General features: G+C 47.6%; 222 protein-coding genes, 2 tRNA genes and 4 pseudogenes (1 of these 228 cut by a window edge). 144 read left to right on the forward strand and 84 right to left on the reverse strand.

Features of this window, described 5'->3' with window-relative positions:
- Positions 1-382: 382 nt before the first annotated feature.
- Positions 383-619: a hypothetical protein gene (locus AKN87_RS00540; RefSeq protein ID WP_053101548.1), complete on the reverse strand. Its 237-nt coding sequence runs from the start codon at positions 617-619 to the stop codon at positions 383-385.
- A 531-nt stretch (positions 620-1,150) separates the two neighbouring features.
- The gene (locus AKN87_RS00545; protein ID WP_053101549.1) at positions 1,151-1,891 is read right to left on the reverse strand and encodes a class I SAM-dependent DNA methyltransferase; all 741 of its coding nucleotides are present in this window, start codon (positions 1,889-1,891) and stop codon (positions 1,151-1,153) included.
- 163 nt (positions 1,892-2,054) lie between these two features.
- Here AKN87_RS00545 and AKN87_RS00550 point away from each other — a divergent pair, with 163 nt between their 5' ends.
- From AKN87_RS00550 to AKN87_RS00570, 5 genes are all read left to right on the forward strand, one after another.
- A complete protein-coding gene (locus AKN87_RS00550; RefSeq protein ID WP_053102160.1) occupies positions 2,055-2,558 on the forward strand; it encodes a DUF1543 domain-containing protein in 504 nt (167 codons plus the stop codon).
- A 64-nt stretch (positions 2,559-2,622) separates the two neighbouring features.
- Positions 2,623-3,189 (forward strand): nicotinamide riboside transporter PnuC, encoded by a 567-nt coding sequence (gene pnuC / locus AKN87_RS00555; protein WP_053102161.1) that lies wholly within the window; start codon positions 2,623-2,625, stop codon positions 3,187-3,189.
- The gene (locus AKN87_RS00560; RefSeq protein ID WP_053102162.1) at positions 3,177-3,701 is read left to right on the forward strand and encodes an AAA family ATPase; all 525 of its coding nucleotides are present in this window, start codon (positions 3,177-3,179) and stop codon (positions 3,699-3,701) included. Before pnuC ends, AKN87_RS00560 begins: the two co-directional genes overlap by 13 nt.
- 163 nt (positions 3,702-3,864) lie before the next feature.
- Entirely contained in the window at positions 3,865-4,308 is a 444-nt protein-coding gene (locus tag AKN87_RS00565; RefSeq protein WP_053101553.1) for a MarR family transcriptional regulator, read from the forward strand.
- Positions 4,298-6,004: a DHA2 family efflux MFS transporter permease subunit gene (locus AKN87_RS00570; RefSeq protein WP_080995459.1), complete on the forward strand. Its 1,707-nt coding sequence runs from the start codon at positions 4,298-4,300 to the stop codon at positions 6,002-6,004. Before AKN87_RS00565 ends, AKN87_RS00570 begins: the two co-directional genes overlap by 11 nt.
- Positions 6,005-6,047: 43 nt before the next feature.
- On the opposite strand, the gene mfd is transcribed toward AKN87_RS00570, so the two are convergent.
- Complete coding sequence (gene mfd / locus AKN87_RS00575; RefSeq protein WP_053102163.1) at positions 6,048-9,488, reverse strand: transcription-repair coupling factor; 3,441 nt, start codon at positions 9,486-9,488, stop codon at positions 6,048-6,050.
- A gap of 168 nt (positions 9,489-9,656) precedes the next feature.
- On the opposite strand from mfd, the gene AKN87_RS00580 reads away from it, so the two are divergent.
- The 10 genes from AKN87_RS00580 (at position 9,657) to sthA (ending at position 19,939) form a co-directional block, all read left to right on the forward strand.
- The gene (locus tag AKN87_RS00580; protein ID WP_053101555.1) at positions 9,657-11,105 is read left to right on the forward strand and encodes a glyceraldehyde-3-phosphate dehydrogenase; all 1,449 of its coding nucleotides are present in this window, start codon (positions 9,657-9,659) and stop codon (positions 11,103-11,105) included.
- Between the two features lie 250 nt (positions 11,106-11,355).
- On the forward strand, positions 11,356-12,693 hold the full coding sequence (locus AKN87_RS00585; protein ID WP_053102164.1) for a Na(+)-translocating NADH-quinone reductase subunit A: 1,338 nt from the start codon (positions 11,356-11,358) through the stop codon (positions 12,691-12,693).
- 2 nt (positions 12,694-12,695) lie between these two features.
- The gene (locus AKN87_RS00590; protein WP_053101557.1) at positions 12,696-13,913 is read left to right on the forward strand and encodes an NADH:ubiquinone reductase (Na(+)-transporting) subunit B; all 1,218 of its coding nucleotides are present in this window, start codon (positions 12,696-12,698) and stop codon (positions 13,911-13,913) included.
- On the forward strand, positions 13,903-14,691 hold the full coding sequence (locus tag AKN87_RS00595) for a Na(+)-translocating NADH-quinone reductase subunit C (protein ID WP_053101558.1): 789 nt from the start codon (positions 13,903-13,905) through the stop codon (positions 14,689-14,691). Before AKN87_RS00590 ends, AKN87_RS00595 begins: the two co-directional genes overlap by 11 nt.
- Positions 14,692-14,695: 4 nt before the next feature.
- Positions 14,696-15,364, forward strand: coding sequence for an NADH:ubiquinone reductase (Na(+)-transporting) subunit D (locus tag AKN87_RS00600; RefSeq protein ID WP_053101559.1), 669 nt, complete (start codon positions 14,696-14,698; stop codon positions 15,362-15,364).
- Positions 15,364-15,972 (forward strand): NADH:ubiquinone reductase (Na(+)-transporting) subunit E, encoded by a 609-nt coding sequence (gene nqrE / locus AKN87_RS00605; protein ID WP_053101560.1) that lies wholly within the window; start codon positions 15,364-15,366, stop codon positions 15,970-15,972. Before AKN87_RS00600 ends, nqrE begins: the two co-directional genes overlap by 1 nt.
- Before the next feature lie 9 nt (positions 15,973-15,981).
- Complete coding sequence (gene nqrF, locus AKN87_RS00610) at positions 15,982-17,208, forward strand: NADH:ubiquinone reductase (Na(+)-transporting) subunit F (protein WP_173568176.1); 1,227 nt, start codon at positions 15,982-15,984, stop codon at positions 17,206-17,208.
- Between the two features lies 1 nt (position 17,209).
- A complete protein-coding gene (locus AKN87_RS00615; protein ID WP_408033269.1) occupies positions 17,210-18,235 on the forward strand; it encodes an FAD:protein FMN transferase in 1,026 nt (341 codons plus the stop codon).
- Positions 18,232-18,486, forward strand: a complete 255-nt coding sequence (gene nqrM / locus AKN87_RS00620) for a (Na+)-NQR maturation NqrM (protein ID WP_053101562.1) — start codon at positions 18,232-18,234, stop codon at positions 18,484-18,486. Before AKN87_RS00615 ends, nqrM begins: the two co-directional genes overlap by 4 nt.
- 61 nt (positions 18,487-18,547) lie before the next feature.
- Complete coding sequence (gene sthA, locus AKN87_RS00625) at positions 18,548-19,939, forward strand: Si-specific NAD(P)(+) transhydrogenase (protein WP_053101563.1); 1,392 nt, start codon at positions 18,548-18,550, stop codon at positions 19,937-19,939.
- Positions 19,940-19,990: 51 nt separating this feature from the next.
- Here sthA and AKN87_RS00630 read toward each other — a convergent pair whose 3' ends face one another.
- Positions 19,991-20,731, reverse strand: a complete 741-nt coding sequence (locus tag AKN87_RS00630; RefSeq protein WP_053102165.1) for a glycerophosphodiester phosphodiesterase — start codon at positions 20,729-20,731, stop codon at positions 19,991-19,993.
- Between the two features lie 183 nt (positions 20,732-20,914).
- Between AKN87_RS00630 and AKN87_RS00635 the strand changes: the two genes are divergently transcribed.
- Both AKN87_RS00635 and lolD read left to right on the forward strand, forming a co-directional pair.
- Positions 20,915-22,162, forward strand: coding sequence for a lipoprotein-releasing ABC transporter permease subunit (locus AKN87_RS00635; protein WP_053101565.1), 1,248 nt, complete (start codon positions 20,915-20,917; stop codon positions 22,160-22,162).
- Positions 22,155-22,853: a lipoprotein-releasing ABC transporter ATP-binding protein LolD gene (gene lolD, locus AKN87_RS00640; RefSeq protein ID WP_053102166.1), complete on the forward strand. Its 699-nt coding sequence runs from the start codon at positions 22,155-22,157 to the stop codon at positions 22,851-22,853. The genes AKN87_RS00635 and lolD overlap by 8 nt, the downstream gene beginning before the upstream one ends.
- A gap of 62 nt (positions 22,854-22,915) precedes the next feature.
- Here the strand turns inward: lolD and htpX are convergent, their stop codons facing one another.
- Positions 22,916-23,797, reverse strand: a complete 882-nt coding sequence (htpX, locus tag AKN87_RS00645) for a protease HtpX (RefSeq protein ID WP_053101567.1) — start codon at positions 23,795-23,797, stop codon at positions 22,916-22,918.
- A 144-nt stretch (positions 23,798-23,941) separates the two neighbouring features.
- Positions 23,942-25,153, reverse strand: a complete 1,212-nt coding sequence (locus AKN87_RS00650) for a pyridoxal phosphate-dependent aminotransferase (RefSeq protein ID WP_053101568.1) — start codon at positions 25,151-25,153, stop codon at positions 23,942-23,944.
- A gap of 178 nt (positions 25,154-25,331) precedes the next feature.
- On the opposite strand from AKN87_RS00650, the gene msrB reads away from it, so the two are divergent.
- Together msrB and AKN87_RS00660 are read left to right on the forward strand one after the other, a co-directional pair.
- A complete protein-coding gene (msrB, locus tag AKN87_RS00655; RefSeq protein WP_053101569.1) occupies positions 25,332-25,721 on the forward strand; it encodes a peptide-methionine (R)-S-oxide reductase MsrB in 390 nt (129 codons plus the stop codon).
- 41 nt (positions 25,722-25,762) lie between these two features.
- On the forward strand, positions 25,763-26,674 hold the full coding sequence (locus AKN87_RS00660; RefSeq protein ID WP_053102167.1) for an ATP-binding protein: 912 nt from the start codon (positions 25,763-25,765) through the stop codon (positions 26,672-26,674).
- 67 nt (positions 26,675-26,741) lie between these two features.
- On the opposite strand, the gene AKN87_RS00665 is transcribed toward AKN87_RS00660, so the two are convergent.
- Together AKN87_RS00665 and AKN87_RS00670 are read right to left on the reverse strand one after the other, a co-directional pair.
- Positions 26,742-27,998, reverse strand: coding sequence for an HlyC/CorC family transporter (locus AKN87_RS00665; RefSeq protein ID WP_053102168.1), 1,257 nt, complete (start codon positions 27,996-27,998; stop codon positions 26,742-26,744).
- A 13-nt stretch (positions 27,999-28,011) separates the two neighbouring features.
- Complete coding sequence (locus AKN87_RS00670) at positions 28,012-28,812, reverse strand: cytochrome C assembly family protein (protein ID WP_053101572.1); 801 nt, start codon at positions 28,810-28,812, stop codon at positions 28,012-28,014.
- Between the two features lie 202 nt (positions 28,813-29,014).
- On the opposite strand from AKN87_RS00670, the gene AKN87_RS00675 reads away from it, so the two are divergent.
- From AKN87_RS00675 to AKN87_RS00735, 13 genes are all read left to right on the forward strand, one after another.
- Complete coding sequence (locus AKN87_RS00675) at positions 29,015-29,539, forward strand: YceD family protein (protein WP_053101573.1); 525 nt, start codon at positions 29,015-29,017, stop codon at positions 29,537-29,539.
- Between the two features lie 12 nt (positions 29,540-29,551).
- A complete protein-coding gene (gene rpmF / locus AKN87_RS00680) occupies positions 29,552-29,734 on the forward strand; it encodes a 50S ribosomal protein L32 (RefSeq protein ID WP_053101574.1) in 183 nt (60 codons plus the stop codon).
- Between the two features lie 2 nt (positions 29,735-29,736).
- Positions 29,737-30,780, forward strand: coding sequence for a phosphate acyltransferase PlsX (gene plsX, locus AKN87_RS00685; protein ID WP_080995460.1), 1,044 nt, complete (start codon positions 29,737-29,739; stop codon positions 30,778-30,780).
- Positions 30,781-30,844: 64 nt separating this feature from the next.
- Positions 30,845-31,783 carry an ACP S-malonyltransferase gene (gene fabD, locus AKN87_RS00690; protein ID WP_053102170.1) on the forward strand — a complete coding sequence of 313 codons (939 nt, stop codon included), beginning with the start codon at positions 30,845-30,847 and terminating at the stop codon, positions 31,781-31,783.
- A gap of 17 nt (positions 31,784-31,800) precedes the next feature.
- The gene (gene fabG, locus AKN87_RS00695) at positions 31,801-32,544 is read left to right on the forward strand and encodes a 3-oxoacyl-ACP reductase FabG (protein WP_053101577.1); all 744 of its coding nucleotides are present in this window, start codon (positions 31,801-31,803) and stop codon (positions 32,542-32,544) included.
- Positions 32,545-32,746: 202 nt separating this feature from the next.
- Positions 32,747-32,980: an acyl carrier protein gene (gene acpP, locus AKN87_RS00700; protein WP_053101578.1), complete on the forward strand. Its 234-nt coding sequence runs from the start codon at positions 32,747-32,749 to the stop codon at positions 32,978-32,980.
- A 99-nt stretch (positions 32,981-33,079) separates the two neighbouring features.
- Positions 33,080-34,321 carry a beta-ketoacyl-ACP synthase II gene (gene fabF, locus AKN87_RS00705; protein WP_053101579.1) on the forward strand — a complete coding sequence of 414 codons (1,242 nt, stop codon included), beginning with the start codon at positions 33,080-33,082 and terminating at the stop codon, positions 34,319-34,321.
- A complete protein-coding gene (gene pabC, locus AKN87_RS00710) occupies positions 34,321-35,139 on the forward strand; it encodes an aminodeoxychorismate lyase (RefSeq protein ID WP_053101580.1) in 819 nt (272 codons plus the stop codon). Before fabF ends, pabC begins: the two co-directional genes overlap by 1 nt.
- 3 nt (positions 35,140-35,142) lie before the next feature.
- Positions 35,143-36,216 (forward strand): endolytic transglycosylase MltG, encoded by a 1,074-nt coding sequence (gene mltG / locus AKN87_RS00715; RefSeq protein WP_053102171.1) that lies wholly within the window; start codon positions 35,143-35,145, stop codon positions 36,214-36,216.
- Positions 36,213-36,845 carry a dTMP kinase gene (tmk, locus tag AKN87_RS00720; RefSeq protein ID WP_053102172.1) on the forward strand — a complete coding sequence of 211 codons (633 nt, stop codon included), beginning with the start codon at positions 36,213-36,215 and terminating at the stop codon, positions 36,843-36,845. The genes mltG and tmk overlap by 4 nt, the downstream gene beginning before the upstream one ends.
- Positions 36,838-37,818: a DNA polymerase III subunit delta' gene (locus tag AKN87_RS00725; protein WP_053102173.1), complete on the forward strand. Its 981-nt coding sequence runs from the start codon at positions 36,838-36,840 to the stop codon at positions 37,816-37,818. The genes tmk and AKN87_RS00725 overlap by 8 nt, the downstream gene beginning before the upstream one ends.
- 30 nt (positions 37,819-37,848) lie before the next feature.
- On the forward strand, positions 37,849-38,193 hold the full coding sequence (locus AKN87_RS00730) for a PilZ domain-containing protein (protein ID WP_053101584.1): 345 nt from the start codon (positions 37,849-37,851) through the stop codon (positions 38,191-38,193).
- 13 nt (positions 38,194-38,206) lie between these two features.
- Positions 38,207-38,989: a TatD family hydrolase gene (locus tag AKN87_RS00735; RefSeq protein WP_053101585.1), complete on the forward strand. Its 783-nt coding sequence runs from the start codon at positions 38,207-38,209 to the stop codon at positions 38,987-38,989.
- A gap of 75 nt (positions 38,990-39,064) precedes the next feature.
- Here the strand turns inward: AKN87_RS00735 and hrpA are convergent, their stop codons facing one another.
- The gene (gene hrpA, locus AKN87_RS00740; RefSeq protein ID WP_053102174.1) at positions 39,065-42,970 is read right to left on the reverse strand and encodes an ATP-dependent RNA helicase HrpA; all 3,906 of its coding nucleotides are present in this window, start codon (positions 42,968-42,970) and stop codon (positions 39,065-39,067) included.
- A gap of 205 nt (positions 42,971-43,175) precedes the next feature.
- Between hrpA and AKN87_RS00745 the strand changes: the two genes are divergently transcribed.
- From AKN87_RS00745 to AKN87_RS00780, 8 genes are all read left to right on the forward strand, one after another.
- Complete coding sequence (locus tag AKN87_RS00745) at positions 43,176-45,170, forward strand: peptidase U32 family protein (RefSeq protein WP_053102175.1); 1,995 nt, start codon at positions 43,176-43,178, stop codon at positions 45,168-45,170.
- 325 nt (positions 45,171-45,495) lie between these two features.
- Entirely contained in the window at positions 45,496-46,143 is a 648-nt protein-coding gene (gene adk, locus AKN87_RS00750) for an adenylate kinase (protein ID WP_053101588.1), read from the forward strand.
- A gap of 79 nt (positions 46,144-46,222) precedes the next feature.
- Positions 46,223-46,894: a tRNA (adenosine(37)-N6)-threonylcarbamoyltransferase complex dimerization subunit type 1 TsaB gene (tsaB, locus tag AKN87_RS00755; protein ID WP_053102176.1), complete on the forward strand. Its 672-nt coding sequence runs from the start codon at positions 46,223-46,225 to the stop codon at positions 46,892-46,894.
- A gap of 11 nt (positions 46,895-46,905) precedes the next feature.
- Positions 46,906-47,709 (forward strand): class I SAM-dependent methyltransferase, encoded by an 804-nt coding sequence (locus AKN87_RS00760; RefSeq protein WP_053102177.1) that lies wholly within the window; start codon positions 46,906-46,908, stop codon positions 47,707-47,709.
- Positions 47,710-47,733: 24 nt separating this feature from the next.
- Complete coding sequence (locus AKN87_RS00765; RefSeq protein ID WP_053102178.1) at positions 47,734-47,961, forward strand: DUF1653 domain-containing protein; 228 nt, start codon at positions 47,734-47,736, stop codon at positions 47,959-47,961.
- Positions 47,962-48,188: 227 nt separating this feature from the next.
- Positions 48,189-50,783 carry a type I DNA topoisomerase gene (gene topA, locus AKN87_RS00770; protein ID WP_053102179.1) on the forward strand — a complete coding sequence of 865 codons (2,595 nt, stop codon included), beginning with the start codon at positions 48,189-48,191 and terminating at the stop codon, positions 50,781-50,783.
- 92 nt (positions 50,784-50,875) lie between these two features.
- The gene (locus tag AKN87_RS00775; protein WP_053101593.1) at positions 50,876-51,121 is read left to right on the forward strand and encodes a hypothetical protein; all 246 of its coding nucleotides are present in this window, start codon (positions 50,876-50,878) and stop codon (positions 51,119-51,121) included.
- Positions 51,122-51,166: 45 nt separating this feature from the next.
- The gene (locus tag AKN87_RS00780; RefSeq protein WP_053102180.1) at positions 51,167-52,069 is read left to right on the forward strand and encodes a pseudouridine synthase; all 903 of its coding nucleotides are present in this window, start codon (positions 51,167-51,169) and stop codon (positions 52,067-52,069) included.
- A 48-nt stretch (positions 52,070-52,117) separates the two neighbouring features.
- On the opposite strand, the gene AKN87_RS00785 is transcribed toward AKN87_RS00780, so the two are convergent.
- On the reverse strand, positions 52,118-54,319 hold the full coding sequence (locus AKN87_RS00785; protein WP_053102181.1) for a TonB-dependent hemoglobin/transferrin/lactoferrin family receptor: 2,202 nt from the start codon (positions 54,317-54,319) through the stop codon (positions 52,118-52,120).
- Between the two features lie 132 nt (positions 54,320-54,451).
- Here AKN87_RS00785 and AKN87_RS00790 point away from each other — a divergent pair, with 132 nt between their 5' ends.
- From AKN87_RS00790 to AKN87_RS00825, 8 genes are read left to right on the forward strand one after another with little or no spacing between them, the layout of a single operon-like run.
- Positions 54,452-55,177 (forward strand): energy transducer TonB, encoded by a 726-nt coding sequence (locus AKN87_RS00790; protein ID WP_053102182.1) that lies wholly within the window; start codon positions 54,452-54,454, stop codon positions 55,175-55,177.
- 23 nt (positions 55,178-55,200) lie between these two features.
- Positions 55,201-56,295, forward strand: coding sequence for a hemin-degrading factor (locus tag AKN87_RS00795; protein ID WP_408033274.1), 1,095 nt, complete (start codon positions 55,201-55,203; stop codon positions 56,293-56,295).
- Between the two features lies 1 nt (position 56,296).
- Entirely contained in the window at positions 56,297-57,013 is a 717-nt protein-coding gene (locus tag AKN87_RS00800) for a MotA/TolQ/ExbB proton channel family protein (RefSeq protein WP_053102183.1), read from the forward strand.
- Complete coding sequence (locus AKN87_RS00805; protein WP_053102184.1) at positions 57,010-57,420, forward strand: ExbD/TolR family protein; 411 nt, start codon at positions 57,010-57,012, stop codon at positions 57,418-57,420. Before AKN87_RS00800 ends, AKN87_RS00805 begins: the two co-directional genes overlap by 4 nt.
- Positions 57,417-58,283 carry a heme/hemin ABC transporter substrate-binding protein gene (locus tag AKN87_RS00810; RefSeq protein WP_053102185.1) on the forward strand — a complete coding sequence of 289 codons (867 nt, stop codon included), beginning with the start codon at positions 57,417-57,419 and terminating at the stop codon, positions 58,281-58,283. Before AKN87_RS00805 ends, AKN87_RS00810 begins: the two co-directional genes overlap by 4 nt.
- A 58-nt stretch (positions 58,284-58,341) precedes the next feature.
- Positions 58,342-59,376: a FecCD family ABC transporter permease gene (locus AKN87_RS00815; protein ID WP_053102186.1), complete on the forward strand. Its 1,035-nt coding sequence runs from the start codon at positions 58,342-58,344 to the stop codon at positions 59,374-59,376.
- On the forward strand, positions 59,376-60,143 hold the full coding sequence (locus AKN87_RS00820) for a heme ABC transporter ATP-binding protein (protein ID WP_053102187.1): 768 nt from the start codon (positions 59,376-59,378) through the stop codon (positions 60,141-60,143). The genes AKN87_RS00815 and AKN87_RS00820 overlap by 1 nt, the downstream gene beginning before the upstream one ends.
- Positions 60,144-60,152: 9 nt before the next feature.
- Positions 60,153-61,079, forward strand: coding sequence for a ChaN family lipoprotein (locus tag AKN87_RS00825; protein ID WP_053102188.1), 927 nt, complete (start codon positions 60,153-60,155; stop codon positions 61,077-61,079).
- 20 nt (positions 61,080-61,099) lie between these two features.
- Here the strand turns inward: AKN87_RS00825 and AKN87_RS00830 are convergent, their stop codons facing one another.
- The 3 genes from AKN87_RS00830 to argH form a co-directional block, all read right to left on the reverse strand.
- Positions 61,100-61,594 carry an anti-virulence regulator CigR family protein gene (locus AKN87_RS00830; protein WP_053101603.1) on the reverse strand — a complete coding sequence of 165 codons (495 nt, stop codon included), beginning with the start codon at positions 61,592-61,594 and terminating at the stop codon, positions 61,100-61,102.
- A gap of 68 nt (positions 61,595-61,662) precedes the next feature.
- A complete protein-coding gene (locus AKN87_RS12335; protein WP_231692564.1) occupies positions 61,663-62,127 on the reverse strand; it encodes a hypothetical protein in 465 nt (154 codons plus the stop codon).
- Positions 62,128-62,205: 78 nt separating this feature from the next.
- Positions 62,206-63,603 carry an argininosuccinate lyase gene (gene argH, locus AKN87_RS00840; protein WP_053102189.1) on the reverse strand — a complete coding sequence of 466 codons (1,398 nt, stop codon included), beginning with the start codon at positions 63,601-63,603 and terminating at the stop codon, positions 62,206-62,208.
- Positions 63,604-64,003: 400 nt separating this feature from the next.
- Here argH and AKN87_RS00845 point away from each other — a divergent pair, with 400 nt between their 5' ends.
- The gene (locus AKN87_RS00845) at positions 64,004-65,029 is read left to right on the forward strand and encodes an Abi family protein (protein ID WP_053102190.1); all 1,026 of its coding nucleotides are present in this window, start codon (positions 64,004-64,006) and stop codon (positions 65,027-65,029) included.
- Between the two features lie 491 nt (positions 65,030-65,520).
- Entirely contained in the window at positions 65,521-66,672 is a 1,152-nt protein-coding gene (locus AKN87_RS00850) for an iron-containing alcohol dehydrogenase (protein WP_053102191.1), read from the forward strand.
- A gap of 101 nt (positions 66,673-66,773) precedes the next feature.
- Here the strand turns inward: AKN87_RS00850 and AKN87_RS00855 are convergent, their stop codons facing one another.
- A complete protein-coding gene (locus tag AKN87_RS00855) occupies positions 66,774-67,856 on the reverse strand; it encodes a calcium/sodium antiporter (RefSeq protein WP_053101607.1) in 1,083 nt (360 codons plus the stop codon).
- 155 nt (positions 67,857-68,011) lie between these two features.
- Positions 68,012-69,403, reverse strand: a complete 1,392-nt coding sequence (locus AKN87_RS00860; protein WP_053101608.1) for an SLC13 family permease — start codon at positions 69,401-69,403, stop codon at positions 68,012-68,014.
- A gap of 429 nt (positions 69,404-69,832) precedes the next feature.
- Between AKN87_RS00860 and AKN87_RS00865 the strand changes: the two genes are divergently transcribed.
- Entirely contained in the window at positions 69,833-71,530 is a 1,698-nt protein-coding gene (locus AKN87_RS00865; RefSeq protein ID WP_053102192.1) for a DEAD/DEAH box helicase, read from the forward strand.
- Between the two features lie 97 nt (positions 71,531-71,627).
- Here the strand turns inward: AKN87_RS00865 and AKN87_RS00870 are convergent, their stop codons facing one another.
- From AKN87_RS00870 to purM, 5 genes are read right to left on the reverse strand one after another with little or no spacing between them, the layout of a single operon-like run.
- A complete protein-coding gene (locus AKN87_RS00870) occupies positions 71,628-71,969 on the reverse strand; it encodes a HopJ type III effector protein (protein WP_053101610.1) in 342 nt (113 codons plus the stop codon).
- Between the two features lie 27 nt (positions 71,970-71,996).
- Entirely contained in the window at positions 71,997-72,263 is a 267-nt protein-coding gene (locus tag AKN87_RS00875; RefSeq protein ID WP_053102193.1) for a DUF1244 domain-containing protein, read from the reverse strand.
- A 21-nt stretch (positions 72,264-72,284) separates the two neighbouring features.
- On the reverse strand, positions 72,285-72,998 hold the full coding sequence (locus AKN87_RS00880; RefSeq protein ID WP_053102194.1) for a DUF3108 domain-containing protein: 714 nt from the start codon (positions 72,996-72,998) through the stop codon (positions 72,285-72,287).
- A gap of 17 nt (positions 72,999-73,015) precedes the next feature.
- Positions 73,016-73,672, reverse strand: a complete 657-nt coding sequence (purN, locus tag AKN87_RS00885; protein ID WP_053101615.1) for a phosphoribosylglycinamide formyltransferase — start codon at positions 73,670-73,672, stop codon at positions 73,016-73,018.
- Positions 73,672-74,733 carry a phosphoribosylformylglycinamidine cyclo-ligase gene (gene purM, locus AKN87_RS00890; protein ID WP_053102195.1) on the reverse strand — a complete coding sequence of 354 codons (1,062 nt, stop codon included), beginning with the start codon at positions 74,731-74,733 and terminating at the stop codon, positions 73,672-73,674. The genes purN and purM overlap by 1 nt, the downstream gene beginning before the upstream one ends.
- Positions 74,734-74,837: 104 nt before the next feature.
- Here purM and AKN87_RS00895 point away from each other — a divergent pair, with 104 nt between their 5' ends.
- From AKN87_RS00895 to AKN87_RS00945, 11 genes are all read left to right on the forward strand, one after another.
- Positions 74,838-75,701 carry an alpha/beta fold hydrolase gene (locus tag AKN87_RS00895; RefSeq protein WP_053102196.1) on the forward strand — a complete coding sequence of 288 codons (864 nt, stop codon included), beginning with the start codon at positions 74,838-74,840 and terminating at the stop codon, positions 75,699-75,701.
- 27 nt (positions 75,702-75,728) lie between these two features.
- Complete coding sequence (gene rraA / locus AKN87_RS00900) at positions 75,729-76,208, forward strand: ribonuclease E activity regulator RraA (RefSeq protein ID WP_053101618.1); 480 nt, start codon at positions 75,729-75,731, stop codon at positions 76,206-76,208.
- 11 nt (positions 76,209-76,219) lie between these two features.
- On the forward strand, positions 76,220-77,227 hold the full coding sequence (locus AKN87_RS00905; protein WP_053102197.1) for a CorA family divalent cation transporter: 1,008 nt from the start codon (positions 76,220-76,222) through the stop codon (positions 77,225-77,227).
- A 27-nt stretch (positions 77,228-77,254) separates the two neighbouring features.
- Entirely contained in the window at positions 77,255-77,566 is a 312-nt protein-coding gene (locus AKN87_RS00910) for a hypothetical protein (protein WP_064496061.1), read from the forward strand.
- A complete protein-coding gene (locus AKN87_RS00915; RefSeq protein WP_053102198.1) occupies positions 77,556-78,380 on the forward strand; it encodes a mechanosensitive ion channel family protein in 825 nt (274 codons plus the stop codon). The genes AKN87_RS00910 and AKN87_RS00915 overlap by 11 nt, the downstream gene beginning before the upstream one ends.
- Positions 78,381-78,424: 44 nt before the next feature.
- Complete coding sequence (sigX, locus tag AKN87_RS00920; protein ID WP_053102199.1) at positions 78,425-79,012, forward strand: RNA polymerase sigma factor SigX; 588 nt, start codon at positions 78,425-78,427, stop codon at positions 79,010-79,012.
- 109 nt (positions 79,013-79,121) lie between these two features.
- Positions 79,122-80,192: an OmpA family protein gene (locus AKN87_RS00925; RefSeq protein WP_053102200.1), complete on the forward strand. Its 1,071-nt coding sequence runs from the start codon at positions 79,122-79,124 to the stop codon at positions 80,190-80,192.
- Positions 80,193-80,319: 127 nt separating this feature from the next.
- A complete protein-coding gene (locus AKN87_RS00930; RefSeq protein ID WP_053102201.1) occupies positions 80,320-82,443 on the forward strand; it encodes an intermembrane phospholipid transport protein YdbH family protein in 2,124 nt (707 codons plus the stop codon).
- A 34-nt stretch (positions 82,444-82,477) separates the two neighbouring features.
- Positions 82,478-82,639 (forward strand): YnbE family lipoprotein, encoded by a 162-nt coding sequence (locus AKN87_RS00935; RefSeq protein WP_408033275.1) that lies wholly within the window; start codon positions 82,478-82,480, stop codon positions 82,637-82,639.
- 9 nt (positions 82,640-82,648) lie between these two features.
- A complete protein-coding gene (locus tag AKN87_RS00940; RefSeq protein WP_053102203.1) occupies positions 82,649-82,993 on the forward strand; it encodes a YdbL family protein in 345 nt (114 codons plus the stop codon).
- Between the two features lie 75 nt (positions 82,994-83,068).
- Positions 83,069-83,145: transfer RNA gene (locus AKN87_RS00945), tRNA-Pro, on the forward strand.
- 219 nt (positions 83,146-83,364) lie between these two features.
- On the opposite strand, the gene fnr is transcribed toward AKN87_RS00945, so the two are convergent.
- The 3 genes from fnr to pncB form a co-directional block, all read right to left on the reverse strand.
- Positions 83,365-84,102 (reverse strand): fumarate/nitrate reduction transcriptional regulator Fnr, encoded by a 738-nt coding sequence (gene fnr / locus AKN87_RS00950; protein WP_053101632.1) that lies wholly within the window; start codon positions 84,100-84,102, stop codon positions 83,365-83,367.
- 255 nt (positions 84,103-84,357) lie between these two features.
- Entirely contained in the window at positions 84,358-84,915 is a 558-nt protein-coding gene (locus AKN87_RS00955; protein WP_053102204.1) for a nitroreductase family protein, read from the reverse strand.
- A 297-nt stretch (positions 84,916-85,212) separates the two neighbouring features.
- On the reverse strand, positions 85,213-86,421 hold the full coding sequence (gene pncB / locus AKN87_RS00960) for a nicotinate phosphoribosyltransferase (protein WP_053102205.1): 1,209 nt from the start codon (positions 86,419-86,421) through the stop codon (positions 85,213-85,215).
- A 202-nt stretch (positions 86,422-86,623) separates the two neighbouring features.
- On the opposite strand from pncB, the gene AKN87_RS00965 reads away from it, so the two are divergent.
- From AKN87_RS00965 to AKN87_RS00985, 5 genes are all read left to right on the forward strand, one after another.
- On the forward strand, positions 86,624-87,457 hold the full coding sequence (locus tag AKN87_RS00965) for an undecaprenyl-diphosphate phosphatase (protein ID WP_053101635.1): 834 nt from the start codon (positions 86,624-86,626) through the stop codon (positions 87,455-87,457).
- Between the two features lie 75 nt (positions 87,458-87,532).
- On the forward strand, positions 87,533-88,231 hold the full coding sequence (locus tag AKN87_RS00970; protein ID WP_053101636.1) for a TetR/AcrR family transcriptional regulator: 699 nt from the start codon (positions 87,533-87,535) through the stop codon (positions 88,229-88,231).
- A gap of 33 nt (positions 88,232-88,264) precedes the next feature.
- Positions 88,265-88,747 (forward strand): L,D-transpeptidase, encoded by a 483-nt coding sequence (locus AKN87_RS00975; RefSeq protein WP_053103588.1) that lies wholly within the window; start codon positions 88,265-88,267, stop codon positions 88,745-88,747.
- Positions 88,748-88,828: 81 nt separating this feature from the next.
- A complete protein-coding gene (gene nagZ / locus AKN87_RS00980; RefSeq protein WP_053102206.1) occupies positions 88,829-89,875 on the forward strand; it encodes a beta-N-acetylhexosaminidase in 1,047 nt (348 codons plus the stop codon).
- A gap of 23 nt (positions 89,876-89,898) precedes the next feature.
- Entirely contained in the window at positions 89,899-90,636 is a 738-nt protein-coding gene (locus tag AKN87_RS00985) for an S-methyl-5'-thioinosine phosphorylase (RefSeq protein WP_053101638.1), read from the forward strand.
- 998 nt (positions 90,637-91,634) lie between these two features.
- On the opposite strand, the gene AKN87_RS00990 is transcribed toward AKN87_RS00985, so the two are convergent.
- From AKN87_RS00990 to AKN87_RS01005, 4 genes are all read right to left on the reverse strand, one after another.
- On the reverse strand, positions 91,635-92,813 hold the full coding sequence (locus AKN87_RS00990; RefSeq protein ID WP_053101639.1) for a vWA domain-containing protein: 1,179 nt from the start codon (positions 92,811-92,813) through the stop codon (positions 91,635-91,637).
- Between the two features lie 49 nt (positions 92,814-92,862).
- Positions 92,863-93,708 carry an AAA family ATPase gene (locus AKN87_RS00995; RefSeq protein WP_053101640.1) on the reverse strand — a complete coding sequence of 282 codons (846 nt, stop codon included), beginning with the start codon at positions 93,706-93,708 and terminating at the stop codon, positions 92,863-92,865.
- A gap of 159 nt (positions 93,709-93,867) precedes the next feature.
- Positions 93,868-95,181 (reverse strand): bifunctional DedA family/phosphatase PAP2 family protein, encoded by a 1,314-nt coding sequence (locus AKN87_RS01000; RefSeq protein WP_053102207.1) that lies wholly within the window; start codon positions 95,179-95,181, stop codon positions 93,868-93,870.
- Positions 95,168-95,884, reverse strand: coding sequence for a DNA-3-methyladenine glycosylase (locus AKN87_RS01005; RefSeq protein WP_053103589.1), 717 nt, complete (start codon positions 95,882-95,884; stop codon positions 95,168-95,170). Before AKN87_RS01005 ends, AKN87_RS01000 begins: the two co-directional genes overlap by 14 nt.
- 177 nt (positions 95,885-96,061) lie before the next feature.
- On the opposite strand from AKN87_RS01005, the gene AKN87_RS01010 reads away from it, so the two are divergent.
- The 14 genes from AKN87_RS01010 to AKN87_RS01075 all read left to right on the forward strand — a co-directional run bounded on the left by AKN87_RS01010 (position 96,062) and on the right by AKN87_RS01075 (position 108,658).
- Positions 96,062-97,339 carry a glutamate-5-semialdehyde dehydrogenase gene (locus AKN87_RS01010; protein WP_053101642.1) on the forward strand — a complete coding sequence of 426 codons (1,278 nt, stop codon included), beginning with the start codon at positions 96,062-96,064 and terminating at the stop codon, positions 97,337-97,339.
- The gene (gene nadD, locus AKN87_RS01015) at positions 97,332-97,976 is read left to right on the forward strand and encodes a nicotinate-nucleotide adenylyltransferase (protein ID WP_053102208.1); all 645 of its coding nucleotides are present in this window, start codon (positions 97,332-97,334) and stop codon (positions 97,974-97,976) included. The genes AKN87_RS01010 and nadD overlap by 8 nt, the downstream gene beginning before the upstream one ends.
- Before the next feature lie 18 nt (positions 97,977-97,994).
- Entirely contained in the window at positions 97,995-98,357 is a 363-nt protein-coding gene (gene rsfS, locus AKN87_RS01020) for a ribosome silencing factor (RefSeq protein WP_053101644.1), read from the forward strand.
- Positions 98,357-98,824, forward strand: coding sequence for a 23S rRNA (pseudouridine(1915)-N(3))-methyltransferase RlmH (gene rlmH, locus AKN87_RS01025; RefSeq protein ID WP_053101645.1), 468 nt, complete (start codon positions 98,357-98,359; stop codon positions 98,822-98,824). The genes rsfS and rlmH overlap by 1 nt, the downstream gene beginning before the upstream one ends.
- Before the next feature lie 24 nt (positions 98,825-98,848).
- Positions 98,849-100,738, forward strand: coding sequence for a penicillin-binding protein 2 (mrdA, locus tag AKN87_RS01030; RefSeq protein WP_053102209.1), 1,890 nt, complete (start codon positions 98,849-98,851; stop codon positions 100,736-100,738).
- On the forward strand, positions 100,735-101,874 hold the full coding sequence (gene rodA, locus AKN87_RS01035) for a rod shape-determining protein RodA (RefSeq protein WP_053102210.1): 1,140 nt from the start codon (positions 100,735-100,737) through the stop codon (positions 101,872-101,874). The genes mrdA and rodA overlap by 4 nt, the downstream gene beginning before the upstream one ends.
- 41 nt (positions 101,875-101,915) lie before the next feature.
- Positions 101,916-102,911: a lytic murein transglycosylase B gene (mltB, locus tag AKN87_RS01040; RefSeq protein WP_080995571.1), complete on the forward strand. Its 996-nt coding sequence runs from the start codon at positions 101,916-101,918 to the stop codon at positions 102,909-102,911.
- Positions 102,912-102,917: 6 nt separating this feature from the next.
- A complete protein-coding gene (locus tag AKN87_RS01045) occupies positions 102,918-103,910 on the forward strand; it encodes a septal ring lytic transglycosylase RlpA family protein (RefSeq protein WP_053102212.1) in 993 nt (330 codons plus the stop codon).
- Positions 103,911-104,005: 95 nt separating this feature from the next.
- On the forward strand, positions 104,006-105,166 hold the full coding sequence (locus AKN87_RS01050; protein ID WP_053102213.1) for a D-alanyl-D-alanine carboxypeptidase family protein: 1,161 nt from the start codon (positions 104,006-104,008) through the stop codon (positions 105,164-105,166).
- A gap of 31 nt (positions 105,167-105,197) precedes the next feature.
- The gene (locus AKN87_RS01055; protein ID WP_053101650.1) at positions 105,198-105,479 is read left to right on the forward strand and encodes a DUF493 domain-containing protein; all 282 of its coding nucleotides are present in this window, start codon (positions 105,198-105,200) and stop codon (positions 105,477-105,479) included.
- Entirely contained in the window at positions 105,480-106,139 is a 660-nt protein-coding gene (lipB, locus tag AKN87_RS01060; protein WP_053102214.1) for a lipoyl(octanoyl) transferase LipB, read from the forward strand.
- 5 nt (positions 106,140-106,144) lie between these two features.
- Positions 106,145-107,110, forward strand: a complete 966-nt coding sequence (lipA, locus tag AKN87_RS01065; RefSeq protein WP_053101652.1) for a lipoyl synthase — start codon at positions 106,145-106,147, stop codon at positions 107,108-107,110.
- Positions 107,111-107,199: 89 nt separating this feature from the next.
- Positions 107,200-107,808, forward strand: a complete 609-nt coding sequence (gene miaE / locus AKN87_RS01070) for a tRNA-(ms[2]io[6]A)-hydroxylase (protein ID WP_053102215.1) — start codon at positions 107,200-107,202, stop codon at positions 107,806-107,808.
- Between the two features lie 157 nt (positions 107,809-107,965).
- Entirely contained in the window at positions 107,966-108,658 is a 693-nt protein-coding gene (locus AKN87_RS01075) for a class I SAM-dependent methyltransferase (protein WP_053101654.1), read from the forward strand.
- Positions 108,659-108,681: 23 nt separating this feature from the next.
- Here AKN87_RS01075 and AKN87_RS01080 read toward each other — a convergent pair whose 3' ends face one another.
- Together AKN87_RS01080 and AKN87_RS01085 are read right to left on the reverse strand one after the other, a co-directional pair.
- Positions 108,682-109,176: an STAS domain-containing protein gene (locus AKN87_RS01080; RefSeq protein WP_053101655.1), complete on the reverse strand. Its 495-nt coding sequence runs from the start codon at positions 109,174-109,176 to the stop codon at positions 108,682-108,684.
- Positions 109,176-109,970: a PP2C family protein-serine/threonine phosphatase gene (locus AKN87_RS01085; protein ID WP_148561480.1), complete on the reverse strand. Its 795-nt coding sequence runs from the start codon at positions 109,968-109,970 to the stop codon at positions 109,176-109,178. Before AKN87_RS01085 ends, AKN87_RS01080 begins: the two co-directional genes overlap by 1 nt.
- Before the next feature lie 236 nt (positions 109,971-110,206).
- Here AKN87_RS01085 and AKN87_RS01090 point away from each other — a divergent pair, with 236 nt between their 5' ends.
- The 6 genes from AKN87_RS01090 to AKN87_RS01115 all read left to right on the forward strand — a co-directional run bounded on the left by AKN87_RS01090 (position 110,207) and on the right by AKN87_RS01115 (position 115,056).
- A complete protein-coding gene (locus AKN87_RS01090) occupies positions 110,207-110,521 on the forward strand; it encodes a PepSY domain-containing protein (RefSeq protein ID WP_053102217.1) in 315 nt (104 codons plus the stop codon).
- Between the two features lie 252 nt (positions 110,522-110,773).
- Positions 110,774-111,043 carry a metal-sensing transcriptional repressor gene (locus tag AKN87_RS01095; protein WP_053101658.1) on the forward strand — a complete coding sequence of 90 codons (270 nt, stop codon included), beginning with the start codon at positions 110,774-110,776 and terminating at the stop codon, positions 111,041-111,043.
- A gap of 26 nt (positions 111,044-111,069) precedes the next feature.
- Positions 111,070-111,825: a sulfite exporter TauE/SafE family protein gene (locus AKN87_RS01100; protein ID WP_053103590.1), complete on the forward strand. Its 756-nt coding sequence runs from the start codon at positions 111,070-111,072 to the stop codon at positions 111,823-111,825.
- A gap of 82 nt (positions 111,826-111,907) precedes the next feature.
- The gene (recQ, locus tag AKN87_RS01105) at positions 111,908-114,064 is read left to right on the forward strand and encodes a DNA helicase RecQ (protein WP_053102218.1); all 2,157 of its coding nucleotides are present in this window, start codon (positions 111,908-111,910) and stop codon (positions 114,062-114,064) included.
- Positions 114,065-114,358: 294 nt separating this feature from the next.
- A complete protein-coding gene (locus tag AKN87_RS01110) occupies positions 114,359-114,745 on the forward strand; it encodes a DMT family transporter (RefSeq protein ID WP_053101660.1) in 387 nt (128 codons plus the stop codon).
- Positions 114,742-115,056: a DMT family transporter gene (locus AKN87_RS01115; RefSeq protein ID WP_053101661.1), complete on the forward strand. Its 315-nt coding sequence runs from the start codon at positions 114,742-114,744 to the stop codon at positions 115,054-115,056. The genes AKN87_RS01110 and AKN87_RS01115 overlap by 4 nt, the downstream gene beginning before the upstream one ends.
- Before the next feature lie 66 nt (positions 115,057-115,122).
- On the opposite strand, the gene AKN87_RS01120 is transcribed toward AKN87_RS01115, so the two are convergent.
- The 9 genes from AKN87_RS01120 to AKN87_RS01160 form a co-directional block, all read right to left on the reverse strand.
- Positions 115,123-115,566, reverse strand: a complete 444-nt coding sequence (locus tag AKN87_RS01120) for a hemerythrin domain-containing protein (protein ID WP_053102219.1) — start codon at positions 115,564-115,566, stop codon at positions 115,123-115,125.
- 128 nt (positions 115,567-115,694) lie between these two features.
- On the reverse strand, positions 115,695-116,351 hold the full coding sequence (locus AKN87_RS01125) for a 7-carboxy-7-deazaguanine synthase QueE (RefSeq protein ID WP_053102220.1): 657 nt from the start codon (positions 116,349-116,351) through the stop codon (positions 115,695-115,697).
- Complete coding sequence (gene queD / locus AKN87_RS01130) at positions 116,344-116,787, reverse strand: 6-carboxytetrahydropterin synthase QueD (protein ID WP_053102221.1); 444 nt, start codon at positions 116,785-116,787, stop codon at positions 116,344-116,346. Before queD ends, AKN87_RS01125 begins: the two co-directional genes overlap by 8 nt.
- A 3-nt stretch (positions 116,788-116,790) precedes the next feature.
- Entirely contained in the window at positions 116,791-117,504 is a 714-nt protein-coding gene (queC, locus tag AKN87_RS01135) for a 7-cyano-7-deazaguanine synthase QueC (protein WP_053101665.1), read from the reverse strand.
- Between the two features lie 155 nt (positions 117,505-117,659).
- A complete protein-coding gene (locus AKN87_RS01140; protein WP_053101666.1) occupies positions 117,660-118,499 on the reverse strand; it encodes an inositol monophosphatase family protein in 840 nt (279 codons plus the stop codon).
- 199 nt (positions 118,500-118,698) lie between these two features.
- Positions 118,699-118,896 carry a CsbD family protein gene (locus AKN87_RS01145; RefSeq protein WP_053101667.1) on the reverse strand — a complete coding sequence of 66 codons (198 nt, stop codon included), beginning with the start codon at positions 118,894-118,896 and terminating at the stop codon, positions 118,699-118,701.
- A gap of 95 nt (positions 118,897-118,991) precedes the next feature.
- Positions 118,992-119,348, reverse strand: coding sequence for a BON domain-containing protein (locus AKN87_RS01150; RefSeq protein ID WP_053101668.1), 357 nt, complete (start codon positions 119,346-119,348; stop codon positions 118,992-118,994).
- Between the two features lie 257 nt (positions 119,349-119,605).
- Positions 119,606-120,355, reverse strand: coding sequence for a glucosamine-6-phosphate deaminase (gene nagB, locus AKN87_RS01155; RefSeq protein ID WP_053102222.1), 750 nt, complete (start codon positions 120,353-120,355; stop codon positions 119,606-119,608).
- Between the two features lie 101 nt (positions 120,356-120,456).
- Positions 120,457-121,863 carry an MATE family efflux transporter gene (locus AKN87_RS01160; RefSeq protein WP_053102223.1) on the reverse strand — a complete coding sequence of 469 codons (1,407 nt, stop codon included), beginning with the start codon at positions 121,861-121,863 and terminating at the stop codon, positions 120,457-120,459.
- A gap of 185 nt (positions 121,864-122,048) precedes the next feature.
- Here AKN87_RS01160 and rsmA point away from each other — a divergent pair, with 185 nt between their 5' ends.
- The 6 genes from rsmA (at position 122,049) to speE (ending at position 126,739) form a co-directional block, all read left to right on the forward strand.
- Positions 122,049-122,855 (forward strand): 16S rRNA (adenine(1518)-N(6)/adenine(1519)-N(6))-dimethyltransferase RsmA, encoded by an 807-nt coding sequence (gene rsmA / locus AKN87_RS01165; protein WP_053101669.1) that lies wholly within the window; start codon positions 122,049-122,051, stop codon positions 122,853-122,855.
- A gap of 63 nt (positions 122,856-122,918) precedes the next feature.
- A complete protein-coding gene (gene apaG / locus AKN87_RS01170; protein ID WP_053102224.1) occupies positions 122,919-123,290 on the forward strand; it encodes a Co2+/Mg2+ efflux protein ApaG in 372 nt (123 codons plus the stop codon).
- On the forward strand, positions 123,290-124,123 hold the full coding sequence (locus AKN87_RS01175; RefSeq protein ID WP_053102225.1) for a symmetrical bis(5'-nucleosyl)-tetraphosphatase: 834 nt from the start codon (positions 123,290-123,292) through the stop codon (positions 124,121-124,123). Before apaG ends, AKN87_RS01175 begins: the two co-directional genes overlap by 1 nt.
- Positions 124,124-124,126: 3 nt before the next feature.
- Positions 124,127-124,447, forward strand: a complete 321-nt coding sequence (gene glpE / locus AKN87_RS01180) for a thiosulfate sulfurtransferase GlpE (RefSeq protein ID WP_053101672.1) — start codon at positions 124,127-124,129, stop codon at positions 124,445-124,447.
- Between the two features lie 276 nt (positions 124,448-124,723).
- Positions 124,724-125,716 (forward strand): HTH-type transcriptional regulator CysB, encoded by a 993-nt coding sequence (cysB, locus tag AKN87_RS01185; protein ID WP_053101673.1) that lies wholly within the window; start codon positions 124,724-124,726, stop codon positions 125,714-125,716.
- Positions 125,717-125,875: 159 nt separating this feature from the next.
- Positions 125,876-126,739, forward strand: coding sequence for a polyamine aminopropyltransferase (gene speE / locus AKN87_RS01190; protein ID WP_053101674.1), 864 nt, complete (start codon positions 125,876-125,878; stop codon positions 126,737-126,739).
- 66 nt (positions 126,740-126,805) lie between these two features.
- Here the strand turns inward: speE and AKN87_RS01195 are convergent, their stop codons facing one another.
- The 4 genes from AKN87_RS01195 to AKN87_RS01210 all read right to left on the reverse strand — a co-directional run bounded on the left by AKN87_RS01195 (position 126,806) and on the right by AKN87_RS01210 (position 131,487).
- Positions 126,806-127,027: a YgdI/YgdR family lipoprotein gene (locus AKN87_RS01195; RefSeq protein ID WP_053101675.1), complete on the reverse strand. Its 222-nt coding sequence runs from the start codon at positions 127,025-127,027 to the stop codon at positions 126,806-126,808.
- Between the two features lie 114 nt (positions 127,028-127,141).
- Positions 127,142-129,226, reverse strand: coding sequence for a BCCT family transporter (locus AKN87_RS01200; RefSeq protein WP_053101676.1), 2,085 nt, complete (start codon positions 129,224-129,226; stop codon positions 127,142-127,144).
- A gap of 362 nt (positions 129,227-129,588) precedes the next feature.
- Complete coding sequence (locus tag AKN87_RS01205; protein WP_053101677.1) at positions 129,589-130,005, reverse strand: DNA polymerase III subunit chi; 417 nt, start codon at positions 130,003-130,005, stop codon at positions 129,589-129,591.
- A complete protein-coding gene (locus AKN87_RS01210; protein WP_053102226.1) occupies positions 130,006-131,487 on the reverse strand; it encodes a leucyl aminopeptidase in 1,482 nt (493 codons plus the stop codon).
- 141 nt (positions 131,488-131,628) lie between these two features.
- Here AKN87_RS01210 and lptF point away from each other — a divergent pair, with 141 nt between their 5' ends.
- The 6 genes from lptF to AKN87_RS01240 all read left to right on the forward strand — a co-directional run bounded on the left by lptF (position 131,629) and on the right by AKN87_RS01240 (position 138,791).
- Complete coding sequence (lptF, locus tag AKN87_RS01215) at positions 131,629-132,741, forward strand: LPS export ABC transporter permease LptF (RefSeq protein ID WP_053101679.1); 1,113 nt, start codon at positions 131,629-131,631, stop codon at positions 132,739-132,741.
- Positions 132,734-133,798 (forward strand): LPS export ABC transporter permease LptG, encoded by a 1,065-nt coding sequence (lptG, locus tag AKN87_RS01220; protein WP_053101680.1) that lies wholly within the window; start codon positions 132,734-132,736, stop codon positions 133,796-133,798. Before lptF ends, lptG begins: the two co-directional genes overlap by 8 nt.
- A gap of 60 nt (positions 133,799-133,858) precedes the next feature.
- On the forward strand, positions 133,859-134,950 hold the full coding sequence (gene zapE / locus AKN87_RS01225) for a cell division protein ZapE (protein ID WP_053102227.1): 1,092 nt from the start codon (positions 133,859-133,861) through the stop codon (positions 134,948-134,950).
- Positions 134,951-135,095: 145 nt separating this feature from the next.
- Positions 135,096-136,529, forward strand: a complete 1,434-nt coding sequence (dacB, locus tag AKN87_RS01230) for a D-alanyl-D-alanine carboxypeptidase/D-alanyl-D-alanine endopeptidase (protein ID WP_080995464.1) — start codon at positions 135,096-135,098, stop codon at positions 136,527-136,529.
- A 251-nt stretch (positions 136,530-136,780) separates the two neighbouring features.
- Positions 136,781-138,121: an outer membrane protein transport protein gene (locus tag AKN87_RS01235; protein ID WP_053102228.1), complete on the forward strand. Its 1,341-nt coding sequence runs from the start codon at positions 136,781-136,783 to the stop codon at positions 138,119-138,121.
- 151 nt (positions 138,122-138,272) lie between these two features.
- Entirely contained in the window at positions 138,273-138,791 is a 519-nt protein-coding gene (locus AKN87_RS01240; RefSeq protein ID WP_080995465.1) for a copper chaperone PCu(A)C, read from the forward strand.
- Between the two features lie 197 nt (positions 138,792-138,988).
- On the opposite strand, the gene tnpA is transcribed toward AKN87_RS01240, so the two are convergent.
- Entirely contained in the window at positions 138,989-139,405 is a 417-nt protein-coding gene (gene tnpA, locus AKN87_RS01245) for an IS200/IS605 family transposase (RefSeq protein WP_053102230.1), read from the reverse strand.
- 21 nt (positions 139,406-139,426) lie between these two features.
- Here tnpA and AKN87_RS12180 point away from each other — a divergent pair, with 21 nt between their 5' ends.
- From AKN87_RS12180 to AKN87_RS01260, 3 genes and pseudogenes are all read left to right on the forward strand, one after another.
- Complete coding sequence (locus AKN87_RS12180; RefSeq protein ID WP_231692608.1) at positions 139,427-139,642, forward strand: hypothetical protein; 216 nt, start codon at positions 139,427-139,429, stop codon at positions 139,640-139,642.
- Between the two features lie 51 nt (positions 139,643-139,693).
- Positions 139,694-140,856 (forward strand): IS3 family transposase gene (locus AKN87_RS01255; RefSeq protein WP_096334862.1). Its coding sequence is split into 2 segments (ribosomal slippage): positions 139,694-139,949 and positions 139,949-140,856, totalling 1,164 coding nucleotides; the frame shifts between segments, so codons are not numbered across the junction.
- 15 nt (positions 140,857-140,871) lie between these two features.
- Positions 140,872-141,729 (forward strand): annotated as a pseudogene (locus AKN87_RS01260) (RNA-guided endonuclease InsQ/TnpB family protein); the annotation flags it as partial.
- A 20-nt stretch (positions 141,730-141,749) separates the two neighbouring features.
- On the opposite strand, the pseudogene AKN87_RS01265 reads toward AKN87_RS01260, so the two are convergent.
- A pseudogene (locus AKN87_RS01265) lies at positions 141,750-141,887 on the reverse strand (cold-shock protein); the annotation flags it as partial.
- 208 nt (positions 141,888-142,095) lie between these two features.
- On the opposite strand from AKN87_RS01265, the gene clpS reads away from it, so the two are divergent.
- From clpS to AKN87_RS01285, 4 genes are read left to right on the forward strand one after another with little or no spacing between them, the layout of a single operon-like run.
- The gene (clpS, locus tag AKN87_RS01270; RefSeq protein ID WP_053101686.1) at positions 142,096-142,443 is read left to right on the forward strand and encodes an ATP-dependent Clp protease adapter ClpS; all 348 of its coding nucleotides are present in this window, start codon (positions 142,096-142,098) and stop codon (positions 142,441-142,443) included.
- Between the two features lie 41 nt (positions 142,444-142,484).
- A complete protein-coding gene (gene clpA, locus AKN87_RS01275) occupies positions 142,485-144,746 on the forward strand; it encodes an ATP-dependent Clp protease ATP-binding subunit ClpA (RefSeq protein WP_053102231.1) in 2,262 nt (753 codons plus the stop codon).
- A 16-nt stretch (positions 144,747-144,762) separates the two neighbouring features.
- Entirely contained in the window at positions 144,763-145,218 is a 456-nt protein-coding gene (locus AKN87_RS01280; protein WP_053102232.1) for a flavodoxin domain-containing protein, read from the forward strand.
- Positions 145,215-145,883 carry a pseudouridine synthase gene (locus AKN87_RS01285; RefSeq protein ID WP_080995467.1) on the forward strand — a complete coding sequence of 223 codons (669 nt, stop codon included), beginning with the start codon at positions 145,215-145,217 and terminating at the stop codon, positions 145,881-145,883. The genes AKN87_RS01280 and AKN87_RS01285 overlap by 4 nt, the downstream gene beginning before the upstream one ends.
- 26 nt (positions 145,884-145,909) lie before the next feature.
- Here AKN87_RS01285 and AKN87_RS01290 read toward each other — a convergent pair whose 3' ends face one another.
- A complete protein-coding gene (locus AKN87_RS01290; protein ID WP_053101689.1) occupies positions 145,910-146,380 on the reverse strand; it encodes a MaoC family dehydratase in 471 nt (156 codons plus the stop codon).
- 404 nt (positions 146,381-146,784) lie between these two features.
- Here AKN87_RS01290 and fadD1 point away from each other — a divergent pair, with 404 nt between their 5' ends.
- A complete protein-coding gene (fadD1, locus tag AKN87_RS01295; protein ID WP_053102233.1) occupies positions 146,785-148,476 on the forward strand; it encodes a long-chain-fatty-acid--CoA ligase FadD1 in 1,692 nt (563 codons plus the stop codon).
- Between the two features lie 71 nt (positions 148,477-148,547).
- Here the strand turns inward: fadD1 and AKN87_RS01300 are convergent, their stop codons facing one another.
- From AKN87_RS01300 to AKN87_RS01335, 8 genes are all read right to left on the reverse strand, one after another.
- Positions 148,548-149,414: a universal stress protein gene (locus AKN87_RS01300; RefSeq protein ID WP_053102234.1), complete on the reverse strand. Its 867-nt coding sequence runs from the start codon at positions 149,412-149,414 to the stop codon at positions 148,548-148,550.
- A gap of 139 nt (positions 149,415-149,553) precedes the next feature.
- A complete protein-coding gene (locus AKN87_RS01305; protein WP_053101692.1) occupies positions 149,554-150,846 on the reverse strand; it encodes an NAD(P)/FAD-dependent oxidoreductase in 1,293 nt (430 codons plus the stop codon).
- A gap of 135 nt (positions 150,847-150,981) precedes the next feature.
- Complete coding sequence (locus AKN87_RS01310; protein ID WP_053102235.1) at positions 150,982-151,572, reverse strand: hypothetical protein; 591 nt, start codon at positions 151,570-151,572, stop codon at positions 150,982-150,984.
- Positions 151,573-151,929: 357 nt separating this feature from the next.
- Complete coding sequence (ispD, locus tag AKN87_RS01315; protein ID WP_053101694.1) at positions 151,930-152,655, reverse strand: 2-C-methyl-D-erythritol 4-phosphate cytidylyltransferase; 726 nt, start codon at positions 152,653-152,655, stop codon at positions 151,930-151,932.
- Positions 152,652-152,933, reverse strand: coding sequence for a septum formation initiator family protein (locus AKN87_RS01320; RefSeq protein WP_080995572.1), 282 nt, complete (start codon positions 152,931-152,933; stop codon positions 152,652-152,654). The genes ispD and AKN87_RS01320 overlap by 4 nt, the downstream gene beginning before the upstream one ends.
- Positions 152,934-153,030: 97 nt before the next feature.
- Positions 153,031-154,320: a phosphopyruvate hydratase gene (eno, locus tag AKN87_RS01325; protein WP_053103594.1), complete on the reverse strand. Its 1,290-nt coding sequence runs from the start codon at positions 154,318-154,320 to the stop codon at positions 153,031-153,033.
- A 68-nt stretch (positions 154,321-154,388) separates the two neighbouring features.
- The gene (kdsA, locus tag AKN87_RS01330; RefSeq protein ID WP_053102237.1) at positions 154,389-155,234 is read right to left on the reverse strand and encodes a 3-deoxy-8-phosphooctulonate synthase; all 846 of its coding nucleotides are present in this window, start codon (positions 155,232-155,234) and stop codon (positions 154,389-154,391) included.
- Positions 155,231-156,862, reverse strand: coding sequence for a CTP synthase (locus AKN87_RS01335; RefSeq protein ID WP_053101697.1), 1,632 nt, complete (start codon positions 156,860-156,862; stop codon positions 155,231-155,233). The genes kdsA and AKN87_RS01335 overlap by 4 nt, the downstream gene beginning before the upstream one ends.
- A gap of 327 nt (positions 156,863-157,189) precedes the next feature.
- Between AKN87_RS01335 and htpG the strand changes: the two genes are divergently transcribed.
- Together htpG and AKN87_RS01345 are read left to right on the forward strand one after the other, a co-directional pair.
- Entirely contained in the window at positions 157,190-159,076 is a 1,887-nt protein-coding gene (gene htpG, locus AKN87_RS01340) for a molecular chaperone HtpG (RefSeq protein ID WP_053102238.1), read from the forward strand.
- 112 nt (positions 159,077-159,188) lie between these two features.
- The gene (locus tag AKN87_RS01345) at positions 159,189-159,944 is read left to right on the forward strand and encodes a spermidine synthase (protein WP_053103595.1); all 756 of its coding nucleotides are present in this window, start codon (positions 159,189-159,191) and stop codon (positions 159,942-159,944) included.
- Between the two features lie 8 nt (positions 159,945-159,952).
- Here AKN87_RS01345 and AKN87_RS01350 read toward each other — a convergent pair whose 3' ends face one another.
- The 3 genes from AKN87_RS01350 to dinG all read right to left on the reverse strand — a co-directional run bounded on the left by AKN87_RS01350 (position 159,953) and on the right by dinG (position 163,624).
- A complete protein-coding gene (locus AKN87_RS01350) occupies positions 159,953-160,231 on the reverse strand; it encodes a hypothetical protein (RefSeq protein WP_148561481.1) in 279 nt (92 codons plus the stop codon).
- A gap of 87 nt (positions 160,232-160,318) precedes the next feature.
- Positions 160,319-161,476: a serine hydrolase domain-containing protein gene (locus AKN87_RS01355; RefSeq protein WP_053102240.1), complete on the reverse strand. Its 1,158-nt coding sequence runs from the start codon at positions 161,474-161,476 to the stop codon at positions 160,319-160,321.
- Positions 161,477-161,479: 3 nt separating this feature from the next.
- Positions 161,480-163,624: an ATP-dependent DNA helicase DinG gene (gene dinG, locus AKN87_RS01360; protein WP_053102241.1), complete on the reverse strand. Its 2,145-nt coding sequence runs from the start codon at positions 163,622-163,624 to the stop codon at positions 161,480-161,482.
- 129 nt (positions 163,625-163,753) lie between these two features.
- Here dinG and AKN87_RS01365 point away from each other — a divergent pair, with 129 nt between their 5' ends.
- From AKN87_RS01365 to phaC, 7 genes are all read left to right on the forward strand, one after another.
- On the forward strand, positions 163,754-164,242 hold the full coding sequence (locus tag AKN87_RS01365) for a YchJ family protein (protein ID WP_053102242.1): 489 nt from the start codon (positions 163,754-163,756) through the stop codon (positions 164,240-164,242).
- Between the two features lie 111 nt (positions 164,243-164,353).
- Positions 164,354-165,376, forward strand: coding sequence for a quinone-dependent dihydroorotate dehydrogenase (locus tag AKN87_RS01370; RefSeq protein WP_053101703.1), 1,023 nt, complete (start codon positions 164,354-164,356; stop codon positions 165,374-165,376).
- A gap of 125 nt (positions 165,377-165,501) precedes the next feature.
- Positions 165,502-166,794 (forward strand): efflux RND transporter periplasmic adaptor subunit, encoded by a 1,293-nt coding sequence (locus AKN87_RS01375; protein ID WP_064496131.1) that lies wholly within the window; start codon positions 165,502-165,504, stop codon positions 166,792-166,794.
- Positions 166,795-166,797: 3 nt separating this feature from the next.
- Positions 166,798-169,884 carry a multidrug efflux RND transporter permease subunit gene (locus AKN87_RS01380; protein ID WP_053102243.1) on the forward strand — a complete coding sequence of 1,029 codons (3,087 nt, stop codon included), beginning with the start codon at positions 166,798-166,800 and terminating at the stop codon, positions 169,882-169,884.
- The gene (locus AKN87_RS01385) at positions 169,881-172,991 is read left to right on the forward strand and encodes an efflux RND transporter permease subunit (protein WP_053102244.1); all 3,111 of its coding nucleotides are present in this window, start codon (positions 169,881-169,883) and stop codon (positions 172,989-172,991) included. Before AKN87_RS01380 ends, AKN87_RS01385 begins: the two co-directional genes overlap by 4 nt.
- Positions 172,976-174,373: an efflux transporter outer membrane subunit gene (locus tag AKN87_RS01390; protein WP_053102245.1), complete on the forward strand. Its 1,398-nt coding sequence runs from the start codon at positions 172,976-172,978 to the stop codon at positions 174,371-174,373. The genes AKN87_RS01385 and AKN87_RS01390 overlap by 16 nt, the downstream gene beginning before the upstream one ends.
- A gap of 442 nt (positions 174,374-174,815) precedes the next feature.
- On the forward strand, positions 174,816-176,525 hold the full coding sequence (gene phaC / locus AKN87_RS01395; RefSeq protein WP_053102246.1) for a class I poly(R)-hydroxyalkanoic acid synthase: 1,710 nt from the start codon (positions 174,816-174,818) through the stop codon (positions 176,523-176,525).
- A 95-nt stretch (positions 176,526-176,620) separates the two neighbouring features.
- Here phaC and AKN87_RS01400 read toward each other — a convergent pair whose 3' ends face one another.
- Positions 176,621-177,085 carry a YehS family protein gene (locus AKN87_RS01400; RefSeq protein ID WP_053101709.1) on the reverse strand — a complete coding sequence of 155 codons (465 nt, stop codon included), beginning with the start codon at positions 177,083-177,085 and terminating at the stop codon, positions 176,621-176,623.
- A 29-nt stretch (positions 177,086-177,114) separates the two neighbouring features.
- Entirely contained in the window at positions 177,115-177,393 is a 279-nt protein-coding gene (locus AKN87_RS01405; protein WP_053101710.1) for a peptidylprolyl isomerase, read from the reverse strand.
- A 100-nt stretch (positions 177,394-177,493) separates the two neighbouring features.
- Between AKN87_RS01405 and AKN87_RS01410 the strand changes: the two genes are divergently transcribed.
- From AKN87_RS01410 to AKN87_RS01430, 5 genes are read left to right on the forward strand one after another with little or no spacing between them, the layout of a single operon-like run.
- Positions 177,494-178,156: a 6-phosphogluconolactonase gene (locus AKN87_RS01410; RefSeq protein WP_053102247.1), complete on the forward strand. Its 663-nt coding sequence runs from the start codon at positions 177,494-177,496 to the stop codon at positions 178,154-178,156.
- Between the two features lie 14 nt (positions 178,157-178,170).
- The gene (gene edd, locus AKN87_RS01415) at positions 178,171-179,982 is read left to right on the forward strand and encodes a phosphogluconate dehydratase (RefSeq protein WP_053103596.1); all 1,812 of its coding nucleotides are present in this window, start codon (positions 178,171-178,173) and stop codon (positions 179,980-179,982) included.
- Positions 179,983-179,985: 3 nt separating this feature from the next.
- Positions 179,986-180,630, forward strand: a complete 645-nt coding sequence (locus tag AKN87_RS01420; RefSeq protein WP_053101712.1) for a bifunctional 4-hydroxy-2-oxoglutarate aldolase/2-dehydro-3-deoxy-phosphogluconate aldolase — start codon at positions 179,986-179,988, stop codon at positions 180,628-180,630.
- On the forward strand, positions 180,630-181,073 hold the full coding sequence (locus AKN87_RS01425) for an acyl-CoA thioesterase (RefSeq protein WP_408033270.1): 444 nt from the start codon (positions 180,630-180,632) through the stop codon (positions 181,071-181,073). Before AKN87_RS01420 ends, AKN87_RS01425 begins: the two co-directional genes overlap by 1 nt.
- A 39-nt stretch (positions 181,074-181,112) precedes the next feature.
- On the forward strand, positions 181,113-182,063 hold the full coding sequence (locus AKN87_RS01430; protein WP_053102248.1) for a tRNA dihydrouridine synthase: 951 nt from the start codon (positions 181,113-181,115) through the stop codon (positions 182,061-182,063).
- 56 nt (positions 182,064-182,119) lie between these two features.
- Here the strand turns inward: AKN87_RS01430 and infA are convergent, their stop codons facing one another.
- From infA to aat, 3 genes are all read right to left on the reverse strand, one after another.
- Complete coding sequence (gene infA / locus AKN87_RS01435) at positions 182,120-182,338, reverse strand: translation initiation factor IF-1 (RefSeq protein WP_053101714.1); 219 nt, start codon at positions 182,336-182,338, stop codon at positions 182,120-182,122.
- A gap of 142 nt (positions 182,339-182,480) precedes the next feature.
- Positions 182,481-183,203 (reverse strand): arginyltransferase, encoded by a 723-nt coding sequence (locus tag AKN87_RS01440; protein ID WP_053102249.1) that lies wholly within the window; start codon positions 183,201-183,203, stop codon positions 182,481-182,483.
- The gene (aat, locus tag AKN87_RS01445; protein ID WP_053102250.1) at positions 183,196-183,909 is read right to left on the reverse strand and encodes a leucyl/phenylalanyl-tRNA--protein transferase; all 714 of its coding nucleotides are present in this window, start codon (positions 183,907-183,909) and stop codon (positions 183,196-183,198) included. The genes AKN87_RS01440 and aat overlap by 8 nt, the downstream gene beginning before the upstream one ends.
- 237 nt (positions 183,910-184,146) lie before the next feature.
- On the opposite strand from aat, the pseudogene AKN87_RS12545 reads away from it, so the two are divergent.
- From AKN87_RS12545 to serS, 6 genes and pseudogenes are all read left to right on the forward strand, one after another.
- Positions 184,147-184,650, forward strand: a pseudogene (locus AKN87_RS12545) (DNA translocase FtsK 4TM domain-containing protein); the annotation flags it as partial.
- Between the two features lie 807 nt (positions 184,651-185,457).
- A pseudogene (locus tag AKN87_RS12550) lies at positions 185,458-187,029 on the forward strand (DNA translocase FtsK); the annotation flags it as partial.
- Between the two features lie 33 nt (positions 187,030-187,062).
- On the forward strand, positions 187,063-187,713 hold the full coding sequence (gene lolA, locus AKN87_RS01455) for an outer membrane lipoprotein chaperone LolA (protein WP_080995469.1): 651 nt from the start codon (positions 187,063-187,065) through the stop codon (positions 187,711-187,713).
- Between the two features lie 39 nt (positions 187,714-187,752).
- On the forward strand, positions 187,753-189,075 hold the full coding sequence (locus AKN87_RS01460; RefSeq protein ID WP_053102251.1) for a replication-associated recombination protein A: 1,323 nt from the start codon (positions 187,753-187,755) through the stop codon (positions 189,073-189,075).
- A complete protein-coding gene (gene crcB / locus AKN87_RS01465) occupies positions 189,075-189,458 on the forward strand; it encodes a fluoride efflux transporter CrcB (RefSeq protein ID WP_064502518.1) in 384 nt (127 codons plus the stop codon). The genes AKN87_RS01460 and crcB overlap by 1 nt, the downstream gene beginning before the upstream one ends.
- An 11-nt stretch (positions 189,459-189,469) precedes the next feature.
- Positions 189,470-190,756 (forward strand): serine--tRNA ligase, encoded by a 1,287-nt coding sequence (serS, locus tag AKN87_RS01470; RefSeq protein WP_053102252.1) that lies wholly within the window; start codon positions 189,470-189,472, stop codon positions 190,754-190,756.
- An 83-nt stretch (positions 190,757-190,839) separates the two neighbouring features.
- Here the strand turns inward: serS and AKN87_RS01475 are convergent, their stop codons facing one another.
- On the reverse strand, positions 190,840-191,565 hold the full coding sequence (locus tag AKN87_RS01475) for a murein L,D-transpeptidase catalytic domain family protein (protein ID WP_053101719.1): 726 nt from the start codon (positions 191,563-191,565) through the stop codon (positions 190,840-190,842).
- Between the two features lie 190 nt (positions 191,566-191,755).
- Between AKN87_RS01475 and AKN87_RS01480 the strand changes: the two genes are divergently transcribed.
- The 14 genes from AKN87_RS01480 to gorA all read left to right on the forward strand — a co-directional run bounded on the left by AKN87_RS01480 (position 191,756) and on the right by gorA (position 203,960).
- Entirely contained in the window at positions 191,756-193,492 is a 1,737-nt protein-coding gene (locus tag AKN87_RS01480) for a L,D-transpeptidase family protein (RefSeq protein WP_158487772.1), read from the forward strand.
- Positions 193,493-193,723: 231 nt separating this feature from the next.
- Positions 193,724-195,646 (forward strand): threonine--tRNA ligase, encoded by a 1,923-nt coding sequence (gene thrS, locus AKN87_RS01485; protein ID WP_053102254.1) that lies wholly within the window; start codon positions 193,724-193,726, stop codon positions 195,644-195,646.
- A complete protein-coding gene (gene infC, locus AKN87_RS01490) occupies positions 195,646-196,197 on the forward strand; it encodes a translation initiation factor IF-3 (protein ID WP_173568177.1) in 552 nt (183 codons plus the stop codon). Before thrS ends, infC begins: the two co-directional genes overlap by 1 nt.
- A gap of 62 nt (positions 196,198-196,259) precedes the next feature.
- Positions 196,260-196,454: a 50S ribosomal protein L35 gene (rpmI, locus tag AKN87_RS01495; RefSeq protein WP_053101722.1), complete on the forward strand. Its 195-nt coding sequence runs from the start codon at positions 196,260-196,262 to the stop codon at positions 196,452-196,454.
- Positions 196,455-196,485: 31 nt separating this feature from the next.
- Positions 196,486-196,842 carry a 50S ribosomal protein L20 gene (gene rplT, locus AKN87_RS01500; RefSeq protein ID WP_053102255.1) on the forward strand — a complete coding sequence of 119 codons (357 nt, stop codon included), beginning with the start codon at positions 196,486-196,488 and terminating at the stop codon, positions 196,840-196,842.
- A gap of 178 nt (positions 196,843-197,020) precedes the next feature.
- Entirely contained in the window at positions 197,021-198,037 is a 1,017-nt protein-coding gene (gene pheS, locus AKN87_RS01505; RefSeq protein ID WP_053102256.1) for a phenylalanine--tRNA ligase subunit alpha, read from the forward strand.
- Positions 198,038-198,067: 30 nt separating this feature from the next.
- A complete protein-coding gene (gene pheT, locus AKN87_RS01510) occupies positions 198,068-200,449 on the forward strand; it encodes a phenylalanine--tRNA ligase subunit beta (protein WP_053102257.1) in 2,382 nt (793 codons plus the stop codon).
- 5 nt (positions 200,450-200,454) lie between these two features.
- Positions 200,455-200,763: an integration host factor subunit alpha gene (ihfA, locus tag AKN87_RS01515; protein WP_053101726.1), complete on the forward strand. Its 309-nt coding sequence runs from the start codon at positions 200,455-200,457 to the stop codon at positions 200,761-200,763.
- Positions 200,753-201,160, forward strand: coding sequence for a MerR family transcriptional regulator (locus tag AKN87_RS01520; RefSeq protein WP_053102258.1), 408 nt, complete (start codon positions 200,753-200,755; stop codon positions 201,158-201,160). Before ihfA ends, AKN87_RS01520 begins: the two co-directional genes overlap by 11 nt.
- Positions 201,160-201,552 (forward strand): sulfurtransferase complex subunit TusD, encoded by a 393-nt coding sequence (gene tusD / locus AKN87_RS01525; RefSeq protein WP_053102259.1) that lies wholly within the window; start codon positions 201,160-201,162, stop codon positions 201,550-201,552. The genes AKN87_RS01520 and tusD overlap by 1 nt, the downstream gene beginning before the upstream one ends.
- 1 nt (position 201,553) lies before the next feature.
- Positions 201,554-201,913, forward strand: a complete 360-nt coding sequence (gene tusC / locus AKN87_RS01530) for a sulfurtransferase complex subunit TusC (protein WP_053102260.1) — start codon at positions 201,554-201,556, stop codon at positions 201,911-201,913.
- Positions 201,910-202,212, forward strand: coding sequence for a sulfurtransferase complex subunit TusB (tusB, locus tag AKN87_RS01535; RefSeq protein ID WP_053102261.1), 303 nt, complete (start codon positions 201,910-201,912; stop codon positions 202,210-202,212). The genes tusC and tusB overlap by 4 nt, the downstream gene beginning before the upstream one ends.
- Positions 202,206-202,547, forward strand: coding sequence for a TusE/DsrC/DsvC family sulfur relay protein (locus AKN87_RS01540; RefSeq protein WP_053102262.1), 342 nt, complete (start codon positions 202,206-202,208; stop codon positions 202,545-202,547). Before tusB ends, AKN87_RS01540 begins: the two co-directional genes overlap by 7 nt.
- 51 nt (positions 202,548-202,598) lie before the next feature.
- Complete coding sequence (gene gorA, locus AKN87_RS01545; RefSeq protein WP_053102263.1) at positions 202,599-203,960, forward strand: glutathione-disulfide reductase; 1,362 nt, start codon at positions 202,599-202,601, stop codon at positions 203,958-203,960.
- Between the two features lie 68 nt (positions 203,961-204,028).
- On the opposite strand, the gene AKN87_RS01550 is transcribed toward gorA, so the two are convergent.
- Positions 204,029-204,610, reverse strand: coding sequence for a DJ-1/PfpI family protein (locus tag AKN87_RS01550; protein ID WP_053101733.1), 582 nt, complete (start codon positions 204,608-204,610; stop codon positions 204,029-204,031).
- 154 nt (positions 204,611-204,764) lie between these two features.
- Between AKN87_RS01550 and AKN87_RS01555 the strand changes: the two genes are divergently transcribed.
- Together AKN87_RS01555 and AKN87_RS01560 are read left to right on the forward strand one after the other, a co-directional pair.
- Positions 204,765-204,841, forward strand: a tRNA-Met gene (locus tag AKN87_RS01555).
- Positions 204,842-205,160: 319 nt separating this feature from the next.
- Positions 205,161-206,465 carry a ferredoxin reductase family protein gene (locus tag AKN87_RS01560; RefSeq protein ID WP_148561482.1) on the forward strand — a complete coding sequence of 435 codons (1,305 nt, stop codon included), beginning with the start codon at positions 205,161-205,163 and terminating at the stop codon, positions 206,463-206,465.
- 37 nt (positions 206,466-206,502) lie between these two features.
- Here the strand turns inward: AKN87_RS01560 and AKN87_RS01565 are convergent, their stop codons facing one another.
- The 20 genes from AKN87_RS01565 to AKN87_RS12475 form a co-directional block, all read right to left on the reverse strand.
- Positions 206,503-208,020: a VWA domain-containing protein gene (locus tag AKN87_RS01565; protein WP_053102265.1), complete on the reverse strand. Its 1,518-nt coding sequence runs from the start codon at positions 208,018-208,020 to the stop codon at positions 206,503-206,505.
- Between the two features lie 69 nt (positions 208,021-208,089).
- Complete coding sequence (locus AKN87_RS01570) at positions 208,090-208,608, reverse strand: hypothetical protein (RefSeq protein WP_053102266.1); 519 nt, start codon at positions 208,606-208,608, stop codon at positions 208,090-208,092.
- A gap of 5 nt (positions 208,609-208,613) precedes the next feature.
- The gene (locus AKN87_RS01575) at positions 208,614-209,357 is read right to left on the reverse strand and encodes a hypothetical protein (protein ID WP_053102267.1); all 744 of its coding nucleotides are present in this window, start codon (positions 209,355-209,357) and stop codon (positions 208,614-208,616) included.
- A gap of 19 nt (positions 209,358-209,376) precedes the next feature.
- Positions 209,377-210,921, reverse strand: coding sequence for a formylglycine-generating enzyme family protein (locus AKN87_RS01580; RefSeq protein WP_053102268.1), 1,545 nt, complete (start codon positions 210,919-210,921; stop codon positions 209,377-209,379).
- Complete coding sequence (locus AKN87_RS01585; protein WP_373331730.1) at positions 210,911-212,134, reverse strand: ABC transporter permease; 1,224 nt, start codon at positions 212,132-212,134, stop codon at positions 210,911-210,913. Before AKN87_RS01585 ends, AKN87_RS01580 begins: the two co-directional genes overlap by 11 nt.
- Positions 212,118-212,816 carry an ABC transporter ATP-binding protein gene (locus AKN87_RS01590; RefSeq protein ID WP_053102269.1) on the reverse strand — a complete coding sequence of 233 codons (699 nt, stop codon included), beginning with the start codon at positions 212,814-212,816 and terminating at the stop codon, positions 212,118-212,120. The genes AKN87_RS01585 and AKN87_RS01590 overlap by 17 nt, the downstream gene beginning before the upstream one ends.
- The gene (locus tag AKN87_RS01595) at positions 212,816-214,759 is read right to left on the reverse strand and encodes a vWA domain-containing protein (RefSeq protein WP_053102270.1); all 1,944 of its coding nucleotides are present in this window, start codon (positions 214,757-214,759) and stop codon (positions 212,816-212,818) included. The genes AKN87_RS01590 and AKN87_RS01595 overlap by 1 nt, the downstream gene beginning before the upstream one ends.
- Positions 214,756-215,841 (reverse strand): hypothetical protein, encoded by a 1,086-nt coding sequence (locus AKN87_RS01600; RefSeq protein ID WP_053102271.1) that lies wholly within the window; start codon positions 215,839-215,841, stop codon positions 214,756-214,758. Before AKN87_RS01600 ends, AKN87_RS01595 begins: the two co-directional genes overlap by 4 nt.
- A 2-nt stretch (positions 215,842-215,843) precedes the next feature.
- A complete protein-coding gene (locus AKN87_RS01605) occupies positions 215,844-218,579 on the reverse strand; it encodes a putative virulence factor (protein ID WP_053102272.1) in 2,736 nt (911 codons plus the stop codon).
- A complete protein-coding gene (locus tag AKN87_RS01610) occupies positions 218,576-221,674 on the reverse strand; it encodes a virulence factor SrfB (RefSeq protein ID WP_053102273.1) in 3,099 nt (1,032 codons plus the stop codon). Before AKN87_RS01610 ends, AKN87_RS01605 begins: the two co-directional genes overlap by 4 nt.
- A gap of 17 nt (positions 221,675-221,691) precedes the next feature.
- Entirely contained in the window at positions 221,692-223,239 is a 1,548-nt protein-coding gene (locus AKN87_RS01615) for an SrfA family protein (RefSeq protein WP_053102274.1), read from the reverse strand.
- A gap of 324 nt (positions 223,240-223,563) precedes the next feature.
- Positions 223,564-224,235: an IrmA family protein gene (locus AKN87_RS01620; protein WP_053102275.1), complete on the reverse strand. Its 672-nt coding sequence runs from the start codon at positions 224,233-224,235 to the stop codon at positions 223,564-223,566.
- A gap of 185 nt (positions 224,236-224,420) precedes the next feature.
- Positions 224,421-225,326: a sigma-70 family RNA polymerase sigma factor gene (locus AKN87_RS01625; RefSeq protein WP_053102276.1), complete on the reverse strand. Its 906-nt coding sequence runs from the start codon at positions 225,324-225,326 to the stop codon at positions 224,421-224,423.
- A gap of 542 nt (positions 225,327-225,868) precedes the next feature.
- Positions 225,869-227,023: a tyrosine-type recombinase/integrase gene (locus tag AKN87_RS01630; protein WP_053102277.1), complete on the reverse strand. Its 1,155-nt coding sequence runs from the start codon at positions 227,021-227,023 to the stop codon at positions 225,869-225,871.
- 168 nt (positions 227,024-227,191) lie between these two features.
- On the reverse strand, positions 227,192-228,082 hold the full coding sequence (locus AKN87_RS01635; RefSeq protein ID WP_053101739.1) for a hypothetical protein: 891 nt from the start codon (positions 228,080-228,082) through the stop codon (positions 227,192-227,194).
- 96 nt (positions 228,083-228,178) lie between these two features.
- Positions 228,179-228,559 carry a hypothetical protein gene (locus AKN87_RS01640; RefSeq protein ID WP_148561483.1) on the reverse strand — a complete coding sequence of 127 codons (381 nt, stop codon included), beginning with the start codon at positions 228,557-228,559 and terminating at the stop codon, positions 228,179-228,181.
- A 65-nt stretch (positions 228,560-228,624) separates the two neighbouring features.
- The gene (locus tag AKN87_RS01645) at positions 228,625-228,867 is read right to left on the reverse strand and encodes a hypothetical protein (protein WP_053101741.1); all 243 of its coding nucleotides are present in this window, start codon (positions 228,865-228,867) and stop codon (positions 228,625-228,627) included.
- A 10-nt stretch (positions 228,868-228,877) separates the two neighbouring features.
- Positions 228,878-229,582, reverse strand: coding sequence for a DUF2786 domain-containing protein (locus AKN87_RS01650; RefSeq protein WP_053101742.1), 705 nt, complete (start codon positions 229,580-229,582; stop codon positions 228,878-228,880).
- 150 nt (positions 229,583-229,732) lie between these two features.
- Entirely contained in the window at positions 229,733-229,936 is a 204-nt protein-coding gene (locus AKN87_RS01655; RefSeq protein WP_053101743.1) for a DUF7167 family protein, read from the reverse strand.
- Positions 229,933-230,067, reverse strand: coding sequence for a hypothetical protein (locus AKN87_RS12475; RefSeq protein ID WP_269414157.1), 135 nt, complete (start codon positions 230,065-230,067; stop codon positions 229,933-229,935). The genes AKN87_RS01655 and AKN87_RS12475 overlap by 4 nt, the downstream gene beginning before the upstream one ends.
- 72 nt (positions 230,068-230,139) lie before the next feature.
- Between AKN87_RS12475 and AKN87_RS01660 the strand changes: the two genes are divergently transcribed.
- Entirely contained in the window at positions 230,140-230,460 is a 321-nt protein-coding gene (locus tag AKN87_RS01660; protein WP_053101744.1) for a hypothetical protein, read from the forward strand.
- A 25-nt stretch (positions 230,461-230,485) separates the two neighbouring features.
- Here AKN87_RS01660 and ssb read toward each other — a convergent pair whose 3' ends face one another.
- Positions 230,486-230,686, reverse strand: partial view of a single-stranded DNA-binding protein gene (ssb, locus tag AKN87_RS01665; RefSeq protein ID WP_053101745.1) — the 3' portion only. The gene runs 291 nt beyond the window's last position; 201 of the gene's 492 nt are visible here — the last part of the coding sequence; its start codon lies off the right edge, out of view; its stop codon occupies positions 230,486-230,488.

A 230,686-nucleotide genomic window follows, 5' to 3' on the forward strand; every position in this document is an offset into this window, starting at 1 on the left:
CAGCTTAAGCGAATTTTGACCGTAAGTCTTTTTAGGGCACAGCTGTTTTTACGTGCTGCCGGTCAGTATCTTTGCGGCTGGATAAGCTAACTTTAGTACCGGTAGTGGCCATCAGTACCGCGTTGAGCTTGATCACAGGATATGGCGAAGAGTAGTGCTGCAATGGCCAGCAGCATTACCAGTAAAAGCCCATTGCGTAATTCTAAAACTCCAGAAACAAGTTAAGTGTTATCAAATGCTTAATTAGAATCTCAGGACTTGCACGAATTATGCGATGGCTGTATTAGGCTTCACCATTCTTAATGGAAGTGCCCTATGCGGTGCCACATGCAGGGTGTTGTGAGGACTGAGGGCTAGAAACCCTCGGCTACCTGATTAGTGATTACTTGGAATGCGACTCAAGCATGATCTGCATTTCCTTGCTCGGTTTTAATGCAAAAACTTCCGTAGTGATATTTATATATATTTCTAGTTCTTTTGCGCTGCCATTGCAGTAGTTTTTTATATATTCACCAATTTTCTTTTCGGAGCCGGACAGCAAATAATAATGAGCTTTTTCGCCATAGCCAAGCTTTGATGGAAGCGCTGAACTACCTTGTTCGAAATTAACCAATGCCATTTGGTGCGTGCAGCCTTTTCCACCTTATATGAGATGGCTTTTGTCCAACTGAAACAGCTTCTATATATAGCAAAGCGTTTTGATGTAATGGAGTGACAGTACAATTAAAGCGTAACTTGAGGTGTTCACGATCTTTTTTCTGCTTGTTCTGCCAGCCATAAAGCAACAAAAACAGAGCCAAGTGCGTCAATACCTGAAATCCATTAGCCAACTGTGGAGAGCACTGGGATAAATGTATCGATAAATTGCTTTTGCTCAGAAGATACTCCGTATGCGATGCCAAGCAAAAATGCGAGCATCACAAGCAGTAATACGCCAGTATAAAAGAAGCGCACATTTTTGACATTCCCAGCTCATTCCCAGTTTTCTCCTTTTGCTAACGCCCAATTCAGCTTCGGCATTTTTAACACCTTATGGCTGTTAATCTTTTTCGCCATAAAAAGTGTCTAGATTTAGTCAGGACTTATCAAGCTACTTATTCTGGCGATTGCTCTCACAGTGGCTCAAAAACTGTCCGTTAAGTAAGCCACTCTATCTTCTTACCCCCACCACAATTACATTACCGGATGCTTGATCCCAAGGCTGAATGCTGTGGTAGTTGTGCTCGAATAAATGCACCTCAAAGTAAGGTTGTAAAATCTCCAGCAATTGCTCGAAGCTAACCGCGACCATGGTGTGTTGATCGTGCCAGTGATGCAGCTGCTGATTTTGGCAGCTGATCTGAATTTTTAGCTGTTGCTGCTGGCCTTGGCCGCTGTAATGCCAAGCAGACTGAAAGCTTAATACCCCATCGGCATGAACTGTGCTGTAGCTGGCTACCAGTTGATTGTCAATTTTGTCTTTATTTACCGCGTTAAAGCAAAAAACGCCACCGCTGGCTAAGGCGTTATAGGCTTGCTGGATACAGGCGGTGAGCTTGGCAAGATCTGCATTATAGTGAATGGAATAAAGAAAGCAGGTAATTAAGTCTTGTTGGTCGGCTAAGACAAATTCACTCATATCTTGCAGGTGAAAGCGCGCTGTCGGGCAGCGTTGTTGCGCGCGATCCAGCATGGGCTGGTTGATATCTAAGCCTTGGGATTGAAAGCCAGCAGCTAAAAAATGCTGCACATGGGCACCAGTGCCACAGGCTAGATCTAAATGCCGCTGGCCACCATTGCCAAAAATCTGATTAAGGCGGCGTACCGCATCACTTTGAGCTGGGTAATCAATCTCAGCGCAGAGCACATCATAGTAATGTGAGAGATCAGTGTATAAAGCGGTCGTAGACATAGCGGCGCGCCATTCAAAGGGAATTTTGGACAGCGCATACTAAGCTAAATCTAAGACTTTACTAGCCTTCAACTAACAAATAATCAACCTCCTTAATCGCTGGCTAATCGGGTTAAACTAACGCCGAGTTAAGAGTGCTAATGACGAGGTTTAAGGCGGGCTGATGGCATATAAATTAGGCATGTTTTATTTAGGTGGCGGCGCCACTGGCGCTAACTTAGAGCTGCATGATCTACAGTTTGTAGCGGTAGAAACAGTTGAGCAGGCTTATCCGCGCTTAAGGCAGGCATGGGTGGGGGATAAACATAAGTTGCACTTAGATGGTTATAGCTGGATTACTTGGGCGGATGGTTATGCCGTGAGTTTGAGTAAGAGCAAACCAGAAGGCCGGTTAAAGTTGTTTTTTGTCAATGTCGGAGGCTATCGCCAAGGGCAGTTGGCAGAGCTGCACGAGTTTGCCTTGTTTGTTGCTGAAACGCCCGAGCAGGCTAAGCAAAAGGCCCTTGAGCAACTCTTGCCGGGGGCAGACTTAAAGCATAAAGATAACTTGAAAGCGGTGGAGCATTGTCTGCTGCTTGAGTTATTTGATCAGTATTATGTGCACCTAACGCCGGATACCAGCGGTCAGCCTGATCTGCCAGCTTGGCAAGGCTATCATCGACTCTAAAAGGAGCTCAGAATTTTGAGCGTTGCTCAACTAATACATAGAAACTGCTTTGGAGTTGTTGCTCATGCTGTGGCTTGAAGGGATAGCAGTGTTGCTAGGACTGAGCTCGGTCACCCTGATGGCGCGCCAAAATCCGTTGGCTTGGCCGATAGGTTTGGCCATGGTGGTGTTATATAGCTTGATTTTTGCTCAAACGCGGCTGTATTCAGAAATGCTATTACAGCTGATTTATGCCGTGCTGCAGCTTTATGGTTGGTGGCAATGGCTGTATGGCGGAGCTCAACAGCAGCCGCGGCGCGTGACTCGCTTGCCTGCTGCTCAGATGGGGCGTGATTTACTGTTGGGGGCGCTGATTAGTTTATTGCTAGGCGGGGTAATGGTGGCCTTGACTGATGCGCGCTTGCCTTGGGTGGACGCAGCGTTAACTGGTTTTAGTTTGGTCGCACAGTGGTGGATGGCTCAAAAGCGGGTGCAATGCTGGAATTTATGGTTGCTGCTAGATCTGTTGTATGTGCTGATGTTTAGTTTAGCTGAACTGTATTTAACGGCGAGACTGTACTTAGTGTTTTGTGGCTTGGCGTTGTATGGAAGGCAACAATGGCGTAAGGAGTTAACCCAATGCGCGTTGTAGTGCTAAGTGGCCCTGAATCTTCGGGGAAAAGTCGATTAACCGCGTGGTTGCAGCAGCAGTTTTCAGCAGTGCGGGTGGATGAATATGTGCGCACTTTTATTAGCCAAAAACAGCGAGATACCTGTTACTCAGATATTAGTTTGATTGCCGCAACACAGTTCGCCCAGGAGCTGGCTGCCCGGGCACAGCAACCCAAGTTATTGCTTTTGGATACCCATCTGTTAAGCAACATGCTTTGGAGTCGTACTCTGTTTGATGATTGTCCGGCTTGGATTGAAGCCGCGTTGCTGGGCGAACACTATGACTTAACGCTGCTGTTGTCACCCCAAGGCCTGCCTTGGCAGGCCGATGGAATGCGTTGTCAACCACAGCTCGCTGAGCGGAAGCAGTTTTTTCAGCAGGCTAAAGACTGGTTGGTGAGCCATGGGCAGCCGTATCAGGTGCTTACTGGTGATTGGCCGCAGCGCCAACAGCAGGCCTATCTGGCGGTGCAACAATTATTGCAGGCTTAATACAGTGCGCGGCAATGGGCTCAGCAGCGCTGGATCAAGGGCGGGGCTATAAACTATTTGGCTAGCGATTGCCTAGTGTGTTCTCGGGCGTAAATGTTTAGACTTAGCGCTGATTACACAGTATTAAGTAAAAAGCCCTTAGTCGAATGGGAGAGTAGGCGGGATGTCGATTACACAGCAACACTTATTTGCAACGCAGCTAGCGCAATTGTCTCGGGCGTGGCGCGCTGAGTTAGATAAGCGTTTGCAGGGGCTTAATTTATCTCAGGCACGCTGGTTAGTGCTGTTGCATTTAGCGCGTTTTGAACAAGCACCCACCCAAAGCGAGTTGGCACTTGAAGTTGGGGTTGAAGGTCCCACCTTAGCCCGTTTACTTAGCGCCTTGCAGGCTGAAGGCCTAGTTGAGCGTAAGGCCGCGCTAGAAGATCGCCGCGCCAAGCATATTTACTTAACTGAGCTGGCTAGGCAGCGCATCGAGCAAATTGATGGCATTGCTGCTGCTTTACGCGCGCAGGTATTTAATGGAATTAGCGCTGAACAGGTAGAGCTATGTCAGCAGTTACATCAAACCATGTTGGTGAACTTAGAAAGTGTCAATGTACCGTGATTTAGACATGATGCAAAAACACTATGGCGCCCGCTATAAAACGTGGCTGCTCAGTGTATTGCTATTGGGCAGCATGGTGATGGTGCTGTCGTCTACCAGTATCAACGTGGCGCTTCCAGAAATTATGAATCAGTTTCACATGGGCCGTTCTATGGCGCAGTGGCTGGTCACTGGTTTTTTGGCGGCGATGACGTCTGGATTATTACTGGCGGCTTGGATTCAAGCGCGGATTGGTGCCCAGAATACCGTACAGTTAAGTATTGGCGTATTTTTGATGGCCTCGGTGTTAGCTTTGATTGCTACCGAGGGCTGGCAGTTGATTGCGTTGCGGATTATTCAAGGGGCCTGTGCGGGGATTATTCAGCCGCTGGCCACCGTACTAATTTTTAGAGTGTATAAAGATGGCCGTCGTGGGCGGGCGCTGGGTATTTATGGTTTAGGCTTAATGATAGCGCCAACTGTGGGGCCGACCATCAGTGGTTATCTGGTGGATGCCTATGGGTGGATGGCGGCATTTTGGCTACCCATGCCTGTGTGTGTGTTGTTACAGGTGGTTGGGCCTTTATTGTTGCCCAATGACCGTGAGCCTGAGGCTAAACGTTTAGATGTGCTGGCCTTGGTGTTGTTAACGGTTTCGTTATTTGCCGGCTTAGGTGGGTTAGCTGAGGCCCAAGTACAGAATTGGGACAGTCCTTGGGTTTATGGGCCAATTGCGTTAGCTTTTGCCTGTTTAATAGGCTTTTTTGTGGTCACTCTCGGTAAAGAAAATGCGCTATTGCCCTTAGATTTGTGGCGTATTCCGGCGTATCGTCGGGCCAGTTGGATTGCTTTGGCTTTGGGTATGGGCTTGTATGCCTCTACTTATTTTATTCCCCTGTTTTTACAAACTGTTGGCGGCTTTACCGCTGGGCAATCAGGGCTTATTTTACTGCCAGCGGGGATCTTTTTGGGTTGTGCCTCTTATATTAGTGGCTGGCTCTGTGACCGGATGAACTTTGCCTGGATTTTAATTATTGGCTTGCTGCTGTTTGCCTTATCTAAAACGTGGTATGGCTTGTGGGGAGTGAGCAGTGGTTACTGGTGGCTGTGTATCTGGGCGGCGATTGGCCGTGCCGGGATGGGGTTGTTGGGGCCTGCGATTAATACCGCTTCTTTAGAAAACTTAACTTCAGCTCAGCTGGCTCAAGGCGCCAGTGGGATTACCTTTGTGCGTCAGCTGGGGGGCGCCTTTGGGATTAACTTGCTCACGGCATTTTTAGAGTGGCGCTTTGAGGTGCGTGGCGGTACTCCTGAGGCCGACAATCAAGCCTTTGAAGAAACCTTCTGGTTGATGGGGTTGGCATTTGCTTTAGCTTTATGGCCTGCCTGGCGATTGCGACCAGGCCCGCTGAATCGCGCCGAACTGCGCTATCAAAAGTACCAAGACCGCTTGAGTGCAAAGCAAGCAACTGAGAATACCGCAACCGCAGCGCAACTCAGCACTGATAGCGAGAGTGCCAGCAGCGATATAAGCACAGATAGGCAAGTGGACTTAGCAGCGGATGCAGAATCACAGGCTGAGGTGGTCACAGCGCATGAGGAGTTAGGTGAACTGGCGCTGGATGATGAGCTAGCTGAACCGGCTGTAACTCTAGAGCAGGCCGACCAGTCTAAGTCGAGCGAGCAAAACGAGTTACCCGCTCAATCAACTCCTTGAGTCAACCCCGTCGCATCATTGACGGGATTGTGTAGGTAAATTCTTACTTGGGAAGTAAGCTTTCAAGCAAGGCTTCAAGGGTATTGAAGCGCTCTTGGTCGGTATTCATTGGCACTTGAAATTTAAACACTGTACTGCCTTCAAACTTATAGCGGTTGGGCTGAGTTTGAATCAGTTTGATCAGCTGCATTGGATCTACCGGAGTCTTGCTAGAAAACTCTAATTTGCCGCCTTGTGGGCCTGCATCAATTTTAATAATTCCCAGCTTATCGGCCAGTAATTTTAATTCTGTTACTCGCACTAAATTTTTGGCAGGTTCTGGCAGCAAACCAAAACGATCAATCATCTCCACCTGTAAGTCTTTGAGTTGTTCGTGGTTCTCTGCCGAGGCAAGACGTTTGTACAGTGTCAGACGAGTTTGTACATCGGGCAGATAGTCATCAGGAATGAGCGCTGAGACCCGTAAGTTCACTTCAATTCCCGCATCTAAAGGCTGATTGAGGTTAGGTTGCTCACCTTTTTGAATGGCTTTGACCGCGCGCTCGAGCATTTCCATGTACAAAGTAAAGCCGACGGACTGAATTTCACCGCTTTGACCATCCCCGAGTAACTCTCCAGCGCCACGAATCTCTAAGTCATGGGTGGCTAGAATAAAGCCAGCGCCTAAGTCTTGAGCGTTGGCAATGGCTTCGAGCCGTTTTTTGGCGTCCTCGGTAATTTTTTTCTCGTTCGGCGTCAGAAGGTACGCATAGGCCTGATGATGGCTGCGGCCAACGCGTCCACGCAGCTGGTGTAGTTGTGCTAAGCCAAACTTATCGGCACGCTCGATAATAATGGTGTTGGCGCTCGGCACATCAATTCCAGTTTCAATAATGGTGGTGGCGACTAATACGTTAAAACGCTTGTGATAAAAGTCGTTCATCACTTGCTCAAGCTCACGCTCACGCATTTGCCCATGGCCAATACCAATACGGGCTTCAGGTACCAATGCCGCTAGATCTTCGGCGCATTTTTCGATGGTTTTTACATCATTATGTAGGTAGTAAACCTGGCCACCACGTAGCAGCTCTCGTAATAAGGCTTCTTTCACAATGGCATCTTGTTGCGGCATAACAAAGGTGCGCACTGATAAGCGCCGAGCCGGTGGCGTAGCAATAATCGATAGATCACGCATGCCAGCAAAAGCCATATTTAAGGTGCGCGGAATCGGCGTAGCCGTTAGGGTTAAAATGTCCACTTCACTGCGCAGTGCCTTCAGTTGTTCTTTTTGCCGCACGCCAAAGCGGTGTTCTTCATCAATAATGACTAAGCCTAAATTATTAAACTTAATATCGCTTTGCAGCAGTTTGTGGGTACCAATTAAAATATCTACCTTGCCTTCGGCGAGTAGTGCGGCGGCAGCTTGGGTTTCTTTAGCAGTTTTAAAACGGCTCATCACTTCAACTTTTACCGGCCAGTCGGCAAAGCGGTCGCGAAAGCTATTATAGTGTTGCTGGGCAAGCAGGGTAGTAGGCACTAAGACTGCCACCTGTTTACCGCTTTGAATCGCAATAAAGGCCGCGCGCATAGCCACTTCAGTTTTACCAAAGCCCACATCACCACACACTAAGCGATCCATTGGTTTACCGGCCAACATATCGCTGCGCACGGCATCAATGGCTGCTTGTTGGTCGGGTGTCTCTTGGTAAGGAAAGGCGGCACTAAAGGTGGCGTAATCGGCGCCGGGGTTGGCAAAGGCAAATCCTTTGCGAGCAGCGCGTCTGGCGTAAATATCTAACAGCTCAGCTGCCACATCGCGTACTTGTTCGGCAGCTTTACGCTTGGCTTTTTGCCACTGCTCTGAACCTAAGCGATGTAAGGGGGCCGTTTCATCATCACTGCCGCTGTAGCGTGCGATTAAATGCAAGTTAGCTACAGGTACGTACAGTTTAGCCTCATCGGCATATTCCAGTAATAAAAACTCAGTGGCTTGATTGTCAATTTCTAAGGTGGTTAGCCCTAAATAACGTCCCACACCGTGATCAATATGAACAACGGGGGCACCTTCACGCAGCTCAGTTAGATTGCGGATAGTATGCTCATTTTGTGTCGCATTGCTGCTTTTTCGCTGCTTGCGCTGCTGGACAAATTTTTGTCCAAGTAAGCTGCTTTCGGGAATGATGCTAAGGGCTTCAAGACTCAGCTCTTCAACCAATGGCGCCAAGCCTATGCAAACATGATCGCTGTGGGCGAGAAAATCTTTCCAGCTTTCAACCGAAGTTGGTTTCAGTTTAATGCGTGCCAGCAACTCTAAAAGAACTTCGCGACGACCTGCGGTTTCAGCGGTAAAGAGTACTCGGCCTGAGGTTTGCTCGATAAACTGGCGTACTGCTGCTAAGGGCTCTGCACTACGGGACTCGATGGTGAGCTCAGGGAGCGGCAGGGTGTCAAACACTTCGCGGCCAACACCTGGCTCAATAGCTTCTTGATGCACAATGATGCGTGGCCAGTTTTTAAGCTTGGCAAAGTACTCTTCCGTTGGAATAAATAATTCGTTTGGCGGCAGAATTGGGCGCTCAATATCGCCTTTACGATCTTCGTAGCGAGTACGTGCATCTTGCCAGAATTGATTAGCGGCTTGCTCAACACCGGGCAGGGAAAAGACCTGGGTGCTATCGGGTAGATAGTCAAATAAGGTTGCGGTGTGCTCAAAAAATAGCGGCAGATAGGCTTCAATGCCGGCAGGTGTAATGCCATTCGATAAGTCTTGGTAGATTGGACAACGCCTAAAATCCACATCAAAGCGTTCACGAAAGCGATTACGAAAGGCTTTAATTGCTTCCTTATCCAGCGGGAACTCACGAGCGGGTAGCAGATTGATATTGCTGACTTGTTCTAGCGAGCGCTGCGTTTCAGGGTCAAAGGTGCGTAAGGTGTCGACTTCATCATCAAATAAATCAATGCGAAACGGTAGCTCCGAGCCCATCGGAAATAAGTCAATAATCGATCCGCGAATCGCATACTCGCCGTGCTCGTATACCGTATCAACGCACTGGTAACCTGCTTCAGTCAGTTGATGGCGCAGTTGCTCTGCATCGAGCGTTTGTCCGGTGTTTAATACTAAGCTTGAACCCAGTAGAAACTGAGTAGGGGCTAAACGATAGAGCGCGGTATTAATCGGCACAATTAATACGCCTTGTTTAACCTTGGGCAATTGATACAGGCTAGCAATACGCTGCGAAATAATATCCTGGTGCGGAGAAAATACATCGTAGGGCAGGGTTTCCCAGTCAGGAAAATGCAGAATCGGTAATTCAGGGGCGAACCAGCTGAGTTCTTCTTGCAGTAGCTGTGCGTTTTGGCTGGTATCTGTCAGCAATAACGTTAGGTGTTGTGCAGCTTTGGCTGCCTCACTAATAGCTAAAGCACGGCTGGCGCCACGTAGGTTACCCCACTGCTGACGACCGGCATTGGAAGAGATGTTAGGTAAGGGTAATACGGGCACAATAAATACTTTACTTGGCTAAAAAGCCTGATTGTAACCAGCTGTTAGGGCGCTTGCTAGGAGAGATTGCTGTGAGATTGGCGCGCGGTTTGTGCTTAGAGCTTGATGCTTTTGTTTAGTATGCCGATAATACAGCCCTCTTTTAACTAACAGATATAGGTGTTGCCTGTGACTCAGCAAACTGACCAGTGCCTTAATGAGTGGATTGATCGTGAAGCCATCGCCGAAGCAATGATCCCTTTAATCGGCCAGTTGTACCGTAATAATAATGTAGTTACATCTATTTATGGTCGCGGCCTAATCAATCGCTCGGTCATTTCAATTCTTAAAACTCACCGCTTTGCCCGTCACCGTATTGGTGAAGGCGCTGAGTTAACGGTACGTGAAACCTACCCCATTTTAAAAGCCATGAGTGAGTTGGCGCTGGGCAGTGCTTCAGTTGATATCGGTAAGTTAGCGGTTAAGTTTAAGCAGGAAGGTCAGGGCCGCTCGATTGAAGAGTTTGTCAAAGCTGAGCTAGCACCTGTAGTTGATAAGCAAAACGAAAACAAACACCAGGGCAAAGATGTTGTGCTGTATGGTTTTGGCCGTATTGGTCGTTTGTTAGCGCGTATCCTGATTGAGAAAACCGGTGCCGGTGATGGCTTACGTTTACGCGCGATCGTAGTGCGCAAGGGTGCTGAAAATGACCTAGAAAAGCGTGCCAGCTTATTGCGCCGTGACTCTGTGCATGGCTCATTTGATGGCACCATCGTCATTGATGAAGAAAATAACACCATTACCGCTAACGGTAACCTGATTCAGGTGATTTACTCCAATGACCCAGCGTCAGTGGATTACACCCAGTACGGCATTCAAGATGCATTACTCATTGATAACACCGGTATTTGGCGTGATGAGAAGGGCTTAAGCCAGCACTTACAGTGCCCAGGTATTGACCGTGTGGTTTTAACCGCGCCAGGTAAAGGTGAGTTGAAAAATATTGTACACGGTGTGAACCATGCTGAGATTAGCGCCGATGATAAAATCATCTCTGCTGCCTCGTGCACTACTAACGCGATTGTACCGGTGTTAAAAGCGATCAATGACAAGTTTGGCATTGAAAATGGTCACGTTGAAACTGTGCACTCGTTCACTAACGACCAAAACTTAATTGATAACTTCCATAAAGGCAGTCGTCGTGGTCGTGCTGCTACGTTAAACATGGTATTGACGGAAACTGGTGCGGCAACTGCAGCAGCTAAAGCCTTACCGGTATTAAAAGGTAAGCTGACCGGTAACGCGATTCGCGTTCCTACGCCTAACGTATCTATGGCGATTTTGAACCTGAACTTAGGTAAGAGCACTACTCGCGAAGAAATGAACGAGTACCTTCGTCAAATGGCGATGCATTCTGAGTTGCAAAAGCAAATTGACTATGTGTGCTCACAAGAAGTGGTATCAACTGATTTCGTAGGCTCACGCCATGCGGGTGTAGTTGATGCTGAAGCTACCATCTGTAATGACAATCGTTTAGTACTCTATGTGTGGTACGACAACGAGTACGGTTACAGCTGCCAGGTCATTCGTGTTGCTGAAGATATTGCAGGAGTAAACCCACCTGCATTTCCTCAGTAATCAGCTGATAAGTTAGCTGAATCGTGTAAACGGGAGCTTTAGGGCTCCCGTTTTTTTAGAGATTTTGTCGTAACGCAGCTAAAAGGTCTTATTGCTCGATTAATTGAGCTTTTTACTAGCAAGACTAGCCGTTGCATCTCTATAATTAGTGGGATTAATTTTTAGGTGTTGGAACTATCGGGGCTAATGCTATTTAGCCGCGGCGGATTCAATAAATTATAAAGACTTAAAATCGTGGTTAGGCAGTCCTATGATCAGAATAAAGCGTGGGCTTGATTTGCCCATGACTGGTTCGCCGGAGCAGCGTATTGAAAACGCTAAACCGGTGACTTCAGTCGCCGTCATAGGCTTCGACTATAACGGTATGAAGCCAACGATGGAGGTGAAAGAAGGAGACCGGGTTAAGTTAGGTCAAGTTCTATTCACTGATAAAAAAACGCCTGGCGTGGTGTATACAGCACCAGGAGCAGGAGTAGTAAAGGCCGTTAACCGTGGTGAGCGCCGTGTATTTCAGTCAGTAGAAATACAATTAGAGGGTGATGAGCAAGAAACGTTTGCACAGTACAGCTCAGAGCAATTAAGCGCGTTGACCAGTGAGCAAATCCGTGAGAATTTGCAGCAGTCAGGATTATGGACTGCCTTTCGCACTCGCCCTTATAGCAAAGTGCCAGCCGTTGATAGCACGCCCAGCTCAATCTTTGTCAATGCGATGGATACCAACCCATTAGCAGCTGATCCAGCGGTTGTGCTGAAAGAGTACGCCACTGAGTTTGAGCAAGGGTTAGTGATTTTAGCGCGCTTAGCCAAAGTGTTTTTATGTAAAGCACCTGGAGCGGTGATTCCGGGTGAGAAAACCAACGGCGTTACCACTGAAAGTTTTGCCGGACCGCATCCTGCGGGTTTAGCGGGCACGCATATCCATTATCTTGATCCGGTTAGCGCCACTAAAACAGTGTGGACTATTGGTTATCAAGAGGTGGTAGCGATTGCTAAACTCTTTACTACCGGCCAAATTTGGACAGAGCGCGTGGTTGCTTTAGCTGGACCTGTAGTGAAACAACCGCGTTTAGTTCGTACGCGTTTAGGTGCGAATTTGGCTGAAGTTACGGCCGGTGAACTAGAAGGTGAGAGCAACCGAGTGATTTCGGGCTCCGTTTTTGGTGGTCGCACCGCACGTGGTGTCTGTAACTACCTAGGTCGTTACCACACGCAGGTTTCGTGCTTGCATGAAGGTAATGAGCGTCAGATGCTGCATTATATGCGTCCAGGCGTTGATAAGTTCTCGACCTTAAACATCTTCATTTCTAAGTTGTTTGCCGGTAAAAAGTTTGCTTTTGATACCAGCACTAACGGCAGTCCGCGGGCGATGGTGCCAGTGGGTAACTACGAGAAAGTCATGCCGCTAGATATTTTGCCCACGCAATTACTTCGCGCGCTAATCGTCGGTGATACCGAAGTCGCGCAGCAGCTGGGTTGCTTAGAGTTGGATGAAGAAGATCTCGCGCTGTGTACCTATGTGTGTGCAGGTAAGTACGAGTATGGCCCGATTCTACGGGATAACCTAACTCGCATTGAGCAAGAGGGATAATCATGGGATTGCGCGCTTTATTAGATAAAGTAGAGCACCACTTTGAAAAAGGTGGTAAGTACGAAAAGTGGTACGCGCTCTATGAAGCCTTCGATACCTTTTTGTATCGTCCTGGCAGTGTTACTAAAACCACCGCTCACGTACGGGATGGCATTGACCTCAAACGTATGATGATCACAGTGTGGATGTGTACCTTCCCAGCCATGTTCTTTGGTATGTGGAACGTTGGTTACCAAGCTAACCAAGTCTTTGCTAACTCACCAGAGTTATTTGCCAGTGCTCAAGAAACTTGGCGCATTGCTTTAACTGCGATGCTAGCAGGTTTTGATCCGAGTAATTGGTGGGACAACATTGTCCAAGGGGCCACTTGGTTTGTGCCGATTTACTTGGTGACTTTCGTGGTGGGTGGTTTCTGGGAAGTGTTATTTGCCAGTATCCGTAAACACGAAGTTAACGAAGGCTTTTTCGTTACCTCAGTGCTTTTTGCTTTAATCGTTCCTCCTAGCATTCCGTTATGGCAAGTGGCCATCGGTATTAGCTTTGGGGTGGTGATTGGTAAAGAAGTATTTGGTGGTACCGGTAAAAACTTCTTAAACCCTGCATTAGTTGGCCGTGCTTTCTTATTCTTTGCTTACCCTGCACAAATCTCTGGAGATGCAGTGTGGACAGCAGTGGATGGCTTTGCCGGTGCTACAGCGCTGAGCTTAGGTGCAGAAGGTGGCTTAACTAACATCATGGATAACGGTGTGAGCTGGATGAGTGCCTTTATTGGTACGACTCAAGGCTCAATTGGTGAAACCAGTACCCTAGCTATCTTTATTGGTGGTGCAGTCTTACTCCTAACCCGTATTGCCGCTTGGCGAATTGTGGCTGGGGTGATGCTTGGGATGGTTGCACTCAGTACGTTATTCAACTTTATTGGCTCTGATACCAACCCCTTATTTGCTATGCCATGGTACTGGCACTTAGTGGTCGGTGGTTTTGCTTTCGGTATGATTTTCATGGCAACTGACCCTGTGTCAGCGTCAATGACCAATACCGGTAAGTGGATCTTTGGTGCCTTAATTGGCGCGATGGCGGTCTTAATTCGTGTGGTGAACCCTGCGTTCCCTGAAGGCATGATGCTAGCAATTTTGTTTGCTAACTTATGTGCGCCACTGATTGACCACTTTGTGATTCAGGCCAACATCAAACGGAGGCTCGCACGTAATGTCCAGTAAGAAAGAATCGACTGTACGTACACTTGTTGTTGCTCTCTTAGTCTGTTTAGTGTGCTCGGTATTCGTTGCCGGCGCTGCGGTGGCACTCCGCCCAATTCAGACTGAAAACAAAGTGTTAGATAAACAACGCAGTATTCTAGCGATTGCCGGTCTAGGCGATGCCAGTCTCTCTGCTAGTCAGGTGAAAGAGCTGTTTGATACTCGCGTTAAAGCACGGGTAGTTGATCTGGAGACCGGTAAATTTACCGATCAGTTTGACGCTGAAAGCTTTGATCCCCTAGCGGCATCCAAAGATCCTGCGCTGTCTAAAGGTTTAACCAGTACTGAAGACATTGCTTCAATCAAACGTCGTGAGAATTACTCAACGGTGTACTTGGTGGAGCAAGATGGCAAGCTCGATAGCGTAGTGATTCCTGTACGTGGATACGGTCTGTGGTCAACCTTGCATGGCTTTATGGCACTTAAAGGTGATCTGAATACTGTGGCTGGCTTTGGATTTTATCAACACTCAGAAACCCCAGGTTTAGGTGGCGAAGTGGATAATCCTAAGTGGGTTGCACAATGGTTAGATAAAACTGTGTATGACGCTCAAGGTCGCGTGGCTTTGGACATCGTTAAAGGCAACGTTGATCCAAGCAGTCCACAGGCGATTCACCAAGTGGATGGCTTAGCCGGTGCTACTTTAACCAGTAATGGGGTGGAACACCTCTTACAGTACTGGTTGGGTGAAAGCGGTTTCGGTCAGTTTATTGAGAATCTGCGCAGAGGGGAGGCTTAATTAAATGGCTAAGCCAACAATTAAACAGGTTCTACTGGATCCTATTTTTAACAATAACCCCATCGGCTTACAGATTCTGGGAATCTGTTCGGCGCTGGCGGTAACCTCGAACTTAAAAACAGCGTTAGTGATGTCGGTAGCCTTAACTTTAGTTACGGCTTTCTCTAACTTGTTTATTTCGATGATTCGCTCACAAATTCCTAGCTCTATTCGGATGATTGTGCAGATGGTCATTATTGCCTCTTTGGTGATTGTGGTCGATCAGGTGTTAAAGGCCTACGCTTATTCATTGTCGAAGCAGCTATCGGTATTCGTTGGCTTGATTATCACCAACTGTATCGTTATGGGCCGGGCAGAAGCATTTGCGATGGCTAACCCACCCGTGCTGTCATTCTTTGATGGTATTGGTAACGGTTTAGGCTACAGCGCAATGCTGATTGTGCTCGGTATCGTACGGGAGCTATTTGGTGCTGGTAAGTTAATGGGCTACACCATTTTCCCAGTAATCAATGACGGCGGTTGGTATTTACCGAACGGTATGTTGTTACTGCCTCCTTCTGCATTCTTCTTGATTGGCTTATTTATTTGGGCCTTAAGAATGTGGAAAAAAGATCAGGTCGAGCAGCCAGACTTCCGTATGGCACCCCATAGCCCAGAGAAGGAGGCGTACTAATGGAACATTATTTAAGTTTGTTCGTTAAGGCAGTCTTCGTTGAGAACATGGCGCTGGCCTTCTTCTTGGGGATGTGTACGTTTATTGCCATCTCGAAGAAAGTTGAAACCGCGATTGGTCTTGGGATTGCAGTGGTTGTGGTGCAGACCATTACTGTGCCAGCTAACAACCTAATTTATACCTACCTACTCAAAGACGGTGCGTTGGCTTGGGCCGGCCTGCCTGATGTTGACCTGAGCTTCTTAGGCTTATTGAGCTACATCGGGGTGATTGCGGCGATCGTGCAGATTATGGAAATGCTGCTGGATAAGTACGTGCCTTCGCTGTATAACGCGTTGGGTGTGTTCTTGCCCTTAATTACCGTGAACTGCGCCATCATGGGCGGTACCTTGTTCATGGTTGAGCGTGATTACAATCTGTCTGAAAGTGTGGTGTATGGTTTAGGTTCAGGTTTCTCCTGGGCGTTAGCCATTGCTCTGCTTGCAGGTATCCGTGAAAAGCTTAAATACAGTGATGTGCCAGTGGGATTACAAGGGTTAGGTATTACCTTTATCACTATTGGCCTAATGTCGCTGGGCTTTATGTCATTTTCTGGCGTACAGCTATAAGGAGGCGAGATAATGAATTACGAGATTTTCCTCGCTATTGGTATGTTTACCGCGATCGTGATTGCCTTGGTGATCATGATTCTGGTGGCGCGGGCGAAACTGGTTAACAGTGGTGATGTTTCCGTTGAGATCAACGGTGAGCGGACGATTACTGTGCCTGCCGGTGGCAAGCTGTTGCAGACTTTAGCCTCAAATAATATTTTCTTATCCTCAGCCTGTGGCGGTGGTGGTACCTGTGCCCAGTGTAAGTGTGTAGTGGAAGAAGGCGGCGGCGATATGCTGCCGACAGAAGCTTCGCACTTTACTCGCCGTGAAGCGAAAGAAGGCTGGCGTTTATCTTGTCAGGTTTCAGTGAAGCAGGACATGAAAATTGAAGTGCCAGAAGAAGTCTTTGGGGTGAAAAAATGGGAGTGTACGGTTGAGTCTAACCCGAACGTAGCCACCTTTATTAAAGAGCTAACCTTGCGTTTGCCAGAAGGTGAAAACGTTGACTTCCGCGCCGGTGGTTATGTGCAGCTAGAATGCCCACCCCACACCGTGCACTACAAAGATTTTGATATCCAGCCTGAATTCCATGCCGACTGGGATAAGTTTGATATTTGGCGCTACTCATCGACCGTGGATGAGACGGTAATCCGTGCTTATTCGATGGCTAACTACCCAGAAGAAAAGGGCATGGTGAAGTTCAATATTCGTATTGCCACCCCCCCACCAGGACGTGATGATTTGCCAGCAGGGCAGATGTCCTCTTGGGTATTTAGCTTGAAGCCAGGCGATAAAGTGACTGTTTACGGACCCTTTGGTGATTTCTTTGCTAAAGACACTGATGCTGAAATGGTCTTTATCGGCGGTGGTGCAGGGATGGCGCCGATGCGCTCACACATCTTTGACCAGTTAAAGCGTTTGCACTCAACGCGCAAAATGAGTTTCTGGTATGGTGCGCGCTCAATGCGTGAAGCCTTCTATATTGATGAGTACGACAAGCTACAAGAAGAAAATCCAAACTTCGAGTGGCATTTGGCATTATCTGATCCGTTACCTGAAGATAACTGGGATGGACCAACCGGCTTTATTCACAATGTGTTGTATGAGAATTACTTAAAAGATCACCCAGCACCTGAAGATTGTGAGTACTACATGTGCGGGCCGCCAATGATGAATGCGTCGGTGATCAAGATGTTAGAAGATCTTGGGGTAGAACCAGAAAACATCCTGCTCGACGACTTCGGAGGTTAAGGTGCGTAGACATTTGGTAGTTGGATTGGTTATCGCTTTGGGGTTTGGCTTAACCGCCTGCACCCCTAAAGAGCGCATTGAAACGCTACAAGGCCCAACTATGGGCAGTACTTATACGGTAAAATATGTTCGCGGGCCGAACATGCCAGCGCCGGATAAAGTGAATGTAGAGTTACAAAGCATTCTTAACCAAGTTGACCGCCAAATGTCGACCTACCGCGCAGACTCAGACTTGTCTGAGTTTAACCGTCTGCCAGCAGGCTCTTGCCAAACCATGCCAGAGCCTGTCTTACAACTAGTGCGTTACGGTCAGCAACTGGCTGAAAGTAGTGGCGGTGCCTTTGATCTAACCATTGGGCCTTTATTGGATGTATGGGGCTTTGGCCCTCATAGCCGTGGTCGAGTACAACCCAGTGCAGAGCAAATTGAACAAGCGCGTTCGCGCGTAGGCTATCAATACCTAAAGATTGAGCAAAATCAGCTGTGTAAAGAAAAAGCCCTAGAGGTGGATCTGAACAGTATTGCTGCCGGTTATACCGTTGATCAGGTGGCTGAACGTTTTCAATCTTTAGGTATTGACAGTTATATGATTGAGATTACCGGTGAATTAAAAGCCGCTGGTAAAAAGCCCGACGGCAGTGCCTGGCGCATTGCTATTGAAGAGCCTAACTTAGAAGGGCAGCGGATTGTCCAGCGAATCTTACCGATTGATGGCTTAGGGGTTAATACCTCGGGGGACTACCGCAATTATTATGAAGAAAATGGGCAGCGTTTTTCCCATACCTTAGATCCTAATTTAGCGGCTCCCATTCAGCATAAATTGGCTGCGGTTACAGTAATTGATCCCTCAACCTTAGCAGCTGATGCCTTAGGTACCTTATTGTTAGTATTGGGCCCTGATGCCGGTAAAGCTTACGCTGAGCTACATCAGATTGCCGCACTGTTTGTAAGTCGTGTCGATGAGGGGTTTGTCACCGAAACAAGCAGTGCATTTGATCAGTTATTTCCAACAGGAGAGCAACCATGAGTGGTATTGCGCTGTTTTTAGTGGTATTTGCGGTAATGGCGTTAGTCATTTTAGGCATGTCAGTTGGAGTTATTGCTGGGCGTAAACCTATTGCAGGTTCTTGCGGTGGAATTGCCAACTTAGGCATTGAAAAAGAATGTTCTATCTGTGGTGGGGTGCGGGAAAAGTGCGAAGAAGTTACCCGTGATCAGGCCGTAGCACAGACTCAGTCTGAGGCCTTGGCCTATGACGCTGCTGCTAAAACTCGTTAATTGAATCGAAGTCATCTTATTTATTGTGCTGTGAGAAAGAGCAGCTGACGAAGGAGTCACAATGGCAGTTTATAACTACGATGTGGTCATTTTAGGATCGGGTCCAGCCGGTGAGGGAGCTGCAATGAATGCGGCTAAAGCTGGACGTAAAGTGGCTGTGGTTGAAAGCCGTGGAGTAGTGGGTGGCAGTAGTACGCACTTAGGTACGATTCCATCTAAAGCATTACGTCACTCAGTGCGTCAAATTTTACGTTTTAACACTAACCCTATGTTCCGCCAAATTGGCGAGCCGCGTTGGTTCTCTTTTCCAGACGTACTGAAAAGCGCTGAAAGCGTGATTAAGCGTCAAGTGGCATCGCGCACCGGTTATTACGCGCGCAATCGGATTGATGTGTATTTTGGTACCGCAAGCTTTGCCGATGAGCACAGCATTGATGTGGTTGGTCCGAGCCGTGTAGAAAAACTGGTGGCTAACCAGATTATTATTGCTACCGGTTCACGCCCGTATCGTCCAGCAGATATTGATTTTAGTCACCCGCGGGTTTATGACAGCGATACCATTTTAAATCTTAGCCACACGCCGCGTCGGTTAATTATTTATGGCGCTGGGGTGATCGGTTGTGAGTACGCTTCGATTTTTAGTGGTTTAGGGGTGCTGGTTGACTTAATTGATACCCGCGATCAGCTGCTGAATTTCTTGGATGATGAAATTTCCGATGCCTTAAGTTATCACTTGCGTAATAACAACGTACTGGTTCGTCATAATGAAGAGTATGAGCGGATTGAGGGCACTGAGAACGGCGTCATTTTGCACTTAAAATCAGGCAAGAAAATTAAAGCCGACGCCTTACTCTGGTGTAACGGTCGTACCGGTAATACTGACCAACTGGCTTTAGAGAACGTAGGCTTAACCGCCAATAGCCGTGGCCAAGTAGAAGTTGATGAGTATTACCGCACCGCAGTGCCGAATATTTATGCAGCCGGTGATGTGATTGGTTGGCCGAGCTTATCCAGTGCCGCTTACGATCAAGGTCGTTCAGCTGCCGGTAATATTGTAGACAATGAAAGCTGGCACTTTGTGGATGATGTGCCTACCGGTATTTATACCATTCCTGAAATTAGCTCGTTGGGTAAAACCGAAGCAGAGCTAACCAAGGATAAGGTGCCGTATGAGGTGGGTAAGGCTTTCTTTAAGAGTATGGCCCGTGCACAAATTTCCAGTGAACCTGTGGGGATGCTGAAGATTTTGTTTCACCGTGAAACCTTAGAGATTTTAGGGGTGCATTGCTTTGGCTATCAGGCCTCAGAGATTGTGCATATTGGTCAGGCGATTATGAATCAGCCGGGCGAGTTAAATACCCTTAAGTATTTCATTAATACTACCTTTAACTTCCCGACCATGGCTGAAGCCTATCGAGTTGCAGCCTTTGATGGGCTTAACCGCCTTTTTTAATCGGCTCCGATAAGTGGCCTGAGGGTATCGGAGCAGCTTTACAGGAGCAGTTTAACGACTCCCGAGTGTGGCACTGGCCAAACCGGGAAAGTCTGTAATCAGGCTGTCTACTCCCATGTTAGCGAGCCTTAGCATTTGCTTAGGCTCGTTGACTGTCCAGAGTGAAAGGTGCAAACCTTTTGCTTTACTGCGCTCCACTAGGCGCGATGTGCAGAGTTTCCAATTTAAAGCCAGCAATTCACAATTATAGCGTTTAGCTATCGCTAGGGGATCTTGCCAGCGCCACTCTACGACGCAGCCTCGACTTAATTCCGGCGCCCATTGCATCGCGGCGTGCAGTACTTGATGGCTAGCGGAGGTGAGGGTGACTCGCTCTGTGAGTTGATAGCGTTCTACTAAGTTTTTTACCGCCAGTACCGTGGCTTTGGCCTGAGCACGGGCAACGCCTTTAATTTCCAATTGCCAATGCTCAAATGCGCACTGTTGAAACAGTTGTTCAAGGGTTGGAATTGGACAGTAAGGCGGCTTGGCCGCTTGGGGGTAAGCTCGATTAAAATTAGCACTGGCATCTAACTGGCTGAGTTCGGTTGAGGGTTTAGCTGCCAGCGTGCCGGTCTGGCCTGTGGTGCGCTTTAATGTGGCGTCATGAAATACCATCAGTACACCATCTTGAGCCAGGCGTAAATCAAGCTCACAGTGGGTAACGCCTTGGGCTAGGCAGTGCTGAAAGCTAAATAAGGTGTTCTCCGGCGCTTCGCCTTTAGCGCCGCGGTGTCCATAGATAATTGGCATAGTGGTCTCTAATGAAGAGTAGCGATAAAGCGGCTGACAGCGAGTGAGATATCGGCCGAGTTCAGTTAGTATAGCCCAGTCTTTTTAGCAGATTTGTCGATCAGCCTAAACTTGTTAAGGGCTAAGGTGGTCACAAGGGCTTCGCCGAAAACATTGAGTTGGCTTTTACAACGGAAGGGTTTTATGTTTCGACCATTAGCACTTTTTATTGGTGCACGTTATACCCGCGCTAAACGGCGCAATCATTTTATTTCATTTATCTCTTTGACCTCAATGATTGGCTTGGCACTGGGTGTGCTGGTGATGATTTTGGTACTTTCAGTGATGAACGGTTTTGACCGAGAATTACGGACGCGGATTTTGGGGATGGTGCCCCATGCTACTGTCAGTGGTCAGCAGCCGATGGCCGATTGGCAGCACGTAGGCGAGCAGATTTTAAAACATCCTGAAGTGGCTGCAGTGGCGCCTTTTACTCAGCTGCAAGGCATGCTGAGTCACTCGGGCAGTGTGCAGCCGGTGATGGTTAATGGGGTTGATCCAGAGTTTGAAAATAAGGTCTCGATTATTTCCGAACACATGCAGCTGGGCCAGTTAGAAGATTTACGCAGTGGTGAGTTCGGAATCATCATTGGTGAGCTTACCGCGCGTCGGTTTGGCGTCGGCGTGGGGGAGAAAATTACCTTTGTGTTACCTGAGGCCTCAATTACGCCAGCGGGTGTCTTTCCGCGGCTAAAGATGTTTACGGTGGTAGGAGTGTTTAAGGTCGGAGCAGAGTTAGATAGCTCCTTGGCATTGATTAACGTACAAGATGCTGCACGTTTAACGCGCTGGCCCACTGATCGCGTAGAAGGCATCCGTTTAAAACTGAATGATTTGTTTAGTGCGCCGCGAGTAGCCCGCGAGATTGCTTTTAGTTTACCTCAGAGTGATCTGTATCCCAGTGACTGGACGCGTAGCCACGGTAACTTATTCCAAGCGATTAAAATGGAAAAAACCATGATTGCTTTACTGTTATTACTAATTGTAGCAGTGGCCGCATTCAATATTATTTCTACTCTCGTGATGGTGGTTACTGACAAGAAAGGCGATATTGCGATCTTGCGTACTTTGGGTGCATCGCCTGGGCAGATTATGGGTATTTTTATGGTGCAAGGCAGCTTAATTGGCGTGGTCGGTACCCTGATTGGTGGTGTATTGGGAGTCATTGCTGCCCTGAATGTCACTGCCTGGGTAGCAGGGTTAGAGAAATTGTTGGGCTATCAGTTTTTAAGCAGTGATGTGTATTTTATTAGTTATTTGCCCTCTGAGTTATTAGTGGAAGATGTGGTGTTAATCTGTACTGCGGCATTGTCTCTGAGTTTTTTAGCAACGATCTATCCTGCATGGCGTGCATCGCGTACGCAGCCAGCCGAGGCCTTACGTTATGAGTAATAATGCTTATGTTTTAGAGTGTCGTGGGCTGGTTAAATCCTATGCCGAAGGCCCGCAAGCGGTTGAGGTGTTAAAAGGTGTTGAGTTACAGATTCAAGCCGGTGAGCGGGTAGCTATTATTGGTGCTTCTGGCTCTGGTAAAACCACCTTGCTGCATATGCTGGCAGGGTTAGATACGCCAACGGCTGGCAGTGTCTGGTTAGCTGGCGCTGAGTTATCAGCTTTATCAGAGGCGAAACGCGGTCAGCTGCGTAATCAAGCGCTGGGCTTTGTCTATCAGTTTCACCATTTGCTGCCTGAGTTTAATGCCTTAGAAAATGTCTGTATGCCCTTGTTAATTGGTAAGCAGCCCATTAGCCAAATTAAACAAGCCGCAACTGAGTTATTAGAGCGGGTGGGTTTGGCTAAACGTATGACCCATAAGCCGGCTGAATTATCCGGTGGTGAGCGGCAGCGTGTGGCTATTGCCCGGGCACTGGTTAATCAACCGGAGTTGGTGTTGTTAGATGAGCCGACGGGTAACTTAGACCAAGCCACAGGGCAAAGTATTCAGGCCTTGATGCTAGAACTATCTAAACGTTTGGGTACGGCGTTTTTGGTAGTGACCCATGATCCTGAGTTAGCCAAACGTATGGATCGAGTGTTAAAACTTGAGGCGGGTTGCTTAGTGGATGTAACGGCAGAGTTGTAATAGATCTACAGGCAATAAAAAACCGTGCTTAAAGCACGGTTTTTTATTGCCTGTTATAGAGCTTAGTAGTTGGCTTGTTGTAAGGCGGCGATACGCACTTCAAGCGGCGGATGGCTCATTAACAAGCCCGCCAGTCCTTGTTTCAGGTCACCACTAATACCAAAGGCAGCCAAGGTGCCAGGCATTTCTTGCGTAATCTGCTGTTGCTGCTCATGCAGTAAATGATCAAGGGCAGAAATCATCGCGCCAGTACCGGCTAATTGTGCGCCTATAGCATCTGCACGGTACTCGCGCTGGCGGGAGAACCACATAGTAATCATGCTAGCCAGCAAGCCAAACACTAACTCGGCAATAATTACCGAAATGTAATAGCCCATACCGCGGCCTTCTTCGTTTTTAAATACCACGCGATCAATAATATCGCCGACAATTCGGGCAAAGAACATCACAAAGGTGTTAACTACGCCTTGTAACAGAGCCATGGTCACCATGTCGCCATTAGCAATATGGCCGATTTCGTGGGCCAGGACCGCTTCGACTTCTTCCCGAGAAAAACGCTCGAGCAAGCCCTCACTGACACCCACCAGCGCATCATTTTTATTCCAGCCGGTAGCAAAGGCATTGGAGTCATAAGAAGGAAAGACGCCCACCTCAGGCATACCAATCCCTGCTTCTTGGGCCAAGCGCTCGACGGTATTCAGCAGCCACTGTTCATGTTGGTTGGCAGGTTGTTCAATCAGATAAATACCTGTGGTGCGCTTTGCCATCCATTTGGATAAAAAGAGCGAAACAAACGCGCCGACCATGCCAAATACCGCACAGAACACTAAAAGGCTGCCGTAGTTAGCCCCCGTGTAGCGGTCTACACCAAGTAGCTTTAAGGTGATGCTGGCTACGAATAGGACGGCTAAGTTAGTGAGTAAAAATAGACCAACACGCAACATCGTTTAACTATCTCCAGAGAGCGTAAAATTAACTGAATATATAGATTGGGATTAAATGCGCAACCACAAGAGTATGGATAAATGTTTCTTTATACCGAGCTGTCTTTGCCGAAGAAGTAGGTAAAGACAGCTAAGGGGTATGGTTTACTGACGGTAGGTGCTTAAGAAGTTGCCAATGCGTTTAATCGCCTGCTCTAAGTCATCGACTCGAGGCAAGGTAACCACGCGGAAATGGTCAGGATTAGGCCAGTTAAATGCCGTGCCTTGGACAATTAATAACTTTTCTGAAAGCAAAAGATCTAAGGCAAACTTTTCATCGTTGTAGATAGGACAAACCTTAGGATCAATCCGTGGGAAAGCGTAGAGCGCCCCCATCGGTTTTACGCAGCTGACACCAGGGATATCATTCAGTAACTCCCAAGTGCGGTTGCGTTGCTCCAGGAGACGGCCTTGGGGCAGTACCAAGTCATTAATACTCTGATAGCCACCGAGCGCGGTTTGAATGGCATGCTGCGCCGGCACGTTGGCACAGAGGCGCATGTTGGCCAGAATATCCAAGCCCTCAATATAGCTGCGAGCATTATGTTTAGGTCCCGTCACTACCACCCAGCCGGAGCGAAAGCCAGCTACCCGGTAAGACTTAGATAAGCCGTTGAATGTAAGGCAGAGTACATCCGGGGCTAATGAAGCGGTGCTGATGTGCTGTGCTTCGTCATAGAGAATTTTGTCGTAAATCTCATCGGAGAAGATTACGAGGTTATGTTGTCGTGCCAGCTCAACAATTTGCTCAAGCAATTCTTTGGAGTACACCGCACCGGTTGGGTTGTTGGGGTTAATTAAGACAATCCCTTTAGTGTTGGGGGTGATTTTAGCTTTGATATCGGCAATATCCGGAAACCAGCCTGCTTGCTCGTCACACAGGTAATGCACAGGGGTACCGCCAGCTAAACTGGTGGCTGCGGTCCAGAGCGGGTAATCTGGGGCTGGCAGTAAAATCTCATCACCGTTATTTACTAACGCTTGGAGAGTCATCACAATCAGTTCAGAAACACCATTACCGAGATAGATGTCTTCAATTCCAACACTAGGCATGCCTTTTTGTTGGTAGTACTGCATGACTGCTTTGCGAGCGCTGAATAAGCCTTTAGAGTCGCTATACCCTTGAGCGGTAGGTAAGTTGCGAATGACGTCCTGTAAGATTTCTTCCGGGGCCTCAAAGCCAAAAGGAGCGGGGTTGCCGATATTCAGTTTAAGAATACGGTGGCCTTCATCCTCTAAGCGTTTGGCATGTTTAAGCACGGGTCCGCGGATGTCATAACAAACATTAGCGAGCTTATTCGATTTGCTGTACTGCATGATCCTAATATCCGGTTTTAATATAAAGAGGCGCACTCAAGGCGCAAAATGAACCGCAGTCACGGCAGGGCGATTGGGCAGTGTCAGACCACGGAAATAATGAGCTCTATCATACGACCGAAAAATATATTTCGAAAGGGATAGAAGCAGAAGAAAATCAATATAAAAGGAAAATCTCGTGAAAAAAGTAGAAAAGACGTTAGAAAATTGGCGTGAAACTTTATCTGACGAGCAATTTCGTGTGTGTCGCTTAGCAGGAACAGAAAAACCTTTCACTGGGGAGTACTTGCAACCTAAGTCTAGCGGCCGTTACCTTTGTGTGTGCTGTGGGCATCCATTATTTGCCGCGGCTACACAATATGACGCGGGTTGTGGTTGGCCCAGTTATACTGCACCCATTAACCCGCAGGCGGTATGGGAACGTGAGGACTTAAGTCATGGCATGCAGCGGATCGAAGTTTTGTGTCAAGGTTGTGATGCGCATTTAGGTCATGTGTTTCCCGATGGGCCAGCGCCAGGTGGCTTGCGCTATTGCATTAACTCGGTAGCCTTAACCTATCAGCCCTGATTGGGCAGCTTGTATTATCAGTGTAACGGGAGCGACAACCCATGAGTGGACAGTTAGATAGTTTTTTAAAGCAAGCCAAACGTTTGCTCAAGCGGGTAGAACCTTTATTACCTCCAGAGCGAGTGGCCATTGACTGGCAGTTGTGCAAGGCGGCACGTTGGCAGCAAGTGGGGCGCTTTGGGCAACTAGTGCCGATGGCGGTTAATTTATCGTTGCAACTTGATGACTTACAAGGATTAGAGCAGCAACGCATGGCGCTGCAGCGTAATACCTTACAGTTGTTGCAGGGCTATCCGACTAACCACGCGCTGTTATGGGGCGCGCGTGGCACCGGTAAATCTTCTTTAGTGCGGGCTTTATTGGCGGCTTATGTTGATCAAGGGCTGCGCTTAATTGAAGTTGAACGTGAAGGGTTGGAGCAGTTGCCGCGGATCGTTGAAGGATTGGCTGGTTTGCCTTATAAATTTATTGTGTTTTGTGATGACCTATCTTTTGAGGCTGGCGAGGGGGATTATCGGATCCTCAAAAGTGTATTGGATGGATCCCTTGAGCAGGCGCCTGACAACGTGGTGCTGTACGCTACCTCTAACCGTCGTCATCTGGTGCCAGAGCGTCAGGCTGATAATGCCAATTGGCAACAAGTGGATGGCGAGATTCATCCCAGTGAGGCGGTAGAAGATAAAATTGCTTTATCCGATCGTTTTGGGTTGTGGCTTTCTTTTTATCCCTTTACTCAAGCGCACTACCTTGAGGTGGTGTATCACTGGATTGCGCACTGGGCTGCGCCTACCGGTTTAGTCTGGGAGCGTAGTCAAGCAACCGATTTGGCTGCCATTCAGTGGGCGACCCAGCGTGGCAACCGTAACGGACGCTGCGCCGCACAGTTTGCTAAGTTTTGGGTCGGTCAGCAGTTATTAGATCAGGCGTTAGCGGCGGCGGAGCAAAATCCATAGCTGCGCTTGGTGGAGATGATCGCAGGTGAATGTTGCCTGCGATCAACAGCGGGTTGAGTTAGTGGTTTTACTCGGCAATTCGAACCCTAGCTAAGTTGACTCGATTATCTTTAACTTCTAGGGTTTCAATATAATAAGGCCCAATACGCAGGCAAACAGAGCCATCAGGAATGCTTTCGAGTATTTCAGTGATTAAACCATTGAGAGTTTTCGGGCCGTCGCTAGGCAGTTCCCATTCTAGGGCCTTATTGATTTCGCGAATATAAGCCGCGCCATCAATAATATGGCTGCCATCGTTTTGACTGCGAATCTCCATCTCGTGAGGGTTATCTTGGTGGCTGAAATCACCGACGATCTCTTCCAAAATATCTTCCAAGGTAACAATCCCTTCCACATCGCCGTACTCATCAACCACAATCGCAATGCGGCGTTTATTTTGCTGAAAGTTCAGTAATTGAGTCGAGAGTGGGGTGCTTTCGGGAATAAAATACGGCTCGTTACAGGCACTTTGCAAATCGTTGTGGGTGAGTTTATTTAAGGTGAGCAAGCGGGCAATTTGCCGCATATGGATCACCCCAATGATTTGGTTGATATTTTCACGGTACAGCGGAATACGGGTGTGAGTCGTGGTGCGCAGCTGCCAAATAATGGTATCGAGATCGCTGTCTAAATCGATGCCAAAGACCTCATTACGGGGAATCATAATGTCATTCACCGTGACTTTTTCAAGATCAAGAATACCTAGTAGCATATCTTGGCGGTTGCCAGGTAATTCTTGTCCGGCTTCGCGTACCACGCTACGCAGCTCTTCAGTAGATAAGCTATCTGAGCCACGTTGTTTGGGATCAACGCCCATTAAGCGCAATAAACCATTACTAATGGCGCCAGTCAGCCACACCACGGGAGCGAGGAGTTTCATCAGTAGCTGTAAAATATGGCTGGCAGGATAGGCGATCATTTCTGGGCGCAGTGCGGCGAGGGTTTTGGGGGTGATTTCACCAAAAATCAGCACAATAATGGTCAGGCCGGCAGTGGCAATCGCCACCCCAGCATCTCCCCATAGATCGACGGCGACAATGGTGGCTATCGAAGCGGCGAGAATGTTAACCACGTTATTACCGACCAAAATAGTGCCCAGTAGACGATCGGGTTTGCTCAGTAAATTAGCCGCACGTCGCGCACCTTTGTGGCCTTCACGGCTTAAATGGCGTAGGCGGTAGCGATTGAGGCTGAGAATTCCAGTTTCTGAGCTGGAGAAAAACGCCGAGCAAATAATTAAAAAAACAAGTAGCCCAATGAGGTAGCCAATTGGCAAACTGTCCACTGTAGATAATGCCTCAAATATTTAAGATAAATTCACGTACCAGTTTGCTGCCAAAATAAGCCAGCATCAGTAAGCAAAAGCCAGCTAGGGTCCAGCGAATTGCGGTATGGCCACGCCAGCCTAATTGATGTCTACCCCAAAGCAGTATCGCAAATACCACCCAAGCCATTACCGCCAGAGAGGTCTTGTGGGCAAGATGCTGGGCAAAAATATCTTCTAAGAACATCCAGCCCGAAGCGAGGGATAAGGATAAAAGAATCCAGCCTGCCCATAAAAAAGCAAAGAGTAGCTTTTCCATGCTTTGTAGGGGGGGGAAGTGCTTGATAAGTTTAGATACAGGGCGCTTGCGAAGTTGTTGCTCTTGGATTAATAGAACGAGCGACTGCAGCACGGCAATGGTAATCATGCCGTAGGCTAATACCGACAGTAAAATGTGGCATAAAATACCAGGCTCTTCATTGATTAACTGTACAGTACCTTGGGGCAGGGCAATGGTGCTTAGTACCAACAGCGCACTTAAGGCAAATAGGGGTGCTAACAACACCCGAATCGGCATCAGCCAACTACCAATTAAGGTAAGCAGTACCACCGCTGCGGCAATTAAACTGGCGGCATGGCTAAAGCTGAGTAGTAGCCCTTGCTCAGTTAGCAGTTGTGGCATCAGACCAGACAAGTGGGCCAGTAGCCCAAGTATACCTAGGCTATTAAAAACAACTGGCCGAATCGCCTGGCTACGCCACAGATTAATCCCGTGATACAGACTGGCAGCTAAGTAAAGGAAAATAGCTGCCCAGTTGAATAGCGAAATGGACATAGCACCTATATCAGTCAACGAAAGAAAGTTAAGTATAAAGCAAGCTACGTGCACGGAAACAGTTATTTACTAGGGAATTTCCTCAAACACGCAGACTTATAGCTCAGTATTCTATATGATGTCAGCTCCGTTAGTTAAGAATAGATTGCAAAGACGAATAACCTTTGACAGTTATAGTCTTCAACAATAGAATACCGCGCCTATGATGAATGGTCCGATTCCTCCTCACGTTGACCCGCGTAAATATGCTGACCGTGAAATCACCCTTAAAGGTGAAATTGCGCTAGCTGAATTTGCCCGTGTCTGCGATTTGCTTAGCAGTGATGCCGGTTCTGTACAGGTAACGCTGGAGTTTCGCCGTGATGAGCAAAAAGTTGCATTATTGCATTTGACGCTTCAATCCACTGTGCAAATGATTTGCCAGCGTTGCTTAGGTGATGCGGCTTTGCCGGTTGAGGCTGAGTGCACCTATGCGATGGTTTGGCCAGGTACTGATGAATCACAGTTACCTAAAGGTTATGATGCACTGGAAGTAGATGAGGAGCCGTTAGCGCTTTATCCTTTAATTGAGGATGAGTTGCTGCTAGCACTACCGATTATTCCGATGCATCCGCTTGAAGATTGTCATCCAGTCGAACTCGACTCATCCATTGTGGGTGAGGAAGTTCAAGAATCTAACCCGTTCAGTATCCTTGCGCAATTAAAAAAGCGCGATCCAAACGTTTAGGAGTTAATCACAATGGCTGTTCAGAAGAACAAAGTATCACGCTCAGCGCGTGACATGCGTCGCTCTCACGATGCATTAACCGAAAAAACTTTAACTGTTGAAAAAGCAACAGGTGAAGTGCGTCTGCGTCACCACGTATCTGCTGATGGCATGTACCGTGGCCGTCAAGTAATTAACAAGGCCGCTGCTGAGTAATTTTGTCAGCCCTTGTTGTTGCTGTTGATGCAATGGGCGGGGACTACGGTCCCCGCTGTACTGTTCCCGCTTGCCTCGATAGCTTAAAAAAAAATCCTGCGTTACATATCCATCTCGTTGGCCAGCAGGAAGCCATCGAACAAGAGCTTCTGCTCTATCCTAAAGCTGATACTTCCCGCTTAACTTTGCATTTTGCAACTGAATCCATCGCTATGGATGCAGTGCCTTCGGCTGTCTTGCGTCATCACGCTGATACCTCCATGGGGGTGGCGCTAGAGCTGGTAAATTCTGGTCGTGCCCAGGCGGTGGTGAGTGCGGGCAATACCGGAGCTTTGATGGGGTTATCCAAGCTCATTTTGAAAATGATTCCGGGTATTGTTCGGCCTGCAATCATGACCGCCATTCCGACCCGTACCGGTAAGTCGCATTTGCTAGACTTGGGCGCCAATGTGAACTGCACCGCTGAGCATCTTTACCAATTTGCCTTGTTAGGTGCGCTAACCACTGAGGCTTCTGGTTTACGGCGCCCTAAAGTAGCGCTGTTAAACGTGGGGCGTGAGCAAATTAAAGGCAACTCGCAAGTTAAAGAGGCGCACGAGTTACTTAAGGGTTTAAGTAGTATTAATTACATTGGCTATATTGAAGGCGATGATATTTTTGCTGGAGTGGCGGATGTGGTGGTGTGTGATGGCTTTGTCGGCAACATTTTGCTAAAGGCTACCGAAGGGCTAGCGCAAATGATTGGCGGGCGTATTCGTCAAGAGCTCGGGCGTGGCATTCGGGCTGGCCTGCTGGCCTGGTTGGCAGCGCCAGTATGGCGTGCGTTGCAAAAAGATCTGGCGCCTGAGCGTTATAACGGTGCTGGAATGCTGGGATTAAATGGCATTGTGATTAAAAGTCATGGCGGTGCTAAGCGCGAGGCTTTTCAGTATGCGATTAAAGCTGCGGTGCAGGCAATTGAAGAAGATTTACCCAGTTATTTACAGCAGCACCTGCACCCCTTACTGGAAAAATGTGACGGCGAGAAGGCTGCGTGCATCGAATAGCTAATTGTAGTGACTGCCTAGTCGTGGCAAACTGCGCCGCTGAATTTATTGAGTGAAGGTTTTTATGTCTGCGAATCTTGCATTTGTCTTTCCTGGTCAAGGCTCACAAGCGGTAGGAATGCTGGCTGAAATTGCTCAGCAACATAGCCAAATCCTACACACGTTTGCCGAAGCATCCGACAGCTTAGGTTATGATTTATGGGCGTTGACCCAGGCTGGCCCGGCGGCGAGCTTGAATCAAACCGATAAAACCCAGCCCGCGATTTTAACCGCTTCAGTTGCATTATGGCGTTTATGGCAGGCTAATAGCTTGGTATTGCCAGCTTTTGTTGCGGGTCATAGTTTAGGTGAGTACTCGGCGTTAGTGGCGGCGGGCAGTTTGTCATTGGCAGAGGCCGTCAAGTTAGTTGAGCGTCGTGGCCAGTTAATGCAGCAGGCGGTGCCTGAGGGGACCGGCGGTATGGCGGCTATTTTAGGCTTGGATGATGCCGACGTGCAGGCCGCTTGTGCTGAATCAGCTCAAGGTGAAGTGGTCAGTGCGGTAAACCTTAACGCACCAGGTCAGGTAGTCATTGCAGGTGCAGCAGCAGCAGTAGAGCGGGCGATTGAAGCCTGTAAAGCGCGCGGTGCTAAGCGTGCCATGCCTTTGCCTGTCAGCGTGCCGTCCCATTGCGCATTAATGCAGCCAGCAGCAGAACAATTTGCTGAGTCGTTAGCTGCAGTGCAATGGCAGCAGCCAAGTATTCCGTTAGTACAGAACGTAACTGCTGAAGTAGCTACCGATCTTGCTGCATTAGAGCAGAATTTATTGGCTCAATTATATAGCCCGGTCCGTTGGGTCGAAACCATGGTGTTACTGGATGCTGAAGGGGTTTCCCAGGTGGTTGAGTGTGGTCCAGGCAAAGTGTTGTCGGGACTGAATAAACGCTGCATCAAAGGGGTGAGTACCTTTAACTTAGATACCCCTGAGGCCTTTGCCGCAACGTTAGCTGCATTGGCTTAAGCAATAGGAGAGAAATCATGAGTTTGCAAGGTAAGGTGGCATTAGTTACTGGCGCCAGTCGCGGTATTGGACAGGCAACTGCATTAGAGTTAGGACGTCAAGGTGCGATTGTAATTGGCACTGCAACCTCAGCCAGCGGTGCTGAAAAAATTACCGCAGCCTTGCAGCAGCAAGGTGTTGAAGGTATCGGTTTGGTGTTGGATGTGTGTCAGCCTGAATCGGTAGCGGAAGTGTTAAAAACTATCCAAGACACCTATGGCGCACCACAGATTTTAGTTAATAACGCAGGGATTACGCGGGATAACTTAATGCTGCGGATGGGGGAGGAGGATTGGGAGTCAGTTATTGATACTAACCTTAATAGCTTGTTTCGCTTATCCAAAGCCGTGCTACGGGGTATGAGTAAAGCCCGCTGGGGACGGATTATTAATATCAGCTCCGTAGTCGGCTCAATGGGTAATGCCGGGCAAGCTAACTACGCCGCAGCTAAAGCCGGTGTAGAAGGTTTTGGTCGTGCCTTAGCGCGCGAAGTAGGCTCACGTAATATTACCGTTAACGCTGTAGCGCCAGGCTTTATTGATACTGATATGACCCGTGAATTACCAGAAGCGCAGCGTGACGCACTAAAGAGCCAGATTCCACTGGCGCGGTTAGGTGAGGCCCAAGAGATTGCCGATACCGTGGCTTTTTTAGCTTCAGATAAAGCGGCTTATATTACAGGGGCTACAATTCCTGTGAATGGCGGCATGTATATGAGTTAAAATGACTTTTTTGTGACTTGAGGCAGGGTTCTTTAGTCACAGAATGAGTTTTTAAAGTATGATTTTTCTATACGCTTGCTATAGTCGAATCAAATTCATGAAATGATAAGTAAAAATAGGCTTTGGCTTGAAATAGGTGAAGCCCTTTCTATACACTTAGCGGCAGCTAAAGTTGCCTAGTTTCCATTTAGGAGTATTTTGTATGAGCAATATCGAAGAACGCGTTAAAAAAATCGTTGCAGAGCAATTAGGTGTTAAAGCTGAAGAAGTAGTAAACAGTGCTTCTTTCGTTGACGATTTAGGCGCGGACTCTTTAGATACCGTTGAGTTAGTTATGGCGTTAGAAGAAGAGTTCGACACTGAGATTCCAGATGAGCAAGCGGTAAAAATCACTACTGTTCAAGAAGCTATCGACTACGTTAACAACCACGCTTAATTTCTAGCGGCGGTTTTAAACAAGTAAAAAAGCCGTACTGCCTGAATCAGGAGTGCGGTTTTTTTTTGGCAGTTAATATGCAAAAAAGGGGTTATCGCCATGTCGCGTAGACGTGTTGTGGTTACCGGGATGGGTATGGTTTCCCCGCTCGGAGCCGATGTTGAATCAAGCTGGAAAGCGGTATTGGCCGGAGAAAGCGGGATTGACGTAATTGAGCATATGGACGTCAGTGCTTTTGCTACTCAATTTGGCGGCACAGTAAAAGATTTTAATATTGAACAATATATGCCGGCTAAAGATGCACGTAAGCTGGATTTGTTTATTCAATATGCATTGGCCGCTAGTTATCAGGCACTAGAACAGTCTGAGCTAGAGGTGAGTGACGCCAATCGTGAGCGTATTGGTGTGACCATTGGTTCGGGCATCGGTGGATTGCCAAATATCGAAAACACTGCCAAAACGCTGTTTGATCAAGGCCCGCGTCGTATTTCACCTTTTTTTGTGCCTGGCTCCATTATCAATATGGCCGCAGGTACTTTATCGATTCGTTTAGGTTTACAAGGCCCTAACTACTCGGTAGCTACTGCTTGTACTACAGGTACGCACTGCATTGGTTTAGCCGCACGTAATATTGCTTATGATGAAGCCGATGTAATGATTGCTGGTGGTGCTGAAATGGCTACCTGTGGTTTAGGCTTAGGTGGTTTCTCTGCGGTTCGAGCACTCTCTACACGTAATGCTGAGCCCACCAAAGCCAGTCGACCGTGGGATGAAGAACGTGATGGCTTTGTGCTCTCCGATGGCGCTGGAATCTTGGTGCTAGAAGAACTAGAGCATGCTAAAGCACGTGGAGCTAAAATTTTTGCTGAAGTGGTGGGTTTTGGTTTAGGTTCCGATGCCTTCCATATGACTGCTCCGCCAGAAGATGGCGCCGGTGCGGCACGTTGTATGGCTGCTGCGCTGAAAGATGCCAAGATGCAGCCCGAGGATGTGCAGTATATTAATGCCCATGGTACCTCGACTCCTGCTGGAGACTTAGCGGAGGTGCAGGCGATTAAAACGGTATTTGGTGAGCATGCCCAGCAGCTTGTGGTGAGCTCGACTAAATCAATGACAGGGCACCTATTAGGCGCTGCAGGTGCGGTTGAAGCGATTTTTAGCATTTTAGCCATTCGCGACCAGATCGCACCGCCCACCATTAACTTGGAAAACCCAAGCGCCGGCTGTGATTTAGACTTTGCTGCAAATCAAGCCAAACCAATGAAAATTGAAAGTGTGCTCAGTAATTCCTTTGGCTTTGGTGGCACTAACGGCTCGCTAATTTTCAAACAATACAAATAATGCGTACTTGGATCAATGGTCAGCCAATCGCCAGTGTGTCGGTGGCTGACCGTGGTCTTGCCTTTGGTGATGGTTTGTTTGAAACCATGCGTGTGGTGCACGGGCGTATTCCTTTACTTGAACAACACCTTGCGCGCTTAAGTCAAAGTTGTCAGCGCTTATCAATACCGCTTGATGTGCCACAACTGTTGTCGGAGCTTGAAGCTTTTATTGCTGAGACGCCTGAAGGCGTGTGTAAGTTAATTTATACCCGTGGAGTGGGGCAGCGGGGCTACGCGACACCTGACCCTGTAGCTGTGCAGCGCATTTTACAGCTGTCGGCCTTGCCGAATTGGCCTGCGACAAACTTTAGCGAAGGCGTATCACTTTTTCCTTGTCAAACGCGTTTGGCGCATCAGCCGCTATTGGCAGGTATGAAGCATCTCAATCGCTTAGAGCAAGTTCTCGCTCGAGCCGAGTGGAGTAGTGCAGAGTTTGCTGAAGGGTTAGTGCTAGATCAGCAGCAGCAAGTGATTGAAGGTGTATTTAGTAATTTATTTTGTGTGCTCGAGGGCAGACTTTGCACCCCAGATTTATCTCAGGCTGGAGTCTTAGGCACTATGCGAGCATGGTTATTGGCACGAGCTCAGCAACTAGGCTATGCACCTGTAGTCAGATCAATTGGGCGCGCTCAATTGAGTAGTGCCTCCGAAGTGTTTATTTGTAATAGCCTGTATGGCGTATGGCCGGTTCGCGCCTGTGCGAATGATCGCTGGCCCGTAGGCCCCATTACTCAACAGCTACAGCAACAGGTGGCTGAGCTTTATTGTGGAACCTAAGGCGTGTTAAAAAAAATTCTAGTAGCCATGTTGCTGGTAGTCAGTGTTTTGGCTTTAAGCGCTGGGCTGTCGTGGCAATGGTATCAGCAAACCTTGCAACAACCGCTTAAGCTGGAGCAAGCGCAAGTCTTAGTCGCGGAGAGCGGCAGTACTCCCAGTGGTTTGCTGACTCATTTAGCCGCAGAGGGCGTTATTCAAGACAGTTTTTGGCTGCGTTTGCATTGGCGCTATTATCATCCGCAGCAATCATTGCATGTGGGTGAATACGAGATCACGCCAACGATGACGGCTGAAGACTTGCTGCAAAAGTGGGTCAAGGGTGAGGTGGTACAGTATCGCCTGACGTTGGTCGAGGGGTGGAATATTCAGCAAGTCCGTCAGGCTTTAGCCAGCCATCCTGCGCTCAAGCAAACCCTAAGTGCAGTAAGTAATGAGCAACTGATGCAGCAGCTAGGGCTGCCAGCACAGCATCCAGAAGGGCGTTTTTTCCCCGATACTTACCAGTTTGTGCGAGGTCAAAGTGACCAGGCCTTACTCAAGCAAGCCAATCAAAAACTCGAGCAAGTGTTGCAGCAAGAGTGGCAGCAGCGGGCCGAAAACTTGCCTTATCAGTCTAAAGAGCAGGCGTTGGTGATGGCCTCGATTATTGAAAAGGAAACCGGCGTGGCCCATGAGCGGGCTGAAATTGCTGGCGTGTTTGTACGGCGCTTAGCGAAAGGGATGCGTTTGCAAACTGATCCCACCGTGATTTATGGCATGGGTGAGCGTTATCAGGGTAAAATTACCCGCGCTGATTTACGTCAGCCAACAGCCTATAACACCTATGTGATTGAGGGGTTACCGCCGACTCCAATTGCTATGGTTGGGCGCGAGGCAATTCATGCAGCATTGCACCCTAAAACGGGGGAGACACTATACTTTGTAGCTAAAGGTGATGGGAGCCATGTATTCTCTCGAACCTTGGCAGAGCATAATAAAGCTGTTCGACAGTATCAGTTACAGCGTCGTGCCGATTATCGTTCCAGTCCAGCACCTAGCACTCAGTCACCTAAAGCGACTCAAGGAGTACAGCCATGAGTGGATTGTTGATTACTTTAGAGGGGCCAGAAGGGGCCGGAAAGACTACCAATCGTGCTTTTTTAGCCGAGTTTTTGCAGGCACAAGGAGTTCAGGTTACGTTAACCCGTGAGCCAGGAGGAACACCTTTAGCCGAAGAGATTCGACATTTGCTATTGGCCCCTAGGGAAGAACCTGTTGCTACGGATACTGAGTTATTGTTGATGTTTGCTGGTCGCGCACAACACCTTGAGCAGCTAATTAAACCAGCATTAGCTCGCGGTGAGGTGGTGCTGTGTGATCGCTTTACCGATGCGAGCTATGCTTATCAGGGTGGAGGGCGCGGAGTGAACATGCAGCGTATTGCGATTCTTGAGCAATTTGTGCAAGCCGACTTACGTCCGGACCTAACCTTACTCTTTGACTTGCCAATTGAAGCGGGCATGGCAAGAGCTAAGGCACGGGGGCAGTTAGATCGTTTTGAGCAAGAGCAGACGGATTTTTTTAATCGAATTCGTAATACCTACTTAATGCGTGCTGAGCAAGAGCCCGAGCGCTTTGTGATTATTAATGCCGACCAGCCATTGGCTCAGGTGCAAGCCGATTTGCAACAGATATTTCCTCGTATTTTGGAGCAGTTGGGTGGCTAGTCTTTATCCATGGCAGCAACCTATTTGGCAGCAGCTGATAAATAACCCAAAACCAGCCCATGCGTATTTATTGCATGGACCAGAGGGCACGGGTAAATACCAGCTGGCTTTGGCTTTGGCTAAGTATTGGTTATGCCAACAGCCTAAGCAGCAAGCCTGCGGTCAATGCTCAAGTTGCAAGCTAATAGCGGCCGATTCGCATCCCGACTTGCTGCAGTTATTGCCAGTGGAAAAAGGTAAAAATATCGTTATCAGCCAAGTACGGGAGCTGGTAGACACCATTATGCAAACCTCGCAACAGGGCGGGCGGCAGGTGGTGATTATTGAACCAGCCGAAGCCATGGGCGTGGCTGCAGCGAATGCTTTGTTAAAAAGCTTAGAAGAGCCAACTAAAGACACCTACTTTATTTTAGTCAGCCATCAGTTGGGCTTTTTGCTGCCGACTATTAAAAGTCGTTGTTTACTACAGCGCTGCCCATTACCTACGATGGTTGAAAGTCAGCAGTGGTTGCAACATCAGGTGGCTGACCTGACAACTCTGCAAGCCCAGCAGTTATTACAAATTGCTGGATACTCGCCTTTATTAGCGTTGGAGTTAGCCAAGACTGAGGGCTTAGCCCAGCGGGCAACGGTAGTGGAAGGGGTGAAACAGTTATTTAAAGGGCAAGCAACGCCTAGTGATCTAGCAGGAGCTTGGGCTAAAATTCCCTTAACCCTGATTTTTTCTTGGTTTGCTGCTTGGGGACATGAGTTATTTAGTTTTAAAGTTACTCAGTTGCCAGAAGCACTGAGTTCAACGGATATGGCAGTGGTACTGGGCTTTTTAGCTAAGCACACTGAGACCACAGAGATTAATCAAACCCAGCAGTGGGTGCTAGCAGAGCGGCAAAAGGTGTTGCAGCATGCGCCATTACGAGCTGATTTATTATTGGAAAGCTTATTGGTGCGCTGGCAAGCATTATTGCGGCGTTAGCTAAGCGTGAGAATTAGAAGAGGGAAAAAAATGGCCTTAGGGAAAGAGGTAATTAGATTAACTTTTACCATTAAAGATGTGAACACTCTTTATGCATCTTATATGCCGTTTGTAAGTGAGGGTGGCTTATTTATCCCAACCAGCCATGTATGCGCTATGGGGGATGAAGTGCTTGTTCTGCTTACATTGTTGGATGAGCCAGAGAAAATTCAGATCACTGGTACAGTAATATGGGTGACCCCATTAGGGGCTCAAGGCAATAAGCCGGCGGGCATAGGTATACAGTTTAGAGAAGAAAACTCTACAGTGCGCAAAAAAATTGAAGCTTATTTAGCCGGTGCACAAATAGCCGAGAGCAGCACCTTTACTCTTTAATTTAGGACGCAGAATGTTTATTGACTCCCATTGCCACTTAGACCGTTTGGACTTAAAAGCCTATGACGGTTGTTTGCCCAGCGCGTTACAAGGTGCGCGAGATAAAGGAGTAAAACACTTTTTGTGTATTGGCATCAGTATGGACAATGCTGCTGCCGTGCGTGAATTAGCGCGTACCTATCCGGATGTGGATTGCTCGGTGGGCGTGCATCCATTGGATGTAGAGGCGAATAAAGAACCGCAGCTGGACTGGTTACTCAAAGAGTTAGCGCACCCTGAGGTGGTGGCGGTTGGAGAAACTGGGCTGGATTATTACTACCAGCAAGAAACTAAGCAGTTACAGCAAGACTCGTTTCGCTTGCACTTAGAGGCGGCTAAACAGACGAAAAAGCCGGTAATTGTTCATACCCGTGAAGCCCGGGAAGACACCATTGCCTTGCTACGAGAAGCAGCGCTGCCCGAAGCGGGAGTGATGCATTGCTTCACTGAAAACTGGGAAATGGCTAAGCAGGCACTGGATTTAGGCTTTTATATTTCACTGTCTGGAATTGTTACCTTTCGCAATGCCGATGCGCTTCGGGAAGTAGCGCTGCAAGTACCTGCGGATCGCTTACTAATTGAAACTGATTCGCCGTATTTAGCGCCTGTGCCGTTTCGTGGTAAGCCCAATTTGCCTGAGTATGTGGTTGAGGTGGGTAAATTTTTGGCTGAGTTACGCGGCGTGTCCGTTGAAGCCTTTGCCGAGCAAACCAGCGCTAACTTTAAGCGTTTATTTCCTCAGGCGCGGGTTGCCTAAACCTCGCTCAATTAAAACGCGCTCCCTGATGACTCAGGGAGCGCGTTGTTGATTTACTCTATAGCTAACTAGCGACTAAGTCATCACCGCTTGCCACTGCTTTTTCAGGCGTTTATCTGAGACTGGCATTTGTGTGCCCAGTTGCTGGGCAAACAGTGAGACGCGATACTCTTCTAGCATCCAGCGATACAGCGTAAGTTCTGGGTCATGTTTACCCTCTGCTTGATGCTGTGCGGCACGTTTATTGAGTTGTTCTTGATAACCTTGTAACTCTAAAGTCCAGACTTTATCGCGTTGGGCTTGGCTGCCCACTTTATCTAAACGCTGGGCGATAGCGGTTAGGTAGCGAGGGTATTGTTCTAGCCACTGGTAGGGGGTATTGCGCACAAAGCCAGGATAAATCAAGGTTTGTAACTGGTTTTTTATATCCGTTAAGGCAAACGCAACGCTGAGATCAATCCGGCCTTTCAAGCGCTTTTTTAGCTCATGTTGTTGTTGCAAAATCCTCAAGACTAGTTGGGCTAGCTGTTCTGCTGTGTGGGTCCAGTTGGCTCTATATTGCTCAGTAGCTTGTTGCAGTTGCTCGGCATTACGTGGCAGCTGCTCTAAAGGTGCCAGCAAGCAGCGGTCGACACTGGCCAATAAAATATCCTCGATTAGCGCTTCAGTGCGGCCAAATTCGCGATACAGCAGGGCCAGCTGTGTCTGTTGAGATAGTTTTTGTCGTAAGTATTTGGCTTGCTCGGGTAATTGCTGTAACAGTAAACGTTGCAAAGCACGGCGATGCTGGTAATCGGCTTCGGCTTGGGTTGAGAAGCGATTTTCTTGCACCTCGCCTTGCTCATCAACTAACGCGGGAAACACAGTTAAGCTCATTCCGGCCACTTTTTGTTTGGCGGTAGGCTTGACTGAAAAGGCGTGGCCGGAGATCGCTTGCTTAGCTGATTCTGGGCGGCGAACTTCGAGTGCTTGTTGGCTGACATCGGCAAAGCGGGCTAAGAGTGAGCTTAAACTGCGCGCTTCACCGAGTAGCTTGCCAGCAGCATCAACCACCGCAAGATTGACGCGAAAGTGGCTGTCGAGCTGTTGTTCAGCTGCCAGCCAGTGTTCATCACTGACGCGCACGCCAGTCATGCGCAGCAGTTCATGACCCAAGGCGTGATATAAGTTGCCTTCAGCAAAGGTTAGGCGCTCAACTGCGGCCCCGACAAAATCTGGCACCGGCACAAAGTTTTTGCGAATCGCTTTTGGCAGGTTACGTACTAGCGCAATACAGCGTTGCTCGAGCATGCCAGGCACTAACCACGGTAAACGTTCGCTAGGCAATTGAGCAAGTAGCGGCGCGGGCACGGTTAAGGTGACGCCATCTCGCGGGTGGCCAGGCTCAAAATGGTAGCTTAAGGGCAGCTGTAAATGGCCTAGGGTTAATTTGTCTGGAAACTGATTGGCAGTGACTTCAGAGGCATCCCGCGCTAAGACATCACTTTCTTGCATTAACAATAATTGTGGCTGCTTAGCGCTTTCGCGGTTGTACCAACGATCAAAACTGGCGGTTTGATAAATATCTTGGGGCACGGTTTGGCTGTAATAGTTAAATAGCACCTCTTCATCGGCCAAAATATCGCGGCGCCGGGCTTTAGCCTCTAATTTGTCTAAACGCTCTAGTAATTCGCGGTTAGCCGTTAGGCACTGAGCGCGGCTAAAAATATCGCCCATCACTAGGCCTTCACGGATAAACAGCTCGCGGCTGATGACTGGATCTATCGGGCCGTAATGCATAGGGCGTCTAGGGATAATAATTAAGCCATACAGCGTCACTTGCTCATCAGCGACTACTTGGCCACGGCGTTTTTCCCAATGGGGCTCTAGGTAATTGCGTTTAACTAAGTGTTCGGCTAAAGGTTCTACCCATTCCGGCTCAATTTTAGCCACCATTCGAGCAAATAGCTTACTGGTTTCTACAAGCTCTGCGGCCATGATCCATTTTGGCTTTTTACGCCCAATAACTGATGAGGGGTGAATCAAGAAGCGTCGCTGGCGCGCACCTAGATAATCATTGTCATCGGTTTTTTGTCCGATTTGGCTAAGCAATCCTGAAAGCAATGCTTTGTGTAGCGCTGCGTACTCAGCAGCACTGTCATTGAAAGGCAGTTTAAGATCCCGGCAAATGAGGGTCAGTTGGCGATGGGCATCGCGCCATTCGCGTAATCTTAGATAATGCAGAAAGTTTTTCCGGCACCAACGGCGTAGCGCATTACTGCCAAGCGCGAGACGTTGCTCTTCAAAGCCACGCCAAATATTAATCAAGGCCGCAAAATCCGAGTCTGGATCTTTCCATTGGGCATGGGCTTGGTCTGCGGCTTGTTGGCGGTCAGCCGGGCGCTCGCGTACATCCTGTACCGATAATGCGCTAGTCACAATCAGTACTTCGCGCAAACTATTGTGGTTAGCCCCTTCCAGCAGCATACGGCCTAAACGAGGATCAATTGGTAATTGCGCCAGTTGTCGACCAATCTGGGTCAGCTGGCCTTCTTTGCTAACCGCACTGAGTTCTTGTAATAAGTTAAAGCCATCATTAATCGCCCGACTTTCTGGCGGCTCAATAAAGGGAAATTGCTCAATTGCACCCAGGCGCAAATTCAGCATCTGTAAAATAACCGCGGCCAAGTTGGTGCGTAGAATTTCTGGGTCAGTAAATTCTGGGCGGGCAAGGTAGTCATCTTCGCTGTAGAGGCGGATACAAATTCCAGGCTCAACCCGACCACAACGGCCTTGGCGCTGGTTAGCTGAAGCTTGGGAAATAGGCTCAACCGGTAAGCGTTGCACTTTAGCGCGGTAACTGTAACGGCTAATCCGTGCAGTGCCGCTATCAATTACATAGCGAATACCAGGCACTGTGAGCGAAGTTTCCGCTACGTTAGTGGCGAGTACAATTTTGCGGGCAGGGCGTGGCTGAAATATTTTTTGTTGTTCGCTCGGTGACAGCCTGGCATATAAAGGCAGAACTTCTGCGTGTTTGAGTTGGGCTTTACGTAAGGCTTCCGCACAGTCACGAATTTCCCGCTCGCCGGGTAGAAACACCAACACATCACCGGGCAACTTGCTCTGGGCACGCTCATGGGCGGCAATTTCGGCTAAGGCCTGCAAAATACCTTGCTCAACACTCAGGTCTTCTTCAACGCTTTCTTCGGGATCATCCGATTCAATCAGTAGCGGGCGATACCAGGTCTCAACCGGATAGGTACGGCCTGAGACTTCAATAATCGGCGCATCATTAAAGTGTTTAGAAAAACGTTCTAAATCAATGGTGGCTGAGGTAACAATGACCTTAAGATCAGGGCGTTTTGGCAGCAGCTGCTTTAGGTAACCCAAGAGAAAATCAATATTCAGGCTGCGCTCATGGGCTTCATCAATAATCAGCGTGTCATAGCGCGATAAGAAACGATCATTACGGGTTTCGGCCAGCAAAATTCCGTCGGTCATCAGCTTAATCAGTGAGCCATCATGACTATGATCTTCAAAACGTACTTGATAGCCCACTAACTCGCCCAGTGGGGTATGTAATTCTTCGGCAATCCGTGTGGCTACGCTGCGCGCTGCTAAACGTCGAGGCTGAGTATGACCAATTAAACCGCGCGCGCCTAAGCCTAACTCTAAGCAAATTTTAGGCAGTTGAGTGGTTTTACCTGAACCGGTTTCGCCGGCAATAATGACCACCTGATGCTGGGCAATCGCCGCCTTGATTTGTTCTTTTTTATCGGCAATCGGCAGTTGCGTGTCGTAGTGCAATGGCGGAATACTGGCTAAGCGTTGGCTAACCTGTAAAGCCGATTGAGTATAACGCTCGAGGATTTTTTCCAGTTTTTGCGCATTAGGCTGCCGATCCAGTTCGCGTAACTGGCGATATAACGGAAAACGATCACGGCAAAGCACCGCATCCAGTTGCTTGATTAACGCTTTAGGAGAAGGACTGTGTGACATCAAACCATCGCAAATAATGAAAAAAAGTATTGTCGCAGATTTAGTGTAAAACTGCTGCTTAGGGCTAATTGCTCTGTATGGCTTTTAATATGGGGGCTGAGGATTCGATTTAAACGCTGAGCGGTATCATTGAAACTGCTAAAAAAGATTGGCGAAACTGCTAACATAGGCCACTTTTATTGCCTTGCTAATTGAATCTATCTTTATGTCGTTACTCAGTCATCAACTTGAGCTGCTTAGTCCAGCCCGTGATATTACCATTGCCAAAGAAGCCATTTTACACGGCGCCGATGCAGTTTACATTGGCGGCCCTAGTTTTGGTGCGCGGCATAGTGCCAGTAACAGTGTCAGCGATATTGCACAATTAGTTGAATTTGCTCACTTATTTCATGCCAAGGTGTTTGTCACCATTAACACCATTTTGCATGACGATGAGCTAGAGCCAGCGCGTGAACTGGTTTATCAACTGTATGATGCAGGGGTTGATGCACTGATTGTGCAGGATATGGGGATTTTAGAAATGGATATCCCGCCCATTGAGTTACATGCCAGCACTCAAACTGATATCCGCACCCTAGATAAAGCAAAGTTCTTATCCCAAGCGGGCTTTTCTCAGTTGGTACTAGCCAGAGAGCTAAACCTGCAAGAAATTAAGCAAATCAGCAGCCAGGTTGACTCGGCGATTGAGTTTTTTATTCATGGCGCCTTGTGTGTGGCCTTTTCTGGGCAGTGCAATATCTCCCACGCCCAAACCGGTCGCAGTGCTAACCGCGGCGATTGCTCCCAAGCCTGTCGTTTGCCCTATACCCTCAAAGACGATCAGGGCCGCGTAGTGGCGTACGACAAGCATTTATTGTCAATGAAAGATAATAATCAAAGCGCTAACTTACGGGATTTAGTGGATGCGGGCGTGCGCTCATTTAAAATTGAAGGGCGCTATAAAGATGTCAGCTATGTAAAAAATATTACCGCTTACTATCGCCAATTATTGGACCAAATATTAGAGGAGCGTACTGATTTAACGCGTTCCTCCAGTGGCTTTGTCGAACACTTTTTTGTGCCTAATCCAGATAAAACCTTCCACCGCGGCAGTACCGATTATTTTGTGCAAGATCGCTTGATTGATATTGGTGCGTTTGATTCGCCCAAGTTTGTCGGTTTGCCAGTGGGTGAAATTTTGAGTGTAGGCAAACAGGATCTGACGGTACAAACCACCGAGCCGCTCAGTAATGGCGATGGTTTAAACGTACTGCATAAGCGTGAGGTGGTCGGTTTTAGGGCTAATACTGCCCAGCCACTGTGTGAGTTTGAACAAGAGGGGCAGCAGTTTTATCAGTACCGCATCGTACCCAATGAAATGCCCCCCGAGCTTAAACAACTGCGTCCACAGCATGTGTTAAATCGCAATATGGACCACAATTGGCAGCAGGCACTGCTGAAACCCTCGGCTGAACGGCGCGTGCTGGTAGATTGGCAGGTGCAACTAACTGAGCAGCAGTTGTTGTTGAGTGCCAGCAGTGAGGAAGGGGTGCTGGCGCAGGCAAGTCTAGCGGGACCTTTTACCTTAGCTAACAATCCACAGCAGGCCACAGAGCAGCTAAAAGATACCTTAACTAAACTAGGTACTACTATCTATCACGCCCAACGAATTGATTACCAAGCACAGCAGCCGTGGTTTGTGCCTAATTCCAAGCTTAAAGCCTTGCGCCGCGAAGTGATTGAGCAACTAACGGCTAATCGCCTATTGGCACATCCAAAAGGCAGTCGTAAAGCAGTCAGTAATCCGCCTCCGGTGTATCCTGATAGTCATCTTACGTTTTTAGCCAACGTGTATAACGAAAAAGCCCGTGCCTTTTATAAACGTTATGGCGTTGAGCTAATTGATGCCGCTTATGAAGCCCATGAAGAAGCCGGCGAGGTGCCAGTGATGATCACCAAGCACTGTTTGCGCTTCTCGTTTAACTTGTGCCCCAAACAAGCCAAAGGCGTCACTGGTGTACGGACTAAAGTTAAAGATATGCAGTTGATTAATGGCGATGAAGTGCTGACGCTAAAGTTTGATTGTAAGCCGTGTGAAATGCACATTATTGGCAAAATGAAACACCACATTTTGCAGCAGCCACAGCCTGGTAGTAACGCCAGTATGGTGGGTTTCATTACCCCAGATGATTTATTGAAAACCATTAAGCGAAAAAACTAAGGGCTGATGAGTATCAGTTTAATGGGCGCGAATTTATGCTTTGATAGCATAATCGCCCAGCTTAAACAGCGAGTTTTGCTTGTATGAATGTAACGCGGTGTGTATCTTTGATCGTTTTTCGGCTGGCAGTTGCTAGTAACTAACTAGCCAAAAACTGTTAGTTAATCAACAAGAACTCCGCTGGATGCAGGTGGACAAGCCTTGATGGTGCATTTACAGCGTTGAGTCAGTGACCAAAAATACCGTTTCCGTAGTGATCGAGCTGATTGCTCACTTAGGTTTTGATTTAAATGTTTGTCGTTATATAAAAATATAGGAGCATAAAATGCGGGTTATCTTATTAGGTGCACCGGGTGCAGGAAAGGGAACTCAAGCGGGTTTCATTACAAAGCAGTTCGGTATTCCGCAGATCTCTACCGGAGACATGTTGCGTGCAGCAGTTAAGGCAGAATCAGAGTTAGGCTTACAAGTTAAGCAAGTAATGGAAACCGGTGGTTTGGTTTCTGATGAAATTATCATTGGCTTAATTAAAGAGCGTATTAAGCAAGCAGACTGCGCTAACGGCTTCTTGTTTGATGGCTTTCCTCGTACCATTCCGCAGGCTGAAGCATTGCGTGAGGCCGGCGTTGAAATTGATCATGTGATTGAAATCGCGGTTGATGATGAAGAAATCGTAGGCCGTATTGCCGGTCGTCGTATGCACCCAGCTTCAGGTCGCACCTATCACATTGAGCACAACCCACCGAAAGTGGCAGGCAAAGATGATGAAACCGGTGAAGAGCTGATTCAGCGAGATGACGATAAAGAAGAAACAGTACGTCACCGTTTATCGGTTTATCATTCACAAACTAAGCCATTAATTAAGTTTTACCAAGACTTAGCCCAAGCTGAAGGCAAGCCAAAATATAGTGCTATTGCTGGGGTGGGTAGTGTTGAGTCAATTACCGAAAAAGTGCTCGCTGCATTGTCTTAAGCAACGCGCTGCACAAGGCAAAACCCGTTCCGGCGGGTTTTGCTGTTTTTACAGAAACTGTTTGTAGAAGAAGGGCACCATGACCACTATTTTAGCCATCGATACTGCGACTGAAGCGTGTTCGGTTGCACTCAGTTATCAAGGGCAAGTGTTTCAGCACAGCGAAGTTATTCCTCGTGAGCACGCTCAGCGCCTATTGCCCATGATTGAGCAGGTATTACAAGCGGCCAATTGCCAGCTAAGTGAGGTTGAGGCGATTGCGTTTGGTCGAGGGCCTGGTGCCTTCACTGGTGTCAGAATTGCTGTTGGCATGGTTCAGGGCTTAGCTTTTGCTTTGGCCTGTCCTGTGTTACCGGTGTCGAATCTTGCTGCCTTAGCTCAGCGTGCCTATCGTGAACAGGGCGCCACTGAAGTCGCAGCCGCAATTGATGCGCGAATGAATGAAGTCTACTGGGGCTGTTATCAATTGCAGCAAGGAGAAATGCGCTTAGTCGGAACTGAAGCGGTGCTGGCACCTGAGCAAGTTAGTTTGCCAGCGGCTTTTAATTCTGAAAATTTGTGGGCGATTGGTACCGGCTGGCAAACCTTTGCTGACAGCCTAGCCGTGCAGCCAACATATCTGGCGCAACAGCACTTACCGGATGCACTAGATATTTTACAACTAGCCCAGTTTGCATGGCAGCGAGGCGAGCAGTTAGCGGCAGAGCAAGCCCAGCCGGTGTATTTGCGTAACAACATTGCAACACCTTAGCAGGCAAATTAATGCTGTTAGAGAATCCATCGGTCAAAATTGTCGTGCAAGCGCTGCTGCCTGAATTACGCTCAGTAGCTAAACAGCTTGCCGAAGAGTTAGCACTGCCTTTAGTGGCCGTTAATAATACCCCTAGTGATGCTGAGTTTGCTTTGCAATGGGGGCCACAGGGATTATGGCTGCAAGAGTTAGGTAAGAAGGCACCAGGGCCGGTTCAGGTTGACTTTGTTAGCGGAGCGGCTGCCCATCGTCGCCAATTTGGCGGGGGCAGTGGGCAAATGATTGCTAAAGCGGTGGGGATACAAAGTGGTGTGCGGCCGAGTATTTTAGATGCGACGGCGGGTTTAGGCCGTGATGCCTTTGTGTTAGCTTGTCTTGATTGCCCAGTCATCATGATTGAACGCCAGCCAGTGATCGCTGCTTTGTTAGCCGACGGTTTAACCAGAGCGGCACTGAGTCCAGAGGTAGCACCTATTGCTCAGCGTATGCGTTTGCTCACAGGCGATGCAATAAGTCTAATGCAAGACTGGCAAGAGCAAGCACCGCAAGTGATTCATTTAGATCCAATGTTTCCAGAGCGCGATAAAAGCGCGTTAGTGAAAAAAGAAATGCGGGCATTTAAGCCGATTGTCGGCGATGATCAAGATCAGGCGCAGTTACTTGCAGCAGCGCTCGCCTTAGCGAGTCATCGGGTGGTCGTTAAACGCCCACGTAAAGCCCCAGCAATTGATGGCATTGAGCCTAGCTATGTGCTGACGGGTAAATCCAGTCGCTATGATATTTACACTAAGAAATCGCTGAAAGCGACTGATTAGAGCCATTCACTTAGAACGTTATTTATGAAGATTCAACCAGGCATTTATCAGCACTACAAAGGTCCTTTATATCGCGTGATAGGTGCCGCTCGGCATTCTGAAACCGAAGAGTGGCTAGTGACTTATCAAACCCTGTATGGTGAGTTTGATTTGTGGGTACGGCCTTTAGCAATGTTTTTAGCAACGGTTACCCTTGACTCAGGGGAGCAAGTGGCGCGTTTTAAACTGCTACAGCCTTTAGCCCCTTTGTAACCTTTTGTCTCGGTCTGTCAGGGTGCACAGAAACTAGAGTTAAAGGGGTTGAAGGCGCAGAATAGGTACAGGTTACTCGCTTAAAACTGAGGCAAAATTGCCAGACAAATAGCAGGTCATTACTTGACCTCAGCTGTGAGCCGCTATATATATCGTGGCAAATTTTATTTAGTGCAGTGGAAAATCGATCACTGCCATGCATATTCAAATTAGGAAACTACCAACCAATGGGTAAATCGCTGGTTATCGTCGAGTCCCCGGCTAAAGCCAAGACCATCAATAAATATTTAGGCAATGACTACATTGTGAAATCCAGTGTGGGTCACATTCGAGACTTGCCAACCAGTGGCTCGGGTGGTGCAAAGAAAGCCAGCACCGCTAAAGAGCTTAAATTAACGCCCCAAGAAAAAGCCCAACGCCAATTAGTAGCGCGTATGGGGGTTGATCCTGAGCATGGTTGGAAGGCCCGCTATGAAATTTTGCCGGGCAAAGAAAAAGTCATTGAAGAGCTGCGCCGTCTGGCTAAAGATGCCGACACCATCTATCTGGCAACGGACTTGGATAGAGAAGGAGAGGCGATTGCTTGGCACTTAAAAGAAGCAATTGGTGGCGATGACACACGCTATAAGCGCGTGGTATTTAACGAAATTACCAAAAAAGCCATTCAACAAGCTTTTGCTGAACCCGGCGAGTTAAATATTGATCAAGTCAATGCCCAGCAAGCCCGTCGTTTTCTTGATCGGGTAGTAGGGTTTATGGTTTCACCCTTGCTATGGAAGAAAATTGCCCGTGGCTTATCCGCCGGTCGCGTGCAATCAGTTGCCGTTAAATTAGTGGTCGAGCGGGAAAAAGAAATTCGTGCGTTTATTCCAGAAGAGTTTTGGCAAGTACACGCTGAGCTGGCCAATCAGGAAAAAAACCAAGCACGCTTTGAAGTCACCCGTGAGGCAGGTAAGGCATTTCGCCCAGTCAGTGAAGCACAAACCAAGGTAGCGCTAGCAAAGCTTCAAGCGGCTACCTACCAGTTAGTTAAACGCGAAGATAAGCCAACCAGCACTAAGCCAACCGCGCCCTATATCACCTCAACCTTGCAACAAGCGGCCAGTACGCGCTTGGGATTTGGGGTGAAAAAAACCATGACCCTTGCTCAGCGATTGTATGAAGCAGGGTATATCACCTATATGCGTACCGACTCGACTAACTTGTCGCAAGATGCCATAGAGATGGTGCGCGGCTTTATTGAAAGCGAGTATGGCAAAAAATATTTACCGGCTAAACCCAGTGTTTACAGCAGTAAAGAGGGCGCACAAGAGGCTCACGAAGCGATTCGCCCCTCAGATGTGAGTCGCTTACCTACGCAATTAAGCGGCATGGAGCGTGATGCAGAGCGCCTGTATGAGTTAATTTGGCGTCAATTTGTGGCCTGTCAAATGACCCCAGCAGAGTACCTCTCAAGTAGCTTAACTGTTGAGGCGGCTGAGTTTGAGTTGCGTGCTCGGGGTCGTATTCTGAAATTTGATGGTTTTACTCGGGTGCAGCCACCCCAAGGCAAATCGGCAGAAGATGCTGTATTACCTGATATGCAGCAAGGTGAAGTGCTGAGCTTACAAAAGCTTGATCCAAGCCAGCATTTTACCAAGCCACCGGCGCGTTACTCAGAGGCCAGTTTGGTGCGAGAGTTAGAAAAGCGTGGCATTGGTCGTCCCTCGACCTATGCCGCGATTATTTCAACCATTCAGGATCGTGGCTATGTCACCGTGCAAAACCGCCGTTTTTATGCGGAAAAAATGGGTGATATCGTCACTGAGCGCCTTGGGGAAAGCTTTGCCAACTTAATGGACTATGGTTTTACCGCGCAAATGGAAGAGCAGCTCGATGACGTAGCTCAAGGTCAGTTGCAGTGGAAACGCCTGCTGGATGATTTCTATGGCGACTTTAAGCAAAAGCTTGAGCTGGCCGATAGTAAAGAAGGCGGCATGCGAGAAAATACCCCGACCTTAACTGATATACCATGTAAGGCCTGTGGTCGACCGATGGTGATTCGAACCGCCTCAACGGGTGTATTCTTAGGTTGCTCAGGTTACGCCCTGCCGCCTAAAGAGCGCTGCAAAGAAACCATGAACTTGGTTCCGGGTAATGAAATTGCGGCCGATGATGAAGGCGAGTCTGAATCGTTGCTTTTGCGCCATAAGCGTCGTTGTCAAATTTGTGATACGGCGATGGATGCTTACTTAGTCGATGAAACCCGTAAGCTGCATGTGTGTGGTAATAATCCAGACTGCGAAGGATATGCGGTTGAGCAGGGACAATTCCGGATTAAGGGCTACGAAGGCCCAAGCCTAGAGTGCGATAAGTGCGGCAGTGAAATGCAGCTGAAAACTGGGCGTTTCGGTAAGTTTTTTGGTTGTACTAATAGCGAGTGTAAAAACACCCGTAAACTGCTGCGTAATGGTGAAGCAGCGCCACCGAAGATGGATCCGGTGCCTATGCCTGAACTTAAATGTGAGAAGGTAGATGACACCTACGTCCTGCGTGATGGCGCTTCGGGATTATTTTTAGCTGCCAGTCAGTTTCCAAAAAAACGTGAAACCCGCGCGCCTTTAGTGAAAGAAATTATCCCGCATAAGGATGAAATTGATCCAAAACACCACTATCTAATGAGTGCGCCAACTGAGGATCCAGACGGTTTACCGACCATTATCCGCTATAGCCGCAAAAACAAAGAGCAATACGTACAGTCTGAAGTGGAGGGTAAAGCTACGGGCTGGCGTGCTTTTTATGATGGAAAACAATGGCAGGCCGAAGATAAGCGTAAAAAGTAAACGGCTGCTAAGTGCTAACTGCCTGCAGTGGTTTAACCACCGCGGGCAGTTTTGTTTTATTAAAATAATTTTTTAAGAGTTTAACCTTAATTATGTCGTCATCGTTTTTAGAAATTGTTGAATTATCCGACGGTCGCATTGTGTTGCGCCGCTCTGAAGAAGAACAGCCTTTAGTGACCTTAACCTTTTCCCCAGAAGTTAAGTCGTTTCTGCAAGAGCGTTATATTGATGTAGCCAAAGCCATGTTCCATACCGGTTTACAAAAAGCGGGGGGCTTAGAGGAAAACGAAGTCTGGTTGGACGATGAGGATGAAGATGCCTCCAGTACCATTCACTGACTGTCAGTGATTAATTTTAGCTGTTGCCTGTTAGGTATTGCATAAATGCATCGGCATAACTCTGCGCTGATTGGTGCCAGCCGCGTGCATCTGCCTGCAGGTAATTGGCCTACGGTGTATGCTTTTTTATGTGAGCATTTTGCCCAAGTATCAGCGGAACAATGGCAACAGCGTTTTAGCCGGGGGCGGGTGTTAGATCAAGACGCTCACCCCTTAGCGCTCGATACACCTTATCAGCAAGGGCAGCGGGTGTATTATTTTCGCGAAGTAGCGAAAGAAACGCCGGTGCCGTTTCAGGCAGATATTTTGTTTCAGAATGACGATTTATTGGTGGTGGATAAACCTCACTTTTTACCGGTGAGTCCGGTGGGCGTGTACGTTGAAGAAACCCTGCAGCGACGGCTAATGAGACAGTTAAATAATCCGCAGCTCACTCCGATTCATCGTCTAGATCGTTTAACCGCAGGTTTAATTTTATTTTCGACTAATTCCGTCACGCGAGATGCCTATCAGCGCTTATTTCGTGAGCAGCAAGTGAAAAAGCGTTATGAAGCCTTGGCTGCACCATTGCCTGAGCTTAGTTTTCCACGTGTGCATTGCTCTCGTTTAGTTAAGGGCGAGCCGTTCTTTTGCATGCAAGAGATTGCAGGTGAAGCGAACAGTGAAACGCGCATTGAAGTGGCAGAAAAACAAGCGGATTATTGGCGTTATGCGCTGTATCCGGTTTCAGGTAAAAAGCATCAATTACGAGTGCATTTGGCCAGTTTAGGCGCGCCCATTATTAATGATGATTTTTATCCTCAGGTGTTACCTGAGCAAGTGGATAATTTCAGCGCGCCCTTACAGCTATTAGCCACCGACTTGTGGTTCACAGATCCAGTGACGCAGCAGCCCTTACATTTTAAAACACAGCGTCATTTAGCGCCGTTGGTTAATCTTGCTAACTAAAAACGCTCAGGCGCCATAAGCGACTGAGCATTTTTATGGAAGTTAGGATTACATTTCCCAAACTAAATTAACTGCAGCGTAACGTCCTGGTTGACTAAAGCGTGCACTATTAATATCACCGGTTTGTTGGCTTAGGCCACGCATATCAGCCCAGTGCCAATAGCGTTTATTGGTCAGGTTGTATAAGCCGGCATTGATTTGCAATTGCTCGCTCATTTGCCACCAACCATTTAAGTCTAGTACCCCGTAACCAGCAGTCTTAAACTGAGAAGGTAGTTGTTCGGTATTCACGCGATTTTTTGCAGCGACTAAGGTCCAGTTAAGATCCCCACCAAAGGTGCCATTGGGTTGCTCATAGCCTAAGCCAAATACAGCTTTCAGTGGATCAACACTGTTAAGCGGTTGACCTGATTTTTTATCTTTACCGCGAGCATAGGCAAGGCTTGAGCGTGCTAGCCAACCTTCGCTAAAGCCGACCTCGTCTAAGAACAGTTCACCTTTGAGCTCGGCACCGTAAATAGTGACGCGATCTTGGTTGATGTATTGAAACTCGCCAAAGGGATAGCCGGGTTTATTAGAGGGGCGGCTGACTTGCTCAATAAAGTCATCGTAACGGTTATAAAACACAGCTAAGTCTAGATTACCGAGAGCGTAGTTAGCGCGTAATCCCAACTCAAAACTGTCACTGGTTTCGGCTTTTAGGCGGGTGTTGGCCAAGGTGCGGTACATGCCTGGATTTTCAAACTCACCGAAGATTTGTACAGCTTGAGGTGCACGATAGCCTGCGGCGTATTGTCCGTAGAGACTGTGTTGTGGGTTGAGTTGATAGGTTACTCCCAGCTTCGGTGACAGCATTGAGTCGGTAAAGGTGCTGGGGTTGGCATCTTGTGCTTGGCTATTTAGATAACGCTTGGTGGCATGGGGCTGCATTTTGTAATAGTCATAACGCAGGCCAGGTAAGAACGTCCACTGACCCCACTGGATTCGATCTTGGGCAAATAAGGCGTATTCACTAGTGGTGGGGTCTGGAAAGTCACTAACCGGAAGCATTGGCTTACTAATACCCGTGCTGAGCAGGGTTTCTTGTCCCAGCCGTGCATCGCGGTTTTTATTGCGCTTGATTTCTAAACCATAGCTGAGCTGGTGCGCAGTGGCGCCCCAAGCGAATTCTGTTTGCGCCAAACTGTTTAGTACCCAGAGTTTTTCTTGGTATTTAGAATCACGACTACGGAAAGAGGCCGCACCCCGTGAAACGCGATCTTCATAGGTTTTTTGCCGGGTATCACTGGTTTGTTGGCTAAGCTGCGTGGTTAAGCGATCCAACCATGGTTGGTCTAACTGCCATTCATGTTGCAGGCTAAAGCGTTCACGCTCGGTGGTATCTTTAGCTTGCTGAGTACGAGTGGTTGCAGTGAGACTGTAGTTAGTTAAGACATTGGTGTCCGTATCTTGCGCAAAGCGATCATAGGTGAATTGTAAACGGTGCTGCTCATTAAGCTGCCAGCCGAGCTTAGCCAGTAAATTATCGCGGGTGTATTCTTGCGGATTGCTTTTTCCTCGGGCGTTACCGATGCCGCCAGTTTTACTGTGGCTATCGGTGGCTTGTCCACTGCGTCGCCCAATATGCACTAGGGCATCAAGGTCACCGCTTTGTCCCGCCAGAGTAGCACTGCGTAACCAGCTATCATCGGAGCCGTCATAGCCCGTTTTTAAACGGAAAAAATGGTTTTTGCCATCGGCTAAATAATCCTGTGCGTCTTTACTGACAAAGCTGACCGCACCACCTAAGGCATCACTGCCGTATAAAGAACTGGCTGGCCCGCGAATAATTTCTACTTGCTTGATGGTGTCTAAATCGATGTAGTCGCGCTGGGCACTTAAGAAACCACCAAAAGAAAAACTATCCGCCACACTGACGCCATCCATTTGGGTGAGTACCCGATTGCCGCCCATGCCACGAATGTTAATGCCTGATAAACCAAAGCGACTATTGGTACCGCCAACCGATAACCCGGGTTCATAGCGAATTAAATCTTGAATGTTTTTGATGTTCTGCTGATCAATTTCTTGCTCAGTGTGCACCGACACCACGCTGGGCACCTCGCTGATTTTTTGCTCAGAACGAGTGGCAGAGACAGTAACGGCATTTAAGCGAGTCGCATTTTTAGGCGATTCAGCTTGCACCAGTGAAGGATTTAGACACAGAGCAATCCATAACGGCTGTAAAGCAAAGGCAGAGGATAAACGCATGGACAACAAACTCCTGAAGGGAAGTTAGACGTAAGGCAGATAGTTATTTTGCCCATACACGATAAACGCTATTGATTATCAAATGCAAATGGTTCTTAATAGTGTTTGTTTTTAGGGAGTCTGTGTTTAACGATGTTCAAAGTGTTGGCTTATATTTTATTGTCTTGCGCTGTGCATGCTTGGTTATGGCTGAGCCTGTCGTTGCCTGCTGTGTCAGCTTCTGCAACACAGGCAAGAGTGGCACCCATCGCTTTGCACGTACCCAGCATGCAAGCAGCGCTGACCGTGCAAGAAAGCCAGGCACCAGCAAAACCTGTTAGCCCAGCATCACCTGCAACCGCTAAGGTGCAGTCTAAGCCTGTTGTGAAGCCGGCACCTGCTGCGCCAAAAGCCGCTGAGCCTAAATTAAAGACGGCCGAGCGCCAAGAAAGGGTAAATCATGCAGCAGCCCCACGTTCAGTCGCCCAGAGCACGCAGCCGATAACCACTCATCGGGCGGGTCGAGCGCCCACGGCTGCAGCACTGAATAGCGTCTCGGCTAAAACAAGCACGCCGGCCAAGCCAATTGAAGTGCTGAGTCAGCAACCAAGATTTAAGCATCAGCCTAAACCGCCGGTCTATCCGGCCTCCGCCAAGCGTAAAAACCAGCAAGGGCAAGTCTTGGTTGAGGTGCGTTTAACTGCCCAAGGGCAACAGCAAGAATTACGGATTATCCAGTCCTCAGGCGTCAGTAGCTTAGATCAGGCGGCACTGAATGCTGTACGGGGTTGGCAGTTTTTACCTGAACTGCGTCAGGGCTTGCCAGTGGCCAGTCGAGTGCAGGTTCCGGTTAATTTCACTTTAAATCATCGGCGTTAAGCCTAGGAGTCACTATGAGCCTTATGCAAACAACACTCGCTACTGTTGCAGCCGAGGAGCAAATGCAAAATTTAACAGGGCCAGAGCTGTATCAAGCTTGGCAACAGCTTAAGCAAACTCATCCAAGATTACGGGCCCGTGATGTGGCCGAGACGCTTGGCGTGACGGAAGCCGAGTTAGTTGCCAGTCGCCTAGGGGTAGATACGGTACGTTTACGGCCACAATGGAAAACCTTGCTGCCCGCCTTAGCTGGTCTTGGCAAAATTATGGCGCTGACTCGCAATCAAGATTGTGTGCACGAGCGTAAAGGCGTGTACCGTGAAACCAGCATTATGCCCAATGAGAAAATGGGTTTAGTGGTGTCCGCAGATATTGATTTGCGTTTATTTCTTAGTGGCTGGAGTTCAGTCTTTGCGATTGCCGAAGCCACCGCGCAGGGCGTACAGCGCAGCATCCAGTTCTTTGATCATCAAGGCGTGGCAGTGCACAAAGTATTCTTAACTGAGGACAGCGATGTCGTAGCCTTGGAGCGTTTAATCCATGATTTTACTGCGGCAGAGCAAACCGCTGAACTACAGCTTAAGCCTAAGCCGCCAGCAGTGGTTGAGTTGCCCGATACACAAATTGATCAAGACCGCTTGCAGCAAAAATGGTCGGAGCTAAAAGATACCCATCACTTTTATGCGCTACTGCAAAAACATCAGGTCACGCGTACTCAAGCATTACGTTTAGCCGGTTCGCAGTGGGCTGAAGAGTTACCGGTAGAGGCTATTGCACAAGTATTTGAGCGCGCAGCAGAGCAACAAGTACCCATTATGGTCTTTGTCAGTAACCGTCATTGTGTACAAATTCATAGTGGCCCTGTGAGTAATCTGCGTTGGGTGGGTGACTGGTTTAATGTACTGGATCCTGAATTTAACTTGCACCTTAAAGTCAATGCGATCAAACAGTTATGGCGCGTTCGCAAACCTAGTACTGATGGCTTAATCACCAGTTGGGAAGCCTTTGATAGCGCGGGTAACTTAATTGTGCAGTTATTTGGTGCGCGTAAACCAGGTATTCCAGAGCTGGCAAGCTGGCGCGCAATCGCGGAGCAAACGCCCGCGCTGGAGGCGTAGGATGCCGGCTTGGTTTGGTAGCATGGGGCCGCTGGGTTGGCCTTTAGCGCTGTGTTCAGTGTTGGCCTTGGCCTTGGTGCTGGAACGCTTGAGTGTGTTCCTGCGCCTGGTGCCACTGAGTCAAAAAAAGCTGCTGCGCACGGTGGCGGCCTGTCAGGCCTGCTATGCAGAAAACTCAGCAGAAAAAAATGTCCGTAACACAGCCAACATCACCCAAGACTCACCCTGTTCAAAGCGCAGTAGCACCTTAGCTGGCTGGCGCTATGGCGTGGCGTTATTACAGCAGCATCGCCAGTTAATGGCAGAGCAACGAGAAGAAGTGCTTACCTGCTGGCTGCAAGAAGAACGCGGACGTTTAATTAAAAACCTGCGTATTTTGCAGATGATTGGCATGCTCGCTCCAATGCTGGGTTTGTTGGGCACGGTACTGGGCATGGTGACCATGTTTGCCGGTATCGCTGAGCAAAATACCGCCGTAACACCAGCTGTATTAGCTGATGGGTTGTGGCAAGCATTATATACCACCGTGTGGGGCATGCTCATCGCGATTCCAGCATTAGCTGCAGGGCAAGGCTTTAGTTTATGGGCCGAGCGCTATTTAGAGCGAGTACAAGTACTGCTCAATCGCTGTCAGCTAGCGCTTAGTGGCTTAGCCATTGAATTACCGGGTAAGACCACCGCTGAGTTTGATCCGGGCTTGAACTGGAGTGGGGCATGATTCGTTTACCGCCCAGCATATCGCCAAACAATACGTTACTTCTAGATCTCACCCCGTTGTTAGATGTGATCTTTATCGTCTTGGTGTTTTTCTTATTAACGGCCAATCAGCCACTACTTGAAATGCCGGTTGATTTGCCCGCCACCGAAGAAAGTTTAGCACCAGCAACGGCTGAACAGAGACGGGAGGTGATTATTCTCGATCAGACTGGGCAATGGTATTACCGCAACCGTTTACAGACTGACTTTGCCGGCCTAAAGCAGCAACTGATTGGCGATGCACCGCAGCATCTGGATCTGGCGCTGCATAAACAAGCCCCGTTGGCGGATTTTTTACAGCTGATGGCACTGCTTAACCAATTGCAGATTACTGATACGCAAATCCTGATGGAGACCAAAATACCATGAAGCGCTTTACATGTTTGCTGGCAGGCATTGGCAGCCTATTAGCGATACCCGCTGCCTTAGCCGATGATTCAGTGAGCCGTATTATTAGTGCCGGTGGATCATTGTCGGAGTGGGTGGTAGAGCTAGGAGCTGAAAACCGGTTAGTTGGAGTGGATACCACCAGTAGTCATCCTAAACAGCTAACCCAGTTACCCAGTGTGGGCTATCAACGGCAGCTGGCTGCTGAGGGGGTATTGGCACTTAAACCGCAGCTGGTTTTGGGAACCGAAGAAATGGGGCCACCGCCGGTACTTGAGCAACTTGCAGCGGCTGGGGTCAAGGTGCAAATTTTGCCCAGTGATGCTGATCTCTCCGTATTAAATGCCAACCTGCTGCGCTTAGGTGAACTGTTGCAAGCTAAAGATGCAGCAGATCAAGCCTGGCAACAGTTTGAGCAGCAATTAACACAAGCCACACCTAAAGCAACAGTGAACAAACCCAAGATGCTGATGTTGTTTGGCGCACAACATGGTAGCCCATTAGTAGCAGGTAAAAACACCGTGGCCCATTGGCTAATTGAGCAAGTAGGGGCAGAAAATCTGGCTCAACATAGGGGTTATAAAGCGTTATCCAACGAGGCTTTGCTGGGGCTAAATCCTGAAGTATTAGTGATAGCCGATCGCTCGGCGGAGCAACAGCATGCATTAACCACGATGCTGAGTAGTTTACCGAGTTTGGCCAAAACTCAAGCAGTTCAACACCAGCAGGTAATCAGTATGGACCCAACCTTACTCGTTGGTGGACTGGGGCCGCGTTTACCGGCTGAAGTCGCGCGCTGGTCACAGATTATTTATCCTGCGCTCAGCCAGCAAAATAGTCAGTAAGTTAATTCCCTCCACTCGCACTAGGCGTAAGGTTGAGTTGCACTATGGATAAACAAGCATGATTCGTGATCGAGGAATCTTCATTGGCTTAACTGGGTTATTGCTGATCGTGTTTTTGCTATCACTGGCTTTAGGTCCGGTGAGTTTGGCCTTTGAGCATGTATTAAAAAGTCTTGGTTACTTGCTAGGTATTTATGCTGAAGCCGATGCAGCGCAGCAGCAAGCCAACTTAATTATTGGCCAAATTCGTTTGCCACGTACGTTATTAGGGCTGGCGGTGGGTGCGGTGCTCGCTTTATCGGGGGTGGCAATGCAGGGTTTATTTCGTAATCCTTTAGCCGATCCGGGTTTGATTGGCGTATCCAGTGGCGCGGCCTTAGGTGCGGCGGTAGCAATTGTTGGCACCACCTTAGTTTCGGTAGATATTCCACTGTTATGGCAGCCTTATGTGTTATCCATTTGTGCTCTCACTGGTGGATTGGTGATCACCGCGATGGTGTATCGGTTGGGGCGGCGTGATGGACAAACCCATGTGGCCACCATGTTATTAGCCGGAATTGCGTTGGCTGCTTTGGCGGGTGCATTGATTGGCTTATTCACTTATTTAGCCGATGACGCCACCTTACGTAGTTTAACTTTCTGGAATTTAGGCAGCTTAAATGGAGCGAGTTACGTCAGATTATGGCCGCTGCTCATCATTACAATAGGTGTGGCGTTATGGTTACCACGCCGTGCCAAAGCATTAAATGCCTTACTGTTAGGCGAGTCTGAAGCCAGACACCTAGGGATTAATACTGAACAGCTTAAACGTGAGCTGGTCTTTATCACCGCGCTGGGGGTAGGGGCTGCGGTGGCAGCAGCTGGCATGATTGGCTTTATTGGTTTAGTGGTGCCGCATTTATTGCGCTTAATTGTCGGGCCTGATCATCGCCTATTATTGCCAGCCAGTGCCTTAGCTGGGGCAAGTTTATTATTGCTGGCCGATTTAATTGCGCGTTTGGCTTTAGCGCCCGCTGAGTTACCAATTGGCATAGTGACGGCCTTAATTGGTGCACCCTTCTTTTTATATCTATTACTGCGGAGTCGAATCTGATGCTAAGTGCCAAGCAGCTAGAGGTGAAGCGCGGTAGCAAGACTATTTTGCACGATATTAATCTGAGCTTAGTTTCAGGGCAGATAACAGGTGTACTGGGTTCTAACGGCGCAGGCAAAAGCACTTTGTTAGCCGCCTTGTGTGGTGAGTTAACACCCACTCAGGGCGAAGTGATGTTTGCAGCTAGCCCATTAGCCGACTGGGATAATCAACAACGGGCGCAGCATTTGGCCGTATTACCGCAAACCTCAACGCTTAATTTTGGCTTTACGGTGCAGCAAGTAGTGGCTATGGGACGTTTGCCCTACACCACAGGGCAAGCAGTTGATCAACAGATTATCGAGCAGGTATTGCACCAAGTGGATGCCACCCATTTAGCTGAGCGTAATTACTTGCAGTTATCAGGTGGGGAGCGGCAGCGGGTGCATTTAGCACGGGTCTTAGCGCAACTAATGCCCGTTGCTGGACGGCAGGTCTTATTGTTGGATGAGCCAACCTCAATGCTTGATCCCTTGCACCAACACAGCACCTTGCAAGCCGTTCGCGCGTTTGCTGAGCAAGGCGGTGCGGTGCTGGTGATCTTGCACGATCTGAACTTAGCCGCTCGTTATTGTGACCAACTGCTGCTACTGGATCAGGGCCAGATAGTCATTCAGGGTTCGCCAGCTGAGGTATTAACTGCCCAGCGAGTGGAGCAAGTGTTTGGTTTAGAGGTGTTGGTACAACCCCATCCTGAACGTGGACATCCAGTGGTGATTAGTCGTTAGAGGTGCTTAATGAAAGGTTTACTGATACTCGGGTTAAGCCTAGTTTTAGTGGCTTGCCAATTAACTACACAGCCTCTATCGGCGCCACCTTTACCCAGCTGGCAGCCAAGTACCGGCGTTACTTCACCCCATAGTGTGGGAGCTATTATAGATCTTGCCAGCGGCGAATTATTAACCGCTGAGGCACTGGTGCAGCAGTTGGCTAAGGTGCCTAGGGTATTAATCGGTGAAAAGCACGATAACCTTGCACAGCATCAAGCGCAGCTATGGTTATTGCAAGCAGTAGCAGCCCAGCGACCAACGGGCAGTGTGGTGCTGGAGATGTTGCACCAGGAGCAACAGCCCTTGGTTACTGCAGTACAACAACGTTTGGCTCAGGGCAAGCAGGTAGCCGACTTAGCCCAGGCGCTTCAGTGGCGAGGCTGGGACTGGGAGCAATATGCCGAATTGATCCATTACCTCGTCGCACAACCAGCGCCAATTAAGGCGGCTAACTTTTCCCGTGAGCAGCTGCTGGCAATCTATCAACAGCCTCCATTATTGGCAGGTGTGCACTCTAATGCGGCAGAGGTGCAGCAGCAATTACAGCAACAGATAGCGCAAGCGCACTGCCAGCAATTACCGAGCGCTCAGCTGCCTAAGATGTTAGCGGTGCAACAACAGCGTGATCGTTTAATGGCTGAAGTGAGTTTGGCGGCAGCTACCCCGAGCCTTTTACTTGCAGGAAGCTATCACGTACGTAAAGATTTAGGTGTGCCTTTACATTTAAAAGATTTAGCTCCAGCTGCTGCCGAGCCTACTCAACTTAAGGTGCTGATCTTGGTTGAGCAGGGAGCTGCGCCATTGAGCCTGCAGCAGGCTGATTACCTATGGATCACACCTGCTGCGCCGGCTCAAGATTACTGCGCGCAGTTAAAGAAACCGGGCAAGCAGTAGGAAGTGGCAAGAAGTGGCAATTAGTTAAACACGTTTTGGAAAATTTCGTAGATTAAGCCCGTGGCTGCAGCGACCAGCACTACATTATTGCCTACTTGTTGCCACTCATAGCCCTGATAGTGAGGGAGCTGCTGGTATAAGGCAGGTGTAAGCTTTTTGGCGTGCCCTGGAGGTAAGGGCTTACCGCGCGCTAACTGTTTTTGAATACCAGGTGGCAAACTGCTGTAAGGCTGGTGTATGGGTTGCCCTAAGAGTAACTGCAAGATCGCGGCCCGATTCAGCTGCTCAATAGATGCATAGGGCTGATGGTGCTTAGATGGTTTGTGTTTATAACGTTTATGCTTGTGTTTGTATTTATGCTTATCTTTGTGAGCAGCTTTATGCTCATGTTTGTGTGCTTTACCATGGGCGTGAGCATGCCAAGGTGGATCAGCCAAGGCGTGGCTGCTGATGCCTAAGCCACCAATAGCTAGCAATGAGCTGAGTAAGTAGGCAGTAATAGCAGGTTTTTGCATAGTCTATAACCTCATTAATTCGATGAGGTTATAGAGCGATTGAATGCTTAAAAGTTCGAGCGGCTGATTTAGTCCTCTTCGGGTAGGCTAGGTAACGCGCGTAAGCCTTGCTCATAGCGAACTAAATCAAATGGACGGTCTTGTTCCAGCATCGCGGAAATTTCCCAAGCTAACACTTGGGCCATTAGCGCGATAATTTCATCGCGTGGTGTTTCGACCAATGTCAGCTTGTTGTATACCGCAGTAACAAACTCGGGGTTATTGGCGGCCAATTGATTTTCGATACTTTGTGCCAGCTCATTTTCTACAAAGCTGTCTTCATCTTGCTCATCAATGGCAGGGGTGGGGCTATCAGACACGGGGGACTCCTGGGGAGAGGCTGATTCTACCGGAACACCGCCTTCATCCATTTGACACAATAGGCATTCACCATCGCTCATTTGGCTGGTTTCCACGTAACGTACTCGGCGGCTGCCAGAGTGACGATCAGCAGATACTTGAAAACGGGTGTCTCTAGATTTCTCAGTCATCATGATGCTCCTAGGGCAGAATGCAGTAAGTCAATGGACTGCATTCCGCGTAGAAAGTTAAGTAACAAGCTTGCGGCTTGATTAGTTGCGTTGGCTCAACAGCTCGCGTCCGCGCTGGACAGCTTGGCGTACTTGTGCCGGTGCTGTACCACCAATGTGGTTACGCGCATTCACTGAGCCTTCTAAGGTCAGTACTTCAAATACGTCATCGGTAATTTTATCGCTAAATTGGCGCAACTCATCTAACGACATTTCGGCTAAGTCTTTTTCTTGCTCAACCCCATAACGCACCGCTAAGCCAACAATTTCATGGCAATCACGGAAGGGCAAACCTTTACCCACTAAGTAGTCGGCCAAATCCGTTGCAGTGGAGAAACCACGAATGGCCGCTTCGCGCATAAATTCACGTTTAGGCTTAATCGCAGGCACCATATCGGCAAAGGCACGTAGGCTGTCGCGCAGGGTGTCTGCTGCATCAAAGAGTGGTTCTTTGTCTTCTTGGTTGTCTTTGTTATAGGCCAATGGTTGACCTTTCATCAAGGTGAGTAAGCCCATTAGTGCACCAAAGACACGGCCTGATTTACCGCGCACTAACTCAGGTACATCGGGGTTTTTCTTTTGCGGCATAATTGAGCTACCAGTGCAGAAGCGATCGGGTAGGTCAATAAAGCGAAACTGCGCTGAAGCCCACATCACCAATTCCTCTGAAAAGCGTGAAAGGTGCATCATCGCAAGGCTTGCTGCTGAGCAAAACTCAATGGCAAAGTCACGATCAGATACGCCATCCAATGAGTTACCCGAGATTGCCTCAAAACCTAGCAGCTCGCAAGTAATGGTGCGATCAATCGGGTAGGTGGTGCCGGCTAAGGCCGCGCTGCCTAAGGGCATGCGGTTGGTGCGTTTGCGGCAATCAACTAAACGCTCATAATCTCGCGAGAGCATTTCAAACCACGCCATTAAATGGTGGCCAAAAGTGACAGGCTGGGCGGTTTGAAGGTGGGTAAAGCCTGGCATAATAGTATCGGCTTCAGCTTCGGCTAAGCCCAGCAAGCCTTCTTGCAAGCGAGTGATTTCAGCTAAAATCGCGTCAATTTCATCACGTAACCATAGGCGAATATCCGTTGCCACTTGGTCATTACGGCTGCGTCCGGTGTGTAGTTTTTTACCGGTAATGCCAATCCGATCCGTTAGGCGTGCTTCAATGTTCATGTGCACGTCTTCTAAATCAACCCGCCATTCAAATTCGCCGGCTTCAATTTCTTGCAAAATCGCCTGCAGCCCATCAGTAATGGCTTGGCATTCCTCGGCCGTGAGCACGCCGACCTTAGTCAGCATTTTGGCGTGGGCAAGAGAGCCCATAATGTCGTGCTTATACAGGCGCTGATCAAAGTCGACCGATGCGGTAAAGCGGGCTACAAAGGCATCCACGGGCTCACTAAAGCGGCCACCCCACGATTGATTGGTTTTTTCGCTGCTCATAACGGTGCTCTTACTGGGTTTATTAATAACAAAAAAGTGGCCTTATCATAGCAGAAAAGCCTTGGTAATTAATGCTAGGCCTCTTGACATCCACTAGCCCGAGGGTTGCTTGCCATAGGTAAAAGGCAGAAAAAAGGATTTCTGTAAAAACTGCTAGCGCTTAAACGTTAAATACTTTTTTCAGATAGGTAGACAAACCGTCCACGTCGCGGACGATAAAGTGTTCAGAATAGTCAAGAATTCAGCATAGGCTTTTCTGCTTGACTCACTGTAGGTGGCACAATATATTGTGCTTATTTTGTATTGGCATACAATATATAGAGTTATTTTGTTGCTGCTGTAGGCATAAAGTAGAAACCAAATAGCTCAGCTCCTAGACAACATCATCAAGCCTCGGAAAATGCAATACACAAAACCTTGGATAAGTTTTACTGAACAATTGGATCAGCTGATTGCACGTGGGCTAGAAGTTACCGACAAGCCACGCGCACTCGACTATCTGGAACGCATTGGTTACTACCGTCTGAGTGGCTATTGGTATCCGTTCCGTGAGCGTAGCGGTGCTCTGTGTCTACTGGATAATAAAGGCAGAAGTGGCAAAGTTTGTTGTTTGGTACTGGATGAATTTCAAGCGGGTGCCCACTTTCAGCACGCGCTAGACCTTTACGTGTTCGACAAGCAACTGCGACTGTTGGCACTGGATGCGTTAGAGAGAATCGAAATTGCTCTGCGCGTAGATATTTCGCATCTGCTAGGGAAAAAAGATCCGTTCGCCTACTTAAATCCCAACTTATTTCATGCAACATTCAGCACTAAGCTAGATCCAAAAAATGGGCTTACAGCGCACCACTCTTGGCTTAGTAAACATGCACAATTGATTAATCGTTCCAAAGAAGACTTTGTGCGTCACAACAAGCAAAAGTACGGTTTGCCTCTAGCCATCTGGGTGGCCTGTGAGCTTTGGGATTTTGGCAGCCTGTCGACATTATTCAATGGCATGCAAGAGAAAGATCAGGACGAAATTGCCAATCGTTACGGGCTTAGCAATGGCCGCATCTTTGCAACTTGGCTACGCTGTCTGAACTATTTGAGAAATATTTGTGCTCACCACAGCAGGCTATGGAATCGGAATATAGTGGACCAACCTAAGCTGCCTTCCAGTCAAGAGTTACCTTGGATTGCCTTCTTTGAAGGTAACGAACATGCAAGAGCACGTTGTTTTTTACTGCTTAAGATCACGCAGCAGGTCTTGGACGTAGTCAATCCCCGATCCAGTTGGTCAGTGCGCATGCAGGCACACCTACAAAGCTTTCCCGTAATGCCTGATCTAAACATCAACCACAGAAGTATGGGAGCTCCAGATAAGTGGCAACAAGTCTGGGAAATGCGGGCAATAAAAAACCCCTCAGCAGTTTCACCTGCCTAAGCAGAGTCAACCGAGAGGGGCCGTGTTGGCGTTAAAATTAAGCCATACAGCTGTCCTAGTCAAGAAAAATGTAGTCAACCCAAAAGGCTGCGGAGCCAAAAACTCAACGCAAAGGCCCCGGCCCCAAGGGCAAAAGGGCAGCACGGCAAAACGACCGTGTAATTTTAATCGTGAATTAGCTGCAGCAGAAAAAGAATTTAATAAAATATCTGCAGTGAATTGATCACTACATCTCGCTTGGCGAAGAAGTTAGCCTAAGTACGTTCAATATTTTTAAGTTTTGGTTGTGTGGGGAGCAGGTGTATTCGCCACCCACAAGACCGAGTCTTGTAGCGCATCGTAGGCGGTACGGGTATCTACATCTATCACTAATGTTTAATCTTTGTTTAATGGTTTTTTGCTTAAGATCAGGGTCTGCTCTGCTAAACAGAGTAGACTGCACTTTTATACCTATAGGGGTATCAAAGTAAATCATCTAGGAGATCGAAACTATGAGTACTGCAAGCTTTTTTATGCCAGTTGTTTCCTTATTTGGAGCGAACGTTCTAAATGAGCTGCCTGATCGAGTGACATCTTTAGGTGGAAAAAAACCGTTAATTGTGACGGATAAAGGAATGACGCAATTAGGTTATACCAAGCAAGTAACTGATTTATTAGAGGCTGCTGGTATTAGTTACAGTGTATTTGATGAGACCGTGCCCAACCCAACCGATGAAAACGTCGAGCAGGGCGCAAAGGCGTATCAAGCTAATCAGTGCGATATGTTGATTTCTTTAGGCGGCGGTAGCTCCCACGACTGTTGTAAAGGCGTTGGATTAGTGGTGGCCAATGGTGGGGTTATTGCTGATTATCAAGGCGTGGACGTAGCCCAAAAAAACTTACCGCCATTTATTGCGATTAATACAACTGCGGGAACCGCCAGTGAAATCACCCGCTTTACGGTAATTACCAATACCTCTAATCACGTCAAAATGGCTATTGTGGATTGGCGCGTGACGCCTGATTTGGCAATTAATGACCCGGCCTTAATGGTCAATATGCCGCCTTCACTCACCGCTGCCACCGGGATGGATGCCTTAACCCATGCGGTAGAAGCTTATGTGTCAACGGGGGCTAATCCAATTACCGATGCTTGTGCATTACAAGCGATGCGTTTGATTGCGCAATATCTGCGAGTGGCTGTGGCCCGTGGTGATGATTTAGAGGCACGGGACCGCATGGCTTATGCTCAGTATTTGGCAGGCATGGCCTTTAATAATGCTGGGCTTGGACATGTGCATGCGATGTCGCATCAGTTGGGCGGTATGTATAACTTGCCACATGGCGTATGTAATGCGTTGTTATTACCGCATGTCTGTGAAGCTAACTTGATGGCAGCCCAGGCGCGTTATGCGGACATTGCCGAAGCCTTAGGCGAAAATGTGTATGGCCTGCCGTTGCGTGAAGCTGCTGAAATGGCAATTGTAGCGATTCGTTGCTTGTCAGAAGATGTAGGGATTCCTGCAACCCTGAGTGAGTTGGGGGTGAAGGAGTCAGATATTGAAGAAATGGTGAAGCACGCGCAATTGGATGTGTGTGCGGTGACTAACCCGCGCAAGTTAAATGATCAAGAGGTGGCCGCGATCTTTAAAGCAGCGATGTAGTAGGCATAAGTCTTTTGCTTACAGCAAGCTAAGTGATGCATGAATGAAAAATCCCCAGGTCAATTAGGCCTGGGGATTTTTTGTTTGCTGAGGATTAATGCTTAAGCTTGTAAGCGCCACGCCCGAACACTGGTGAATAGCAAAATAGCTAAGGTGAGGGGTGCCAGATACCACAGAGTGATCTCCAGTAAGGAATGTGCGGCCGGATTACCTTGGGCATTAAAAATCAAGTAGCAGGTATAGGCGGCGTAATAACCTAAAAACAGCAGGCCTTCCCAGCGACTAATTTTCCAGCCAGTATAAAAAATCGGTAAGCAAGCCGCAGCCACTACAATCATCACCGGGTAATCAAAGGCAATCGCTGCGGGTGAAATGTTAATTGGAATCGGTGAGACCAAACCGGCTAAGCCTAAAACTGCCAGCAGGTTAAACAGGTTACTGCCGACAATATTACCCACCGCCATGTCACGCTCGCCTTTAATCGCGGCGATTAGCGAAGTGGCAAGCTCAGGCAGGGAAGTACCTACGGCAACAATGGTTAAACCAATCACTAGTTCAGACATACCTAAGGCTTTCGCTAGGCTCACCGAGCCGTTGACCAATAAAGTCGAGCCGCCCACTAGCATCACTAGGCCAACAATAATAAAGGCCAGGTGCTTTAACGTAGTGAATTTGCCGCTGCTGCCATCAAGGTACTCGTCATCCACCTCAACCGCTTCGCCCCGTTGTTTTGCCCGAATACTGCTCACGACCAGGTAACCGGTATAGGCCACAATACAGCCGAACAAGATGGCGCCGTCTAAGCGATCGTATTGGCCATCAAAGCCCAAAAACCACGCCAGTAAACTGGCTAAAATCATCAGTGGCACATCCACTATGACTAAACGCTTAGAAACCACTAAAGGGGCAATCACGGCGCACAGCCCAAGAATCAGCAGGACGTTAAACAGATTGCTGCCCACTACGTTACCAATGGCAATATCGCCTTGGGCATTAAACGCTGATTGGGTACTAACGGCCATTTCTGGGGCGCTGGTGCCAAAGGCTACCACCGTCAGTCCCACAATAAGAGGGGAAATACCAAAGCCGGCCGCCAGGCGCGCTGCGCCACGCACCAGCACTTCGGCGCCGATCACTAATAAGATAAAGCCTGCAATAAGATACAGAGCAATGGTTAAGGACATGGAATCTTCCTAGGGATTAAAGGGGACTTAAGCCTAGCAGAAAATAGTGAATCTGAAGTCAGTGCTCACTAAAAAATTATTGCTGGGGAGACGTGCGGCTGAAGGTGAAGACTCGGCTTCAAGTGGCAAACTCAGAAGCCGAGTGCTATTTGCCGTTACATTAAAAACAAGTAACCCCAAGCTGAGAGAATCACAATACACAGGATATTTAATAAGCCACCGGCTTTGAGCATATCGCTTTGTTTGATCACGCCGGTACCAAACACAATCGCATTCGGTGGAGTCGCTACCGGCAACATAAAGGCACAGGAAGCACCAATACCGATCATCATCACTAGCACCGAAGCCGGCATGCCCATTTTTTCAGCAATGCCAGCAAATACTGGCACTAATAGTGCAGCGGAAGCTGTATTACTGGTGAACTCGGTCAGAATAATAATAAAGGTGGTCACTGCGATAATAATAACCAGCGGGCTGGCGCTGCCAAAAAAGTGCGCTACTTGATCACCTAGTACGGCTGAGGCACCTGAGCTACGTAAAATCGCGCTGAGGGTTAAGCCACCACCAAATAGAAAGAGTACGCCCCAGTCGGTATTGTCGGAGATTTGTCGCCAGTTCGAAACGCCAAATACCACCACCGCAATCGCTGCGCAGAGTGCTACAAAGGTGTCGGGGCTGGCAATATTAAAGGTGCTTTTAATCCACGAGCCAAAAATCCAAGCGGCAGCGGTGATCAAGAAAATAGTCATCGCAATCACGCGCGAAGTGGTCCAAGGAATGCTCTCGGTTTTTACTTCGATTTTACGGTTTAGGTTCGGCCGAAAAACTAAAAATAAAGCCAGCATCATGACCGGCATCAGTACTCCCACTAAGGGTAGGCCATAACTCATCCACTGGCTGAAATCTAAATCCAAGGCTTTGGCGGCAATCGCGTTCGGCGGTGAGCCAACTAAAGTACCTAGCCCACCAATACTGGCCGAGTAGGCAATACCTAAGAGAATAAATAAGAAGGTCGAGCGTTCGTTTTTAGCATCGAGGTGACTCATAATCCCCATGGCTAAAGGCAGCATCATGGCAGCGGTGGCGGTATTACTGATCCACATGGATAAGAGCGCTGTCACAGCAAACATAAAGAGTGCGGTAATGCCTAAGTGTGAACCTGACAAAGAAATTAACCAAAAGGCGATTTTCTTATCTAGCTTTTGCACATGTAAGGCAGAGGCAAGGGCAAAGCCACCAAAGAATAAGAAAATAATCGGATCAGCAAAAGCGCTTAAAGCTTGCTTGGTATCCATATCCGGAATGCCCATTAGCACAGCGGTGACAGGAATCAACAGCGCAGTAATGGTGACATGGATAGCTTCAGTGAGCCATAAAATGGCAATCAGAACTAAAAGAGCCAGCCCTTTATTGGCTGCGTCGTCAAACGGCAGAAAGCGATAAGTCGCCCAAGAGGCAAGCACCGCAAGGGCGCAAATGATTAAACCGCGAACGATTTTATTATCCAGTTGCTCTGGTGTATCAGTAGGGTGTAACGGATGTTCCATAACAAGACCTAATTTTATCGTGTGCAAAAAAATCGACATTTTATAGACTTTAGCCGCAGAAGGCGCATAATTTTTTCTAGTTGGACAAAATGTAGCAGTCCAGCACGAATTTTTAGCTGGCCTGCGCAGCGCTTCAGCCAAGGACTCTTGGGTGAAACAGAAAAAACACCTGACTTATTAGAATAAATGCGCTATACTTCGCGCCGCTCTAATAAAGAGCCTTCGTTCAGGTTGCATTTCTTCGAAGAGCATCTTCGACTGCTTCGCTTAGCACGTATTACAGTGACTAGCGTCCTTAACGTTTTACCATTTCATTTACCGCGTTTTGCAAACACTCGCCGATAAGCTGCCTGGGTGATTCTTGATGAATCTTTCACGGAGTGCGCAGCCTCGTTTATGGGTTTTTGCGAATGCACACGAGGCATATCCATGACCCAAGAAACCGGCGGTTTTTCCGCACTCGGCATTCATCCTTCTGTTGTTGCAGCTATTACTGCAGTTGGCTACGAAGAACCTTCCCCTATTCAGGCACAATCAATTCCGTTGATTATTGCTGGCCACGATATGATTGGTCAGGCGCAAACCGGTACCGGTAAAACCGCAGCCTTTGCCTTGCCGATTTTATCAAAAATTGATCCTAGCCGCCGCGAACCACAAGTTTTAGTGTTGGCGCCGACCCGTGAGCTAGCGCTGCAGGTTGCTACTGCGTTTGAAAGCTTTTCTAAGCAATTGCCTGGCGTCAACGTCGTAGCCATTTATGGTGGTGCGCCTATGGGCCCGCAGCTTGGGGCGATTCGTCGTGGTGCACAAATTATTGTGGCAACCCCTGGTCGCTTAGTTGACCACCTTGGACGTAATGACAAATTACTTGGAACCATTAAGCACCTAGTGCTTGATGAGGCCGATGAAATGTTAAAGCTCGGCTTTATGGATGACTTAGAGGTAATCTTTAATGCCATGCCGGCTGAGCGTCAAACGGTATTGTTCTCAGCTACTTTGCCTAGCTCAATTCGTGGCATCGCCGAAAAGCACCTGCGTAATCCGCAACATGTGCAAATTGCCAGCAAAACCCAAACGGTTGCGCGGATCGAGCAAGCCCACTTAATGGTGCATGCGGATCAGAAAATTAATGCCGTGCTGCGTTTGCTAGAAGTTGAAGACTTTGATGCAGTGATTGCCTTCGTACGCACCAAGCAGGCGACTTTAGATTTAGCCTCGGCTTTAGAAGCTAAGGGCCATAAAGTGGCAGCACTTAACGGTGACATTGCGCAAAATCAGCGCGAGCGAGTGATTGACTCGTTAAAAGATGGCCGCTTAAACATTGTAGTCGCCACTGACGTAGCTGCCCGTGGCCTGGATGTGCCGCGTATTACTCACGTATTTAACGTAGATATGCCTTACGATCCAGAGTCCTACGTGCACCGTATTGGCCGTACCGGTCGTGCCGGTCGCGAGGGGCGTGCATTGTTGTTAGTCACGCCACGTGAGCGTCGTATGCTGCAAGTGATTGAGCGTGTGACCCGACAAAAAGTAGCCGAAATGACCTTGCCCGATGCGAAAACTGTTTTACAGGCACGTATTCGTCGCCTGCAGCAAGACTTGGCACCGCGTTTAGAGTCAATTAGTGATGAGCAGAACTTCCTGCTGACTCAGCTGACCCAGGATTTAGGTTGTAGCATTGAGCAATTAGCCGGTGCTTTATTAGCTAAAGCCACTGAAGGCCAAGCCTTTACCTTAAAAGGCGTAGAAAAAGAGCAGCCGGTGATTCCAGTTGCCGCCCGTGGTGAGCGCCGTGACCGAGGCGAGCGCGGTGATCGTGGTGATCGTGGTGATCGTTCAAGCCGTGGTGAGCGCCGCGAGCGTCGTCCACATTTACCAACAGCTGAAGGTCGAGTACGTTGCCGTACTGCTTTAGGTACCCGCGATGGCATTGCTGCGCGTAACCTGTTAGGCGCGATTTTGAATGAAGGCGGACTGGCCCGTGAGGCGATTGGTCGGATTCAGATTCGTGATACGTTCAGCTTGATTGAGCTGCCAGAAGATGGCCTAGAGCGCATCTTAGGTAAGTTAAAAGACACCCGAGTTGCTGGTAAAGCGCTAAAACTGCGTCGTTACCGCGAAGACTAAACTGTCTTTTGCGAGATAAAAAATAGCCGATCACTTGATCGGCTATTTTTTTGTCTAGACTTTAAGCGTCTAGCTTACAAGGCGAGAAAGAGGCGATTTAGCGGCGACTGAGGGCAGGCTGGGAAAAGTTTAGACCAGCAAAACCACTGAGCATAAATTGCCGGATATTTTGATGGTCTTGCCCATTGGGGGTGGCCAATACCTGCTGGTAGTGCTCGCCAAAGGCTTGCAGTGCCTGTTCTTGGCTTAGCTGCTCAAGTAGGGCTAAGGAGAAAATCTTGCAAGAGCCTTGGTTTTCGCCAGCCGCATTATGCAGCGGCCCATTACTAAAGGAGCAGGGGTGATAATGATAATGCTGAGCGATAAAGGCTAAGGTGTCGGCAAAGCGGTGGCTAGGCTGCTGCAGTGCCTGAATAAATTGATCAAGTGGTGTTGGCATAGATTGATTGGTGTTGGCATAGATTGATTAAGAGTTGTTTTTAGCAAAAATAGCCAGTTGTTCAGCAGTGGCTGGTAACTGATACTGAGCTTTCCATTCGGCGTAGGGCATGCCATACACCATTTCTCGCGCTTGTTCTAAATCCAGTGCAATACCTTGTTGAGCCGCCGCTTCAACATACCATTTGGCAAAGCAGTTACGGCAAAAACCGGCAAGGTTCATCAGCTCAATGTTTTGTACATCGGTACGTTGTTGTAAGAGCGCCAGTAAGCGGCGAAAACTCGCCGCTTGCAGTTCTAGTAGCTGTTGTTCTCCCTAGCGACCTTTTACTGGCTTGCCAGCAACTTCGGCTTGCTCTAAGACGATTTGATATTCTTTACCATCTTTTTCTACTTGGCGTAGGCTAACTAATAAATAGTCCCAGTCTTTGGCAAACCATAATTGGGTTTCGCGTTTACTTTGGTTAGGATCGCGTACTCGCTCGACTTTAATAGCCTCAATGCGACCGGCTTTAGTTTTGACTGATTCGCTGCCAACCACACGAAACTCGTAAGTATCAATATCATCGCCATCCACTACGCGATAACGCATACTTTTTTTCCCTGCCGCCACATCTTCTTGCAGAGCCAGTTGGTAGGTGGATTTATCGAGTAAGCCGGGCGTTAGGGGCAGGCTAATGGCTTTGCCTTTTTCTGAGCCGGTCACGGTTTTGGCGCTCCAGTCAAATGACTGCTTAATCTTTTTGCTTTTACCTAAACCGCTGCGGCTATATTCATAACTCAATGGCACTAGCTGATTGTTGGTTTGCTTAAGAGTACTGCTTTCTTTTAGACTGGCCACCATCATTGCGGCCTGAAAGCTTAGTTGCCAAGTGTCCCCAGCTTGCTTACTGAGGGAGCGCTCTGCGGTGCCGCTAAAGGGCAGTTGTTTAAAGTCAGCGGTATAAGAGGCATGGAAGGGCTTAAGTTCAGCAGCCAAGGTGGCGCTGCTTAGTAATGAAAAAGCTAAACCAATCAATAGGCGACGCATAACTTATGCTCCAGTGATTAATAGAATAATTGTTTGCCGCTGCTAGGTAACAGTTGGCCATCTAGGCTGGCGCCTTGGGCGGTAAGCACCAAGCGCTGCTGGGCAAACCATTGCACGGCGAGCGGGTAAATTTGGTGTTCGATTTGATGCACTCGCTGGGCTAATGACTCAGCAGTGTCTTCAGCTTGTACTGTTAAAACACCTTGTATGACTGTTGGCCCACCGTCAAGTTCAGCAGTTACAAAGTGCACGCTGCAGCCATGTTCACGGTCTTGGGCGTCCAAGGCGCGCTGGTGAGTATGCAGACCTTTGTATTTCGGCAGAAGTGAAGGGTGAATATTCAGTAAGCGTCCAGCGTAATGCTGAGTAAACTCAGGAGTTAAAATTCGCATAAACCCAGCCAATACCACTAAATCTGGCTGATACTGATCAAGGGTGTCGATCAGCGCCTGATCAAAGCTTAAGCGATCAGCAAAGGCGGTGTGGTTCAGGGTGTGGGTGGGAATCTGTGCCTGCTGGGCGCGCTGTAAGCCATAAGCCTCATTGCGATTACTGAGCACAGCGACAATCGAGAACAGATCGGGTTGTTGTTGCGCGGTATCAATCAGGGCCTGCAGATTACTGCCAGACCCTGAGATTAATACCACTACCCGACAAGGTGAGTGAGTGGGCATTAGTGTTTCTTTAGGTTGTTTAAAACAATGCGTGGCGCATCGGCGTCCGCTGGGTTGATTTGACCAATAATCCAAGGCTGTTCGCCTTGACCGCGTAAGTGCTCAAGCGCAGTCTCTGCTTGATCTGCAGCCACACAGATAATCATCCCTACACCACAGTTTAGAACACGGTGCATTTCGGTTTCATCAACGTTGCCTTGGGCCTGTAACCAGTCAAATACTGCAGGGCGCTGCCAGCTGGCAATATCAATGACTGCCTGGGCATTTTCAGGTAAGACCCGTGGAATATTTTCCAGTAAACCACCGCCAGTGATGTGGGAAATAGCATGCACTGCTGAGGTTTCTTTAATTAGTTTAAGGACAGGTTTAACGTAAATCCGAGTAGGCGCCATTAACAGGTCAGTGAGCTTTTCGCCCTCTAGTTCAACCTGATTAATATCTGCTTGGCTGACTTCAATAATTTTACGAATTAAGGAGTAGCCGTTAGAGTGTGGGCCGGATGAAGGCAGGGCAATGATCACATCACCAGCCTGTACTTTACTGCCATCAATAATGTCAGATTTTTCTACCACACCAACACAAAAGCCAGCCAGATCATAGTCTTCGCCTTGATACATGCCTGGCATCTCAGCGGTTTCACCACCAACTAGGGCGCAGCCTGCTTGCTCGCAGCCTTCGCCAATCCCCGTCACTACCCGCGCAGCAACATCCACATTAAGTTTGCCTGTGGCATAGTAGTCAAGGAAAAATAAAGGCTCCGCACCGCTAACCACGAGGTCATTAACGCACATCGCGACTAAATCGATACCGATGCTGTCATGTTTGCCAAGGTCCATGGCTAGGCGCAGTTTGGTGCCCACACCATCAGTGCCTGAAACCAGTACCGGTTGGCGGTAGCCTGCAGGGATTTCGCATAATGCGCCGAAGCCACCTAAGCCACCAAGAACTTCAGGGCGCGAGGTGCGTTTGGAAACGCTTTTAATGCGTTCAACTAAAGCTTCACCTGCGTCGATATCAACGCCGGCATCTTTGTAGCTTATGGAAGGTTGCTTGTTGCTCATGGATAGCCCTTTACAAAACACTGCGGAAAAATGGTGATTTTATCAGGCTTAAGGGCATCGGGCTATCATCAAACCACGGAAGCAGCCAGAGGAGGCAAAATTGCGTGACCGAAGTAACCCCGTTACAGATAACTGAGTACTGTTTTCAACAAGACCCTGTGCTGCAAACAACACCGCGATTATCGATTAAAGTGGTGCAAGCACAGGCCTTAACACTACGACCGGTCAAGGGCCTAGTGGTGCTTTGGCATGGCTTATTATGTGATGCTGGCTTTTGGTTATCGCGGCGCGGCCGAGGGTTAGCGGCTTATCTTGCTGCGGCAGGTTATCAGGTGTTGATTCCAGAGTGGCAACAGCTAGTCGTGAGTGGCGAGCAATTAGTGCAGCGTTATTTGCCAGCGTTTTTACGGCAGCTCGCTGTAAGCCAAACGCCGGTGCATTTAATTGCTCACTCGTTTGGAGGCTTATTAGTGACGCGGGCTCTACAGGCCTTAGCAATATCTGCTCAGGGCCCATGGCCAACTCCTGGTGCCGCCCCGTTTAACAGTTTGACCTTGTTAGCCGTGCAGGATCAGTACCAGCAACCAGAGTTTTTTGCAGCGGTTCAAGCCAGTGTGCAGCAAGGACAAAGCTTAGCTGAAGCTTTGGGGCTGTCTGGCCTGACTAATCAGACCCAGCATTTGGCGTATTTTTTAGCTTGTTATCAAGCTAAGTGCCAGCCAGTGTCTGATTTAAGCCCTTGGGTAGCGCAAGGCTTCGCTTATTCAGGGGCTGCAGATTTGAGTGATCCAGTAGCAGCCTGCGCCCAATTTTCCCAGCAAGTATTAGGCAAAAGGCAAAGCTATCAGTGTCTGTCCTTGGAACAAGGCTATCGGCAAGACTATAATCATCACTCGCTATTGATTGGTCGATCGGCGCAACAAGAAATCTGGCCATTGCTGTTGGCCAATCTCAACGCCACCAATTGATGCTTTTTACCTAAACTGGAGATGTTCATGAATATTGTTACCCCTGATCTATGTGATGAGTATCCACACGTACAAGTGGTTGAGCCAATGTTCGCCAATTTTGGTGGCCGTGATGCTTTCGGTGGACAGATTGTGACGGTCAAGTGCCACGAGGATAACTCAGTAGTTAAAGCCCAGGTTGATCAGCCAGGCGCAGGTAAAGTGATGGTGGTTGATGGCGGTGGTTCGCTGCGTCGCGCGTTATTAGGCGATATGTTAGCAGCTAAAGCAGCCAAAAATGGCTGGGCTGGAATCATCATTTATGGCTGTGTGCGTGATGTGGATGTCTTGGCAGAAACCGATTTAGGTATTCAGGCACTGGCTAGCCACCCAATGAAAACCGATAAGCGCGATATTGGTGATTTAAACGTTGAAGTAACCTTTGGTGGCGTCACTTTTAAACCCGGTGAGTACGTCTATGCCGACAATAACGGCATTATTGTATCTCCTACCGAGCTGAAGCTCTAAGTCGTTAGTCAATGAGCGCCCCTGAAGTAATGCTGCAAGATAACGCCAAACCTTTATTAAAGGGTTGGGTGTTGAATGGGCAAGGGGGCGCCCGCGCGATTAATTATCAACAGCTGGCGACCCTTGAGTTGCAGGCTGATGAAAAACTATGGCTGCATTGGAATAAAGAGCATCCCAGCACCTTGGCGTGGCTAAAGGCCAGTCAAAGTATTAGCCGTTTTGAACGCCAGTTGCTCTTAGAAAAAACGACTCGACCGCGTTTTTTGGCATTAACCGAGCATACCTTGTTGTTGTTTTCCCGCGTGATTCAGCCCAAGGCTCGGGCCGATAGCAGTGAACTCTTTTCAGTTAGGGTGCGTTGTACCGAGCAAGTGGTGTTGTCTTTTGCTCAGCCTGGTGCAGTTTTTGGTGATGGCTTGAAGCAACTATTTAAAGAAAAGTTAGGCCCCAAAACCACAGCTGAACTCTTGCTACTTTTGATGCGTGAAGCCACCGAGCAAATCGATCATGCGGTAGAAGCGCTGGCCGAATTTGTCGATCAGCAAGAGCTGCGAGTCGATCAAGAAGAAAAGTATGAGCCTGATCATCAAGAGTTGCTGCAGATTAGACGTAGCTCAGCCAACTTGCGTCGTTATTTAGCACCGATGAAAGATCTCTTTGCTGCTTTGGCCAAGGCACAGCCTGCTTGGTTTGACAAAGGCACTCGGCCCTATTGGAATGAAATCAGTAACATGCTGATTCGTTGCTTGGAAGAGTTAGAGCTATGCAAAGAGCGAGTAGGCTTTATTTTAGACTCTGAGCGCCGTAAGCGCGAACAGCGCACCGGGCGGGTGATGTATTTATTGGCGGTGGTAACCGCTTTTTTCTTACCCTTAAGTTTTGTCACCGGCTTATTGGGGATTAACGTGGGCGGAATTCCGGGCAGTGATGCAGGCCATGGGTTTTTAATTGCCTGTTTAATTATTGCCGGATTGGCCGCTATTCAGTTTATGATCTTGCGCGTTCTGCGCTGGCTATAAGTGTGACCATTAATGAGGAGTCTAAGCATGCATGAGCAAGATGCCTTTGAGCAAACCTTAGGCGAGCTATTTAAAGAGGGGCAAGGGCCAACCCCTGCGGGTAATGAGCAGAAAAAGCTTAAAAAAGTATTAAAACGGGCTAATCGGCAAGTGGGTGCTTCAGCATTATTTAGTTTGTTTGGTCGTGCGTTAGAAGCCTCGGTAATCGCTTTGCATAGCGGATCAGCCCATATTCGCCCGGTCAGCGCGCAGTCTAAGACAGCCGCTCCCCATGACCCAAAAACCGGTACGGATGCCTTTATTAAACCTTTAGAAACAGAGAGTACTCATGAAGCTTGATTCTTGGACCACTGGATTAGTGCATGCGATGTCGGCGCTATGGGAGAAAATTGTTAACTTTATTCCTAATTTATTAGGTGCTGTGGTTTTAGTTTTACTCGGCTTTATTGTGGCCAAATTATTAGACACTTTAATTTCTAAGCTGCTGGCTAAACTAGGCTTAGATCGTCTAATGGCGGGCACGGGGCTAAATAAGCTCATGGCTAAAGTGGGCGTGCAGTCGGGTGTTTCTGAGCTAATTGGTAAGGTGTTTTACTGGTTTGTGCTGTTGGTATTTTTAGTGGCTGCTGCTGAATCCTTAGGTTTAGAGCGCATTTCAACCACCTTAGATGTGCTGGCGCTGTATATTCCGAAAATTTTTGCCTCAATGCTGGTACTGGTATTTGGCGTGCTTTTAGCTCAATTACTGAGTGGTATGGTTCGCGGAGCAGCTGAGGGCGTTGGTTTAGAGTATGCCGCAGGGCTTGGGCGGGTGGTTCAAGGTCTAGTTATTATTGTTAGTATTTCGGTGGCGATTGGTCAATTAGATATTAAAACAGAACTACTTAACTACGTTATTGCCATTATTTTATTGACTGTGGGCCTAGGTATTGCCTTAGCGTTAGGGTTAAGCAGTAAAGAAATCGCTAAGCAGATTATTGCTGGTATTTATGTTCGAGAATTATATGAGGTCGGTGAGTGGATTGAGATTAATCAGGTAGAGGGTGAAATAGAGCAAATTGGTACCGTTAAAACCGTGTTGATAACAGAGCAGGGGCAGCGGATATCTTTGTCTAATCAATTGCTGTTAGAGCAGCAAGTTAAAAGCCGTTAAGTGCGAACTGGCTTATTCATTCCTATCACTTATTGGTTTTAATTTTGTCGAACATAAAATCTGTTGCAGTCAGTTATGATCCTGCAGAGTTGACGGATGAAGAACTGGTCGAACGCGCCAAAGTTGAGCTTTTTCACATTACTAAGGCCTATGAAGCCCTGATGGCACGTTATCAGGGAACGCTATTTAATGTGTGTGCAAGGTACTTAGGTAATGAGCGTGATGCCGATGATATCTGTCAGGAAATAATGCTCAAAGTCCTGTATGGGCTAAAGAAATTCGAGGGAAAGTCTAAGTTTAAAACCTGGTTATATAGCATCACTTATAATGAGTGTATTACCCAATATCGTAAAGAACGGCGTAAAAAAAGGCTGATGGATGCGTTAAGTCTTAATATGCCTGAGGATGCTGAAGCTGTAGAGCCAGACTATAAAGAAAAAAGTGGGTTAGATCGTTGGTTAGCTTACGTTAACCCTATTGATAAAGAAATTTTAGTGTTAAGATTCGTTGCCGAGCTTGAGTTTCAAGAGATTGCAGATATCATGCGACTCGGTTTAAGCGCGACTAAAATGCGCTACAAAAGGGCAATAGATCGACTTCGAGAGAACTTTTCTGATAGAATTGAGGTCTGATTGATTGCAAGATCACCCGAAACAGGATGTTTTTCCTTCCTAAAAAGGGTGTATTCTTACTGTGATACTATTTAATTAATAACCACATATCATAATGGGGACATAACCTATGAAGCTGAAAAACACCTTGGGCGTGGCCATCGCCTCAATTCTCGCGGCGTCTTCCTTGAGTGCATTTGCACAAGGCCAAGGTGCAGTTGAGGTTGATGCTTTTGCGAAGCGTTATTTCACTGACAGCACGCGCAACATGGAAAACGGTAACCTAATCGGTGGTTCTGTTGGTTACTTCTTAACTGACGATGTATCTTTAGCACTGTCATACGGTGAGTACCACGACATCCGCTCTAAAGATCGTCCAAATCTGCCTCATACTATGGGCCGCCAAAACATTAAAGGTAATTTAGCTTCTTTAGATGCTGCTTACCACTTTGGTGAGCCAGGTGTTGGCTTACGTCCATACGTTTCAGCCGGTGTTGGTCATCAGAGTATCAATACTACCTCTCCTAAGCACTCAGGTCGTGACCACACTACTTTCGGTAACATCGGTGCCGGTCTGAAGTACTACTTCACTGAAAACCTCTTTGCTAAAGCAAGCGTTGATGGTCTGTACGGCTTTGATAACCACCAAGGCGAGTGGCAAGCAGGTCTAGGTTTAGGTGCTAACTTCGGTGGCGCGCCTAAAGCAGTTGAAGAAGTCGTAGTGCCTGTTGAGCCAGTAGCGTGCATCGACAGCGACAACGACGGCGTATGTGATGACGTTGACCTCTGCCCAGATACCCCAGAAGGTACTCCGGTAGACGCTAACGGCTGCCCAATCGAGCCAGAAAAAGTACGCGTTGAGTTAGACGTTAAATTTGACTTCGACAAAGACCAAGTTAAGCGTGACAGCTACAGCGATATCCAAAACCTCGCTGACTTCATGAAGCAGTTCCCACAAACTGCAACTACTGTTGAAGGTCACACTGACTCAGTAGGTAGCGAAGCTTACAACCAGAAGTTATCTGAGCGTCGTGCTAACGCAGTACGTAACGTATTAGTTAACGAGTTAGGCGTTGAAGGTAACCGTGTAGATTCAGTAGGTTACGGTGAGAGCCGTCCTGTAGCTGATAACGCTACTCGCGAAGGCCGTGCGATCAACCGCCGCGTTGAAGCTGAAGTAGAAGCTGAAGTTCAGCCATAATACTTCACTAAATTTTAGGTGACTAAGATTTAGTACAAAAAGCCCCCTTAATTGGGGGCTTTTTTTTGGGTTTAAAAGGACGGTTTAATCAAGCTAGAGTAAAAGAAAAGAGCTAAGGCAGGTTGATATGGTTGGCAAGCAGCGAGTAAATACCGCGGGTTCAGGTGGGCTATGGCTCAAGAGGTGTTTGCGCCTGATTTTCTGGCCATTATTTTTGCTGTTGGCTATTTTGGTTGTGCTGTTGGTTGTGGGATTAAAGCAGCTATCCAATGCTGGCGTGTTTATTGACTGGCAGGGAGTGAGTGTAGAGCGCAATGGGTTGGCGCTCGAGCGGTTGCAGATTAATTATCAAAATAGCCAGCTGGTTTTGCAAAATCTTCATTTGAGTTGGTTATATCAAGCTTATCCTTTACAACGTCTTAAGATTGAGCAATTAACAGGGCGGTTAGCCGATGACGAGTGGACAGTGGATGCTTCGCCAGCAAGCGAGCAGCCCTCATGGCAGCGCTGGTTAGGCTATTTACCAAAGCAACTTGAGGTGCAGCAGTTAGAGGTAGAGGCGCTAGCCTGGGCTAAGCTGCAAGGGCAAGTGATGTTGGCAGCCAAAGAGGATCTTTACCATCCTTATGCGCTGCAGGTCGAACTCACTGTGAGCGAGATAAGCCCGCAGCTACTGGCTGCCGTACCTAAAGAATTCAGACCTACGCAAGCACAGATAACGCTCGTGAAGCAGGATGCCGACACCCCAGACGCAGTTAAGCCCTTAACCGCTTCAGCGTTTGCATTGGTTGCAGAGGTTCAAGGCGCAACCCAGGCGCAACTTGAAGGGGTGCTTAACTTGGAGGAGAGTCCATGGCGTGCCGAACTCAATCAGGCGCAGTTAAAGTTACAGTTACCCCGTTGGCGGTCAGATGGGGTCAAGCTGCAGCAGCTTGAGTTGCAATTACAGCCCCTGCTAGCCATGACTGAGCAGCAAGGGCAGCTACGCTTGAGTAAAGGCTCTAAAGCACTGATTAAGCAGCTGCAAGTTGATGATCTGCAACTAACGAGTATGCAGGCTGATCTTTCTCAGTTGCACCTGCAGTGGCAGTTACCGAGCACCGGTGAGGCCATTGTGCAGTTAGATAGCCCGCTTAAACTTAATGCTCGGCAAGTGGCTTATCCAGGGTTAAGCAAGCAAGCATGGAATGTGGCCGGGCATCTCGGTGGCGAGTTACCAAGTTTAAATATTGAGGCGCAAATCAAAGGTGCCCAAGGGATGGCGGGACAGTTTAATGGGCGCTATCAAAATCAAGCGCTGACGGGAAAGTTTTCCGTCGCTGAAATGTTTTTTCGTGGGGGGAATCCCATTCAGCAGTTGGTGCCTAGCTATTGGCCGGAATGGTTGATTGTTAATAGTGGTCGCTTGGTTGCTTTAGGTGATCTGGCTTGGCGCCCAAGTAGTGGCTTGCTAATGAATTTTACTGCCAATGCTTCAGGATTATCGGGCGAGTTTAATCGCAGTGTCCTGAATGGGTTGGCTTTTCAATTAACAGGCCGCTTAGCTAAGCAACAGCTAACGCTCGATGTGGCTGATTTGCAGGTTAAAGATTTAGATCCAGGGGTACCGCTGGGGCCAATTCGCGTACAGCAGCTAAAGGTGGAAGTGCCCTTAGCTAACACGGAGGCTACGCGTTTACGTTGGCAGCAAGCAACCACGGGGTTGCTTAAGGGGCAAGTGAGTGTGGCTGGGGGCGATTTTCGTTTTAATCAAACAAACCGCTTTAATGCCGAAGTAAAAGGATTGGATATTCAAGAGTTGTTGCGGGTGTACCCTGCAGAAGGGCTACAGGGAACCGGTATTTTAGATGGTCGCTTACCTTTTTATTTTGATTTAAATCAGCAGCATTTTGCCGTTGATGATGGCTTTATTAAGGCGCGAGGCCCCGGTTACTTGCGCTTTGATAACGATAAAATCAAAGCAATGGGGCAATCGAATCAGGCGATGCGGATTGTGACCGATGCCTTGGAAGATTTTCATTATGATTTATTAAGTGGTCAGGTTAATTACAATGAAACCGGACAGCTGTTGCTTAACTTACGCTTAGAGGGGCGGAATCCAGATTTGCAAAAGGGCCGGCCGATCCATTTTAATATTAATTTAGAAGAAGATATTCCGGCATTGTTAGCCAGCTTGCAATTAAGTGGTAAAGTGAGCGATACCATTCAGCAGCGTGTACGAGAGCGCTTAGAAAATAGAGCGAGGAAATAATATGAGGCAGCTTCAACAGCTGGGTCTGCTAGCTATGGTTTTAACGGGGCTAATGGCCTGTACCCCAACCGTGCAATTAGCAGTTCCCAATGAGCCGATCAATATTAACTTAAACGTTAAAATTGAACATGAAATCTATATCAAGGTAGATAGGGCGCTCGATAACATTTTAGATGAATCCAGTGGTCTGTTCTAAGGAGATGCTATGAAACTTAAGCAAATGATGATGGGTGCACTGCTGGCGTTAACGCTTTCAGGCGCAGCCTGGGCACTTGATTTAAATGGCGCCATGGGTGCCTTAAGCTCAGCTAAGGCGTCTGGTTTGGTTGGCGAGCAACCCAATGGCTATTTAGGTGTAGTAAAAAATAGTGGCGATGCGGCAGAAATTGCCCGTTTAATTAATCAGGCGCGCAAAGCTGAGTATCAGCGCCTAGCGAAGCAAAATAATATTCAGTTATCGGATGTAGAAAGTATGGCGGGTAAAAAAGCCCTCGAAAAAACGCCATCGGGTCAGTATATCCAGGTGAATGGGCGCTGGATGACCAAGTAGGCTTTACAAAGCTTGGGCTTTGGCTTAATATCCCGCCCTGTCAATTCGGCATGAGTTAAGAGTTGAATTGTCTGTCGGGGCGTAGCGCAGCCCGGTAGCGCACTTGCATGGGGTGCAAGGGGTCGAGTGTTCGAATCACTCCGTCCCGACCAATAATTTCCCCAAAAAGGCCACTTCATTGAAGTGGCCTTTTTTGTTTTAGGAGCTGCTGTTGTGATATGCGTTAGCTGGTAGCGAACTAATGACATCCACTTATAAAAAATAAGATTAACTTCGCTGCACAAAAGGGCATGGGCGACTGAGCGTCTGGTAGAGGTTGATCAACTCAAACGCCCTTAACGTAGTAAGCCAAGGGCATTGAGCTTAAGAGGCTAGCACGGCTGTGCTGGGCCGCCGGCTAGTTGGCAGAGTTCTTCGTTGTTGGTGATTTTAATTTCTTTACCTTCAGCTTCTATTAGGCCGGCTTGTTGAAAGCGGGTAAAGACGCGGGATACGGTTTCTACTGCTAGGCCAAGGTAATTACCAATTTCGTTGCGTGACATGGCTAAACGAAACTGAGTAGCTGAGTAGCCGCGGGCGCTAAAGCGGGCGGATAAGTTGACTAAAAAGGTGGCAATGCGCTCATCGGCGGTTTTTTTTGAGAGCAGCATCATCATTTGCTGATCATCACGAATTTCGCGGCTCATAATGCGCATGAGCTGGCGGCGCAGTTGGGGTAGGGTGGCGCTCAGTTCATCGAGGCGCTCAAAGGGAATTTCGCAAATAGAAGTAGTTTCTAAAGCAATTGCCGAAGTGGGGTATAGCTCGGTATCTACGCCGGATAAGCCAACAAATTCGCTGGGTAGATGAAAGCCAGTAATTTGCTCTTCACCACAGTCAGACACGCTGTAGGTTTTTAAGCTGCCTGAACGCACAGCAAATACGGAAGAAAAACTATCGCCCTGACGAAATAAGTAATCACCCTTTTTTAGTGGGCGGCCTCGTTTAACAATATCGTCTAGTAAATCTAGGTCTTCCATGTTTAAAGATAAAGGGAGGCACAGCGTCGATAGGCTGCAGTCTCTGCAGTGGGCTTGGTGCAAGCTACGTGCACTAATATTTTCAGACATGTTTTATTCTCGTACAACAAACACTGGCAAGGCGTAGAAGGTCGCGCCACTCACCCTCTCCGAAGCAAGAAGCATATAGCATAGGCTTAAAATAGCAATCATGCATTGAACTTTTTAGGTTAGATATGAGCAGGCTAACACTTTCCTAAAAAATTATGTGAGGGTTGTTAGTTGAAACAATATTCTATTCAATCAGCATAAGTATCTAATGTGCTGTGAGCAGTGGTTACAAACTAATTTAATGAGTGATTCATATTACTTTATGTGGGTCACAAAATCTGCAGAATCTAATGTAGGTGCTGTTTTAAGGTTACCTAAAGGCTCGCCAAAGTATAAAAAGCCTAAAATCTGCTCATCATCTTTGAGCTTTAAATAGCGATGCACAGATGGATGATAAGCCATATCGCCGGTACGCCACACGGCACCAATCTGTTGTGCATGGGCGGCATATAACATCGCGTGAGCAGCACAACCTGCAGCCAGTTGTTGCTCTAGCAATGGCACTTTAGGGTGAGCCGTAGGAGAAACCACCACTGCCACCACCCAGGGTGCGCGTAACAACGACTTGGCCGCTTTTTCATACTGCTCAATCGATAGCTCAGGATTATCTGCTTGCAGCCCATCAGCAAAGGCGGTACCTAGGTGCTGTCTGGCATCCCCTTCAATACTAAAAAAACGCCAAGGGCGTAACTGGGCATGATCTGGAGCACGCAAAGCGGCTTGAAAAATAATTTCACGTTGTGCCGCACTGGGTGCATTACCGCCTAGGCGCGGAACAGATACGCGATGCAACAAAAGATCAATGACCGTCATGGATACCCTCGTAACTATGCTTAAGCAATTAAGGCAGCTCTATTAGTTGTTTAATAGCTCTGCCTAATCAGAAACCGCTCCATCATAGCAGCCCCTAGCAAGCGAATGAAAAACATTAATCCATCAACCCCAATCCGTCGTGCCGGATTCAGTCCGGCATCTCAAGACCCAACGCACGCCCGTGAACCAAAGCACATCAAGGCCCTACCACGAACCTATCCATACTCTGCGGCCTGAGATGCTGAAACAAGTTCAGCACGACGGGGATGTTTGAAGGGGTGGGAAGCAAAAGCTCAGCTAATCCTGATCAACGTTAAACACCTGCTTTAAATAAGCTAAAAAAGTGTAATCCGTACACAACGTTTTACCTGGGCTATCAGACAGCTTAGCCACCGACTGACCATTACAGGTAACCAATTTAATCACAATCTGTAACGGCTCTAAGCCCATATCATTGGTTAGATTAGTCCCAATCCCAAAGCTGGTTTGAATACGGTCACGAAAATGCAAATACAGCGCATAGGCTTTTTCTAGCGTTAAGCCATCACTAAAAGTCAGCATCTTAGTGGCGGGATCAATCCGTAAACTCTGGTAGTGTTGAATCGCTTTTTCGCCCCAAAGGTAGGGATCACCACTGTCATGGCGCAGACCATCAAATAGCTTGGCAAAATACAGATCAAAATCAGCCAAAAAAGCATCCATGGTGATCACATCAGTCAGCGCAATCCCTAAATCACCTCGGTATTCTTGCACCCAAGCCTCAAGCGCGGTTTTTTGAAAATCCCGCAACCGCACATTCAACCCCTGAAACGCCTGTAAAAACTCATGGGCCATAGTGCCAATTGGGGTGATGCCTAGCTCTTTGGCCAGCAACACATTACTGGTGCCGCGGATAATAGTAGGGGCAGCTTGATGCAAGGTAGTCACCACATGCCGTTGCCAGTCTTTAGAAAAACGACGGCGAGTGCCAAAGTCCGCGACTAAAAATTGGCTTTGCCGTGGATTAGCCGAAAAGGCAAGTTGTTGCAGATACTGCGCTTTAGCTTGCAAGCGACGTTCACCTTCAGCCCGCACCTGAGGATTATCTAAACGCTGGAAAAACAACTGATTGACCAAGGCTAAAACAAAGACCTCAAAAAACATCGCCTGAATCAGTGGGCCTTGGATATGAATGTGCAAGCGTTGCTGCTCATCGCTCGATACTTGAATAAAGCGGCGCTTTAGCTGAAATAGCTCAAGGTAATCGACAAAGTCACTTTTAATAAAACGCAGCGAGCGTAAATAGTTTAGTTCATCAGTGGTGAAGCGTAATTGGCAGAGTAAATCCAGCTGTTGTTCTAGCTCAGCCTTGAGTTCAGCTAAGGGGTATTGCACCGAATCATTATTATGGCAGCGAAACTCATAGCTACCGGTTGCTTGGGGAAACTGATGTAAGACCACTTGCAGCATGGTGAATTTATACAGATCAGTATCTAACAGCGAATGAATTAGGGCAGTCGTGGTCATAGCACACTCAATTTAATCGATACGTGAGGCCAAATTACAGCATGCAGCTAGGGATTTGACTAGTGGACAAGGGTTGAAGCTGTTGGCCAATGAAAAAAAACAAGGAAAATATGCCTTACTTTGGTAAGCTGCGCGCTTTTATCTTGCGCTTTTGCCTTTAAAGATAAAGAACCTATCTAATTACCCAGCTAAGGAGCCGTCTGTGGAGTGGTGGACAGCCGTTCAGGCATTAATTATTGGAATTGTTGAAGGATTAACCGAATTTTTACCTGTTTCCAGTACCGGGCACCAAATTATTGTGGCCGACTTGCTGGGCTTTGGTGGACAGCGGGCTAAAGCCTTTAACATTATTATTCAGTTAGGTGCGATTTTGGCGGTGATGTGGGAATATCGCCGCAAGATTATTCAGGTGGTGGTCGGTTTACCCAGTGAGGCGCCTGCGCAGAAGTTTACCGCCAACTTACTCATTGCCTTTATTCCAGCAGTGATTATGGGCTTATTATTTGCTGACCTGATTGAGCAGTGGCTATTTAACCCAATTACCGTAGCCAGTGCGTTAGTGGTGGGTGGTTTGGTCATGCTCTGGGCAGAAAAGCGGCCGCATCAGGTGCGTGCCAAAGAAGTGGATGATATGACCTGGCAGCAAGCCTTAAAAGTTGGCTGCGCCCAATGCTTAGCCTTAGTGCCCGGTACCTCGCGCTCGGCTTCGACCATTGTTGGTGGCCTGTTTTTTGGCTTGTCGCGTAAAGCAGCGACTGAGTTCTCATTTTTTCTGGCCATGCCGACCATGGTTGCCGCAACGGTGTATTCGGTGTTTAAACACCGCGAATTGTTTAGCAATGCCAGCGATATCGGTATTTTTGCCATTGGTTTTGTTACCTCCTTTATTTTTGCCATGATTGCGGTACGGGCATTGCTCAAGTTTATTGCTAACAACAGTTATGCAGTGTTTGCCTGGTATCGGATTGGCTTTGGCTTACTGATTTTACTAACTTGGCAAATCGGCGTGATTGATTGGTCAACCGCCTTAGATTAGTCCAATTTATCCAGCACTTAATGTTCGCTGGCTTAGGTTTGTTTATTTTCTTTTTGTTTGACGGATTGGCGGTATATGGCGCAAGCAACCACAATGGAACGCATCTTAGATGCAGCAGAATTACTCTTTGCCGATAAAGGGTTTGAAGAAACCTCATTGCGTACCATAACCAGCAAGGCCAAAGTGAACTTAGCCGCAGTTAACTATCACTTTGGCTCGAAAAAAACTTTAATCCAAGCGGTGTTTAGCCGCTTTTTAGATCCTTTTTGCCAAGGCTTAGGCGCGCAACTGGATGCCTTAACCGAGCAGCAACTAGAACAACTCACCCTTGAGGATTTGCTGGCGCTGTTGGTCAAGCAAATGCTGGCAGTAGAGCCCCGCAGCGGCAATGATTTATCGATCTTTATGCGCTTATTGGGTTTGGCCTTTAGCCAAAGCCAGGGGCATTTACGTCGCTATTTGCAAGTCAACTATCATCAATTGTTTAAGCGCTATACCTTACTCTTAGTTAAGGTGGCGCCCAACTTGCCGCCCTTGGAGCTGTTCTGGCGGATTCACTTTATGATGGGCAGCGCGGTGTTTAGTATGTCGGGGATTAAAGCCTTGCGCGCCATGGCTGAAAATGATTTTCGGGTGCAGGTATCAGTGGAGCAGGTGCTCAATATGATGGTGCCCTTTATGGCCGCAGGCTTGCGTGCTGAAAGCAGTCTGCAAGATCCCCAGTTGAAGCAGGCCCAGGTGGTACGTAACCTAACAGAGGGTACGGGGCGCTAATTTAAGTTAATGGAGGCTAAGATGCGAAGCTCAATGATTAATCGCTTAGAAATATCTATTACTGAACAGCGCCTGCAAGGGTTTGCTGATGGGCAATTAGTCGCTGAGTACAGAGTATCGACCGCGTTAAATGGCCCCGGTGAGCAAAATGGCTCGGGTTGTACTCCACGGGGGCTACATTATGTACGGGCTAAAATTGGTGCTGGCTTACCGGAAGGAGCCGTGCTTAAAGGGCGGCGCTGGACAGGCGAGATTTGCACCCCAGAACTTTATGCCGCAGCGCCTGAGCGCGACTGGATTTTGAGCCGTATTTTGTGGCTAAGTGGCTGTGAGCTGGGCAAAAATCGCTTAGGCACGGTGGATACCTTTCGCCGTTATATCTATTTGCATGGCACCCCCGATGCCGAACCGATGGGTGTTCCCCTCAGTCATGGCTGTGTGCGGATGCGCAATACTGACATTATCCAGTTATTTGAACAGCTTGCGGTGGGATGTCAGGTGTTGATTCGCGAGTAATCGCAAAAAAATTATTACAGTTATCGTCCGCTTAGTGAGCATCTTGAGTACAGCGCTTAAGCGGAAGACTAAGGATTAATCATGCAAGGCTCGATTATTGTTGATGTGGCAGGTACTTGGCTAACTGCTGAAGATCGCCAGTTACTGCGTCAACCCGAAGTGGCGGGAATTATCTTATTTGCCCGTAATATTGAATCACCGGCGCAGGTAAGGGATCTGTGTCGTAGCGTTCGTCAGGTGCGGGCTGATTTACTGATCACCGTTGACCAAGAGGGTGGCCGAGTGCAGCGCTTGCGGCGTGATACTGTGGCGTTACCGGCGATGGGGCGTTTGGGTGAGTTAGCCTTTCACTCGCAGACGCCAGTCAATCCCGCACAGGCAGCAGAGCAGTTGAAAGCAGTACAGCAACTGGCCACCGCGTGTGGCTGGCTGATGGCCACTGAAGTGCTAAATGCAGGAATTGATTTTAGTTTTGCCCCGGTGCTCGATGTGGATTATGGGCGCAGCCAGGTCATTGGTGCCCGCAGTTTTGCCCATACGCCAGAGCAAGTCACACCGTTAGCCGATGCCTTTATCCAAGGAATGGCTGAGGCGGGGATGCCAGCGGTGGGTAAACATTTTCCCGGCCATGGTTGGGCCGAAGCTGATTCCCACGTGGCCATTCCCTATGATGAGCGGAGCCTAGAGCAGATTAGTCAAAGCGATTTACAGCCCTTTGCCCAATTAGCACCCCGCTTAGCAGGGGTTATGCCAGCCCATGTGATTTACCCCCAAGTTGATACGCAGCCCGCTGGATTTTCTTCGCTCTGGTTACAACAGGTGCTGCGTCAGCAGTTAGGCTTTACTGGGGTGATTTTTAGCGACGATTTAGGCATGGCCGGTGCACAAGTTGCCGGTGGCGCGGCCGCGCGTGTGGCTGCCGCATTAGGCGCTGGCTGTGATGTCGGGCTGGTATGCAATGATCGCAGCGCGGCAGAACAAGCGTTGAGTTTTCTGCAACAAAATGCCATAGCGCCGTGCAGCAAGTTGGCTGCATTACAAGGGCGTTATGCTTATAATCCGGCCTATCGCCAAGCACCTCGCTGGCAGCAAGCTGTCACTTTATTACGCACTGCGCAGCTAATTTAGCGCGCTTTTGTAAGGATGAGTCCATGAGTAAGTATGCAATTATTGGTGGCACCGGTTTAACGCAGTTAGAAGGCTTAAAAATTCAGCAAGCGACCTTGGTTGATACCCCCTACGGTGCGCCCTCGGCGGATATCTTGCGTGGCACCTATGCCGGTCGTGAGGTGCTATTCTTAGCTCGCCACGGTCATCCGCATCGTATTCCACCGCACCAGGTGAATTACCGTGCAAACCTGTGGGCATTACGCTCACTGGGCGCCGATAAAATTGTTGCGATTAATGCGGTGGGTGGCATTACCTCAGAGATGACCACCGGACAGCTATGCGTGCCCGATCAGATTATTGACTACACCTCAGGCCGTGAACATACGCTGTATGCAGGGGATTTGCAGCAGGTAACCCATGTCGATTTTAGTTATCCCTATGATGAAAATCTGCGTCGCTTATTGATTGCTGCAGTAGCTGCCTGTGGTTTTAGTTGCAGTAATCGTGGCGTATACGGCTGCACCCAAGGCCCACGCCTAGAAACCATCGCCGAAATTGCCCGTATGGAGCGCGATGGTTGCGATATCGTTGGTATGACAGGCATGCCAGAAACCGTATTAGCCCGTGAGTTAGGCCTGAGTTATGCCTGCTTGTCCTTGGTGGTCAACCCAGCAGCGGGTAAATCTGAAGGTATTATCACCATGTCGCAAATCCAAGAAGCGTTAAACGGTGGCATGAGCAAAGTCAAAACCATCCTCCAGCACTTACTAAAAGCCTAAACTAACTGCACCAGAGCCATCGTGCCGGACTCTGTCCGGCACCTCAGGAGCCAATGCACGGCTGCTAATCCAAGCAACCCAAAGCCCTGCCACGAAGCTATCCATACTTTGCGGCCTGAGATGCTGAAACAAGTTCAGCACGACGGGGATGTTTGGGCGGGTGGGGTATGGGGAGCTAAGTGATATGTCCTTGATCGTTTTGCCGTATATCGAAACCAATTAAAGAGCCCGTCGTGCCGGATTTAGTCCGGCATCTCAAGACCCAACGCACGGCGGTGAACCCAAATACATCAATACTCAAACCCACCCCCAATCTGTCGTGCCGGATTTGGTCCGGCATCTCAGGACCCAATGCAGGTGCGTGAACCCAAGCAAACCCAAGCCCTGCCACGAACCTATCCATACTTTGCGGCCCAAGATGCTGAAACAAGTTCAGCACGACGAGGATGTTTGGGCGGGTGGGGTGGGTGAAGACCCTACTTGCTTTAACCAACGCACAGCCGCGAACCCAAACACAGCAAACCCCAAACCCAACCCCCAATCCGTCGTGCCGGATTTAGTCCGGCATCTCAGGAGCCAACGCACGGTCGTGAACCCAAACACAGCAAACCCCAAACCCAACCCCTAATCCGTCGTGCCGGATTCAGTCCAGCATCTCAGGAGCCAACGCAGGGCTGTGAACCCAAACACAGCAATACTTAAACCCAACCCCTAATCCGTCGTGCCGGATTTAGTCCGGCATCTCAGGAGCCAATGCACGGCCGCGAACCCAACCCCCCAATCCGTCGTGCCGGATTTAGTCCGGCATCTCAGGAACCAATGCAGGGCCGCGAACCCAAGCACATCAATACTTAAACCCAACCCCAATCCGTCGTGCCGGATTTAGTCCGGCATCTCAGGACCCAATGCACGGCCGTGAACCCAAGCACAGCAATACTCAAATCCAAGAAGACGGGGGAGATGAAGAGGAGTAGGAGAGGGGCGGAATCGCCCCTTGATCACTGCGCTAAATACTTCATGCCTTCTTCAAGGCCTTCAATGGTTAGCGGATACATCTTATCGTCGATTAACTCGCGGGTGAGTTGTGTCGACTGAGTATAGTGCCAAGTATGTTTGGGAAACGGATTCAGCCAAATGAGCTTTTTAAACTTCTCGGTGAAGCGTTGCATCCACACATAACCCGCTTCTTCGTTCCAGTGCTCAACACTGCCGCCCGCTTGGGTGATTTCGTAAGGGGCCATGGCTGCATCACCGACGAAAATCACCTTATAGTCACTGCCATACTTATGCAGCAAATCGAAGGTGGAGTAACGCTCGGTGGCGCGGCGGAAGTTATTTTTCCAGACCGACTCGTAAATAAAGTTATGAAAATAGAAGTAATCCATGTGCTTAAACTCGGTTTTGCACGCAGAAAATAACTCTTCACAGACTTTAACGTGGGCATCCATAGAGCCACCAATATCAAATAACACCAGCAACTTAACGGTATTACGTCGCTCAGGGCGCATTTGGATATTTAACAGACCACCGTCTTTGGCGGTGTGATCAATGGTGCCATGCAGATCAAACTCATCGGCGGCGCCTTGGCGGGCAAACTTACGCAAGCGACGCAGGGCAACTTTAATGTTGCGCGTACCGAGTTCTACCTGATCATCTAGGTTACGGTATTCCCGCTGATCCCAGACTTTGAGGGCTCGGCCTTGGCGTTTACCGGCATCACCTAGACGAAAGCCCTCAGGGTTATACCCACCAGAGCCAAAGGGGCTGGTGCCACCGGTACCAATCCACTTATTGCCGCCTTGGTGCTTATCTTTTTGTTCTTCTAAGCGCTTTTTAAACTCCTCAATCAGCTTATCTAAGCCGCCTAAGGACTGAATTTGCGCGCGCTCTTCGGGGCTTAGATGGCGTTCAAACTCGCGGCGCAGCCATTCATCTGGAATCAACGCCTCAATATGCTGATCAAGGCTTTCAAGCCCTTTAAAGTAGGCAGCAAATGCCCGGTCAAATTTGTCGTAATGACGCTCGTCTTTGACTAAAATCGCGCGGGATAAGTAGTAAAACTCATCCATATCGGCAAATACCACGTTATGCTTCAGCGCGTTAATTAAGTCTAATAACTCCCGCACTGAAACTGGCACTTTGGCGGCACGCATTTCATTAAATAAGTTCAATAACACCTAAAGGGCCTCGCAAGTCAATGGCTTTGAGCTAAGCGCTAGGCACCCCTTAGCGTTGGGTGCGGCGGCTCATAAAGGCTAAACGTTGCAGCAAGGTCACATCTTGCTCATTTTTTACCAAGGCACCGGCCAGTGGCGGAATGGCTTTGGTGGTATCGCGCTCACGCAGCACATCGGCGGTGATATTGTCGGCCATGAGCAGTTTTAACCAGTCCACCAGTTCGCTAGTTGAAGGTTTTTTCTTTAAGCCAGGCACATTACGGATATCAAAGAACACTTCTAAGGCTTCGTTAACCAATTCTTGGCTAATGCCTGGGTAGTGTACGTCGACAATTTTTTGCAGAGTATCGCGATCAGGGAAGGCAATGTAATGGAAGAAGCAGCGACGCAAGAAGGCATCGGGTAATTCTTTTTCGTTATTCGAAGTGATAATAATAATCGGGCGGTTTTTGGCTTTAATGGTTTCATCGGTCTCGTAGACGTAGAATTCCATTTTATCGATTTCTTGCAGCAGGTCGTTGGGGAACTCGATATCGGCTTTATCGATTTCATCAATCAGCAAAATAACGCGCTTATCGGCTTCAAAGGCTTCCCACAACTTGCCCTTATTGATGTAGTTACGCACATCGTGAACTTTTTCTGAGTTAAGCTGAGAATCGCGCAAACGGCTGACCGCATCGTACTCATAGAGTCCTTGATGGGCTTTGGTGGTGGATTTGATATGCCAAGTAATTAACTCGGTATCAAAGGCTTCGGCTAATTGTTCAGCCAGCATGGTTTTACCGGTTCCTGGCTCACCTTTAACCAGTAACGGACGCTGCAAAGTAATGGCTGCGTTAACCGCCAGTTTAAGATCTTCGGTTGCCACATAGGATTCTGTGCCAGCAAACTTCATACAAAACCTCATACACATAAAGGCGTTAAAGCGCCAATCAATCAACAGGAAAGCCCAAACTATACGTGGCTTGGGCTAAAAAGTGAACGCGCAGCGCTTTTTAGTCACGCTAACCTACGCTGTAGCCAGACCTGCTTGCTGGGTTTAGTCCAGGACAGCTTAGTACTGGTACAGAACAAGGGATTGGGCCAGATTCCAGTGGGTAAAGATCAGTAAACTGAAGACCATTACCGCCCCGACAATTGACCACTGGCGCTTATCTAAAGCGGCCATCGGTTGCTCCCACTGCATAATGGCTAACCACACAGCGCTGCTTAAGCTAGCTAAAATGGCCCCAGCAATCACATCAGTCGGCCAGTGGGCACCCAAATAAACCCTAGAAATCGCAATTAGGCACGCTGGCACTGCGGCAATTGCTAGCCAAATTAAACGGCCGCGGGGGATTTGCTCGCGTCCGGCTAAAACCCCCAGCGCTAAACATAAGGCAAAGCCTGCGGCGGTGTGGCCACTAGGAAAACTAAAGCCCGATAAAGGCTCAAGCAGCAACTCGGGGCGGGGCCGGGTGATTAGGTGCTTAAGCAAGGTGTTAAGCACAGTGGCGCTTAAGGTAACCAAGCCCACATATAAAGCAGCGCGATACCGTTTTAACAGCCAGAGGGTGCTGCAAATTAATCCAATTAACGGCACCTGGGTTTGGATATCGGCCAGTTTCGTCAGTTGCACCATGAACCGATCCAGCCCGCTGGAGCGAATCAGTTGTAATGATTGATGCAGATGAAGATCAAACACGGCCAGATAACGCCAGCCAATCACCAATGCCAGTAAGCTCAACAAACAGGCAATGGCGGCCGTAATACTGGCCCAGCGGTGCTGGCGTAGACTGCCGTAGCTGGCCAAACCAATTAAGCAGCAAACAATAGTTAATACGCTAAGTGCTTCCGGCCAAAAGTGTTCGGGGGTCGGGTGATCTAAGGCGGCTCCCACTAACCAACCAGGCACTGAGTAGGCGATCGCCCAGCCTAGTGCTGCCAGCAAACTGATCGCGATAAACTTAGCTTTAGACATATCCAACATGCCAGCAGTCATTGGCAAAATAGGCCGCAAAGGCCCAATAAATCGGCCAATCAATAAGCTAATAGCCCCAAAGCGCTCGAAATAAACTTGGGCATGGCTTAGCCATTCAGGGTGGGTACGAATTAACGGAAGCTTAGCAATGCTGGTTTTAAAACGCTGGCCAAACCAAAACGATAGGATGTCGCCTAGTAAACCGCCTAGCCAGGCAGCAGCAATCACTTGCCACAGGGGTAGCTGATGAGCACCGGCGAGCGCGGTGATCGCCATCATCAAGACGACGCCGGGCAGAATAATACCGACTAAAGCCAAGCACTCTAAAAAAGCCACGATAAAAATACTTAAATGCAGCCAATGCGGGTTAGCACTTAGCCAAGCGGTAAGGGGGTCAAGCATACTCATAGGAGGGGGTCACCGTATAATCTAAGCCTTCTAGCTGACCACGGCGCAGCGGATTTTGGGTGGCAAAACGTGCAAAGTCGGCATCTACAAAGCGGTAAAACAAATGCTCATCTCGTCCTTGAGGAATTCCTAAGCGGCGAGTACGAATAATCTGTGAGGGAAGCAGACCACAATCTTCAACAAAAAGTCGCTGGTAATCAAATGCCTGAGCGTCCCATTCAGGTACGGTTAAGCCTAAGCTCCTACACAGCAAAGTTTGTCCGGCGCATAATCGCTCCTTGGGACGTGGGCCTGAGGCGGGATTGGCCGGTGGATTATTGGCTTGCATTTGTGGCAAGCACAGCGCTTGGGGCGAGGCCTGATCAAAGTAAGGAAAGCCGGATTTAATCAGCACCGCATTGCCAGGGCCTTGGGCGCTAAAGTTGATCGAATCCTTGCCCCGAGCGTAGTACATATAAATAGTGCCGCCTGGCATAAACAGTGCTTTGCGTTTTTCGGTGTAGCCCAAGGAGGAGTGGCTGCCTTTCTCGGCCAAATAGTAGGCTTCGGTTTCAATGATGCGTGCACTCAACCACAGACCGGATGGATGCTTAAAGCGAATGACACAGCCCAGCAAATCTTGGGCCAAGCGTTGTGCGTCGCGCTGAAAAAAGCCAGCGGCTAGGGGATAAGCCGTCCAGGGTAAAGCATTTGCAGCGAGGATTTGGGGGAAACGTTGATAGTGCGGACGAGTCAAGGTAGAGGAGGCTCCTAGTCAGCGGTGAACCGGTAAAAAAGATCAGTTTTGTAGGGCATAGACCGAGGATAAACTCTTTTGTGCGTTTCCTGTTGTACATGGCTATAATCCCAGCTCCGATCACCTTGAGATGAGAGTTAATCCATGACTGAGTCCGTTCTCGATTATATGCAGCGTTTAGGTCAAAGTGCACGCTTGGCTTCACGGGTATTAGCTACGGCACCCACCGCGCAAAAAAATCAGGCGCTCTTGGCCGCAGCCACTGCGTTAGATAAAGCCCGTGAGCAGGTCTTAGCGGCCAATGCCGAAGATATGGCCAAAGGCCGTGAGAACGGATTAGACGAAGCTATGCTAGATCGTTTAATGCTTAATGATGCACGGATTGATGGCATGATCGAAGGCTTACAGCAAGTGGCGAGCCTGCCTGACCCGATTGGTGAAATTCAGGATATGCGCTATGTGCCCTCAGGCATTCAGTTGGGCAAAATGCGGGTGCCGTTAGGGGTGATAGGTATTATTTATGAGTCGCGGCCCAACGTGACCATGGAAGCCGCTAGTCTGTGTTTAAAATCCGGTAATGCCACTATTTTGCGCGGCGGCTCTGAAGCGATTCACTCCAACCAAGCGATTGCCCAGTGTATCAGCCAAGGTTTAGCTGCCGCAGGTTTACCAGAAGCAGCGGTGCAGGTAGTAGAGACCACTGATCGTGCGGCGGTGGGGGCAATGATTACCATGCCTGAATACGTGGATGTGATAGTGCCACGCGGTGGTAAAGGTTTGGTTGAGCGGATTAATCGTGATGCGAAAGTGCCAGTGATTAAGCACCTTGATGGGGTGTGCCATGTTTACATTGATCAGGCGGCAGATGACGCTAAAGCGATTCGAATTGCTGATAACGCCAAAACTCAACGCTACGCGCCTTGCAATGCCATGGAAACCCTATTGGTTCATCCCAGTAAGGTTGATAGCGTGTTACGGCCTTTGGCCGAGCTGTTGCTCAATAAAGGGGTAGAGCTACGGGTGTGCCCAAGAACCATGGCACTGTTAGCTGATCAATATGGGCCGGCCTTAACGGCAGCCAGTGACGAGGATTGGTACGCCGAATACAACGCACCGATTTTAGCGATTAAACTGGTGGATGATTTACAAGCGGCCATTGAGCATATTAACCACTTTGGTTCACACCACACGGATACCATAGTGACGGAAAACTTTACCGATGCGCGCCACTTTTTAACCGCAGTGGATTCCAGCTCGGTGATGATTAACGCCTCTACGCGCTTTGCCGATGGCTTTGAGTATGGGTTAGGCGCAGAGATTGGCATCTCTACCGATAAACTGCATGCCCGTGGTCCGGTTGGCTTGCTGGGGTTAACCAGTGAGAAGTACGTGGTCTTTGGTGATGGACACATTCGTGGCTAAACGCATTGGCTTGCTCGGTGGCACCTTTGATCCGGTGCATATCGGGCATTTGCGTAGTGCGCTTGAGGTGGCCGAAGCCTATAAGCTTGATGAGCTGCGTTTGATCCCCAGTGCCCAGCCGCCGCACCGTGAAACGCCGATGGTGAGTGCTGAGCAACGCTTAGCCATGGTGCAATTAGCGGTGGCTAAGGTGCCGGTGTTGACGGTGGATGATCGTGAATTAAAACGAAATAAACCCTCGTGGACCATAGATACCTTGCTATCATTGCGCGCTGAACTGGCAACTGATGATCAACTGCTATTGCTGTTAGGGTGGGATGCCTTTTGTGGCTTACCCAGCTGGCATCAGTGGCAGGCACTGTTAACCCATTGCCACATTGTGGTGTTGCAGCGGCCAGATGCCGATACTGAAGCACCGCAAGTGCTTAAAGATTTGGTAGCGGCCAAATCGGTGGCTAATGTGAATGCTTTGCAGGGTGCCAGTGGGCAAATAGCCTTTGTCTGGCAAACCCCCTTGGCTATTTCCGCCACCCAGATTCGCCAGCGTTTAGCTGCTGGGCAATCGGCCCAATTTCTGGTGCCCGATGCCGTATTAGACTATATCGATACCCATCGCCTGTATCGGGCGGTGACTTAATTTAGAGAAAGAGAATTTATGCAAACTGAGCAACTGGTTGAAATCGTAGTAGACGCCTTAGAAGAGTTAAAAGGCAAAGACATTACGGTAATTAATGTTCGGGGTAAAACCAGTGTGACTGATGTAATGGTGATCGCGAGCGGTGCTTCTAACCGTCAAGTTAAAGCCATGGCTGAGAACGTACTGGAAAAAGTTAAAGCCCAAGGGGTAAAACCTTTAGGTAACGAAGGGTTAAGCGAAGGCGAGTGGGCCTTACTGGATCTGAATGACGTGGTGGTGCATGTCATGCAACCGGCTACCCGTGAGTTTTATGACTTAGAGCGCCTGTGGCAAGGTACGGCTGAAAGTCGCGAGCAACAGGCTGAAGTGAGCCAGTCTTAATGCGGATTCGGCTAATTGCAGTGGGCGGTAAAATGCCGCGCTGGGTAGAAATGGGCTGGCAAGAGTACGTAAAACGCTTGCCCCCAGAAATTACCCTTGAGCTGGTGGAAATTCCACTCTCGACTCGCGGTAAAAATGCTGATGTGCAGCGCCTGATTCGTCAAGAAGGTGCGGCCATGCTGGCTAAGGTACAGCCCGGCGAGCGGGTGGTGACCTTGGAAGTAGAAGGCAAACCCTGGAGTACCGAGCAATTAGCCGAGCAACTAGATGCTTGGCGCTTGGATGCACGCACGGTGAACTTAATGGTGGGTGGCCCTGAGGGCTTGGCGCCTGAAGTCTGTGCTAAAAGCGAGCAGCGCTGGTCGTTGTCGCCATTAACGTTGCCCCATCCGCTGGTGCGGGTGTTGTTAGGTGAGCAAATCTATCGAGCATGGACCGTTCTAGCGGGACATCCTTACCACAAATAATCACTAGCCGAAGATGAGTGCTGCATGACGTCTCCGATTCGCTTAAAAGATCATGAGCGAGATGCCAGGTTAATTGGTCAGCGATTAGCCATAGGGGCAGGCTTGGTGGTAGTAGTGCTGGTGATACTGCTGGCGCGGATGTATTACTTGCAGGTCATTCAGTATGAGCATCATTCAACCCTAGCTGAAAACAATCGGATTCATGTGCAGCCTTTGCCGCCCGCCCGGGGCTTAATTTATGACCGCAATGGCGTCATTCTGGCTGATAATCGCCCAAGTTTTAGTTTAACGCTGACCCGTGAGCGGGCCGGTGACTGGCCGGCGGTATTAGATACCTTGGTTGAGGTGTTAGAGCTGACGGAAGAAGACCGTGAACTGTTTGAGCGTCGGGTACGCCAAGGGCGGCGCGCTTTTGAGCCGATTCCGATTCTATTTGAGCTAGATGAGCAGCAAATTGCCTTAATTGCGGTTAATCAGTTTCAGTTGCCGGGGGTCGAGGTGGATGCCAAGCTGGTGCGAACTTACCCGCAAAAAGAGCATTTTGCCCACTCGGTGGGTTATGTTGGGCGGATTAATGAGCAAGACCTCAAACGTATTGATAATGTGGCCTACAGCGGCACTCACCATATCGGTAAAACCGGCCTTGAGCGTTTTTATGAAGAGCAGTTACATGGGCAAGTGGGCTACGAAGAGGTAGAGACCAACGCCCGAGGGCGAGTACTGCGGGTACTCAATCGAGTCGAGGCGGTTTCTGGCCAAGACTTACATCTAACCCTTGACGTTAAGTTACAAGAAGCCGCCGAGAAAGCCTTAGCTGATCGTCGTGGGGCGATTGTGGTGATTGAGGTTAACACCGGTGAAGTGTTGGCCATGGTCAGTCAGCCAAGCTTTGATCCTAACCCGTTTGTTACTGGCATTGGTTTTAAAGCCTATGCTGAGCTGCGCGATTCGCCAGACCAACCACTGTATAACCGTATTTTACGCGGGCTGTACCCGCCAGGCTCGACCATTAAACCGATGGTCGCTGCCGCTGCTTTAGATGCGGGGGTGATCACTGGCACCAGTCGGGTGTTTGATCCTGGATTTTATCAGCTGCCCAATAACAGCCATAAATTTCGTAACTGGAACCGCTGGGGCGATGGCTGGGTGAGTTTGGATTTAGCCTTAGCCCGCTCCAATGATACCTATTTTTATGACTTAGCCCACCGTATGGGGGTTGATCGCTTACATGAATATATGACTCGCTTTGGTTTTGGTCGGCGGGTAGCTTTGGATATGTTTGAAGAGACTGGCGGCATTATGCCGTCTCGGGAATGGAAGCGCGCCCGGTTTAAGCAGGTATGGTACCCGGGAGAAACCCTGATTTTAGGCATTGGTCAGGGTTATATGCTGTCGACGCCATTGCAGTTGGCCCAAGCGACGGTATTGATGGCAACCAATGGGGTGTGGCGGCGTCCGCGCTTAGCCCGTTTAATTGGTGATCAAGCACCGGTAGATCCCGAACCAATTGCTGATATTGTGTTTAAAGACGCTAGCAGCTGGACTTTAGCTAAGCGCGGTATGGAATCAGTAGTACATGGTGCGCGGGGGACAGCACGTAAGGTTGGGCAAAATGCCGCCTATCGGATTGCCGGTAAAAGTGGTACTGCCCAGGTAGTAGCGATTAAGCAGGGCGAGCGGTATAACCGCAACAAATTAAATGAGCGTCACCGTGACCATGCGCTATTTGTCGCCTATGCACCAGCGGATCGTCCTGAAATTGCCGTGTCGGTGATGATTGAAAATGGTGAGTCAGGCTCAGGGGTGGCGGGGCCAGTGGCAAAGCAAGTCATGGATGCTTGGCTATTAGATGCTAGGGGGCAATTAAAGGAAGCGTTTCGCCAGCCACGTACTCCAGCTGAGGTGCAGCCATGAATCGTAATTTTGATCGTTATTTACCTGAAGGTGATGTGTTATTGCGTCATCGTAGCTGGTTAGCGCGTTTACACATTGATGGTTGGCTTTTATTGTTATTGCTGATCTTGGTCTGTGCCGGTCTGTTTGTGTTGTATTCAGCTGGCAGTAAAAACACTGACTTATTGGTTAAGCAAGCGGTTTCTTTTGGTTTTGGCATAGCCTTAATGCTGGCTATCGCTCAGTTTGAGCCGCGTTTTTTAGCTCGCTGGAGTCTTTTGGGGTACGGCATAGGGGTAGCGTTGTTAGTGGTGGTAGAAGTCATGGGGCACAATGCCATGGGGGCTACCCGCTGGATTAACATTCCTGGAGTGGTTCGTTTCCAGCCAGCAGAGCTAATGAAGGTGGTAATGCCAATTACTATTGCTTGGTACATTTCGCAATACAATTTACCGCCACGTTTTAAACATTTACTGGTTTCATTGGTCTTGATCGCCGTGCCTTTTGCTTTAATTGCTCGGCAACCAGACTTAGGTACAGCACTTTTGATCTCAGCCTCTGGGATTTTTGTGTTGTTTTTAGCCGGTTTGCGCTGGCAGTGGATTGTTTCAGCAGTTGCCGCGGTAGTGCCTCTTGCTGTTATCATGTGGCTGTTTTTTTTACGCAGTTATCAGAAGCAGCGGGTACTCACTTTTTTAAATCCTGAGTCGGATCCTTTAGGCAGTGGCTGGAATATTATTCAGTCGAAAGCCGCGATTGGCTCAGGTGGAATTTGGGGTAAAGGTTGGCTGCATGGTACTCAATCACATTTGGATTTTTTACCTGAAAGTCATACCGACTTTATTGTGGCAGTGCTAGGCGAAGAGTTTGGCTTGGTAGGGATTGTGTTGTTGTTGGCGGTTTATGCGTTAATTATTTTTCGCGGGTTGCGGATTGCTCAACAGGCACAAACCTTGTTTGGCAAGTTATTGGCCGGTTCTATTACCCTGACGTTCTTTGTTTATGTGTTGGTAAATATTGGTATGGTAAGTGGCTTATTGCCTGTAGTGGGTGTGCCATTACCTTTTATTAGTTACGGTGGTACTTCTATTGTGACGCTCTTAGCGGGCTTTGGCTTGTTAATGGCAGTGCACACTCACCGTAAATGGATTACGTAAACTGATTTAAGGTTTTGTTAATGCAAGGTGTAACGTTTAACATGAAAAAAATTATTTTATCTCTGGCATTAACGTCCGGAGCAGCGTTTGCAACGGCTTCTGCAAGTGCCGCTGATAACTATGCGGCCGGTAATCCATTAGTGGATGAATTTATTCAGGAGATGGCTGCGGAACATGGCTTTATTCCTGAGTCACTGCACAAAGTATTTGCAGAGGCTAATAAGAAACAAAATATTTTGGATGCTATCTCACGGCCTGCCGAGCGGGTAAAAACCTGGAAAGAATATCGCCCAATCTTTATCACCCAGCAGCGGATTGACCGGGGTTTACAGTTTTGGCAGAAAAACCAGGAGGCCTTAGCCCGTGCTGAAGCTGAGTACGGTGTGCCTGCGGAGTATATTGTAGCGATTATTGGTGTTGAAACTATGTACGGTGGTAACACCGGAGGGCACCGAGTGATTGATGCCTTATCGACCTTAAGTTTTGATTATCCGCCCCGGGCACCATTTTTCCGCGGACAGTTAAAAGAGTTTTTACTGCTAACCCGGGAAGAGCAAATTAATCCCTTGGTACCGACCGGTTCCTATGCTGGCGCTATGGGGTTACCGCAGTTTATGCCCGGTAGTTTCCGTGCTTATGCGGTAGACTTTGACCATGACGGTCACATTGATATCTGGACTAATCCAACCGATGCGATCGGCAGTGTTGCCAACTACTTTATCAAGCATAAATGGCAACCCGGTGAAGAAGTGGTGGTGCGGGCTAAAGTCAGTGGTGACAAGGTAGATCAAGGCTTAGGCGAAAAAATTGATGACACTAAAAGTGTCGCTGAACTGGCCAAGCTGGGCTGGCAGCCAGAAAAACCATTGCCTGCAGACTTACAGGTAATGACCTTCAAGTTTGAGGGGGTAAAAGGCACTGAATATTGGATGGGATTACAAAACTTCAATACGATTACCCGCTATAACCGCAGCACCATGTACTCCATGGCGGTGCATGATTTAGCTCAATTAATTAAAAAAGCACGTAAGGATTAATCATCGATGCTTAAACCCGCTTTTCAAGTGCTGGCTTTATCTGCCTTGAGCCTAGCACTCATTAGCTGTAGTACTAAAACCACGCAACAACCAGGGGCCGCAACCTCGGGTAAAGCTGCAGGAATTAGCGGTCCTAATAATTTTAAGCGGCCAGGTAATGATGGGGCGCCTTGGTGGGATGTGGATGTATCCAATATTCCTGATGCAGTACCTATGCCCCATACTGGCAACTTTAAGGCCAGTCCCTATGTGGTTTTTGGCAAGCAGTATGTCCCGATTCAAAATGCCCATAATTATCGCGAAGAGGGAACGGCTTCTTGGTATGGCACTAAGTTCCATGGACAAAATACTGCCAATGGGGAAGTCTATGATTTGTACGGCATGACCGCCGCGCATAAAACCTTGCCCTTACCCAGTTATGTGAAGGTCACTAATTTAGATAATGGTAAGCAGGTTACGTTGCGGGTTAATGACCGCGGCCCCTTTTACTCGGATCGTATTATTGATCTATCCTTTGCTGCAGCTAAGCGATTAGGTTATGCCGAGAAAGGTGTAGCGCGAGTGCGAGTGGAAGGAATTGATCCTGTGGCGTGGTGGGCAGCACGTGGACAACCGGTACCGAGCGTGCTTGCCGATGCACATTTAGCTAAGGTTCAGGTACCAGAGCCTGCACCTGGAACGACAGAGGTTTATACTCCGCCAGTGACCCAGCATGCGGGAGCCTTATTGCCGCTACAGGTGTCTGAGTCAGCATTAGAGCGTCCTGGGCATTATTTGCAGATGGGTGCTTTTGCCAATCCTGATGCCGCGCAGTTGCTCCGTGATAAACTGGCGCAACATGTAGAGGTGCCGGTCGAGGTGAGCTCAATTGCCCGCGATAATCAGGTACTGCATCGTGTGCGCATGGGGCCAGTAAACTCTCGTTTACAGGCTGAGCAATTGCAGCAACAATTAGCTGCTGCAGCATTAGGTGCCGGAACCGTAGTAGATATTAATTAATGGTGGGGAATCTTTAGTCCTTGTGCTGTAAGTAGTTAAACAAGGCAAAGGTTAGCAACGGAATAATAACTTCATTTATTGTGAAAAGAGTAAGCATGAAAATAACTCAGTATGTAAAACACTTATTTTTTGCAGCGAGTGTTGTAGTAGCTCCTGCTACCTGGGCAAATACCTCAGTAGTACCGGCTATGCCAGAGCTGGCAGCGAAGTCTTACGTACTGATGGATGCGGTGACTGGGCAGGTGATTGTTGAGCATAATGCCGATGAGGCATTACCACCCGCTAGCTTAACTAAGCTGATGACCTCTTATATTGCCACTCAAGAAATTAAAGAGGGCAAGCTGGCCGAGTCTGACTTAGTGACAGTTAGTGAAAAAGCTTGGCGGACCGGTGGTTCGCGGATGTTTATCCAGGTCGGCACTCAAGTATCGGTAGAGGATTTATTGCGCGGTATTATTATTCAGTCTGGGAATGATGCCAGCGTTGCGTTAGCTGAGCATTTAGCGGGAACCGAAGAGGCTTTTGCCGAAGTGATGAACCGCACTGCAAAAACCTTAGGCTTGACTAATACTCACTTTAAGAATGCCACTGGCTTGCCTGCGCCTGATCATTATTCTTCAGCGATGGATATGGCCAAGCTGTCGCGGGCGATTATTTACGATGATCCAGATCACTATGCACTGTATGCCGAAAAAGAATTTACTTGGAATGGCATTAAGCAGCCCAACCGTAACTTATTGCTTTGGCGTGACAGTACCGTAGATGGTTTAAAAACTGGGCATACCGATGAAGCTGGGTATTGCTTAGTGGCTTCTGCTGTGCGTGATGACATGCGTTTAATTGCTTCAGTGTTTGGTACTACTAGTGAAGCCTCGCGTGCCGCTGAAACACAAAAGCTGCTAACCTATGGCTTTCGTTTCTATGAAGGTAAAACCTTTTACCGTAAAGGCACTTCGATGGCCGATGCGCGGGTTTGGAAAGGTCAAACTGATCAGCTGAAAGTGGGCACAGCAACTGATTTGGCGGTAACCTTACCCCGTGGTCAAGCGGAAAAAGTAGTGCTTAACATGAATTTACAGCCTCAATTAGTTGCACCGATTGCTGCCGGTGATGTGGTGGGCACAGTGGATGTCATGTTAGAAGATAAAGTCTTAAAAACAGAGAATGTGATCGCCTTAGAGGCCATTGAAGAAGCGGGTTTCTTTGGTCGTTTATGGGATAGTATTCGTTTGTTTTTTGCTGGTTTATTCAACTAATTAAAGGTAGCTGTACTTAAGCTAAAATACTATGACTGATACTGAACAGGTGGCACCTCCTAAAATTGAATTTCCTTGTGAGCATTATCCGGTAAAAATTATCGGTGATAATCACCCAGACTTTCAAACAATTGTGCTTGAAATTGTTGAGCGTCACGCTCCTGGTTTTGATATTGAAACCTTGGTTAAGCGTGACAGCAGCAATGGTCGTTACTTATCGATTCAAGTGCATATTACCGCCCATAGCATTGAGCAGCTGCAAAAAATCAATGAAGAGCTACGGGCTACCGGCCTAGTTAAAATGGTGCTGTAAATGAATCATTTGGGGGTTCGGCAGTTAGGGCTGGTTGACTATGAAACTGCTTGGCATGCCATGCAGCGTTTCACTGATCAGCGTACCGCCGATACCCTCGATGAGCTGTGGCTGCTTGAGCATCCAGCCGTATTTACCCAAGGACAAGCCGGTAAAGCCGAGCATCTCTTAGCGCCAGGGAATATTCCTGTGGTGCAAGTCGATCGCGGCGGTCAAGTCACTTATCATGGGCCGGGTCAGCTGGTGGCGTATTTTCTGTTGGACGTGCGGCGTAAGCAGTTAGGAGTGCGCGATCTAGTGTCACGGATTGAGCAGATTCTGGTTGACTTATTGGCCGCTTATCAGCTTAGCGCCTATGCCAAGCCTGATGCACCTGGGGTGTATGTGGATCAGATTACTGGGCAGGCGGCTAAAATTGCCTCGTTAGGTCTGCGAATTCGCCGAGGCTGTTCATTTCATGGCTTAGCGCTAAATGTGGATATGGATTTATCGCCTTTTCAGCGGATTAATCCTTGCGGTTATGCGGGCATGCAAATGATTCAGTTAGCCAGCCAAACCACCAGTCCGGTGAGCATGCAGCAGGTACAACAGCAGTTGATTTCGCTCGTTGTAGAACATCTTGAATACTCGAATTATCAGCCGTTAGCGGCGGAGTTATAGCTTTTATGTCCAGTGCAGAAACCAGCAGTCCGAAAAAAGTAGAAGCCGGCGTTAAGCTGCGTGGAGCAGATAAGGTCGCGCGCATTCCAATTAAAGTGATTCCTACCGATGAACTACCGCGGAAACCTGATTGGATTCGGGTGCGTGTGCCGGTATCGCCAGAAATTGACGCGATTAAACAGACTTTGCGCAAACATAAGTTGCATAGCGTCTGTGAAGAAGCTTCCTGCCCGAACTTAGGCGAGTGTTTCTCAGGGGGTACTGCCACCTTTATGATTATGGGTGATATTTGCACCCGTCGTTGTCCGTTTTGTGATGTGGGGCATGGTCGGCCAAAACCCTTGGATGAAAATGAACCGCGTAATTTAGCGGTCGCTATTGCCGAAATGAAGCTCAAGTATGTGGTGATCACCTCAGTTGATCGGGACGACTTGCGTGACGGTGGGGCCCAGCACTTTGCCGACTGTATTCGCGAGATTCGCGCCTTATCGCCAACGATTGAGTTGGAAACTTTGGTGCCGGATTACCGTGGGCGGATGGATATTGCCCTTGAAATTACTGCCGCAACTCCGCCTGATGTATTTAACCATAACTTAGAAACGGTGCCGCGTTTATATAAAGCTGCGCGTCCTGGCTCTGATTATGCCTGGTCACTGAATCTGCTCAAGCGTTTTAAAGAGCTGGTGCCGAATGTGCCCACCAAGTCAGGTTTAATGCTTGGCTTAGGTGAGACCGATGAGGAAGTGATTGAGGTCATGCGTGATATGCGTGCCCATAACATTGACATGTTAACCCTCGGTCAATATTTACAGCCATCGCGTGATCACTTAGCCGTCCAGCGTTTTGTGCATCCCGATACCTTTAAGTGGTTTGCAGAAGAGGGACTAAAAATGGGCTTTAAGAACGTTGCTTCTGGGCCTTTAGTACGTTCTTCTTACCATGCTGATGAGCAAGCTAAACAGGTTGAGTGATTTTTAACGAATCACCAATAATGAGGCTAAGGCTAAATGTTTTTACTGAGCCTTAGCCTGAGCGTGATTGAAAACTATGAGTGAGTGTTGTGACGACTGAATTAGCCCCTGAGTTAATTGAATTTTTACCTTGCCCAACCCCCAAAGCTTGGATTGAACAGGCTTTGGAGCACCAAGAGTTATTGCTGATTGATCACGCTAACTGCGAGAAAAAAGCGGCCGGTACGGCGATGACTTTAATGTTTCGCTACGCGGAAAAAGAGCAGTTACAGCAAAAGCTATCCCGTTTAGCTCGGGAAGAGTTGCGTCACTTTGAGCAAGTCACCGCGTTGATGAAAAAGCGCGGTATTAAGTATCGCCAGCTGAGTGCTTCGTTGTACGCCCAGCGCCTGCATCAGCATATTCGCAGCCAAGAACCTGAGCGCTTGATTGATACCTTAATTGTTGGTGCTTTTATTGAGGCACGCTCGTGCGAGCGGTTTTATCAGTTAGCGCCGTATTTGGATGAAGAACTAGCCAAGTTTTATCGTTCCTTGCTGAAAACTGAAATGCGTCATTATCAAGATTATTTACGGATGGCTGAGCTGTATGCCAAAGAGCCCATTGAGCCGCGGATTGCTTTTTTTAAGGAAAAAGAGCAGGAAGCTATTTTAACGCCAGATGAAAAGTTTCGCTTTCACAGTGGAGCGGCGGCTTAGATTAGCAAGTTGTTTTAATGGATCGAGTAAAAAGCGCCGTAATTGGCGTTTTTTGCTTTCTAGTTAGCAGATTATTTAGCCCGATTCGCCTTTTGCTGCAATCTCTGCGATAGTGCTGTTATCAGTACTTTAGGAGGCCTTTGAATATGCAGTGTCAATGAGTGCGGTTACTTATCAGGTTAAACAAGACATTATTCAGTTAAATGCTCAGCATTCGCTGACCATTAAATCACTTCTCGATCATCAACAGTTTTACGATCCACAGCAACAAGCGCAACGCTTAGGTATTTGCTCAGCCGCCTGGCCAATTTTTGGACTGGTTTGGCCCTCGAGTATTCAGCTAGCAAAAAAACTATTAAAACGAACCATCGCAGCAGACCAGCGGATTTTAGAAATTGGCTGTGGTTTAGGTATTGCCAGCATGGTCGCCAAACAGCTGGGGCTTAATATCACCGCCAGTGATCGTCACCCCTTAGCGCCAAAGTTCTTACGCAAAAATACCCAGCTTAATAATTTAGCTGAAATTCCTTTCTTGCATGGGCAGTGGGGAGTTAACCAGCCGGCATCTATTTTGGATACCAATGCACCGTTACTCTCTGGAACTTACGATTACATCTTAGCTAGCGATATTTTGTATGAGCCAGACAATGCATTGCAGGTGGCGCAGTTTATTCAGCGCTATGCGGCGCCAGAGGCGACTATCTGGTTGGTTGATCCTAACCGCGGTTACCATAACCATGTACGCCGTCATTTGGCTGAGTTCGGCTTTCAATTAGCTGAGCAGGTGCGGTTAGAGCATGGGCCAGGTGAAGAGCAGTACCGGGGCCGGTTATTAGTTTTTCAGCGCTAGCAGTGCCTGCAGGCGACGCGGGTTTAGTTGTGCGGCGTTTGATCCTGTAGGTATTCCACTAAGCTGTGAAAGGATTGGCGATTTTCTTCGTTTAAGCCCATCAGAATTTGGTGGGCTTCCAGCACTCTGGCTTTTACCGTGGCCTCAGATAGCGGTTGCGCTGGCAAATCATTTAAGCATTCAGGGCAGGGTTGCTGGGTATGCACCAGATTAAATACCTGATTAAAGCCCATCGAATCAAGTAAGTGGCTAATATCAGGGTTAGTGGAAACAATAGTAGGAAAAATACCCAGTTGCTGTTGCGATAAAATCGACAATTTAGCCAAGAGCCCAAGGGTCGTGCTGTCTAAGCTAATGGCTTCGGTTAAATCCACCAAGATTGAGGTAAAGGGCTGGGTATTTAGCGCTTTATGGATAGCCGTGCTGAGCTCATTACACAGCGTAAGACGCACATCTCCTGAGAACTTCAGAATGAAGGTCGGCATCTGGATCGCGTATTGAATTTTACCTGTATTCATTAAAGCATCCGGCTAATGGTCAATAGAGCCACATCATCGTCAATTACTTCCGAGCGGTCTAGTCTTAGCTGGCTCAGCAGCTCACTCCATTGGCCAGAGGTCTGTTCAACTAGTTCTAGCAGTTGTTGCTCTTTGGCTTGTAAACGTTGGGCATTGAGCAGCTCAAAGACGCCATCGGAAAATAGATGCAGACTAAAGGGCTGACTTAAGTCTAGGCTATTGTCGCTGTATTGAGCATTGGCAAATAAACCAATTGGCTGCCCTTTGCCACTTAAAAAACGAGCCTGACCTTGTTGCATAAACACTGGAGCGGGTAGATGACCGGCCATGCTCCAGGTGAGTTGTTGGCTACGCTGATCAATGCAACCTAAAATTAACGTGGCATGTTTTTCAATACCAATGGTAAGCCACTGCTGATTGATCGCTTGTAGGATACTGGCTGGCGTTAAATGATTTTGGCCGTTAGCAATCGCTTGGCGCATGAGTCCTTGTAACAGCACACTGCCAAGGGCAGATGCTGTACCGTGTCCCGCTACATCGGCTAAATAGAAAAAGTGCCGATCTTGATCCAAGGCTAAGTAATCTAAAGTATCGCCTGATAAATATAAGGCGGGGCGGACCAATGAGTGGAAGTGGTACGCCTGCCAGCTAAGTTCGGCAGCAGGTAATAAGCTGGCTTGCAGTTGCTGACCTAGGCGCTGGTCAGCCAGTACACGGTGTAGCGTCGCTGATTCAGATAGCTCGGTATGAGCTAAGGAGGCGCATGCCTGAATTGGCTGCTGGGGACTTTGCATAAAAAGCCAAATGTAATCGTTATTAAGTAAGAGCTGCAAAAGGTACTCTTATCGGTACTAGGTTTCAACTTTTTAGCTTTTTCTATAGCGAAATGGAATTATTTTTTGGGTGTCCAGTCTGAATAGATAACGGATTTAAGCAGTTTATGGCGTGTTTTATCCTAGGCAACACGTCTTTAACCACAGGATTGTATTCGATCTAAAATCTGTATTTGTTTTACTACTGGAGAACTATCATGAAGAAGCTGATGACCTTAACCACTGCCTCCATTGCTGCACTGGCTTTATCTGCAGGACTGGCTCAAGCACGTGATTTAACTCCTGAAGAAATTAATCAATTAACTGGTGCTGGCACTATTCAGTCGGTTGAGCAGTTAAATCAAGTGGTATTAGAGCAGCATCCTGGTGCTGAAATTTACAAAGCCGAACTTGAGCAAGACGGTAACCGCTATGTGTATGAAGTGGATTTAAAAGATGCGCAAGGTGTGAAGTGGGATTTAGAGCTTGATGCAGCTAATGGCCAAGTCTTAAAAAACAAGCAAGATGACTGAACCAAAGAGTAGGTGGTGCATTTGACCACAGGGTTACCTGACCTTTGATACACAGGCTTAATTAAATAGGTGTCACTAAATAGCGAGCTTCGGCTCGCTATTTTTATGGCGCTAAATGGGGGTTGGTTGCAGTTTATCGGCAGCGCTGATCGTCTCAGGGTCAAGTGTGTTAAAATTACCCTAATTTAATTATGTGTCAGTTTAAGCTGCGAGGTAGCAGCTTAGTCAGGCGTCGTTGACGCGGAGAAAACAATGAGTAGTGATTTGCGTGCTGCCCAGCAGCAAGCGTTAGTTAAGCGTTTAGCACGAGTAGAGGGACAAATTCGGGGTATTCAAGCGATGGTCTTGCGCGAAGAAAATTGTGAAGCCATTGCCCAACAATTTAGTGCGGCACGCCGCGCGTTAGACAAAGCCTATCAAGAAATGCTGGCCTGCCTGTTAGAAGAGGCAGTGTTAAATCCTGAACTAGATAAAAGCGACACCTTGCTTGAGGTGCGCAAAATCTTTACCAAGTACACCTAACTGATTTAGGCGACTCAAGCATGCCGATCGATGCCTTACTTGTGGAAGCCTTAGCCATTGGCGGAGTGCTAGGCTTATTGCTTGGGCTTACTGGAGCCGGTGGCTCGTTGGTAGGGTTGCCTTTATTGCTTAGTTTGCATTTGCCTCTGCGCGATGCAATTGGTGTGAGTTTAGGGGCAGTGGCTTTATCTGCGCTGATTGGTGCGATTCCCCGGTGGCGAGCCGGACAAGTTAAGCTGGCTCCGGTGTTTTTACTGGCCAGTACTGGTTTGCCGGGAAGCTGGCTAGGGCAACAAATAGGCCAGTACATTCCTGAGTTTTGGTTGATTTTAGCCTTTTGTTTACTGGTGTTATGGTCTGCGTGGCGGATGTGGCGTAATGCCAGTTTGAGCGAGCAACGGTCGGTTCCCGAGTTAAAGCCTGCAGCGTTGGTGGTAATCGGTTTATTGGTTGGCGTGTTATCCGGCTTAATGGGGGTAGGCGGCGGCTTTTTAATTGTGCCGGCACTGTTATGGTTTAGCCCTTTATCGATGCTTGCTGCAGCTGCTACCTCGATGGCGGTGATTGCGATTGTTTCGGGGGCTGGCTTTTTTATTTATCTATCCAGTGCTGAGCCTTCTACTACTTTACTGGCAGGATTAGCCTGCGGTGGCATGCTGGGTGTTTTGCTAGGTAATAAGCTGGCAGAGAGGCTCGGTGGTGTCATACTGCAGCGCATTTTTTCGATTATGTTACTGTTGGCCAGTTTGTCGATGGCACTGCAAAAGTTAATTTTGGTTTAAGCCGTTGCCATTTGGTTGTTTTTCTTGCGATTACTCAGTGCGTTAGTCAATTGGCACTGGGTCAAAATTTTGGAGTAAGGCTGTGGAACGCGCGTTAAAAACCTTAAAGCAAGTATTTGGGTATGACGCTTTTCGCGGTCAGCAAGCAGCCATTATCGAGCAGGTGGTAACGGGGCATGATGCTTTAGTGCTGATGCCTACCGGTGGTGGCAAATCCTTATGTTATCAGTTGCCGGCATTACTGCGAGAAGGGCTCGCGGTGGTGGTTTCACCGCTAATTGCCTTAATGCAAGATCAGGTCAGCACTCTGCTAGAACAAGGGGTACAAGCAGCTGCCTTAAACTCCAGTCAGTCCTATGAAGAGCAAAAACAGATTGCCGATCAACTACGCTCAGGACAGCTCAAATTACTGTATGTGGCGCCAGAGCGTTTATTGCAACCACGGATGCTGGCCTTTTTACAGCGCCTGCAAATCAGTTTATTTGCCATTGACGAGGCGCATTGCGTGTCGCAATGGGGGCATGACTTTCGCCCCGAATATTTACAGCTAAGTCAGCTGGCCACGTGGTTTCCTAAGGTGCCGCGCATTGCCTTAACTGCCACCGCCGATGCCCGCACCCAAAATGAAATTGTGCAGCGCTTACATTTAGAGCAAGCCCAGCGCTTTGTTTCAAGTTTTGATCGGCCCAATATTTTTTATCGGATTGTGGTGAAAGATCGCCCGCAACAGCAATTGTTAAAGTTTTTAGCCAGTCGCAAAGAGGATGCGGGCATTGTTTATTGCATGTCGCGGAAAAAGGTAGAGGAAACAGCACAGTTTCTAACCGAGCAAGGTTATTTGGCGTTACCCTATCATGCTGGGTTGGAGCCGGAAGTGCGCGCTTTGCATCAGCAGCGTTTTATTAATGAAGAAGGCTTGATCATGGTGGCAACCATTGCGTTTGGCATGGGGATTGATAAGCCTAACGTGCGCTTTGTCGCGCATTTGGACTTGCCTAAATCCCTTGAGGCTTACTACCAAGAAACAGGACGTGCTGGGCGCGATGGTTTACCAGCGGATGCCTGGATGACCTACGGCTTAAATGATGTATTGTTTTTAAAACGCATGTTGGCGGAGTCTGAAAGTGAAGCCAAATATAAGCGTGTTGAGCAGCACAAACTCGATGCAATGCTGGCGCTCTGTGAAGAGTCCCGTTGCCGTCGCCAGGCCTTGCTTAACTATTTTGATGAGGAGTTAGCTCAGCCGTGTGGCCACTGTGATAACTGCGTTGATCAGGTGCAAACCTGGGATGCAACTGAGGCCGCTCGTTTAGCCTTGTCGGCGATTTATCGTACCGGACAGCGCTATGGTGTCGGCCATGTGACGGATGTCATTTTGGGTAAAGACAATCAACGTATCCGTGAAGTAGGGCATCAGCACTTATCCGTGTATAACGCGGGTGCCAACTTTAAGATGGATGAAACTCAGTGGCGGACTTTATTTCGTCAATTGGTCGCTCGAGGCTTAGTTGATGTGGATGTTGAGGGTTATGGTGGATTGCGTTTAAATGACTCTTGCCGGCCTTTGTTGCGTGGTGAGCAAGCACTGGAGTTACGCCTTGATCTAGCGCCAAAGAAAACCTATAACGCCTCAGCCGCTAGCCAGCTGGTAAAAGAGCATGAGCGTGCATTGTGGGAGCAGTTGCGCCAGCTCAGACGGCATTTGGCCCAAGAGCATCAGGTGCCTCCCTATGTAATTTTTCCCGATGCCACGTTATTGGAGATGCTCCGTAGTCACCCCACCAGTTTGGCCGAGTTAGCTGCAGTCAGTGGGGTGGGCGAGCATAAGCTCAAACGTTATGGCAGTGCCTTCCTCGCGGTATTTACAGCTGCTGAGACAGAACCTGCCGCACAGCCAGCAGTTAAGCCCAGTGATTTAACCCACGAGCTGGTATGTTTAGCACGGGCAGGGATGTCGCCGGAGCAAATCAGTCAACAACTGCAGTGCAGCAGTAAAAATGTGTACGCATTAATGGCCAGTGCCTTGGCCGATGGACAGCTGACGTTAGAGCAGGCTATAGATATTTCTAATCCATTAATTGAAGAGATTCAGGATGCTTTTTTAGCTATGGGCGATGAGCAACAAGGGTTACCTAAAGTTAGTGAGCTACAGCCTATGTTTAAAGGAGTTGACCCTGGAATTCTGCACTGTGTGCGGGCAGCCTTACAGCGTGAGCTTATGCAATTTGAGGAGGACTAATAAGCAAAGTTGGTGCTTTGATAGATTTATGCTATAATCGCACCTACGATTGGCTCCCTAAACTTTTTTATGTCTTGTTTAAGCATAGTTCTTCAGTTATCTAACACCTCCCTACAAAATCATCATTTCTATGAAATCGGCTGGCGCGGTGGCCGCTAGCGTACCCTCGTACCTATTGTTTTAACCTGCGTTGTTTAACGCATTTATTATTAACAATTCAGACGCGCTTGTAGATTACAAGACTCTTATTCCATGTGCAGTGGCACCTAAGAGCGGCGTCTAAACGAGGTTCACATGTATTATTGGCTAATGTTATTTCTGGCTGTAGTGGCGGAAGTAATTAGTACAATCGGCATGAAATACGCATCCAACAGCTCGCCAGTCCTAGGTTACCTAGTGATGGCAACCATGATTTCACTTTCGTTTTATGCTTTTTCTCGTGCGGTAATTCGCATTCCTTTAGCCGTGTCTTATGCGATTTGGGAAGGTTTAGGCCTGTTCTTAATTGCCATGGCTGGCATTGTATTCTTTGGTGAATACCTAAATTTAAAAGAAATTGGCGCTATTGGCTTAATGATGGTGGGGCTGATGCTGATCACTTTCGATAGCGCTAACGATGAAGCTGACAACGAACTTAAGCCTTCAGTAGAAGGACCGAAAAAAGGAAAGGTGACCCTATGATTATTCCAGCATCCTTATTAGTAGGATCGGTGACGCTGGACCTACTGGCAAACTATTGCGTAAAGCGTTCGAAAGGCTTTAAGAAAAAAGCCTGGGCCGCAGGTAGTATTGCATTAATTATCTTAGCCTTTGTTTTATTAAGTTTTGTGGTGCGCTACATTCCATTGGGCGTGGCCTATTCGGCTTGGGGTAGCCTAGGTATTTTAGGTACCGTTGCGATTGACCGCTTAGTGTTTAAATCCCGCTTAGGAACTAAAGGAATAGTTGGCGTAGGTTTTATTGTGGTAGGTATTATTATTCTACAAGTTTAATCAGTATTGCTTAGCGCAAGGCCAGCCTAATGAGCTGGCCTTTTTTTGTTGCTAAGTAAAATAGGATTAAAACTCTTGAAGCCCATTTTGATAGTCTTGGTTATAACCTTTAACCAGTTGTACTTTTTCTTCTTCTGATAAGAGTTTACCGGCCATTTGAAAGAAACGATGCTCTTCTTCTTTTAGATGGTGTACTACCAGATCGCTCAATTGCTTGGCATACACTAACCAAGTAGGACTTGAGTACTCGGTTGCTTGTAGTTGTTCAATCAGTTCATCCATTTCATGGTGTTCAGCAATGGCGTGGCGGCTTAAATCTACTCCTTGGTCATACTCCATTAAGGGTAAATAGAAAAACCGCTCTTCAGCCCGAGCATGGGCTTTAAGCTCACGGACTAACTGTTGAAAGAGACTATCGCGTTCACTGGATTCACCTTGAGTGTTGGTGACTTTAGCGCAGAGTTCGCGCTGGATATCGTGGCTTTCTCGAAGTGCAGTAAAGATATTCATAGCTCGTCATCTCTTGGTTATAAAGTTATCACTGGCCAGCTTAATTAATTATCAAACTGACCAGGTTAGAGAATAGGACTTGCCACCGGGGCTTCGGTTCGTGAAAACCGCCCAGGGCTTGTTTATTATTAGCGAATACCTAGCAATTTATGGGTTTGTAAGCTCAGCTGCCAGTGCGGCTGGCCCTGTGCTCGTTGGTTTAACCGGCCCAGCAGTTGTAAGGTTTCAAGCAAGGTAAAGGAAGGGGAAGACGTCTTGCTGCTGGATACAGTGATTTGCTCGCAAGGCGATAGATAGTAATGCTTGGCAGGCAAGTGCTGTTCTATAAACTGGCAAAAGTCAAAGACATCACCATCCACTACAATCCGCACCTCATCGGCTTGAGTTAGCATCTGACTATGATATTTCTTGGCGTAAAGCGCTTTAGGGCTAGCACTAATAAAGTCAATTTCACTGGGTACTGGCTGTAAGCCATTGGTTTCTATCGTTAGAAAGTAGCCGCGCTGCTTGAGTTGTTTTAGTAGCAGGTCAATCTCTGGTACTACACTAGGTTCGCCGCCGGTAATAATGATATTGGTTGCACTCAAAGCTTCTACTTGCTTAAGAATTTCGCTGAGTGACAGCGTGCTATAGCTAAGATAATCCGTATCACACCAAGGGCAGGCGAGATTGCATTTACCAAAACGGATAAAAATAGCGTCCATCCCGGTGTTATAGCCCTCACCTTGCAGGCTTTGAAAAATTTCGACGATATTAAACTGTGGTTCTGTGGCCAGCTTAATCATCACTGGCCTCCTTGCTTGAGGGGCTGTTGCACTCAGCGTAAGAGCTGGGCGTTTCATAAAGCCGTATACGGCTGATAGGCAGCTTGGTGCTGAGTTGATCAAAGATAAACTGGCTCAGCATTTCGGCCGTGGTCCGCCCTTTAAAAGCAAAGGTTTTCATCTGCCAGCTTTGCAGTAGCTGGGCGATGGTGCTTTCTTTTTCGCTATGTATATCGTAAATAAACGCATGGTCAAGGTGATCGACTATTTGCTGTTTAACTGCTTGCTTGAGGTCGGCAAAATCCAACACCATGCCGGCTTTGGGGCCAGATTTAATCAGTGGGCCTTGCACCTCTACTTCGAGTTGGTAAGTGTGTCCATGCAGGTTTTGGCATTTACCATCATGGCAATCGAGTAAGTGTGCGCTGTCAAAACTAAAGTGCTTTACAATTTTCATCGATTACTCCTTAGCGGTGCTGGCTGAGCGCTGGGCGAGGTATTCAGCAAGGCCTTTTTCCCGTAATAAACAGCTAGGGCATTGATGGCAACCTCCTTTCACGCCCTCATAGCAGGTATGGCTATAGTCTCGAACAAACTCTAGGTGTTGTAGTTGGTCGGCCAGTGCCCAGGTTTGCGCTTTAGTGAGCTGCATTAAGGGTGCGTGGATTTTAAACGGAAAATCCATGGCTAGTTGTAAGGTGTTTTCCATTGACTGAATAAAGGCTTGGCGGCAATCGGGATAACCACTGGAGTCGGCCTCGCTCACGCCAATAATCAGTTGTTGAATGCCTTGGCTTTTGGCGTAAATTGCGGCGTAGAGTAAGAACAGCGCATTGCGTCCTTCAACCAGCGTATTAGGTGGCGCATCATCGTAGTCTTCAATGGGGGCGCTACTGTCCATCAGCGCATTAGTCGTGACTTGCTGTAGCAGTGAGAGATCTAGCAGAGTCTGTTTAATATTGAAGTGCTGTAAAATTTTGCTGGCACACTCTAATTCAATGGCATGCCGTTGCCCGTAAGTAAAAGTAATGGCTTCTACTTGTGCGGCACCGTAGTCGTTAATGGCTTGAATTAAGCAAGTGGTTGAGTCTTGACCGCCAGAGAAAATAACTAAGGCTCGTGCCGTATTGCTCTGAGCGTTAGCTGGATTTGAAGGGGGAGTCGCAGAATGCATAAAGAGTCCTTAGTTTTGGTTTGGGGTAAACCCCGCGTGGGATGGGATTACGAACCACGCTAGAAAACAGAGTCAGTTGCAACTAATAGATAGTCGTTTGTATCGCTTAAGATCGGTGATCACTGACTGATAGGGCAGTGATCACCAAAAATATCTTAGTATGAGGCTGTGCTGGCTTTTTGTGGCTTCATGCTAGAAGGCACATTCGGCTGAATCGCGGTAAGTACCGCTTTAAAGCATTTAGCGTTACCCGCTACAATATGCCCACTTTCTAAGTGGCTATGGCCACCCACAAAGTCACTGACTAAACCACCAGCTTCTTGAATTAGTAGGACGCCTGCAGCCATATCCCATTCAGATAGGCCATACTCCCAGAACGCATCAAAGCGGCCAGCAGCCACATAGGCTAAATCTAAGCTGGCTGCACCGGCACGGCGAATTCCAGCAGTTTGTCCGGTAAGGTTACGCAGCATTCCAAGATAGTTTTCAAAATGTTCCATCTGTGAGTCGCGGAACGGAAAACCGGTACCTAATAAAGCTCCATCGAGACTCTTTTGTTTGCTGACTCGAATTCGGCGGCCATTTAATGCGGCGCCACGGCCACGGCTAGCGGTAAACTCTTCTTGGCGAACAGGGTCAACCACCACCGCGTGCTCTAAACGGCCACGGTATTTACAAGCAATACTTACCGCAAATTGGGGAACGCCACGAATAAAGTTAGTAGTACCATCGAGTGGATCGATAATCCATTGGTAATCAGCACCGGCACCGGTGCCTTGGATACGGGTACCTTCTTCACCAAGAATGGAATGATCAGGGTGAGCTTTGAGTAGGGCTTCAACGATGATTTTTTCGGCAGCGCGATCAACCTCGGTGACATAGTCTTTAGCGTCTTTCTCGCTCACGGAATTAGCATCAAATCGTTCAGTAGCGCGAATAATAAATTCGCCAGCGGCACGCGCAGCGCGCAGCGCGATATTCAGCATAGGCTGCATAGTTAAGTCACCAGAAATTGTCAAAGAACAGGGCGCAAATTCTAGCACGGGATTAGACTTTTGTCTTGCTTAAAACTACCAGTGATTAATCTTGCCAGGCCAAATGTAAAAAGCCCAAGGCTGACGTTATCTTCAGCCTTGGGCTTAATTGCTAACCAAACACAGGTTTTGGTTAGCAGTTTAGGAGTGGGTTTAGAGATTAGTATTTTTCACTAAACTCTTTGAGTTCTTTCTCGGCTTGCTCTTTAGTCCAGCCATAACGCTCTTGTAACTTGCCAGCTAAGTACTCGGTATGACCTTCAGCCACATCAAGATCGTCATCGGTTAATTGGCCCCATTTTTTCTGAATATCTCCTTTTAGCTGTTTCCACTTACCTTTAATAATATCTGTGTTCATTGCGACTCACCTTTTATGGATGGTTGTAGTTGTATTAGCTAAATGGAAAGACTAGCTAGCATGCTTGAGTGCTAGCTAGCCCTACAAGAGAGAGCTTATTGATGGCCGGTGACTTTTAGGCCATCGGCAGCGACATTAGTGACGCCTTTAATACCTTGGGCGCGCTCAATTGCAAGGTCGCGTTCAGCTGGCGTGTTAACGGTACCACTGAGAGATACCACACCATTGTTGGTTTCTACTTTAATATCAAGGCCGCTAATCGCGTGATCGGCTAAGAAAGTTGATTTTACTTTACTGGTAATCCAAGTATCTGAGCTGGCTTCTTTTACTTCAGAAGCGGCGTGACTAACTGAATCTTTAACAGAATTTTCAGCGAAAGCTTGTGACAAAGGTAAGCCAGCCAGTAGGGCGGTAGTCATAGCAACGCAGGCAAATTTGTTAGTGGTTTTCATAATGATTACTCCGTAATTTATTATCAGTCTCACATTGGAACCTAGGCTCAGGTTCTTGCAACGCTCGTAAAATCAGAGTGGAGTCACTAAAAAAATGTTCAGCTTTCCTGATAAACGGTCATAGATTGCTGTGGTAGGGATAGTGCGGCGAGGCTTACGCTAAAAGAGCAGAAGGGGAAAGCGGTTAGGGCTGAGAGGCTTGAAAAAAGGGTTGTCGCCTAGAGATTGGTTGGCCTCTAAGCGAGTCAAGGAGGGGCCTAGGCAAGCTTTTTTAATGTTTCGGCTGAAACTAGTTGGGCTGCTGCTTGATCCATGACCAGTAGAAAGTTGGGATGATTTTTTAGGCAAGAGGCTGGCATCGACTCACAAACTGCCGAGTTGAAAAAGTCTAAAACCGTATGTGCTTTATGGGCACCAGTGACTACTAAGACAATCTGTTTGGCTTGCATAATGTCTTGAATGCCCATGGTAATGGCTTGGGTGGGAACTTCATCAAAGCTGTCAAAGAAGCGACCATTATCTAGGCGGGTTTGCTCAGATAATTCGACCACATGGGTTATAGAGTTAAAAGCGGTATGCGGCTCATTAAAACCAATATGACCATTGGAACCAACCCCTAGTAGCTGCAAGTCTAAACCACCATGGCTACGAATGGCTGCAGTGTAACGTCGGCATTCCTGCTCCAAGTCAGTAGCACAGCCATTGGGCAGGTTGATTGAGTCTGGGCACGACGGCAGATGGGCAAATAAATGCTCTTGCATGTAGTGATAGTAACTTTGTGGGTGAGTACGACTTAAGCCAACATACTCATCTAAGTTAAAGGTGGTTAGCTGCTCAAGGGAGGTGTTGTGTTGCTTAATTAGCTCAATTAAATGCGCGTATACCGGCTCCATGGTGCCGCCAGTGGCTAAGCCTAATACGCCCGCAGGACGCTGACTAATAAAATCCTGCAGCAAGTGGGCGGTGAATTGTGCGGCTTGCTCATGGGTGTTAAAAATGCGGTACATACGACTTCCTAATAATAGTGCTCTACCTTGAACAGGGCTGGCTGCAGCCCATAAATAGCTCTGCATTTTATGGGGGGAGCGGGGCTAAGTAAATAAAATCTTTAATGCCCAGCTAGCTCAGAGTAGGTGGCGTATAAATGGTGGTATGTGGCACGCTGTGCCACACGATATAAACGACTACCTAGTAACAAGCCAGAGCATGTGAGACCGATAATTAAACCTTGCCATAAGCCAGCAGGGCCTTGGGCTGGGCCCCAGTAATCAGTTAGACCTAAAATATAACCAATTGGTAAACCGATTCCCCAATAAGCAAATAAGGTAAAAATCATGGTTACTTTATTGTCTTGATAGCCCCGTAAAGCTCCGGCGGCGGTGACCTGAATCGCATCAGGAATTTGATAAATAGCAGCATAAATAATCAAGGAGGCAGCAATTGCTAGTACCTGGGCATCTTGGGTATAGATACCGGCAATCATAAAGCGACCAAAATACATCAAAGAGGCTGAGCCAATAGATAAACTAAAGGCGGTGATAAGTGCGACCTTTGCTGAGAAGCGTGCCCCTGTGCTTGAGTTAGCGCCTAAGGCTTGGCCCACACGCACGGTGGCGGCCATAGCTAAGGAGTAAGGCAGCATAAAGGTAATGGCACTAAAGTTCAGGGCGGTTTGATGGCCGGCAACGGTGTGGGCCCCTAGATTACCAATCAATAAAGCAATAATAGAAAAAATGCTGGCCTCAGCAAAGATCGCAATGCCAATTGGAATACCACGGAATAACAAACCTTTAATTCGTTTTTTATTAGGCCAATCAAAGCGTCCAATTAACTTGCTGCGCTTGTAATAAGGTGCCCAGCGCACCCAAACAATTTGCGCTAGCATCATAAAGGCCATCACAATACCGGTAGCAACACCACACCCCACGCCACCTAAGGCAGGTAAGCCAAACTTACCATTGATCAAAATGTAGTTTAAGGGAATATTTACGGCTAAACCCAGTAGAGCGATGACCATGCTAGGGCGGGTGCGGCCAAGGCCTTCACTGTAACAACGCAGGACTAAATAAATAGCAACAGCTGGAAAACCACAAGCTACTGCTCGTAGATAGCCCATGGAAAGAGTGATTAGCTCAGGATCCACTTCACGCCAAACCAAAATAGGCGTGGCATTCCATAGTAAAACACCAAATAGACAACCAAGGAATAAGCCAAGCCATAATGCTTGGCGCACCAGCATGCCGATTTTATGCTCGGTACCACCGCCAAAATGGCGGGAAACTTGAGCAGTGGTGGTGAGTAAAATTCCATTCATTAATAAGTACACGGGAACCCAAATTGAGTTGCCGAGCGCTACAGCTGCTAAATCTACTGGACTGACTCGCCCAGCCATTACTGTATCGACAAACCCCATAGCAGTACTGGCTAATTGTGCAATAAAGATGGGAATAGCCAATTTGAGTAAGGCTTTCCATTCGGGGAAAAAAGCTAAAGTAGGGCGGGAAGTACTAGACATGTGTGACTCGATAGTTTTTAGCAAAGGTAGGGCAAAAGATTGCGCCGCTAGTCTATCTGAAAAAAAAGGATAAATTGAGCGTTAAGCGAAGCTTTGGCTGGTTTTTATACAATTCAACGCCATGAGAGTGCCCTATCACCTAGGCGAGCTGGTAAACTTAGGCAGTTAATTTGTGGAGTATGCCAATGCCAGACCTGTATCAGCACCGAGCGCGTAAACGCTTTGGTCAAAACTTTTTACATGACCAAGGTGTCATCAGTCGAATCTTACGTGCGATCTATCCTAGTGCTGGGCAACATGTACTAGAAATTGGACCAGGCCAAGGAGCGCTGACCGATGGTTTGCTAGCCAGTGGTGCTAAGTTAGATGTCATTGAGCTAGATAACGATTTAGTGCCTTTACTTAAGCTTAAATTTGGACTAAATCCGCAGTTTACTTTGCACCAGGGGGATGCACTGCGTTTTGACTTTCAGTCATTAGAGCCACAAGCCCATAGTCTGCGAGTAGTAGGTAATTTACCCTATAATATTTCGACGCCGTTGATTTTTCACTTGTTGGCCAGCAGCCACTTAATTAAAGACATGCACTTTATGCTGCAAAAAGAAGTGGTCGAGCGCATGGCAGCAGAGCCTGGCAGTAGTCATTGGGGGCGCTTAACCATTATGGTGCAGTACTTTTGTCAGGTGGAACATTTATTTAATGTGGGGCCTGGCGCCTTTAGTCCAGCACCCAAGGTGGACTCAGCCATTGTGCGCTTAACACCTTATGCAGAACCGCCAATTAAAGCTAAAGATCATCGCAACTTAGAGATAGTGGTGCGCGAAGCCTTTAACCAGCGCCGCAAGACCTTGCGCAATACATTGAAAAAGTTGTTGTCTGAAGAGCAGATTGTAGCGGCAGCGGTAGATCCAACTTTGCGGCCGGAGCAGCTAGACTTGGCAGCATTTGTACGTTTAGCCGATGCCTTAACTGAGGCTCAGCTGGTCAGCTAGTGGTAAGAGGTTGGTCTATTATAAGAAAAGCCGCAGCTGCGGCCCTGATATTGAGGAGAGTGTATGTCGTATAACATTGAAGTTGATGTGAAAACTCGTTATCTCCAGGAGCATTCGCAGCCTGAAGAAGAACGTTATGTGTTTGCTTACGATATAACTATTCGCAATCACGGTACGTTACCGGCGCAGTTATTGAGTCGGCATTGGATCATTACTGATGCTAATGGCAAGGTGCAGGAAGTACGTGGTGAGGAGGTGGTAGGTGAGCAACCGATTATTTTGCCTAATGAGTCCTATCAGTACAGCAGTGGCACCATTATGCCCACTGAAGTCGGCAGTATGCAGGGTAGCTTTAGTATGGTGGCTGAGGATGGACATCTATTTGAAGCAGTGATTGATCCCTTTGGCATGGCGGTGCCTGGAGTGCTGCACTGATGGCAACTTACGCCGTTGGCGATGTGCAAGGTTGCTTAACTCAATTGCAAGCGGTGCTAGCACAGGTGCAGTTTAATCCTCAGTATGATCAGTTATGGCTGGTGGGGGATTTGGTTAATCGTGGACCTGACTCTTTAGCCACTTTGCGCTTTCTTTATCAAATGCAAGACTCAGTGGTCACCGTTTTAGGTAATCATGATCTGCATTTGCTGGCTGCCTGGCATGATCCAAGTCGGCTGAAACGTAAAGATACCCTATTAGAAGTGTTACAGGCGCCAGATTGCGATGAGCTGTTAGGGTGGTTAATTCAGCAGCCGCTGATGCATTATGATGCCCAACGCCAACTCACATTAGTGCATGCTGGGGTTGCACCAATGTGGAGTGTCAGCCAAGCACAAAGTTATGCCGAGGAAGTCCATCAGGTGCTGCGCGATCCTACAGTGCGCTCTGAGTTTTTTGCCCAGATGTATGGCAATACACCTGCAGTATGGAGTGAGCATTTGCGGGGAATGGAGCGTTTGCGAGTCATTACTAACTATTTTACTCGTATGCGTTTTTGTAGCTTATCTGGTGAGTTGGACTTTTCTGCTAAAGAAACCCTCGAGCACGCACCAAAGAACTGTGTCCCTTGGTTTAAAGTGCCTGCTCGCGTCATGCAAGGCGAGCAGATTATCTTTGGACACTGGGCTGCTTTAGCAGGGCACTGTGATGAGCCCGGTTTGTACGCGTTAGATACGGGCTGTGTTTGGGGGGGCGCTATGAGTTTAATGAATATTGACAGTCACCAAATTATTCGGCATGCCTGTCCAGCAGCTTTGCCCTTAGAGAATTAAAACATGAGTTTTAAGCATATTGATGTATTGCACACTGCCGAACTGCAGCAGCAAGGTGCGGTATTAGTGGATATTCGTGATCCTGAAAGTTTTGCTGTGGCCCATGTGCCGGGAGCGATTCATCTAGATAATTACTCACTGGCTGAGTTTATTGCCCAAGCAGATCTAGATGCGCCCACCATTGTCATCTGCTATCACGGTCACTCCAGTCAAGGAGCTGCTCATTATCTATATCAGCAAGGCTTTGAACAGGTCTATAGCATGGATGGTGGTTTTGAGGCGTGGCGTATGCAATGGCCTGAGCAAGTTGTTCAAGGCAGTTAATTCTAGATAAAGGCGTTCTAAGCCCTGTTTAATTGTTCGACAATCGCTGTTTGTTTTGAATTTTTCTCGGTAAGCCCCTGTTAAATTGAGCGGTGAGAAAAGATTTCATTGAGAATAGCCAGTATTTAGCCTTCATATAGCTTTATTGAATATCAATATCTTTTTAAGTGATTAAATGGAATAACACTGTTGTAGTATAACTATGAGTTATAAGTTTGGCAGTAATGTATAAACAGCCGGCACTTAATAAGCATATTTGATCAAAGGTGGCTCTGTATGAAACTACAGCAATTGCGTTATATCTGGGAAGTCTCAAGAAATGGGCTGAATGTGTCGGCTACGGCCCAAGTGCTAAACACATCGCAACCAGGAATTAGTAAACAGATCCGTTTACTTGAGGATGAGTTAGGGGTTGAGATTTTTGCCCGTAGTGGCAAGCAGCTATCGCGCATCACCGCTGCCGGAGAAAGTATTATTCAAACTGCCGGTGAGATCTTACGCAAATGTGAAAACATTAAGCGCGTGGCCCATGATTTTTCCAGTGAAAGCAGTGGTGTGCTATCGATTGCTACCACCCACACCCAAGCGCGCTATGCTTTGCCTTCAGTGATTAAGCGTTTTATCAGCCAGTACCCTGAAGTATCACTGAATATGCAGCAAGGAACACCGCAGCAAATTGCAGAAATGGCGGCCGATGGTACGGTGGACTTTGCCATTGCCACTGAAGGCTTTGAGCAGTTTAATGAGCTGATCATGATGCCTTGCTACCGTTGGAACCGCTGCGTCATCGTAACCCGTGATCATCCTTTAGCTGAAGTGAAAAAACTCACCTTAGAGCATTTGGCTCAGTATCCATTGGTGACCTATGTGTTTGGTTTTACTGGTCGCTCTAAGTTAGACGATGCCTTTGAAAAAGCCGGCTTAACCCCGCGTGTGGTATTTACTGCCGCCGATGCTGATGTGATTAAAACCTATGTGCGCTTAGGTATTGGCGTAGGAATTGTTGCGCGGATGGCAGTGGATGAATTAGAAGACGATGATTTGGTGATTTTGGATGCCAGTGAGCTGTTTGAATCCAGCGTGACTAAAATCGGTTTTCGTCGGGGTACTTTTTTGCGTGGGTATATGCGTGATTTTATTCATCGCTTTGCACCCCACCTGACCGATGAGCAGCAGCAAAAAGTAATGGAGTGCAGTAATCAGCAAGAAATTGATCAGCTATTTAAAGACGTTGAGCTGCCACTGTATTGGACTGAGCGTACTGAATAATACGGGTAATTTGCTAGCGAGGGGACAATTTGTCTCGCTTGCTTTGCTGCATTTGCTGGCGCTTTATGGTAAATACCTACCCCAATTATTTTCTAACGGGTTACTCATCGTTAAACATGCTGTGAAAAGCAATAAAAATACTTAGGAGTGGGTTGTACCATGAATGAATACCGCGAAACGCTTTACCCAACATACGGGCAGTTTTTCAAAGTGGACACTATGCTGCATGAAGTTAAAACTGAGCATCAGCACTTAGTCATTTTTGAAAACCAACAAATGGGACGGGTGATGGCATTAGATGGTGCTATCCAGACCACCGAAGCCGATGAGTTTGTCTATCATGAAATGATGGCCCATCAGCCAATTATGGCCCATGGCTTAGCGCGCCGAGTGCTGATTATTGGTGGTGGCGATGGCGGCATGCTGCGGGAAGTATGTCGTCACGATAGCGTTGACCATGTCACCATGGTGGAGATTGACAATACCGTGGTGGAAATGTGCAAAACCTACCTGCCGAATCACTCTAAGGGCGCTTTTGATGACCCTCGGGTGAATTTAGTGATTGCCGATGGTATGACGTTTTTAGCTAATTGCAGCGAAAAGTTTGATGTCATTATTAGCGATTGCCCAGACCCGATTGGACCTGCTGAAGTGTTGTTTTCGGAAAGCTTCTATCAGGCTTGTCACCGTTGCTTAAGTGATGATGGGATCTTTGTGGCGCAAAATGGCACGCCTTTTTTACAGTTAGACGAAGTCAAGAAAACCGCAAAAAATATCAGCAGTTTATTTGCTGACTGGCATTTTTATCAGGCGGCAGTACCAACCTATATTGGTGGCACCATGACCTTTGCTTGGGCCAGTAAAAACAAAGCAGCACGTAATACCCCAATTGAGACCTTACGTCAGCGTTTCCAGGGCAGTGGTATCGTAACTCGTTACTACAATCCTGAAACTCACCAAGGCGCCTTTGCTTTACCGCAGTATGTGTTAAATGCTATTGGAAAGCCTAGTAACTGCGCCTAATCTAGATTAAGCAATTAGAAAACCCGACCTTAGGTCGGGTTTTTTTTGTGCGCTCAAAATGCTTGATTAGAGCTTTTTAATACTGTGCACATCATCTTTATTGACTTGGTTTGGCTTGTCGTCTAGTTGCTTAAATTCATAAAAGCCTGTTTTTTTATCGTAGCGTGGGGTGTCTTTGGTTTGCATCTCAGTACCATCTTTTAGCGTGATGGTTGAAGGGGATGAGCAGGCAGCTAAAGCCAGAAAAGAGGCAGCGAGCACAGCAGTTAAAGAAAGCTTGTTAGTCATAATAATTCCCCTAAATAAACAATAAAAATAAATAAAAAGAGTTATCAATAGATGAAAAAAAACGGCTAAAGTTCATTACTTCAGCCGTTTTTCGTGTTTCATTAGCTACTTTGATTAGCTATTGGAAGTTTCCGTTGTGGGAGAGCTTGAGTCCGTAAACTCTGGCGTAGTGAGCATTTCATCATGTTCCGCCATTTTCCACGGCAGAATTTCAGGTGATAAATGCCTAAAGTGCAGGTATTTCTCTAGCTGATCTAAAATATCAGTAATTAACGCCGCTTCTGGTACGCCATACACATCATAGGATTGTCCGCCGCGACGTAAAAAAACTTCAGCTTGATAGTACAGCTGTTCTTGACTGGTATCCTCTGGCAAGGTGGCATTGGCATAGGCAAACTCTGGTAATGGGTATTCACAGAGTCGTACATCGTAGATGAAATCAAGTTTTTCACCTTTGCTGATTTCAATAAAAGCGCGGTGCGCTTCGGCATCATAGCTCACACTTGAAGGCCAGCCTTTTTTATTGAGGTCTTCGGAAATTTTTTGCATCGCAGTTAATACCGAGCCTTTAATGTAAGCGTCAACTTGCTGCAGGTTAGGAAAGCTGACAATACTCGACAGGCGGTTTTGCCACGAGACGCTGCTGGTAAAGCCTTGCTGAACACTGGGCTTTTGATGGCTAAGGCTGGTGGTGCGGTGCCCCTCAATGGTCAGTGCTCGCCACAGCCCAATGGCTGAGAGCATCATAATTAAGGTAAAGGGTAAAGCACTGATAACGCTCATGGTTTGCAGTGCTTTGAGTCCTCCTGCTAGCAGTAACACGCTGGCTAATACCCCTTGCATCACCGCCCAAAAGGCTTTCTGGAAGGTTGGGGTATGTAAGGCGCCACCTGAGGCTAAAGAATCAATTACTAAGGCTGCCGAGTCAGAAGAGGTGACAAAGAAAGTCACAATTAAACACACGGCTAATAGTGAGGTAACTGAGGTAAGTGGCAGATGCTCAAATAATTTAAATAAGGCAATCGCATTATCATTTTGTACTTCGGTGATAAGTGCGGTGTAGCCTTGTTCCATAATTAAGTAAAGCGCGGTGTCGCCAAAAATTGAAAACCATAAAAACGTAACTGTGGTCGGGACGATCAGTACGCCAGCCACAAATTGGCGAATCGTGCGGCCGCGGCTAATTTTTGCAATAAACAGGCCAACAAAAGGCGCCCAAGCAATACTCCAACCAAAGACAAATAAAGTCCAGTTACCGATCCAGTCAGAACGTGAATAGGCCTGTAAGTTGAGGGTGCGCTCAATAATATTATTTAAGTAGCTACCGGTATTTTGCATCGCTGTTTCGAGGATAAAAATACTTGGGCCAACAACAAAAACAAACACCATTAAGGTAATAGCAATCGCCATATTCAGCATGGATAAGCGTTTAACACCTTTATCCATTCCTGCGAGTACTGATAGCAACGCTAGGCCAGTAATCAGAGCAATAGCAGTAACTTGGAAGGTGGTACTGACCTCAACTGAAGGCCAAAGGTAATTAGCCCCGGCATTAATTTGCGTCACCGAAATGCCTAGGGTGGTAGCCAGCCCCAACAGTGTGCCTAAGATGGCAACGGTATCTACCGTATGGCCGATAGGGCCGTAAATCTTTTTACCAATGAGTGGATACAGGGCCGAGCGCATAGAAAGCGGCAAACCGTGGCGAAAAGAAAAGTAGGCTAAGACTAAACCGACCAACCCATAAATCGCCCACAGATGAAAACCCCAGTGGAAAAAAGCAATTTGCATGGCTTGAGAAGCAGCATCGAGGGTTTCTGCTGCGCCTTCAGGCGGGGAGGCGTAGTGTAAAACCGGCTCGGCAACACCAAAGAATAGCAGTGCTACGCCGTAGCCTGCAGAAAACAGCATGGCAAACCAAGAAAGAAACGGATATTGCGGTTCGGCATGATCAGGGCCTAATTTAATGTTCCCCCAGCTACTAAGGGCCACAATCACGATAAAGATTAAAAAGCTGGCTACGCCCAGCATGTAAAACCAACCAAAGGTTTGGGTGACATAGGCCAAAGCTTCAGAAAAAACTTGGCCGGCGAGTTCAGGATTACTAATGGTGCCTATGACAATTAACAGCAGCACTATCACTGCTGGAGCAAAGACCGGGAGTAAGACTACGGGTTTCCAAGACGATGATTTCGTCATACCAGTTCCTTTATTTTTCAATAAGTTCGCGAGCTATCCTAGCCAAGTTTGGGGCAGAAGTTCAAAACTAATTGGCCTAAGCTTGGCTAACTTAGGATGATTTAACTGGAAAAAGTAAAGCGTAACTCTGGATTGTTACACACAGGGCAGCACAGTGGTAAGGGATTGGAGTCTTTAGCATTAGGCGGCAGTGGCAAGCTCTGTGACCACTGACAGCGCAGACAGTGATAATGAATGTGTGGCTCGGTAGGTGGTATCGAAGCAGTGGGCTTATCTGAGTTCATGGCAGGATCTAATGCAGTAAGTAAGGCATAGATGAACCCATAAACCCTAAAAAGTTTACTTGTATTTAGAACTTGGGCTTAGAGTTCGACTCGCTGCGGATTGAGTTGCAGTTTGCGATAATGCACAAAATTTTGGCGGCACTGTTGTAAGGTGTTGGGCGCTTGATTAACAATTTCGATAATGCGGCTAAAATGGTTAGGCTCTGCATAAGGAGTAGGGTGCAGACTAATTAGCAAGCCTTGGTTATTAGGTAAAGAGTGATCACTGGCAATCAGCACCGGTGATTGAGGATTTTCCGTGATTAGATCATGGGGGATAAAGCAGTCGCTACGAAAGGTCCAGAGTAACTGGTTAACAGTTTCTGCTTCTGCCTCATCAGCACAGCGGATAATGGTGGGCCAATTAGCACGCCAGGCTTTAACCGCCAAACGACAGGCCGCCCGAAGGCGGTCTGCGTTATCTTGGCTGGGGAGTACGTAAAACTCTACGCGCATTTAGAGGTTATCCAGTACAAACTGAGTCAGTAGCGGGACTGGGCGACCAGATGCGCCTTTGTTAGCGCCGCCACTGATCCAAGCCGTGCCGGCCACATCGAGGTGTGCCCAAGGATAATTTTTAGTAAAGCGTGACAAGAAGCAGGCTGCAGTAATGGTGCCGGCAAAACGACCACCAATATTGGCAATATCGGCAAAAGGACTGTCTAGTTGCTCTTGGTAGTCATCAAACAGTGGTAGCTGCCACGCCACATCACCTGCTGTTTTACCAGCTGCTAATACTTGCTGAATCAGTTCTTCATCATTACCTAGTAGGCCGCTGGTTTTATCGCCTAAGGCCACCAAGCAAGCGCCAGTAAGGGTGGCAATATCAATCACTGCTTTGGGCTTAAAACGCTCAACATAGGTTAAAGCATCGCAAAGGACTAAGCGGCCTTCGGCATCGGTGTTAAGAATCTCAACGGTCTGACCGCTCATGGTGGTAACGATGTCACCCGGACGAGTTGCGCGGCCACTTGGCATATTTTCCGCGCAAGTCATAACCCCGACTAAGTTGATAGGTAACTGTAACTCAAGCACGGCTTTCATAGTGCCTAGTACACTGGCGGCGCCACACATGTCGTATTTCATTTCGTCCATGCCTGCCCCAGGTTTTAGGCTGATACCGCCGGTGTCAAAGGTAATTCCTTTACCTACTAGCGCTAGTGGTTGGCTGTCATCCTTGGCCCCCGTATATTGCATAATAACTAATCGCGGAGGTTGCTCGCTGCCTTTCGCGACCGCTAATAAAGCGCCCATGCCTAAGCTTTCCATCGCTTGTTCATCAAGCACTTCAACACTTAGATTGGCGTAGTCCTTGGCCAGTTGTTGGGCTTGTTCAGCAAGGTAACTAGGATGGCAAATATTGCCGGGTAAGTTACCTAAATCTTTGGTGAAGTTCATACCTAAAGCAATGGCTTGGGCGTGGCTGGCTGCTTGCTCTGCAGCCGCAAGGTCAGCTTCTGCTACCACAAGCTCTAGCTCATTGAGCTGAGTCGCTGGTTTTTTCTCTGACTTAAACTGATCAAACACATACAACGTACTGTTGGCTTCTTCAGCAATCAAACGTGTGATTTGATAGCAGTCCCGTTGTTTTACTTCCAGCCCATCCACTAGCAAACTGGCTTTGGTAATGTTTAGAGTTTTGGCTGATTTAATCGCTGCGGAAACTAATTTGCGCGTGGCGGCATCTGACAGGGGTGCTTTACCACATCCAACGAGTAGTAAACGCTTGGCGGCAATGCCTTGCACAGCAGGTAGCAGTAAGGTGCTGGCGGCGCTAGCAGTGAAATCACCTTGGTCAATTAAGGTTTGTAGTTGATTGTTCAGCGCTTGATTTAACGCGGCAGCAGAATTACTTAAGGGTTGCTCGCTAAAAATGGGTAAAATTAGTAGCTCGGTACTAACTTGCTGAGCAGGTGAGGTGATTGCGGTGAATTGCATAAATAATCATTCCCAAGACAAAGGCCAGTAGATGGTTATAATACTGGCAATTTTTAATTGTTGATTGGTTTAACCTGAACCAAATTTAGCTGGGTTACTAGTTTGCGCTGCAAAGGCAGCCTTGACAACTGGAGCATACTTTTGATCGTTTTTCGTTACTTATCACGGGAGGTCTTAGTGACCTTAACTGCCGTGAGCGCTGTGTTACTGGTGATCACCATGAGTGGGCGATTTATTCGTTATCTTGCACAGGCTGCCCAAGGTGCATTAGATCCCAGTGTTTTATTGCTGATCATGGCCTACCGTATCCCAGGCTTTCTACAACTAATTCTACCACTTGGATTATTTTTAGGGATTCTTCTTGCCTACGGTCGTTTGTACTTAGAAAGTGAAATGACGGTGTTAACGGCTACAGGTATGAGTCCTCGACGTTTACTTGGCTACACTTTATTTCCAGCAGTGATTGTGGCGTTATTGGTGGCATGGCTTAGTTTCTTTTTAACTCCCCAAGGCATCACTCAAGTGAACCAAATTCTCCATGCGCAAGACAGCCTTACTGAGTTTGATACCTTAGAGGCAGGGCGCTTTCAGGGCATGCGTGACGGTACTCGGGTGACCTACACTGAAGAGTTGGTGGAAGGTAAAAAACAGCTAAAAAATGTATTTATTTCTGAAAAACGTTTATCCAGTAGTGGCAAGCAAACGGATGTGACGGTGTTGGTTGCCAAAACCGGCTGGCAAGAGGTTCAAGATAATGGTGAGCGTTATTTGATTTTGCAAGACGGCTATCGCTATGACGGTGAACCTGGGCAAGCGGATTACCGAGTCATTCAGTACGACACCTATGGTGTGTTATTGCCTAAACCCAGTACCGGAGAAGTGATTACCGAGCGTGAAGCAATGCCCACTCAGCAACTGTTAGGCGCCGAGCAGCCGCGTTTAAAGAACGAGCTACAGTGGCGAACCGCACTGCCGATTTTAGTGTTTGTGGTGACGTTAATTGCGGTGCCGTTGGCTAAAGTGAATCCACGTCAAGGCCGATTTTTAAAGCTGTTGCCCGCTATACTGCTTTATATGCTGTACCTGGGCTTACTGATTTTTACCCGCAGCGCATTGGATAAAGGCACTTTTCCTGCCGCTTTAGGTTTATGGCCGGTGCACATTGTGTTTGCCCTGATTGGCTTGTTATTAAACTATTGGGAGCGCCTGCAATTATTGTGGTTAGCTCGCCGTGCAGGAGCTCAGCATGCGTAAGTTAGATCGTTATATTGGCCTGAGTGTATTTAATGCCATTATTGCGGTGTTATTAGTCTTAGTAGGGCTGGCGTTACTATTTGCTTTTATTGATGAACTGAGCGATATCCGTGACGGTTATGGTTTGGGGCAAGTGGCTTCTTATGTGTTTTATACTACGCCACGGCGGTTATATGACATGCTGCCGATGGCTGCACTTATTGGCTGTTTAGTAGGTTTAGGCACCTTAGCCAGTAACAGCGAGCTAACCGTGATGCGCGCCGCCGGAGTTTCACTGCGCCGGATTATCTGGGCGGTGATGAAACCCATGCTGGTAGTGATGCTGGCCGGTATTTTAATCGGTGAATATCTTGCGCCTTGGACTGAAGCTAAGGCGCAAGCTGATCGTTCCTTGGCTTTAGGTGGTAGCACGGCGCAAACTGGTGGCAAGCACGGTATTTGGCATCGTCAGGGTAAAGAGTACATCCATATCAACTCAGTGCAGCCAGGCGGCGAGTTAATCGGGGTCACGCGTTATCAGTTTGATGAAAATCAGCATTTATTAAGCGCAAGTTTTGCCAAGCGCGCCACCTACCAAGGCGATCACTGGCAGTTGTTTGAGGTGGCAACTACCGAGTTTGCACCGCGTAACACTCAAGTTAAACATGCAGCACAGCAGATTTGGGCGGTGGATTTAGAGCCTGAGCTGCTCAGTATTGTAGTGATGAGCCCGGATGCGTTACCGGTGTCTGGATTGTGGGGGTATGCCCATTACTTGGCCGAGCAGGGCTTAAACAGTAGCCGTTACTGGTTGGCGTTTTGGAGTAAAGTGCTGCAACCCTTGGTAACTGCGGCTTTAGTTTTACTCGCCATTTCCTTTATTTTTGGGCCTCTGCGTTCAGTTACCTTAGGGCAACGGGTATTTACTGGGGTATTAGTTGGTTTTGTGTTTAAGATTGTGCAGGACTTATTGGGGCCTTCCAGCTTAGTTTTTGGGTTTTCTCCATTACTCGCTGTATTATTGCCCGCTTCGGTCTGCGCCTTGGTAGGTTTTTACTTACTTAAACGTGCAGGTTAATTTTGCTGTTATTGCCAATAGACGCTCAGTCTATTGTTACTGGTTGGAACTGTATCGCTCATGACACCTTTGGAACGCTATGAACAAGATTTGCAACGCCCTGATTTTTTTCGTGATGAGGCTCAAGCCAACGCCGTGCGTCATTTGCAGCGTTTATATGATGATCTAGTTAAGCAACCAAGCAATTCGGGTGGTCTGTTTGGTCGATTGTTCGCTAAAAAACCAGCACCGATTAAAGGTATTTATTTCTGGGGTGGAGTCGGTCGCGGTAAAACCTACTTAGTGGATACTTTTTTTGATGCCTTGCCCTTTGAGCAAAAAATGCGTACTCACTTTCACCGTTTTATGAAACGCGTGCATGAAGAGTTAACCCAGCTTGAAGGTGAAAAAAACCCTCTGACTATCGTAGCGAAACGTTTTGCAGATGAAGCACGAGTCATTTGTTTTGATGAGTTTTTCGTCTCTGATATTACCGATGCGATGATTTTAGGCGGCTTATTTGAAGAGTTATTTGGCCATGGTGTGACCTTGGTGGCGACTTCAAACATTGTACCTGATGATTTATACAAAGATGGATTACAGCGGGCCCGTTTTTTACCGGCTATTGCGCTGATCAAAGAGCATACTGAAGTGGTTAACGTGGATAGCGGCATTGACTATCGCTTACGTGCGTTAGAGCAAGCAGAGTTATTCCATTGGCCACTTTCGCCAGCAGTGGATCAGGCCTTAGAGGCAAGTTTTAAAAGTTTGCTGCACGGCACGGTAAAGGTTGAAGAAAATGTTTCTTTGACGATTGAAAAGCGTGAAATTATTGCTCGCAAAGTAGCGGGTGATGTGGCTTGGTTTGATTTTCGTGCAGTCTGTGATGGGCCCCGTAGTCAAAATGACTACATTGAGCTGGGTAAAATTTTTAGTACGGTAATTTTATCCAATGTCGAACAGATGGATACCTATCACGAAGATGTGGCGCGTCGTTTTATTAACTTGGTGGATGAGTTTTACGATCGTAACGTTAAGCTAATTATTTCAGCTGAGGTAGCCCTAACAGAGCTGTATAAGGGCAAACGTCTAGCATTTGAGTTTGAGCGCACAGAAAGTCGCTTGCTAGAAATGCAGTCGCAAGAGTTTTTAGAGCGAGAGCACAAACCTTAAGCAAAATAGGCGGACTAAGAGAGGCTAACTTCTGGGAGTTAGCCTTTTTTTTGCCTCGATGTCAGCCGTTGGCTATCGCTTTAGGGCAGCGGCTATTACACTTTAGGGCAGGCTTTTTTTATTTATTATCAAGTGGATTGGTTAAATGTTTGCAAAGTTCTTAATGCGTTCTGTACTTAGCGCTTGTGCTATGACCTTAAGTTTACCTCTACTGGCGCAGGCCAGTGGATTACCAGCATCGATTGAGCAGGTGCTGACAAAAAATAATTTATCCGGTCAGTCCTTATCATTGGCAGCAATTCCTTTAACTGGTCCAGGGCGTGCTATTTTCTATAATGCCGATACGGCAATTAATCCTGCATCGACCATGAAGTTAGTGACTACTTATTCTGCTTTAGAGTTATTGGGCCCGGCCTATCAATGGAAAACCGAGCTGGCGAGCGATGGCATACTTAAGGATGGGGTGCTACAAGGTAATCTCTATGTCAAAGGCGGTGGTGATCCTAAACTCACTATGGAAAAACTTTGGTTACTGCTTAGGGATTTAAAAGCCAATGGGGTCACCACTGTGACCGGTGATTTGGTGTTGGATAATCATTATTTTTCTTTACCGCGATTAGAACCCTTTGATGATGATGGCTCTGATCAAAATAAACCTTTTTTAGTTGAGCCAGACTCGCTGTTGGTTAACTTTAAGGCAATGCGCATTATTGCATTAGGTCAGCAACAGCAAGTTAAAGTCAGTGTTGAGCCGCCCATTGACAACCTAACCGTGGTTAATCAAATCAAGCTATTACCCCCAGGTAAGTGCCAAGACCCTGCGCGAGTGTTCTATAAAACTGTGGAAGGTGAAGGTAAAACTGAGCTAGTGATGAGTGGGGAGATTGTCTCTGGTTGCCGGAGCCAAAGTTATGTGGCGCTGCTTGATCATCCGCAATATGTGGCGGGCGTGATTCGTTCTATGTGGCGTGAGTTGGGTGGGTCGATTCAGGGGCGGGATCGGGTAGCACCGGTAGTGGCGAATAGCCATGTGGTAGCTCGTGCCTACTCAGCTGATTTGACGGAAGTGATTCGTGACGTCAACAAATACAGTAATAACACTATGGCCAAGCAAGTTTTTTTAAGTATTGGCGCCCAGCACCGCACAGCTTCAGACCGCGATGATGCGGCAGCAGCTAAGCGCATGATTAATCAATTGATGCGCCATAAAAAGATTCCGGCTCAACACCTAACCATTGAGAATGGTTCAGGGCTATCACGTAATGAGCGTGTAAGTGCCCGTGAATTGGCTTATATGCTAAAGGCCGCTTGGGAAAGCCCGTTTTCAGCTGAGTTTATTTCTTCTTTACCCATTGCCGGCATGGACGGCACTTTGCGTAATCGAATGAAGAACACTGTGGTACGCGGTAAAGCCCATTTAAAAACCGGAACCCTGCGTAATGTGCGGGCTTTAGCCGGTTATGTGCGCGATAAGCAGAATAATCAGTGGGCATTAGTAGCCATTATTAATGATGATAAACCTTGGAGTGGTGGTGCGGTGATTGACCATGCAGTGGTTCATTTGCATCAAAACCCTTAAAATAGTCTGACTTATCAGTCATAATATGTGCTAATTAAAGAGTATTCAGCGAAATTAGCTACAGTTAGTTATATCGCCTGACAATTAATTGTCGGACAAAAAATAAAAACTGCTGCAAAAACCGCGGCAGTTTTTTTTATTGCAGAATTTATCTACTAAAGGCGTATTCCGACAGTAATTTGGTTGTTGGTCTCTTTTCTAAAGCTTGTTAGCTTGCATGTGCGTTCACACATCTTAGGAGTACAAAAATAATGCGCATTCCATTTTTACGGACAACCCTAGCCATTAGCTTAGCTGCCGCCTCTACTTATACCTTGGCTAATGGTTTAGCGATTAACGAACAAAGCGCAAGTGGCGCAGGTACTGCATACGCAGGTCGTGCCTCTTCAGCCTTAGATGGCAGTACCATCTATGGTAACCCTGCAGGTCTATCTAAATTAAAAGGTACCCAGGTATCGGGTGGTATGGCTGCAGTACATGCCAATGTCGATATTAAGCAAACTAATGACGGGCATCCTTTTAATGGGAAAGGCCGTAACAAAGGTGACATGGTGCCTTTTGCCGCAGTACCTTTTGGTTATTTTTCTTCTGAAATTGATGAGAACTGGGCTGTCGGTTTAGGCGTCTATGTACCCTTTGGTGTAATCAGTGATTATGAAAAAGACTTTGCTGGTCGTTCGCAGGGCTTATACAGTGAGGTGCGGGTAATTACTGTGCAGCCAACGGTTAGCTATAAGTTTAATGACCGCATCGCAGTAGGTTTTGGTCCAACCATTAACCGGATTGATGGGGAGTTAACGCGTAATATTGATATGCAAGCTGCTTCAGCTGTTGCATCTCAGCAGGTTGGACAGCCTATTAAGTTTGCAGAAGGAAAGTCTAAAGTTAAAGGCGATGATATGGGTTATGGCTATAACCTTGGGGTGATGATTGATCTATCAGATCGCACAACTTGGGGCTTAACCTATCACTCGAAAGTAAAGTATAAGCTTAAAGGCGATATTACAGTATCTGGTTTAAATCCTATATTTGTGGGCAGTGCACAAGCTCAGGGTAATAATATCAAAAATGGTAAGTTCAAAGGATCATTAGACTTTACTACACCAGAATCGATTGATACTTCAGTTACCCATAAGCTGAATGATCAATGGACAGTGCATGCTGGTGCTACTTGGACCCGTTGGAGCCGTCTGGAAAAAATCGAGCCTTTATCTAAGTACAATGAAATTGATACCAGTAGCTCAAAAGAAGAGCTGAAGTGGGCCGATACTTGGTCATTCTCAGCCGGTGCTGAGTATCAGCTAAATCCAGAAGTAGCATTACGTGCTGGTTTGGCTTGGGATGAGTCGCCAACTAACAATGACTACCGTAACGTACGTATTCCAGTAAGTGACCGTATGATCTTTGGTATGGGGGTGGGCTGGAAAGCCACCGATAATCTAACAGTGGATGCGGCTTACGCTTATATTAAAGAGCGTGAAGGTAAAGTTAAGCGTGAATTTGATGCTTCATCACCTACTCATGCTGCCTACAGCGCCAAATACAAAAATAGCGCCCACGGTTTAACTGCTTCGGCAACCTACCGTTTCTAAGTTAATCCTTAGTTGCTGTAATCAAAGCCGTCACTCTTATGGGTGGCGGCTTTTTTGTTGGGGGTGCTTATGCAGCACTTTGCCGCATGTTGAGTCAAGGCGGTTATTGATAGAGTGCAGGCTGAATAATAACTAACCAATTAGGAATTTGATGATGCATAAAGCCTTTATTTTAACTGGCCTACTAGGTGCCTTGCTATCCATTAACCCGCTAGCTGTAGCCCATAATGAGGCTCATCATGGACATACACAGCAAGCGGCAGCACAGCTAAAAGAGCTAAGTTTTGGTGAGGCTTGGAGTAAAGAGCTACCACCGACGGCACAAAACGGTATTGCCTTTTTTTCAGTGACCAATACTGGAAAAAATAATGACAAATTAATTGCTGCTGCGGCGCCAGTTATTGCCGAAAGTGCAGAAATTCATGCCCACATCCATGAAAATGACTTGATGCGTATGGTCAAAGTAGACGATTTAGAAGTTGCTGCTGGGCAGACAGTGGTATTGGAGCCATCGGGCTACCACATTATGTTAATGGGCTTAAAGCGTCCGCTGGTAGCGGGTGAGCAGTTTCCATTACAGCTGACGTTTAAGGAGTCGGGAGAGGTGGAGTTAACTGTAACAGTACGCGCTAATGATGCGGTAGAAGCAGAACATCATCACCATCACTAATAGATAAGTGAAACAACTCAGGCTGCTGCAATGGCAGCTTGAGTTACTAAAACCTGCCTTACTTCTCGCTGATTAAACGAATATTGATGGCATGCATGCCTTTGGGGGCAGGCGTTTGCTCAAAGGTGACCAAAATGCGTGACAAGCCCCGTACTTCTAGTGCGGGGAAGGATAGCACTGGGAGGCGTTAGCCTCCCTTAATGCGGTCGGGCTTGTTGCTCAATGTATTGTCTAATCACTGAAATAGGAGCGCCACCCACACTTCCCGCGTAGTAGCTGGGACTCCAGAGCGCGTTTTTCATGTATGCAAGTTTAACCAGCTCAGGGTGTAACAGTTTGAGCCTCCGGCTCGACACCCCTTTCAAACTATTCACCAGTTTCGATACCGATACTTTCGGTGGAAAGTTCACCAGCAGGTGAACGTGGTCGGCTTCGCCATTGAACTCCACTAACTCCGTTTCAAAGTCCGTACACACGCTGCGAAAGATACTTTCCAGCGACCTAAGATGATTATCGGCAAACACAGCGCCACGGTACTTCGTAATAAAGACCAAGTGAGCATGAAGCTCAAAAATGCAGTGTCGGCCTGTTCTATATGTATTGTTTTTTCTCATAGACCAAATATAATCGAAAGCATGAAGCAGACCAAGACTTTAAAAGTTCGAGTTAAAGATAAGCACCGACCACTGCTAAATAACATGGCGCGGTCGGTGAACTTTGTCTGGAACTATGTGAACGAACTTAGTCACCGCTCAATCAAAGAGCGTGGCGTGTTTTTGTCTGCCTACACTATCCAGAAGTACACGCAGGGTGTGCACAAAGAGCTGGGATTGCATAGTGTAGTGGTCTAATGAAACCAGACATCTACTTAGGCGATAATGTTCGCCATAAAGAGGTGCTCTATGATAAACAAACAACGTACTTTTACTCCAGAATTCAAACAAGAAGCCGCTAGCTTGGTGCTTGATCAAGGCTACAGTCTTGCCCAAGCCTGCACATCATTAGGTGTGAGTAAGTCGGCCTTGCACCGATGGGTTAAACAGCTCTCAGAAGAGCGTCAAGGTATCACTCCAAAAGGTAAAGCAATAACCCAAGAACAACAGCGCATTCAAGAGCTTGAAGAGCGCTGCAGACGGCTTGAGATGGAGAAATCCATATTAAAAAAGGCTACAGCTCTCTTAATGTCGGACGATTGGAAACATACACGCTAATTGAGAAGTTAAGAGAGTATGCCCCTGTTGAAATCGTGTGTGCGACCTTTGAGGTTAATCGCTCTTGTTACTATGAGTATCGAAAAAGATCGCGACGAGTAGATGTCGAGCACATCAAGCTAAGAGCGCTGGTAAGTCAATTATTTAACAAGAGTCGCTACTCAGCGGGCAGTCGCACTTTGCAATGTATGCTGAGTAAACAAGGTGTCACTATAGGTCGTTTTAAGGTGCGTAAGATGATGAACGAACTCGGTCTATCATGTAAGCAGCCAGGCTCGCACGTGTACAAACAAGCCACGCTTGAACGACTTGATATACCGAACCGTTTAGACAGGAAGTTTGCTGTAACACGACCTAATCAAGTTTGGTGCGGGGATATTACTTACATCTGGACAGGTCAGCGCTGGAGTTACCTAGCAGTTGTTTTGGATCTTTATGCTCGACGGGTAGTTGGTTGGTCTATGTCTGAAACAGCTGATGCCAGCTTAATCGTAAAATCGTTAGAGCATGCATGGGAGCAGCGCGGTCGTCCGCAAGGTGTGTTATTTCACTCAGATCAAGGCTCACAGTACGCTAGCTATCAGTTTCGTCAGCGTCTATGGCAATATCGCATGGTTCAAAGTATGAGTCGCCGAGGTAACTGCTGGGATAATGCACCGGTGGAGCGACTATTTCGTAGCTTAAAAACAGAGTGGGTACCAATGTTTGGGTATAACAGTTTTATGGCTGCTCAAAAAGATATCAGTGGTTACCTGATGAAATATTATAATCAGCAACGACCACATACATTTAATCGTGGCTTGACTCCGCTAGCAGCGGAAGAAATTCTTAACAAAGTGTCTGGAATTATTTGACCACTACATAGTCACACGGTGCAGAAGGTAGGTGCTGAGTACGCTACGCGCCGCAGACAGTTCAAGAAATCACGCCTTAGTTGGCGCAAGTCTGGCGGTGTACGCCGCTCACTGGGCTGGATACCGATCAATACAGGCATGGCCAAATGGAAGAATGGTCAGGTTTATCACAACGGCCACTACTTCAACGTATGGGACAGCTACGGTCTGTCACAGTATACGTTCAAGTCTGCCTCGTTCAACGAGGATGCCCGTGGCCGCTGGTACTTCAATGTGGTGGTTGAAGTTGATGTAGTGATGCCCAAGGGACAAGACTGTATCGGTATTGATCTTGGCTTAACCGACACAGCCACCTGCTCGGACGGCACAAAGCTGGAGGCGGGTCGCTTCTATCGCGGTCTTGAGGAAAAATTAGCCATAGCACAACGGGCTAGAAATAAAACTCAAGTCAAAACCATTCACGCCAAGATTGCTAACCGTAGAAAAGATACGCTGCACAAGTTCAGTCGCACGTTGGTCAACCGCTGCGGTGAAATCTATGTCGGCAATGTCAGTAGTCTAAAACTCGTTAAAACCAAGATGGCCAAGTCAGTGTTGGACGCTGGCTGGGGTCAATTAAAAACAATGCTGAAGTATAAAAGCGATCACGCTGGCATTGTTTTTAAGGAAGTGAACGAGGCATACACCACCCAAACCTGTAGCTGTTGTGGCGCACTGCCCGATAGCAGGCCGAGAGGTATCGCAGGGCTTGGAATAAGAGAATGGATGTGCAGTGCGTGTGGTGTCACGCACAGCGACCGCGATGTAAACGCGGCCAAGAACATTCTCGCGGTCGGGCATGGCCGTCTAGCTGTAGGAATCCCCGCCCTTTAGGTCGGGGAGGATGTCAATTTTTGTCCAGCTTTTAGCGAGCGATAGCCTTCCATATTAATCGCTGAGTGGTGCGCGAAGATATCTTGCTGGCCACCATCCACTACAATAAAACCATAGCCTTTGGTGTTGTTAAACCATTTAACTTTACCGTGAATCATTACTACTTCCTCTGATTTCTTACTCGCTTGCTAGGGGTAACATAAATTACTTGCATGCTTCATAATGGGCCTAATTTTGCTTAGTCCCCGTAAGTTTTTTATGCACTCGATATTTTTAAAACAGCACTTAACAGCTGTCAATCTGCAGAGTGGTAGCTTGCGAGGCATATCAATTTTTTGTTTTTTATTTTGGCTAAAAGTGAATTAAATGACACCTTATCTACATAACAGTCAGTGGCAATCCGAGGATTCAGACTCTGGTATAGGTTTAGCGGAAGCACCCGCTAAGCCGCAGCTGAAAGAACCTCCGATGTATCAAGTGGTTTTATTAAATGATGACTACACGCCGATGGATTTTGTGGTAGAGGTGTTAGAGGTGTTTTTTGCCATGAGCCAAGAGCAAGCCTTTGCCGTGATGCAAAAGGTGCACTTTGAAGGCAAAGGAGTGTGCGGCGTTTTTACACGTGATATTGCTGAGACTAAAGCACAGCAAGTCACTGATTGTGCAAGGGATAATGGGCATCCGCTGCTGTGCGAGTTTGAGCCTGTAGCGTAATACAGTATGAATGTTAGGCAAATTATTTAGGTGGTTATGGCATGTTGACTCAAGAATTAGAAAAAGCCCTTAACCTTGCGTTTAAAGAGGCGGCAGACTATCAGCATGAGTATGTCAGTGTTGAGCATTTACTCTTAGCGCTGCTAGAAAGTGTTGAGGTGCAAAAAATCATCGCCGGCTGTGGCGTACATCTAGAGCCGCTTAAGCAAGAAGTTTTGGCATTTATTTTAACCACCCATCAATCTAATGCGTTGTTAATGAATGCTCCTGAGCCAACCCTTGGCTTTCAGCGTGTCTTACAAAGAGCCGTATCCCACGTACATAGTTCTGGTCGTACGGAGGTAACCTGTGGTAATGCGCTGATTGCGATTTATTCTGAGCTCGATAGTCACGCCGTGTATATGTTGGAAAAAGCTGGACTGACGCGTTTAGAGGCAGTGACTTATCTGTCCCATGGTGAGGACTTAGCTGAGCCAGCATTAACTGAAGAGGCACTAGAAGAATCAGAGACTGAGCAAAGCAGTCAGAAAAGTGCGTTAGATAAGTACACACAAAACCTTAATCTGCTAGCTGAGCAAAATAAGATTGATCCGTTAATTGGGCGGGAACAAGAGTTAGAGCGAGTAGCGCAAATTTTAGCTCGGCGGCGGAAAAATAATCCGTTATTAGTGGGTGAGGCCGGAGTGGGTAAAACTGCGATTGCCGAAGGTTTAGCAAAAAATATTGTCGCGGGAAAGGTGCCTGCCATTTTAGCTGATACGGTAGTTTACTCCCTAGATTTAGGCGCTTTGTTAGCCGGTACCAAATACCGTGGTGATTTTGAAAAGCGTCTTAAAAGCTTGCTTGCTGAGCTGGCCAAGCAGCCTGATAGCGTACTGTTTATTGATGAGATTCACACTATTATTGGTGCCGGTGCGGTATCTTCAGGTGCGATGGATGCTTCCAATTTAATTAAGCCTTTGCTCAGCTCTGGACAGTTACGTTGTATGGGCTCGACTACGTTTCAAGAATATCGCGGTATTTTTGAAAAAGATCGGGCATTGGCGCGTCGCTTTCAAAAGGTCGATATTCAAGCACCTTCAGTGCAAGACACCTACTTAATTTTACAAGGTTTAAAAAGTCAGTTTGAGCAGCATCATCAGATCAGCTATAGCGATGAGGCATTACGTACTGCTGCGGAATTAGCCGCGCGTTATATTACTGATCGACACTTACCAGATACCGCGATCGATGTGGTTGATGAAGCGGGCGCTTACGAGCAGTTACAACCCAGTGCACAGCGTAAAACTGAAATTGGGGTGTCGGAAATTGAAGCCGTGATTGCGAAAATTGCGCGTATTCCTGAGCGTCAAGTCAGCGCCAGCGATAAAGAAGTGCTTAAAAATTTAGAGCGTGATTTAAAGCTAACTGTGTTTGGCCAAGAGCCGGCGATTGAAGCCTTAAGTAGTGCAATTAAGCTGTCTCGAGCAGGCTTACGTCAGCCTAATAAGCCGATTGGCTCGTTCTTATTTGCCGGACCTACCGGTGTGGGTAAAACCGAAGTGGCCAAGCAACTCGCCCGTGCGTTAGGCGTAGAGCTGATTCGCTTTGATATGTCGGAGTATATGGAAAAGCATACGGTATCGCGTTTAATTGGTGCACCGCCTGGCTACGTTGGTTTTGATCAGGGCGGATTGTTAACTGAGGCCATTACTCAGCAGCCACACTCTGTGTTGTTATTTGATGAAATTGAAAAGGCCCACCCTGAAGTCTTCAACCTGTTATTACAGGTAATGGATAACGGCACCTTAACCGATAACAACGGGCGTAAAGCAGATTTTCGCAATGTGGTGATTATCTTGACCACCAATGCTGGTGCGACTGTGGCAGCTCGGGCATCGATTGGTTTTACCCAGCAAGATCATGCCAGTGATGCGCTGGGTGAAATTAATAAATTATTTAGCCCAGAGTTTCGGAACCGCTTAGATAGTATTATTCAGTTTGGCCGCCTGTCAGAGCAAACCTTAACCAGCATTGTTGATAAACAAATAGCTGAGCTACAAATGCAGCTAGAAGAGAAAAAAGTTTATCTTGAGCTTACTGCTGCAGCTAAAACTTGGCTGGCTAAGGTGGGCTATGACCCGGCCATGGGGGCAAGACCTTTAGCTCGCGTGATCCAAGATAAAATTAAGCGAGTATTGGCTGAGGCGATCTTATTTGGCGAGTTACAGCAGGGTGGTTCGGTAGTGGCTGACTGCCAGCAGCAAGAGCTCTGCTTTAGCTATCAGCCACTAGCAGCTACTGAGCATAAACAATCAGTTTAAGGGCTGGAGTACAGTAATGAAGAAAGTAGTGATTGTTTCTGGAACGGTATTTGGTACCTCAGAAGAAGTGGCCTATGCAGCCGAGGAAATGTTACAAGCCCAAGGAATTGATGTTGAGTATAACAACCGTGTGACCTATCAGCAGTTAGCTGCCAGTGAGGCTGAGGTACTATTAGTGGTGACGTCCACCACCGGTATGGGCGAGTTGCCTGGGGCTTTAAACGTCTTGGTGCATGAGTTGCAAGATATGCCACCCCAGTGGGCGATTAAGCAAGGCGCTATTATTGCTTTGGGTGATGCCAGTTATGGTGAAACTTTTTGCGCGGGCGGTGAGCAGGTGCGGGAAATGTTTGCTGAGTTAGGTATTACTGAATTACAGCCGATGCTGAGACTGGATAGCAGCGCGACAGTAACCCCAGAGCTAGATGCTGTGCCTTGGATTGAACAATTGATTAGCCTGCTCCAAGCATGAGTGAAGTGAAGGGAGCTAGACGCGGCAAAAAGTTTTCAGTGGCAACTAAAGCTGTGTCTAAACCACGTACTCGACGACCACATTCGGGTTCTGCCAAAACTAGCGCACCAGTGTTACTTATGCTGAATAAGCCCTTTGATGTTTTAACTCAATTTACCGACGGACAAGGGCGAGCCACTCTCGCAAACTATGTGCAGCGCCAAGATGTGTATCCAGCTGGTCGCCTTGATCGAGACAGTGAAGGCTTGGTGCTGTTAACCAATGATGGGCGCTTACAGGCCAGAATCAGTGAGCCAAAATATCAGGTCAGCAAAACCTATTGGGCGCAAGTCGAGGGGCAGGCCAGCGAAGCTCAGTTGGAGCAGTTGCGGCAGGGAGTGCAGCTTAAAGATGGCGTCACCAAACCGGCTACAGCACGCTTAATAGAAGAGCCCCAAGGGTTATGGCCACGGGTACCACCGGTGCGTTATCGAGCCAGTATTCCTACCAGCTGGATTGAGCTAACAATCAGTGAGGGACGCAACCGACAGGTGCGACGTATGACGGCGGCGGTTGGTTTGCCGACCTTACGTTTGGTGCGGGTACGTATTGGTCCTTGGCACTTAGGCGATTTGCCACAAGGTGCTTGCTGTGAAGTTAATGCTGACTTATTAGCTAAGCGCTAGCTAATAAGCCAGGGATCGCTGAATGCTTATTCAGCAATAAAGTTAGGTACAGTGGCTAACTCAAGGGACAATTTTTCGTTGGGCGCTAATACTTTAGCTTCGCCTTCAACCACGGCTTTGCCTTCTTGGTTAACTACACGGGTTGCGATGCGAACACGGCCTTTAGGTAGCTTCTCTAGAACTTCTAGTTCTACCGTCAGGGTATCGCCTAGTTTGACTGGGCGAGTGAAGGTTAATTCTTGACCCAAATAAATCGAGCCAGGCCCTGGTAGTTCGCAAGCAATAGCCGCACTGATTAAAGCACCGCTGAACATGCCGTGAGCAATACGTTCTTTGAACATAGTGGTGGCGGCAAACTCTGCATCCAGGTGTACCGGGTTGGCATCTCCTGACACAGCTGCAAACATCAGAATATCTTTTTCCGTTACGGCTTTAGTAAAGGTAGCCTGTTGGCCTACGGTCAGTTCTTCGTAGGGGGTATTGGTGGCAATCGTCATGGGTAACTCCTTAAAAATAGAGGAGTGTACTTCAGTCTGAGAAATACACTATATATCGTTAGTGGTATTACTATATTATTTTGTGACTAATAGCTGAAAGTTACAAGGCCAAAAAAGGCTAAATTGTTGAACGAAAGAATAATAAATTTAGCGTCCTAAGTTTAACCTTTAAGAAACACAAAAACTCGCGATAGCTATGACTAAAGTAAGGTTGCCAATGCTAGTGGGGTGATTTTAAAGCTGTTATCGTTTTTTTAAACAAGCGTTCTAGTCTTTCTGTAACAGCGATCATTGCTACTGATCAGCACAGAAAATTGCTAGTCGTTTTAGTCTTTAGCCATAAAAAACTGCCCGGCTAGCAGTAATAAGCATATGATTAGTCAATACATCGTAGGAGCAGGTAGATGATTGAGAGTTTTTGGAAAGATAAATACCCTGAAGGTATTCCTACAGAAATTAATGCAGAAGAGTATCCCAATATCCAAGCGGTGATGCTTGAATCGTGCCGTCGATTTGCCAATAATCCCGCCTTCACTAACTTAGGTAAGCAATTAACCTATGGTGAGTTATATGAGTTATCTGGGCACTTTGCGTCGTGGATTCAAAACCATACCGATTTAAAGCCAGGCGATCGCATTGCTATTTTACTGCCTAACTTACTGCAATACCCGATTGCAGTGTTTGGTGCGATGCGTGCCGGACTGATTGTGGTGAACACTAACCCGCTGTATACCGCCCGTGAAATGGAGCATCAGTTTACTGACTCCGGTGCCACCGCAATTGTGTGTTTAGCCAACATGGCGCACTTGGTTGAGGAAGTCTTACCGAAGACGCAAATTAAGCAAGTAGTGATTACTGAAGTAGGTGATATGTTGTCACCGCTAAAACGCTTCTTAGTCAATAATGTAGTGAAATTCGTGAAGAAAATGGTGCCGGCTTACCATATTGCCAACGCCATTAGTTTTAATGATGCGCTGAAAAAAGGCTCAGCTAAAGCGGCGCGTAATGTTGATCCAGACTTAAATGATGTTGCGGTACTGCAATATACTGGCGGTACCACTGGCGTAGCAAAAGGCGCCATGCTGACCCACAAAAACCTGATTGCCAATATGCAGCAAGCTCGGGTGTTAATGGCCAGTAACTTAGAAGAGGGTAAAGAAACGGTAGTTGCTCCTTTACCGCTGTACCACATTTACGCCTTCACGCTGCACTGTATGGCGATGATGATTACCGGTAATAACAACTTGCTGATCACTAACCCGCGAGATTTACCGAGCATGATTAAAGATCTGAAAAAATTCAGTTTTTCAGGTTTTGTGGGCTTAAATACATTATTTGTGGCGTTGTGCAATAACGAGAAATTCCGTCAGTTAGATTTTTCTCGTTTAAAGCTCACCTTATCGGGTGGTATGGCGCTGCAAATTGCTACGGCTGAGCGCTGGACGGAGTTAACCGGTTCAAAAATTTGTGAAGGATACGGCATGACTGAAACGAGTCCTATTGTTTCGGTAAACCCTATTCAAGCCATTAAGTTAGGTACTATTGGTATTCCTGCACCTTCTACCCTATGTAAAATTATTGACGAAGAAGGGGTTGAATTGCCTCTGGGTGAAGCGGGTGAGCTTTGCGTTAAAGGTCCGCAAGTGATGAAGGGCTACTGGCAGCGCGAAGAAGCAACCAAAGAAGTGCTAAGTGACGATGGCTGGTTAAGAACCGGTGATATTGCGCTGATTCAAGAAGATGGCTATATGCGCATTGTGGATCGTAAAAAGGACATGATTGTAGTGTCAGGCTTTAACGTGTATCCCAATGAGTTAGAAGATGTGCTAGCTAAAATTCCAGGCGTCTTACAAAGTGCGGCGATTGGTATTCCTTCAGATAAAACGGGAGAAAAAGTTAAAGTATTTTTAGCTTTAAAACCTGGCGTAACCTTAACCAAAGATGAAGTAGTTAAGCATATGCGTGCTAACTTAACCGGTTATAAGGTAGCGCGTGAAATTGAGTTTAGAGATGAATTACCCACTACAAACGTAGGTAAAATTTTACGCCGTGAGTTGCGGGATGAAGAACTGAAAAAGATTCAAGCCGCTTCTTAAGCATCGCTGCTAATAAAAAAGCTGGGTAGCCATAAGCTCCCAGCTTTTTTTATCGCTAAAATTAAATGAAATTAAGTTTTATTTTTTAGGTCGCGCTCTAATTGCTCAATTCGATCTTGAGGTTTAAGCACTAAGACATCTGTTTGGATGCTATCTAGCACGACCTCTGCGGTATTACCAATCAGAGCACCAGACAAACCCGTGCGTGCCACAGTACCCATGACCGTGAGCACTGCACCTACTTCGTCAGCAGTGCGTGGAATTAAAAGATCAGCTGGACCTTCTTTGAGTGAGACTAAAGCGGGATCCAAGTCAAATAAGCTGACTAAGCTGTCACACAGCCCTTTATAGCGATTTTCAATGGTATCGCGTAGTTGGAAGGTGGGGTCAGCAGCTGACAGCATAGGCGAGGGGTGAGCGGTAAACAGGTGTAGTTTGCCTTTAGTGACTTGGGTTAGCTCTAGCCCCGTAGAGACAATACTGTTCTGTAATTCGCGATGTTCAGGCTCAGTATTACCTAAATCAACCGCGGCTAATACATTGCCATTGGACCAATCATGGGTGGTTTTAACAATTAATACGGGAGCAGGGCAGAAGCGCAGTAGTTTCCAGTCTTCAGGGGTTAACAGAACTTTTTTCAGTGGGTTTTCGGCATGGTGCTCTTTAATCACTAAGCCGCAGTTAAAAGCTTGTTGGGCTTGAATTACTGTTTCATGGAAGGAGTTATGCCAGCTGGCCTCACCCTTTACGCTAAAGCCCTCATCGCGTAATTTGGTTATCAATTGCTGCACAGATTGATGTTGGGTGCCGTCTTTATCGCAGGCTAATAAGTAGAGATCAGACTGGGTTACCTGAGCAATATGCTTGGCACGGATCAGGGCCGGCGGTTCTTCATAGGCAGGGTTTAATACAACTAAGATGCTTCTAACTGAACGCATGATGTCTCCTTACGTTATTTAGCCTAAAAGGTTAGGATGTCACAGTGCTTGGTTAGTCGCGCTGCTTAGCATCAATAGAAAGTCAGTTACTTTCTATTGATGGCTGTTGGGTTAACCTAATTTAAGCAAGAGTGCTTAATCAGTGTAGCTTCATTCGTGGATGAGTCCGTTTGCTGATTTTATCGGTAATCATCATTAACCCGGTTCTAAACACACCAAATAGCACCACTTGATGCATACGGTAGAGCGAAATATAAAACATGCGGGCTAACCAGCCCTCAACGTTTACGGTGCGCATCAGGCCGCCCATAATATTACCTACGGCACTGTATTTAGATAGGGATACGAGTGAGCCATAATCTTTGTACAGATAATCGGGTAAAGGTTGCTTATTTAAATGCAGTTTTAAGGCTTTAGTTAAAAAAGCGGCTTGCTGGTGTGCCGATTGAGCTCTAGGTGGTACATTTTTTTCGCTGCCAGCAAATAATGGACAGGCTGCGCAGTCGCCCATGGCAAAAATATTATCGTCTAAAGTGGTTTGTAGAGTATTACGTACCACCAGCTGATTAATTTTATTGGTTTCTAGGCCATCTAATTGGGTTAGAAACTTAGGTGCGCGTACTCCGGCAGCCCAAACTTTTAGCGAGGCTGGAATAAACACATCATTTTTACAGTGCACGCCTTCAGCAGTAATTTCCTCAACCGCTGAAGAGGTTTGTACATTTACGCCTAATTTGAGTAATTGCTGATGTGCTTCGCGGGCGATCTTATCGGAAAGAGCAGGAAGGACTCGGGGGCCTGCTTCGATCAGGTGAATCTTCATGTTTTCTGGGCGAATATTGCTTAAGCCATAGGCTGATAGCTGTTGCGCGGCATTACGCAGCTCAGCGGCTAGCTCTACACCGGTGGCGCCAGCGCCGACAATGGCGATATTGACGGTGCTTTCTTCTTCTTTGGCATGGGCTTTTAGGTATTCGCCTAAGAGCTGCTGATGAAAGGATTCTGCATGTTTTGGGCTATCTAAAAAAATCGAGTGTTCAGCGGCGCCTTTAGTGCCAAAGTCATTGGTTAGACTACCTACTGCAATCACTAAGGTGTCATAGCCTAAGGTTCTAGCCGGTACTAACTCATGGCCGGCCTCATCATAGGTAGCCGCTAGCTCAATGGTTTTCTCGGTACGGTTTAATCCAGTTAGACGGCCAATTTGAAAGTTAAAGTGATTCCATTTGGCTTGAGCCACATAGTTTAGCTCATTGTCTGTGCTAAGCGAGCCGGTAGCCACTTCATGGAGTAGGGGCTTCCAAATGTGGGTTAAGTTGGGGTCAACTAAGGTAATACGTGCTTTTTTTTGTTTGCCTAAGCTTCGGCCTAAGCGAGTCGCTAGCTCTAAACCGCCAGCGCCTCCTCCCACAACTACGATACGATGTAGCATTTAGATCAACCTTGTTTTAAAAGTGAAAAATTTTTAAAACTATAGCTGCTCAACACAAAAAAAGAGAGTCCAAAATGCCTTGAACTCTCTTTTTTCTTAACACCTAACTAAAATTAGCTAGATTAGCGCAATAAATTATTGCTCTGCTTTCTCTTTAGCCGACTCAAATGCATTTTTGGTTGCATCTTTAGCTTCTTGTAGCTTAGCTTTGGCATCCGTTTTTTCTGCGTTTAAACTTTCTTTGGCGGCATCAAGTTTATCTTTGGCCGATTGCTCAAGGGCCTCAGTTTTTTCATTGGCAGCTGCTTTTGCATCTAAAGCTTTTTCTTTAGCAGCTTCTTGAGCCGCGTCTAGTTTTGCTTCAGTTGCCTCTTTAGCTTTTTCAGCAGCCTCTTTACTTGCTTCTTTGGCATCTTCAGCAGCGTCTTTGGCTTTAGCTGCTTGATCTTCTGCTTTTTCTTTAAGCTTGTCAGTGGCTTCTTGGCTGTCATCAAGCGCATCTTTAGCAGCATCTTTTGCATCGTCTAGCTTGTCAGCCATCACCTCTTTAGCATCTTCAGCTTTTTGGCTAATGGCACTTGAAGTTTCACTGGCTGCTTGTTTGACTGAAGTGGCTGCATCGGATAAAGAGTCTTTAGCCGCTTGTTGTTTGTCCTCTGCAGAGTCGCAAGCAGCTAATCCTAAAGAGGCAGCAATAATCAGTGAACTTAGTAATGTTTTTTTCATGATGTTTCCTTAACGTATGAGGTGTAGCTATAGCAGAAAAATAATTTATCGTGGTATTTAATGTGCTTTAAGAGTTCAGTATAGCGCTAAAAGTTCAATAAAATGAGTAATGGCAGTACGCTACTCAGAACCTAAGCAATAAATACTTTATTTCATAAAAACTATCAAGTGGTGCTTGCCCAGACAGGCTCGTGTGTCACTTATCCAGCGCTCATCTGAAACAGTGGTTCGTATAGTTATAGATTAATGCAGAGGGATTTGTAGATGATATTCGATCTGATTGATTGTTATTGCTAGTGAAAAATAATGAGTATGAACTTAGCTCAATACACCTCATTAGGCGATTGTAATTGGCTATTAGCTTTCGGCAGTAGAGGCGAGTTGTTGTTGGAAAATGACTAAATCTTCAGGGTAAGTGATTTTATAGTTGTCGCTACGGCCTTCAACTAAGCGGACACTTAAGCCCGCCGCTTCAATTGCTGAGGACTCATCAGTAATATTAAGGCCTTTTTGTAAAGCATATTCGAGACATTCGAGTAGGGTGTTTAGGCGAAACATCTGTGGAGTTAGAGCATGCCAAATAACACTACGATCAATAGTTTTTGCAATGCTTGCAAGTCTTTGAGTGTTTGGCTGTTGAAGCTTGAGTGTATCTTTAGCGCGGTAAGCTAAAATGCCACCGGCAGCGTTTGACTGACTCACTTCATACAGTAATTTAAACAGGTCATTTTGTGCCAAGTTAGGGCGAGCTGCGTCGTGTACCAGTACCCAGTCATCGGCTAGGGCGCCATGGCTCTGAAGCGTTTTTAGAGCAAGAAGGACGGTGTCGGCTCGTTCTTTACCGCCTAAGCAGTTAATTACTTTAGGGTGTTGTGCTAGAGCTAAAGTTGGCCAATAGCTATCTTGGGCCGAGGTGGCAATTACTGCACCGAGTAAGTTAGGCAAAGTTAAAAAGCAGTCTGCAGTGTGCTCTAAAATAGTTTGTGTGGCCACTGTAAGGTACTGCTTGGGGAGTGAGGCGCCCATTCGGGTACCTATGCCTGCAGCAGGAATTATTAACCAAAAGTTAGGGAGTGCGTTCATGGAAGAATTAAGTAGAGAGTTTCATCGTCTTTAATCATGCCTAGTTCTTGACGAGCTCTTTCTTCGACGGTTTCTAGGCCCTTTTTCAGTTCAATGATTTCTGCTTCTAGCACCAAGTTACGCTCAAGTAGCGTTTCGTTTTCCGCTTGCTGCTCTGCAATGCGCTCAGTTAGTCTTTCTACAGCTTTGATACCGTCTTCACCATTCCACAGTTGATACTGTAAAAAAACTGCGATCGCAACCAGGACAATAAAGATAGATAAGTAGGGGCGCTTAATCATGGTGATTTGGGTTCATATAGAGAGAAAAGAATCCCGAGCGACTTTAGCTGAGTCAACTCGGGATTGCGAATAAATCAGATGAATTTATTCTAACTTAGCGGGTAAATTCAGCGCGACCTTTGTAAGGTGCTTTACCAGCTAACTGCTCTTCAATACGTAGCAATTGGTTGTATTTAGCTACACGATCAGAGCGGCAGAGAGAACCCGTTTTGATTTGGCCTGCAGCTGTACCAACAGCTAAATCAGCAATGGTGCTGTCTTCGGTTTCGCCGCTGCGGTGTGAAATAACTGCGGTATAACCTGCAGCTTTTGCCATTTGAATGGCTTCTAAGGTTTCTGTTAACGAGCCAATTTGGTTGAACTTAATCAGAATTGAGTTGGCGGTGCCGGTCTCAATGCCTTGCTTTAGAATCTTAGTATTGGTTACGAACAGGTCATCACCCACCAGCTGAACCTTGTCACCGATTTTATCAGTCAGAGCTTTCCAGCCATCCCAGTCGGACTCATCCATACCATCTTCAATCGAGATAATTGGGAAACGCTCAGTGAGGCCTGCGAGATAGTCTGCAAAGCCTGTGGCATCAAACTGCTTGCCTTCACCTGCTAAATCGTACTGGCCATCTTTGTAGAACTCAGTTGCGGCACAATCAAGGGCGAGGGTAACGTCTTCACCTAGGGTGTAACCGGCATTAGCTACTGCTTCAGCAATAGCGCCAAGCGCGGCTTCGTTGGACTCAAGGTTTGGCGCAAAGCCACCCTCATCACCGACTGCGGTGTTAAGGCCACGACCTTGTAATACTGCGCGTAAATGATGGAAAATTTCAGCACCCATGCGTAAAGCATCGGCAAAAGTTTTAGCGCCGACTGGCTGAATCATGAACTCTTGAATGTCCACGTTGTTGTCAGCATGCTCGCCGCCATTGATGATGTTCATCATCGGAACGGGCATTGAATATACACCAGGGGTGCCATTTAACTCGGCAATGTGTGCGTATAACGGCATGCCTTTAGCTTGTGCTGCTGCTTTAGCTGCGGCTAAAGACACTGCGAGAATAGCATTGGCCCCTAAGTTGGCTTTGTTTTCTGTGCCATCTAGGTCAAGCATGATTTGGTCAAGATTTTTTTGCTCAGTCGCATCTTTACCTAAGAGGGCGTCACGGATTGGGCCGTTAACATTGGCGACGGCTTTTAATACACCTTTACCGAGGTAGCGTGCTTTGTCGCCATCGCGTAGCTCTAATGCTTCACGCGAACCAGTCGAAGCACCTGAAGGTGCACAGGCACTGCCAATGATGCCATTGTCTAAAATAACATCCGCTTCAACGGTTGGGTTGCCGCGTGAATCAAGGACTTCGCGACCTTTAATGTCGACAATTTTTGCCATGGGGTTGGACTCTCCGTAATAAACAAACTGTTGCTCGCCCTCAGCCGCTGGCGAGCAAAGTGGGGGCATTAAGCCGTTTCAATCGGTGAAAAACTTTTAATCAAATCATCTAGCTGTTTGAGCTGAGTTAAAAAAGGCTCGAGCTTATCTAGACGTAGTGCACAAGGGCCATCACACAGGGCTTGCTCAGGGTTAGGGTGGGCTTCTAAAAAAAGCCCCGCCAATCCTTGACTCATGCCAGCTTTGGCTAAGTCCGTGACTTGCGCGCGGCGACCGCCTGCGGAATCACTGCGTCCGCCTGGCATTTGCAACGAGTGGGTCACGTCAAAGAACACTGGGTAGTTGAACTGCTTCATGATGCCAAAGCCCAGCATATCGACAACGAGGTTGTTATAGCCAAAGGCCGAGCCACGCTCGCATAAAATCAGTTGCTCGTTACCGGCTTCCTCGCACTTAGTGAGGATGTGTTTCATTTCATGGGGGGCTAAAAACTGTGCTTTTTTGATATTGATCACTGCATCAGTTTTCGCCATTGCCACGACTAAATCAGTTTGGCGTGATAAAAACGCGGGTAACTGAATAATGTCACAGACCTCGGCTACCGGTGCCGCTTGGTAGGGCTCATGCACGTCAGTTAATACTGGAACGTTGAAGGTGTCTTTGATTTCTTGAAAAATCTTTAATCCTTCATCAAGGCCAGGGCCACGAAATGAATGAATGGACGAGCGATTGGCTTTATCAAAGCTTGCCTTGAACACATAGGGAATACCTAAGCGTTCAGTCACTCGTACATATTCTTCACAGGCTTGCATTGCTAAGTCCCGTGACTCAAGTACGTTAATGCCACCAAACAAGACAAAGGGCTTGTCGTTAGCGATTTCAATATCTGCGACACGGATTACTTTTTGCGTCATGCTTTAAGTGCCTTTTGTTTAACTGCAGCCTTAACGAACTGACGGAACAGTGGGTGGCCGTCACGTGGGGTTGAAGTAAATTCAGGGTGGAATTGGCAGGCCACAAACCAAGGATGATCAGGGGCTTCAACTGCTTCAACTAAAGCGCCGTCTTCTGAACGACCAGAGACAATCAGTCCTGCTGCTTCTAGTTGTGGCAGAAGCGTATTGTTCACCTCATAACGGTGACGGTGACGCTCTTCAATTAGATCAGCACCATAGCTGCTGTGTACTTTGGTGCCTGGCATCAGCTGGCACTTTTGTGCACCTAAACGCATAGAGGCGCCGAGATCGGCTGCTTCGTCGCGCTGCTCTTTGCTGCCTGAAGCATCTTGCCATTCAGAAATTAGGCCCACCACTGGATGGCTCGAGTCTTTATCAAATTCTGTGGAGTTAGCATCGCTCCAGCCTAAAACGTTACGCGCAAACTCAATCACCGCCACCTGCATACCTAAGCAAATGCCAAGGTAAGGGATTTTATTTTCACGGGCATATTGCACGGCTTTAATTTTACCTTCGACCCCGCGCAAGCCAAAGCCACCAGGCACTAAGATGCCGTCCACATCTTTCAGTGCAGCTAAGCCTTTAGTTTCAATTTCTTCTGAATCAATGTAGCGCAGGTTAACCTTGGTACGGTTTTCAATTCCCGCATGGCTCATCGCTTCAATAAGCGACTTATAGGCATCGAGCAGTTCCATGTACTTACCGACCATGGCGATGGTGACTTCTTCGGTAGGGTTAAGCTTGGCATCAATTACCCGGTCCCACTCAGATAAATCAGCGGGCTTGCACTCTAAACCAAAGCGCTCCATAACAAAGTCGTCTACGCCTTGGCTATGTAATACGCCTGGGATTTTATAGATGGTATCGACATCGGGCAGGCTGATGACTGCGCGCTCTTCGACGTTGGTGAACAGTGCAATTTTACGGCGAGAGTCGACGTCAATTGAACGGTCTGAACGGCAGACAAGCACGTCAGGTTGTAAGCCAATTGAGCGCAGCTCTTTAACTGAGTGCTGTGTAGGCTTGGTTTTGGTTTCGCCGGCAGTAGCAATATAAGGCACTAAAGTTAAATGCATGAGCATGGCGCGTTTGGCACCTACTTCCACTCGCAGCTGACGGATGGCCTCTAAGAAGGGTTGCGACTCAATATCACCCACAGTGCCACCAATTTCGACCATTGCGATGTCTGCATCGCCAGCACCTTTAATGATTCGGCGCTTAATTTCATTGGTGATATGAGGAATTACCTGAATGGTAGCCCCTAAATAATCGCCACGACGTTCGCGACGAATCACGTCTTCGTACACACGGCCAGTGGTGAAGTTGTTATTTTGGGTCATGGTAGTACGAACAAAGCGCTCGTAGTGGCCCAAGTCTAAATCCGTTTCTGCGCCGTCATGGGTCACAAATACTTCACCATGCTGAAAAGGACTCATGGTGCCGGGGTCGACGTTAATGTAAGGGTCAAGCTTTAGTAAAGTGACTTTTAACCCTCGTGCTTCCAAAATTGCAGCTAAGGATGCGGAAGCGATGCCTTTTCCTAATGAAGAAACAACACCGCCCGTGACGAAGATATAACGCGTCATATAAGTACCTGGATTTAGCGTGTAGGTGGAATGTCCACCAAGGAAAGCGATAGTGGCTAACCAGTATCGCTTTTAGAAAAAAGCAGACACCAAGCCAGCACGAGACGGGAGAGTAGTCTACGCGAAAGGCTGCCTTGACTCAAACCTAGCGTTCTAAAAAAAGCGTTTATTTTTCTATCGCTGGGATTGGGGCTAAAAAAGCGATTGATTGGCAATAGTATTCAGTGAAAAAACTAATCCGCTAGCTAACGCCTTGAATTACTAAAGATTAATCCCCATAACTGAGCTATCTAAAACCTATCGGTCGTAACTAGCGGAGTTTAAACAATGAGTGTTGAAACCCTTGGCTTTCAAACTGAAGTCAAACAATTACTGCATCTGATGATTCATTCTTTGTATTCCAACAAAGAAATTTTTGTGCGTGAACTCATTTCTAACGCTTCAGATGCGGTCGATAAATTGCGCTTTGAAGCCTTGGCTAAGCCAGAGTTATTAGCGGAAGATCCGGAACTAAAAATTCGCGTTAGCTTTGATGAAGAGGCTAAGACGTTAACCATTGAAGATAATGGCATTGGGATGAATCGCGAAGAGGTGATCGCACACCTTGGTACCATCGCCAAATCAGGTACTGCAGATTTTTTAAAGAGTTTAACCGGCGATCAGAAAAAAGATTCGCAATTAATTGGTCAGTTTGGGGTGGGCTTCTATTCGGCCTTTATCGTAGCGAAGCAGGTGGATGTGTATACCCGTCGTGCCGGTGAAAGTGCTGAGCAAGGTGTGCTTTGGAGTTCTAAAGGCGAGGGTGAGTTTGATCTGTCACCGATAACTAAAGAAAGCCGCGGCACTAAAATTGTTCTGCATTTAAAAGACGATGAAACTGAGTTTGCCGATGGCTGGCGCTTGCGCAACATTATTACCAAGTACTCCGATCATGTGGCGTTACCGATTGAATTGCCAAAACAAGTCAATGCTGAAGAGGAGCAGGCAAGTGAAGAGTGGGAAGTGGTCAACCGCGCTAGTGCGCTTTGGACTCGCTCACGCTCTGAAGTGAAAGACGAAGAGTATCAAGAGTTTTATAAACATGTAGCCCATGACTTTGAAGACCCATTAACTTGGAGTCATAACAAGGTTGAGGGCAAGCTTGAATATACTTCATTGTTATACATTCCTAAGCGTGCGCCCTTTGATTTGTATCACCGCGAGGCACCTAAAGGCTTAAAGTTGTACGTGCAGCGGGTATTTATTATGGATCAGGCAGAAGAGTTTTTGCCGCTGTATCTGCGCTTTGTCAAAGGAATTGTCGATTCTAACGATTTATCTTTAAACGTCTCCCGTGAAATTCTGCAAAAAGATCCAGTGATCGATAGCATGAAAACCGCTCTGACTAAGCGAGTGCTGGATATGCTGGAGAAAATGGCAAAGAATCAACCAGAAGATTATCAGACGTTCTGGAAGGCCTTTGGTCAAGTGTTAAAAGAAGGCCCTGCCGAAGACTTTGCTAACAAAGAAAAAGTAGCCGGTTTACTGCGCTTTGCTTCAACCCATAATGGCAATGCCGAGCAGAATGTTAGTCTTGCAAGTTACCTAGAGCGGATGCAGGAAGGTCAAGATAAGATTTATTTCTTAACCGGTGAAAGCTACGATCAGGTAAAAAATAGCCCACACCTTGAGGTTTTCCGTAAAAAAGGTATTGAGGTGCTGTTGCTTACTGACCGTATTGATGAGTGGCTGATGAGCTATCTCACCGAGTTTGAGGGTAAAGCCTTAGTTGACGTAGCACGGGGTGATTTAGATTTAGGCGCCCTTGATTCAGAAGAGGACAAAAAAGCTCAAGAGGCGGTGGCTAAAGAAAAAGAGGGCTTAATTGAGCGCTTGACAGAAGTTTTGAAAGAACAGGTCGCAGAGGTGCGAGTGTCCCATCGCCTAACTGAGTCTCCGGCTATTTTAGCTATTGGCGAGCAAGATCTCGGCTTGCAGATGCGCCAAATCTTAGAAGCCAGTGGTCAGGCGGTGCCTGAGTCTAAGCCGATTTTTGAAATCAACCCAACGCATCCCTTGGTCGCCAAGCTGGATGCCGAAGCGAATCAGCAGCGCTTTGCTGACTTAGCCCTAGTCTTGTTTGATCAGGCGGCATTAGCCGCGGGTGATCATCTCAAGGATCCGGCGGCTTATGTTCAGCGCTTGAATAAATTGCTGCTTGAGTTGTCTGCTTAAGATGGAGTCTGTAGCGCACAAAGCCTGAGGGATTATCCTCAGGCTTTTTTGTTTTGGCTAAGTCAGTTCACTTAGCTGGTGTAAGAGTAGGAGTGTGTACGCGGTGAGGCAACTGTTTCGAGCGCCCAAAATTTTAGCCGAAGTTGAGGATGAGCACGGTTTGATTCGTGTGGTTGAACGGGGGCTGTATCGTTTTTTAGAGTTTGGCCAAACCCAAGCTGAGCAAAGCCGTGTACTGACTGCCGATCCGGCTTGGTTAGAGTATGACTATGCGCGGGCCATGCTGTTAGCTGCGCTACTGCATCCGCAGCCTGAGAGCGCATTATTTTTAGGTTTAGGGGCTGGGACCGTCACCCATGCTTGCTTAAAGGCTTTACCTGATCTATTTGATGTTGAAGTGATTGAGCTACGCGCCGAGGTGCTGCGTTTAGCTGAACAGTATTTGGGATTTCCCCAGGATGAGCGGTTAACGATCCGCATTGGTGATGCCCATCGGCTGTTATCCAGTGCGGAGCGGAGCGACTTGATCTTTGTTGATTTGTATCTAGAAGAGGGGCCTGATCAAGGGCATTTGCAGTGGGGCTTTTTACGGCATTGTTATGATCTACTAGAGCCTGGTGGTTGGTTGATTATTAATCAGTGGGCAACCTGGGAAGGGAAGCCCTTAGGTGCACCTATTTTACGCGGGGTGTTTGGGCGAAATTACTGGGAAATTCCTGTAACCGATGGCAATGTGATTGTCTTAGTGCCGCAGCATGATAGTGCCCAGTTAGATCTTGCGACGCTGCGCAACCGAGCCATGCAAGTGACAGCTCAGTTAGGTTTTGATCTGCGTTATTTAATCAATAAAATTCGCCCAGCCAGTTAATAGTACAGTTAACGCACAGTGGAAGAATTATGTTGATGGCTGGTTTTTTGTGCTGGCTTGTTCGGCATTTGTTTGACCTTAGAGCGTAGCGATAAGGGCAGCAGAACCATCCCTGAAATCAGCAATCCAGCAGAGATATAACCTAAAATGCCAGCAATTAAAGAGTAAGAGGTTTCCCCAAGGGCTTCGCGGTTAATAATGGCGCTTAGCCAATCGTAATAAATTTGTCCAGAAAGGCAGCCAACGCCTAAAAAAATAAGTAATACACCTAAATACATTATTTTCATTTTGTTAGCCTAAAATCCCCTATTAAGGGTGGTCAATCCATGATGATGAGTAGTAAAGAGCAATGGCTAGGGTTACTAATATTGTCCTTAACTAAGTAATTCGGTCACTTTATGGGTTAATCGCTGGGCTCTAGGGTCCATTAATACATAAGGGCCTAGGCTGTTTGTGACGAAGGCAAAGGCCACATTTTTTGCCGCATTCGCGCAACCGAGTGTACCACCCGCACCGGGGTGACCGAAAGAATTTGCAAATAAATTAAAGCGAGCAGTGGCAGGTTGTGTTTGATCAAGCATGATGCCTAAGCCAAAACGGGTAGCTAAGCCTAAAGTTTGATCTAGCCCCACACTGTGCTGGCGACACATGTTTGCAAGACTTGCAGGCTCTAGCAGCTGGCCACTAAGTAACGTGTGATAAAAGCTGGCTAAAGCACGTGCGGTGCCATGAATGTTTGCCGCAGGTTGCTGCATGGTACGCCATTGCGGGGTATTGGTTTGATTAAGCATCCCTGGCGGATTATTAAACGCTAAGTGGGTCAAGCTTTGAGGCTGTTGTAGGCGTGTCATGAGTTGTTGGGCAGCATTATCCCCAACCGTTTTTAAGCGACTAACATCGCTAACCCTTGTTAGCTGTTCAGCAGTCAAGCCAAGATATAAGTCTAATGCTAAAGGCTGGCAAAGAGACTGCTGAATAAACTCGCCTGGCATTAAGCCTGTTACTTGTCGAACCAGCTCGCCCGTTAGCCAGCCAAAAGTCATCGGAGCATAGCCATGGTGAGTAGCGCTGGGTGTCCACCATGGCGCTTGAGCAGCTACTGCTTGGGTCATGCATGGCCAGTCGTACAGTGCTTGAGCGAGTAGTGGACGAGAGATTGCCGGTATGGCAGCTTGATGGTTAAGCAGCTGGGCAACGGTAATTTGCTCTTTACCGGCTTGGGCAAAAGCCGGCCAGTAGTCTGCAACTGGGCGCTCTAACGCCAGTTTTCCTTGCTCGACCAGTAATAAAATCGCGGCACTGATAATGGGCTTACCAGCAGAAAATAAGTTAACTAAGGTGTTCTCTTGCCAAGGCTGAGTGCGAGCGCGATCGCTATAGCCGGCCCACAAATCCACTACCACCTCGCCTTCATGCATCACGCAGAGTGCCGCGCCCCGTTGCTCTGGGCTATTAAATAATTGAGCAAACTCTGTAGCCAGTGAGCTAAAAGCTGGGGTGTAGGTGCCATTTAATTGGTCAAGTGCAAGCATGGTTTAGTAATCAATTTGGCGTTTAAAGGGCGGTAGCGAGTTTAATATGGCTTTACCATAACGCTGAGTTACTACTCGGCGATCGAGTAAGGTGACCGAGCCTTTATCTTGCTCGTTACGCAATAAGCGGCCACACGCTTGCACTAACTTTAGCGAGGCATCGGGCACCGCAATTTCCATAAAGGGGTTGCCACCACGGGCTTCAATCCATTCTGCTAGGGCAGCTTCTACTGGATCATCGGGAACCGTGAAGGGAATTTTGGCAATGACGACGTGTTCGCAATAGGCGCCCGGTAAGTCTACCCCTTCAGCAAAACTGGCTAACCCGAAAAGAGTCGATTTTTTTCCTTGATCAATTCGGGCTTTATGTTGATTTAAGGTTTCTTGGCGCGATAAGTGGCCCTGTACCAGCACTTGTTGTCGCCAATCAGCTTCTAAACCATCAAACACATCTTGCATTTGTCGTCTAGACGAAAACAATACTAAGCTGCCTTGCGCCTGCTCAAGAATAGAGGGTAGTTCACGAATAATGGCGGCGGTATGGGCTTCGGCTTGGCGTGGATCAGCCTTCAGGTCAGGCACATGTAAAACACCAGCTTGCTCGTAGGAAAAAGGGCTAGGTGCTATGGCAGTGACAGTGGATTTAGGTAAGCCTGCGCGCATACTAAAGCGGGTAAAGTTACCGAGCGCAGTTAAGGTGGCGGAAGTAACAATCGCGCCATAAGCTTGATTCCATAGGGACTGCCTTAAAGTCTGGGCCGCTAAAATAGGGCTAGCATTCACTTCAATATCCATACTGCCGCGCTCTGGCACTGACAACCAGCGCGCATTTGGTGGCTCATCGACGGCATCTTCGGCGGTGAAGGTAGTCCATAATGAGAAATTAGCTTCGGCCCGTGCCAGTAAGCTACCAAATAAGGGATACCATTCTTCTGCTTGCGCGGCGGTGATGCCTAAGCTGGTGTCTTCATCCATTACTTTTTTTAGTAACTCAGTGACAGAGGAAAGTTGGGTTACTAGCTGGGAGAATCCTTGTTTTAGCTGGCTGCCGAGCTCAAGTAATGGCTCAGGGATAATGCCGCCAATAAAACGATAGCGGGGAGCCTCGTAACTTTCCTGTTGGGCTCCCCAGTCAAAAGCAGCGATCTCTTCACAAGCATTAAACATAAATTGTTGTAATGGCCGTAACTCTTTAGCGCTGACGGTGGCTTGCTCTAGCAAACGGCCTAAATCACCAGGAATGGGGTTTTGTGCTAGCAAACGGGTGAGGTTTTTATCTACTTGGTTTAGCCAGTCGGCCGTGCTTTTAAGGCGCGTTTGGTAAGCGAAATGATTAATGGCTTTGTCTGGCAGATGGTGGCCTTCATCAAAAATATACAAGGTGTTTTTAGGGGACGGCAAGACGGCGCCACCGCCCAGTGCTAAGTCGGCCAACACCATGTCATGGTTAGTGACAATCACATCGGCTTTGGTCATACCTTCACGGGCTTTGTAAAACACACATTGCTCAAAGTTAGGGCAATGTCGGCCGGTGCATTGGCTGTGGTCAGTGGTAACTTGTGACCATTGCTGATCCTCTAAGGTGGTAGGCCAGCTATCCCGGTCACCATCCCAGCGTCCACTGGCTAAGCGCTCCATCATTTTTGAAAGTAACTCAAGGTTTTCTTGATTGACTTCAATTCGAAAACCTTCATCGGCAAATAGTTCTGCTGTGGTGCCTTGGGCATGACCTTCTTGTAATAAGATATCAAGCTTAGAGAGGCATAGGTAACGGCCACGCCCTTTGGCCAGGGCAAAACTAAACTGTAGCCCGCTGTTTTTAATCAGGTCGGGTAAGTCTTTATGGATAATTTGCTCTTGTAGCGCCACAGTTGCTGTGGCTAGTACTAGGTTTTTCTGCGCGCGCTTAGCAATAGGAATGGCAGCTAGGCTATAGGCTACCGTTTTACCGGTACCGGTGCCTGCTTCAATGGCAATAATGGCCGGTTCACCCTCACGCACACCTTCTTCATCAACCTCAATTGCGCCGACGGCTTTGGCTACTTCGGCAATCATCAGTCGTTGGCCATAGCGAGGCTTAAGCGCTTTTTGCTCTAAAAAGCGACTGTAAGCAGACTGAATAGTGTGTTTTAGCTCGTTGTCTAGCATGGGGTAAGGCAAATCCTAGTGCTGCACTAGCGCTGAAATATAGGGCTAGCTGTATGTATAATCAGTTTGTGGGCAGTGTATAATAATTGGCATTGTTTAAGAAGTGATACAGCTAAAGGTAAATCTTTGATGAAGAGCACGCTATGTGTTTGTGGCAGTGGGCAAGCTGCACAGTATTGTTGTCTGCCTTTACATCAAGGGCAGTGGGCTGAGACGCCAGAGCAGTTAATGCGTTCGCGCTATGCTGCGTTTGTTGAGCAACAGATTGATTATTTGGTGAATACTACTCATCCAGCACAACAGCACGGATTAGATTTGCCTGCCATTTGGCAGTGGAGTCAGAGGAGCCAATGGCAAGGGCTAGAGGTATTACATTGGGATTATTTAAATCCTGAGCAAACCTTAGCTACGGTTAGTTTTATTGCGCGCTGGGCAGAAGCTGGTGTAGCCCAACAACATCAAGAATGCTCGTTGTTTATTCGCCGCGCTGATCAGCGTTGGTATTTTTTAGATCCAACGGTGCAGGTAAAAACTAAGCGTAATGAGCCTTGCCCATGCTTAAGCGGTAAAAAAATTAAGCAGTGTTGTCTAAGGGAGTTAGCTTTACAAAAACAGTAAAGAAAGTAAGGGACGTGTTATACCAGTATAAGTAAGCGTGAGTGAAATGTGCTTCATAAAATTTAAAGGGTATACTGCAGCTACTTTATTTATCTGTTAGACATATTGGCTATGTATTCTCTTGCTCGCAATCTTCTTTTTAAACTTGCTCCAGAAACCGCTCACGAACTTTCCATTGATTTAATTGGTGCTGCTGGCCGTTTAGGTGTTTCTGGAGCGCTATGTAAAGCGCCTCAGTCATTACCAGTAAATGTCATGGGGATTCAATTTCCGAATCCAGTGGGATTAGCCGCTGGCCTTGATAAAAATGGTGAGGCCATTTTAGGGCTTGCACAGATGGGCTTTGGCTTTATTGAGGTGGGTACCGTAACGCCGCGTCCACAACCTGGTAATCCCAAACCGCGTTTATTTAGAATCCCAGAGAAGCAGGCGATTATTAACCGTATGGGCTTTAATAATCATGGCGTGGATTACTTACTACAGCGTGTGCAGGCTGCTAATTATCAAGGCGTACTAGGGATTAACATTGGTAAAAATATTGATACCCCTGTTGAGCGTGCTGAAGAAGATTATTTGATTTGCTTAGAGAAAGTGTACAACCACGCCAGTTATGTAACGGTCAATGTGAGCTCGCCTAACACACCCGGTTTACGCAGCTTACAGTTTGGTGAGTCATTGATTAACTTATTGGAAGCCTTGCGCCGTAAACAAGAAGACTTAACGGCTGAATGGGGCAAGCGTGTGCCGTTAGCGATTAAAATTGCGCCTGATATGACCGATGAAGAAGTGTGTCAGGTTGCTAAAATACTGCGTGAAACAGGAATGGATGCGGTAATTGCTAGCAACACCACACTGGATAAAACAGAGGTAGAACACTTGGCATTTGGTAATGAAGCAGGTGGCTTATCCGGTGCGCCTGTGCGCCATAAGAGTACTCATGTAGTCAGTGTGTTAGCTGAAGAGCTTAAGGGCGAGCTGCCGATTATTGCTGTAGGTGGAATTACTGAAGGGCAGCATGCCGCAGAAAAAATTGCGGCTGGCGCCAGTTTGGTACAAATTTATACAGGTTTTATGTATCAGGGGCCGCGCTTAATTCGTGAGGCTATTGATCATATTGCGCAGCTTCCTCGTTAACTTACTATCTTGTTACTCCTAGCGCATACTTTGCGCTAGGAGTAACGTAAATTCCCCGTAAAGTTTCTGACATCCTGAAATTAGCCTGCTATCTTGCACACTCCCAAGGAATGTGACGGTTAATCATGTCTGCTTTATCAACTTCTACAGTTAAAAAATCTCGCGTTAAAACTTTTTTAGTATGGCTGATGTTGCTAGTGCTTATAGCTACTGGCGTATGGTGGTTTTGGTTTAAGCCAGACGCTGAAGTGACAGCTAAGCCCGAAGGGGCAATGATCGGTAGCCCACGACGCGGTGGCAGCTTTATGGGCGCAGCGGTTCCTGTACACTTAGCTGAGGTGCTGCAGTCTGAATTTATTGTTAAGCAGCAAGCGCTAGGTACAGTCACTGCGTGGCAGCAGGCCGAAGTTACCAGCCAGGTTAGTGGTCCGTTGCAGGCGGTTCACTTTAAAGAAGGTGATTGGGTTGAGCAGGGCGTAGTGCTGGCGCAGATTGACCCTAGACCATTTCAAGCCGCGCTCGATCAGGCCCAAGGCAGTTTACAAGAAATGCAGGCACAGCTTAAAAATGCCGAGCAAGAACTTAAGCGCTATCAAGGGCTATTTAAGGATGACTCTATTGCGCGCCAGACCTATGAAAACCAACAGTCCCAAGTCAACCAATTGCGTGCCAGCGTAGTCAGTCGTCAAGCTCAGGTTAAAACAGCCCAGCTAAATTTAGACTATGCAAAAATCACAGCGCCTATCAGCGGCTATTTAGGATTACGCCAAGTCGATACGGGTAACCATTTAACTGCAGGTAGTACAGTATTGGTCAGCATCACTCAGATGAATCCGATTGCGGTGAACTTTACTATTCCAGAGCAGCAATTAAATGAGGTGTGGCAGGCGTATACCCAACAGCAAAAGCTCATGGTGGAAGCTTGGAGTCGTGATGAAACATTACTGTTGGCCGAAGGTACACTGCAAAGTATTGATAACCAAGTCGATAGCAGTACCGGTAGCGTACGATTAAAAGCTGCCTTTGATAATCAGCAACAAACCTTATTTCCTAATCAGTTTGTTAACGTTCGTCTGCATACTAAAACCTTAGCAGATGCACTATTAATGCCAGCCGATGCGATTCAATTTGGTGTGCAGGGTACCTTTGCTTGGGTAGTGGATGATGAGTTAACAGTAAGTATTCGACCTATCACTGTAGGGCCTAGCGATGGGGTAAATACTGTGGTGCTCTCGGGGTTAGCCGCGGGAGAAAAAGTGGTAGTAGAAGGGGTGGACCGTTTGCGTACTGGCAGCAAAGTTGAGCCCGTACAGCCACCGGCCAATGAGAGCGAGGAGCCCGCTGAAAAATCAATTCAGACCCTTAAGCACACCGAACTCAATAGTGGCGAATCACGCACAGAGCCGCAGGGTCAGTAAGCAATGAATCTGTCACGGATTTTTATTCTGCGTCCAGTTGCTACCACACTGTTGATGGTAGCGATATTTTTGACCGGCATTTTGGCGTATCGCTTACTGCCAGTGGCAGCTTTGCCCCAGGTGGATTATCCCACGATTCGGGTGATGACCTTATATCCAGGGGCCAGCCCTCAGGTTATGACCAGTGCCGTGACGGCACCTTTGGAGCGTCAGTTTGGGCAAATGCCAGGCTTAGAGCAGATGTCATCTACCAGTTCGGGCGGTGCTTCGGTAATTAGCCTGCGCTTCAGTTTGGAAGTTGATTTAGAGATTGCGGAGCAAGAAGTGCAGGCAGCGATTAACGCCGCGACCAATCTATTACCTAATGATTTACCCGCGCCGCCGGTTTATAACAAGGTTAATCCAGCCGATAGCCCAGTTTTAACCTTAGCCATTAGTTCTGACAGTATTCCGCTGCCTGAAGTGAATGATTTAGTCGATACTCGTATGGCGCAAAAAATCGCCCAGATTAACGGCGTAGGCTTGGTTAGTTTAGGCGGTGGTCAACGGCCAGCGGTACGAATTCAGGCCAATAGTCAGGCGTTAGCTGCAGCAAACCTAACGCTGGCAGATATTCGCAGTGTAATCACGCGGGCAAACGTCAATCAGCCCAAAGGCAGCATTGATGGCCCATCGCGTATTACGCAAATCGATGCCAATGATCAGCTGCGCTCAGTTACAGAATATGAAAACTTAATTCTGACCTATAACGAGGGCAATGCCCTGCGTTTAGGGGATGTTGCCACTATTGTGGATGGTGCAGAGAATCAACGGCTTGCCGCTTGGGCTAATAAACAGCAGGCCGTGTTATTAAACATTCAGCGCCAGCCTGGAGCGAATGTGATTGAAGTGGTGCAGCGGGTTGAGCAGTTACTGCCACAGATTATTAGTAGCTTGCCAGCCGGGGTGGAGGTGAGTGTGTTAACAGACCGCACCCAAACCATTCGTGCCGCGGTGGATGATGTGCAATTTGAAATGTTGCTGGCAGTTGCTTTAGTGGTGCTAGTGACGTTTCTATTTTTACGCCGATTTGCAGCTACGTTAATTCCTTCGGTCGCCGTGCCGTTGTCTTTAATTGGCACCTTTGGCGTCATGTATCTTGCTGGATTTTCCTTAAATAACCTCACCTTAATGGCATTAACCATTGCTACCGGCTTTGTGGTGGATGATGCCATTGTGATGTTAGAAAACATTACTCGGCACCTAGAAAATGGTGAGCCACCCTTACAAGCAGCCCTCAAGGGGGCTAAGCAAATTGGTTTCACGCTTATTTCGTTAACTTTTTCTTTGATTGCGGTGTTGATTCCCCTGCTGTTTATGGCAGATGTGGTGGGGCGTTTATTTAGAGAGTTTGCTATTACTTTGGCGGTGGCGATTCTTATTTCACTGGTTATTTCCTTAACCCTCACCCCGATGATGTGCGCCAAACTGTTAAAGCCCAAAGCAGTGACAGATACGCCTGAGCGTGATTGGTTAAGTCGTACCATTGAACATTACAGTCATAGTTTGACTTGGGTATTGCGTCATCAAGGCTTAACGTTATGGGTGGCAGTGGCAACTTTTGCGCTGACCGCCTTGCTGTGGCTTGTGGTACCTAAAGGTTTTTTCCCCGAGCAAGATACTGGGGTGATCCAGGGGATTTCAGAGGCGCCACAGAGTATTTCCTTTGCCGCGATGAGTGAGCGCCAGCAACGTTTAACTCAGGTGTTGTTGCAAGATGAAGCGGTGGCCAGTGTCTCTTCACAAATTGGTATTGATGGAGATAACCCAACCCTTAATACCGGGCGCATGCTGATTAATTTAAAACCTTTTTCCGAGCGTAGTGTAAGCGCCAATCAAGTGATTGAGCGTCTGCGTCCAGAGTTGGCTAAGGTCGTCGGCATTGAGTTATTTTTACAGCCAGTACAAGACCTAAGTATTGAGGATCGAGTGAGTCGTACTCGCTATCAATTTAGTTTGGAGTCGGCAGATCCTCAGCTATTAGAAAGTTGGGCGCCACAACTGATAGAACAGCTGGCGGCCAGTGAGTTATTGCAAGACGTCACCAGTGACTTACAAGCTCAAGGTCTAGAGCTGTACTTGCAACTTGATCGCGATATGGCCGGGCGTTTGGGTGTGACTGTCGCCAGTATCACCGATGCGCTTTATGATGCCTTTGGCCAGCGGCAGATTTCCACGATTTTTACGCAAACCAGTCAGTACCGTGTGGTACTAGAAAGCCAGATCAATGCACAGCAAATTGAGCAGGCACTAGAGCAAGTGCATGTAAAGAGTAGCCAAGGTATGGCAGTTAGCTTGCAGCAGCTGATGAAAGTTGAGCAACGAGCGGCTCCTTTATTGGTTAATCACATAGGACAATTTCCGGCGGTGACGGTTTCTTTTAACCTAGCGCCTGGAGTGTCCTTGGGTGAAGCGGTCAACTTAATTGAACAAACTGAACAGGCCTTAGCGATGCCACCGGCAATTCAGAGCCAGTTTCAAGGGGCTGCGGCTGCTTTTAGAGCGTCACTGTCAAGCACGTTATGGCTGATTTTGGCCGCGGTCGTGACCATGTATTTGGTACTTGGTGTATTGTATGAAAGCTACATTCATCCGATTACGATCCTCTCAACTTTACCCTCCGCAGCGATTGGTGCTTTATTGGCGCTGTTACTAACCGGTACTGACCTTAGCTTGATCGCCATTATTGGCATCATATTATTGATTGGAATCGTGAAGAAAAACGCCATCATGATGATTGACTTTGCTTTGGACGCTGAGCGTAATCAGCAAGTGCCGGCAGAACAGGCCATTTTTCAAGCGGCATTGTTACGTTTTCGCCCCATTTTAATGACTACCTTAGCTGCACTCTTTGCCGCATTACCGCTGATGTTTGCCAGCGGTTCAGGCGCAGAGTTACGCCAGCCCTTAGGGGTTGTGATGGTGGGCGGGTTATTGTTAAGTCAGCTACTGACCTTGTACACCACGCCCGTGATTTATCTGTTTTTTGAGCGTATTAGTCAGCGCTGGCAGCAACGTTCTGCATCCAAAGCGTCTGGAGCGTTGCAGTGAGTTTGTCAGCTCCCTTTATCGTGCGCCCAGTCGCGACTTTATTGTTGACCTTGGCAATAGTGTTGCTGGGTATATTGGGCTTTCGTTTGCTGCCAGTGTCGCCCTTACCGGATATGGATTTCCCTGTCATTACCGTGCAAGCCAGCTTGCCGGGGGCTAGCCCGCAGGTTATGGCAGCGACTGTGGCGACACCACTGGAGCGCTCATTAGGCAGCATTGCTGGGATTGAGCAAATGACCAGTCGCAGTGGCCAAGCTAGTACGCGGGTGATTGTGCAGTTTGAACTGGGGCGTGATATTAATGCAGCAGCGCGGGAAGTACAGGCAGCGATTAATGCTGCCCGCGAATTGTTGCCAAGTGGGATGCGTAGTATGCCAACCTACCGTAAAGTCAATCCGACCCAAGCTCCCATCATGGTGCTGGCGCTGACCAGTGAAGTGCTCGAGAAAGGGCAGTTGTATGATCTAGCCTCCACTGTGGTGGCGCAAAAGCTTTCTCAAGTGCAAGGCGTAGGCGACGTGCAAATTGGTGGTAGCTCGCTGCCCGCGGTACGGGTTGAGTTACAGCCTAGGCGTTTAGAGCATTACGGTATTGCGCTGGATGAAGTACGACAAACGATTAATGCGGCCAGTGTGCGTAAACCCAAAGGGCAGCTAGAACAAGGTAGCCAGCACTGGCAAATACAATCCAATGATCAATTACACACGGCAGAAAGTTTTGCCCCGTTAATTATTCGCTACCATGATGGCGCAGCACTACGCTTATCGGACGTTGCTAAGGTCTATGACAGCGTTGAAAACCGCTATAACAGTGGCTTTTTTAACCATGAAGATGCGGTATTGCTAGTCATTAATCGCCAAGCCAATGCCAATATTATTGCCACCATTGAGGCAATCCAGAAGGAGTTACCAAGCTTACAAGCTGTGTTGCCCGCCAGTGCAAATTTGCAGGTAGCCATGGATCGCTCATCGGTGATTCGCGCTACCTTACATGAGGCAGAGCAAACGTTGTTGTTAGCGACTGGCTTGGTGATGTTAGTGGTTTGGCTATTTTTAGGGCATTGGCGTTCAGCACTGATTCCAGCTTTTGCTGTACCTGTTTCGCTGATAGGTAGTTTTGCGGTGATGTATCTGCTGGATTTCTCATTAAACAACCTGTCATTGATGGCGTTAATTATTGCGACCGGCTTAGTGGTCGATGACGCGATTGTGGTCTTAGAAAACATCGCACGTCATATCAAGCTTGGGCTGAGCCCGTTACAAGCAGCGCTTAAAGGCTCTAAAGAAGTTGGCTTTACGTTATTGTCGATGAACCTGTCGCTGGTGGTGGTGTTTGTTTCAATTCTCTTTATGGGCGGCATCATCGAGCGCTTATTTCGCGAGTTTTCGATTACTTTAACCGTGGCAATTTTAATCTCGCTGTTGGTATCGCTAACACTGACGCCAATGCTTTGTGCAAAATGGCTGAGTAGCGATACGGTAACAGAGAGTGAGCAAACAATTAGCCAAAGTCGCTGGCAGCAGCGTAACCAGCAGTTTCAAGCATGGGTATTGGCAGGGTATGAACGGGGCTTAAACTGGTCGCTACGACATCGAAAAACTATGTTGTTAGGCGTAATCTTTACCATTGCCGCCAATATCGCGCTGTTTATCAGCGTGCCGAAAACCTTTATGCCACAACAAGACACTGGGCAATTAATGGGCATGATTCGCAGTGATGACGGACTGTCGTATCACACTATGCAGCCCAAAATGGAAGCCTATCGCCAAGCTTTACTGAAAGATCCAGATGTGGCTAGTGTGGCTGGTTTTATTGGTGGTGGCAGTAATGCATTTTTGATTGTGCGATTAAAACCCATTACCGAGCGGAGTTTAGGAGCGCAAGCGATTGTTAATCGATTACGTACGCAAATGCCACAAATTGCAGGCTCACGTTTATTTTTATGGCCAGAGCAAGATATGAATATTGGTGGACGCGAAGGTGGCAGTTCGCAGTATGAATACGCGCTGTTAGCCAGTGATTTAGCTGACTTACGGGAATGGCAGCCCAAAGTGCGCGATGCTTTTAAGAAACTACCAGAACTGACTGACATTGATAGCCGTGAAGGGCGTGGCGCACAGCAAATCACACTAGAAGTAGACCGTGAGCAGGCAGCCCGTTTAGGTGTAGATATGGCGATGGTGACTGCATTGCTAAATAACGCCTTTAGCCAACGTCAGGTGGCAACCATTTACGAAACGCTTAATCAGTACAGCGTGGTGATGGAGCTCGGACCAGAGTTTGTCGGCTCGCCTGAGGCGCTGCATCAACTCAAAATGGTTACGGCGGATGGCAAACAAGTGCCGCTATCGGCATTTACTCGCTGGCAAAATACCTTAGAAAATGAGCGAGTGATGCATGAAGGACAGTTTGCGGTAGAGAGTATTAACTTTGCTTTAGCTGAAGGGGTAAGCCTTGATCAAGCTGCTCGGGCGATTGAGCAAGCGATGGCGGAAATTGCTTTGCCGACCGAAGTGCAAGGCAAAATGGGCGGCACCGCAGGCGCTTTTCAAAGTACGCAAAGTAATCAAGGCTGGATGATTTTATTGGCCTTAGTAATTGTGTATTTAGTTCTCGGAGTTTTATATGAGAGTTATGTGCATCCGCTGACGATTTTATCTACCTTGCCTTCAGCGGGTGTCGGTGCGCTATTAGCTATTCAGCTGACAGGCGGAGAATTTAGCTTGATCTCATTGCTGGGCTTATTCTTGCTAATTGGGATTGTTAAAAAGAATGCGATTTTAATGATCGACTTTGCCTTGCAACTTCAGCGAGAGCAGGGCATGCCAGCAATCGAGGCTATTCATGCCGCCTGTTTACAGCGTTTTCGGCCGATTATGATGACCACCATGGCGGCTATTTTAGGTGCCTTACCCTTATTGTTGAGTTCAGCGGAAGGTAGCGAAATGCGCCAGCCGTTAGGCTTAGCTATTGTTGGTGGCTTGGTGCTGAGTCAAATGTTGACCTTGTTCAGTACACCGGTGGTGTATTTGTTTTTTGAGCGCTTTAATCGTCAGCGTTCGCGTTTAGTCGTTAATAAGGATTCTGCTCCATGTCCCCGCGCTTAACTTGTCAGTCAGTTGTTGTAAAGCCACTTGCTTTCGCTGTGTTATTAGCTATGTCGGGTTGTACCTTAGGGCCAAGTTATGAGCGCCCAGAAGTTAATACGGGAGCAGCCTATCAAGCGTTAAATGGTTGGCAGGTAGCCGGACAAGTGCCAGCAGTAGCCGAAAATTGGTGGCTGTTGTATCAGGCGCCAGAGCTAAATCAGCTGATGCAGCAGCTGGATCAGCAAAATTTGAGCTTACAGGCAGCGGAAGCTGCTTGGCGTGAAGCTAGAGCATTAGTGGGGGGCAGTCGCGCGCAGTTATATCCCAGTGTTGATGGTCGTGTGAATGCCAGTCGTAGCTCACGCAATGAGGCAGTGAGTGAGTCAAAAGAAGTCGCCTTAGGCTTAAGTTGGCAGTTAGATTTATGGGGTAAAATTCGCCGCCAAGTAGAAGCCAGTACGGCCAACTTGCAAGCCAGTGCTGCTGACTGGGCTGCAATTAAGCTTAGTTTGCGTACTGAGTTGGCACAAAACTATCTGAACCTGCATATTACTGATCAGCAGCTGGGGTTGTATCAGCAAACTTTAGACAGTTACCGTCGAGCATTAACTATGACGGAAAAACGTTATCAGGCCGGTTTAGTGACTAAGGCCGATGTCAGCCAAGCGTTAACTCAGTTAAACAATGCCAAGGCGCAGCAGCTAGAGCTTAGCTGGCAGCGTAATCGCTATCAAAATGCGATCGCCCGCTTAGTGGGGGTACCACCAAGTTCCGTGCAGCTGGAACCACAGCTTCATAGATTAGCCGTGCCGGAAGTCCCCAAAGAGTTACCGGCTAACTTATTGCAACGGCGTCCTGATATTGCAGTGGCTGAAGCTCGGGTTAAGGCTGCTAATGCGGAGATAGGGGTAGCCCAAGCTGCTTACTTTCCTGACCTAACGTTATCAGCTAGTTTGGGCTATCAGAGTGAGTCTTTAGCTCACTGGATAAGTACCCCAAATCGTGTGTGGTCACTGGGGCCTGCGTTTGCTATGGCCTTGTTTGATGCCGGAGCGCGTAAAGCTAAAGTAGAGCAAGCAGAGGCGCGCTATGATCAAGTGGTGGCTAATTACCGTTTAGCGGTATTGAATGCCTTGGTAGAAGTGGAAGACTTATTAGCGCAACTGAGCATGTTGCAGGCTTCTTTGGGTGTACAGCGCCAAGCGTTAGCCGCCAGTCAAGAAACCTTACGAATTAATACGAATCAATATCAAGCGGGGTTAGTTGACTATCTTTCGGTCAGCAGTGCGCAAACGGCTGTATTAAACAGCCAGCGAAATCTTCTCAGCACCCAGGCCAATTACTTGATCGCCGTCGCTCAGTTAATGTCTGCTTTGGGTGGTGGCTGGGATCGGGGGTGAGTCATAGGGTCGCTATAAATTTTTACCTGCCAAAACATTTATTTTCCAAGCTCTGGTAATTGAGAGGGTAGTTAGTCCAGCGCTATCCTAAAAAGCAGTAGCCTCTTTGAGCAGTAGTTGAATATGTTCGACTGCTGCCTTAGTAGCGGTGCATTTGCGGCCTTATTCTTAAGTCGTGAGGCGTTAAGTCTAAAAAATCTAATAATAGATAGACTTATATCAAGGTTATTTCTAATAGCCTAATAAAACTAGCCATAGGGAGAACTATTGTTATTAAATTGCTTCATAACTAAGTCTAGCCAAATAAAACGTAATAATTAAGCCTTAGACTGGTATTGTTCAGCTAAAAGATGTGGAGAATGGTTATGCTTATTTTGCAGGCATAAGTTGGTAAACCTGGTTGTTTCGTCCTTAGCGCTCATCACTTATGGAGAAAATAAAAATGGAAAGTAAGCTAACCCCGCTATTTAGTCCAGCATGGTCTATGCAGACACCTTTTTCAGTGGATTATAGTATTCAACACTTGAAAGCCTGGGTCGCAATTAATCCTTGGTTTAAGCAGGATGACACCAGTCAGTGGTTTGATGTCCCAAGTGATGTTAAACACAAGATGCAAATGGAATATCAGGGGGCTTGGGCTGAAATAGGCCTTAAGTTGATGTTGCAGCAGCCGTTTAGTTTTACGGATCGCCGCTTTAAAGGGGAGCATTGGTCGCAACCTTTATTTGGTTCGGTAGCGGCTTATTATTTATTGAACTCCAGCTTTATTATGCGCTTGCTTGATGAGTTGCCAGTGAAGTCAGAGAAAGCTAAAAAGCGCTTAGCCTATTTAGTTGAGCAAGCTGTAGCGGCAACTGCGCCTAGTAACTTTTTAGCCACTAATCCTGAAGCCTTACATAAAGCAGTAGAAACCGGTGGTGCCAGCTTATTAAGTGGCATGATGCATCTGATGAGTGATATGCAAGAAGGCAAGATGCGCCAATGTGATGCTGGTGACTTTAAAATTGGCGAAACGGTAGCTGCAACCGAAGGTAATGTGGTGTATGAGAATGATTTATTCCAACTTATCCATTACCAGCCTAAAACAGCTAAGCAATTCAAGCGGCCCATGTTAATTGCACCGCCTGCAATTAATAAATATTACATTTTAGACTTAACTGAAAAAAAATCTGTGGTACGTCATTTACTTGAACAAGGGCACAGTGTGTTCTTAATGTCGTGGCGTAATTTCGATATGGATACGGCGCATATTACTTGGGATGACATGGTGCAAGATGGCATTATTAATGCCATTGGCATTGTTCGAGCACTAACTAAAGAAACAACCCTTAACTGTGTCGGTTTCTGTATTGGTGGTACCTTGCTCTCATCTGCATTGGCTGTATTAGCAGCGCGCGGGGATACTGACTTTGCTAGCTTAACGCTGTTAACTACGTTCTTAGATTATGTCGATACTGGCCCGATTGATGTATTTGTTGATGAGGAAATGGTGCAGTACCGTGAGCGAACCATTGGTGGGCAGCAAGGGGGCTATCCTGGATTGTTCCGTGGCGAGGATATGGGTAATACCTTCTCCTTGTTGCGTCCCAATGAGTTGTGGTGGAACTACAACGTCGATAAGTACTTGAAAGGCGAAAAACCTAGAACCTTGGATTTATTATTTTGGAATAACGACAGTACCAATTTACCAGGGCCGATGTATTGCTGGTATTTACGCCATACTTATTTGCAGAATGACTTAAAGTCAGGAACCTTATCCTGCTGTGGTGAAACCTTGGATTTAGCTGCGATTAAGACGCCGGCTTTTATTTTAGGTACCAAAGAGGATCACATTGTTCCTTGGCGCAGTGCTTATGCAAGCCGTCAAGTGCTAGGCGGAGAGACGCACTTTATCTTGGGGGCTTCTGGACATATTGCCGGCGTGATTAATCCGCCTGCAGATAATAAGCGCTCTTATTGGGTGAATGAGGCCCCAGTTGAATCGCCAGAACAGTGGTTTAAAGGGGCAACAGAGCATCCAGGCAGCTGGTGGACTGAGTGGTATGCATGGTTAGCTAAGCACAGTGGGACACAGGTTGCAGCACGCAAGGCGGTAGGTAGTAGTACTTATCCGGTGATTGAGCCAGCGCCTGGGCGTTATGTAAAAGGTTAGTTGTTGCTACGTAGCGGATTTGATGAATCATTAAGCCCTCAATTCATATTGGATTGAGGGCTTTTTATTGCATACTAGTTTGCTAGTTTGTTCAGTTAGAGAGCAGGTCGGTAACGACGAGCTAAACCTATTAAGAAACTGCGTAGTAATTGATCGCCGCAACTGCGGTAGTTACTGTGTTCTGGGTTACGAAACAGTGCACTTAGCTCATGTTTTGAGAGTTCGAAATCGACTGAGGCGAGTATTTCCAGCATCTCGGCCTCTTGCAAAGAAAAAGCAATGCGTAGTTTTTTCAGGATTTGGTTGTTCGTGAGGCGCAGGTTAGCAGGGGCCATGGATTGCGGGCTAGGTCCCCGTTTTTCGATAATCAAACTGTCTAATACGTTGTGTAAGGTGGCATCTGTGCAACGCTTAAAAGAGCCTTGTTCTTCATTGGCTAAATAGCTTTTAAGTTCTTCAAGACTTAATTCAGGTTGTTTAAGATGAATTAGTGCTAAAAAATCAGGATCGGATAAGTTGAGCGTATAGCGTAGGCTACGCAGTACATCATTATTAATCATAAAATACCTTAAGGGGAAGAGGTTTGGCTTTAGTCTCGGTAAAATACATGGACTAAATGATAGCCAAACTTAGTTTTGATAGGCCCGTGAACAACACCTGTGGGCTTTTTGAAAATTACTTGATCAATGGCTGGCACCATTTGTTTGGGGCGAACTTCTCCTAGGTCACCGCCACGTTTAGCTGAAGCACAGAGTGAAAATTTTTTGGCTAGTTGATCAAAAGCAGCACCTTTAGCTAAGCGCTGTTTAAGGTTCTCTGCTTCTGCTTGGGTTTTGACTAAAATATGGCGTGCCATTGCAGTAGCCATTGCATACTCCGCTAAAAATAATGAGTTTACTTGATTTCTACTCTAGGCGGGAGGTTGAGGTTAGCTATGGTAAGCTGTAGGTAATAGGGTAGGAGGTATAATGTCACAGGTAAATTGGCAGATATTTACAGAGCGAGACGCTTGTTCAAAGGCATTAGCCCAGGCACTAGCTAAGCAGTTACAAGCGCCAGGGCTAGTTTTCTTACCCGGCGGCTCAACCCCAAAATTGATGTTAACGCAGTTAGCTCAGCAACCAGCCGTTGATTGGGCGCAGGTAGTGGTGAGTGCCACTGATGAGCGCTGGGTAGCGGCAGATGCCGAGAGTAGTAACTTTGCTTTATTATCCCAAGCACTTCCTGCCGCGCAGCATCTGGATCCACGGCAGCAGCAAAGCACGCCAGAGCAGGCTGTGGTTTGCTGGCAGCGGGCTATTTCGCAGCAATTGCCGAGTCGCGCTACGGTTTTGGGCATGGGTGAAGATGGGCACTTTGCTTCTTTATTTCCTGGTATGCCTAATTTGGATTTGGCGCTTAATAGTCAATTGCCAGTAGCAGGGGTAGTGGCAGCGGCACCTAGTGAGCCTAAAGTGCGTTTAAGTTTAAATTTAACTGCTTACTATCAAACTAACTGGTTGGCTGTGTTGATTTTTGGTGAGTCTAAAAAAGCCATTCTTGAGCAGGCGCTTGCTGGCAATCAGCAGTTACCCATTAGCCATTTTATTCAGCAGAGTCCATTACCTATCACTATTTATTGGGCGCCTTAGCGAGGACTACCGTGATACATCCGCAACTAGAAGCTGTGACTGAGCAGATCCAGCAGCGCTCATTGACCAGACGTGCCGCTTATCTAGAAAAAATTCGCCAAGCCGCTGAGCGTCCGCGTCAGCAAGGATTAAGTTGTTCTAATTTAGCCCATGTCATGGCGGCAGAATCTGAGCAAGAGCGATTGATTATGCGCAGTGGTGGAGCATCGCATATTGCCATCATCTCAAGCTATAACGATATGCTGTCAGCCCATGTTCCCCTAGCCGATTACCCTGAGATTTTAAAAAAAACCTTATTGCAGCGTGGTGCAACCGCGCAGTTTGCCGCTGGTGTGCCGGCGATGTGCGATGGTGTAACCCAAGGCACTGCGGCTATGCAACTGTCTTTATTTTCGCGGGACTTAATTGCCCAGGCAACCGCTATTGGCCTTAGTCATGGGGTGTTTGATGGGGCTTTATACTTAGGGGTTTGCGACAAGATAGTGCCAGGTTTGCTGATTGGTGCTTTGCACTTTGGTCACCTACCTGCGGTATTTGTCCCTGCAGGGCCCATGCATTCTGGTTTGTCGAATCCAGAAAAAGCCGCTATTCGTGAGCGTTATGCTCGCGGTGAGGTCAGTCGTGATGAGTTACTCACTGCCGAGTTAGCGGCTTATCATGAGGCAGGCACCTGCACCTTTTACGGCACAGCTAATACAAATCAGATGCTAATGGAGGCCATGGGGCTGCATGTGCCGGGATCTGCCTTTGTGCATCCACAGACCTTATTACGCACTAAGCTAACTGAGCAAGCAGCACTAACGCTGCTGGAACTCACCAAACAAGGCGAACGCTACCTGCCAGTGGGGCTGCAAATCAACGCTAAAGCCTTGGTCAATGGCATGGTAGCGTTATTAGCCACCAGTGGCTCGACCAACCATGGCTTGCACTTACCGGCGATTGCACGGGCAGCAGGCTATGAGCTGCGCTGGGAGGACTTTGCCCAGTTAGCCCAAGTCGTGCCGCAATTGGCTAAGGTGTATCCCAATGGCGCAGCAGATGTGAATCAGTTTCATGCCGCAGGCGGTGTTGCTTGGGTACTTCGTGAGTTGTTACATGAGGGATTGTTACATGCCGATGTGCAAACCGCGTCAGCGCAAGGAATAAGTGCTTACACCCAAGAGGCGTATTTAAATAAAGAGCAATTAGCTTGGCGCGATTTGCCAGATACATCGCCTGCTGAAAATATTGTTCGCGTCTTCACTGAGCCTTTTGCGCAGCACAGTGGTTGGCATCTATTGCAGGGTAACTTGGGGCGAGCGATGGTGAAAAGCTCTGCAGTGAAGCCTGAGTTTTGGTCGATCAAAGCGCCAGCTAAAGTATTTGCTAGCGAGCAGGCTGCCGCTGAAGCGTATCAAGCCGGTACCTTGACTGGAGACTTTGTGATGGTGGTACGTTTTCAAGGACCGCGGGCGAATGGCATGCCAGAGCTGCACTCATTAATGCCTTTGCTAGCTAACTTACAGCAGCGTGGTCAGCGAGTGGCGTTGGTGACTGATGGTCGTTTGTCGGGAGCATCCGGCAAAGTGCTAACTGCATTACATGTAACCCCAGAAGCTGCAACCGAAAAAAGTGTGCTGAGTCTGATCCAAAATGATGATTTAATACACCTAGATGTAGAGGCTAACGTATTACAGCTTGAGGTAACGGCAGAGGAGCTAGCGTGTCGTCAACCTGCCAAGCAGCCTACGGATGAACCCTTTGGTTATGGACTAGAACTTTTTAAAGCGCAGCGCCAGTTGGCTAGCCCAGCCGATCAAGGTGCCAGCTTTCTGACTGAGGAATAAGCCATGAAAATGACGATGGAAGATGTACTCAGAAAAGCATATCCGGTATTGCCAGTGTTGGTCATTGATGATGTCGCACGGGCGGTTGACTTAGCTAAAGCCTTGTATGCTGGTGGCATTAAGGTATTAGAAGTTACGTTACGTACGCCCAATGCGTTGCAGGCGTTAACTCAAATGCGCCAGCAATTACCAGAAATGATTATTGGTGCGGGCACAGTAATTCATGCTGAGCAATTTCAGCAATCGATTGATGCCGGGGCGCAGTTTGCGGTTAGTCCAGGCTTTAGTCGCGGCTTAGTAGAGGAGGCGGCTAAGCATCCTGATTTGCCCTACTTGCCGGCAGTGATGACGCCGTCAGAGGTATTGCAGGCTTTAGAATATGGCTATCGTTCATTAAAGCTATTTCCCGCGAATGGCGGGGCTAGTGTGCGGATGCTGAATAGTTTTAAAGGTCCTTTTACTGGTATTAGTTTTTGTCCCACGGGCGGCATTACGCGGGATAACTTATTAAGCTTTTTAAGTTTACCCAATGTGGTTTGTTGTGGCGGCACCTGGATCGCTCCAGCCAGCTTAGTTAATGCCGGGGCCTGGGATCAAATCACTGAGCTGGCGCGTGAAGCCTGCCAGTTAGCCGGAAGCTTAGAGTGATGTCCATTGAGTGGGATTGGCCAGCCCCCTTTACGGTGCCACTAACCGTGACTGATGAGGCGATTGATGAGTTGGGACATGTCAATAATGCCGTGTATGTGCGTTGGATGGAGCGTTGTGCTTGGCAGCATTCACAGGCTTTAGGCTTAGGTTTGGCAGAGTATCAGGCGCTTGATCGGGCGATGGCAGTATTGCGGCATGAAATTGATTATCTAGCCAGTGCTTATCTGGGAGATGAGCTGCTTATGGCGACTTGGATTGTGCAATCTGATCAGCGTTTACGTATGGATCGGCATTTCCAGCTAGTCAGAGTCAAGGATGCCAGCGTATTATTGCGCGCCAAAACCACTTTCGTCTGTATTGAGTTGTCAACGGGGCGACCTAAACGGATGCCTGCGAGCTTTATCCAGGGGTATGGTCAAGCACTGGTAGTGCCAGCCTAGTCATTAGTCAGTTATCGAGCAAAAAGAGTAAAACCTAGCGTGCAAATTGCTTTAGCGCCCATGGAAGGGTTAGTAGACGATATTTTGCGTGATATTTTAACGCAAGTTGGTGGCATCGATTGGTGTGTCAGTGAGTTTGTGCGGGTCACTGATCGTATTTTGCCGCGTAAAAGTTTTTTGCGTTTAGCACCTGAGTTGCTTACTCAAGCAAAAACTCCGGTGGGCACCTCAATGCGTTTACAGCTATTGGGCTCAGACCCTAGTTGTTTGGCCGATAATGCCGCTTATGCCTTCAAGTTAGGCGCGCCAGTGGTTGACTTTAACTTTGGTTGTCCGGCCAAAACTGTAAATAAATCTCGAGGGGGCGCTGTCTTGCTGGAAGAGCCCGAATTGCTGTTTCAAATTATGCAAGAGGTTCGCGCCACTGTGCCAGTTGGGGCTAAAATCACTGCAAAAATGCGCTTAGGCTTACAGGATAAGAGTAAGGCGCTTGATTGTGCCCGCGCTTTGGCTGAGGGTGGAGCGCAACAGTTAGTCGTGCATGCTAGAACCAAGGCTGAGGGCTATAAACCGCCTGCCCATTGGGAGTGGGTGGCGCAGGTAAAACAGGTGGTTGACTGTCCGGTATATGCCAATGGCGATATTTGGAGTGTCGAGGATTGGCATCGCTGCCGCGCCGTTAGTGGCGTAGATGATGTGATGATTGGTCGTGGCTTGGTTTGGCAGCCCGATTTAGCAGCACAAATTTTAGCGGTCAAGGAAGGGCGTAGCTTTACTCCTTACACTTGGCGCGAGGTAGCACCTTTAGTAGCTGAGTTCTGGCGACAAGCACGGATTAAAATAAAGCCACAATTTGCCCCCGGTCGTTTAAAGCAATGGCTTGCCCTGTTAGGTAATCGCTACCCGGAAGCGCGGCAATTATTTAACCAGTTACGAACCGAAAAAGATTGTGTGGTGATTGATCAGTTGATGCAAAGAGTAATTTTATAGCTAAAACAAAACAGCCGAACTTAAAGTTCGGCTGTTTTGATTAAATAGACGGCTGATTAGCGGGCGCGGTAGGTGATGCGGCCTTTGCTTAAATCATACGGCGTTAGCTCAACGCGCACTTTGTCACCGGTTAAAATACGGATATAGTTTTTACGCATTTTTCCTGAGATATGTGCAGTAACCACGTGACCATTTTCTAGCTCTACACGAAACATAGTGTTAGGCAAGGTGTCAACAATGGTGCCTTCCATCTCAAAGCTGTCTTCTTTAGACATCCAATAAAACCCTCGATAATACTAAAAGTAAGCCTCAGTACTGAATTGTCGTCGAGGCGAAAGCGGAGCATATTTTAAGCTAAATCAATCAAAAAAGCCAGATAACTCGCTGAGCTATTTCAAAAAGCGCAAGTTAACGTGGTTATTTGGGGGCAAATGCATGCCACTGCTCATTAAAATATAGCTCAAAGGGGGCGTAACCGGTTTTGTAGTCCATCTTAGGATGTTCGGCAATCCAAAAACCTAAATAGACGTAAGGTTTTTGCTGTTGCTGCGCAAGTTCAATTTGCTTAAGTACGGATAAGCTGCCTAGGCTCAGATGGGCTAGATCTGGATCAAAAAAGGTGTATACCGCCGATAAAGAGTTCGCTAAAAAATCAGTCACCGCCACGGCAAGCAACTGGTTTGAGTGTTGATCACGCAGTTCAACCAATTGGGTTGAGCCAGCATGCTGAATTAGAAAACTATGATAGCTTTGGCGTGAAGGTGGAAACATATCACCATCTGCGTGACGCTGCTCTAAATAGCGATAGTACAGGGCGTAATGTTCCTCAAGAAATTCCGGTTGGCGAATCTGAGTGAGCACATGGCGATTGCGATTGAGTAGCTTGCGTTGGGTGCGTGAGGGTTTGAACTGCTGCACTGGCACCCGTAGCGAAACACAGCGTTCGCAATTTTGGCAGTGGGGCCGATAAAAATACTGCCCATTACGTCGAAATCCGGCAGCACCCAGCTGCTCTTGTAGGTCAAGACTAAGCTCGGTGTCGGGATGAACCAGTAAGTTGGATGCCTTTCGGTCATCAAAGTAGCCGCAGGATTCATTGTCCAGTAGCACTACTGGAATGTGCTCAAGGGAGTTAATCATTGTGCTTATCCAGTACCAGCGAAAGCGAGCGGGGTGTCCAGTCCATGCGACAGGGGCGATCAGCAAACTGATTTAAAAAATCGGCAAATGCCGTGCGGCTGATGGGTTCTGCCCCGAAACTGGCCAAGTGTTCAGTGTGAACTTGGCAGTCAATTAAGGCAAACTGCTGGGCTTTAAGCTCACTCACTAAGGTGGCAAAGCCTACTTTCGAGGCATTACTGACCCGACTAAACATAGATTCACCAAAAAACACTTGGCCTAAAGCAACGCCATATAAGCCGCCGACTAGTTCTTGTGCTTGCCATACTTCAACCGAGTGGGCGATTCCTGCGTGATGCAGTTGTTGGTAGGCCGTTTGCATGGCTTGAGTAATCCAAGTGCCATGGGCATCGCGGGGAGCGGCGCAGCCGGTTATGACCTCAGCAAAGGCTTGATTTAAGGTGACGCTAAACTGCGCTTTACGGAATGTTTTACGCAGGCTTTTGCTTAGGTGAAAACGCTCTGGAAATAAGACCGTCCGCGGATTAGGCGACCACCATAGGATAGGCTGACCTGGACTAAACCACGGAAAGCATCCATGTCGATAGGCGGCAGTGAGGCGCTCCACTGACAGGTCACCGCCTCCGGCGAGTAATCCGTCGGGTTGCTTGAGAGCAGTGCTTAGAGGCGGAAAGTCGCAGTTATCAGGGCTAAGCCAAGGCAGCATGCTAGATCCTTTAAGTAAAAGTGCCAACAAAATAAGTTCCACCATAGAGCAAAATATTTACTTTGGAAACTTGCTTAATCGGGCATGAAATTTTCACTGTAAATCCGTACAATGCATGCTTTTACTGTGGTTGTTATTTTTACTGGTAGCGAGTCAGGTATTCCTTTGAAAAAGTTGAGTAAGCAAAAGAGTAGTGAGCGTCAGCCAATCTCTTGGCATGAACAGGTTCAGGTCCGGATGAAAGAAGGGCTGGTGTTGCTGCTGGTGGTGCTCAGTGTGTTTTTTTGGATGGTGTTAATTAGTTTTAATCCTAAAGACCCGAGTTTTAGTCAAGCCAGTATGGATGCAGTCCCAGTGCAAAACTGGGGAGGGCGCTTAGGGGCTTGGGTGGCGGATATTTTATTTAGCGCTGTGGGCTACTTTGCTTGGGTGTTTCCAATTTTACTGGTGATTAAAACCATTCAAGTATTTTTACGCCGTTATCAGCCAATTGAGCTGGATAGCAAAGTGTTAGTAATACGCAGTGTGGGCTTTATTCTGTTGATGGTGTCTGGCGCTGGTTTGGCTTATATCTTTCAGCTTAAGCCAGCAGATCAGTTGACCAACTACAACATTATTGGCGAAACCCTAGGCGGTATAGCGGTATCTTTGCTTAATAGCCAAGGTGCTAGCTTATTATTATTTGCTGCTTTTTTAATTGGATTTACTACCTTTACCAATCTGTCCTGGTTCAATTTAATGGAGAAAATCGGCAAGTATGCACTGGTCTTATGGGAGCGTTTGGCCAGTAACTTTCAGGATCGCCAACAACGCCGTGCCGAATTAGCCGCTGAGGAGATGCTTGAGGAAGAAGATGAGTTAGACGCTCAGCCAGTGGCCTCGCTCAAACAGCGTAAAGAGCCCGAGTTAACCTCATTTTCCGCCACGGTTGATACAGCGGATACAACCTCAGGCTTTGATCAGCAACCTGTAATCGCCTTTGAGAATGTGAGCTCCTTAGCCTCTATTCGTGATCAGTTAGCCCGTGAGCCCGTAGCGCCAGTCAGTGGGCCAAAAATTCACCGAGTAGCACCTGCAGCACGTCCTGCGCCTGTTTCTGAGCCAGCTATGCACGTGGCCCCCGTCGTTGCTATTGACGAACCAGAAGATAAAACCGAAGTATCTGTTTCCACTCGCTTTATTCGTCGTCCAGCCAGCGAGCGTACTGAGCCTACGCTTTCTTCGCTAACCCTAGAAGAAGACTATTTAGTGACAGAAGAGGATGCGTTCGACGTAGCCCCTTTAACTGAGCTAGATACCGCAATCGATCAGCCGGCTCCAGCGTCAGCGCCAGAAGTTGCTAGCGCAGCGCCTAGTGCCGCCAGTCAAACGGCGTCTGAGAGCCTAGCCGATATGAGCGTGCCAAGCATTAGCCGCAGTTATCAAACCGAGCAACCTAATCAGTTTGCGCAGTGGCAACCGAGCACTAGTCCTAATTTAGTTACAGCTCAAACTTTTGCAGCAGCTCAGCCAGTGTCACCTGCAGCGCCTGAGTCTGCGGTATCTCAGCCTACTATTGGTCCTGCAACGCCAGCTATGTATCACCCAGAGCCGGTAGCGAGTGCGCCTATTACCCCGATGACCACCGTTGATCGCGGTCTAGTGGGCACCTTGCCGCCCCTGAGTTTATTGGATACGCCTTCAGCTAAAGCGATTAGCTACAGTGAGCAAGAGCTCATGGAGATGTCCCATACGTTAGAAACTAAGCTCAAAGAGTTTGGCGTTCAGGTTACTGTCGAGTCAGTGCATCCGGGGCCTGTAGTGACACGCTTTGAGATTGAGCTAGCGCCTGGAATTAAAGTTAGTAGGATTACCAACTTAGCCAAAGACTTAGCCCGCTCCATGGCTATGATCAGTGTGCGAGTGGTTGAGGTGATTCCAGGTAAAACCACGGTTGGGATTGAAGTGCCCAATGAAAACCGCCAGATCGTGCGCTTAGTTGAGGTAATTGATACCCCGGAGTTTGAAGATAAGCAGTCGGCAGTGTCATTAGGCTTGGGGCATGATATTAGTGGTCAGCCGGTAACTGCTGATCTTGCGAAAATGCCACACTTACTGGTGGCAGGTACTACCGGATCAGGGAAGTCGGTAGGGGTTAACGCGATGATTCTCTCGATTTTATTTAAATCGACTCCAGAGGACGCGCGCTTGATCATGATTGACCCCAAAATGCTAGAGCTCTCAATTTATGAAGGGATTCCGCATTTATTATGTCCGGTAGTGACGGATATGAAAGAGGCTGCCAATGCACTGCGTTGGTGTGTGGCTGAGATGGAACGCCGCTATAAGTTAATGGCAGCGATGGGGGTTAGAAACCTAGCGGGCTTTAATGAGAAAATCCGCCAAGCCGAGATGGCTGGGCAGCCTTTAGCGGATCCGACTTATCGCAAACAAAGCCCAGACGATTTGCCGCCGACCTTAACTAAGTTGCCAACCATTGTGGTTGTGGTTGATGAGTTTGCCGACATGATTATGATCGTTGGCAAAAAAGTTGAAGAGCTAATTGCACGTATTGCACAAAAAGCACGGGCAGCAGGAATTCATTTAATTTTAGCGACCCAACGTCCTTCGGTGGATGTGATAACTGGCCTAATTAAAGCCAATATTCCCACCCGTATGGCCTTCCAAGTCTCTAGTAAAATTGACTCGCGGACTATTTTAGATCAGGGCGGAGCAGAACAACTGCTAGGCCACGGCGATATGCTGTACCTACCTTCAGGTACTAGTGTGCCGACTCGGGTGCATGGTGCCTTTGTTTCTGATGAGGAAGTGCATCGTGTGGTAGATGCTTGGAAACAACGAGGTGCGCCTGATTATATTGAAGAGATTCTCGTCGGTGAGGAAGAGTCAGAGGCAACCATGGCCACCGATGGTGAAGAGGATGATCCACTGTTTGATGAGGCTGTATATTTTGTGACAGAGTCGCGCCGGGCTTCTATATCAGCGGTACAACGTAAGCTACGTGTTGGTTACAACCGTGCTGCACGGATGATTGAGGCAATGGAAGCAGCGGGGATTGTTTCAGAAGCGGCACATAATGGCTCGCGTGAGGTCATAGCTCCGCCGCCAGTTAAAGACTAGTAGGCAGTGATCGTTATTGAAGAAGGGATAAGTATGTTTAAGCGTGTTTTTTTAGCAGTAAAAACTGTCGCCATTGCTGGTGCTGCCTGTTTGGCACTAATGACAACACCGCTGTATGCTGATCAAGCTGCATCAGTAAAGCGTTTGAGTGAGCTATTAGGTAAGGCTGAGACTTTAGAAGGCCGCTTTTCTCAGATGACCTTAGACAGTGCAGGTTCTTATATGCAAGAAACCAATGGCAGCATGGTGCTTAAGCGGCCAGGACTGTTTTATTGGCATACTGATGCACCAATGGAGCAGGAACTGATTTCTAATGGGAAAAAGATCTGGCTGTATGACCCTGACTTAATGCAGGTTACAGTCCAAGCAATGGATCAGCGCCTTACCCACACTCCAGCGCTATTGCTGTCGGGTGATTTGAGTAAAATTACCGAGAGTTTTTCTGTGTCGCACCAAGAGGGTGGCAGTGTGGTTGATTTTACTTTAAAGCCATTGGATCCTGAAACCTTATTTGAAACTTTGCGCTTATCTTTTCGCAATGGATTAATTAATGACATGCAGTTAGTCGATGGTTTGGGGCAACGAACAAATATTTTATTTTCAGCGGTCAAAATGAATCAGCCAGTGGACGCTAAACGATTTGAGTTTGTGATTCCTAAAGGCGTGGATGTGATTGAAGAGTAAAGGCTTCATCGATCAAGTTAGGTAATTATTGAGGGCAGAGTGGATCTTTTTACGCAGACTAATCCGGTACAACCCCTAGCTTCGCGCTTACGCGCCGCGAACTTAGATGAATATGTGGGGCAGCAGCATATTTTGGCCCGGGGTAAGCCATTGCGTGAAGCGATTGAGCAAGGTGCACTGCACTCGATGATTTTTTGGGGGCCGCCTGGCGTGGGTAAAACCACGCTGGCACGGTTACTGGCTCAAGTTACCGATGCTCATTTTGAAACGATTTCTGCAGTGCTATCTGGGGTAAAAGAAATTCGCGAAGTGGTGCAGATTGCAAAACAACAAGCGGCCCAAGGTCGGCCGACTATTTTGTTTGTTGATGAAGTGCATCGTTTTAACAAAAGCCAGCAAGATGCTTTTTTGCCCTATGTTGAAGATGGCACCTTTATTTTTATCGGCGCTACGACTGAAAACCCTTCGTTTGAACTGAATAATGCGCTGTTATCCCGAGCGCGCGTGTATGTTTTACAGCGCTTAGATGAGCAGGCGCTGGCGGAATTAATTCAGCGTGCTTTAACTGAAGAGAAGGGGTTAGCTGCAAGACTACTCAGCGTGACCGACGAAGCGCAGAGCTTATTAATCCAAGCTGCTGATGGTGATGGTCGGCGCTTATTGAATTTATTAGAAAATGCTGCTGATTTAGTTGAAGATCAGGGTGAAATAAATAGCGCCCTATTAGAGGGTGTGTTGGCTGATAGCTTTCGGCGGTTTGATAAAGGCGGCGAAGCGTTTTACGATCAAATTTCTGCGTTGCATAAATCGGTGCGTGGCTCCAATCCGGATGCTGCCCTGTACTGGTTTACACGCATGCTCGATGGCGGCTGTGATCCCTTATATATTGCCCGCCGCGTCGTTCGTATGGCCAGTGAAGACATTGGTAATGCTGATCCTCGGGCATTGGGATTATGTTTAGATGCCTGGCATGTACAAGAACGTTTAGGTAGTCCGGAAGGCGAGTTGGCTGTTGCTCAGGCTATTACTTATTTGGCCTGTGCCCCTAAAAGTAACGCGGTGTATATGGCCTATAAAGCAGCACGTCGAGATGCAGAGCAGTATGGCTCGCTGGATGTGCCCTTGCATCTACGTAATGCACCAACAAAGCTCATGAAAAACTTGGGGTATGGTGCAGCCTATCGCTATGCCCATGATGAGCCAGAGGCTTATGCAGCCGGTGAAGATTATTTTCCAGAAAGCATGACGCCGACTCAGTATTATCAGCCAGTACTAAGGGGATTAGAGCTAAAGATAGGTGCTAAACTGCAGCATTTACAGCAACTTGATCAGCTAAGTCCAACTAAACGTCGGATAGATTAATGCCTGGAGTCAGTTTGCTGCTGGTGGTGATGCTGGGAGGTGCCATTGGCAGTTTATTACGTTTTATTGTGAGTTATGGTTTTACAATAAATAACCAACCGGCTTACTTGGCAACCTTGGCGGTAAATTTAGTCGGCAGTTTTGCCATAGGTTGTTGCTATGCCTGGTTTAGTTCGAGGACCGGGATAAGTGAGGCGACACGTGTGTTGCTGATGACAGGGTTATTAGGCGGTCTTACTACATTTTCTAGTTTTACTTTAGAGTCACTGAGGCTGTTAGAAAATGCACAGTGGAGTGGCGCTTTATTTTATATACTGGGTAGCCTGCTAGGGGGCTTAGTTGCTGCTTGGTTAGGTGTATTTTTGATTAGAACAATAGGTTAATGGATAAATAAATGCTTGATTCTAGATGGGTTCGTACGCAACCAGAAGAAGTGGCACAGCGTTTAGCCGCGCGCGGTTATCAGCTTGATGTAGCAACAGTCACTGCCCTTGAGGAGCAGCGCAAGGCAGTGCAAACACGTACCGAAGAGTTACAAGCCGAGCGTAATAGTCGTTCCAAATCTATTGGTCAGGCCAAGGCGCGAGGTGAAGATATAGCGCCACTACTGGCTAGTGTTGAGCAATTAGGCAGCGAGCTAGAGCAGGGGAAACGAGAGTTAGAAGCCATTCAGTCACAGCTCGACAACTTACTGCTGAGCATGCCTAACGTACCGCATGAGTCGGTACCCGTCGGCGCAGATGAAAATGACAACCTTGAAGTGCGCCGTTGGGGAACGCCTAAGACGTTTGAGTTCGCAATTAAAGACCATGTCGAGTTAGGCGAGCAGTTAGGTGGCTTAAACTTTGAGGCAGCCGCTAAGTTGTCGGGAGCACGCTTTTCAGTAATGCGTGGCGGCATTGCCCGTCTGCACCGTGCTTTAGCACAGTTTATGCTGGACTTGCACACCTCTGAGCATGGCTATCAAGAAGCCTATACGCCTTATTTAGTGCTAGGTACTGCACTGCAGGGCACTGGGCAGTTGCCTAAATTTGAAGAAGATCTGTTTCGTTTAGATCGTGAAGAGCAGGCGCCACTTTATTTGATTCCTACTGCTGAAGTTTCGCTAACTAACTTAGTGGCTGGCGAAATTTTAGAGGCTGACCAGTTACCATTGAAATTAGTGGCTCATTCGCCCTGTTTTCGCAGTGAGGCTGGTGCTTCAGGGCGTGATACCCGCGGGATGATTCGTCAGCATCAATTTGACAAGGTTGAGATGGTGCAAATTGTTGAGCCGAGCACTTCATTTGCTGCTTTAGAAAGCTTAACCGCTAACGCTGAGCGGGTACTGCAGTTGTTAGAGCTGCCTTATCGCGTGATGACGCTGTGCACTGGCGATATGGGTTTTGGTGCCACTAAAACCTACGATATTGAGGTTTGGGTGCCTAGCCAAGATAAATACCGTGAGATTTCCTCTTGCTCTAACTGTGGTGATTTCCAGGCGCGGCGTATGCAGGCACGTTTCCGTAATTCTGAAACCGGTAAGCCTGAGTTAGTGCATACTTTAAACGGTTCTGGTTTGGCTGTGGGTCGAGCGCTGGTGGCAGTGATTGAAAACTATCAGCAAGCGGATGGCAGTATTCAGGTGCCTGAAGTGTTAAAACCTTATATGGGCGGCTTAGAGGTTATTACTAAGGCTTAAGCTAATACGCTAAGGGGTAACTAGCACAGGCGCCAATTAGGCGCCTGTGTTCATTGAGGGGAGTTAAAATTTATACCCGCTGTTTAGCCGCCGCGATGTTGATTGCTGTTGGCAGCGATGCGCTGGTTGCTTGGGCAGTTGAGGTAGGTTGAGTTGGCTAGCCACTCTTGATCGGGATACCAAGAGAAAACAAATTGTCCGTGTTTTAGTTGGTCGATGACTTGGTTGGCAATCTCCGGGCGTACAGCAGGGCAACCTTGACTGCGACCAATGCGGCCTTGGCTTTGAATCCAGTCTGGATTGACGTAATCCGCTCCGTGGATCACGATTGCCCGCTCACGGGCGCGATCATTAAAGCCAGACTCTAGGCCATCTAAACGTAACGAATAACCATTGCGACCGGTATAGCTTTCTGCGGTGCGAAATAAGCCAAGGCTAGATTGGTGGCTTCCTTCGGTGTTGGAAAAGCTCGAGGCTAGATTGTCGCCAGATTTCATGCCATGGGAGACTAAATCTTGTAGCACGAGCGTTTTAGCTTTTAGATCAAAAATCCATAGCCGCTGTTGAGTCGAGGGTAAGGAAAAATCAATCACTGCCAGACGTTCAGCTGGTTTGCTGTGGGGAGTGTTGCTAAGGGCACACTTCATAGCGCTTACCGCATGGGATAAGACTTTTTTATTAAGGTCGGGGGCTTGCTTGCTCAGTTGCAGCGTGAGGGTGTCGTGGGGGTTGGCAGTGGCAAAGGCTGATAGTAATAAGCCACCAATGAGGGAGGTGACTTTCCCTAAAGAAAATAAAGAGCGCGCCATTTTGCAGGAAACCTCGAGTCAAAATAGTTGTTTAATAAAATACACAGGTTTTAAAAGATGACTTTTATGCACTAGTGATTAAAATAAGTGCCGATCAAGCTTTGTTAAAGTCATAGGTAATCGCCTTTAACTTAAACACAGTTTAGCTAATGAACGGATGGTAGCAGCTCACAGACGAGGAGAAAAACTGTTGTTGACCCGAATGATGATAGTGGCCGCAGGGATGAGTAGCTTGATAGTCGGCTTAAGCATGGCCGCCGAGCTTGACGATGGACAAAAAACTGAGCTAAAACCAGTGCTTAGCCGTTTGTCTGAAGTTTGTGGGGGCGATTTAGCGCAGCTTTCCAGTAATGATTTGAAACAATTAAGTCGGTTTTATACTGAATTTAATTTTACTCCGCAATGGACTAGCGCTGAGCAGCGCGAACAATTACAGGCTCAAATCCAGCAATTGCGCTTTGATGGGTTAAACCCGAAGCAGTATCCCTTAGCTGCAAATCATAACGCTTTCGATGCAGAGTCCTGTACAGATATTCAATTAAGCTATAGTTACTTAAGCGCGTTACAGGCACTGCGACAAGGGGTGTTAGACCCGCAGCAAGTGGAGCCTTATTGGTTCGATAAAAACACCCAAGGATTTAATTGGCAGGCAGATACAGTAGCGTTGGCCGCTCAATATATTGCTCAACCTGAGCAGGCATTTAGCGCTGTGCGTCCTAAACTGATTACTTATCAGCAGTTGCGTAACGCATTGCAGCAACGCTTAGAAAGAGGGCAGCAGTCTTGGGTTGAGGTGCCCGCTGGAGCTAAGTCACTGAAACCCAATGCCCGTGATGATGAGCGTACGCCAATTTTGCGAGCGCGCTTAACTGAACTGAATTATTTGCCCGAAGTGTCTGCAGTAGACATTCTGCCCAGTGCTGCTGGTTTAGCTGAAACCACTGCCGTTGCTGAATCAGCATTGGCTGCAGAGCATTTAGTGGCGAGTCAAGCTGCAGCGAGAGCTGAAGAATTGCATGGTCTATCAGCGCCAATAGTTGAGCCAGAAAATATTTACGATGCTGAGTTAGTTGAGGCGGTAAAAGCCTTTCAGCGCGATCATCGCTTGGCGGATGATGGCATTGTTGGGCCTGCTACCTTAAAGCAGATTAATATTTCACCTGAGCAGCGAAATCGACAAATTGCCATTAACTTGGAGCGTATGCGTTGGGTAAATAATTTAATGGAGCCCACACTTTTATTAACTGATATTGCTGGGGCGCAATTAAATTATTTTTATCAGGGTGAGCATGTGTGGCAGAGTCGTGGTCAGGTAGGTTCTGCTGCACGTAAAACACCGCTAATGAAGTCGCGGATTACTCATCTCACGTTGAACCCTACTTGGACTGTGCCGCCAACGATTTATCGCCGCGATAAGTTGCCGGCTATTCAGCGCGATATTGGCTACCTAGCGCGGAGTCGGATGACGGTGCTGGATATGCAGGGCAATCGTTTAGATCCTTATGAGATTGATTGGTCAAATCCTGGTCCGATTATGTTGCGGCAGGCTGCAGGACCCCGTAATGCCTTAGGCCAGGTCGCGATACGCTTTCCTAATCCGTTTATGGTGTACTTGCATGATACCCCTAGTCAGGCGCTGTTTGATCGGGCTAACCGTTCGGTCAGTTCTGGCTGTGTGCGGGTAGAAAATATCCAGCATTTAATCGATTGGTTGTTTAAAGATGCTGGCAGTGCTTTGCAAAATAAAGTTAAGCAGGTGCAGCAAAGTGGTCGTACGCAGAATGTATCCTTGGCTCAGCCGATTCCGGTATTGCTGGCTTATTGGACGGCAGCTGTAGAGGAAAATGGGCGCTTACAATTTAGAAGTGATATCTATAATTACGACTCAGACTTAATTAACGCGTGGCGTAAAGCAGTTGAGCTGTAGCCTGATTAAGGTTTAGTAACTTAGGTAAGATCTGTTATACTTGCCGTCTGTTTGATAATTAAAGGTCGCTGTTGCGGCCTTTAATTATTTTATGACTTATTATTTTCCAGTGACTCCGATTAATCTAAAAAAGTTTTGCCTTGTATCGCAAGTGATAGATAAATCGCTCTTACTGGCTCATCCCAACCCATGTGACCTTTGGTAGGGGTCACCACTAGGAGAGGAGGCGCCATGCCCGTTATTACCCTTCCTGACGGAAGTCAGCGTTCTTTTGATCAACCCGTTTCTGTTGCCGAAGTTGCCCAATCAATTGGTGCAGGTTTAGCCAAGGCAACCATCGCCGGTAAAGTGAACGGTCGTTTGGTCGATGCTTGTGATCTGATTACAGAAGATGCCAGTTTGCAAATCATCACGGCAAAAGACGAAGAGGGCGTGGAAATTATTCGCCACTCCTGTGCGCACCTTGTTGGGCATGCGGTTAAACAGCTGTTTCCGCAAGCGAAAATGGTGATTGGGCCGGTGATTGACGAAGGCTTTTATTACGATATTGCCATTGAGCGTCCTTTTACTCCTGAGGATATGGCTGCGATTGAGAAGCGCATGCAAGAGCTGATTAATCAAGATTATGACGTCATTAAAAAAATGACTCCGCGTGCTGAAGTAATTGAGCTATTTAAAGCGCGCGGTGAAGATTATAAATTACGTTTAATTGAAGACATGCCAAGCGAAACGCAAATGGGCTTGTACTTTCACCAAGAATACGTGGATATGTGCCGTGGTCCCCACGTGCCTAATACTCGTTTTCTAAAAGCTTTTAAGCTGACTCGTTTCTCGGGTGCTTACTGGCGTGGCGACTCTAAAAATGAGCAATTACAACGTATTTATGGTACGGCGTGGGCGGACAAAAAACAGCTGAATGCCTATATTCAGCGAATTGAAGAAGCCGAGAAGCGCGATCACCGTAAGCTGGGTAAACGTTTAGATCTGTTCCATACTCAAGAAGAAGCGCCAGGTATGGTGTTTTGGCATCCGAACGGCTGGACGATTTATCAGGTACTTGAGCAGTATATGCGTAAAGTCCAGCGTGATAATGGCTATCTAGAGATTAAAACCCCGCAAATTGTGGATCGAGTACTCTGGGAAAAGTCGGGGCACTGGACCAACTATGCTGACAACATGTTTGTCACTGAGTCAGAGTCACGCGATTACGCGATTAAACCGATGAACTGTCCGTGTCACGTGCAGGTGTATAATCAAGGTCTAAAAAGCTACCGTGAGTTGCCGCTACGTCTAGCTGAGTTTGGGTCTTGCCACCGTAATGAGCCATCGGGTGCATTGCACGGCATTATGCGGGTGCGTGGCTTTACTCAAGATGATGCGCATATTTTCTGTACCGAAGATCAAATGCAGGCCGAATCTGCAGCCTTTATCGAGTTAACTCGCAAGGTATATCAAGACTTTGGCTTTACTGATTTAGAGTTAAAGCTCTCTACCCGTCCAGAGCAGCGAGTAGGTTCTGATGAGCAGTGGGATAAAGCTGAGGCGGCTTTGGCAGCGGCATTAGAGGCTGCGGGTCTGGAGTACGAGTTACAGCCAGGTGAAGGTGCATTTTACGGTCCAAAAATTGAATTTTCATTGCGCGACTGTTTAGGCCGTGTTTGGCAGTGCGGAACTTTACAACTGGATTTCAATCTACCCGTACGTTTAGATGCTGAATATGTCAGTGAAACAAACGATCGTAAGCATCCGGTGATGTTACACCGAGCTATTTTGGGTTCGTTTGAGCGTTTTATTGGTATTTTGATTGAGCATTACGAAGGTGCTTTCCCAGCTTGGTTGGCCCCAACACAAGCGGTCATTATGACAATTACCGATAAACAAGCTGAATTTGCCAAGAATTTTGAAAAAAATCTGAATGAAAGTGGATTTAGAGCCAAGACTGACTTGAGAAATGAGAAGATCGGCTTTAAAATCCGCGAGCACACTTTGTTGAAGGTTCCTTATCTGTTAGTAGTAGGTGATAAGGAAGTGGAAACGCAAACTGTCGCAGTTCGCTCTCGTGATGGAAAAGATTTAGGAACCATGACGGTTGAGCAATTTAAACATGAGTTAGAAACTGCGATTTCCCGGCGCGGACGCCAAGATTTGGAGTGATTATTATCAAGCGAGATATGAGACAAGACAGACGAAGTGCCCCTAAGGCCCCTATTAACGAAAACATCACCGCACGTGAAGTGCGTTTGATTGGCGCAGATGGTGAGCAAGTCGGGATCGTCTCGATTGATGAAGCCCTGCAACTTGCCGAAGAGGCAAGATTGGATCTGGTAGAGATTTCTGCGGATGCTAACCCTCCAGTATGTCGTGTCATGGATTATGGCAAACATCTGTTTGAGAAGAAAAAGCAGCAAGCACAGGCTCGTAAGAACCAGAAACAAGTGCAGGTAAAAGAAATTAAGTTTCGTCCAGGGACGGATTCAGGGGATTATCAGGTAAAACTACGCAACCTGATACGTTTCCTAGAAGACGGGGACAAGGCCAAGGTATCGTTACGATTCCGTGGTCGTGAGATGGCTCACCAGGAGCTGGGCATGGAGCTGTTAAAGCAGGTTGAAAATGACCTTGCAGACTACGGCACCGTTGAACAGTTCCCGAAGATGGAAGGACGTCAACTCATCATGGTCATCGCCCCGAAAAAGAAAAAGTAACCCCCTAGGGCACTGGCAGGCCTTAAGGTTATGCGTAATCACTGAATGCGGAGTATTCAAACATGCCAAAGATGAAAACAAAGAGCGGTGCTAAAAAACGTTTCAAGGCTACCGCCAACGGCTTCAAGCACAAGCACGCTTTCAAGAGTCACATCTTGACTAAAATGACTACTAAACGTAAGCGTCAGTTACGCGGTACATCCTTGATGCACCCGTCTGAAGTTCAACGTGTAGAGCGCATGTTGCGCGTTCGTTAATTTAAGTCTAGATAAATAAAGGTAATAGTTTATGGCTCGTGTAAAACGTGGCGTTCAGGCTCGTCGCCGTCACAAGAAAATTCTGAAACTTGCTAAAGGTTACTACGGTGCACGCTCACGCGTATTCCGCGTTGCCAAGCAAGCGGTAATCAAAGCAGGTCAATACGCCTACCGCGACCGCCGTCAGAAAAAACGTCAGTTCCGTGCATTATGGATTGCTCGTATTAACGCCGGTGCGCGTGTAAATGGTCTGTCTTACAGCCGTTTCATTGCTGGCCTGAAAAAAGCATCCATCGAGATCGACCGTAAGGTACTCGCGGATCTAGCGGTAAATGAAAAAGCGGCGTTTGCTGCCATCGTTGAGAAAGCTAAAGCTGCTCTAGCTTAATTTCGAACGTTGCAACAAGCGTTAAAAAAATAAGGGAAGGGCTCAGGCTCTTCCCTTATTTCGTATATAATCAAACACTTATCTTAATCAGTTAATGTCAGAGCGTCTTGCAAAAGTGCGACTGCCAAAGCAAGCGGTCTTTTAGCAGGCAGTTTTGCAAGACACTTTGGAGGTTTAAATGGAAAATCTCGATGCGCTCGTCGCACAAGCCATTACAGCAGTAAATAATAGTCAAGACACTCAAGCTGTTGAACAGCTACGGGTGCAATATTTAGGTAAAAAGGGTGAAATCACCCAGTTAATGAAGCAGTTGGGTGGTCTTTCAGCTGAGGAGCGGCCTAAAGCGGGCGCTTTAATTAACGAAGCTAAAGAGCAAGTTCAGTCAGCGCTAAATCAGCGTAAAGCATTATTAGAAGATGCCGCACTTGAAGCTCAGTTAGCAGCAGAAACTATTGATGTCACCCTGCCAGGGCGCGGTCAGCAAAGTGGTGGATTGCACCCAGTAACGCGTACTATGGAGCGTATTGAGAAGTTCTTTAGTCAAATTGGGTATGGTGTGGCAGAAGGCCCGGAAGTGGAAGATGACTATCATAACTTTGAGGCGCTGAATATCCCCGACCATCACCCGGCACGGGCGATGCACGATACTTTTTATTTTGATGCACATATGCTGCTGCGTACCCATACCTCACCCGTACAAGTGCGCACGATGGAGCAACAACAACCCCCGATTCGTATTGTTTGCCCAGGCCGTGTCTATCGCTGTGACTCGGATATCACTCACTCACCGATGTTTCATCAGGTAGAAGGCCTGCTGATTGATAAAAACATTAGCTTTGCTGACCTGAAAGGCACCATTGAAGAATTTTTACGGGTGTTTTTTGAAAAAGATTTAGGCGTACGCTTTCGCCCATCCTTTTTCCCGTTCACTGAGCCTTCGGCAGAAGTGGACATGGAATGTGTGATGTGTAATGGCGATGGCTGCCGCGTGTGTAAGCAAACCGGTTGGTTAGAAGTTATGGGCTGCGGCATGGTGCACCCGAATGTGCTGCGTATGTCGGGAATTGATCCTGAACAGTTCCAAGGCTTTGCCTTTGGTATGGGCGTTGAGCGTTTAGCTATGTTGCGCTATGGCGTGAATGACTTACGTCTGTTCTTTGAAAATGACCTGCGCTTTTTAGCGCAATTTCGTTAAGTTTTAGATCATTCTTAGGAGCAGAACAGTATGAAATTCAGTGAAAGTTGGTTACGCAGTCTAGTTAATCCAGCCGTTTCTCGTGATGAGTTGGTGGCGCGCCTATCGATGGCGGGCCTTGAAGTTGACGCAGTCGAGCCGGTGGCTGGAGCGTTTTCTGGTGTGGTCGTAGGGGAAATTATGGCTGCTGAGCAGCACCCGGATGCCGATAAGTTACGGGTTTGCCAGGTGTCTGATGGTCAAGAAACATTTCAGGTGGTCTGTGGTGCGCCCAATGCCCGGGTAGGGATTAAAATTCCTTTTGCAAAAATTGGCGCAGTATTACCAGGCGACTTTAAAATCAAAAAAGCTAAGCTGCGTGGCGTTGAGTCGTTTGGCATGTTGTGCTCAGCCAGTGAGTTGCAAATTAGCGAAGAAAATGACGGCATTTACGAGCTTGATTTAACATTGCCTACGGGGCAGTGTTTGCGTGAGGCGTTAAACTTAGATGACGCCATGATTGAAGTGGATTTAACCCCTAACCGTGGTGACTGTCTGTCTTTAACCGGTTTAGCACGTGAAGTGTCGGCGCTGTATGGCGTACCGGCCAATTTACCAAGTGCCAGTGCTGTTAACGCAACACATCAAGACACGTTACCGGTTGAGGTGTTAGCTACTGAAGCCTGTCCACGTTATCTAGGACGCGTGATTAAGAATGTCGATTTAACTCAGCCATCTCCTGAGTGGTTAGTTGAGCGCTTGCGTCGCAGCGATGTGCGCAGTATTGATCCGGCAGTTGATGTTACTAACTATGTCATGCTGGAAATGGGGCAGCCATTACACGCCTTTGACTTAGCTAAAATCCAAGGCGGTATTCAGGTTCGCTACGCTAACGAAGCAGAAAAAATTACCTTGCTCGATGGTCAAGAAGTTACGCTTAATGCGCAAACGTTAGTCATTGCCGATCATCAGCAGGCACTAGCGATTGCCGGTGTGATGGGCGGTGAAGAGAGCGGAGTACAGGTTGAGACAACGCGTGATCTATTCTTAGAAAGTGCTTTTTTTGATCAAATTAAGATTGCTGGGAAAGCCCGCTCCTACGGACTTCATACCGATGCTTCACATCGCTATGAGCGTGGGGTTGATTTCAATTTACCGCGTCAAGCGCTGGAGCGCGCGACGGAATTACTGCTAGCAATTGTCGGTGGTGAGGCAGGTCCTATCACTGAAGCGCTTGCAGCTGAACAGTTACCTAAGCGTGAGCCAATTACCTTACGTGCCGAACGTATTGCGCAAATGTTTGAGCTAGAGTTAGCTGACGCCAAGATAGAGCGTTTGCTCACAGCGTTAGGTTTAACTTTAACTGCGCAAGCACCAGGCGTGTGGCAGGTAGAAGTGCCAAGTCACCGTTTTGATTTAACGATTGAGGCGGATCTAATCGAGGAAGTCGGTCGCTTATACGGTTATGACCGTTTACCGGTGAACTATCCGCAAGCACGTTTAGCGCCACAGCCGCAGCCAGAAGATCAAATGAGCCTGCCGGTGTTGCGCCGCTTATTGGTAGCTCGCGGTTATCAAGAGGCCATTACTTACAGCTTTATTGATCCTAAAGTATTTGCGCTCTTTCATCCCGATGAGCCTGCATTAGAATTGGCTAACCCAATTTCCAGCGATTTGTCGTCAATGCGTGCCTCGTTACTTCCGGGTTTATTGAAAGCGGTTGGACATAACTTAAATCGTCAGCAAAACCGTGTGCGCTTATTTGAAAGTGGCTTGCGTTTTGTTGGTCAGCTAGACAGCTTAAAACAAGAGCGTATGTTAGCGGGTGTGATTACCGGATTACGCTTACCAGAAGCTTGGGCGCATAACCGTGAGGTGGTGGATTTTTATGACCTTAAAGCTGATGTGGAAGCTATTTTAGGTTCAGCGGGGGCTTTGGATCAGTTTAACTTCGTTCCTTGTCAACAACACGGCTTCCATCCGGGGCAATGCGCGCGGGTAGAGCGTGCTGGACAGGTCGTAGGCTACATGGGAGCTCTGCATCCAAGCCTAGCCAAAGCGCTGGATTTAGATCAGCCGGTATTTATGTTTGAGTTGTTGTTAGAAGGAATTCAGCAAGGCCGATTACCTGCGTTTCAGGAATTATCACGCTTTCCTGAAGTACGCCGAGATCTGGCGTTAGTGGTGGCAGCTGAAGTGCCTGCGGCCGAAATCGAGCAAGCCATTCGCAGCGCTGCCGGTGAGTGGCTCACCCAGTTACGCTTATTTGATGTCTACCAAGGTAAAGGAATTGAGCCTGACAGCAAAAGCTTGGCGCTTGGCTTGACCTGGCAGCATCCATCCCGCACTCTAACTGACGAGGAAGTCAGTAATTCCACCGATAGTGTCTTGGCGTTACTGGCGGATAAGTTCAAGGCTTCATTAAGGAAGTAAAAGTAATGAGTGCATTAACTAAAGCAGAAATGGCCGAGTTTCTTCACCTAGAACTTGGCCTGAGTAAAAAAGATGCAAAAAATCTAGTGGATAGTTTTTTTGAGGAAATACGCCTTGCTTTAGAAAATAATGAACCGGTCAAATTGTCAGGTTTTGGAAATTTTGAATTGCGTGATAAGCGCGAGCGACCTGGACGTAATCCTAAGACGGGCGAAGAAGTTGAAATTTCTGCCCGTCGAGTGGTGACCTTTAAGCCGGGTCAAAAATTACGTGATCGAGTCGATGATTATGCTAGAGAGCTCAGTGAGCACTGAACAAACGACTGGGTTAAGCATTCCCGATAAACGCTATTTTACGATTGCCCAAGTTAGTCAGCTGACCGGGGTTGAGCCCCATATCTTGCGGCAATGGGAGCAAGCTTTTGCTGAGTTATTGCCAGTCAAACGTCGGGGAAAACGTCGGTACTATATTCGGCAGAATATTTTTATTGTGCAGCAGATTAGTCAGTTACTTAACAATCAAGGCTTAACGATTGCTGAGGCTAAACGCTTTTTATTGCACGGTGAAACATCAGTGTTAGCTAATGCCGCGGATGATCTGGCAGCGCCGGCAGCTGTGCCTAAACTAGAGCAGCAAGTACTGGCTGAAATTCGTCAAGAGCTTAGCGAGCTCTTAGTGTTACTGCAGCAACCTTTAACGGATAACTCGTGATGAAATTTACCCTGATGGTGACCGGTTCTGCCCAGTCTGCAGGCTCACGCCGCGCCCTTAAGTTTGCTCAAGCCTTACTTGAGGCAGGTTATGAACTGACGCGTGTGTTTTTTTATCAGCAAGGGGTAACCAATGCCTCGTTGCAGTTAGTCATAGCACAAGACGAAGCCAATACCGCCGCGCAGTGGCAAGCGCTGGTACAGCAATATCAACTCGATGCAGTGGTGTGTATTGCTGCTGGGTTGCGGCGTGGTGTACTGGATCAAGCGGAAGCACAGCGCTATCAGATCATGAGTCATAATTTAGCGCCAGGCTTTGAGTTATCAGGCCTTGGACAGCTGCATGAAGCTCTGCAAAGCAGTGATCGCTTATTAAGTTTTGGAGAGTATTGAAGTGCAGAAAAAACTATTACTGATAGCCAAATCTGCGCCTTGGTCGAGTTTAAATGCCCGAGAACTACTCGATATTGCTTTATCTGGCGGTGCCTTTGAATTACCGATTAGCCTGTTATTTATGGGGGATGGGGTACTGCAACCCTTAGCCCAGCAACAGCCAACAGTACTTGAGCAAAAAAATCTATCAGCTAATTTGCAAGCCTTACCTTTATTTGAGATTGATGCTGTGTATGTGTCTGCTGACTGTTTAGCTAAGCGTGGGCAGCTAGAGACAGAGCGGGTGATTGCGGCAACTGTGGTAGATACTCAGCAAATCAGTCAATTATTGGCTAACCATGATCAGGTGATAGTGCTATGAATCAGAATTTGCCAGCAACCTTACATGTGGTGGCTACTTCACCTTATAGTCAGCAAGAGTTAGCCCTGTGTTTGATGGCTTATGCCGTAACTGATCAGCTGTTGTTAGTGGGGGATGCGGTCTACGGCCTAGTGCAGCTAAGTGGGGCTTTAAGCCAAATTGCACACGCCGGTCAACTCTATGTATTGGAAGAAGATTTGCAGGCGCGCAATATCCATTTGCCGGCCGGAGTGAATGCCATTAACTATGCAGGCTTTGTGGAGTTAAGTACTCAGGCGCAGCGAGTCTGCACATGGTGAGTGCAACACTCACTGTCGCTGGACGGGTGATTGCTTTGGACCAAGACTTGTATCTAGCTAATCTTGACGATTGGTCGCCCGAGGTGGCTGAGCACTTGGCCGCGTTAGAAGGTATTCAGTTACAAGCGGCTCATTGGGAAATCATCCAAGCGGTACAGCAGTTTTATCAGACTTTTGATTTGTCTCCTGCTAATCGTGCCTTAGTGAAGTATATTGCGCAGCAATTAGGTAAAGAAAAAGGCAATAGCTTATATTTAAATAGCTTATTTAATGGGCAGCCAGCCAAAATAGTATCGCGTTTAGCTGGCTTGCCTAAGCCTGCCAACTGTTTTTAAGTGCATTAGCGGTGCGGAGGCTAAGCTAAGAGCACGAGATAGGAGCGAGTGATGTCGTTTGATTTTGATCTATTTGTGATTGGTGCAGGTTCAGGTGGCGTACGTGCTGCCCGTTTTGCCGCAGGTTTTGGGGCTAAGGTTGCCGTGGCTGAAAGCCGTTACCTAGGGGGAACCTGTGTTAACGTTGGTTGCGTGCCCAAAAAGTTGATGGTGTATGCCGCACAAATGCCAGAAGAGCAGGCACTAGCGGCAAGTTTTGGTTGGCAAGCTGGGGTGAGTGAGTTTTCTTGGCCGACCCTGATTGAAAATAAAAACCGAGAAATTGAGCGGCTCAATGGGATTTATCGCAATTTGCTGGTGAACTCTGGCGTTGAACTCATTGAAGGTCATGCAGCAATCAGTGGACCCAATGCGGTTACAGTCAATGGTACAACCTACACCGCTGAACATATTTTAATTGCCGTAGGTGGCTGGCCTTTTGTGCCTGAGTTTCCAGGGAATGAGTACGTGATCAGCTCAAACGAGGTGTTCTACCTGCCCGAACAGCCTAAGCGGGTACTAGTGGTTGGCGGCGGTTATATTGCGGTTGAGTTTGCCTCGGTATTTCACGGGGTTGGCAGCGACACAACGTTAGTCTATCGAGGCGAGCAGTTTTTACGGGGCTTTGATCAGGATGTACGTAATCATCTTGAGCATACCTTGGGTGAAAAAGGGCTAACACTGAAATTTAATACGGACATTCAAGAAATTACTAAGCAAACTGACGGTAGTTTATTAGTGACCTTTAATGATGGCAGTCAAAGCGAAACAGACTGCGTGTTTTACGCGACCGGCCGCCGCCCGATGCTGGATAATCTAGGGATTGAGCAGCTAGGTATTAAGCTGACGGATAAGGGCTATATTGAGGTTGATGAATATTATCAAACCTCAGTGCCTAGTATCTTAGCAATTGGTGATGTGATTGGCCGAGTGCAATTAACTCCAGTGGCTTTAGCTGAAGGGATGGCAGTAGCCCGGCGTTTATTTAAGCCTGAGCTTTATAAAGCAGTTGATTATCAGCTGATTCCTACTGCGGTATTTAGTCTGCCCAATATCGCCACGGTCGGCCTAACCGAGGAGCAGGCCAGGGCGCAAGGCTTGGATCTGGCTATTTATGAAAGTAAGTTTAGACCTATGAAGGCTAGCTTATCGGACAGCCAAGAGCGTATTTTAATGAAACTGATTGTCGATCGTGCCACAGATAAAGTACTGGGGTGCCATATGGTAGGGCCGGATGCTGGTGAACTGATTCAAGGCATTGCGATTGCGCTAAAAGCTGGTGCTACTAAGCAGGTGTTTGATGACACCATTGGTATTCACCCTAGTGCGGCCGAAGAATTTGTGACCATGCGCACTGAGAAGTCACCGAGTTAATGTAGGCTTCATTAATATAAAAATGCCGTCATTGACTGACGGCATTTTTGTTTGCTGCACATTTTAAGTTAGAGGGTAATTTTAGTACCCAGTAACATTAAAAAGCCGGCTAACCAGGTAGGGTGGGCAGGCCAAGCTGGTGCGGTAACCAAGTTGCCTTCTAAGTGAGCATGGCTTGCATCAAGCTCGACGTACTCGCCACCTGCTAGCAATACATCGGGCTTACAAGCTGGGTAAGCGCTGCACTCACGGCCTTCTAATACACCGGCGGCAGCAAGCAGTTGTGGTCCATGACACACAGCGGCAATAGGCTTTTTCTTGCTGCCAAAGTGCTCAACGATAGTAAGCACTTGCTCATTTAAGCGTAGGTACTCTGGTGAGCGGCCGCCAGGAACGATCAGTGCATCATAGTCTTCTGCTTTAACATCAGCGAAATCGAAGTTAAGAATAAAGTTATGGCCCGGTTTTTCACTGTAGGTCTGGTCACCTTCAAAGTCGTGAATAGCGGTGCGCACAAAGTCGCCAGCTTTTTTTTCAGGGCATACTGCATGCACGGTATGACCAACCATTTGCAATGCCTGAAAAGGGACCATAACCTCGTAATCTTCGACGTAATCACCTACGAGCATTAAAATTTTCTTTGCTGCCATGATAAATTTCCTTTAAGTAAATGAACCGTAACACTTAGGCATAGTACGCTAAGAATATGGCAGTTAGGTTAAAAAGTAAGAAAAATGCATTATTTTACAAACAATGGTTGACAACCATATTTAAACTAAGCATAATGCGCGCCATCGAAACGAAGGCTACATAGCTCAGTTGGTTAGAGCGCAGCATTCATAATGCTGATGTCCCAGGTTCAAGTCCCGGTGTAGCCACCATCTTCAGTTTGATTGAATCATCAGTCAAACAACATTAAGCCCCTTAATTGGGGCTTTTTTGTTTTTAAAATTTATCTTGCATCTTTATTTATAGGCTTTTAGCTAACGCTACTGGTTTCTGTGCTGCTAATTAATTGTTGAATTAGCCCGTCATGTCGCATCTCGCTGTAGTGGGTTAAGTAAGAGCCAAACTAATAAATTTAAAACGAAATGAAAATGCTTTCGTTTATATTTAAGTTGTTGATTTATAAAGAATAATATGTTTTTTGTGGTGATTTAATCTATAGTCTTAAGTGAAATTAGTTAATGAGATAATGCCGTGAAAAAGAGCATAAGTCTGATTGTAGTGATATGTGTAGGGCTATTTGTATGGTCGCTCACAGGGCTAGAAGTCAATAACAGTATTTGGTTTTGGCGTAAGCAGCTTATTTACTTAAGTGGTTTTATTGCTTTTGTGCTGATGAGCTTGGTCATGCTGCTGGCGATTCGGCCGCGTTGGCTAGAGGCCCGTTTTAATGGTTTAGATAAACTGTATCGCTTGCATAAATGGGCGGGTATTTGGGCGATTGTTTTTTCTTTGCTGCACTATGGGTTAAAACTGAGTAAGCCCTTACTAAAGCTAGTGTTTGCAGCTGAAGTGAAGACAGGAGTAGGGGCAAAAGCGGTGGCGTGGTTCGATGGTTACCGCAGTATTGCTAAAGACCTTGGCGAGTGGACGGCCTGGTTCTTAGCCGGCATGCTAGTCATTACCTTGTGGCAGCGCTTTCCTTACCATGTGTGGCGGTATGCGCATAAACTGATGGCAGCGGCGTATTTAATTTTGCTGTTTCATGCGGTGGTACTGATGCCAGCCCATTGGTGGTCGATGCCGACGAGTTGGTTAATTGTAATGGTAGGAGTTATCGGCGCTTACTGCGCGGTTGTTTCTCTATTAGGTAAAATTGGCACAGCTCAGCAATACACTGGCCAAATTCAGCAGTTGCGTCAGCTGCCGAGCCAGGTATTAGAAGTAGCATGCGCTTTGCCTCAAAGCTGGCAATATCAGCCAGGGCAGTTTGCTTTTGTTAAGTTTGCGGCACTGCCTGAAGCTCATCCCTTTACGCTGAGTAATGCTGCAACCACAGCGGGTGTAGCACGCTTTTCAATCAAAGTGTTAGGGGATTACAGCGCCCGTTTGTCGGCCCTGCTCAAGGTCGGGCAGAAGGTGCAAGTAGAAGGACCTTATGGTTGTTTTACTCCGCGTCTTGGTGATGAGCAGCCGCAATTATGGGTAGCCGGTGGAATTGGGATTACACCTTTTGTTGCCTGGTTAGAAGCCTTGCAAGCGCAACCTGAAACAGCGCCACAAGCAACCCTATATTATTGTGTGGCTTGCCGTGAGCAGGCTCCTTATCTGGAGCATTTAGAACACTTGGCGAGTCAGCTGCCAAGCATTCAGTTACGGGTGCATACCAGTAATACTCAAGGCCGGTTAACTGCAGACACTATCTTGCAGGGTAGTGCACTGGATACACCGATTTGGTTCTGTGGCCCAGAGCCTTTTGCGCGCTCGATCCAGCAAGAAATGCAGCGCCAAGGCCGCAGTCTTGACTGCTTACACTTAGAGTATTTTAAAATGCGTTAAGCAAATGGCCACGCCCAGTACGGGCGTGACTAGGCGGTTAGTCACAGGATTGTTGGCTGAACTCGGCAGTTGATTGCAGGAAGGCTTGGTTCAGTGTGGCAATATTTTGTGAGTTATAAACGCGGCCTTGCGTGGCTTCGGCAACACAGTTGGATAGGCCGTGGCCACTAAGGTCGACAATATTGACTTGTAATCTTGGTTTTTGCTGAGCTAAGCGCTTAGCTACCGCGCAGATATTTTCGCCACAGCCATCCTCCCCATCGACGAACATGACGATCATGGCATCTTTGGTGACACCATCGATCTTCGCTGCTGCTGCTCGCAAACTGGCGGCTAAAGGGGTGCCATCGTAGGCAGTTAAACTGGCCACGCGTTGTTTTAGTTGGCGTCTTTGGCTGGGACCGTAGAGCCCATGATCGACAGGTTGTGGGCAGCCATTAAAGGTAATCAGGCGCGTGAGAATATCTGGATCTAGGTGGTCCAGCATTTGGCTATAGGCCTGTTTCGCTACGTTCTCACGGGTAGGCTCGCGTAATAAGTGTAAGCGCTTGGGGTGACGATTGTTGTCCTCGTAGAGCAAGCCTGATTGATTAATCCATTGCTCTTCTTCGGCGCTGGTTTGGATGTTTAAGCGCATAGAGCCAGAAGTATCTAATACTGTGACAAAGTCGGGTGGCTCGATGCTGCTGGATTTACTGCAGGCATAATGTTCAACTCGACCGCTTTTAACCAGCCTGCTCGATTTTTTTACCGCTGGAGCTGGCTGAGCGGTTTGGGTTGGCGTTGCGGGTGTTTTGGCAGCCGGTGCTTGGGCTTGCGCCTGAGCGGGTGGTTGCTCCTTAGTTTCAGGTAAAGTTAGCGCTGGCGGTGTAGGATCGATGGCTGCGCGCGGCTCTTCCTCTACCGAAGGTGCAGATGCTGGCGTAAGATCAGCCTCTTTGGGAAGTGCGGTGTCCAGCAGAGGCGGAGTAGGAGTCACTGTAGGATGGGATGAGGTTAACCTGCATCGCCAGAATCCATACAATAGCAGAGCGAGTAACAGCAATAACAACAGCAGCCAGGGCCAGTATTTTTTATTAGCTGACTTGGGGCTTGCTGGAGTGGAAGCTGGGACGGCTGCGATTGTGTTGTTAGTTCGCAGTGGTGATGGCGTTGCTGCGGTAGCGCTAGGCAGGTTTGGCCAGTCAATAAATACTGGTTGCTCATTGATGCTAAATAAATTAGCGCTGGTGGGGGCTTTAAGCAGCTGTTGCAGTAGTCTAGCAGCGGCGGGTTGGTTAGCGGTTAACTGCTCGATAATCAAGCGTAACGCTTGTTGACTTTGCTCAACTTTGTGCAGTAAAGCGGTTTGTTGCTCCTCAGTTAGCTGAGCATAGGCTAGGGGTTGCCCGGTTAATTCAGACCACCATTCGAGCGCACCTTGAGGGCTGACTTGAGCACTGGCAAACAGATTAACCACCCTAGGTGGACAGTGCTGTTGCAGCGCCGCCAATTGCGCTTGGGCCGAGGCCGAAAAATCAGTATAGGGCCGATCGGTACGAACAATGCGTTGCATAAAGCAGACTCAGGTAAACAAAAAAGAGCGATAACTATACGTGGATAGTTATCGCTTAAGCAGTTTTTCTTAATAGCCTAGGCTTAATTGTAAGCGACTAACTTGGCGTTGCAGTTCAGCCAGTTCTTTACGTTTCGCCGCAATTACTGCGGGATTGTTATTATTAGCTTGCTGCTGAGTACGTTTAATTTGCGCCTCTAAGTTAGCTAGTTGCTGTTGTGCATCGGCTTTATTGGCGTGCTTAGTTTTAAGTTGGCTTAGTAAAGTATTGAGCGACTGCTGTAGTTGCGCTTGTTGCTGTTGCTGCGTCTTTAAATCAGCTTTTACGGCTTGTTGTTGGGCTTCGATTTCAGCATAAATTTGATGGAACAACTGATTTTCTGCACGGGCATCTAACAGTTGTTGCTCATTATCTTTAACTTGCTGACGGTAAGCACCGCCGGTATCACAGCGAAGTTTTTCCCACATGCTGGGATCAGCTTTAGTGGAGTCGCAATGGCTAAGGTTTTGCGGATTATTTGCGCAACCTACTAGCATTAAGCTGAGACTGATGCTGGTTAGCCAAGCAGTGTGTTTTAAATTAATCATTCTGATCACCCAATTTTAATCGCTGAACGCTGACGATAGAGACCATCAACTTCGTTTTGTAAGGCGGCAACCTTTTGATTCATTTGTACAATTTCACGCTCCATAGCCACCACGTTATTCCCCGCGCCATCATTACGCTCTTGTTGCGCAACTTTGCTGTATTCTTGCGCTTTGTTTTTCATGTTGGCTAAATCTTTGCGCAGTACGGCAATGTTGCTATCGATACTGGCCAGTTCGTTGCGTGCTTGGGCTTGGTTAAGTTTGTTATTGGCTATATCGCGATTAATTTGGGCCAGCGTCAGTTTGTCATCATTAATCACGCGTTTTGCTACTTCGGTACGTTGCACGACGCGCTGAGTATCTTGGCGCACATCTTGGGTCATGGCCTGTAAGCGTTGGGTGCTGTTGGCGTATTGGCCGCGGCGATTATCCAAGTAGTAGTTGGCGCCCATTGCCACGCCACAGGAGGCAATACCAGCGGCCACAGCGCAGGCCGCTTTATTTCCACTGTTCGAGGCAAGGCAAGCCAGGACCCCGACTCCAGCGCCTACCGCACAGGCTTGATAGCCAGATTTACTGAAGAAGGTGGCGCTATCGGACTTCGTTAAGCGGCTATCAGCTGCCGTTCCAGCCATCTGACTGCCGGTGGTCTCGCAGCCGGCTAAGAGCAGGCTACTGGCAAGCGCTAAGCTTAATACGCTAGTTTTGTTGAATACTGTCCCTGAAGATAGTAATGAGACTAATCGCATAACAATCATCCTATTTGAGTTATAAAGATTTGATTGATTTACAGCTGTTCAGCCATAACTCTTGAGTGATATTTTTTGACTTAAAGTAGTCTTGTTGGTTTTTCCAGTGAGTTTCTAGAAATGGTTTTAGCTCAACTAGTTTCGGATTGCGCTGAATCAGTTCCAGCATCACTGGGTATTCGTTGCTGATGGCTTGTTGGCCATACAGTTTAGCCGAGTCAATCAAACTGCTGGCGTAATAATTACTGACGCCTTGTAAGCGACCTTGCTGATCCTGTAAGCGCTCTTTACGCATCTCACAGGTACTATCAGGCGTTTCAATTTCGCAGTTGGTTTTATAGTTTTCGCTGATGAAATCAAAGTGCTGGCCATCATCAAGCAGTTTGGTGCATAAAAAAGCCCCAAGATTAAGACTGGCACGAATCGCTTGGCTACGGCTTTCTTCTTGTAACTGATTGCTGACGCGTAACTGGTTTTCTAGCTCTTTGAGCTGTTTTTTAAGCTTTTCGTCTTCGACACTGGCTGATAACTGCGTCAGTGCTTGGGTGGCTTGTTGGCTGCCATCTTGTTCATTGCCGGAGCCAAGATTGTTCCAGCTACGCTCAATTTCTTGCACCCGCTCACGGGAAGTCATTGAAGGGGCAGATAAGACGAAGCGAAAGCCTGTTGTTTTAGTGGTGCGTTCACCTTCTTCGTTATAGAAGCTTTCTTCTACGCGGAGGGAGCTGCGAATATCATCCGTTGTACTTAAGAAATTACCACCACGGATGGTATAGCCGCCGGCCTGGCCATGTTCACGATTGAGTTTGTTTAAGCGAAACGACTCAAACATCATTTCCGAGGCGTTGCCGAGCATATCGTGCAGCCCTAGGGGGTTTGGTTTCAGGAGTCCAGCTAACTGTAAGTTGCCATTGGCAGACTGTGCACCTGCGTACCATTCGTAGTTATTCAGCCCGTCTGGCATGGGGTAGCGGGTCTCTTGATATTCAGCGCTAGTGACTTCAATGCCGCCGCGGGCAGCAAACTCCCATTCGGCTTCAGTGGGTAAGCGCACGAAACCAAAGACCTGGTCTTCTTGGGGTAACTGATCTTTGGCTTCTTTACGTAGCCAAATATTGTACTGATTAGCAGCGTTCATTGCCTGCATCCAGCTTTTATTTACTGCAGGTAAACGAAGCTTATTAGAGCTGCTAACACACTCACTGTCAGTCAGTGCTTTATATTGCAGTTCGGTCACTTCGTACTTGGACATCAAATAATAGCGCGCATTACCTTTAGCTTCAGTAAAAGTACCGGCGATATAATCGTCACGGGCGTTTTCTAAGAAGCCAAGCTCATCACGCTGTTGGCCTAGTTGGATGGGTAAGTCGGCCAGCGGGTTAATATTTGGCGTATAAACTTTGCGAAACACCATGGAACCGCCGCATGGCATCGGTAAAATAACATCGTCAGCGGCTGGCGCGGGGTTAAAGTGTTTTTCCGCCCATTGGCCATCAGCTTGAGCCAGCGCGCTGTAAAGGACAGCGGTGAGTAGGGTTAAGTTAAATGCAGGTTTATAGTTCACGTAAACTCTCCGCCGGTTGAATCCGTACTGCGCGTAAGGCTCCGATCATGGAGACAAATAGCGCGATGATAATGGTTAATGCTAGAGCGATTAGCCCGTGGGCTAGGGTGATCTTGGCAGCAAACTGGTTGGTGGTTTGATGGCTGGTTAATAATTGATTAAATAACTGGCTCCCTATGGCATACATGGCTAAGCCTGCTAAGTAGGCCAATAGAGTAATCAGTAATGCTTGCAGCATCACATACAGCGCAACGGCAGTATGGTTAAAGCCAAGTAAGCGCAGTACCGCTAAGTCTTTGCGTTTACGGTCAATGTTGGCTAAAAATGCGCCAATTAATGAGGCAATACAGCCGATTAAAGCGGTTAAGGCAATCACTGCAAAAATTAAACTCAATACCTGATTAATGGCTTTCACTGATTCAATTTCTGCGAGGCGACTATTGCTTTCAATATGTTGCTCAAGCAGCCAGTCACTTAAGGGCGCGACGCTATCAATGTGGCTGGCATACATGCGCACTTTAGAAAAGCTAACTGGGCGTTGGCTTAACGGCGCTCCAGTGTCGAGGCCAAACTCAGGTAGGTGAAAACCATCACGAAACTGTTCCAGCTTAATCAGTAGCGGCAAGCTGACAAAAGCAGCGGGGCGGCTGAAACGACTGGCCGGTAAGATCTCAACCACTTCTAGAAGCAGTTCGGCGCGCTCATTTTTATTATTTAATTTGCGTAGAGCCCGTAGCTGAATGTGGTCACCTACTTGGGCGGCAAGTTTTTGCGCAGCAGTATGGCTCAAAATAGCTTGTGTGTTTGAGAGTGCGCTCAGTGGTGTGGCCAATAAGGGATCCTGGGCTGCGGTCGGGATAATCTCAGCATGCTCAACAAAGTGGCGGCTATCCATGCGTAAATCAGCTTGGGTATTTAAAGAGCGCGTTTGCCCAATGGCAAAGCCAATATCCGAGCGGGCTTTGAGTTGCTCAATCCAATCGAGTGAGTACTCACCACTCGATAGCATTTTAACTTCTAGATTACGCGGATCGCTCAACAGCTCGTTTTGGAGTTGATTAATGACCCCATGTTTTAAGCCAAATAATAGCAACAGTGGGGCGATGACCGCGACTAAAGAGGCAGCAATACAAAAGGAGACTTTACGATCGTGCCAAAGGTCTTGACTGGCTAACCCCAAGAGGAGCGCCATGCGTTTAATCAGCGAGTTCAAAGCGACTGACTCCTGGTTGGCTGATGGCGTGTAATATTGGCAATTTAAACTCGCGCACTAAGCTCCAGTCGTGGGAGACAATCAGTGCGCTTAATTGCAGCTGTTCAACCAGCTCTAATAATAAATTAAACAGTCGGCGGGCATTGTGTGGGTCAAGTGCTGCAGTCGGCTCATCGGCCAGCAGTAATTGCGGGTGGTGCGCGAGCGCACGGACACAGGCGACCCGTTGCCGTTCACCAATTGATAAGGCACTTGGCAGTTTGCTCAGTAAATGGCCAAGGCTTAAGACTTCAATGGCGCGCTCCACCGCTTGGCTATGGGGGGCTTGAGATAATAAGCGCCGGGGTAGATAAATGTTATCCCGCACAGATAAAAATGGCAGTAAACCACCGTTTTGCAGGACAAAGCCTAGCTGGCGCGCCCGGATTTCGGCCAAAGCGCTATGGTCTTGGCGTTGATACAATTCGGCAATATTTAGCCGCGGCTGACCGAGGCTAAACTCGCTTAATTGCTGTGGCTCTAGCAGTAGGCCGATGGATTCGAGCAGGGTACTTTTACCACAGCCGCTTTCACCGGTGATGGCGATGATTTGCCCCGCTTTTAACTCAAACTGGGGCAGTTGGACGCGGTGTTGCTGAATCCCTTCACCGCGTACCACTTCTAGTCCTTTAATTGACAGCATTAAGGCATCATCTCCAGCGGCACTGGGTAGACGTCTTCACGCGAGTCAGCCTCAGGCGATAACTTAACCCAGCGATCGGCATCTTGGTTATAGCGGCGGTAGTGGTTGAGTTTAGTGCCCAGTGTCCGGACAAATTTCTCCTGGGCTAAACCGTCCATGCTTTTCCAAGTATCTTCATCAAGGTTCAGTACTTCACTTTGGTAAGGCAAGTCTTCTAAGTACTCTGCCATTAAGCCTAGTTCAGCGAGCTTTACATTGTCTTTTTGGTTGAGCTGGTTAGGGTCAGCACCCATCGTGGCTGCCACCGAGCGTAACTGCTCGAACATTTCATTGGGCGAAATAATCCCTTCATTAGCAATAGTTAAAATTTCTTTCATGGTGTCACTTAAATCGCTCAGTTGCGATTTAGTTAGCAGTACTCGCACATCGGTGGTGGGAATATTTTGCTGCACCAGATCACGGTCACTAATCCAGGCTTCAAACACAGGAGGCGCTGAGGTGCCGGTTTTTTGCCCCAAGTAGGCCAGCTGCATGGCATGGCCAATCAGTTTGGCATCGGCTAATAGCTTATCTTCTTCAGCTGAAGACTGTGCGTGGCTTGCGCTACCTACAGAATCTTCACCGGTGTAAGCGGCTTTAACTTGGTTGGTAATAGCGCTGGCCAAGGCATCGACTTTTTTCCCAAACTCGTTAACATCGCCAGCATTGACCGGATAGTAAAGCGAGGTATTGGTGGGCGTGTAGGTCGAGAGTGCTTGATATTGCGCTTCTGCGCGGGCGTGATCTTTTACCCCGGCCGGAGTTTTTAGGTGCAGGGTGTAGATTGCTACTCCAGGTTTGCTGGCTTCAATTCGGACTTGATCGGGGTTGAGTCCGGTGGAGCTGAGAGGGTCATCACCCTCCATGCCGCTGGCGTCAGTAATCAAAACAATGTAGCGTGCCCCAAACTGATTCCAGTCAATTTGATCCAGCGCATGCATCACCCCAGCTAACGGGTCTTCATACCAGTAAGCGGTAGAAACGGTGGCTTGTTTTAAGTCTTTGATTTTGTTTAAAAAATCTTTACCATCTTGAACCTCATTAGGGTCAGCGTACATGCGGCTGAGGTATTCCAGCTTCGGCCGATCTTTTAAGCTACTGCGAAAGGAGACTAAGCCAAACTTAACTTGCTCACCTAAGTTTTCTTGCTCAACCCGTTGATAAATATCCTGTACCGCTTGGCGTGTACGCTCAATGTAGGGCTGCATAGAAATGGTCGAGTCGATAACAAACACCACCGCCGCGCTGAACTCTTTCAGTTGGCTGGTGGTGTGAGTCGCTGAGCTTTCTTGCTCATCTTTACTAACTGAGGCGACATTTAATATCCGCGTGCGAAAGCCTTCTTCGGTCATTACTTCTTCACCGCTTAAGATGGGCAGTAAGTAGAAGTTGTCTTTTAGGTCAATAAAGAACTCAGGTTCCTGGGCCAAGATTCCCTCAGCGCTGTTCTTACTTGCGAGGGCTTGGCGTAAAGGGGCTACTTCGGCATCGGGCTGGCCAGAGTCTAAGATGTGCTCGAGGGTTTCACGGTCTTTAAAAAATAGCAGGCGATCACGGTTGGCAGGGTTAGTAAACGCCAGCGTTAACTGCATTTTCCAATCCACGGTGCAGCTTGCCGGTAACCAACCCACGGTTTTACCAAAACTATCGGGTCCAACTTTGAGCCACTCGCTACCTGCGGCTTGTTCGCGCTGATAAACATAAAAACGGCTAAACGCCGGTTGCGCAGTGCCTGAGGTTTCGCCAGCGTTACTTGCTAAAGTACAGCTAGGATTGGTCAGCACTCGTTGATAAAGGGTTTTTTTACCTTCTTGCAACAACGGTTTATCAGCGGCGACGACAGGCGCTGCTATGAGGGAACTCAGGATTAAGCCCAGGGCTAGCGTAAGGGGGGAGAAGTTCATGGTTCTAGTTCCTCTAAACGTTGTTGCGCTTCGCTATTGCTTTCATCATGACTGAGCACAGTGCTGTACCAGTAGGCTGCTGTTTCAGCATCTGCAGCCTGAAAGCACTCATTAGCTTGATAGTACGTTGGGTCATACTCCTTCGCGTAGGCTAAGGCGATAGCCACATCACCCGATTGCGCGCGGTTGGCGTACAAGCGCTGGGCAATCCCACAATGATTATTGGCTTTAGCTTGTTGAATCACGCTTAAGATCGCTTGGCTATCAGTGGTGTCTTTTAAGCATGCTTGGATAAAAGCCAACTCATTGCTGCTTTGCATATTATCAAGCGCGCAGGGTGAAGCCTTTGCTGGGCTGGCTGGGGCCTCTGCTGTTTGTTCAGCTTGTGGGGCAGCTGCTGCTGGCAAGAGGCCGGATTTTTGAGTAAGCCACCACGCTGCGCCAGCAAGGGCCGCTAAAATCAGCACGATCAATAGCACAATTAAGGCAATAGCAGGGCGCTTAGATTTAGCTGCAGGATTAGCCGCAGCTGATGAGCGAGGTTCAGCTGCAGCAGTTGCAGAGACGTCCACCTCCGCAGCCACATGGGGCAGCTCAGGCTCAGTTTCCGCCATGCGTTCTACCGTTTCTGCTTCAGCTACGGGTTCAGGTTCTGGCGTAGCAGCCACTTCAGGCGTGCTGAGCGTGCTCGAGCTATCGATATTTTGTTGGCTACCAAGTGCGCTAGAGGGCAATAAATCAGGGGCAACAACCAGACGCCCGCGATCCATTTCGCCCATTGAGTTCTTCGCTTTCACCATAAAGCTGGCATTTACGTTTTCCAGTAACGGATCTACTAAATCCTGACCAATGTTGGCACTGTATAGCCCTTCGGCGACCGTGCTTAACTCTGGCAACTCAAACCAATATTCATTCGTGCTCCAGCTACCGGAGTTACCATGTAAATAGCCTTCATCGGTATTGCGTTGAATGCTAATACTTAAGTTATCAGGACTTTTATCTTTCCAGCGTTTGATGATCAGCTGGGCCTGGCCTGGGATATTGCCTTGGGCTAAAGGCTTAAGTTCGATAGAAATTGCCATAGTTAGGAAACCTTAATGCAGTTAATCACAAAGCCAAGTGCGCTATTTTGCTCTGGTGTAATTTCGCGCCCTTCAGTATGGCCTGCGTTATTAATGGTGATGTCAGCGATACTGAACAGCCAGTCATTGATGTATTCATAGCCTGGTTTTTCTTGTTCAATAACTTGCTCAGGTAAGTTGGGTAAGTCCGCCGGGCCTTGTGTGTCATAAAAATCAAAGACATTACCGGGAAGATTAAGCATGCGTTTAGCGCGCTGTTCACTGCTGAGATCTAAGTTGCCTAGCCAGGCAGTATAATCTTGAAAAATCATTTGCGTGTTTAGCAGCTGCTTATTAACGGTTTGCTCACGACGTAAGCCCGTCTTAGCATGGGCTAATAATGCTTGAGCAATTTTTTCTTCAAGCTTGTAGCGGTAGCTGGCGCTAATGATTTCATCCGCGAGGGCACTGATGACGCGTGGATCTAGCGTTAATAGTTTGGCTAGTTCGGTGCGTTCAGAGAGGGAGCGTAGGTGCGAGACCCACAAACTGAAAGCGGCCTTGGCAAAGCGTGACTCGTGACTATTTAAGTTAGTGCTAATAACGGGCTGAGCCGGGGCGGCAGGGGTTGGATCAGTGCTAAACAAGTCGACATAATCATCATCGTTAGAATTAAACAAATCAATGATTTCAGTTTCTTCAGATGTTTCTTCTACTGAGTCATTTTGCTCATATACGCCACTGAGATACAGATTACGCAGCTGCTCATCAGGAACTTTCAAGTAATGGAGAAGCTCACCAATAATTGCCGGATGGCCTTGTTTTTTTGAGGCACTGTTATTGCGCAGGTGAGAATACAGCATGCTGGCAATTTTACGTTTTTCACTTAAAGCCTCTTCGCCACCGGCTTGGTACCAGCGCTCAAGGTCTTGCAGTAAGCTGGTTTGGCATTGCTCTAATTGCTGTTTGATGCGATCAAGCTTGAAATCAAGGTTGGCGATTTCATTAAAGCTATGGCTAAAACGGCTAATTCCCCCATCATTCAGGGTTAGCATTGCATCCCATGCAGCTTGTGGAGTTGCCACGTGTTGTAGAACGGCAGGTGTAGCGCTAAAGGTCTGCCCCAGTTGGCTTAACTTATCTTGGGTTTGGCCAAGTAAAGCGATTTCATGGTTTTCCGCATCTAGCTCAATAAAGGGGGTTTGTAAGCGTGGTTTGCGGACTAAAAAGGTGTTGTTAAAGGGCTGATTGGGCGCCCATTCCTTCATCCAGTTGAGGTTGCCAAAGCGCTCCATCATGGTCAGCTTGAGCATGTTTTCACAATGCTCAGGGTACTGCTCAGGTTTAAGGTTCAAGGCTTGGGCAATAAAGCCGTCCATCATGGTGAGCGCCCAAATGAGGCCGCAACGATTGGCACGCTGCTCTGGGGTTGCTCCTTGGGTATTGTTGATCCATTGACTAATCACTGGGCCAACGGTGACGACTTCACTTTGTTTGAATGAGCTGGTGCACATCACTAAGGCATTCATTTCTTGCAGTGTGGTGTAGCGCTCAAACAGGTAAGCTACTTTTCCACGTAAGAGTAGCTTGGACACAGGGCTAGAATCATCGCCTTCAGACTCTAATGCATCCTCAATCTTAAGCAGCTTTTGGCGGGTGCGATACCCTGGAAAATCTAAAAGATCAACCTGCTCAACAATTTTATCCTTCGGCGGATTAGCTAAAGGAAAGACCACCTCGGTGGTTAAGGCCGTTAGCTGCGCGGTTAAAATCGTAGTGGGTGTGCCTAATTCGCCTGTTGCAGTCAGGGGGCGTACCTGTAATGGCAGATCGCGCGCGGTCATTAATAGGCTCAGCGTATCTACGTTCATGATGCTATTGGTTTGTACCCAAGCGTCGCCACGAGGCTGCACAATAGCACTAATAGGCGCATAGATAACTTTAGCTAAGTCCAGTTGATGCAGGGCGCTAGCTAACTGGATATAGGTGTCTGTGAGTAGCTTTTGTTGGCCCCATAAAATCGAAAACACCTGGGCTCGCTCAGCAATACTTAGATAGGGTGCCAGGCGAATGAGGCTGGGCCAGTAGTGCATATCTAATTTGCTAGTGGAGCTACGGTAATTAAGCCGCAGGTAATCAGCCAGCGCGACTGTATCTTCAGCAGTAATACCAGGCACGGTTTGACTCAGTGTACGCTCAATGTAGGGGGCTAGTGTTTGCTGAATTAGCGTCTCACTAATTTCAAACTCTACCGCTTCTTGATCAAAATCTTCAAACCAAGCGTTGGCTAAAATAATGGCAATCTCAATTTCATTAAATAACCGAAGTTGTAATGGGTACTGGCTATCTAATAGGGGTTGCTGTTGGTAGGTAAAGCGTGTGACTAAGCCCGTGGCTTCTTTACCGCTGCCAATAGGGTTGAAGTGGTCGATAAAGTTTAAGCGTTGTTGATTGCCAATATCAGTTTCTAATTGGCCTTGGTTATCCGCCGCTAAGGCTGAAATTAAATAGGATTTTCCTGCCTGGGATAAACCAAAGAAACCCACTGTCATTGGAGTGGCCGATACGCGCTTTAAACTATTGGCGAGATTGCGTGCACGGTACAGCTTTAAATTAAACGCATCTGCTTCATTATTGATTTTCGGTGCGCTATCACGTACCTCAGCGATCCACTCTAGCGCTTTGCCAGCGCCTTGGTAAATACTTTCCCAGGCCGAAATTAAGTGCTGTTGTTTAGGGCTTACATTGTTGCTATTCATTTATTTACACTTCCGCTGTCTAGCCAATAGTTAGTGTCTGTACTGAGCATGGTGTTAAGTTCCAAGCGCAAGTCCCGTGGTGAAAAGTCGCCAAAGTTAGCTAACACTTTTTGAATTTCCAGCTCATCACTAGGAATACCTGATTTTTTACTGGCTTTAGAATCGATCACCTTAAAATAAACCTGTAATACAGGAATCCCATCGGCATTCTCTTGTTGCTTGTTATATTTTCTGATGCCACTGGCGGTGAAATTAAGGGTGTATAACGGTGAAGCGCTCCAGCGGGCAATTGGTAGTTGACGGTAGCCCAGTCTCACAGGCCCCCGGAACTCGAGTGGTGGAACATCGATGTCTTCGCCTTGGTTGACGATGGGGAGTTGCATTTTGCTGTCGACTGTTTGGATGTTGTGAAATAACACATCACCTTCACTGATGTAATTGGCGTTATCAATGACGCCAAAATAACGAATCGTGGAGTAGGGCTTTAAGTCGATGGAGCGGAAATAGAAGTTTTGGATATTATGATTCGCCGCCAGTAAGCACAGCATCGCGCCAACTGATGCGGTGGTTTTGGGGTCATTAATCATGCCGTTCTGATGGAAGGGGTACCACCCCCCCGTATGATAATTTTGCATGGCTAAAATGCGCCCAGGATGCACGGGCATATGTCGCCGAATAAAAGACTGGATACCTGGCAGCATCGAGGGACGACCAGTTAATAACAAAATATCGCAAGGGTACTGGCGTGCTACCTCACATAGGGCAGCTAGTGCCGGCATAATTGAAATAGCACCTGAAATAAACTGCTCATTGAGCTTGGCTAAATCAATATCAATATTAATTGCATGCAAATCAAAATGTATGTCTGTGCGCTGCAGCGTGTTTCTTAGTTTGCTCACAACGTACTCTTGAATTGAAGCGCTGGCTGTAGCGCCATTCATTAATTCTTGATAGGTATAGCTACCGCGCTCTACTTGCTGCTCAGGATCGTATTGCTCGTACTTCTTTAAGATGCTGAGGGCAATCGGATAAAACACTTGTACTGTGAGCTGCTGGCGGTACACCTCATCTTGCGCAGTTTGTGACTCTTCACCATAGAGCGCTGAAGCGACTGAGCGAGTTTGCTGATCAGTTAATCCTAGGTTTTTTAGTGCATGCTTAAAACTTGGCAACACAACTTCTTGAATTACATCTAACACAATGTCATCGCCAGCCACTTTGAAGCTATCGCGAAAACGTTGTTTGGGCACAATGTGCACATTACTGCCGGTACTATTGCCGCCCGCGCGATCAAGTCGGTAATCGGTAATCACCAGATCAGAGGTACCGCCACCGATATCAATGGTGGCAATAGTGACTTTTTCTTCTTGCGCTGCTTGCTTTTTATCTGGACGGGTAATCGCCTTAAAAAATTCTTCTGGATGGCCGCCAAAGTGCACATTAATTTCTGTGTAAAGGTAAACCAGCTGGCAGCAAGAGGCTTCGTCCCATTCTACGCTGGTTTTAGGGAGTTGCACGCTGGGAGCTATGTACTCAGGGTGAGTGTCATCAAAGGGCGAGGCATCACCTTGATGCCAACCGAGAGCTTTCCACACCAAGGCAATGGCTTGATTGAGTCGCTCTTCTAAAATAGCGCGCTCGGCCTGTGCCATACCCGGTGGAACGGTCAGGGTGATGCTATTTAAGCGGCGTGGTGTTTCTGTTAACCCTTGGCTGGTCCGTTGGCTGGCGCTATTAATTTGACCCAGCGCTTGGGTCAGAACCTCTGACAGCATAAAGGTCATTAATGAGCGGCGCGAATAGTGTGGCGTAAAAACGGGCAGACGTTCATCATCTTCATAGCTGTCTTTCAGCGGTACATATAGCGCTTCACCAAGATCATCAATGTAGTGTAATAAGGGGGCTGCGGTGGCATGGGGTTCAAGACCGTCTACTCGATTACTGCTATTGAAGCGCCAGCCGCTTTCATAGTGGTTGGCATCCCAGAGATAGCGCTTAGGGCTAGAAATACCGGTGTAACCTTGGGTACCGCTGCGTTGACTGGCTAAGCGATTAGCCTCACTGCCGACGCGGGCAATGGTCGGCCAAAGAAATGCATTATTGCGGCCACTTTTAATCGCAAAGTTTTCCTTACCAAAATTAGCTTGGGAAAATTCAATTCGGCTTTCAAAGGGATGGTTGTAGACGCGCTCGGGATGAGACAAATCACGTAACTGCAAAATGTAGTTGTGTTTTAGTCCAGAATCTACTTGCTCGCGCTGTTCAATCAAGATGCCGCAAGTGCGCGAGTTACCAATATCTAGCACTAAGTCCACAGGAATAGCTTTTGTCAGATCTTGTTGGCGGTTACCAATAATGATGATATCGGGGACCTGTACTTTATGCGTCTGTAACGCATTAGGTTTAATACTATTTTGTGTGATTAAACTGAGCAAGTTGAGGTAATGAGCTTGAGGTTCGAAACACTCGAGCGCTTCCTTAAGGTCGTCAATATCTTTATTCAAAGAGTTTTCTTTAAAGATATTTTCTAGCCAGCTATTGACCCATTCTTGAGCTAAAAACCAGTTCGTTTGATCAGCGCCTACCGCCAGCTTAAAAGCGACACCCGCCGAGACATCCTCAGGACTGGGCGCCAAATAAGCACTGTGCTTATTGGACAGCATTAGCTGGGTATCAAAAGCTAAGGTTACGCGATAATTATTACCTTCTAAGTCAGGCTGACTAAGCTTGATAAAGCGAATACGTGCCCAGTTGGCTGGGCCTTGATCGAAGCGGTAGGGTGCAATAAAACGCAGAAAGGGTAAGGGCAGCCAGTGTCCATTAAATAGCTCTAAACTAGCTGCTAGCGGCACTTCAAATTCAGGTGTGCGCTTAACAAAGTTTTCAATGCTGTTTTCAAGGCCTTTATCGTAGAAGTTAATCTCCGCATCTGGATGGTAAGAAAGTCGTGCGAGCGTGTGGTGAGTGACTTTAGCAAATTCACCGCTTGGCTCTTTTTTAGGGTCTAGTGCAAAGCCAAAGTCTAAAAACTGAATGCCAGTGTTACTAATAAGTGTTGTTTTATTGTTTTCAAATAAAGTTAATTCAGGAAGCATTGTTTATCAGTCCGTAGTTATTGAGCGTTGCGCATAGAGATGGGAAAACGTGCTGTACCATAGCTGCCGGTACAGTCCGCTACTGAAGTGGCGCCTGATGCGCAGGTAATGCTTGGCATATCAAAGCTATTTCCGTCAGGGCAACGCGCTTGGCCTTGGCTATTAATCGCAAGCTGTCCATTGCTCATTTCGGCGTTGACATTGCCGGTGCAGCGAGCGCCGTCAGCACGTTGCACCGTGACCTGACCTTGCCCGTTGGTAAAGGCGTACTCCAAGCGTAAAGGTTTGCCTGTGGTTTTATCTTGAATACCAGCACCTGCTTTCCATTTACCGTTTAAAAAGTCAGCGGGCCCATTTTTAGCCGATGTTGGAATGTGTAATGGCTCGCCTAAGCGGGGTGGTTCTGCCATTGCTGGATTAGTTTCATCGAGTGTGGGAGGGGTAAAATCGGGTGCGCTCTCTGTTACCGGCTCGGTAGGAGGTTCTGCGGCGTTGAGTGGTGGCTCTTGCGTCGCTGCAATGGCTTCTTCTCCCGCGCTTGGCTCAGCTATTTCCGCGTCTGGAGTGCTAGGTGCTGGTAGCTCAGGCTCAGGTACAAGCGCTGGCACGGGTAGTTGCTCGCTTAACGGATTATTTTCTACAGCGTTAGGGGCTGTAGAAGATGGGCTTGCAGCATTGAGTTGCGGTGCATTAAGACGGGGTAAATCAATGCTGGAGGCAGTGAGCGCAGGCGTGCTCCAGTTACGGGTAAGGTCCGGCATACCCAGCTGAGCTGCCAGATTCGGGCTGCAATAGCGCAGTCCAAATAGTAGCCATAACGCCAGCAATAACAGTAGCAAAGGTAATAACCACCACCAGCGTCGCCACCACGGTTTTTGTATAGTAGGAACTGGCGCAATGACAGGTTGTGTCTTGGGGGGCATTATTTCTCGAGCAAGTGTGCTAGTAGGAGGGCTGACAGGCTTCGCAGCTGGCTGAACTGTTTTGGGCTGACTGGGAAACAGTGGAAGTAAAGGGTCAGTGGGTAGTAGTGCATTAGGTAAAGTAAAACCCCAAAAGGTAAGCACCGGGTAACCATTGACCAGATAAACATAGTCGGGGCTAGGCGTGTAAAGCACCTTGCTGAGTAGTTTGGCGAAAACCTGTAAATCAATCGAGCCCGAAAGACTTGGTGGCTGTTGGCTAAGGCGTTGCTCGGTTTCTTGGATAAAGTGATTAAGTTTGGCTTCAAAGGCACGTAGATGCTGTCTAGCCTGATCTTGTTCTTCATCACTAGCCGCATTCCAAGCAATCACCGGGCCGGGGAAAGAGCTGTACCAATCAATGGTATCGGCTAATTGATCGGCTTGGGGAATAGCTAAAAAGTCAGCGTATGTCAGGGATGGGGCAGGGTGTTGCGGATTATCTAAGGTGGAGATGTTACTTAGCTTACGTTTAATCGACTCACGTAGCTGTTGCGCCATTTTAAATACAGGCTGGCCAACTTCACCGAGAGGACTGTAGTCACCACTTCTTCCTGAACGTAATAGTGGACCGGTTAATCCACTAAACGATGAATGCGTCATCGGCCTGCTCCCAAGCATTAATTTAACTGTATCGATTATGTTGCAACGGATAATAAAGCATTTATATAAGAATTGGAAAAATGCTAAGTATAAGGGGCTAATAAATAAATCCAAATCAGGTGCATTTACGTGGCGCTTAATTATCAGTTAATAGCAGTTTTTGATTGCTGGCATTGACTTGAGTAGCGCTTGCTTTGCGACAAAGAGTCGCAAGGAGGCTGGATTTAAAACTGCTATTCTAATTAAAAGACGACTGCCTAATCGTCGCGCACTCTAATAGCCCCAGCCTAATCAACTGGGGCTATTGAGTTTTAGCTAAAAAATTTATTTGAGTCGAATTCGATTGTGGTAAAGATAGCCTACCTGGCCTGTAGGAGTGCAGATCTGCCACCAGTTGCCTTTTTGTTGAAAGGTATAGAAGTGCTCTTGTTCAAAGAGTTTCTCAATTACCTGACTTTGGGCATTAGGTTGAGCGCGAATATTGCTATAACCGTCTTGATCTTGGATCACTGCCGGCTGCTTAAACTTAGGATAGTTACAGGCGTTGGTTGGCGCTTGAGTGGGTGCCAGTGACAGCGCTAAGCGTGTCATCTCATTAACCTGCAGTGCTTGCTGTGCCAGTAAGTCATAATTTTGTTGGTTGACGCGGGCATAGGCTTCGGTCACAACTAAGTGTAAGGAATCATCACAGGCGAGCTCGCTTTCCCAGAGTGCATGCTCATAGCGGTCAGCATTCGACTCATTAAAAGCCTCAGTTGTGAGAGTAAAGGTTTCCACTATCTGCTGGTGCGGATTAATTGCCTGCAGCTTAAGCTGTACTTGTTCAATCGGGATGGTTAGCCCGCCACCACCGTCTAAAGTAAAGTGTGCAGCACACATACCTTGACCGGCCCAGACAGTATCTGTGTGCCACAAGTTGATTGGTGTGAGTGATTGAGCGTTTGCCGTTAATAGTGCTGTGGTAATCCCAATGAGTGTAGTTGATAAGTGTTGCATACCCAGATCCTTCTTTGTCGATAGTGATTAATAGATCTCAATAGTTAAACTAAGGAGGCGACAAAGCGTGATGCTAAACAACAGGTACAGCTTGATCTGTATCATTCATTAGGTGGAGATTGTTCGTGAGTCTGGTGGGGTAGAAAAACGGTTGAGTCGGGTGGTGAGTCAACCGTTATTTAGAGTTAGGTAAGTTCTTCGGTATCAAATGTTGGTTTAAAATCATCAAAGTCTAGATTCTGCTGCAAAAGTAATTCTTTGAGTTTATTTAAGGCTAGCTTTTCTAGTTGGCGAGTGCGCTCTCTGGTTAAACCAATTTGTTGGCCTAGCTTTTCAAGTGTAGGGCGCTCATCGGAATGAAAGCGTTGCTCAATAATAAAGCGTTCGCGCTCAGGTAGTTGTGCTAATATGTGTTGCATGAACTTATTAAAGTGCTCTGTATCAACAATTGCGCAGGGTTTATAGTGCTTATCTACAGCAAGAGTATTGATCAGATTCAGAGTGCCACTTTCGTTGTATTCTTGATTTAGTGATAGTACTTCTTGGTGCAGGCTGAGTAAGTGAACGATGTAAGCAGCTGGTCTGTTTAAGTGCAAGCCTAATAAGTCAATGGTGCTGGCTTTTAGCGATTCACCTGTATGATGTTTATGTAAGTAAACGAGAGCTTTTTTGAGTTCCTTGGCTACATCAATGGGAAGTCGAACAGTCTTGTTTTGATATATCAAATAAGACTTGATGTAATGTTTGATCCACCAGCTAGCGTAGGTTGAAAAGCGAAAGCCTTTTTTAGGGTCAAATTTATCAAGTGCGTGAATTAATCCCAGATTACCTTCAGCAGTTAGTTCTGCTAAAGGTAGGCTGGGGTGTTTATAGCGCTTAGCAATATTGATTACTAGGCGTAAATTACTTTCAATCATAATTTTCCGCCCCTCTTTATCGCCATTTTTAGCGCGTGTTGCGTAGTCTGCTTCTTGTTCTTTGCTAAGAAGAGGAATATGACTAAGATCTTTTAAATAAAGTTGAAATAAGTCTGGCTGATATTGAGATCCATTATCTAAGATATTTTTTATTGTTTTTTTATCACTTGCCATTGTCGTGCCCTCGATGAGGTAATGAAAAGTGTAGGTAAGTGCTACACTGAACAGTGGAGGCATAGTCATTTGAAGCGCATGGAAAGCTACCTATGATTTAGTGGATAATTAGCAGGAAGCAAATAACTTTATAAAATAATAATTTATACTACGTTACTTATGATTTTATTTAGAAAGATTATCATTATTTTATAGTGGTAGGTGGGTGTGGTTCTGAAGAGTTTAGCGTGCTTGCTAAAAGAGTTTGAATGTGTGTTTTCAATTATTTCTATAATGAGGCGTTTTATTTGATTGATAGCTTTTCTATTAATTATCAGCTATAAAAAAGCCCCAGTTAAGGGGCTTCTTTCTAGTAAAACAATGCTGCCCAAATGGAGTTAAAACTACTCTAAACAGGTATCATTTTTGGGTATTGTAAAAACGTAAGTGCTTGATTTTACTAGGTTTGTTTGGTGGAGCCGGGGGGATTTGAACCACCGGTTAAACCTTGATTTATAACGGTTTTTTGAGTAACCATGCCCAAAAGCTGCCCATACTGTTTTTTAATCCTTTACAGCATCTGAAAACAAAGCAACCGCCTTATCGCCAGATGTGTCATTTTCGCTAGGTATCCAACGCCCATAAATTCTAGCAATCATGGTCCAGTCGCGGTGGCCCATCTGCTTTGCTACCCACATAGGGTGCTCACCTGCTGTAAGCATCATTGAAGCATAAGTGTGCCTTGTTTGGTATGGGTTCCTATAGCGTACTCCGGCTTTTTTAAGAGTCGGAATCCAAAAGCTTTTGCGTAGCACCTGGTCACCGGTATATGGCTGCTCATATCTCGGGTCGTGAAAAACTTCTTCACCTATCGGGTAGGTGTATTCTTTTTGGTTTTCTAACGCATCTAGTGCTGGTGGTAGCAGCTTAACGTCACGCATACCGCTAGCTGTTTTAGGCAACTCTGCTTCCTTTGCAGCTGATGTTTTAGCTTTGGATATGCGCACCTCATTTCTCAGCCAATCAATGTCATTCCATTGCAGTGCAATCAATTCGCTGGTGCGTAAACCAGTCCATAAAGCAAACTGTAGAAAGTTTTTATATTGGCCAATAGCAGCCGCCAAGATTGCAGCTTGCTCTTGCTGGGTGAAAGGATCGATCTGATCTTCAGTTTTAGGGCGTTCTTTAACAGTGTATGACCAGCCGGTCAGCGGGTTAATCTCTATCATTTCGTCATCAACGGCATGATTAAGCGCTGAGCGTAAGCAGCTTTGAATGTTCAGTAGGCGCTTATTTGAAGCATCAAACTTACTGAGCATGCTTCGTATATCTTTGCGACTGAGCATTATCAAAGGGATATGGCCCAAGTTGGGAATCAGCACGCCGTTGATGATTTTACGATAGCCTTCCAAAGTACTGGCTTTTAACACTGGCTCTTTTTGCTCGAGCCAGTGTTCTAGGTAATTTTCTAGTGAAACTTGGCCAGAACTAAAGCCAAAAGATTTGGCATGTTTTGAGTGGGGGAAGGTCACGGCGTAATCAAAGGTGCCGTTAAAGATAGCTAGCTCGATTGAAGCCTTAAACTTTGCTGCTTTTTTTAAATTAGCGGGGGTGGGCTCAAGTGGGAGGCGTTCACGGAACCGGCGCCCTTTATACCGAAAGTCGATCTGGATCGACGTTGCTGAAACTGCTTGTACTCCGCTGAGCTTTCTACCCATTCTGCGTAACCCTCCACGCTAATCAGATTCCTACCGTCAGGTGCCTTAAACCACACCAAGTCTTCAGGCCAAATGTTGTCAGCGATCTTTTTACGTATCGCTGCTTCTGTGTAGCCGCTTTCTTTTGAAAACTGCCTAATAGTCTTGTACTTAACCATTAAAGGTCTCCTATGCAGCTTTTTTGAGTTTTTGAACTATTGCCTTTGCTTTCTCGTACATCCACAAGTCAGTGGCTTTAGTTAGCACAGCTGCTGTTCTGCGCTGTGCTTCATCCAGCAAGTCGCTGTATTCTTTTAAGAGGCGGCGGGTGTAGCTGCGCGATAATTTGATTTGCAGGCACACCTGGTCAATTGTTTGACCTTGCTGCATTAGCTCGTATATCTGCTGGCGCTTAGCAAAGCATTTAGCTTTTGACTCTTCTTCAAGCAGTGCGCGAAAGGCTATAAATAGCGTTTCATAGAGCAGATCCGGCTTTGCTTTGGGGTGCGCAATGATGGGCAAGGTTTTTTGTATTGAATTTGATAGCTGCCACTGCAGCATCGACCAGCCGTGATCGTGGCAAAGCGTGTAAAGCTGATCAAGCTGCTGATCGGTGAAAAGCTGAATCTCATCATCGAGGCTTTTGTTTTGAGTTAACACCGACCCAATCGCTTGTAGATTTTTGCAGTCAATCGAGCGAATAAAATTACCGCTTTCACTATCTAGCTGCTCAAGCAATGTATGCAGCTTGTACTCTTCTTCAGCTTTCAAGTGCAGCGTTTCAAGCCTTTGTTCTTCTGCGTGATCTTGATCGAGTATTGCCGTTGTGGCCGCACTAAACAGCCACGGGTGATCGCTAAAGTCACGGTAAACTTGCTGGGCCATCTTTGGGCTTATGATTGGCTTCATTTTTCGGTACTCAACAAACAGCATCTTGCTGCTGCCATCCGAGTACTGGATGCCTACGCGGCATACACCGCGCAGCATTAAGTTTGCTCGGTTAACTTCGGCGCGCATAGCAAAGCCTTTTACTGGCTTATGCTGTGCGCGGATTTTTTTCGTTTTTGGCTTGCGTGCCATGGCGTGATTCTCCTAATAACGCACCGCAGCGCGTACAGGCTGCACCGCGAGTAGGGCAGCCGCTAACTGGTTTGCGGGTTTTTCTACAGATGGTTTTCATGACTGGCGGCACTCGGCAATAGCTAGAACAAAATCTAGTGGGGTGCATGCCATGATCGGGGTGTAGCCAAGCTTTTGTGCTGCTCGCAGTGTTTTCTTGTTCTGCAGATCAATTTCTTTGAGCACTTGCTGTTGAGCTTTAAAGCGTTGATTAATATCGTTCGCTATTTGCTCTACACGGGCCTTAACTTCCGGGCTTTGTTTTAGGTTTTTTTGGTAGCTTATGCCTGCATACCAGGCTGCCTGCCAGTCTTGCCAGGCGACTTCCACTTCATCGCAAATGTATCTGCCTTGTTTGCGATGTATGTTTTCTGGCTTTTTAGGGAATAGCTGGCGCTCGCGCTGCTCGAACGCAGCACGCATTTTTGTTTTGCTCATAGTGTTTACTCAGAGGACGTTTGCCGCTTTTATGAACTTTGGCGGCCAGTTAACTTAGCGCTGGATTAGCTAAAAAACTGTTGTTTTTGATCGGGCGTAAGGTGCTCAGCGGCGTGGATTAGGCGGGTGATAATGTCCTGCGGTTCGTCGATGCCTGTTTCTTGCATGAGTAGCTCAAGCTTTGCGTTGGTGGTGTGGTACAGCTGAATCTTGATTACTTTTGCTAGCAGTCGCGCTTTGCGCTCTTCTTCTTTTAGTTTGTCGCGTTCGCGCTGCTCTCGTTTGCGTTCTGCAGGTGTTTTGGCCACGACAACCTCCTTAACTGTTGAGTCTTTTAACGGGGGATTGCTGGCCACTCATACCGCTTTGAATGTTGGCTTGCTTGCCATCATTCCATCCTTTCCCCAAAGCGTAGGCTTCTAGAGGACTGTCTTTTATCTTGGGCTTATTAACTTCACGAAACTCACCGCCAGCACCCATATTGAAATGAGTTCGAATAGCTTGGTCTTGAGCGTCTCTGATCTGCTCGGTTATTTGGCTAGCAAATTCGCGCACTTTTTCTGAAACAGCGGCCACCCACGCTATACCGTATGACCGATTAAAAGTCTTGGCTTCTGATGGCTTAAGTTTGAAGTGCTGGTTTTCAAACTCTTTAAGTGAGTCTTTTCGGTTAACCTGTATTTGTCTTACTAGCACATGAATAGCGTAGCTGCATATTTCAGGTGCTGGCGCCTCGCCGGCAATTACAGGATGACTATTACTAAAAACCACACTACAGCCAAAAAAACTGCAGATAACGTTGATCAGATGTTTTTCAGGGATGGTGTATCGGGCTCTGGAGTGCTTGCCGGCAGATGTGTCTAGAACTTCAATTGACGGCAGTTCCGCATCATGCAATGTGATCCCGTGCTTCTCCATCATTGCTTTTGCCTGACGCAAAGCTGCAGCCGCCTCATGCTCGTTTGAAGACTTTGAAAGCGCTAAGCATTTTTTTATGCGCCTCAAAATTCTATCTTTACTCATTAATCACCTCAGAACGGCAGTTTGCATAAAGTCATCATTATTCCTGGCTCAAATAATCTTTTTCGATACGCTTGACCAGTTTATCAATGCGGTGGTTAGTCAACGCAATTAGAAGGAATTGCATTACTAACAGTAAAAGAAACACTCCGGTCATGATTCACCATCCTTAACAACCCAGGCTGAGCAACTAACGTAGTTATCCCGTAGATCAAGTGCCGACTCATTCAGAAATTTATTCTGATCCTGTTCGCTCATGGCTTCCCACTCTGATAGATCTATGAGGATTTCGTCTTCGTGGTCGCCGCCAGTGTAGCCAGTTTCAACCAGCACCTTGATCCTAACTTGATCGCTCATGGTTCACCGCCTTGCTCAAAAACTTGCAAGATCTCAGCCTGCCGCCGAACGGTTTCCATCGCCTGCGGCTCGTAGCTTTCGTGAAACGCTTCACGCATTTCATCTGTCGGAGCCAGTTTGTGTGCATTCATACCTACCTCGTGAAAACTTGATTACCTTGTGATATACAGGGGCTTAACTTTTTACCTGAATGGAAAACACCTATGAAAAAAATCCTGATCGCTATTTCTGCCGGGCTGATTGCAGCCATTGCGCAACCCGCTTTTGCAGAAACAAACGAAGAAAAAGCGGCATTCGCACTGAATGCGGATGAGAGCGAAGTGACGGTCAGCGATGTGAAGCGCTCGGGCATGAAAGTTAAATTCAAGGCGCACTATGATGGTGGCACTTACAACTGTTACTACACGTCCATGGGCGTGAAGTCTGACGCGCTGTGCTCAGGTCCTATCAACAAGAAAGATGGTGTTCGCCCACATAGTGGCGCAGGGTGTAATGATTTGCTGAGAGCTGCAGGACGTTGCTAACTCTTCAAATTAATATTTATCAGGGCTAGAACGGAATATCATCATCAAAGCTATTGTAATCAGGCGCTGGCCCTTGGGCTTGCTGGCTAGGTTGCTGTGCTGGCGCTTGGTTGGGTGCAGCAGGTTGGTAGGCAGCTTGTTGTGCAGCGGCTTTGCTTTGTCCAGAATCGCCGGAGCGGCTATCTAGCATTTGCATTTGGCCGCTAATGTCCACGACCACCTCGGT

This window comes from Thiopseudomonas alkaliphila, from assembly GCF_001267175.1.
Lineage (GTDB): Bacteria > Pseudomonadota > Gammaproteobacteria > Pseudomonadales > Pseudomonadaceae > Oblitimonas > Oblitimonas alkaliphila.

Bases quoted from the DNA above. Each gene is read 5' to 3' on its own strand.
- ihfA (WP_053101726.1), top strand. From the start codon at position 200,455: ATGAGTGCATTAACTAAAGCAGAAATGGCCGAGTTTCTTCACCTAGAA.
- AKN87_RS00785 (WP_053102181.1), bottom strand. From the start codon at position 54,319: ATGCGTTTATCCTCTGCCTTTGCTTTACAGCCGTTATGGATTGCTCTG.
- AKN87_RS01365 (WP_053102242.1), top strand. From the start codon at position 163,754: ATGAAGAGCACGCTATGTGTTTGTGGCAGTGGGCAAGCTGCACAGTAT.
- AKN87_RS00595 (WP_053101558.1), top strand. From the start codon at position 13,903: ATGTCCAGTAAGAAAGAATCGACTGTACGTACACTTGTTGTTGCTCTC.
- AKN87_RS00935 (WP_408033275.1), top strand. From the start codon at position 82,478: ATGGTTTTAACGGGGCTAATGGCCTGTACCCCAACCGTGCAATTAGCA.
- pheS (WP_053102256.1), top strand. From the start codon at position 197,021: ATGGAAAATCTCGATGCGCTCGTCGCACAAGCCATTACAGCAGTAAAT.
- AKN87_RS00800 (WP_053102183.1), top strand. From the start codon at position 56,297: ATGCCGGCTTGGTTTGGTAGCATGGGGCCGCTGGGTTGGCCTTTAGCG.
- rplT (WP_053102255.1), top strand. From the start codon at position 196,486: ATGGCTCGTGTAAAACGTGGCGTTCAGGCTCGTCGCCGTCACAAGAAA.
- crcB (WP_064502518.1), top strand. From the start codon at position 189,075: ATGCCTGGAGTCAGTTTGCTGCTGGTGGTGATGCTGGGAGGTGCCATT.
- AKN87_RS00830 (WP_053101603.1), bottom strand. From the start codon at position 61,594: ATGCAAAAACCTGCTATTACTGCCTACTTACTCAGCTCATTGCTAGCT.
- AKN87_RS12335 (WP_231692564.1), bottom strand. From the start codon at position 62,127: ATGATGACTGAGAAATCTAGAGACACCCGTTTTCAAGTATCTGCTGAT.
- AKN87_RS01200 (WP_053101676.1), bottom strand. From the start codon at position 129,226: ATGACGAAATCATCGTCTTGGAAACCCGTAGTCTTACTCCCGGTCTTT.
- tsaB (WP_053102176.1), top strand. From the start codon at position 46,223: ATGACCACTATTTTAGCCATCGATACTGCGACTGAAGCGTGTTCGGTT.
- ispD (WP_053101694.1), bottom strand. From the start codon at position 152,655: ATGAACGCACTCCCTAACTTTTGGTTAATAATTCCTGCTGCAGGCATA.
- htpX (WP_053101567.1), bottom strand. From the start codon at position 23,797: ATGTTGCGTGTTGGTCTATTTTTACTCACTAACTTAGCCGTCCTATTC.
- AKN87_RS00545 (WP_053101549.1), bottom strand. From the start codon at position 1,891: ATGTCTACGACCGCTTTATACACTGATCTCTCACATTACTATGATGTG.
- AKN87_RS01120 (WP_053102219.1), bottom strand. From the start codon at position 115,566: ATGAATATCTTTACTGCACTTCGAGAAAGCCACGATATCCAGCGCGAA.
- AKN87_RS01010 (WP_053101642.1), top strand. From the start codon at position 96,062: ATGACTGAGTCCGTTCTCGATTATATGCAGCGTTTAGGTCAAAGTGCA.
- AKN87_RS00925 (WP_053102200.1), top strand. From the start codon at position 79,122: ATGAAGCTGAAAAACACCTTGGGCGTGGCCATCGCCTCAATTCTCGCG.
- AKN87_RS01600 (WP_053102271.1), bottom strand. From the start codon at position 215,841: ATGGCAATTTCTATCGAACTTAAGCCTTTAGCCCAAGGCAATATCCCA.
- AKN87_RS00985 (WP_053101638.1), top strand. From the start codon at position 89,899: ATGAGTAAGTATGCAATTATTGGTGGCACCGGTTTAACGCAGTTAGAA.
- nqrE (WP_053101560.1), top strand. From the start codon at position 15,364: ATGGAACATTATTTAAGTTTGTTCGTTAAGGCAGTCTTCGTTGAGAAC.
- AKN87_RS01550 (WP_053101733.1), bottom strand. From the start codon at position 204,610: ATGGCAGCAAAGAAAATTTTAATGCTCGTAGGTGATTACGTCGAAGAT.
- AKN87_RS01420 (WP_053101712.1), top strand. From the start codon at position 179,986: ATGAAAATGACGATGGAAGATGTACTCAGAAAAGCATATCCGGTATTG.
- AKN87_RS00565 (WP_053101553.1), top strand. From the start codon at position 3,865: ATGTCGATTACACAGCAACACTTATTTGCAACGCAGCTAGCGCAATTG.
- AKN87_RS00910 (WP_064496061.1), top strand. From the start codon at position 77,255: ATGCATGAGCAAGATGCCTTTGAGCAAACCTTAGGCGAGCTATTTAAA.
- AKN87_RS01140 (WP_053101666.1), bottom strand. From the start codon at position 118,499: ATGCAGCCTATGCTGAATATCGCGCTGCGCGCTGCGCGTGCCGCTGGC.
- AKN87_RS00905 (WP_053102197.1), top strand. From the start codon at position 76,220: ATGAGCGCCCCTGAAGTAATGCTGCAAGATAACGCCAAACCTTTATTA.
- AKN87_RS00635 (WP_053101565.1), top strand. From the start codon at position 20,915: ATGTTTCGACCATTAGCACTTTTTATTGGTGCACGTTATACCCGCGCT.
- AKN87_RS01425 (WP_408033270.1), top strand. From the start codon at position 180,630: ATGTCCATTGAGTGGGATTGGCCAGCCCCCTTTACGGTGCCACTAACC.
- AKN87_RS01380 (WP_053102243.1), top strand. From the start codon at position 166,798: ATGAATCTGTCACGGATTTTTATTCTGCGTCCAGTTGCTACCACACTG.
- queD (WP_053102221.1), bottom strand. From the start codon at position 116,787: ATGAAAATTGTAAAGCACTTTAGTTTTGACAGCGCACACTTACTCGAT.
- AKN87_RS01370 (WP_053101703.1), top strand. From the start codon at position 164,354: ATGTATTCTCTTGCTCGCAATCTTCTTTTTAAACTTGCTCCAGAAACC.
- rsfS (WP_053101644.1), top strand. From the start codon at position 97,995: ATGCAAACTGAGCAACTGGTTGAAATCGTAGTAGACGCCTTAGAAGAG.
- topA (WP_053102179.1), top strand. From the start codon at position 48,189: ATGGGTAAATCGCTGGTTATCGTCGAGTCCCCGGCTAAAGCCAAGACC.
- AKN87_RS01635 (WP_053101739.1), bottom strand. From the start codon at position 228,082: ATGGCACGCAAGCCAAAAACGAAAAAAATCCGCGCACAGCATAAGCCA.
- AKN87_RS01620 (WP_053102275.1), bottom strand. From the start codon at position 224,235: ATGCAACACTTATCAACTACACTCATTGGGATTACCACAGCACTATTA.
- phaC (WP_053102246.1), top strand. From the start codon at position 174,816: ATGGAAAGTAAGCTAACCCCGCTATTTAGTCCAGCATGGTCTATGCAG.
- AKN87_RS00670 (WP_053101572.1), bottom strand. From the start codon at position 28,812: ATGTCCATTTCGCTATTCAACTGGGCAGCTATTTTCCTTTACTTAGCT.
- AKN87_RS00825 (WP_053102188.1), top strand. From the start codon at position 60,153: ATGAAAGGTTTACTGATACTCGGGTTAAGCCTAGTTTTAGTGGCTTGC.
- rlmH (WP_053101645.1), top strand. From the start codon at position 98,357: ATGCGGATTCGGCTAATTGCAGTGGGCGGTAAAATGCCGCGCTGGGTA.
- AKN87_RS01210 (WP_053102226.1), bottom strand. From the start codon at position 131,487: ATGCAATTCACCGCAATCACCTCACCTGCTCAGCAAGTTAGTACCGAG.
- AKN87_RS01090 (WP_053102217.1), top strand. From the start codon at position 110,207: ATGAAGAAGCTGATGACCTTAACCACTGCCTCCATTGCTGCACTGGCT.
- nagZ (WP_053102206.1), top strand. From the start codon at position 88,829: ATGCAAGGCTCGATTATTGTTGATGTGGCAGGTACTTGGCTAACTGCT.
- fabD (WP_053102170.1), top strand. From the start codon at position 30,845: ATGTCTGCGAATCTTGCATTTGTCTTTCCTGGTCAAGGCTCACAAGCG.
- AKN87_RS00560 (WP_053102162.1), top strand. From the start codon at position 3,177: ATGCGCGTTGTAGTGCTAAGTGGCCCTGAATCTTCGGGGAAAAGTCGA.
- AKN87_RS00995 (WP_053101640.1), bottom strand. From the start codon at position 93,708: ATGAAGTTTGCTGGCACAGAATCCTATGTGGCAACCGAAGATCTTAAA.
- AKN87_RS00790 (WP_053102182.1), top strand. From the start codon at position 54,452: ATGTTCAAAGTGTTGGCTTATATTTTATTGTCTTGCGCTGTGCATGCT.
- dacB (WP_080995464.1), top strand. From the start codon at position 135,096: ATGTTTGCAAAGTTCTTAATGCGTTCTGTACTTAGCGCTTGTGCTATG.
- AKN87_RS01440 (WP_053102249.1), bottom strand. From the start codon at position 183,203: ATGATTAACTCCCTTGAGCACATTCCAGTAGTGCTACTGGACAATGAA.
- AKN87_RS01475 (WP_053101719.1), bottom strand. From the start codon at position 191,565: ATGGCGCGCTCTTTATTTTCTTTAGGGAAAGTCACCTCCCTCATTGGT.
- pnuC (WP_053102161.1), top strand. From the start codon at position 2,623: ATGCTGTGGCTTGAAGGGATAGCAGTGTTGCTAGGACTGAGCTCGGTC.
- AKN87_RS01280 (WP_053102232.1), top strand. From the start codon at position 144,763: ATGAAGAAAGTAGTGATTGTTTCTGGAACGGTATTTGGTACCTCAGAA.
- AKN87_RS00585 (WP_053102164.1), top strand. From the start codon at position 11,356: ATGATCAGAATAAAGCGTGGGCTTGATTTGCCCATGACTGGTTCGCCG.
- AKN87_RS00775 (WP_053101593.1), top strand. From the start codon at position 50,876: ATGTCGTCATCGTTTTTAGAAATTGTTGAATTATCCGACGGTCGCATT.
- AKN87_RS01590 (WP_053102269.1), bottom strand. From the start codon at position 212,816: ATGCTGTCAATTAAAGGACTAGAAGTGGTACGCGGTGAAGGGATTCAG.
- AKN87_RS01630 (WP_053102277.1), bottom strand. From the start codon at position 227,023: ATGGGTAGAAAGCTCAGCGGAGTACAAGCAGTTTCAGCAACGTCGATC.
- rodA (WP_053102210.1), top strand. From the start codon at position 100,735: ATGAATCGTAATTTTGATCGTTATTTACCTGAAGGTGATGTGTTATTG.
- queC (WP_053101665.1), bottom strand. From the start codon at position 117,504: ATGCATTCTGCGACTCCCCCTTCAAATCCAGCTAACGCTCAGAGCAAT.
- AKN87_RS01290 (WP_053101689.1), bottom strand. From the start codon at position 146,380: ATGACGATTGCCACCAATACCCCCTACGAAGAACTGACCGTAGGCCAA.
- fnr (WP_053101632.1), bottom strand. From the start codon at position 84,102: ATGTCTGAAAATATTAGTGCACGTAGCTTGCACCAAGCCCACTGCAGA.
- AKN87_RS01175 (WP_053102225.1), top strand. From the start codon at position 123,290: ATGGCAACTTACGCCGTTGGCGATGTGCAAGGTTGCTTAACTCAATTG.
- AKN87_RS01055 (WP_053101650.1), top strand. From the start codon at position 105,198: ATGACTGATACTGAACAGGTGGCACCTCCTAAAATTGAATTTCCTTGT.
- AKN87_RS01375 (WP_064496131.1), top strand. From the start codon at position 165,502: ATGTCTGCTTTATCAACTTCTACAGTTAAAAAATCTCGCGTTAAAACT.
- AKN87_RS01045 (WP_053102212.1), top strand. From the start codon at position 102,918: ATGCTTAAACCCGCTTTTCAAGTGCTGGCTTTATCTGCCTTGAGCCTA.
- mltB (WP_080995571.1), top strand. From the start codon at position 101,916: ATGAAAAAAATTATTTTATCTCTGGCATTAACGTCCGGAGCAGCGTTT.
- nagB (WP_053102222.1), bottom strand. From the start codon at position 120,355: ATGTACCGCATTTTTAACACCCATGAGCAAGCCGCACAATTCACCGCC.
- AKN87_RS01115 (WP_053101661.1), top strand. From the start codon at position 114,742: ATGATTATTCCAGCATCCTTATTAGTAGGATCGGTGACGCTGGACCTA.
- rpmI (WP_053101722.1), top strand. From the start codon at position 196,260: ATGCCAAAGATGAAAACAAAGAGCGGTGCTAAAAAACGTTTCAAGGCT.
- AKN87_RS00860 (WP_053101608.1), bottom strand. From the start codon at position 69,403: ATGGAACATCCGTTACACCCTACTGATACACCAGAGCAACTGGATAAT.
- AKN87_RS01150 (WP_053101668.1), bottom strand. From the start codon at position 119,348: ATGAAAACCACTAACAAATTTGCCTGCGTTGCTATGACTACCGCCCTA.
- tusD (WP_053102259.1), top strand. From the start codon at position 201,160: ATGAAATTTACCCTGATGGTGACCGGTTCTGCCCAGTCTGCAGGCTCA.
- pncB (WP_053102205.1), bottom strand. From the start codon at position 86,421: ATGACCACGACTGCCCTAATTCATTCGCTGTTAGATACTGATCTGTAT.
- AKN87_RS01080 (WP_053101655.1), bottom strand. From the start codon at position 109,176: ATGAATACAGGTAAAATTCAATACGCGATCCAGATGCCGACCTTCATT.
- AKN87_RS01125 (WP_053102220.1), bottom strand. From the start codon at position 116,351: ATGATTAAGCTGGCCACAGAACCACAGTTTAATATCGTCGAAATTTTT.
- adk (WP_053101588.1), top strand. From the start codon at position 45,496: ATGCGGGTTATCTTATTAGGTGCACCGGGTGCAGGAAAGGGAACTCAA.
- AKN87_RS00915 (WP_053102198.1), top strand. From the start codon at position 77,556: ATGAAGCTTGATTCTTGGACCACTGGATTAGTGCATGCGATGTCGGCG.
- AKN87_RS01400 (WP_053101709.1), bottom strand. From the start codon at position 177,085: ATGATTAATAATGATGTACTGCGTAGCCTACGCTATACGCTCAACTTA.
- tnpA (WP_053102230.1), bottom strand. From the start codon at position 139,405: ATGAGAAAAAACAATACATATAGAACAGGCCGACACTGCATTTTTGAG.
- AKN87_RS00855 (WP_053101607.1), bottom strand. From the start codon at position 67,856: ATGTCCTTAACCATTGCTCTGTATCTTATTGCAGGCTTTATCTTATTA.
- AKN87_RS01350 (WP_148561481.1), bottom strand. From the start codon at position 160,231: ATGAAAATAATGTATTTAGGTGTATTACTTATTTTTTTAGGCGTTGGC.
- apaG (WP_053102224.1), top strand. From the start codon at position 122,919: ATGTCGTATAACATTGAAGTTGATGTGAAAACTCGTTATCTCCAGGAG.
- fabG (WP_053101577.1), top strand. From the start codon at position 31,801: ATGAGTTTGCAAGGTAAGGTGGCATTAGTTACTGGCGCCAGTCGCGGT.
- AKN87_RS00760 (WP_053102177.1), top strand. From the start codon at position 46,906: ATGCTGTTAGAGAATCCATCGGTCAAAATTGTCGTGCAAGCGCTGCTG.
- AKN87_RS01240 (WP_080995465.1), top strand. From the start codon at position 138,273: ATGATGCATAAAGCCTTTATTTTAACTGGCCTACTAGGTGCCTTGCTA.
- AKN87_RS00940 (WP_053102203.1), top strand. From the start codon at position 82,649: ATGAAACTTAAGCAAATGATGATGGGTGCACTGCTGGCGTTAACGCTT.
- AKN87_RS12180 (WP_231692608.1), top strand. From the start codon at position 139,427: ATGAAGCAGACCAAGACTTTAAAAGTTCGAGTTAAAGATAAGCACCGA.
- AKN87_RS00820 (WP_053102187.1), top strand. From the start codon at position 59,376: ATGCTAAGTGCCAAGCAGCTAGAGGTGAAGCGCGGTAGCAAGACTATT.
- AKN87_RS00630 (WP_053102165.1), bottom strand. From the start codon at position 20,731: ATGCCAATTATCTATGGACACCGCGGCGCTAAAGGCGAAGCGCCGGAG.
- AKN87_RS00795 (WP_408033274.1), top strand. From the start codon at position 55,201: ATGCAAACAACACTCGCTACTGTTGCAGCCGAGGAGCAAATGCAAAAT.
- infA (WP_053101714.1), bottom strand. From the start codon at position 182,338: ATGTCTAAAGAAGACAGCTTTGAGATGGAAGGCACCATTGTTGACACC.
- eno (WP_053103594.1), bottom strand. From the start codon at position 154,320: ATGGCAAAAATTGTCGACATTAAAGGTCGCGAAGTCCTTGATTCACGC.
- AKN87_RS01285 (WP_080995467.1), top strand. From the start codon at position 145,215: ATGAGTGAAGTGAAGGGAGCTAGACGCGGCAAAAAGTTTTCAGTGGCA.
- lptG (WP_053101680.1), top strand. From the start codon at position 132,734: ATGCGTAAGTTAGATCGTTATATTGGCCTGAGTGTATTTAATGCCATT.
- AKN87_RS01300 (WP_053102234.1), bottom strand. From the start codon at position 149,414: ATGCGTTCAGTTAGAAGCATCTTAGTTGTATTAAACCCTGCCTATGAA.
- kdsA (WP_053102237.1), bottom strand. From the start codon at position 155,234: ATGACGCAAAAAGTAATCCGTGTCGCAGATATTGAAATCGCTAACGAC.
- AKN87_RS01000 (WP_053102207.1), bottom strand. From the start codon at position 95,181: ATGAGTATGCTTGACCCCCTTACCGCTTGGCTAAGTGCTAACCCGCAT.
- AKN87_RS01310 (WP_053102235.1), bottom strand. From the start codon at position 151,572: ATGAAAAAAACATTACTAAGTTCACTGATTATTGCTGCCTCTTTAGGA.
- AKN87_RS00880 (WP_053102194.1), bottom strand. From the start codon at position 72,998: ATGCGTCGCCTATTGATTGGTTTAGCTTTTTCATTACTAAGCAGCGCC.
- AKN87_RS01575 (WP_053102267.1), bottom strand. From the start codon at position 209,357: ATGCGATTAGTCTCATTACTATCTTCAGGGACAGTATTCAACAAAACT.
- AKN87_RS01390 (WP_053102245.1), top strand. From the start codon at position 172,976: ATGTCCCCGCGCTTAACTTGTCAGTCAGTTGTTGTAAAGCCACTTGCT.
- AKN87_RS00810 (WP_053102185.1), top strand. From the start codon at position 57,417: ATGAAGCGCTTTACATGTTTGCTGGCAGGCATTGGCAGCCTATTAGCG.
- cysB (WP_053101673.1), top strand. From the start codon at position 124,724: ATGAAACTACAGCAATTGCGTTATATCTGGGAAGTCTCAAGAAATGGG.
- AKN87_RS00650 (WP_053101568.1), bottom strand. From the start codon at position 25,153: ATGCAGTACAGCAAATCGAATAAGCTCGCTAATGTTTGTTATGACATC.
- AKN87_RS00975 (WP_053103588.1), top strand. From the start codon at position 88,265: ATGATTAATCGCTTAGAAATATCTATTACTGAACAGCGCCTGCAAGGG.
- speE (WP_053101674.1), top strand. From the start codon at position 125,876: ATGAATGAATACCGCGAAACGCTTTACCCAACATACGGGCAGTTTTTC.
- AKN87_RS01405 (WP_053101710.1), bottom strand. From the start codon at position 177,393: ATGGCTACTGCAATGGCACGCCATATTTTAGTCAAAACCCAAGCAGAA.
- AKN87_RS00600 (WP_053101559.1), top strand. From the start codon at position 14,696: ATGGCTAAGCCAACAATTAAACAGGTTCTACTGGATCCTATTTTTAAC.
- AKN87_RS01640 (WP_148561483.1), bottom strand. From the start codon at position 228,559: ATGAGCAAAACAAAAATGCGTGCTGCGTTCGAGCAGCGCGAGCGCCAG.
- argH (WP_053102189.1), bottom strand. From the start codon at position 63,603: ATGAGCAGCGAAAAAACCAATCAATCGTGGGGTGGCCGCTTTAGTGAG.
- AKN87_RS01410 (WP_053102247.1), top strand. From the start codon at position 177,494: ATGTCACAGGTAAATTGGCAGATATTTACAGAGCGAGACGCTTGTTCA.
- aat (WP_053102250.1), bottom strand. From the start codon at position 183,909: ATGCTGCCTTGGCTTAGCCCTGATAACTGCGACTTTCCGCCTCTAAGC.
- AKN87_RS00865 (WP_053102192.1), top strand. From the start codon at position 69,833: ATGACCCAAGAAACCGGCGGTTTTTCCGCACTCGGCATTCATCCTTCT.
- rsmA (WP_053101669.1), top strand. From the start codon at position 122,049: ATGCCAGACCTGTATCAGCACCGAGCGCGTAAACGCTTTGGTCAAAAC.
- AKN87_RS01110 (WP_053101660.1), top strand. From the start codon at position 114,359: ATGTATTATTGGCTAATGTTATTTCTGGCTGTAGTGGCGGAAGTAATT.
- htpG (WP_053102238.1), top strand. From the start codon at position 157,190: ATGAGTGTTGAAACCCTTGGCTTTCAAACTGAAGTCAAACAATTACTG.
- rpmF (WP_053101574.1), top strand. From the start codon at position 29,552: ATGGCTGTTCAGAAGAACAAAGTATCACGCTCAGCGCGTGACATGCGT.
- clpS (WP_053101686.1), top strand. From the start codon at position 142,096: ATGACACCTTATCTACATAACAGTCAGTGGCAATCCGAGGATTCAGAC.
- dinG (WP_053102241.1), bottom strand. From the start codon at position 163,624: ATGCTAGACAACGAGCTAAAACACACTATTCAGTCTGCTTACAGTCGC.
- AKN87_RS01195 (WP_053101675.1), bottom strand. From the start codon at position 127,027: ATGACTAACAAGCTTTCTTTAACTGCTGTGCTCGCTGCCTCTTTTCTG.
- AKN87_RS00550 (WP_053102160.1), top strand. From the start codon at position 2,055: ATGGCATATAAATTAGGCATGTTTTATTTAGGTGGCGGCGCCACTGGC.
- zapE (WP_053102227.1), top strand. From the start codon at position 133,859: ATGACACCTTTGGAACGCTATGAACAAGATTTGCAACGCCCTGATTTT.
- tusB (WP_053102261.1), top strand. From the start codon at position 201,910: ATGAATCAGAATTTGCCAGCAACCTTACATGTGGTGGCTACTTCACCT.
- AKN87_RS01605 (WP_053102272.1), bottom strand. From the start codon at position 218,579: ATGAATAGCAACAATGTAAGCCCTAAACAACAGCACTTAATTTCGGCC.
- pheT (WP_053102257.1), top strand. From the start codon at position 198,068: ATGAAATTCAGTGAAAGTTGGTTACGCAGTCTAGTTAATCCAGCCGTT.
- lipB (WP_053102214.1), top strand. From the start codon at position 105,480: ATGAATCATTTGGGGGTTCGGCAGTTAGGGCTGGTTGACTATGAAACT.
- AKN87_RS01650 (WP_053101742.1), bottom strand. From the start codon at position 229,582: ATGAGTAAAGATAGAATTTTGAGGCGCATAAAAAAATGCTTAGCGCTT.
- AKN87_RS00970 (WP_053101636.1), top strand. From the start codon at position 87,533: ATGGCGCAAGCAACCACAATGGAACGCATCTTAGATGCAGCAGAATTA.
- mrdA (WP_053102209.1), top strand. From the start codon at position 98,849: ATGACGTCTCCGATTCGCTTAAAAGATCATGAGCGAGATGCCAGGTTA.
- AKN87_RS01595 (WP_053102270.1), bottom strand. From the start codon at position 214,759: ATGAACTTCTCCCCCCTTACGCTAGCCCTGGGCTTAATCCTGAGTTCC.
- AKN87_RS00540 (WP_053101548.1), bottom strand. From the start codon at position 619: ATGGCATTGGTTAATTTCGAACAAGGTAGTTCAGCGCTTCCATCAAAG.
- rraA (WP_053101618.1), top strand. From the start codon at position 75,729: ATGAATATTGTTACCCCTGATCTATGTGATGAGTATCCACACGTACAA.
- AKN87_RS01625 (WP_053102276.1), bottom strand. From the start codon at position 225,326: ATGGCAAGTGATAAAAAAACAATAAAAAATATCTTAGATAATGGATCT.
- AKN87_RS01570 (WP_053102266.1), bottom strand. From the start codon at position 208,608: ATGATTAATTTAAAACACACTGCTTGGCTAACCAGCATCAGTCTCAGC.
- AKN87_RS01145 (WP_053101667.1), bottom strand. From the start codon at position 118,896: ATGAACACAGATATTATTAAAGGTAAGTGGAAACAGCTAAAAGGAGAT.
- AKN87_RS00870 (WP_053101610.1), bottom strand. From the start codon at position 71,969: ATGCCAACACCACTTGATCAATTTATTCAGGCACTGCAGCAGCCTAGC.
- thrS (WP_053102254.1), top strand. From the start codon at position 193,724: ATGCCCGTTATTACCCTTCCTGACGGAAGTCAGCGTTCTTTTGATCAA.
- purN (WP_053101615.1), bottom strand. From the start codon at position 73,672: ATGCCCACTCACTCACCTTGTCGGGTAGTGGTATTAATCTCAGGGTCT.
- AKN87_RS12475 (WP_269414157.1), bottom strand. From the start codon at position 230,067: ATGAATGCACACAAACTGGCTCCGACAGATGAAATGCGTGAAGCGTTT.
- purM (WP_053102195.1), bottom strand. From the start codon at position 74,733: ATGAGCAACAAGCAACCTTCCATAAGCTACAAAGATGCCGGCGTTGAT.
- pabC (WP_053101580.1), top strand. From the start codon at position 34,321: ATGCGTACTTGGATCAATGGTCAGCCAATCGCCAGTGTGTCGGTGGCT.
- tmk (WP_053102172.1), top strand. From the start codon at position 36,213: ATGAGTGGATTGTTGATTACTTTAGAGGGGCCAGAAGGGGCCGGAAAG.
- clpA (WP_053102231.1), top strand. From the start codon at position 142,485: ATGTTGACTCAAGAATTAGAAAAAGCCCTTAACCTTGCGTTTAAAGAG.
- AKN87_RS00765 (WP_053102178.1), top strand. From the start codon at position 47,734: ATGAAGATTCAACCAGGCATTTATCAGCACTACAAAGGTCCTTTATAT.
- AKN87_RS00745 (WP_053102175.1), top strand. From the start codon at position 43,176: ATGTCGTTACTCAGTCATCAACTTGAGCTGCTTAGTCCAGCCCGTGAT.
- AKN87_RS01075 (WP_053101654.1), top strand. From the start codon at position 107,966: ATGAGTGCGGTTACTTATCAGGTTAAACAAGACATTATTCAGTTAAAT.
- gorA (WP_053102263.1), top strand. From the start codon at position 202,599: ATGTCGTTTGATTTTGATCTATTTGTGATTGGTGCAGGTTCAGGTGGC.
- acpP (WP_053101578.1), top strand. From the start codon at position 32,747: ATGAGCAATATCGAAGAACGCGTTAAAAAAATCGTTGCAGAGCAATTA.
- glpE (WP_053101672.1), top strand. From the start codon at position 124,127: ATGAGTTTTAAGCATATTGATGTATTGCACACTGCCGAACTGCAGCAG.
- AKN87_RS00590 (WP_053101557.1), top strand. From the start codon at position 12,696: ATGGGATTGCGCGCTTTATTAGATAAAGTAGAGCACCACTTTGAAAAA.
- lolA (WP_080995469.1), top strand. From the start codon at position 187,063: ATGTTTAAGCGTGTTTTTTTAGCAGTAAAAACTGTCGCCATTGCTGGT.
- AKN87_RS01655 (WP_053101743.1), bottom strand. From the start codon at position 229,936: ATGAGCGATCAAGTTAGGATCAAGGTGCTGGTTGAAACTGGCTACACT.
- AKN87_RS00570 (WP_080995459.1), top strand. From the start codon at position 4,298: ATGTACCGTGATTTAGACATGATGCAAAAACACTATGGCGCCCGCTAT.
- sthA (WP_053101563.1), top strand. From the start codon at position 18,548: ATGGCAGTTTATAACTACGATGTGGTCATTTTAGGATCGGGTCCAGCC.
- AKN87_RS01540 (WP_053102262.1), top strand. From the start codon at position 202,206: ATGGTGAGTGCAACACTCACTGTCGCTGGACGGGTGATTGCTTTGGAC.
- AKN87_RS00850 (WP_053102191.1), top strand. From the start codon at position 65,521: ATGAGTACTGCAAGCTTTTTTATGCCAGTTGTTTCCTTATTTGGAGCG.
- AKN87_RS01610 (WP_053102273.1), bottom strand. From the start codon at position 221,674: ATGCTTCCTGAATTAACTTTATTTGAAAACAATAAAACAACACTTATT.
- AKN87_RS01095 (WP_053101658.1), top strand. From the start codon at position 110,774: ATGAGTAGTGATTTGCGTGCTGCCCAGCAGCAAGCGTTAGTTAAGCGT.
- AKN87_RS01660 (WP_053101744.1), top strand. From the start codon at position 230,140: ATGAAAAAAATCCTGATCGCTATTTCTGCCGGGCTGATTGCAGCCATT.
- lolD (WP_053102166.1), top strand. From the start codon at position 22,155: ATGAGTAATAATGCTTATGTTTTAGAGTGTCGTGGGCTGGTTAAATCC.
- fabF (WP_053101579.1), top strand. From the start codon at position 33,080: ATGTCGCGTAGACGTGTTGTGGTTACCGGGATGGGTATGGTTTCCCCG.
- AKN87_RS00955 (WP_053102204.1), bottom strand. From the start codon at position 84,915: ATGACGGTCATTGATCTTTTGTTGCATCGCGTATCTGTTCCGCGCCTA.
- fadD1 (WP_053102233.1), top strand. From the start codon at position 146,785: ATGATTGAGAGTTTTTGGAAAGATAAATACCCTGAAGGTATTCCTACA.
- AKN87_RS01160 (WP_053102223.1), bottom strand. From the start codon at position 121,863: ATGTCTAGTACTTCCCGCCCTACTTTAGCTTTTTTCCCCGAATGGAAA.
- serS (WP_053102252.1), top strand. From the start codon at position 189,470: ATGCTTGATTCTAGATGGGTTCGTACGCAACCAGAAGAAGTGGCACAG.
- AKN87_RS00930 (WP_053102201.1), top strand. From the start codon at position 80,320: ATGGTTGGCAAGCAGCGAGTAAATACCGCGGGTTCAGGTGGGCTATGG.
- nqrM (WP_053101562.1), top strand. From the start codon at position 18,232: ATGAGTGGTATTGCGCTGTTTTTAGTGGTATTTGCGGTAATGGCGTTA.
- AKN87_RS00780 (WP_053102180.1), top strand. From the start codon at position 51,167: ATGCATCGGCATAACTCTGCGCTGATTGGTGCCAGCCGCGTGCATCTG.
- AKN87_RS01565 (WP_053102265.1), bottom strand. From the start codon at position 208,020: ATGCAACGCATTGTTCGTACCGATCGGCCCTATACTGATTTTTCGGCC.
- hrpA (WP_053102174.1), bottom strand. From the start codon at position 42,970: ATGTCACACAGTCCTTCTCCTAAAGCGTTAATCAAGCAACTGGATGCG.
- AKN87_RS00730 (WP_053101584.1), top strand. From the start codon at position 37,849: ATGGCCTTAGGGAAAGAGGTAATTAGATTAACTTTTACCATTAAAGAT.
- AKN87_RS01050 (WP_053102213.1), top strand. From the start codon at position 104,006: ATGAAAATAACTCAGTATGTAAAACACTTATTTTTTGCAGCGAGTGTT.
- AKN87_RS00675 (WP_053101573.1), top strand. From the start codon at position 29,015: ATGATGAATGGTCCGATTCCTCCTCACGTTGACCCGCGTAAATATGCT.
- AKN87_RS00735 (WP_053101585.1), top strand. From the start codon at position 38,207: ATGTTTATTGACTCCCATTGCCACTTAGACCGTTTGGACTTAAAAGCC.
- AKN87_RS00815 (WP_053102186.1), top strand. From the start codon at position 58,342: ATGATTCGTGATCGAGGAATCTTCATTGGCTTAACTGGGTTATTGCTG.
- AKN87_RS00805 (WP_053102184.1), top strand. From the start codon at position 57,010: ATGATTCGTTTACCGCCCAGCATATCGCCAAACAATACGTTACTTCTA.
- AKN87_RS01305 (WP_053101692.1), bottom strand. From the start codon at position 150,846: ATGCTACATCGTATCGTAGTTGTGGGAGGAGGCGCTGGCGGTTTAGAG.
- AKN87_RS01615 (WP_053102274.1), bottom strand. From the start codon at position 223,239: ATGACGCATTCATCGTTTAGTGGATTAACCGGTCCACTATTACGTTCA.
- AKN87_RS01235 (WP_053102228.1), top strand. From the start codon at position 136,781: ATGCGCATTCCATTTTTACGGACAACCCTAGCCATTAGCTTAGCTGCC.
- AKN87_RS00845 (WP_053102190.1), top strand. From the start codon at position 64,004: ATGCAATACACAAAACCTTGGATAAGTTTTACTGAACAATTGGATCAG.
- AKN87_RS01205 (WP_053101677.1), bottom strand. From the start codon at position 130,005: ATGCGCGTAGAGTTTTACGTACTCCCCAGCCAAGATAACGCAGACCGC.
- AKN87_RS00660 (WP_053102167.1), top strand. From the start codon at position 25,763: ATGAGTGGACAGTTAGATAGTTTTTTAAAGCAAGCCAAACGTTTGCTC.
- AKN87_RS01355 (WP_053102240.1), bottom strand. From the start codon at position 161,476: ATGCTTGCACTTGACCAATTAAATGGCACCTACACCCCAGCTTTTAGC.
- lipA (WP_053101652.1), top strand. From the start codon at position 106,145: ATGTCCAGTGCAGAAACCAGCAGTCCGAAAAAAGTAGAAGCCGGCGTT.
- AKN87_RS01085 (WP_148561480.1), bottom strand. From the start codon at position 109,970: ATGCAAAGTCCCCAGCAGCCAATTCAGGCATGCGCCTCCTTAGCTCAT.
- AKN87_RS01335 (WP_053101697.1), bottom strand. From the start codon at position 156,862: ATGACGCGTTATATCTTCGTCACGGGCGGTGTTGTTTCTTCATTAGGA.